General features: G+C 71.6%; 191 protein-coding genes, 2 tRNA genes, 4 pseudogenes and 1 riboswitch (1 of these 198 only partly in view). Of the genes and pseudogenes, 98 read left to right on the top strand and 99 right to left on the bottom strand.

Annotation, left to right across the window (positions count from 1 at the left end; translation table 11 throughout):
• Positions 1-417: 417 nt before the first annotated feature.
• Complete coding sequence (locus ACIBCM_RS12195; RefSeq protein ID WP_399242024.1) at positions 418-3,798, top strand: S8 family serine peptidase; 3,381 nt, start codon at positions 418-420, stop codon at positions 3,796-3,798.
• Positions 3,799-4,563: 765 nt separating this feature from the next.
• Here ACIBCM_RS12195 and ACIBCM_RS12190 read toward each other — a convergent pair.
• Positions 4,564-5,607 (bottom strand): Ku protein, encoded by a 1,044-nt coding sequence (locus ACIBCM_RS12190; protein WP_399242022.1) that lies wholly within the window; start codon positions 5,605-5,607, stop codon positions 4,564-4,566.
• Between the two features lie 68 nt (positions 5,608-5,675).
• On the opposite strand from ACIBCM_RS12190, the gene ligD reads away from it, so the two are divergent.
• Positions 5,676-6,608, top strand: coding sequence for a non-homologous end-joining DNA ligase (ligD, locus tag ACIBCM_RS12185; protein WP_399242020.1), 933 nt, complete (start codon positions 5,676-5,678; stop codon positions 6,606-6,608).
• Between the two features lie 509 nt (positions 6,609-7,117).
• On the opposite strand, the gene ACIBCM_RS12180 is transcribed toward ligD, so the two are convergent.
• The gene (locus ACIBCM_RS12180) at positions 7,118-7,978 is read right to left on the bottom strand and encodes a nuclease-related domain-containing protein (protein ID WP_399242018.1); all 861 of its coding nucleotides are present in this window, start codon (positions 7,976-7,978) and stop codon (positions 7,118-7,120) included.
• 429 nt (positions 7,979-8,407) lie between these two features.
• On the opposite strand from ACIBCM_RS12180, the gene ACIBCM_RS12175 reads away from it, so the two are divergent.
• From ACIBCM_RS12175 to ACIBCM_RS12150, 6 genes are all read left to right on the top strand, one after another.
• Positions 8,408-11,047 (top strand): hypothetical protein, encoded by a 2,640-nt coding sequence (locus tag ACIBCM_RS12175; protein ID WP_399242016.1) that lies wholly within the window; start codon positions 8,408-8,410, stop codon positions 11,045-11,047.
• A complete protein-coding gene (locus ACIBCM_RS12170; protein WP_399242014.1) occupies positions 11,044-11,352 on the top strand; it encodes a zinc-ribbon domain-containing protein in 309 nt (102 codons plus the stop codon). Before ACIBCM_RS12175 ends, ACIBCM_RS12170 begins: the two co-directional genes overlap by 4 nt.
• Before the next feature lie 256 nt (positions 11,353-11,608).
• A complete protein-coding gene (locus tag ACIBCM_RS12165; protein ID WP_399242012.1) occupies positions 11,609-12,349 on the top strand; it encodes a hypothetical protein in 741 nt (246 codons plus the stop codon).
• Positions 12,350-12,543: 194 nt separating this feature from the next.
• Positions 12,544-13,953 carry a histidine kinase dimerization/phospho-acceptor domain-containing protein gene (locus ACIBCM_RS12160; protein ID WP_399242113.1) on the top strand — a complete coding sequence of 470 codons (1,410 nt, stop codon included), beginning with the start codon at positions 12,544-12,546 and terminating at the stop codon, positions 13,951-13,953.
• Positions 13,954-14,027: 74 nt separating this feature from the next.
• Positions 14,028-15,410: an FtsW/RodA/SpoVE family cell cycle protein gene (locus ACIBCM_RS12155; protein ID WP_399242011.1), complete on the top strand. Its 1,383-nt coding sequence runs from the start codon at positions 14,028-14,030 to the stop codon at positions 15,408-15,410.
• The gene (locus ACIBCM_RS12150) at positions 15,407-16,903 is read left to right on the top strand and encodes a penicillin-binding transpeptidase domain-containing protein (protein ID WP_399242009.1); all 1,497 of its coding nucleotides are present in this window, start codon (positions 15,407-15,409) and stop codon (positions 16,901-16,903) included. Before ACIBCM_RS12155 ends, ACIBCM_RS12150 begins: the two co-directional genes overlap by 4 nt.
• A 318-nt stretch (positions 16,904-17,221) precedes the next feature.
• Here ACIBCM_RS12150 and ACIBCM_RS12145 read toward each other — a convergent pair whose 3' ends face one another.
• Positions 17,222-18,124 (bottom strand): ADP-ribosylglycohydrolase family protein, encoded by a 903-nt coding sequence (locus ACIBCM_RS12145; RefSeq protein WP_399242007.1) that lies wholly within the window; start codon positions 18,122-18,124, stop codon positions 17,222-17,224.
• Between the two features lie 271 nt (positions 18,125-18,395).
• On the opposite strand from ACIBCM_RS12145, the gene ACIBCM_RS12140 reads away from it, so the two are divergent.
• On the top strand, positions 18,396-19,331 hold the full coding sequence (locus ACIBCM_RS12140; protein WP_399242005.1) for a diiron oxygenase: 936 nt from the start codon (positions 18,396-18,398) through the stop codon (positions 19,329-19,331).
• Between the two features lie 653 nt (positions 19,332-19,984).
• On the opposite strand, the gene ACIBCM_RS12135 is transcribed toward ACIBCM_RS12140, so the two are convergent.
• From ACIBCM_RS12135 to ACIBCM_RS12125, 3 genes are read right to left on the bottom strand one after another with little or no spacing between them, the layout of a single operon-like run.
• Positions 19,985-20,722 carry an amidohydrolase family protein gene (locus ACIBCM_RS12135; RefSeq protein ID WP_399242003.1) on the bottom strand — a complete coding sequence of 246 codons (738 nt, stop codon included), beginning with the start codon at positions 20,720-20,722 and terminating at the stop codon, positions 19,985-19,987.
• Positions 20,722-21,465 (bottom strand): hypothetical protein, encoded by a 744-nt coding sequence (locus ACIBCM_RS12130; protein WP_399242001.1) that lies wholly within the window; start codon positions 21,463-21,465, stop codon positions 20,722-20,724. Before ACIBCM_RS12130 ends, ACIBCM_RS12135 begins: the two co-directional genes overlap by 1 nt.
• Positions 21,462-22,583, bottom strand: a complete 1,122-nt coding sequence (locus tag ACIBCM_RS12125; protein ID WP_399241999.1) for a DegT/DnrJ/EryC1/StrS family aminotransferase — start codon at positions 22,581-22,583, stop codon at positions 21,462-21,464. The genes ACIBCM_RS12130 and ACIBCM_RS12125 overlap by 4 nt, the downstream gene beginning before the upstream one ends.
• Before the next feature lie 175 nt (positions 22,584-22,758).
• Here ACIBCM_RS12125 and ACIBCM_RS12120 point away from each other — a divergent pair, with 175 nt between their 5' ends.
• The 10 genes from ACIBCM_RS12120 to ACIBCM_RS12075 all read left to right on the top strand — a co-directional run bounded on the left by ACIBCM_RS12120 (position 22,759) and on the right by ACIBCM_RS12075 (position 34,681).
• Complete coding sequence (locus tag ACIBCM_RS12120; RefSeq protein WP_399241996.1) at positions 22,759-24,054, top strand: hypothetical protein; 1,296 nt, start codon at positions 22,759-22,761, stop codon at positions 24,052-24,054.
• Between the two features lie 51 nt (positions 24,055-24,105).
• Positions 24,106-25,182, top strand: coding sequence for a mandelate racemase/muconate lactonizing enzyme family protein (locus tag ACIBCM_RS12115; protein ID WP_399241994.1), 1,077 nt, complete (start codon positions 24,106-24,108; stop codon positions 25,180-25,182).
• A gap of 1,255 nt (positions 25,183-26,437) precedes the next feature.
• Positions 26,438-27,355 (top strand): ribokinase, encoded by a 918-nt coding sequence (locus ACIBCM_RS12110; RefSeq protein ID WP_399241992.1) that lies wholly within the window; start codon positions 26,438-26,440, stop codon positions 27,353-27,355.
• Positions 27,352-28,362, top strand: a complete 1,011-nt coding sequence (locus tag ACIBCM_RS12105) for an ABC transporter permease (RefSeq protein ID WP_399241990.1) — start codon at positions 27,352-27,354, stop codon at positions 28,360-28,362. Before ACIBCM_RS12110 ends, ACIBCM_RS12105 begins: the two co-directional genes overlap by 4 nt.
• A 148-nt stretch (positions 28,363-28,510) precedes the next feature.
• Entirely contained in the window at positions 28,511-29,533 is a 1,023-nt protein-coding gene (locus tag ACIBCM_RS12100; protein WP_399241988.1) for a sugar ABC transporter substrate-binding protein, read from the top strand.
• Complete coding sequence (locus tag ACIBCM_RS12095; RefSeq protein WP_399241986.1) at positions 29,533-31,125, top strand: sugar ABC transporter ATP-binding protein; 1,593 nt, start codon at positions 29,533-29,535, stop codon at positions 31,123-31,125. The genes ACIBCM_RS12100 and ACIBCM_RS12095 overlap by 1 nt, the downstream gene beginning before the upstream one ends.
• 144 nt (positions 31,126-31,269) lie before the next feature.
• The gene (gene rbsD, locus ACIBCM_RS12090; protein ID WP_399241984.1) at positions 31,270-31,725 is read left to right on the top strand and encodes a D-ribose pyranase; all 456 of its coding nucleotides are present in this window, start codon (positions 31,270-31,272) and stop codon (positions 31,723-31,725) included.
• Between the two features lie 98 nt (positions 31,726-31,823).
• A complete protein-coding gene (gene deoC, locus ACIBCM_RS12085) occupies positions 31,824-32,537 on the top strand; it encodes a deoxyribose-phosphate aldolase (RefSeq protein ID WP_399241982.1) in 714 nt (237 codons plus the stop codon).
• A 73-nt stretch (positions 32,538-32,610) separates the two neighbouring features.
• Positions 32,611-33,369, top strand: a complete 759-nt coding sequence (locus ACIBCM_RS12080) for a GntR family transcriptional regulator (protein WP_399241980.1) — start codon at positions 32,611-32,613, stop codon at positions 33,367-33,369.
• A 313-nt stretch (positions 33,370-33,682) separates the two neighbouring features.
• A complete protein-coding gene (locus ACIBCM_RS12075; RefSeq protein WP_399241978.1) occupies positions 33,683-34,681 on the top strand; it encodes an LLM class flavin-dependent oxidoreductase in 999 nt (332 codons plus the stop codon).
• Positions 34,682-34,889: 208 nt separating this feature from the next.
• Here ACIBCM_RS12075 and ACIBCM_RS12070 read toward each other — a convergent pair whose 3' ends face one another.
• Genes ACIBCM_RS12070 through ACIBCM_RS12045 form a run of 6 tightly spaced genes read right to left on the bottom strand, consistent with a single transcriptional unit; the run spans position 34,890 to position 40,756 of the window.
• Positions 34,890-36,041: a DegT/DnrJ/EryC1/StrS family aminotransferase gene (locus ACIBCM_RS12070; protein ID WP_399241976.1), complete on the bottom strand. Its 1,152-nt coding sequence runs from the start codon at positions 36,039-36,041 to the stop codon at positions 34,890-34,892.
• Positions 36,038-36,793, bottom strand: a complete 756-nt coding sequence (locus ACIBCM_RS12065) for an amidohydrolase family protein (RefSeq protein ID WP_399241974.1) — start codon at positions 36,791-36,793, stop codon at positions 36,038-36,040. Before ACIBCM_RS12065 ends, ACIBCM_RS12070 begins: the two co-directional genes overlap by 4 nt.
• Entirely contained in the window at positions 36,790-37,698 is a 909-nt protein-coding gene (locus tag ACIBCM_RS12060; protein WP_399241972.1) for an amidohydrolase family protein, read from the bottom strand. Before ACIBCM_RS12060 ends, ACIBCM_RS12065 begins: the two co-directional genes overlap by 4 nt.
• Positions 37,695-38,498 carry a carbohydrate ABC transporter permease gene (locus ACIBCM_RS12055; RefSeq protein WP_399241970.1) on the bottom strand — a complete coding sequence of 268 codons (804 nt, stop codon included), beginning with the start codon at positions 38,496-38,498 and terminating at the stop codon, positions 37,695-37,697. The genes ACIBCM_RS12060 and ACIBCM_RS12055 overlap by 4 nt, the downstream gene beginning before the upstream one ends.
• Positions 38,499-39,491, bottom strand: a complete 993-nt coding sequence (locus ACIBCM_RS12050) for a carbohydrate ABC transporter permease (RefSeq protein ID WP_399241968.1) — start codon at positions 39,489-39,491, stop codon at positions 38,499-38,501.
• A gap of 2 nt (positions 39,492-39,493) precedes the next feature.
• Positions 39,494-40,756, bottom strand: a complete 1,263-nt coding sequence (locus ACIBCM_RS12045) for an extracellular solute-binding protein (protein ID WP_399241965.1) — start codon at positions 40,754-40,756, stop codon at positions 39,494-39,496.
• 263 nt (positions 40,757-41,019) lie between these two features.
• Here ACIBCM_RS12045 and ACIBCM_RS12040 point away from each other — a divergent pair, with 263 nt between their 5' ends.
• Both ACIBCM_RS12040 and ACIBCM_RS12035 read left to right on the top strand, forming a co-directional pair.
• Complete coding sequence (locus ACIBCM_RS12040; RefSeq protein WP_399241963.1) at positions 41,020-41,304, top strand: hypothetical protein; 285 nt, start codon at positions 41,020-41,022, stop codon at positions 41,302-41,304.
• Between the two features lie 168 nt (positions 41,305-41,472).
• Positions 41,473-42,906 (top strand): C40 family peptidase, encoded by a 1,434-nt coding sequence (locus ACIBCM_RS12035; RefSeq protein ID WP_399241961.1) that lies wholly within the window; start codon positions 41,473-41,475, stop codon positions 42,904-42,906.
• A 41-nt stretch (positions 42,907-42,947) separates the two neighbouring features.
• On the opposite strand, the gene ACIBCM_RS12030 is transcribed toward ACIBCM_RS12035, so the two are convergent.
• From ACIBCM_RS12030 to ACIBCM_RS12010, 5 genes are read right to left on the bottom strand one after another with little or no spacing between them, the layout of a single operon-like run.
• The gene (locus ACIBCM_RS12030) at positions 42,948-44,264 is read right to left on the bottom strand and encodes a styrene monooxygenase/indole monooxygenase family protein (protein ID WP_399241959.1); all 1,317 of its coding nucleotides are present in this window, start codon (positions 44,262-44,264) and stop codon (positions 42,948-42,950) included.
• A gap of 31 nt (positions 44,265-44,295) precedes the next feature.
• A complete protein-coding gene (locus ACIBCM_RS12025) occupies positions 44,296-44,952 on the bottom strand; it encodes a GTP-binding protein (protein WP_399241956.1) in 657 nt (218 codons plus the stop codon).
• Positions 44,933-45,340, bottom strand: coding sequence for a DUF742 domain-containing protein (locus tag ACIBCM_RS12020; protein ID WP_399241954.1), 408 nt, complete (start codon positions 45,338-45,340; stop codon positions 44,933-44,935). Before ACIBCM_RS12020 ends, ACIBCM_RS12025 begins: the two co-directional genes overlap by 20 nt.
• On the bottom strand, positions 45,337-45,822 hold the full coding sequence (locus ACIBCM_RS12015; protein ID WP_399241953.1) for a roadblock/LC7 domain-containing protein: 486 nt from the start codon (positions 45,820-45,822) through the stop codon (positions 45,337-45,339). The genes ACIBCM_RS12020 and ACIBCM_RS12015 overlap by 4 nt, the downstream gene beginning before the upstream one ends.
• Complete coding sequence (locus tag ACIBCM_RS12010) at positions 45,819-49,022, bottom strand: nitrate- and nitrite sensing domain-containing protein (protein ID WP_399241951.1); 3,204 nt, start codon at positions 49,020-49,022, stop codon at positions 45,819-45,821. Before ACIBCM_RS12010 ends, ACIBCM_RS12015 begins: the two co-directional genes overlap by 4 nt.
• A gap of 373 nt (positions 49,023-49,395) precedes the next feature.
• Between ACIBCM_RS12010 and ACIBCM_RS12005 the strand changes: the two genes are divergently transcribed.
• Positions 49,396-50,184 carry a hypothetical protein gene (locus tag ACIBCM_RS12005; protein WP_399241949.1) on the top strand — a complete coding sequence of 263 codons (789 nt, stop codon included), beginning with the start codon at positions 49,396-49,398 and terminating at the stop codon, positions 50,182-50,184.
• A 1,061-nt stretch (positions 50,185-51,245) separates the two neighbouring features.
• On the opposite strand, the gene ACIBCM_RS12000 is transcribed toward ACIBCM_RS12005, so the two are convergent.
• Positions 51,246-51,728, bottom strand: a complete 483-nt coding sequence (locus ACIBCM_RS12000) for a MarR family winged helix-turn-helix transcriptional regulator (RefSeq protein WP_399241947.1) — start codon at positions 51,726-51,728, stop codon at positions 51,246-51,248.
• A gap of 234 nt (positions 51,729-51,962) precedes the next feature.
• Between ACIBCM_RS12000 and ACIBCM_RS11995 the strand changes: the two genes are divergently transcribed.
• Entirely contained in the window at positions 51,963-52,829 is an 867-nt protein-coding gene (locus ACIBCM_RS11995) for a lysozyme (RefSeq protein WP_399241945.1), read from the top strand.
• A gap of 85 nt (positions 52,830-52,914) precedes the next feature.
• On the opposite strand, the gene ACIBCM_RS11990 is transcribed toward ACIBCM_RS11995, so the two are convergent.
• Positions 52,915-53,739: a pentapeptide repeat-containing protein gene (locus ACIBCM_RS11990; protein ID WP_399241943.1), complete on the bottom strand. Its 825-nt coding sequence runs from the start codon at positions 53,737-53,739 to the stop codon at positions 52,915-52,917.
• A gap of 185 nt (positions 53,740-53,924) precedes the next feature.
• Positions 53,925-56,345 carry an endopeptidase La gene (lon, locus tag ACIBCM_RS11985; RefSeq protein ID WP_399241941.1) on the bottom strand — a complete coding sequence of 807 codons (2,421 nt, stop codon included), beginning with the start codon at positions 56,343-56,345 and terminating at the stop codon, positions 53,925-53,927.
• 706 nt (positions 56,346-57,051) lie between these two features.
• Here lon and ACIBCM_RS11980 point away from each other — a divergent pair.
• The 6 genes from ACIBCM_RS11980 (at position 57,052) to ACIBCM_RS11955 (ending at position 62,180) form a co-directional block, all read left to right on the top strand.
• Positions 57,052-57,360 carry a hypothetical protein gene (locus ACIBCM_RS11980; RefSeq protein ID WP_399241938.1) on the top strand — a complete coding sequence of 103 codons (309 nt, stop codon included), beginning with the start codon at positions 57,052-57,054 and terminating at the stop codon, positions 57,358-57,360.
• A gap of 109 nt (positions 57,361-57,469) precedes the next feature.
• Positions 57,470-58,084, top strand: a complete 615-nt coding sequence (locus tag ACIBCM_RS11975; RefSeq protein WP_399241936.1) for an RNA polymerase sigma factor — start codon at positions 57,470-57,472, stop codon at positions 58,082-58,084.
• Positions 58,081-59,085 carry a zf-HC2 domain-containing protein gene (locus ACIBCM_RS11970; protein WP_399241935.1) on the top strand — a complete coding sequence of 335 codons (1,005 nt, stop codon included), beginning with the start codon at positions 58,081-58,083 and terminating at the stop codon, positions 59,083-59,085. Before ACIBCM_RS11975 ends, ACIBCM_RS11970 begins: the two co-directional genes overlap by 4 nt.
• A complete protein-coding gene (locus ACIBCM_RS11965; protein ID WP_399241933.1) occupies positions 59,082-59,924 on the top strand; it encodes an ABC transporter ATP-binding protein in 843 nt (280 codons plus the stop codon). Before ACIBCM_RS11970 ends, ACIBCM_RS11965 begins: the two co-directional genes overlap by 4 nt.
• A gap of 256 nt (positions 59,925-60,180) precedes the next feature.
• Complete coding sequence (locus ACIBCM_RS11960) at positions 60,181-61,515, top strand: hypothetical protein (RefSeq protein WP_399241931.1); 1,335 nt, start codon at positions 60,181-60,183, stop codon at positions 61,513-61,515.
• The gene (locus tag ACIBCM_RS11955; RefSeq protein WP_399241929.1) at positions 61,512-62,180 is read left to right on the top strand and encodes a hypothetical protein; all 669 of its coding nucleotides are present in this window, start codon (positions 61,512-61,514) and stop codon (positions 62,178-62,180) included. The genes ACIBCM_RS11960 and ACIBCM_RS11955 overlap by 4 nt, the downstream gene beginning before the upstream one ends.
• Before the next feature lie 149 nt (positions 62,181-62,329).
• On the opposite strand, the gene ACIBCM_RS11950 is transcribed toward ACIBCM_RS11955, so the two are convergent.
• Positions 62,330-63,418 carry a tetratricopeptide repeat protein gene (locus ACIBCM_RS11950; protein WP_399241927.1) on the bottom strand — a complete coding sequence of 363 codons (1,089 nt, stop codon included), beginning with the start codon at positions 63,416-63,418 and terminating at the stop codon, positions 62,330-62,332.
• A gap of 509 nt (positions 63,419-63,927) precedes the next feature.
• On the opposite strand from ACIBCM_RS11950, the gene ACIBCM_RS11945 reads away from it, so the two are divergent.
• From ACIBCM_RS11945 to ACIBCM_RS11930, 4 genes are all read left to right on the top strand, one after another.
• Positions 63,928-64,719 carry a spermidine synthase gene (locus tag ACIBCM_RS11945; protein ID WP_399241926.1) on the top strand — a complete coding sequence of 264 codons (792 nt, stop codon included), beginning with the start codon at positions 63,928-63,930 and terminating at the stop codon, positions 64,717-64,719.
• A gap of 91 nt (positions 64,720-64,810) precedes the next feature.
• On the top strand, positions 64,811-65,551 hold the full coding sequence (locus tag ACIBCM_RS11940) for a response regulator transcription factor (RefSeq protein WP_399241924.1): 741 nt from the start codon (positions 64,811-64,813) through the stop codon (positions 65,549-65,551).
• Positions 65,548-66,648 (top strand): ATP-binding protein, encoded by a 1,101-nt coding sequence (locus tag ACIBCM_RS11935; protein WP_399241922.1) that lies wholly within the window; start codon positions 65,548-65,550, stop codon positions 66,646-66,648. Before ACIBCM_RS11940 ends, ACIBCM_RS11935 begins: the two co-directional genes overlap by 4 nt.
• A 294-nt stretch (positions 66,649-66,942) precedes the next feature.
• Positions 66,943-70,782 carry a multifunctional oxoglutarate decarboxylase/oxoglutarate dehydrogenase thiamine pyrophosphate-binding subunit/dihydrolipoyllysine-residue succinyltransferase subunit gene (locus ACIBCM_RS11930; protein WP_399241920.1) on the top strand — a complete coding sequence of 1,280 codons (3,840 nt, stop codon included), beginning with the start codon at positions 66,943-66,945 and terminating at the stop codon, positions 70,780-70,782.
• A gap of 744 nt (positions 70,783-71,526) precedes the next feature.
• Here the strand turns inward: ACIBCM_RS11930 and ACIBCM_RS11925 are convergent.
• Positions 71,527-73,482 (bottom strand): CU044_2847 family protein, encoded by a 1,956-nt coding sequence (locus ACIBCM_RS11925; protein WP_399242111.1) that lies wholly within the window; start codon positions 73,480-73,482, stop codon positions 71,527-71,529.
• Between the two features lie 243 nt (positions 73,483-73,725).
• Here ACIBCM_RS11925 and ACIBCM_RS11920 point away from each other — a divergent pair, with 243 nt between their 5' ends.
• On the top strand, positions 73,726-73,908 hold the full coding sequence (locus ACIBCM_RS11920; protein ID WP_030560703.1) for a DUF6104 family protein: 183 nt from the start codon (positions 73,726-73,728) through the stop codon (positions 73,906-73,908).
• 232 nt (positions 73,909-74,140) lie between these two features.
• Here the strand turns inward: ACIBCM_RS11920 and ACIBCM_RS11915 are convergent, their stop codons facing one another.
• Complete coding sequence (locus ACIBCM_RS11915; RefSeq protein WP_399241918.1) at positions 74,141-74,992, bottom strand: hypothetical protein; 852 nt, start codon at positions 74,990-74,992, stop codon at positions 74,141-74,143.
• A gap of 178 nt (positions 74,993-75,170) precedes the next feature.
• Between ACIBCM_RS11915 and ACIBCM_RS11910 the strand changes: the two genes are divergently transcribed.
• The 5 genes from ACIBCM_RS11910 to ACIBCM_RS11890 all read left to right on the top strand — a co-directional run bounded on the left by ACIBCM_RS11910 (position 75,171) and on the right by ACIBCM_RS11890 (position 79,506).
• Positions 75,171-76,049, top strand: a complete 879-nt coding sequence (locus tag ACIBCM_RS11910; protein ID WP_399241916.1) for a DUF4097 family beta strand repeat-containing protein — start codon at positions 75,171-75,173, stop codon at positions 76,047-76,049.
• Between the two features lies 1 nt (position 76,050).
• Positions 76,051-77,103: a helix-turn-helix transcriptional regulator gene (locus ACIBCM_RS11905; RefSeq protein WP_399241914.1), complete on the top strand. Its 1,053-nt coding sequence runs from the start codon at positions 76,051-76,053 to the stop codon at positions 77,101-77,103.
• A gap of 80 nt (positions 77,104-77,183) precedes the next feature.
• Positions 77,184-77,405, top strand: coding sequence for a hypothetical protein (locus tag ACIBCM_RS11900; protein WP_399241912.1), 222 nt, complete (start codon positions 77,184-77,186; stop codon positions 77,403-77,405).
• A 215-nt stretch (positions 77,406-77,620) separates the two neighbouring features.
• Entirely contained in the window at positions 77,621-78,454 is an 834-nt protein-coding gene (locus tag ACIBCM_RS11895) for a TrmH family RNA methyltransferase (RefSeq protein ID WP_399241910.1), read from the top strand.
• Positions 78,455-78,666: 212 nt separating this feature from the next.
• On the top strand, positions 78,667-79,506 hold the full coding sequence (locus tag ACIBCM_RS11890) for a DUF1989 domain-containing protein (RefSeq protein WP_399241908.1): 840 nt from the start codon (positions 78,667-78,669) through the stop codon (positions 79,504-79,506).
• Positions 79,507-79,783: 277 nt separating this feature from the next.
• Here ACIBCM_RS11890 and ACIBCM_RS11885 read toward each other — a convergent pair whose 3' ends face one another.
• Entirely contained in the window at positions 79,784-80,500 is a 717-nt protein-coding gene (locus ACIBCM_RS11885) for a GntR family transcriptional regulator (protein WP_399241906.1), read from the bottom strand.
• 146 nt (positions 80,501-80,646) lie between these two features.
• On the opposite strand from ACIBCM_RS11885, the gene ACIBCM_RS11880 reads away from it, so the two are divergent.
• The 5 genes from ACIBCM_RS11880 (at position 80,647) to ACIBCM_RS11860 (ending at position 87,558) form a co-directional block, all read left to right on the top strand.
• Positions 80,647-82,299: an APC family permease gene (locus ACIBCM_RS11880; protein ID WP_399241904.1), complete on the top strand. Its 1,653-nt coding sequence runs from the start codon at positions 80,647-80,649 to the stop codon at positions 82,297-82,299.
• Positions 82,296-83,348, top strand: coding sequence for a hypothetical protein (locus ACIBCM_RS11875; RefSeq protein WP_399241902.1), 1,053 nt, complete (start codon positions 82,296-82,298; stop codon positions 83,346-83,348). The genes ACIBCM_RS11880 and ACIBCM_RS11875 overlap by 4 nt, the downstream gene beginning before the upstream one ends.
• 133 nt (positions 83,349-83,481) lie before the next feature.
• Entirely contained in the window at positions 83,482-84,084 is a 603-nt protein-coding gene (locus ACIBCM_RS11870) for a DUF1989 domain-containing protein (protein WP_399241900.1), read from the top strand.
• A gap of 89 nt (positions 84,085-84,173) precedes the next feature.
• Positions 84,174-85,766 (top strand): amidohydrolase, encoded by a 1,593-nt coding sequence (locus ACIBCM_RS11865; RefSeq protein WP_399241899.1) that lies wholly within the window; start codon positions 84,174-84,176, stop codon positions 85,764-85,766.
• Between the two features lie 412 nt (positions 85,767-86,178).
• The gene (locus tag ACIBCM_RS11860; protein WP_399241897.1) at positions 86,179-87,558 is read left to right on the top strand and encodes an amidase; all 1,380 of its coding nucleotides are present in this window, start codon (positions 86,179-86,181) and stop codon (positions 87,556-87,558) included.
• Between the two features lie 86 nt (positions 87,559-87,644).
• Here ACIBCM_RS11860 and ACIBCM_RS11855 read toward each other — a convergent pair whose 3' ends face one another.
• Positions 87,645-88,637 (bottom strand): LysR family transcriptional regulator, encoded by a 993-nt coding sequence (locus ACIBCM_RS11855; RefSeq protein WP_399241895.1) that lies wholly within the window; start codon positions 88,635-88,637, stop codon positions 87,645-87,647.
• Positions 88,638-89,005: 368 nt separating this feature from the next.
• Between ACIBCM_RS11855 and ACIBCM_RS11850 the strand changes: the two genes are divergently transcribed.
• On the top strand, positions 89,006-89,410 hold the full coding sequence (locus ACIBCM_RS11850) for a peptidase inhibitor family I36 protein (protein WP_399241894.1): 405 nt from the start codon (positions 89,006-89,008) through the stop codon (positions 89,408-89,410).
• Positions 89,411-89,684: 274 nt separating this feature from the next.
• Complete coding sequence (locus ACIBCM_RS11845) at positions 89,685-89,876, top strand: hypothetical protein (protein WP_399241892.1); 192 nt, start codon at positions 89,685-89,687, stop codon at positions 89,874-89,876.
• A gap of 197 nt (positions 89,877-90,073) precedes the next feature.
• Here ACIBCM_RS11845 and ACIBCM_RS11840 read toward each other — a convergent pair whose 3' ends face one another.
• The 5 genes from ACIBCM_RS11840 to ACIBCM_RS11820 all read right to left on the bottom strand — a co-directional run bounded on the left by ACIBCM_RS11840 (position 90,074) and on the right by ACIBCM_RS11820 (position 94,507).
• Positions 90,074-90,667, bottom strand: coding sequence for a dihydrofolate reductase family protein (locus tag ACIBCM_RS11840; protein ID WP_399241890.1), 594 nt, complete (start codon positions 90,665-90,667; stop codon positions 90,074-90,076).
• Between the two features lie 195 nt (positions 90,668-90,862).
• On the bottom strand, positions 90,863-91,420 hold the full coding sequence (locus tag ACIBCM_RS11835) for a Clp protease N-terminal domain-containing protein (protein ID WP_399241889.1): 558 nt from the start codon (positions 91,418-91,420) through the stop codon (positions 90,863-90,865).
• Positions 91,417-91,626, bottom strand: a complete 210-nt coding sequence (locus ACIBCM_RS11830) for a helix-turn-helix domain-containing protein (RefSeq protein WP_055624179.1) — start codon at positions 91,624-91,626, stop codon at positions 91,417-91,419. The genes ACIBCM_RS11835 and ACIBCM_RS11830 overlap by 4 nt, the downstream gene beginning before the upstream one ends.
• A 109-nt stretch (positions 91,627-91,735) precedes the next feature.
• Positions 91,736-92,704, bottom strand: a complete 969-nt coding sequence (locus tag ACIBCM_RS11825; protein ID WP_399241886.1) for a zinc-binding dehydrogenase — start codon at positions 92,702-92,704, stop codon at positions 91,736-91,738.
• Positions 92,705-93,289: 585 nt separating this feature from the next.
• Entirely contained in the window at positions 93,290-94,507 is a 1,218-nt protein-coding gene (locus tag ACIBCM_RS11820) for an NADP-dependent malic enzyme (protein WP_399241884.1), read from the bottom strand.
• A 531-nt stretch (positions 94,508-95,038) separates the two neighbouring features.
• Between ACIBCM_RS11820 and ACIBCM_RS11815 the strand changes: the two genes are divergently transcribed.
• Genes ACIBCM_RS11815 through ACIBCM_RS11805 form a run of 3 tightly spaced genes read left to right on the top strand, consistent with a single transcriptional unit; the run spans position 95,039 to position 97,785 of the window.
• Complete coding sequence (locus ACIBCM_RS11815) at positions 95,039-96,019, top strand: ABC transporter substrate-binding protein (RefSeq protein WP_399241881.1); 981 nt, start codon at positions 95,039-95,041, stop codon at positions 96,017-96,019.
• Positions 96,020-96,064: 45 nt separating this feature from the next.
• On the top strand, positions 96,065-97,027 hold the full coding sequence (locus tag ACIBCM_RS11810) for an amino acid ABC transporter permease (protein ID WP_399242109.1): 963 nt from the start codon (positions 96,065-96,067) through the stop codon (positions 97,025-97,027).
• A complete protein-coding gene (locus ACIBCM_RS11805; protein WP_399241879.1) occupies positions 97,024-97,785 on the top strand; it encodes an amino acid ABC transporter ATP-binding protein in 762 nt (253 codons plus the stop codon). The genes ACIBCM_RS11810 and ACIBCM_RS11805 overlap by 4 nt, the downstream gene beginning before the upstream one ends.
• A 75-nt stretch (positions 97,786-97,860) precedes the next feature.
• Here ACIBCM_RS11805 and ACIBCM_RS11800 read toward each other — a convergent pair whose 3' ends face one another.
• The 5 genes from ACIBCM_RS11800 to ACIBCM_RS11780 all read right to left on the bottom strand — a co-directional run bounded on the left by ACIBCM_RS11800 (position 97,861) and on the right by ACIBCM_RS11780 (position 101,484).
• Positions 97,861-98,787 carry a hypothetical protein gene (locus tag ACIBCM_RS11800; RefSeq protein WP_399241877.1) on the bottom strand — a complete coding sequence of 309 codons (927 nt, stop codon included), beginning with the start codon at positions 98,785-98,787 and terminating at the stop codon, positions 97,861-97,863.
• A complete protein-coding gene (locus ACIBCM_RS11795; protein ID WP_399241875.1) occupies positions 98,784-99,275 on the bottom strand; it encodes a SigE family RNA polymerase sigma factor in 492 nt (163 codons plus the stop codon). The genes ACIBCM_RS11800 and ACIBCM_RS11795 overlap by 4 nt, the downstream gene beginning before the upstream one ends.
• A 105-nt stretch (positions 99,276-99,380) precedes the next feature.
• A complete protein-coding gene (locus ACIBCM_RS11790) occupies positions 99,381-100,169 on the bottom strand; it encodes a hypothetical protein (RefSeq protein WP_399241873.1) in 789 nt (262 codons plus the stop codon).
• On the bottom strand, positions 100,166-100,660 hold the full coding sequence (locus ACIBCM_RS11785) for a SigE family RNA polymerase sigma factor (protein WP_399241871.1): 495 nt from the start codon (positions 100,658-100,660) through the stop codon (positions 100,166-100,168). Before ACIBCM_RS11785 ends, ACIBCM_RS11790 begins: the two co-directional genes overlap by 4 nt.
• Positions 100,661-100,791: 131 nt before the next feature.
• The gene (locus tag ACIBCM_RS11780) at positions 100,792-101,484 is read right to left on the bottom strand and encodes a class I SAM-dependent methyltransferase (RefSeq protein ID WP_399242107.1); all 693 of its coding nucleotides are present in this window, start codon (positions 101,482-101,484) and stop codon (positions 100,792-100,794) included.
• 276 nt (positions 101,485-101,760) lie between these two features.
• On the opposite strand from ACIBCM_RS11780, the gene ACIBCM_RS11775 reads away from it, so the two are divergent.
• Positions 101,761-102,390 carry a CGNR zinc finger domain-containing protein gene (locus ACIBCM_RS11775; protein ID WP_399241869.1) on the top strand — a complete coding sequence of 210 codons (630 nt, stop codon included), beginning with the start codon at positions 101,761-101,763 and terminating at the stop codon, positions 102,388-102,390.
• Here the strand turns inward: ACIBCM_RS11775 and sodX are convergent.
• The gene (gene sodX, locus ACIBCM_RS11770) at positions 102,294-102,713 is read right to left on the bottom strand and encodes a nickel-type superoxide dismutase maturation protease (RefSeq protein WP_399241867.1); all 420 of its coding nucleotides are present in this window, start codon (positions 102,711-102,713) and stop codon (positions 102,294-102,296) included. The two genes, ACIBCM_RS11775 and sodX, sit on opposite strands and share 97 nt — an antisense overlap.
• A 150-nt stretch (positions 102,714-102,863) precedes the next feature.
• Here sodX and sodN point away from each other — a divergent pair, with 150 nt between their 5' ends.
• From sodN to ACIBCM_RS11755, 3 genes are all read left to right on the top strand, one after another.
• Positions 102,864-103,259 (top strand): superoxide dismutase, Ni, encoded by a 396-nt coding sequence (sodN, locus tag ACIBCM_RS11765; RefSeq protein ID WP_399241865.1) that lies wholly within the window; start codon positions 102,864-102,866, stop codon positions 103,257-103,259.
• Between the two features lie 251 nt (positions 103,260-103,510).
• Entirely contained in the window at positions 103,511-104,080 is a 570-nt protein-coding gene (locus tag ACIBCM_RS11760; RefSeq protein ID WP_399241863.1) for an NUDIX hydrolase, read from the top strand.
• Positions 104,081-104,661: 581 nt separating this feature from the next.
• Complete coding sequence (locus ACIBCM_RS11755) at positions 104,662-106,761, top strand: N-acetylmuramoyl-L-alanine amidase (RefSeq protein ID WP_399242105.1); 2,100 nt, start codon at positions 104,662-104,664, stop codon at positions 106,759-106,761.
• Positions 106,762-106,851: 90 nt separating this feature from the next.
• Here the strand turns inward: ACIBCM_RS11755 and ACIBCM_RS11750 are convergent, their stop codons facing one another.
• A complete protein-coding gene (locus ACIBCM_RS11750; RefSeq protein WP_399241862.1) occupies positions 106,852-107,781 on the bottom strand; it encodes a hypothetical protein in 930 nt (309 codons plus the stop codon).
• Positions 107,782-107,895: 114 nt separating this feature from the next.
• On the opposite strand from ACIBCM_RS11750, the gene ACIBCM_RS11745 reads away from it, so the two are divergent.
• A complete protein-coding gene (locus tag ACIBCM_RS11745) occupies positions 107,896-108,729 on the top strand; it encodes a hypothetical protein (protein WP_399241861.1) in 834 nt (277 codons plus the stop codon).
• A gap of 180 nt (positions 108,730-108,909) precedes the next feature.
• Here the strand turns inward: ACIBCM_RS11745 and ACIBCM_RS11740 are convergent, their stop codons facing one another.
• The 4 genes from ACIBCM_RS11740 to ACIBCM_RS11725 form a co-directional block, all read right to left on the bottom strand.
• Complete coding sequence (locus ACIBCM_RS11740) at positions 108,910-111,207, bottom strand: MMPL family transporter (RefSeq protein ID WP_399241860.1); 2,298 nt, start codon at positions 111,205-111,207, stop codon at positions 108,910-108,912.
• 225 nt (positions 111,208-111,432) lie between these two features.
• Positions 111,433-111,693 (bottom strand): hypothetical protein, encoded by a 261-nt coding sequence (locus ACIBCM_RS11735; protein WP_399241859.1) that lies wholly within the window; start codon positions 111,691-111,693, stop codon positions 111,433-111,435.
• The gene (locus ACIBCM_RS11730) at positions 111,690-112,163 is read right to left on the bottom strand and encodes a helix-turn-helix domain-containing protein (RefSeq protein WP_399241858.1); all 474 of its coding nucleotides are present in this window, start codon (positions 112,161-112,163) and stop codon (positions 111,690-111,692) included. Before ACIBCM_RS11730 ends, ACIBCM_RS11735 begins: the two co-directional genes overlap by 4 nt.
• Before the next feature lie 312 nt (positions 112,164-112,475).
• The gene (locus tag ACIBCM_RS11725) at positions 112,476-113,435 is read right to left on the bottom strand and encodes a LysR family transcriptional regulator (protein ID WP_399241857.1); all 960 of its coding nucleotides are present in this window, start codon (positions 113,433-113,435) and stop codon (positions 112,476-112,478) included.
• A 300-nt stretch (positions 113,436-113,735) separates the two neighbouring features.
• Here ACIBCM_RS11725 and snpA point away from each other — a divergent pair, with 300 nt between their 5' ends.
• Positions 113,736-114,398, top strand: a complete 663-nt coding sequence (gene snpA, locus ACIBCM_RS11720; RefSeq protein WP_399241855.1) for a snapalysin — start codon at positions 113,736-113,738, stop codon at positions 114,396-114,398.
• A gap of 542 nt (positions 114,399-114,940) precedes the next feature.
• On the opposite strand, the gene ACIBCM_RS11715 is transcribed toward snpA, so the two are convergent.
• The 3 genes from ACIBCM_RS11715 to ACIBCM_RS11705 form a co-directional block, all read right to left on the bottom strand.
• Positions 114,941-115,381 carry a DUF6304 family protein gene (locus ACIBCM_RS11715; RefSeq protein WP_399241854.1) on the bottom strand — a complete coding sequence of 147 codons (441 nt, stop codon included), beginning with the start codon at positions 115,379-115,381 and terminating at the stop codon, positions 114,941-114,943.
• A gap of 717 nt (positions 115,382-116,098) precedes the next feature.
• A complete protein-coding gene (locus ACIBCM_RS11710) occupies positions 116,099-117,130 on the bottom strand; it encodes a family 2 encapsulin nanocompartment cargo protein polyprenyl transferase (RefSeq protein ID WP_399242103.1) in 1,032 nt (343 codons plus the stop codon).
• Positions 117,131-117,380: 250 nt separating this feature from the next.
• Entirely contained in the window at positions 117,381-118,805 is a 1,425-nt protein-coding gene (locus ACIBCM_RS11705; protein ID WP_399241852.1) for a family 2B encapsulin nanocompartment shell protein, read from the bottom strand.
• A 291-nt stretch (positions 118,806-119,096) separates the two neighbouring features.
• Between ACIBCM_RS11705 and ACIBCM_RS11700 the strand changes: the two genes are divergently transcribed.
• Both ACIBCM_RS11700 and ACIBCM_RS11695 read left to right on the top strand, forming a co-directional pair.
• A complete protein-coding gene (locus tag ACIBCM_RS11700; RefSeq protein ID WP_399241851.1) occupies positions 119,097-119,687 on the top strand; it encodes an N-acetylmuramoyl-L-alanine amidase in 591 nt (196 codons plus the stop codon).
• An 89-nt stretch (positions 119,688-119,776) separates the two neighbouring features.
• Positions 119,777-120,688 (top strand): annotated as a pseudogene (locus ACIBCM_RS11695) (1-aminocyclopropane-1-carboxylate deaminase/D-cysteine desulfhydrase); the annotation flags it as partial.
• 197 nt (positions 120,689-120,885) lie between these two features.
• Here the strand turns inward: ACIBCM_RS11695 and ACIBCM_RS11690 are convergent.
• On the bottom strand, positions 120,886-122,493 hold the full coding sequence (locus ACIBCM_RS11690) for a Na+/H+ antiporter (protein WP_399241850.1): 1,608 nt from the start codon (positions 122,491-122,493) through the stop codon (positions 120,886-120,888).
• Between the two features lie 226 nt (positions 122,494-122,719).
• On the opposite strand from ACIBCM_RS11690, the gene ACIBCM_RS11685 reads away from it, so the two are divergent.
• The 3 genes from ACIBCM_RS11685 (at position 122,720) to ACIBCM_RS11675 (ending at position 124,661) form a co-directional block, all read left to right on the top strand.
• Complete coding sequence (locus ACIBCM_RS11685; RefSeq protein ID WP_399241849.1) at positions 122,720-122,980, top strand: UBP-type zinc finger domain-containing protein; 261 nt, start codon at positions 122,720-122,722, stop codon at positions 122,978-122,980.
• Positions 122,981-123,243: 263 nt separating this feature from the next.
• Positions 123,244-123,657, top strand: coding sequence for an anti-sigma regulatory factor (locus ACIBCM_RS11680; RefSeq protein WP_361529373.1), 414 nt, complete (start codon positions 123,244-123,246; stop codon positions 123,655-123,657).
• Positions 123,654-124,661, top strand: a complete 1,008-nt coding sequence (locus tag ACIBCM_RS11675; RefSeq protein ID WP_399241847.1) for an RNA polymerase sigma factor SigF — start codon at positions 123,654-123,656, stop codon at positions 124,659-124,661. Before ACIBCM_RS11680 ends, ACIBCM_RS11675 begins: the two co-directional genes overlap by 4 nt.
• A gap of 66 nt (positions 124,662-124,727) precedes the next feature.
• Here the strand turns inward: ACIBCM_RS11675 and ACIBCM_RS11670 are convergent, their stop codons facing one another.
• Complete coding sequence (locus tag ACIBCM_RS11670; protein WP_399241846.1) at positions 124,728-125,144, bottom strand: hypothetical protein; 417 nt, start codon at positions 125,142-125,144, stop codon at positions 124,728-124,730.
• A gap of 540 nt (positions 125,145-125,684) precedes the next feature.
• Here ACIBCM_RS11670 and ACIBCM_RS11665 point away from each other — a divergent pair.
• A complete protein-coding gene (locus ACIBCM_RS11665; protein ID WP_399241845.1) occupies positions 125,685-126,653 on the top strand; it encodes a diacylglycerol/lipid kinase family protein in 969 nt (322 codons plus the stop codon).
• Positions 126,654-126,971: 318 nt separating this feature from the next.
• Positions 126,972-127,229, top strand: a complete 258-nt coding sequence (locus tag ACIBCM_RS11660) for a WhiB family transcriptional regulator (RefSeq protein WP_003953983.1) — start codon at positions 126,972-126,974, stop codon at positions 127,227-127,229.
• Positions 127,230-127,403: 174 nt separating this feature from the next.
• Here ACIBCM_RS11660 and ACIBCM_RS11655 read toward each other — a convergent pair whose 3' ends face one another.
• Both ACIBCM_RS11655 and ACIBCM_RS11650 read right to left on the bottom strand, forming a co-directional pair.
• A complete protein-coding gene (locus ACIBCM_RS11655) occupies positions 127,404-128,876 on the bottom strand; it encodes a sensor histidine kinase (protein ID WP_399242101.1) in 1,473 nt (490 codons plus the stop codon).
• 895 nt (positions 128,877-129,771) lie between these two features.
• Positions 129,772-130,365 carry a TetR/AcrR family transcriptional regulator gene (locus ACIBCM_RS11650; protein ID WP_399241844.1) on the bottom strand — a complete coding sequence of 198 codons (594 nt, stop codon included), beginning with the start codon at positions 130,363-130,365 and terminating at the stop codon, positions 129,772-129,774.
• Between the two features lie 91 nt (positions 130,366-130,456).
• Between ACIBCM_RS11650 and ACIBCM_RS11645 the strand changes: the two genes are divergently transcribed.
• Entirely contained in the window at positions 130,457-131,215 is a 759-nt protein-coding gene (locus ACIBCM_RS11645; protein ID WP_399241843.1) for an SDR family oxidoreductase, read from the top strand.
• Positions 131,216-131,311: 96 nt separating this feature from the next.
• Here ACIBCM_RS11645 and ACIBCM_RS11640 read toward each other — a convergent pair.
• The 6 genes and pseudogenes from ACIBCM_RS11640 to ACIBCM_RS11615 form a co-directional block, all read right to left on the bottom strand.
• Positions 131,312-131,521: pseudogene (locus ACIBCM_RS11640) on the bottom strand (GNAT family N-acetyltransferase); the annotation flags it as partial.
• Between the two features lie 243 nt (positions 131,522-131,764).
• Complete coding sequence (locus tag ACIBCM_RS11635; RefSeq protein WP_399241842.1) at positions 131,765-132,835, bottom strand: SIS domain-containing protein; 1,071 nt, start codon at positions 132,833-132,835, stop codon at positions 131,765-131,767.
• Positions 132,836-132,928: 93 nt separating this feature from the next.
• On the bottom strand, positions 132,929-134,572 hold the full coding sequence (locus ACIBCM_RS11630; RefSeq protein WP_399241841.1) for a glycoside hydrolase family 3 protein: 1,644 nt from the start codon (positions 134,570-134,572) through the stop codon (positions 132,929-132,931).
• A gap of 5 nt (positions 134,573-134,577) precedes the next feature.
• Positions 134,578-135,408 carry a carbohydrate ABC transporter permease gene (locus tag ACIBCM_RS11625; protein ID WP_399241840.1) on the bottom strand — a complete coding sequence of 277 codons (831 nt, stop codon included), beginning with the start codon at positions 135,406-135,408 and terminating at the stop codon, positions 134,578-134,580.
• Positions 135,405-136,385 carry a carbohydrate ABC transporter permease gene (locus ACIBCM_RS11620; protein ID WP_399241839.1) on the bottom strand — a complete coding sequence of 327 codons (981 nt, stop codon included), beginning with the start codon at positions 136,383-136,385 and terminating at the stop codon, positions 135,405-135,407. The genes ACIBCM_RS11625 and ACIBCM_RS11620 overlap by 4 nt, the downstream gene beginning before the upstream one ends.
• A gap of 84 nt (positions 136,386-136,469) precedes the next feature.
• Positions 136,470-137,753, bottom strand: a complete 1,284-nt coding sequence (locus ACIBCM_RS11615) for an extracellular solute-binding protein (RefSeq protein ID WP_399241838.1) — start codon at positions 137,751-137,753, stop codon at positions 136,470-136,472.
• A 433-nt stretch (positions 137,754-138,186) separates the two neighbouring features.
• On the opposite strand from ACIBCM_RS11615, the gene ACIBCM_RS11610 reads away from it, so the two are divergent.
• From ACIBCM_RS11610 to ACIBCM_RS11600, 3 genes are all read left to right on the top strand, one after another.
• Positions 138,187-138,951 (top strand): GntR family transcriptional regulator, encoded by a 765-nt coding sequence (locus ACIBCM_RS11610; protein ID WP_399241837.1) that lies wholly within the window; start codon positions 138,187-138,189, stop codon positions 138,949-138,951.
• 660 nt (positions 138,952-139,611) lie between these two features.
• Positions 139,612-139,681: riboswitch (cobalamin riboswitch) on the top strand.
• A gap of 166 nt (positions 139,682-139,847) precedes the next feature.
• The gene (locus tag ACIBCM_RS11605) at positions 139,848-142,460 is read left to right on the top strand and encodes a ribonucleoside-diphosphate reductase subunit alpha (RefSeq protein ID WP_399241836.1); all 2,613 of its coding nucleotides are present in this window, start codon (positions 139,848-139,850) and stop codon (positions 142,458-142,460) included.
• Between the two features lie 2 nt (positions 142,461-142,462).
• The gene (locus ACIBCM_RS11600) at positions 142,463-143,476 is read left to right on the top strand and encodes a ribonucleotide-diphosphate reductase subunit beta (protein WP_399241835.1); all 1,014 of its coding nucleotides are present in this window, start codon (positions 142,463-142,465) and stop codon (positions 143,474-143,476) included.
• Between the two features lie 175 nt (positions 143,477-143,651).
• On the opposite strand, the gene ACIBCM_RS11595 is transcribed toward ACIBCM_RS11600, so the two are convergent.
• Complete coding sequence (locus ACIBCM_RS11595) at positions 143,652-143,918, bottom strand: hypothetical protein (RefSeq protein WP_399241834.1); 267 nt, start codon at positions 143,916-143,918, stop codon at positions 143,652-143,654.
• A gap of 92 nt (positions 143,919-144,010) precedes the next feature.
• Here ACIBCM_RS11595 and ACIBCM_RS11590 point away from each other — a divergent pair, with 92 nt between their 5' ends.
• The 3 genes from ACIBCM_RS11590 to ACIBCM_RS11580 all read left to right on the top strand — a co-directional run bounded on the left by ACIBCM_RS11590 (position 144,011) and on the right by ACIBCM_RS11580 (position 146,206).
• Positions 144,011-144,979: a GlxA family transcriptional regulator gene (locus ACIBCM_RS11590; RefSeq protein ID WP_399241833.1), complete on the top strand. Its 969-nt coding sequence runs from the start codon at positions 144,011-144,013 to the stop codon at positions 144,977-144,979.
• 167 nt (positions 144,980-145,146) lie between these two features.
• Positions 145,147-146,025, top strand: a complete 879-nt coding sequence (locus ACIBCM_RS11585) for a Scr1 family TA system antitoxin-like transcriptional regulator (RefSeq protein WP_399241831.1) — start codon at positions 145,147-145,149, stop codon at positions 146,023-146,025.
• Positions 146,012-146,206, top strand: coding sequence for a DUF397 domain-containing protein (locus ACIBCM_RS11580; protein ID WP_399241830.1), 195 nt, complete (start codon positions 146,012-146,014; stop codon positions 146,204-146,206). Before ACIBCM_RS11585 ends, ACIBCM_RS11580 begins: the two co-directional genes overlap by 14 nt.
• A 64-nt stretch (positions 146,207-146,270) precedes the next feature.
• Here ACIBCM_RS11580 and ACIBCM_RS11575 read toward each other — a convergent pair whose 3' ends face one another.
• Positions 146,271-146,816 (bottom strand): anthrone oxygenase family protein, encoded by a 546-nt coding sequence (locus tag ACIBCM_RS11575; RefSeq protein WP_399241829.1) that lies wholly within the window; start codon positions 146,814-146,816, stop codon positions 146,271-146,273.
• A gap of 207 nt (positions 146,817-147,023) precedes the next feature.
• On the opposite strand from ACIBCM_RS11575, the gene ACIBCM_RS11570 reads away from it, so the two are divergent.
• Complete coding sequence (locus tag ACIBCM_RS11570) at positions 147,024-147,629, top strand: TetR/AcrR family transcriptional regulator (RefSeq protein WP_399241828.1); 606 nt, start codon at positions 147,024-147,026, stop codon at positions 147,627-147,629.
• Positions 147,630-147,731: 102 nt separating this feature from the next.
• On the opposite strand, the gene ACIBCM_RS11565 is transcribed toward ACIBCM_RS11570, so the two are convergent.
• Entirely contained in the window at positions 147,732-148,724 is a 993-nt protein-coding gene (locus ACIBCM_RS11565) for a GlxA family transcriptional regulator (RefSeq protein ID WP_399241827.1), read from the bottom strand.
• 52 nt (positions 148,725-148,776) lie between these two features.
• On the opposite strand from ACIBCM_RS11565, the gene ACIBCM_RS11560 reads away from it, so the two are divergent.
• Entirely contained in the window at positions 148,777-149,172 is a 396-nt protein-coding gene (locus ACIBCM_RS11560; protein ID WP_399241826.1) for a cupin domain-containing protein, read from the top strand.
• A gap of 92 nt (positions 149,173-149,264) precedes the next feature.
• Here the strand turns inward: ACIBCM_RS11560 and ACIBCM_RS11555 are convergent, their stop codons facing one another.
• On the bottom strand, positions 149,265-149,900 hold the full coding sequence (locus ACIBCM_RS11555) for a TetR/AcrR family transcriptional regulator (RefSeq protein WP_399241825.1): 636 nt from the start codon (positions 149,898-149,900) through the stop codon (positions 149,265-149,267).
• 194 nt (positions 149,901-150,094) lie between these two features.
• Here ACIBCM_RS11555 and ACIBCM_RS11550 point away from each other — a divergent pair, with 194 nt between their 5' ends.
• Positions 150,095-150,562, top strand: a complete 468-nt coding sequence (locus ACIBCM_RS11550) for a hypothetical protein (RefSeq protein ID WP_399241824.1) — start codon at positions 150,095-150,097, stop codon at positions 150,560-150,562.
• Between the two features lie 131 nt (positions 150,563-150,693).
• On the opposite strand, the gene ACIBCM_RS11545 is transcribed toward ACIBCM_RS11550, so the two are convergent.
• From ACIBCM_RS11545 to ACIBCM_RS11535, 3 genes are all read right to left on the bottom strand, one after another.
• Positions 150,694-151,206, bottom strand: a complete 513-nt coding sequence (locus ACIBCM_RS11545; protein ID WP_399241823.1) for a VOC family protein — start codon at positions 151,204-151,206, stop codon at positions 150,694-150,696.
• A 144-nt stretch (positions 151,207-151,350) separates the two neighbouring features.
• Positions 151,351-152,619 (bottom strand): dihydrolipoamide acetyltransferase family protein, encoded by a 1,269-nt coding sequence (locus ACIBCM_RS11540; protein WP_399241822.1) that lies wholly within the window; start codon positions 152,617-152,619, stop codon positions 151,351-151,353.
• A 313-nt stretch (positions 152,620-152,932) separates the two neighbouring features.
• Positions 152,933-153,688, bottom strand: coding sequence for an alpha-ketoacid dehydrogenase subunit beta (locus tag ACIBCM_RS11535; RefSeq protein ID WP_399241821.1), 756 nt, complete (start codon positions 153,686-153,688; stop codon positions 152,933-152,935).
• Between the two features lie 4 nt (positions 153,689-153,692).
• On the opposite strand from ACIBCM_RS11535, the gene ACIBCM_RS11530 reads away from it, so the two are divergent.
• The 9 genes from ACIBCM_RS11530 (at position 153,693) to ACIBCM_RS11490 (ending at position 164,173) form a co-directional block, all read left to right on the top strand.
• Positions 153,693-153,956 carry a hypothetical protein gene (locus ACIBCM_RS11530; RefSeq protein ID WP_399241820.1) on the top strand — a complete coding sequence of 88 codons (264 nt, stop codon included), beginning with the start codon at positions 153,693-153,695 and terminating at the stop codon, positions 153,954-153,956.
• A 98-nt stretch (positions 153,957-154,054) separates the two neighbouring features.
• Positions 154,055-154,348, top strand: coding sequence for an ABC transporter permease subunit (locus tag ACIBCM_RS11525; RefSeq protein ID WP_399241819.1), 294 nt, complete (start codon positions 154,055-154,057; stop codon positions 154,346-154,348).
• Entirely contained in the window at positions 154,345-156,471 is a 2,127-nt protein-coding gene (locus ACIBCM_RS11520; RefSeq protein ID WP_399241817.1) for a dipeptide ABC transporter ATP-binding protein, read from the top strand. Before ACIBCM_RS11525 ends, ACIBCM_RS11520 begins: the two co-directional genes overlap by 4 nt.
• Positions 156,472-156,518: 47 nt before the next feature.
• Positions 156,519-157,895, top strand: a complete 1,377-nt coding sequence (locus ACIBCM_RS11515; protein WP_399241815.1) for an SDR family oxidoreductase — start codon at positions 156,519-156,521, stop codon at positions 157,893-157,895.
• Positions 157,896-157,954: 59 nt separating this feature from the next.
• Entirely contained in the window at positions 157,955-158,803 is an 849-nt protein-coding gene (locus ACIBCM_RS11510) for a sugar phosphate isomerase/epimerase family protein (RefSeq protein ID WP_399241814.1), read from the top strand.
• Between the two features lie 510 nt (positions 158,804-159,313).
• Entirely contained in the window at positions 159,314-159,949 is a 636-nt protein-coding gene (locus ACIBCM_RS11505) for a GntR family transcriptional regulator (RefSeq protein ID WP_399241813.1), read from the top strand.
• Between the two features lie 233 nt (positions 159,950-160,182).
• Positions 160,183-161,154, top strand: coding sequence for a pentapeptide repeat-containing protein (locus ACIBCM_RS11500; RefSeq protein WP_399241812.1), 972 nt, complete (start codon positions 160,183-160,185; stop codon positions 161,152-161,154).
• 220 nt (positions 161,155-161,374) lie between these two features.
• A complete protein-coding gene (locus ACIBCM_RS11495) occupies positions 161,375-162,355 on the top strand; it encodes an alpha/beta fold hydrolase (protein ID WP_399241810.1) in 981 nt (326 codons plus the stop codon).
• Between the two features lie 195 nt (positions 162,356-162,550).
• The gene (locus tag ACIBCM_RS11490) at positions 162,551-164,173 is read left to right on the top strand and encodes an ABC transporter substrate-binding protein (protein ID WP_399241809.1); all 1,623 of its coding nucleotides are present in this window, start codon (positions 162,551-162,553) and stop codon (positions 164,171-164,173) included.
• Between the two features lie 127 nt (positions 164,174-164,300).
• Here the strand turns inward: ACIBCM_RS11490 and ACIBCM_RS11485 are convergent, their stop codons facing one another.
• From ACIBCM_RS11485 to ACIBCM_RS11445, 9 genes are all read right to left on the bottom strand, one after another.
• Entirely contained in the window at positions 164,301-164,873 is a 573-nt protein-coding gene (locus tag ACIBCM_RS11485; protein WP_399241808.1) for a hypothetical protein, read from the bottom strand.
• Positions 164,874-165,159: 286 nt separating this feature from the next.
• Positions 165,160-165,813, bottom strand: coding sequence for a peptide deformylase (gene def, locus ACIBCM_RS11480; RefSeq protein ID WP_399241806.1), 654 nt, complete (start codon positions 165,811-165,813; stop codon positions 165,160-165,162).
• A gap of 57 nt (positions 165,814-165,870) precedes the next feature.
• On the bottom strand, positions 165,871-166,875 hold the full coding sequence (locus ACIBCM_RS11475; RefSeq protein ID WP_399241805.1) for a tetratricopeptide repeat protein: 1,005 nt from the start codon (positions 166,873-166,875) through the stop codon (positions 165,871-165,873).
• Between the two features lie 158 nt (positions 166,876-167,033).
• Positions 167,034-168,320 (bottom strand): HD-GYP domain-containing protein, encoded by a 1,287-nt coding sequence (locus ACIBCM_RS11470; RefSeq protein ID WP_399241804.1) that lies wholly within the window; start codon positions 168,318-168,320, stop codon positions 167,034-167,036.
• Positions 168,317-169,819 (bottom strand): HD-GYP domain-containing protein, encoded by a 1,503-nt coding sequence (locus ACIBCM_RS11465; protein WP_399241803.1) that lies wholly within the window; start codon positions 169,817-169,819, stop codon positions 168,317-168,319. The genes ACIBCM_RS11470 and ACIBCM_RS11465 overlap by 4 nt, the downstream gene beginning before the upstream one ends.
• Positions 169,820-170,167: 348 nt before the next feature.
• Positions 170,168-170,488 (bottom strand): mycothiol system anti-sigma-R factor, encoded by a 321-nt coding sequence (gene rsrA, locus ACIBCM_RS11460; protein ID WP_399241802.1) that lies wholly within the window; start codon positions 170,486-170,488, stop codon positions 170,168-170,170.
• Positions 170,485-171,156: a sigma-70 family RNA polymerase sigma factor gene (locus tag ACIBCM_RS11455; protein ID WP_399241801.1), complete on the bottom strand. Its 672-nt coding sequence runs from the start codon at positions 171,154-171,156 to the stop codon at positions 170,485-170,487. The genes rsrA and ACIBCM_RS11455 overlap by 4 nt, the downstream gene beginning before the upstream one ends.
• A 386-nt stretch (positions 171,157-171,542) precedes the next feature.
• Positions 171,543-172,187, bottom strand: a complete 645-nt coding sequence (locus tag ACIBCM_RS11450; protein WP_399241800.1) for an alpha/beta family hydrolase — start codon at positions 172,185-172,187, stop codon at positions 171,543-171,545.
• Positions 172,188-172,482: 295 nt separating this feature from the next.
• On the bottom strand, positions 172,483-173,298 hold the full coding sequence (locus ACIBCM_RS11445; RefSeq protein ID WP_399241799.1) for an SOS response-associated peptidase: 816 nt from the start codon (positions 173,296-173,298) through the stop codon (positions 172,483-172,485).
• A 49-nt stretch (positions 173,299-173,347) separates the two neighbouring features.
• On the opposite strand from ACIBCM_RS11445, the gene ACIBCM_RS11440 reads away from it, so the two are divergent.
• The 4 genes from ACIBCM_RS11440 (at position 173,348) to ACIBCM_RS11425 (ending at position 177,225) form a co-directional block, all read left to right on the top strand.
• Positions 173,348-174,100, top strand: coding sequence for a M50 family metallopeptidase (locus ACIBCM_RS11440; RefSeq protein WP_399241798.1), 753 nt, complete (start codon positions 173,348-173,350; stop codon positions 174,098-174,100).
• Positions 174,101-174,365: 265 nt separating this feature from the next.
• Entirely contained in the window at positions 174,366-175,706 is a 1,341-nt protein-coding gene (gene aroA, locus ACIBCM_RS11435; RefSeq protein ID WP_399241797.1) for a 3-phosphoshikimate 1-carboxyvinyltransferase, read from the top strand.
• 15 nt (positions 175,707-175,721) lie between these two features.
• Positions 175,722-176,735, top strand: a complete 1,014-nt coding sequence (rsgA, locus tag ACIBCM_RS11430) for a ribosome small subunit-dependent GTPase A (RefSeq protein ID WP_399241796.1) — start codon at positions 175,722-175,724, stop codon at positions 176,733-176,735.
• 166 nt (positions 176,736-176,901) lie between these two features.
• Entirely contained in the window at positions 176,902-177,225 is a 324-nt protein-coding gene (locus ACIBCM_RS11425) for a DMT family transporter (protein ID WP_399241794.1), read from the top strand.
• 1,220 nt (positions 177,226-178,445) lie between these two features.
• Here ACIBCM_RS11425 and ACIBCM_RS11420 read toward each other — a convergent pair.
• Positions 178,446-178,664, bottom strand: a pseudogene (locus ACIBCM_RS11420) (TetR/AcrR family transcriptional regulator); the annotation flags it as partial.
• 163 nt (positions 178,665-178,827) lie between these two features.
• Between ACIBCM_RS11420 and hisN the strand changes: the two are divergent.
• The gene (gene hisN, locus ACIBCM_RS11415; protein ID WP_399241793.1) at positions 178,828-179,628 is read left to right on the top strand and encodes a histidinol-phosphatase; all 801 of its coding nucleotides are present in this window, start codon (positions 178,828-178,830) and stop codon (positions 179,626-179,628) included.
• A gap of 159 nt (positions 179,629-179,787) precedes the next feature.
• Entirely contained in the window at positions 179,788-180,189 is a 402-nt protein-coding gene (locus ACIBCM_RS11410) for a cyclic nucleotide-binding/CBS domain-containing protein (protein WP_399241792.1), read from the top strand.
• Positions 180,190-180,417: 228 nt separating this feature from the next.
• Here ACIBCM_RS11410 and ACIBCM_RS11405 read toward each other — a convergent pair whose 3' ends face one another.
• Positions 180,418-181,887, bottom strand: coding sequence for a catalase (locus tag ACIBCM_RS11405; RefSeq protein ID WP_399241791.1), 1,470 nt, complete (start codon positions 181,885-181,887; stop codon positions 180,418-180,420).
• A 126-nt stretch (positions 181,888-182,013) separates the two neighbouring features.
• Here ACIBCM_RS11405 and ACIBCM_RS11400 point away from each other — a divergent pair, with 126 nt between their 5' ends.
• Complete coding sequence (locus ACIBCM_RS11400; protein ID WP_399241790.1) at positions 182,014-182,424, top strand: Fur family transcriptional regulator; 411 nt, start codon at positions 182,014-182,016, stop codon at positions 182,422-182,424.
• Between the two features lie 109 nt (positions 182,425-182,533).
• Here ACIBCM_RS11400 and ACIBCM_RS11395 read toward each other — a convergent pair.
• Positions 182,534-182,607, bottom strand: a tRNA-Met gene (locus ACIBCM_RS11395).
• A 391-nt stretch (positions 182,608-182,998) separates the two neighbouring features.
• On the opposite strand from ACIBCM_RS11395, the gene ACIBCM_RS11390 reads away from it, so the two are divergent.
• The gene (locus ACIBCM_RS11390; protein WP_399241789.1) at positions 182,999-183,121 is read left to right on the top strand and encodes a hypothetical protein; all 123 of its coding nucleotides are present in this window, start codon (positions 182,999-183,001) and stop codon (positions 183,119-183,121) included.
• Between the two features lie 11 nt (positions 183,122-183,132).
• On the opposite strand, the gene ACIBCM_RS11385 is transcribed toward ACIBCM_RS11390, so the two are convergent.
• The 4 genes from ACIBCM_RS11385 to ACIBCM_RS11370 form a co-directional block, all read right to left on the bottom strand.
• Positions 183,133-183,888 carry a class I SAM-dependent methyltransferase gene (locus tag ACIBCM_RS11385; RefSeq protein WP_399242099.1) on the bottom strand — a complete coding sequence of 252 codons (756 nt, stop codon included), beginning with the start codon at positions 183,886-183,888 and terminating at the stop codon, positions 183,133-183,135.
• Positions 183,889-184,833: 945 nt separating this feature from the next.
• Positions 184,834-186,948: a sel1 repeat family protein gene (locus tag ACIBCM_RS11380; protein WP_399241788.1), complete on the bottom strand. Its 2,115-nt coding sequence runs from the start codon at positions 186,946-186,948 to the stop codon at positions 184,834-184,836.
• A gap of 201 nt (positions 186,949-187,149) precedes the next feature.
• Positions 187,150-187,223: transfer RNA gene (locus tag ACIBCM_RS11375), tRNA-Met, on the bottom strand.
• A 107-nt stretch (positions 187,224-187,330) separates the two neighbouring features.
• Positions 187,331-190,255, bottom strand: a complete 2,925-nt coding sequence (locus tag ACIBCM_RS11370) for a UPF0182 family protein (protein WP_399242097.1) — start codon at positions 190,253-190,255, stop codon at positions 187,331-187,333.
• A gap of 167 nt (positions 190,256-190,422) precedes the next feature.
• Between ACIBCM_RS11370 and ACIBCM_RS11365 the strand changes: the two genes are divergently transcribed.
• Complete coding sequence (locus ACIBCM_RS11365) at positions 190,423-191,007, top strand: PPA1309 family protein (protein WP_399241787.1); 585 nt, start codon at positions 190,423-190,425, stop codon at positions 191,005-191,007.
• A gap of 146 nt (positions 191,008-191,153) precedes the next feature.
• Here the strand turns inward: ACIBCM_RS11365 and ACIBCM_RS11360 are convergent, their stop codons facing one another.
• The 4 genes from ACIBCM_RS11360 to ACIBCM_RS11345 form a co-directional block, all read right to left on the bottom strand.
• On the bottom strand, positions 191,154-192,242 hold the full coding sequence (locus ACIBCM_RS11360) for a PDZ domain-containing protein (RefSeq protein ID WP_399241786.1): 1,089 nt from the start codon (positions 192,240-192,242) through the stop codon (positions 191,154-191,156).
• Positions 192,243-192,358: 116 nt separating this feature from the next.
• Positions 192,359-192,532: a hypothetical protein gene (locus ACIBCM_RS11355; RefSeq protein ID WP_399241785.1), complete on the bottom strand. Its 174-nt coding sequence runs from the start codon at positions 192,530-192,532 to the stop codon at positions 192,359-192,361.
• A 259-nt stretch (positions 192,533-192,791) separates the two neighbouring features.
• Positions 192,792-193,250 carry a molybdenum cofactor biosynthesis protein MoaE gene (locus ACIBCM_RS11350; RefSeq protein ID WP_399241784.1) on the bottom strand — a complete coding sequence of 153 codons (459 nt, stop codon included), beginning with the start codon at positions 193,248-193,250 and terminating at the stop codon, positions 192,792-192,794.
• Positions 193,251-193,341: 91 nt separating this feature from the next.
• Positions 193,342-194,469: an SDR family oxidoreductase gene (locus ACIBCM_RS11345; RefSeq protein WP_399241782.1), complete on the bottom strand. Its 1,128-nt coding sequence runs from the start codon at positions 194,467-194,469 to the stop codon at positions 193,342-193,344.
• 193 nt (positions 194,470-194,662) lie between these two features.
• Here ACIBCM_RS11345 and ACIBCM_RS11340 point away from each other — a divergent pair, with 193 nt between their 5' ends.
• Together ACIBCM_RS11340 and ACIBCM_RS11335 are read left to right on the top strand one after the other, a co-directional pair.
• A complete protein-coding gene (locus tag ACIBCM_RS11340; RefSeq protein WP_399241781.1) occupies positions 194,663-196,114 on the top strand; it encodes a zinc-dependent metalloprotease in 1,452 nt (483 codons plus the stop codon).
• A complete protein-coding gene (locus tag ACIBCM_RS11335) occupies positions 196,111-196,641 on the top strand; it encodes an NUDIX hydrolase (protein ID WP_399241779.1) in 531 nt (176 codons plus the stop codon). Before ACIBCM_RS11340 ends, ACIBCM_RS11335 begins: the two co-directional genes overlap by 4 nt.
• A gap of 86 nt (positions 196,642-196,727) precedes the next feature.
• On the opposite strand, the gene ACIBCM_RS11330 is transcribed toward ACIBCM_RS11335, so the two are convergent.
• From ACIBCM_RS11330 to ACIBCM_RS11315, 4 genes are all read right to left on the bottom strand, one after another.
• Positions 196,728-197,468, bottom strand: coding sequence for an AIM24 family protein (locus tag ACIBCM_RS11330; protein WP_399241777.1), 741 nt, complete (start codon positions 197,466-197,468; stop codon positions 196,728-196,730).
• A 19-nt stretch (positions 197,469-197,487) separates the two neighbouring features.
• A complete protein-coding gene (locus tag ACIBCM_RS11325) occupies positions 197,488-198,168 on the bottom strand; it encodes an AIM24 family protein (RefSeq protein ID WP_399241776.1) in 681 nt (226 codons plus the stop codon).
• A gap of 14 nt (positions 198,169-198,182) precedes the next feature.
• On the bottom strand, positions 198,183-199,811 hold the full coding sequence (locus ACIBCM_RS11320; protein WP_399241775.1) for a TerD family protein: 1,629 nt from the start codon (positions 199,809-199,811) through the stop codon (positions 198,183-198,185).
• Positions 199,812-200,003: 192 nt separating this feature from the next.
• On the bottom strand, positions 200,004-200,627 hold the full coding sequence (locus tag ACIBCM_RS11315; RefSeq protein WP_399241774.1) for a M48 family metallopeptidase: 624 nt from the start codon (positions 200,625-200,627) through the stop codon (positions 200,004-200,006).
• A 304-nt stretch (positions 200,628-200,931) separates the two neighbouring features.
• On the opposite strand from ACIBCM_RS11315, the gene ACIBCM_RS11310 reads away from it, so the two are divergent.
• The gene (locus tag ACIBCM_RS11310; RefSeq protein ID WP_399241773.1) at positions 200,932-202,149 is read left to right on the top strand and encodes a ThiF family adenylyltransferase; all 1,218 of its coding nucleotides are present in this window, start codon (positions 200,932-200,934) and stop codon (positions 202,147-202,149) included.
• A 63-nt stretch (positions 202,150-202,212) separates the two neighbouring features.
• A complete protein-coding gene (locus ACIBCM_RS11305) occupies positions 202,213-203,688 on the top strand; it encodes an ABC1 kinase family protein (RefSeq protein WP_399241772.1) in 1,476 nt (491 codons plus the stop codon).
• 189 nt (positions 203,689-203,877) lie between these two features.
• Here the strand turns inward: ACIBCM_RS11305 and ACIBCM_RS11300 are convergent, their stop codons facing one another.
• The 5 genes from ACIBCM_RS11300 to ACIBCM_RS11280 form a co-directional block, all read right to left on the bottom strand.
• Complete coding sequence (locus tag ACIBCM_RS11300) at positions 203,878-204,078, bottom strand: hypothetical protein (protein WP_399241771.1); 201 nt, start codon at positions 204,076-204,078, stop codon at positions 203,878-203,880.
• A 157-nt stretch (positions 204,079-204,235) separates the two neighbouring features.
• Positions 204,236-204,559: a hypothetical protein gene (locus ACIBCM_RS11295; protein WP_399241769.1), complete on the bottom strand. Its 324-nt coding sequence runs from the start codon at positions 204,557-204,559 to the stop codon at positions 204,236-204,238.
• The gene (locus ACIBCM_RS11290; RefSeq protein WP_399241768.1) at positions 204,556-204,924 is read right to left on the bottom strand and encodes a WhiB family transcriptional regulator; all 369 of its coding nucleotides are present in this window, start codon (positions 204,922-204,924) and stop codon (positions 204,556-204,558) included. Before ACIBCM_RS11290 ends, ACIBCM_RS11295 begins: the two co-directional genes overlap by 4 nt.
• A gap of 188 nt (positions 204,925-205,112) precedes the next feature.
• The gene (locus ACIBCM_RS11285) at positions 205,113-205,451 is read right to left on the bottom strand and encodes a hypothetical protein (RefSeq protein ID WP_399241766.1); all 339 of its coding nucleotides are present in this window, start codon (positions 205,449-205,451) and stop codon (positions 205,113-205,115) included.
• Positions 205,452-205,616: 165 nt separating this feature from the next.
• Positions 205,617-207,788 carry an ATP-dependent DNA helicase UvrD2 gene (locus ACIBCM_RS11280; RefSeq protein WP_399241765.1) on the bottom strand — a complete coding sequence of 724 codons (2,172 nt, stop codon included), beginning with the start codon at positions 207,786-207,788 and terminating at the stop codon, positions 205,617-205,619.
• Between the two features lie 374 nt (positions 207,789-208,162).
• Between ACIBCM_RS11280 and ACIBCM_RS11275 the strand changes: the two genes are divergently transcribed.
• Complete coding sequence (locus ACIBCM_RS11275) at positions 208,163-208,420, top strand: mycoredoxin (protein WP_399241764.1); 258 nt, start codon at positions 208,163-208,165, stop codon at positions 208,418-208,420.
• Positions 208,421-208,707: 287 nt separating this feature from the next.
• On the opposite strand, the gene nudC is transcribed toward ACIBCM_RS11275, so the two are convergent.
• The 5 genes from nudC to ACIBCM_RS11250 all read right to left on the bottom strand — a co-directional run bounded on the left by nudC (position 208,708) and on the right by ACIBCM_RS11250 (position 219,612).
• Positions 208,708-209,640 (bottom strand): NAD(+) diphosphatase, encoded by a 933-nt coding sequence (nudC, locus tag ACIBCM_RS11270; protein ID WP_399242096.1) that lies wholly within the window; start codon positions 209,638-209,640, stop codon positions 208,708-208,710.
• A gap of 152 nt (positions 209,641-209,792) precedes the next feature.
• On the bottom strand, positions 209,793-211,187 hold the full coding sequence (locus ACIBCM_RS11265; RefSeq protein ID WP_399241763.1) for a dipeptidase: 1,395 nt from the start codon (positions 211,185-211,187) through the stop codon (positions 209,793-209,795).
• 10 nt (positions 211,188-211,197) lie between these two features.
• The gene (locus tag ACIBCM_RS11260; protein WP_399241762.1) at positions 211,198-215,163 is read right to left on the bottom strand and encodes a UvrD-helicase domain-containing protein; all 3,966 of its coding nucleotides are present in this window, start codon (positions 215,161-215,163) and stop codon (positions 211,198-211,200) included.
• Between the two features lie 241 nt (positions 215,164-215,404).
• A complete protein-coding gene (locus tag ACIBCM_RS11255) occupies positions 215,405-219,055 on the bottom strand; it encodes an ATP-dependent helicase (protein ID WP_399241761.1) in 3,651 nt (1,216 codons plus the stop codon).
• Between the two features lie 197 nt (positions 219,056-219,252).
• Positions 219,253-219,612, bottom strand: a complete 360-nt coding sequence (locus ACIBCM_RS11250; RefSeq protein ID WP_399241760.1) for an MGMT family protein — start codon at positions 219,610-219,612, stop codon at positions 219,253-219,255.
• Positions 219,613-220,004: 392 nt separating this feature from the next.
• On the opposite strand from ACIBCM_RS11250, the gene ACIBCM_RS11245 reads away from it, so the two are divergent.
• The 3 genes from ACIBCM_RS11245 (at position 220,005) to ACIBCM_RS11235 (ending at position 226,130) form a co-directional block, all read left to right on the top strand.
• Positions 220,005-222,716 (top strand): lysylphosphatidylglycerol synthase domain-containing protein, encoded by a 2,712-nt coding sequence (locus tag ACIBCM_RS11245; protein ID WP_399242094.1) that lies wholly within the window; start codon positions 220,005-220,007, stop codon positions 222,714-222,716.
• A gap of 160 nt (positions 222,717-222,876) precedes the next feature.
• Positions 222,877-224,469 carry an alpha/beta hydrolase gene (locus ACIBCM_RS11240; protein WP_399241759.1) on the top strand — a complete coding sequence of 531 codons (1,593 nt, stop codon included), beginning with the start codon at positions 222,877-222,879 and terminating at the stop codon, positions 224,467-224,469.
• 80 nt (positions 224,470-224,549) lie between these two features.
• Complete coding sequence (locus ACIBCM_RS11235; RefSeq protein WP_399241758.1) at positions 224,550-226,130, top strand: alpha/beta hydrolase; 1,581 nt, start codon at positions 224,550-224,552, stop codon at positions 226,128-226,130.
• Positions 226,131-226,422: 292 nt separating this feature from the next.
• On the opposite strand, the gene moeZ is transcribed toward ACIBCM_RS11235, so the two are convergent.
• From moeZ to ACIBCM_RS11215, 4 genes and pseudogenes are all read right to left on the bottom strand, one after another.
• Positions 226,423-227,601 (bottom strand): adenylyltransferase/sulfurtransferase MoeZ, encoded by a 1,179-nt coding sequence (moeZ, locus tag ACIBCM_RS11230; RefSeq protein WP_399241757.1) that lies wholly within the window; start codon positions 227,599-227,601, stop codon positions 226,423-226,425.
• A 343-nt stretch (positions 227,602-227,944) separates the two neighbouring features.
• Positions 227,945-228,643 (bottom strand): annotated as a pseudogene (locus ACIBCM_RS11225) (spherulation-specific family 4 protein); the annotation flags it as partial.
• Positions 228,631-229,704, bottom strand: coding sequence for an NAD-dependent epimerase/dehydratase family protein (locus tag ACIBCM_RS11220; protein ID WP_399241756.1), 1,074 nt, complete (start codon positions 229,702-229,704; stop codon positions 228,631-228,633). The pseudogene ACIBCM_RS11225 and the gene ACIBCM_RS11220, both read right to left, overlap by 13 nt.
• Before the next feature lie 144 nt (positions 229,705-229,848).
• Positions 229,849-230,686, bottom strand: partial view of a hypothetical protein gene (locus ACIBCM_RS11215; RefSeq protein WP_399241755.1) — the 3' portion only. 503 nt of this gene lie beyond the right edge of the window; only the last 838 of its 1,341 coding nucleotides appear in the window; its start codon lies off the right edge, out of view; its stop codon occupies positions 229,849-229,851.

Genomic DNA, 230,686 nt, shown 5'->3' with positions numbered 1-230,686 from the left:
AGTGTAAGCACGAATGCGCCGGCCACGCACGACAGCGGCAACCAGCTTTCATAATGCATCGATTGACGCCCGTCACAGCTGATCAGAAAGCGACAGAAGACAACAGCCGGGATTCACCGGCGGCTGGAATTCCCCTGGGGCATTGGCCGTTGTTGGTACGGGCACATAACGATCGCCCGAGGCAACGGAATGCGATAGCGTCCCCGTAATTCCTCACAGGGGGCGAAAGCAGCCAAGGATACTCAGCACCTCAGGAGCCGTCGGGCGCCCCAACCGAATACTTCCGCCCCACTGTTGAGCGCCCGCGCGGGCACCGGCATACTGCGAGGCCCCGGGGCGCGCGGCCTTTCACGAGCAGCCCTCCGGGTGCCGGAAGAACCGTCCGTTCTTCCGATTCGCTCATCTCCAGGGGGAGACTTGCGCAGACAAGTGAAAAAGGCGTGCGCCACCTCGATCGCCGCGGCGTGCGCCGTGGCCCTGACGGCGGGTATGACCGGCCCGGCGTCGTCGGCGGCGGACACGGCACAGGGCCGGGCCGGCGCCGGCAAAGCCGCGCCGGGCCTGACGCCCCAGCACCGGATCACCCTGATCACGGGTGACCGGGTCCTCGTGGACGCGAAGGGCCGCCCCACCGGGTTCGAGCGGGCGAAGGGGCGCGAGCACATACCCATGACCACCCGGACCGTGCGCGGGCACACCTATGTGGTGCCGCTGGACGCGCAGCGCCTGATCGCGTCGGGCCGGGTGGACCGGCGGCTGTTCGATGTGACGGCGCTGAGCCGGGCGGAGAGCCGCCGGGCGTACCGGGCCGGACTGAAGGTGATCGTCGGCTACCAGGGTTCGGCGGGGAAGTCGGCGCGGGCCGGAGTGCGTTCCGCCGACGGTACCGAGGTACGGCGGTCGCTGCCGTCGCTGAACGCCGATGCCGTGACCGCCTCGGCCGGCACACCGGGGACGCTGTGGGAGGCGGTCACCCGCTCCGGCAGCGGCGGTTCCCTGACCGCGGAGTCCGGTATCCGCCGGATCTGGCTCGACGGTGTGCGCAAGGCCGGGCTGGACCGCAGTACGGCCCAGATCGGCGCGCCGGCCCTCTGGTCGACCGGGCTGACCGGTGCGGGGGTGAAGATCGCGGTGCTGGACACCGGGATCGACGCCACGCATCCCGATCTGGCCGGCCGGGTGGCCGGAGCACAGAACTTCTCCGCCGCGCCGGACAGCAAGGACCGGGTCGGGCACGGCACCCATGTCGCCTCGATCGCGGCGGGTTCGGGGACGAAGTCGGGCGGGAAGTTCAAGGGCGTCGCGCCCGGGGCCACCCTCCTCAACGGCAAGGTGCTGGACGACGACGGCTACGGGGAGGACTCCGGCATCCTCGCGGGCATCGACTGGGCCGTGGCCCAGGGCGCGCATGTCGTGAATCTGAGCCTCGGCGGTCTCGACACCCCCGAACTCGACCCCCTCGAAGCGCAGATCAACAAGCTCACCGCCGAGAAGGGCGTGCTGTTCGCGGTCGCGGCGGGGAACTCCGGTCCCGCGCCGGGCACGGTGGACTCGCCCGGCAGCGCGGAGGCCGCGCTGACCGTGGGCGCGGTCGACGGGCAGGAGCGGCTCGCGGACTTCTCCAGCCGGGGGCCGAGGACGGGTGACGGCGGGATCAAGCCGGATGTCACCGCGCCGGGTGTGGACATCACCGCGGCCTCCGCGCCGGGCAGCCAGATCGCACGGGAGGTCGGCGAGAGTCCGGCCGGCTACTTGACGATCTCCGGTACGTCGATGGCCACCCCGCACGCCGCGGGCGCGGCGGCGCTCCTCAAGGAGAAGCACCCCACGTGGCGGGCGGCCGAGCTGAAGGGGGTGCTGACCGGCTCCGCGAAGGACGGCGGCCACACCGCCCACCAGCAGGGCTCGGGCCGGATCGCCGCGGACAGGGCCGTGGCCCAGGCCGTGGTGGCCGAGCCCGTCTCCCTCTCCTACGGCACCCAGCGGTGGCCCCACGGCGACGACACCCCGGTGACCAAGACGCTCACCTACCGCAACCTGGGCACGACGGACGTCACCCTCGATCTCTCCGTCACCGGAACCGACCCCGCCGGACGCCCGGCGCCCGCGGGCTTCTTCACCGCGGACGCGCCCCGGATCACCGTTCCGGCCGGCTCCACCGCCTCCGTAGGCGTCACCGCCGACACCCGCCCCGGCGGCACGTCCGACGGCCACTACTCGGGCGTCGTCACGGCGACCGGCACCGGTGCCGCCGCGGGCCAGGCCGTCCGTACCGCCCTCTCGGTCGAACGGGAGGCGGAGTCCTACGATCTGACCCTCGACCACATCGCGCGCGACGGCACACCGGGCAAGACCTTCGAGACCGCGCTGTTCGCCCTGACGGGTGCGGCCGCGGGCGAGTTGATCGTGCCGGACGTCTCCTCGGGCACGGCCACCGTCCGGGTCCCCAAGGGCCGCTACCTCCTCGACACCTACGGTGTCGTCGACCCCGACAACCTCGCCAAGGGCGTCGACGTCCTGGTCCAGCCCCGGCTGGACATCGCCGGGAACACGACGGTCACCCTCGACGCGCGTACCGCACGGCCCGTGGGCATCGGGGTGCCCGACGCCAAGGCCAGGCCGACGGACGCGACGATGTCGTACCTGGTGGGGTCGGAGGAGGACGGGGTCGGCAGCGCGCTCACCCTCGGTTCGTTCGCCCAGTTCCGTACCGCGCACCTCGGTCCGCGGATCACCGACGGCTCGCTCTACCAGGCCTTCGCCGGAAGGTGGGACCGGGGCGCGACCGCCATCGAGTACAACACCGTGCACGGCGGCCGGGTCCAGCAGGTGCCGACCGGCTTCACCAAGAGCTACAGGACCGCCGAACTGGCCGCGGTGAAGGTTGACTTCGGCGCTTCCGTGACGGGCAAGAAGGGCGGCGTACGAGCCGTCGGCTGGGCGCCGGGCGCCGCCCTGCCCGCCTTCCACGACTTCACTCCCCAGGTCGCGCCCGGCAGTCGCTCGGTGTGGGTCTCGGCGGTCGGCGGCTCCCGCTGGGAGCTGGAGTTCTCCCAGCTCTCCGGGGTGGACCCGCACGGCACTCCGATGGCCGAGACGATCCACTACTTCGACAGCCCGAAGGCCTACGTGGCGGGCAAGCGGTACACCGAGGTGTTCAACCGGGGTGTCTTCGGTCCCCGGCTGAGCAGCCGGCTCGGTGTGTACCGGCAGGGCAACCTCCTGTGGGGCGCGATTCCGGTGTTCGCCGACGGCCCGGGGCACGCGGGCTGGTCGGACGCCACGTCCGTACGCACCACGCTCCACCGGGCCGGGAAGAAGATCGGCGAGAACGAGGACCCGCTCTCCGGCTCCCTGCCGTTCACCGTCCCGGCGGGCAACGCCTCGTACGTCCTGGCGACGTCCGCCGTCCGCAGCCCGAAGCTGGCGTCCGTCTCCAGCCGTGTCGACGCGAGCTGGACCTTCACCTCCCGGACGAACGGCGCACTGGTGAAGCTGCCCGTCTCGACGGCGCGCTTCGGGGCGGCCGTCGGCTTCGACGGTACGGTCCCGGCGGGCCGCACCCAGACGTTCCCGCTCCTGATCCAGGGCGCGGCGGCCGGCGGGAACCTCAAGACGCTCGTCGTCTACTCCTCGTACGACCAGGGCAGGACCTGGAAGCAGATCGCCGTGAAGAACAGCACGCTCACGGTGAAGAACCCCGCGAAGGGGCAGGGGATCGCGTTCCGGGCGTACATCACGGACAAGCAGGGCAACAAGGGGGTCGTGTCGATCTACAACGCGTACCGCGGGAAGTAGTCGGCCCCTGAGGCGAGGGCGGCCCGCCGGAACCGGACGGTTCCGGCGGGCCGCCCTTTCGCCTCCGGCGGGGTGGCGCGCGGGGTGCGGGGGCTGTCGGGTGCGGGGCCTGCGGGGTGTGGCGGTTCTGCGGGGTGTGGTGGTTCTGCGGGTGCGGCCGGTGCTTGTTGAGGGTGGCGGGGTGCCTGCGGTGGGGGCGGGGTGCGCTCCGTGTGGGGGGCGCTGCTGTGGTGGCGCTGCGGGTGTGGTGGTTCTGCGGGTGCGGCCGGTGCTTGTTGAGGGTGGCGGGGTGCCTGCGGTGGGGGCGGGGTGCGCTCCGTGTGCGGGGCCTGCGGGGTGTGGCGGTTCTGCGGGGTGTGGTGGTTCTGCGGGTGCGGCCGGTGCTTGTTGAGGGTGGCGGGGGCTGCTGTGGTGGCGCGGGTGCGTCGTGGCACGGGTGCCGTGGTGCGTACGGCGGGCTCGCGCGGGCGCTGCGGGTGCGGCTGGTGCTTGCCGAGTTGGGGCCCACCGTGTGGAACTGCTCGCCGTGTGCACCCGACGCCGGGCGGGTACGCGGGCTGTGCGAGCGCGGTGGTTCTGCGGGTGCGGCCGGTGCTCGCCGTGGTGGCGGCGTGCTCACCGTGGAGGCACGGGTGCCGTGGCGCGTACGCGCGGGCGCGGTGCGTGCGGCCAGTGCCGGGGCGGGTACGCGAGCCGTGCGGGCGCGGTCGGCCCGAAGACGGTTCGGCCCGTTCCGGGCGTGCGGCGAGTGCGGTGCGGTGGACGTTACGCCGACGCGCGCTTCCTCGGCGGTGTCTTCGCCGTCTTGCCCGCCGCCGTCTTCTTGGCGGCCTTCTTCTCCGCGGCGGTGCTCTTCGTCCCCGTCTTCGAGGCGGTCTTCGCGGTGGTCTTCGACGCGGTCTTCTTCGCCGCCCGTGAGGCCGTCCTGCCTTCCGCCGGCTTCTTTCCGCCCGCCCCTTCCGCCGCCGTCTTCCTGGCGGCGGCCCGCTTCCGGGGCTTCATCTCGGTCACCTCGGCCACCTCTTCGCCGCCGCGGGCCTCCTTCGCCGCCCGTACGCTGCTCTCCAGCGCGGCCATCAGATCGATGACCTGCCCGCCGGCCTCCGCGGGCGCCGCCTCGGGAAGGGCTCCGCCGCCCTCGATCTTGGCCGCGATCATCGCCTCGACGGCGGCGCGGTAGTCGTCGTGGAGGGAGTCCATGTCGACCTCGCCCAGAGTGTCCATCAGGGCGTCCGCCAGGTCGAGTTCCGCGTCCCGGACCGTCACCTCGGTGTCCGGGGCGACATCCTGCGGCCGGCGGATCTCGTCCGGCCAGAGCAGCCCGTGCATCGCGATCACATTGTCGACGACGCGCAGCATGCCGAGCCGCTCACGCCCCCGCAGGGCGAACTTGGCCAGCGCGACCTTCTGGCTCCGCTTGAGGGCCTCGCGCAGCAGCGTGTACGGCTTGGCCGCCGGGACGCCGTTGGCCGAGAGATAGTACGCGGCGTCCATCTGCAGCGGGTCGATCGACGAGGCGGGCACGAACGCCACGATCTCGATCGTCTTCGCCGTCGGGAGCGGGAGCGACGCGAGGTCCTCGTCCGTGATCGGGATGATCGATCCGTCCCCGTCCTCGTACCCCTTGCCGATCTCCGCCGCGGGCACCTCCTTCTCCTCCAGCTCGCAGACCTTGCGGTAGCGGATCCGGCCGCCGTCGGCGGTGTGGATCTGGCGGAAGGAGACGGAGTGGTTCTCGGTGGCGTTCACCAGCTTGATCGGGATGCTGACCAGGCCGAAGGAGATCGCGCCGTTCCATATGGATCGCACGTTTGATCCCTTTCATCCGACTGAATCCGATGAGTTCATTTTTATGGCATTCGTGCGATTCTCATCGTATGACGCCGATCACCGAGGTGGCGGGGCGACGGCTCGCGCTCAGCAATCTGGAGAAGGTCATCCACCCGGCCACCGGGACGACCAAGGGCGAGATCCTGCACTACTACGCCGTGACGGCGGAAGCCCTGCTGCCCCATGTCCGCAACCGCCCCGTCTCCTTCCTCCGCTATCCCGACGGGCCCGACGGCCAGCTGTTCTTCACGAAGAATCCGCCACCCGGTACGCCATCGTGGGTACGCACCACTCCCGTGCCGCACTCCGACGACCCGGGGGCCCGTCAGGTCGTCGTCGACGATCTGCCGTCGCTGGTCTGGGCGGCGAACCTGGTCGTGGAGTTCCACACCCCGCAGTGGACCGCGGGTGCGCCCGCCGTGGCCGACCGTCTGGTCTTCGATCTCGACCCCGGGGCCCCGGCGACCATCGCCGAGTGCTGTGCGGTCGCCCTGTGGCTGCGGGACCGGCTGGCGGCCGACGGGCTCGACGCGTACGCCAAGACCTCGGGGGCCAAGGGGCTGCACATCCTCGTACCACTGGAGCCCACCCCCTCCGGCGAGGTGTCCGCGTACGCGAAGGGGCTGGCCGTCGAGGGGGAGGCGGAGCTGCCGAGGCTGGTGCTGCACCGGATGGCCCGCAATCTGCGGCCCGGGAAGGTCTTCGTGGACCACAGCCAGAACGCCGCCGCGAAGACGACGGCCGCGCCGTACACCCTGCGGGCGCGGCCGGAGCCGACCGTGTCCACGCCGGTGACCTGGGACGAGGTCGGCGAGACGGCCCGGGGCGCGCGCGGGGGTGGGAGGCGGGGGCCGGGAGGGACGGCCCGGCGGGAGCTGTCGTTCCGGTTCGAGGAGATCGCGGGGCGGCTGGATCGGTACGGGGATCTGCTGGCGCCGCTGGTCGGGGGTGGGCGGGGGAAGGTGCCGGCGCTCTCGTAGGCCGGGCGTGGGTTTTGTCCTCAAGCGCCGGACGGGCTGGGTTTGGGCGCGGTGCCGCGCCTCTGCGCGGAGGGCCCGGGGCCCCCGGGGCGGGGGTCCGTCCTCAAACGCCGGACCGGCTGGAATCGGCGCCCCCGACAGGCAGGAGCAGGCAACCCGGCCCGCCCCGCGCAGAAGGCCCGGGGCTCCCGGGGCGGGGGTCCGTCCTCAAACGCCGGACGGGCTGGAATGGGCACCCCCGGACAGGCAGGAATGGGCGCACCCCGACAAGCAGAAGCAGGCGACCCGGCCCAACCACGCGCGGAAAGCCCAGGAACCCCAGGCGAAGGTCCGTCCTCAAACGCCGGACGGGCTGAAGTTGGCGCCCCCGACAAGCAGAAGCAGGCGACCCGGCCCAACCACGCGCGGAAAGCCCAGGAACCCCGGGCGGAAGTCCGTCCTCAAGCGTCGGACCGGCTGGAATCGGCGTACCGCCTCGCCCCTGCGCACAGTGCCCGGGGACCCGGGGGTCAAACGGTGGACGGGGTGAGGGGGTGGAGCCAGGTGTGGCGGTTGCGGGCCGTGGTGTAGAGGGATTCGATGTCGGCGGGCTTGTGCACTCCGCCGAGGGACGCCAGCGCCGCCACCTCGTTCTCCCGCAGGATCCGTACGTCCACCGGTGCGGGCCGTACCACCTCCAGCCGGGCCGGTCCGACGACGGCCAGCACCGGTCGTACGGCCGTGGTGAGTGCCAGGGAGGCCCGTTCGGCGCGGCGGCGGGTCAGCCGGAGCAGCGGTACGGGCTCGGCGCGGCCGGCGCGTACTTCCGGGTCGGCGATCCGCAGACGCGTTCCCCGTGCCGTGACCGTGTGCACGGCCAGGACCCCGCCGGGGCCGATGGCGAGATGGTCGATCCGGTCCCCGCCCGGCAGCGGGACCGCGTGCAGGACCCGCCAGCCCGCGTCTTCGAGCCGGTCCAGCGCGCCGCCCAGCAGCTCCTCGGCCGCGAGCTGGGCGAACCGGGCGCGGCGCGGGTCCCGGGAGAGCCGGCCGGGCCTCGGGACCCCGTCCAGTTCGGCGTAGAGGGCCTCGCCCGGGCGGTTGGGGGCCAGATCGTCATCGGGGTGCAGGGAGAGCCGGGCGAGATCACCGGCGGTGGGCACGGGCGGCGGTCCGACCGTGTAGTCGCCGGTCAGATAGGGGGCGAGCACCGCGAGCACCTCCTCCCGCAGCCGCTCGTGGACCAGGCAGATCCGGCCGCCGTCACCGGTGTCGGGGTCCCCCCGGTCGTACCAGGCGACCTGCCGGCCGCCGGGCAGGGTGACATGGATCCGGCCCGACCCGGGGCCGTGCGCCCCGCGTGCCGGTGTGACGCGCAGTAATGCTGTCATTCCCCCACCCCCAGCCGTCTGGCCCCGCCTGGCCCCGGGACCATGGGACCAGTCCCGGGGGCTTCCGGGCAATATCCCCGCGATGTCCCGGCTGTGGTGCAGACTCTCCACGGAGGCGCGGCTCCGGCGAGACGTTCTCGCGGATTTCTGGCGCAAAGTTCTCGCGCACGCTTCTGGCGCGGGGCCCGTGCGCACACGATTCTTTTGCCACGGTTCCCGGGCCCCGGCCCGGGTCACGCTCCCCGGGCGCGGGGCTCCCGTGCGCGCTGCCGGGTACGCGGCAGTGTGCGCGGTCCGCGGACACGGTCCCGTACGCGGTTCGCGCACCCGGGGTCCGGATCACGTTCGCCCGACAGGGTTGTGGGCGCGGGGGTTGTGGGCGTATGCCTGTGAGCCTCGGGAGCCGAGGATCTCTGGGAGGAGGCAGGCGTGTTCGGGGGAATCGACGAGGTCGACTGGGCCGCACTGGAGCATGCCTACGGTCCGGCCGAGGACGTACCGGGCCTGCTGCACGGGCTCGCGTCCGACGACCCGGCCATGCGGGAGCTGGCACTCGACGGGATGTACGCGACGGTTCATCACCAGGGCGATGTCTACGATTCGACGCTCGCCTGCATACCGTTTCTGCTGGAGCTGGTGGCCGACCCCTCGGTTCAGGACCGCGGCGGCATCGTCGAGCTGCTGACCAGCATCGGCGGCATCGATCTCGACGGTGACGACGAACTGGACCTGGACGACGAGGAGTTCGAGTTCGCCGCGAACTACGCCATGGCGGCCTCGGCCATCACGGCGGGCGCGGACGTCTTTCTCGGGCTGGTCGACTGCGACGACCGCGGGGTACGGCTCGCCACACCGCTCGCGCTGGCCACCCTGCACAGCGAACCCGAGCTGGTGCTCGGGCTGTTACGGGAGCGTCTCAAGGTCGAGCAGGACCCCGAGGTGCGGTTCGCCTGTGTGGAGGCCGGGGGTCGGATAGCGCTGCGGCACGACGGGCTGAATCCCGAGGTGGTCAAGTGGCTCATCGCGCTGACCCGGGTACCTCCGGACGCGCAGCCGTCCCTGTACGACCCTGCGGCCTACGCCACCGGGGACGGCGGATCGGGGACCGACTGGGCCGACGGGACCGGGACCGGAAACGCCACGACCGACGGGACCGGCGCCTCCGGGAACGGTGGCCCCGGGAACGGCGGCTTCGGAACCGGCGCCCCCGAAGCTGGCGGATCCGGCCACTCCGGTTCCTCGGGCTCCCCTCCCGGGCACTCCGATCCGTCCGGCTGCGGCTCACACCGCTCCGGTTTCAGCCACTCCGGTCCCGGGCACTCCCACTCGCCCGGCTCCCACCCGTCCGACTCCGTACCGCCGGGCCCGACTCCGGCGGAATCCATTCCGCCGGGCTCGACTCCACCGGGTTCCATTCCGGCAGGCTCGACTCCGGCAGGCTCCGAACCGGCCGCGTCCCGTCCCTCCGGCCGCGGGCCGTCCGAACCCCGCCCCTCGGCCGCCGGGCCGTCCGGCTCCCGTCCCCATGACGCCGGACTGCGGCTGTCCGCGCTGGCGCAGCTCGCGCGCTGCGCGCCGCACACCCTGCCCGCGGACGTCGTACCGGGCGTGACGGGGCTGCTGCGGGAGCTGCGGGCCGGGCCGGTGGCGGTACCGCCCGGCGACCGTACGGCGGGGCCCCAGGCCCCCACCCTGCTGGGGCAGTTGCGCGAGCGCCGTGAGGCGGAGCGGGCGGGCCGCGCGGCGCCCTGGACGGGCGATCTGCTGCGTACGCTGCACTCCGGTCTCGGCGACCGGGTGGACGACCGGATCGCCCTGCTCGCGGACCAGCTGTGCAGCCCCGACCGGGGGCAGCGGATCGACGCCGTGCGGATGAGCAGCGGGCTGCTGCGCACCTGGCGCGGTGAGTACGGCGAACTCGTGGGCCTGATCGGTGAACAGCTCAGCGACGAGGAGCCCCGGCTCGCGGACGCGGCCGCCGCCGCCCTCGGGGAGCTGTTCGGGCTGGCGGAGCCCGCGGCGGACGCGCTGGCGGACTTCGTGGCCGCGGACCCCGGCCGCTGGGTGCAGGAGTGGGCGAACGGCCCGCGCGTGCTCGGCAGCGCGGTGGCGGCCCTGGCCAGGGCGGGCGACCGGCGGGCGGTGCCGGTGCTGCTGGGGATGCTGGAGCTGCCCGAGGCGCCGCGCGACCTCGGCTACGCGCTGGACCACCTCGGTGAGGCGGCGGCCCCGCTCGCCCCCGCTCTGCGCGGGCGGCTGGGGGCGGTCGAGCTGGACGAACGGCTGTACGACGTGGCCGGGCCGCTGCTGTACGGGCTGACCTCGCTGCGGGCGGCGGACGCCCTGCCCGAGGTGCTGCGGGTGCTGCGGGGGGCGCCCGAGTACCGCAGGGAGTGGGTGGTCGAGCTCGTGCTGCGCGCGCTCACCGCGTTCGGGCCCGCCGCGCGGGAGGCGGTGCCGGATCTGCGGCAGCTGCTGGTACGGGCGACTCGCGCGGAAGCGCTGTCCGTCACCCTCCCGGGCGCTGCCGGAACGCTCTCGTACGCGTTCGGGGCGAAGACGGCCGCCGCGCTCTGGGCGATCGAGGGCGACGCCGACTCCGTGCTCCCGGCGCTGCGCAGGGCACTGGCGGCGACGGACTCCGGGGCTCGGCGCTCGGCGGCGGCCGTGGTCGGGACGATGGGACCGGCCGCCGCCGTGGCCGCGCCCGAGCTGGAGAATCTGCTGTGGGCGGCCGACCCCTGGACCCGGGTCGACGCGGCGGCCGCGCTGTGGCGGGTGACGGGCGACCCGGAGCGGGCGTGGCCGGTGCTGCGGGCCGCCTGGGAGTCGCTGCCGCTCACCCGGGTCCCCACGGCGGAGCGGCTCCTGGAGCGCGATGGCGCCGACGGTGTGACCGCTGTGGCGCATGAGGCGGAGGGGGCCGACGTGCTGCTGCGGGCCGAGTTGTCACAGGTACGGCGGCACAATGCGATAGACGGGGGGTACGGCAGTCATGACATCGTGAGGGATGAGAAGCTGCTGGCCCTCTGCCGGCGGGCGCAGACACGGGAGAGGCCGAAAGCGTGATCATTTTTGGGACCAAGGGTTATCTCTACCAGCTGGCGATACTGACCCTCGTGTGCGGGCAGTGCGGCAACCCCGCCGCGCACACGCTCAGGAAGAGGGTCACGAAGTTCACGCTGTTCTTTGTGCCGCTGTTCCCGTTCTCGACGAAGTTCGGGACCCAGTGCACGTTCTGCGGTGCCGAGCACCAGGTGCCCAAGGAGCAGGCCGATCAGCTGCTGGCGCAGGCCGCCGGGGCCGTCCAGAACCCCGCGCAGCAGTACGGCCAGCCGCAGGGGCAGCCGGGCGGAAACCCGTACCAGCGCTGAGTCACTGCCTCCGGGCACGGACGCGGCGGCCGAGGGGTGCGGGTTCTCCACGACCCGGGAGTTCGGGGGTTCGGGGTTTCGGGGCTCGGGGGATCGACGGCCCGGGAGCAGCGGGTGCGCAGAGGCGGGCGGGCCGCCGGGACGGACGGGCAGGCGGGCATAACGGTCTTCTCCTGCCCATAAGGTTGTCGGAAGAACCGACCGCCCGGTGACCGTAGCAACGGCCCCGGGCCCGCCCGCCCCGCCGAGGAGTATCTTGCGCCCCCACCGTCCGCTCCGCGCCGCCCTGCTGACCACGGCCGCCGCCGCGCTGCTGGCGGGCTGCGGAGACGCGGGCGAGCTGCGCAGCGCGGGCCCGACCCCCACGGCCGCCGGACCCGTACGGCTGTGGCCCGATCTGCCGCCCGTCACCGCTCCCCCGTACGACTACGGGGAGACCGACACGGCGCTGATCCCCGGGGTGACGGTCCCCGGCAGCGGCGTGCGCGGCCTCGATCCGGTGGCCGTCGTCCGGGCGGAGGCCGCCGCCTTCCCGACCGCGTACGCCGGACTGGACGGCAGTGTCCGGGAGACCGTGCCGGGGCTGGACGAGTGCGCGCGTACGCCCGGCCGCTGCCCGGTCCTCAAGCCGTACTACCGCGATCTGACCGGTGACGGCCGGGAGGAGCTGATCGTCGGGATCCGGATGCCCCGGCAGCAGACCGAGGTCCGCTGCTATATGCCCGGCGAGGGAAAGAACCGGGGGAAACTGATCCGGATCATGTCCGCCTCCGACCAGTTGGTGCGCGTGGAGGTCGCGGGGCGGGACGTCGTGCTGCGCTCGGTCTCGGCGGCCATTCCCGGATACGAGTACCGGACGGCCTGGTCCTGGGACGCCCGCCATCAGGTGATGCTGCCGGCCCGGGACGAGATCGTCCGCGTCGAGCCGCGGTCCGGCACATCCCGTGACGGCGGCCCGGCGGCCCACCGCACCGGAGCGGTACGGGAAGAACAGTGACGAGACATCCCCGGCCCCCGCGCCTCCGGCCGTCCGCGCGCTGGTGGCGGCGGTCCCCGCGGCGGCCGTTCCCCCGGCCGTTCACACGTCCGTTCACACGGCGGCTCACCCCGTGGTTCCGGCCGCCCGTCCGGCTGCGCAGGCCCCGCTGGACCGCGACCCTCACCTGGAAGGCCGCCGTCTTCATCACCGTGATGTGCTGCACGCTCGCCGCGCTGCTCGGCGTCCTGGTCCATGTCGGTGTGACCCGCCAGACCGTGAACGAGTCCCGGGAGAAGGCCCTCGGCCGGCTCGCGGACGCGTCCGAGGCGTACGAGGCGGGCGAGCCGCTGCCCAGGTTCGCGGACGTCGACCCGGCGGGCCTGCCCGCCTCCCTGCGCGCCCTCGCCCTGAGCGGGGAGCACGGCACGATGGTCAGTACCTTTCGCGACCGCCCCACGATGTGGGCCGCGGGTCCGGCCGACGGCAGTGTGATCGGCGCCCGGGTCGACTACACGCTCAGCGCGAAGACGATCACCGCCCTGGACCGGGCGATCGTCGGCTCGTCGGTGCTGGCGATCGGGGCGACGCTGCTGGTGGGCGCGTTCGCCGTCACCCGGATCACCCGCCGTCTCCATCTGACGGCCCAGGTGGCACGGCGTATCAGCGCGGGCGATCTGGACGCGCGGGTCGGCGACCCCCGTACCGGGGATCCGTCCCGCCCCCTGGACGAGGTGGCCACCGTCTCCGGCGCGCTGGACACCATGGCCTCCTCGCTCCAGGCCAAGCTGCTGAGCGAGCAGCGCTTCACCGCGGATGTGGCGCATGAGCTGCGTACTCCGCTGACCGGGCTGACGGCGGCCGCCGAACTGCTGCCCCCGGGCCGGCCCGCCGAGCTGGTACGGGACCGGGTGCGGGCGATGCGCGCGCTGACCGAGGATCTGCTGGAGATCTCCCGGCTGGACGCGGGCAGTGAGACGGTCGATCTGGATATGCACGAACTGTCGGCCGTCGCCGAGCGGGTGGCACGGGCGGCGGGGTCCGCGGGGCCGCCGGGCGCCCCGGGCGGGGTGAGTGCGGCGGGCAGGGCGAGCGCGGCGGGCACGGCTCGGACGGTGAGCACGGCTGGGGCTGCGGGCGGCCTCGGCGCCGCCGGGGCAGCCGGCAACACCAGGACCACCGGCGGACCCGGCACCTCCGGGAGCCCCGGCACCACCACGAGCCATGGGAGCTTCGGTTACGAGACCGAGGTGCGGATCGTCCGCGACGCGACCGTCGAGACCGACCGGCGCCGACTGGAGCGGGTGCTCGGCAATCTGGTGGCCAACGCGCACCGCCACGGCAGGGCACCGGTCGTGCTCACGGTCGACGGCCCCGTGGTGACGGTCTCCGACCGGGGGCCCGGCTATCCCGCGTATCTGCTGGAGCACGGGCCCGCCCGGTTCCGTACCGAGGGCGGCAGCAAGGGACATGGCCTCGGCCTCACGATCGCCGTCGGGCAGGCGGCCGTGATCGGCGCCGATCTGCGGTTCCTGAACGCGCGGGACGGCGGCGCCGTGGCCCGGGTGACCCTGCGGCCACCGGCCGGGCCCCGGCCCGGCGGGACGGCCACCGACCCGCCGTGAGACGCCCCGGGCTCCCCGCCCCAACAGAGCCGACATAAGGGACATAAGACTTTTCTCTTGCTACGTTGCGGGGCATGACCGCAACGACGGTGGACGACCCCCCTCCCGCCCCGCGACTCCCCCGCCGCCGGGGCGTCGAACTGTCGCTCCTCGTCGGCGCCGTGCTCATCTCCGTCTTCGGGTACGCGTCCGTGGGGCTCGCGCGGACCGGGGCCGTACCGCCTGACGTCCTCGGCTACGGAGCCGGTCTCGGTGTGCTCGCCCTGCTCGCGCATCTCACGGTGCGGTTCCGTGCCCCCTGCGCCGACCCCCTGCTCCTGCCGATCGCGCTGCTCCTCAACGGACTGGGCCTGGTCCTCATCTACCGGCTCGACCTGGAGACCCCGGACAGTGTGGCCGCGCCCACGCAGCTGGTCTGGTCGGCGCTCGGGGTTGGGCTGTGCGTCACGGTCGTCGCCCTCCTGCCCGACCACCGGGTCCTCCAGCGGTACGCCTATGTGTCGGTCGCCGCGGCCCTCGTCCTGATGATCGTGCCGATCTTCTTCCCGGCCGTGAACGGCGCCCGTATCTGGATCCGGTTCGGTCAGCTGTCCTTCCAGCCGGGAGAGTTCGCGAAGATCCTGCTGGCCGTCTTCTTCGCCGCGTATCTCGCAGCCAATCACCACACCCTCGCCCTGACCGGCCGCCGTATCCGCAGGCTCCAGCTCCCCACCGGCCGGGTCCTCGGCCCGGTCGTCGCGGTCTGGCTGATCAGTGTGGTCGTGCTGATCCTGGAACGCGATCTCGGCACCTCGATGCTCTTCTTCGGCCTCTTCGTGATCATGCTGTATGTGGCGACGGGCCGCACCGGCTGGATCGCGGTGTGCCTGCTGCTGGCCGCAGCGGGCGCGTTCGCCGTCGGGGCGCTCGAACCGCATGTGCACGGCCGGGTCGACGACTGGCTCCACCCGTTCGCCTCCATCGAGGCGGGCGAGGGCCCGGACCAGGTCGCCCAGTCCCTGTTCGCCTTCGGCGCTGGCGGCATGCTCGGCTCGGGTCTCGGGCTCGGGCACTCCGGTCTCATCGGGTTCGCCGCCAAGTCGGACTTCATCCTCGCCACGGCGGGCGAGGAGCTGGGACTGGCCGGGCTGACCGCGATCCTGCTGCTCTACGCGCTGCTGGTGGCCCGGGGCCTGCGCGCCGGACTCAGCCTGCGCGACCCCTTCGGGCGGCTCCTCGCCACCGGGCTGGCCTCGGTCGTCGCCCTCCAGGTGTTCGTCATCACCGGCGGGGTGACCGGGCTGATCCCGCTGACCGGTATGGCGATGCCGTTCCTCGCGCAGGGCGGCTCGTCCGTGGTCACCAACTGGATCATCGTGGCACTGCTGATCAAGGTCAGCGACTCCGCGCGCGAGCCCCACCCGGGGACCGCGCCGGATCCCCTGTCCCTGGCACTCGTCCCCGGGGAGGGCCGGTGATCCGCTGCGTCCGGCGCACCTCCGTCTTCTGTCTCTTCCTGCTGGTCGCCCTGCTGGTCAACGCGGCACGGGTACAGCTCGTGGAGTCCTCGTCCCTGGACGCGAACCCGGCCAACCGGCGGGCCGCGATCACCCGTTACGAGGAGCCGCGCGGGAACATCCTCGCCGGCGGGCGGCCCGTCACCGGCTCCAGGGACTCCCGCCAGCAGCTGCGGTACGAACGCACCTACCCCCAGGGCCCGTTGTACGCGCCGGTGACCGGGTACTCCTCCCAGACGTACGGCACCTCGCTGATCGAGAACGCGGAGGACTCCGTCCTCTCCGGCGCCGACCCCTTGCTCACCGCGATCCCGCTCTGGAACGATCTGAGCCGGGCCCGGCAGCCGGGCGGCGACGTGGTCACCACCGTCGTGCCCGCGATGCAGGAGGCGGCGTACGCGGGCCTCGGGGGGAAGCGGGGCGCGGTCGCCGCGGTCGAGCCCTCGACCGGGCGGATCCTCGCGCTGGTCAGCAGCCCGTCGTACGACCCCGGGGCGATCTCCGGTACCGGTCCCGCGGCCCGGAAGGCCTGGAAGGACCTCAACGCGCTGCCGACCCAGCCGATGCTCAACCGGGCCATCCGGCAGACATATCCGCCCGGTTCGGCCTTCAAGATCGTGACGGCGGCGGCGGCGCTGGACGCGGGCCTGGTCAGGGACGTGGACGCGCCGACCGGTACGCCCGACCCGTATGTCCTGCCCGGTACGCGCACCCGGCTCCCCGACGCGGCGTCGGGCTGCGGCAACGCGTCCCTCTCATACGCCATCCAGTGGTCCTGCAACTCGGTGATGGCGGAGCTGGGGGTGAGGATCGGGCTCCCGGGGATGCTGGACGCGGTCACCCGGTTCGGCTTCAACGACCGGGGGCTGCGGATCCCGTCCGGTGTCGCCCCCTCGAACTTCGACACCCGGATGTCCGTGGACCAGCTGGCGCTGTCCTCGATCGGCCAGTTCAACACCACGGCCACCCCGCTCCAGATGGCCATGGTCTCGGCGGCGGTCGCCAACGGCGGTGACCTCAGGCACCCGTATCTGGTGGACCGGGTGACCACCGCTTCGGGCCGTACGCTCTCCCGCACCCATCAGCGCTCCTACCGGCGGGCCATGAACCCCTCCACGGCCCAGCAGCTCCAGCGTCTGATGGTGCGGGTCGTCGAGGACGGCACGGGCTCCAAGGCGGCCATTCCCGGCGCGCGCGTCGGCGGCAAGACGGGCACCGCCCAGCACGGCCTCGGCAACACCGGGACCCCGTACGCCTGGTTCATCTCCTGGGCCCAGGCCGAGGGCGCCGCCCAGCCCGCGGTCGCCGTCGCGGTCGTCGTCGAGGACGCGGAGGCGGAGGCATCGGCGGAGGTGGCGGCGGCGGCGCGCGGCCAGATCAGCGGCGGCGGCACGGCGGCGCCCATCGCCCGCGCGGTGATGACGGCGGGGCTCCGCGCGGCGGGTGGAGGGTGAGGTTTCTCCTCGCCTGTGCTGGAGGCGGGGGCCAGTCTTCAGCTTCGCCCGCTCTGGAGGCGAGGGCGCCAACTTCCAGCCTCGCGCCTGTTTGGAGGCGGGGGTGCCTAGTTTCAGCCTCGCCGGCGTTTGAGGCGCGGGGTCCGGGGCGGAGCCCCGCAAGAGGCCGCACCCCGGTGCAACCGGAACCCGTGGCTGCGGCGCGCCAAGAGCCGCCTCGCCGGTTCCGGGCGCGGTGCACCAGTTCTTCAGCCTCGCCGGCGATTGAGGCGCGGGGCCCGGGGCGGCACCCCGCAAGCGGCCACCGCACCCCGGGGGTCACCCGCCTCCCGCCGGCAGCGGCTCACGCCGGTGGAGCCAGGAGCCCGGCACCCCCTCGACCCCCGTCCCCGCCGCCACGACCCCGCCGGTGATCGCACAGGTCGTGTCGACATCGCCGAACCCCTCCGCCGTCGACCACAGAGCCGCCTCCAGATCGTCCCGGTGACGGGTCGCCGTCCAGAGGGCGAACGGCACCGTGTCGTCGGCCCGGATCCGCTGACCGTTGCCGAGGATGTCCGCCGCCCGCCAGGCCGGTGTGCCGAAGGGGACCCCCTCCGCCCGGCGGAGCCCGTCGTGCACCAGGCCCGGCGGAGTGCGGTCCGCCACGGCGGACAGCGTCAGCTCTCCCCGGACCGACAGCGCCGCCGCGACCGCCACCGCGATCGCCCCGGCGACGCCCTCGGGGTGGTCGTGAGTGACCCGGGCGGACAGTTCGGCCTGGTGGACGACGCGTTCGGGATCGGCGGCGAACCAGGCCCCCAGCGGCGCGACCCGCATCGCCGCGCCGTTGCCGAGGCTGCCGCCCTCGAAGAGCGTGGGCGCCTGGGTGCGCCAGTCCCCCGGGCGTTCCCGGAGCCGGGGCAGCAGCAGATGCATACCGTGGCCGTAGCCGCGCGCCGGATCGGCGTCGTAGGTGCGCGCGAAGCTCAGCGCCAGCCGGTCCTGGTCGATCTCCCCGTACCTCGCCAGAATCTGATGCACCGCCAGCGCCATCGCCGTGTCGTCCGTCCAGTGCCACTCCGGCTCCTCGGGCGCGCGGCGCGCCCGGATGTCCCGGAGCGCCTGCTCACGCTCGCGGAACAGCGGGAACCAGCGCTCCCCGAACGCGTCTCCGAGCGCGAGCCCTTCGAGACTGCGGCGGGCGGCCGCGCGGTCGCCCCGGAAGATTCCAGTAGTCATAGTGACCATTGTCCCCGAGGGGGAAGGCCGCGTACATCGCTTTCCGGGCGGGCTGGGGGGCGCGCGTTGCCGCGTCCGCGTGGGACGGTGCGGTGTAGGGGCGCCCGGCCGACGAGGCGTCAGCACCTTGTACGCGGGGGCTTGACGCGCTTGCTGACACACAGTCTCATAAGGATTGCCCGGCCCGCGGACGCCGGGGCCACCCCGCCTTTCCGGCCACCGCCACCGCCAGCCCTCCGCCACCACCGACGCCCGTGAGGTGCCCTCCTCCATGACGAACGCGACCGAACGGGACCCGCGGCTGCTCCGCGACGCCCTCGGACCCCTCCGTGACCGAGAACAGGTCGCCCAGCGCCTCCTCGAATCCTCCGCCAGGCACTCCTTCGACCCCGACAGGGACCTCGACTGGGACGCCCCCATCGAGGACGGCAAGTGGTTCTGGCCGCCCGAACTCGTCTCCCTCTACGACACCCCCCTGTGGCGGCGGATGTCCGAGGAACAGCGGATGGACCTGGCCAGGCACGAGGCCGCGTCGCTCGCCTCCCTCGGCATCTGGTTCGAGATCATCCTGATCCAGCTGCTGGTACGGCATATCTACGACAAGTCCGTGACCAGCAGTCATGTGCGGTACGCCCTGACCGAGATAGCCGACGAGTGCCGGCACTCCATGATGTTCGCCCGCATGATCGAGAAGGGGGGCGCTCCCCCGTACCCCGTCCCCCGCGTCCATCACAATCTCGCCCGGGTCCTGAAGACCGTCTCCACCACGCCCGGCTCCTTCGCGGCGACCCTCCTCGGTGAGGAGATCCTCGACTGGATGCAGCGGCTCACCTTCCCCGACGAGCGGATCCAGACCCTGGTACGCGGGGTGACCCGTATCCATGTCGTCGAGGAGGCCCGCCATGTCCGGTACGCCCGCGAGGAGCTGCGCCGCCAGATGGTGACCGCGCCGCGCTGGGAGCGGGAGCTCACCCGGATCAGCTGCGGGCAGGCGGCCCAGGTGTTCTCCGCCTGCTTCGTCAATCCGCGGGTGTACACGAACGCGGGGCTGGACCGTCGTGAGGCCGTCGCGCAGGTACGGGCCAGTGGGCACCGGCGCGAGGTCATGCGGGCCGGGGCGAGGCGGCTGACGGATTTCCTGGACGACGTGGGGGTGCTGAGGGGGGTTGGGCGGGGGTTGTGGAGGCGGTCGGGGTTGCTGGGGTGAGGGCGGGGGGGTGGCTTTGCCGGGGCGGTCCCGGGGGCCGGGGCCTCAATCGCCGGCGAGGCGGCTCTTCGCACGGAGGGCTCGGGCTTCCGTCGCACCGGCAGGTGCGGGCCCCTGCGGGGCTCCGCCCCGGACCCCGCGCCTCAAACGCCGGCGAGGCTGAAACTAGGCCCCCCGGCCTCCACCGGCAAAGCAGAAACTAGGCACACCCGCCCTCCACCAGCGAAGCTGAAAGTAGGCACACCCCGCCTCCACCAGCGAAGCTGAAAGTAGGCACACCCCGCCTCCACCGGCAAAGCTGAAAGTAGGCACACCCCGCCTCCACCGGCAAAGCTGAAAGTAGGCACACCCCTCCAACACAGGCGAAGCTGAGACTTGGCACCCTCCCCTCCCAAACAGGCGAAGCTGAAAGTTGGCACCCCTCCTGCAAACAGGCGAGGCGGAAGGTAGGCACCGTCGCCTCCGACACAGGCGGAGCTGAGAAGTACCCCCACCAGCGTCACAAGCAAAGCCGAGAAGTACCCCCACCACCGTCACAGACCAAGCTGAAGATAGGCACCCCACAGCCGACGAGGTTGGAGAAGGCTCTTCGGCGCAGGCGGGGAGGGGAATTGGTGCGCGAGCGGGCGGGGGATCGAGTGGGGCGTCGGGGGTCAAACGGTGGGGAGGGTGAAGAGGTCCGTGGCGTTCTGCCAGAGGACGCGGTCGCGTTCCTCGGGGGTGAGGTCGGCGTCGCGGAGGACGCCGAGGGCGAGGGCGGGGTCGACGAGGGTGGCGTCGGTGCCGAAGAGGAAGCGGGTGATGGGGACTCCGGCCTCGCGGGCGTAGGCGATACGGCCGGCGTCGGTCGAGGTGCGGCAGTGTTCGAGGTAGAGGCGGTCGCAGGCCGCGGCGGCGTGGGCGGCCTCGCGCCAGGCGTCGCCGCCGGCGTGGCCCATGATGACGCGGAGGCCGGGGCGGGCGGAGACCAGGTCGGGGAGGAGTTCGACCTCGGGGCCCCAGGTGTGGAGGAGCAGGGGGACGCCCAGGTCGGCGATGAGGTCGAAGGCCTCGGCCATCTGGGAGGTACCGGGGAGGCGGCCGGGGTAGTGGGTGTGGATCTTCGCGCCCACGAAGCGGCCGGTGTCCAGGCAGCGCCGCAGATCCGCCGCGCTCTCCTCGATGCGGTTCGGGTTGACGACCGCGTAGCCGAGGAGCCGGGGACGGGTGGCGAGGGCCTTGAGCAGGGCGCGGTTGCCGGCGACCGCGTCATGGACGACCGCCTCGGACGCCGACACCAGCTGGAGGTCGATGCCGTAGCGGTCCATCTGGCGCAGATTGTCGTCGGCGTCCCCGCTGGTGAGGTGGAACTGCCAGCGGCCCACATGGGCGTGCACATCGATGATCGGCATCAGGCGAGCAACTCCTCGACGTTCTCGGTGGAGATCGCGGCACGGTCGGCGTCCGAGATGTCCGCGTAGCGCAGCCGCAGTGTCTGCGGGGAGATGTCCATGAACGGGGTACGGGAGCCGAAGACGAGATGGCGCGCGCCGACGGAGCCGACGAGCCGTTCGATGGAGTCGGAGCCGGACAGCATGCGGGTGGTGGTGCGGAAGCCGGGTTCGTCGCGGGCGAGGAGCAGGAAGTCGGCGAGGTGGTAGGCGTGCAGATCGAGGAAGACGACATCCGCGCCCCGGCCGGTGAGACCGGGGCCGAAGCGGCGGGGATCGCCGTCGTGGAGCAGGACGAGCCCGCGTTCGAGGGCGAGGGAGACGACATGGCGGTAGCCGGGGAAGCCGGGCTCGGCGGCCTGTTCGACGGTGAAGAGGCGCAGAAAGCGCACACCGTCGGCGGTCAGTTCGTCGAGCCGGTCCTCCGCGGTCAGAGCGTCCCGTACGTCGATGGTGCCGACGGGCAGCAGTTCCGGGCAGTCGGCGAGATCGCGGACGGTCTCCGCGTTGCCCGCGCGGTCGTCGAAGAGCGGGCCCCGGGTGGACAGGGCCAGCGCGCGGGCGACGGGGGAACGGGCCAGGACGGAGCGGACCTCCGTGAGCCCGATGTCTCGGTGGTGCCGGGGCCAGGGGCCGTACAGCACATCCACGTCCCAGCCGATGTGCTCCTCGGCGGTGGGGGTGAGCCAGTCGTACGCGGTCATCGGGCGGCCACCTCGCGCAGCGCTCGGGCGATGCGGTCCACATCGCTCTGGATGTAACGCTCGTTCCACTGAAGCACCAGCAGGGTACGGGCGATGAGTTCCTCGGCGCGCGGACACAGCCCCGGCGGATATCCGGGCAGCGCGGGGTTGGCGTACAGGGGGCGTTCCAGATAGCCGGGCAGTGCCGGTACGCCGAGTTCGCCGAGGGCCTTGGCCCAGCGGGCGTTGTCGTCGACGAGCAGCGGCATCACCCACCAGGCGTGGCCCCGCCGCTGTCCGGGCATCCGGACGGCCGGGACGTCCCCGAGCGCCCCGGCGAGCTGCGCGGCCCGCTCACGGCGCAGGCGTACGACATCGGTGACCTTGCCGAGCTGGGCGCGGGCGACGGCCGCCGAGAGCTCGGTCATCCGGTAGTTGAGGCCCATCTCCCGGTGAATGCGGCCCTCGCTGCGGTCCCACCCCTTGTCCATGAAGAGCCGCATCCGGCGGGCGAGGGCGGGGTCACGGGTCAGCGCGAGTCCGCCGTCGCCCGCGGTGATGTGCTTGAACTGCTGAAGGCTGAAGCAGGCGATGTCCCCCACCGTGCCGAGCAGCCGGCCCGAGGGGTCCTCGCCGAGCCACGCCTGGGCGCAGTCCTCGATGAGGACCAGTGAGTGACGGTCGCAGATCGCGCGCAGGGCCTCGATATCGGCGGCGGCACCGAAGAGATGGACCGCGATGACCGCCTTGGTGCGGCCGGTGACGGCGGCCTCGACGGCCGCGGGGTCGAGGTTGCCGTCCTCGGGGCGTACGTCGGCGAACACCACGCGCCCGCCCTGCGCCATGACGGGGGCGACGGTGCCGAAGTCGGAGATCGGGGTGGTGACGACCTCGTCACCGGGGCCGATCCCGGCCGCCGCGACCGCGAGATGCAGTGCCGCCGTTCCGGAGCTGCATGCGACCGTCTCGGGGACCGCGTCCCGTGTCGCGTACAGCCGGGACATCTCCGATTCGAGGGAGCGTGCTTCACTTCCGAAGGAACTGCACAGCACCGCCGAGTCGAGGACGCGCAGTACCGCGGCGCGCTCCTCGGCGCCCAGGGTGCGGCCGCGAGGTTCGAGAACTGTGGGCAGTGGCATTTCCCGTTCCGGCATCGTGGCACTATCCTCTCCGCAGATACGCGGTTATGGCCTGGGCCGAAAGTAGGTGCCGTGAAGGGCGGACGTCAAGCCTCGTCCGGTCCGTAACGTCCCCGCACGAGCGTCCCCGCACGGCCGTGCGACCGCGTATCCGAACGAGTTGTCCCCAACAGTCGTGTCCGAGCTGGACCCCGAGCAGAACGGAGACCGGCCGATGGCTCTCACCGTCGGAGTGATCGGCCCCGAGGACCTGGTGCACAAGGTCCTCGCGGTCGGCCGCGCATCGGGCGCGGACCGGCTCGTACCGCTTGCCTACCAGCACGAGGACGAGACCCTCGGCATGGTCGTACGGGCCCAGTCGGAGACCGACGCCCTGCTGTTCACCGGGGTCGTACCGCACTCACTCGCCGCGGCGGAGGGGCTGCTCGACCGGCCCGCCATGTATGTCCCCTACAGCGGGGCGACCCTGCTCAGGGCCCTGGTGGAGCTGCTGAGGCTGGGGCACGACGTCTCCCGGATCTCCATCGACACCCTGCGCCGGGGTGAGGTCATGGAGACGCTGACCGAGGCGAAGCTGCCGACCGAGCATGTACACGTACTGCCCCACCGGCCGGGGCTGACCTCGCGGAATCTCGCGGACTTCCATCTGGACGCGCGGGACAGAAAAGGGACGCGGGTCGCCCTGACCTGTCTCGGTTCGGCGTACCAGCTGCTGGAACACGAGATGCACGCCGTACGGCTCGCCCCCTCCCGTCACTCCATCCGCGCCACGCTCCAGGCACTGGTCCTCGCCACCGCCGGGGCGCACAGCGGTGACGCACAGGTCGCGCTCGGGATCGTCGATCTGCCCGAGCCGGACGCGGAGGACCGTGATCCGGCCGCCGACCGGGAGCTGGCGGCGGATCTGCGCGTTCTCGGGGGCTGCCTCGCCGAGCTGCCCGACGGGCAGCGGCTGGTGGTGACGACGAAGGGGGTGCTGGAGGAGGTGAGCGAGGAGTTCACCCGGCTGCCCTTCCTGGACGACCTCGGCGCCCGGCACGGTTCGGCGCATGTGGGCTTCGGCCTCGGGCGGACGGCCGCCGAAGCGGAATCGCTGGCCAGACGGGCGGTGAACCGCGCGCGTTCGGTGGGCCCGGTCGCCGGGGTCGTCTGTATGACGGACGACGTGGATATCGTCATCGACGCGGAACGCAATCCTCCGCCGGAGGGCTCGGGGCCGGAGACCACGGCCGCGCTCGCCCGCCGCACCGGCCTCAACCCCAGAACGCTGGAGCGCCTGCGCGAGCTGGTGGTCCAGGCCGGGGACGACGGCATCACCGCCCATCTCGTGGCCGAGCGCCTCACCGTCCAGCAGCGCACGGCACGCCGGATCCTCAAGCGCCTCGAACGCTCGGGAGTCGCCGTGCCCACGGGCAGCCGGCAGGAGGGACAGACCGGCCGCCCCCCGATCGTCTACCGCGTACGCCTCTGAGCGCCACTGGACTCTTATTACGGTCCGGGCCGTAACCCTAAGGAGCCGTGATTGAAGATCGCCTCGGTCCATACGCGCGTCGTCAGGGCCCCCTATCGACGCCCCTTCGTCATCAGCAGCGGGACCAGTCCCGAACTGATCAGCCTCGTGGTCGAGATACGCACCGCGGAGGGCGTCACCGGCTTCGGTGAGGCGTCCCCGATGACCGCGTACACCGGTGAGACCCTCGCCGGCCTGGAGACCGCCCTCACCCAGCATGTCGCGCCCGCGCTCATCGGCCGTGATCCACGCGATCTGGCGGGGGCGCACACCGCGATGGACACCGCGATACGCGGCCAGCATCTCGCGAAGGCCGCGCTCGACATCGCCCTGCACGATCTGGTGGCGCGGGCGGCGGGGTGGCCGCTGTATCTGCTGCTCGGCGGCGGTGTCCGCACCAGCGTGCCCACCGCCTGGGTCGTCGGCCTCGGCTCCATGGAGGAGATGGCGGCGGAGGCGGCCGACTACGCCGCCCGCGGCTTCACCCACATCAAGGTCAAGGGCGGGGAGGACCCCGAACTCGACATCCGGCTGGTGCGGCTGGTCCGCGAGACGGTTCCGGCGGCAGTCGAACTCTGCCTCGACGCCAATGAGGGCTATGACCCGGGGACCGCCGGGCGTACGGTCACCCGGCTCGCCGACGCGGGCCTCGACCTCATCGAACAGCCGCTGCCCCGCTGGGACTTGACCGGAATGGCCGCGCTGCGGCGCGTGGGCGCGGTGCGGGTGATGGCCGACGAGAGCATGCAGTCGCTGCACGACGCGATGGAGATCGTGCGCCGGGGGGCGGCGGATGTCCTCAACATCAAGATCCTCAAGGTGGGGGGTCTGCACCGGGCCCGCCAGATCGCGGCGCTGGCGGAGGCCGCGGGGCTGGTGGTGAAGCTCGGCACGATGCCGGAGCTGGGGGTGGCGACGCTGGCGGCGGCGCACCTCACGGCGGCGCTGCCGCATGCGACGGTGCCGGCGGATCTGGTGGGGCCGCTGCTGGTGACGGAGGATCCGCTGGCCTGCGCGGTGTTCGCTCCCGCGGCGCGAACGGGCCATGTGGACCTGCCGTCCACCCCCGGCCTGGGCCACCACCTCTAGGGTGCTTCTGCCGCTCCCTCTCGGCCCGCCCCGGCCGGTGGCCCAACTCCCGCGCCCCCATGCGCGCCCACGTTGCCGCCCCCGGCCGGGCCAACTCCGGTACCCCGGCATGCACATGCTGTCCCCCGGGCCGGGCCCAACTCCCGTACCCGGCGGTACCTCGGCGGGGCATGTTGCCGGATCGCCCCCTGCCAGGCGCCAACTTCCGTACCTCAGCCGCCCGCAGGCCACCGACCTCCGCGCACTGCTCCATCTCCCCGGCCGGACGCCCGGCGCCGGGGCCACCCCGGGACCCAGCCCGCAGAGCACTCACGCCTGCCTGCCCCGGGGAACCCAACTCCCCCGCCCCAGGCGCCCGTACGGCGCGGCCCCCTGAGCCGCCCATTCCCGCGCGGGCCCCTTGCGGGGGCGTCGCCCCCGAACCCCCAGTCCTCAAACGCCGGACGGGCTGATTTCCCTGCCCCACCCACGCCAGGCAACCCCCACTCCCGGCACGGGCTTTGTCCTCGATCGCCGGACGGGCTGCATTTCCCGCGCCACCCACGCCAGGCAACCCCCACCCCGGGTCAAGCTCCATCCTCAGACGCCGGACAGGCTGATTTCCCTGCCCTTGCCCGCAACAGCAGCCCCACCCCGGGCACAGGATCCGTCCTCAAACGCCGGACGGGCTGAATCTCCCGCCCCGCCCACCCCAGGCACGGGGGTCGTCCTCAAACGCCGGACGGGCTGAATCTCCCGCCCCGCCCACCCCGGGCACGGGCTTTGTCCTCAAACGCCGGACAGGCTGACATTCACGCACCCCCGGGCGAAGGACCTCACCATCGCCGGACGGGTTGACATACAAGCCCGTCCGGCGATTGAGGACGAGCCCCGGCCCCGGGCAACCGCACACTCACAGGCACCCGCACCCGGAAAAACCAGCCCGTCCGGCGATTGAGGACGGACCCCGCCCGCGGGCTACCGCACCCCGGGAAGCGCGCCGGCGCCGGACCACCCGAATCCAGCCCGTCCGGCGATTGAGGACAGAACCGTGCCCGCGGGCAACCCGCACCCCGGCCGCCCGGCCCAGGGAAACCGGGAAACGGGGAAACCGGGAAACCCAGCCCGTCCGGCGCCTGAGGACAGACACAGGCCACCACCCCCACCCCCCACAACCCTCGCAGAATTCACTTCGCCGTCACCCATTGACTAGGGACATCCCTGTACCTACGCTCCCCATGTCCACGGTTGTCCCCATACAAAGTGCGGTGCATCGATGAAGATCGCTGTTGTCGGTAGCTACGGCGCCGGTCTCACCATGCGAGTCCCCAGGTCCCCTGCGGCAGGTGAAACCCTCTCCGGCGGCGTGTTCGACTCCGGCCCCGGCGGCAAGGGCAGCAATCAGGCCATCGGTGCCGCCAGGCTCGGCGCGGAGGTCTCGTTGCTGACGGCCGTCGGGGACGACGACTTCGGCCGGGCCGCCCGCGCGCTGTGGCGTACGGAAGGCGTCCGCGCCGAGCATGTGGTGACGGCCACCGCCCCGACGATGGTCGGATTCATCCTGGTCGAGCCCTCGGGGGAGAACAGGATCGCCATCGCCCCGGGCGCGCTGGACGAGCTGGACGCCGCCGCGGTCGAGACCTTCGCCGCTCAGATCGCGGACGCCGACATCCTCGTGGTCTCCATGGAGATCCCCGAGGAGGCCGTGGCCGCCGCCCTGCGCGCGGGCCGCGCCGCCGGCACCCGGACGCTGCTCAATCCCGCGCCCGCCCGGCCGCTCCCGGACGACCTGTGGCCGTTCATCGACGTGATCACACCGAACCAGACCGAGGCACCCGTACTGCTGGGCCTCGGCGCGGGCCACGGACTCGACGACGAGGCCCTCGTACGGGCCCTGCGCGAGCGCACCGGGGGAATCGCCGTCCTCACCCGGGGCGGCGAGGGAGCGCTGATCGCCCAGGCGTCCGGAGTGACGGCGGCCCCGCCGTACCGGGTCGAGAACGTCGTCGACACCACCGGCGCGGGCGACTCGTTCACCGCCGCGCTCGCCGTCACGCTCGCGGAGGGCCGCGGCCCCGAAGAGGCCGTACGGTTCGCCGCCGCCGCGGGCGCCCACACCGTGACCGTCGCCGGGGTCGTCCCCGCCCTGCCCACCCGAGACCAGCTGAACGCCCGGATTGGAAACGCCCCGTGACCTCTACGACCCCGACCACCGCGCCGGCGCGGGAGTTCTCCCTCCCGTTGCGCAGACTGCTGCACGCCCGCGAATCCGGCGTCTTCGCCGCCCTCGTCCTGCTCTTCCTGCTCGGCACCGTCCTCACCCCGGGCTTCGCGCAGTCCGACAACCTGCTGTCGGTCGGCCAGCAGATCGCCCAGATCGGCATCATGGCCGTCGGCGTGACGTTCGTGATCATCAACGGTGAGATCGATCTGTCCGTGGGCTCGACCTACGCGCTGTCGGCGATCTCCACCGGAATGCTGATCTCGGACGGCTGGTCCTGGCCCCTCGCGATGGCGGCCGGGCTCGCCGTCGGGGCCCTGGCGGGTCTGCTCAACGGGCTGGCCGTCGTCGTCCTCGGTGTGCCGTCGTTCATCGTCACCCTCGGCACGCTCAGTGTCTTCCGGGGGATCGCCCTGCTGATCTCCGACGGCGCCCCGATCTCGCTCAGCTCCTCGCAGGAAGGAGTCGCCGAGTTCAACCTCCTCGGCCAGGGGGAACTGTTCGGGGTCATTCCGATGCAGCTCGTGCTCTTCGCGGCCGTCGCCGTCCTCGGTGTGGTGCTCCTGGCCCGTTCGCGCTTCGGCTTCAACTCCTACGCCGTCGGCGGCAACCAGGAGGCCGCCCGGCTGGTCGGCGTCAACGTCAAGCGGGTCAAGCTGACCGCGTTCGTCCTCTCCGGCTTCGCCGCGGGCCTCGCCGGCGTGCTGGGCCTGTCCTTCCTCTCGTACGTCCAGGGCGTCACCGGGCAGGGGCTGGAACTGACCGTGATCTCCGCGGTCATCATCGGCGGGGCGGCCCTCTTCGGCGGCTCCGGCACCATGTGGGGCACCGTCATCGGTGTCGCCTTCATCGGACTGCTCCAGAACATCCTGAACATCAAGGGCATCTCCTCCTTCTGGCAGACCGTCGTCACCGGCCTGGTCATCGTCGCCGCCGTCGCGGCCGACACCTGGCAGCGCAAGCGCAAATCCCGGGCCTGAGGGCCCTCCCGCAGGCCGGAGCCCCCGCCCGGACGGGCCGGCGGCCGGACCACACCCCCGATTGCGCCACACCCCCGACTGCGCCCCACCCCCGCGTGCGCCACACCCCGGGCCACCGCATATGCCGAGAACCTCCAAGGAGTCCCCGATGTCCTCCCGTACCCTGCTCAGAACCCTCGTCGCCGCGACCACCGCCACGGCCGCCCTCACCCTGACCGCCTGCGGAGCCGTCAAGCCCGCGGACGGCGGCGGCTCGAAGGACGGCTCGTTCGAGATGGCGTCCTACATCCAGAAGCGGATCGACGACAAGAAGCCGATGCGCATCAAGCTGAGCTACCACGACCCGTCCCTCGCCTTCGCCACCCCGATCGGCGCGGGCATGAAGAAGGCGGGCAAGGAGTTCGGCGCCGAGACCGCGCTCATCGGCCCCACCGGCGGCGACGCGGCCCAGCAGGTGTCCGAGATCCAGACGCTCATCCAGCAGAAGGCCGTCGACGGTCTCGCCGTCTCCTCCGCGTCGAGCGACGCGCTCAAGCCGGTCATCGCGCAGGCGTACGACGCGGGTATCCCCGTTATCTCCTTCAACACCGACAACCCCGACTCGAAGCAGATGGGCTTCGTCGGCCAGGACCTCAAGGCATCGGGCAAGTCCCAGGCCGAGCGGCTGCTGAAGGACCTGGGCACGGTCAACAAGGGCAAGGTCGTCGTCTTCTCCGTGGACACCGGGGCGGGCTGGTCCCACGACCGGTTCGGCGGCTTCAAGGAGGGCATGGCCAAGAGCGGTCTGGAGATCGTCGGCCCGGTGAACGTGGGCAATGAGCCCAGCGCGGCCTACAACACGGTCGAGTCGACGATGTCCGGGCAGTCCGGTGTGGTCGGCATCGCCGGGCTCGACTGCTGTTCCACGACGGCCGCGGCCAAGTGGGTGTCGGGCTCGCCCGACAAGGACTCCATCGTCATGGGCGGCTTCGACCTGCTCCCGCAGACGGCCGAGTACCTCACCAGCGGTGTCGTCGACTTCACGATCAGCCAGAACCCGACCGAGCAGGGCTACCAGGCCGTCAAGGTGCTCAACGACTTCCTCACCGAGGGAACCGAGATCACCGGCGTGAACACGGGCGCGCAGTTCGTCACCCGCGAGAACCTCGGCGAAGCCACGGTGGAGAAGTAATGGCCGCCGCACCCCGCGGATCCGCGACCCGCGCGACCGCCGGCACCGGCGCCGCGGCCACCGCCGCCGCCCCTGACGTGGGCAACGGCGCCCCGGCGATCAGTGTCCGGGGGCTGTCCCGCAACTTCGGTCCCGTACGCGCCCTGTCCGACGTCTCCTTCGACGTCCCCGCAGGGGAGATCACCGCACTGCTCGGCGAGAACGGCGCGGGCAAGTCCACCCTGCTGAAGATCCTGGCCGGGCTGCAGCCGCCCAGCGACGGCACGGTCACCGTCTTCGGCGAGGAGGTCACCTCCTTCTCCCCCAGCACGATGCTCGACCGCTACGGCGTGGCCATCGTCCCCCAGGAACTCTCCCTGCTGCCCGACCGCAGCGTGGCCGAGAACGTCCTCAGCGGGGTGGAGCCGGGGAACCGCTGGTTCCCCTCCCGCCGGCAGATGGTGGAGCGCACCCGTGAACTCCTCGCCGGGCTGGATCTGGACCTGGACCCGGCCGTCCCCGTACGGTCGCTGGACCTCGCCACCCAGCAGCTCGTCGTGGTCGCCCGCTCCATCGCCCGCGGCTGCCGCGTCCTGATCCTGGACGAGCCGACGGCGATGCTCACCCCCGCCGAGGCCGAGCGGCTGTTCACCCTGATGGACGGCCTCAAGGCGGCCGGTACGACCATGCTGTACGTCTCCCACCGCATGCCGGAGGTCTTCCGGCTGGCGGACCGGATCGAGGTGCTGCGCGACGGTTCGCACGTGGCCTCCTGGCGGGGCGCCGACACCACGCCCGAGGAGGCGGTCGCCGCCATGGTCGGTCGCGAGCTGGGCCAGTTCGCGCGGCGCGACGCCCGGGCGGCCGATCCCGGGATCCCGCCGGCCCTGCGGGTCCGGGAACTGAGCGGCAAGCGGCACTCCGGGGTCTCCTTCGAGGTGCGGCCCGGTGAGATCCTCGGTGTGGCCGGGCTGCCGGACTCGGGCCGGGTGGAGCTGCTGCACAATCTGTTCGGCGGCGACCGGGGCACCGGCGGTACGGTCGAGCTGCTCGGCGAGCCCTACGAACGGCGCAACCCCATCGCGAGCGTCGAGCGGCGCCTCGCGTTCGTCCCCGGCGAGCGCCGGGCCCAGGGCCTGCTGACCACCATGAGCGTCGGCGACAACGTCGGTGTGCTGACGGCGAAGACGTTCAGCCGGCTCGGCCTCGTCCGCCGCGGCGCCTTCGACCGGCAGGCGGCCGAACAGGCCCGGAGGCTGCGGGTCAAGACGGCCACCATGGGCCAGCCGATCACCAGCCTGTCCGGAGGCAACCAGCAGAAGGCGGTCCTCGGCCGCTGGCTGGCGATCGACCCCGGCGTCCTCATCCTCGACGAGCCCACGCGGGGTGTGGACGTCGGCGCGAAGGCGGAGATCTACGAGCAGTTGTTCGCCCTCGCCGGCAAGGGCCTGGCGATCCTGTGCTCCTCCTCCGACCTGCCCGAACTCCTCACGCTGACCGACCGGATCGCGGTGATGAGCGAGGGCCGGCTGGTCGATGTCGTGGATACCGCGGAGGCGACCGAGGAATCCCTGATGACCCTCGCGACCGGGGCGGCCGCTCCGGCCGCCTGACACCCGCGGCCCCGCCGTCCCCAGCGAACCGCGCCCCCGTCCCCAGCGAACCGCGGCCCCGCCGTACGGACCTCCCGGCCCCGCGACCACCGGCCCGCGGCCCCGCCGCCGTCCCGACCTCCCCACCGAAAGGACCACCACCTCATGAAGCGCACCGGCATCCTCAACGCCGAACTGAGCGGAGCGCTGGCCACGCTCGGGCACACCGACCTGCTGCTCGTCGTGGACGCCGGGTTCCCCGTCCCGCGCGACGCGCACCGCATCGACCTGGCGATCGCGGAGAACCTCCCGGATCTGCGTACCGTGCTCGGCCTGATCGCGGACGAGGTCGTCGTCGAGGGCGTGGTACGGGCCGAGAACGTCCCCACCCACAACCCGCTGCTCGACGGCTGGCTGCGCGACCGGTTCGCCGGGGCCGAGTTCAGCACCCGTCCGCACGCCGAGGTGCTGGGCGAACTGGCCCGCGAGGCCAAGGTCGTCGTCCGTACCGGCGCCTTCGAGCCCTGGGGCAACATCGGCCTGTACTGCGATGTCGACGCCCCCCGGTGGTTCGGCGGCGAGGGCGTGGTGGTTCCCGAGGAGTACGCCTCCAGGATCTGACTTCCGGGCCGGCGCCGAGGTCATCCCGCGTCCGCGGGCCACGCGGCGGGCCCCTGCTTCACCCCCTACCGTTTCACCACAACAGGAGAAGACACTCCATGTCCGAAACCATCACCAACCCCGCCGAACTCAACCTCACCCCAGCCGAGTTGGCGCCCTACATCCAGCACACCCGGATCGAGTCGACCGCCACCCGCGACGACATGATCGCCCACGCGAAGGAAGCGGTCACCCACGGCTTCAACGCGGCCATGGTCTCCGCCTCCTGGGTGCCCGTCGTCGCCGCCGAGCTGGCGGGCACCGGCGTCGGCATCGCGACGGCCCTGGACTTCCCCACGGTCGGCGTGATGACCAGCGCGGGCAAGGCGGCCGAGGCGGCCGAGATCGCCCGGCTCGGTGCGACGCAGCTCGACATCGGTGTCCAGATCGGCTGGCTCAAGAGCGGGATGTACAACGAGTTCCGTGAGGACATCGCGGGCGTCGTCCGCGCCTCCGGACTGCCCGTGAAGGTCATGCTGGAGCTGCCGCTGCTCACCGACTCGGAGAAGGAGGCCGCGGTCGAACTGGCCATGGAGGCCGGTGTCTCCTTCCTCAAGAACTCCAGCAGTGGTCAGATCGAAATCGCGAACCCGACGAGTGTTCGCTACCTTGTTGACCGTGCCCGGGACGGCGTCCAGGTGAAGGCGTCCGGAGCCATCAAGCACCACCAGCAGGCCCTGGACCTCCTGCGCGCCGGTGCCGTTCTGCTCGGCACCAGCGCCGGCGTGGAGATCGTCACCGGCACCGCCGACGACTCGACGACCAGCTACTGACCGGCCAATGCCGTGCCCCGGCCGTCCACAGGCCGGGGCACGGCCCTTTCTCCCCGGAAGGAGACGTGTCACCGTGACGGCCGACGGAGGGCAAACCCCCGACATCAGGCGTGACGTCCCCACGGCCATCCACGCCCAGATCTCGGAGCACATCCGGCTGCGCATCGCGGGCGGCGAGTGGCCCGCGCACTACCGGCTCAAGAGCGAGCCGGAGCTGGCCCAGGAGTTCGGGGTCAGCCGGGGTACTGTTCGTCGCGCCCTGATGACCCTCATCGAGGAGGGGCTGCTGCGGCAGGTGCGGGGGCGCGGCACCTTCGTCACGTCCACGGTGATCGAGCCGGCGATCGCGCAGAAGCTCAGCACCCTCTCGGAGGACTTCGCCAGCCAGGGCGTGGTCACCTCCACGGTGGTGCGCGAGTGCTCGCTGATCACTCCGCCGAGGCCCGTCGCGGCGCTGCTGGACGCGTCGCCCACGACACGGGTGCTGCGTCTGGTGCGGGTCCGCAGCACGGACGAGGGGCCGGTGGCCCTTCTGTTCAACTTCGTACGCACCGATCTCGCGCCCGGTATCGAGGGGGCCGACTTCACGGGATCCAGCCTCTTCGGGATCCTTGAGGGCACCTACGGCCTGAAGATCGCGACGGCCCGCCGTACGTTCAGCGCGGAGGCCGCGTCGCCGGAGGTGGCGCAGGCGCTGGAGCTGCGGACGGGGAGTCCGGTGCAGTACCTCCAGCAGGTGACGTATCTGGCGGACGACCGCCCTGTCGAGTACTCGGACGTCTGGATCCACAGCGGCCGCCTCCGCGTCACCTCCCTCCTCCTCCGCCGCTGACCCCTCCGCCCCGGGACAGCGCCCACCACCCCCAGCCCCTCCGCCGCTCAAGGACAAACCCAGCCCAAGGCAACCCCGACTCCCGGGGCCACGGCACCCAAATCCAGCCCGTCCGGCGATTGAGGACGAACCCCCGCCCGGGGCAACGGCACCCAAACTCCGCACACCCGGCCCCCGGGCCAACCGCAACAAACTCAGCCCGTCCGGCGCTTGAGGACAAAACCCCAGCCGGGGCCAGGCGATCCGCTCTGTCGCGACCGCCCCCGACCCGCTAGCCTTTACGGTCCGGACCGTAAAGGAAAGGTCAGTCAGCATGTCCCAGCACCCCATGCGTCTCGGTCTGTACGTCAACCTCTACGCCGACACCGACGACCGGCCCCGGCTCGCCGACGCCGTCGAACAGGTGCGGCTCGCCGAGGAGGCCGGATTCGACTGGGTGGTGCTGGGCGAACGCCATCTGCACCGGCCCGGCTATCACGAGGCCCTGACCTCACTGGCGTTTCTCGCCGCGCACACCGAGCGGATCGGGCTCGCGACGGCCGGGCTGATCGCGCCGGTCTACCAGCCGGTGTGGCTCGCCGAGACGCTCGCGCACATCGATGTGCTCTCCGGCGGCCGGCTCACGGCCGGATTCGTGCTGGGCTACCGGCCCGAGGAGTTCGCGCTGTACGGCACCCGGGCCGCCGAGCGGGTGCCCCGGTTCGAGGAGTGCCTGGAGCTGGTCACCCGGCTGTGGACCGAGGACGAGGTCAGCCACGAGGGCCGCTGGACCTCCCTGGACCGGGCGTTCCTGTCGCCCCGGCCCGTACAGTCGCCGAGGCCCCGGCTGTGGAACGGCGGCCGGGTCCCGGCCGCGCTGGAGCGCACGGCGTGGATGTGCGACGGCTGGACGACGTCGTTCAACGAGCTGGACTCCGAACTCCCCGAGAAGATCGCCTCCTACCTCTCGTACCCCGCCGGCCCCGCCTCCCTGGGCAAGGAGGTCATCGTCTGCCGGGAGGGCTACGCCGCCGCCACCTCCCAGCAGGCGAGGGCCGCCCTCGAAGCCCCGCTGCGGGAGCTGTACGACGCCTACGGCGGCTGGAAGCGCACCTCGGCGGACGCGGCGCGCTACGCCCAGCCGTGGGAGGACATCGAGGCCCGCTCGGTGATCGGTTCGGTGGAGCAGTGCGCCGAACGGCTGGGGACGTACGGCGCGATGGGCGCGGACGGTGTCGTACTGCGCGTCCAGCCGCCTGGTATGCCGCAGAAGGAGGCCCTGAGCGCGATCGAGACCTTCGGTACGGAGGTGCTGCCCCGCCTCGACGGCTGACCGGGACCGACCGGGCGCCCCACCGGGGCGCCCGGGCCCACCGCGCACCGATGTCCGACGCGCCCCGACGCCCACCCACGCCACAACCCGCGCCCCGCCCGGGCTCATCCCACCCGTACGCCCTCAGCACTTACGCCCCACCCGCACCACAACCCGCGCGGGCCCATCCCACCCGTACTCCGCCACGTGCCCGCGCCACCCCCGCCCCTCAGCGCCTGAAGCGTTCCCCCACCACCCGCGCCGCCTCCGCGATCTGGCCCATCGCCCGGTCGTCGGCCATCAGCATCGGCTGCCGTACCCACACCACGCTCTCCTCCGCCGCCTCCGCGACCGGGCACGGACCGGTCCGTACGGCGTACGGCGTGAGTGAGGGCTCCCGGCTCAGCGAGCGGTACCCGGCGTCCAGCGGCACTCCCTCCGCGGCCATCGCCGCCACGAAGTCCGCCTTGGGCCGCCCGCCGAACGCGGCGCCGTCGTACCGCAGCATCATCAGATGCCGGGTGTGCCGGGTGGTCCCGGGCGGATCGGGGACGGGCTCCAGCCCCTCCACGGGCTCCAGCGCCCGCGCGAGGGTGGCCGCCCGTGCCTCCCGATGGTCGATCTGCGCGTCCAGGAGCGGCAGCTGAGGGTGGAGTACGGCCGACTGGAACTCGGTCATCCGCAGATTCCAGCCCAGCTCCGGATGGTCGTACCAGCCACCGCCGAGAGTGCGCCCGACGTTGTGGAGCGACCAGAGCCGCTCGTACACCCGACGCTCCCCGGTGACGACGACACCGCCCTCACCGGCGGTCATCGCCTTGCTGGACTGGAAACTGAAGCAGGCGGCGTCACCGAGGGTCCCGGCGGGGCGGCCGTGGCGGCTGGCGCCGTGCGCCTGGGCGGCGTCCTCCACGACGGCGAGCCCCCGGCGCGCGGCGACCTCCCGCAGCGCCTCCGTGTCGGCGGGCGCGCCCGCGAGATGGACGGGCATCACGGCCCGGGTACGCGGACCGGCCAGCCGGTCGACCTCGGCGGGGTCCAGATGGAGGGTGTCGGTCACATCGGCGACGACGGGCGCGGCCCCGGCGAGGACGACCGCGGTGGCACTGGCCACGAACGTATAGGCGGGGACGACGACTTCGTCCCCCGGCCGTACCCCGAGGGCGCGCAGCGCCAGGAACAGTCCGACGGTCCCGTTCACCGTGCAGACCCCGTGAGCCGCTCCGACGCTGTCGGCGAAGGCCGCCGCGAAGGTCTCGGTCTCGGTGCCCTGGGTGGCCCCCCACTGCCCGCCGTCCAGGACCCTCAGCAGCCGTTCGCGCTGTTCGGCGGTGGGCGGCGGGGGCCAGGCGGGCCAGCCGTCGGTGCGTACGGGAGTCATAGGAGCCCCTTCAGCAGCCGGTCCATGGTGCCCCCGAGGATCAGGGCCCGGTCGGCTTCGTCGATGTCGGCGAGGAGGACGCGCCCGAGCCCGACGCGCAGATCGAGGAAGACGGCATCGGAGCCGAACACGATCCGCTCGGCGCCCACCTCGGCGACCAGCCGCGCGAGATGGCGGGCTGTGGTCCGGGAGCCGCAGGTCTCCAGGACGATGCTGGGGCAGCGGCCGGCCGCCTCGGCCGCCGCCGCGTGGCCGCCCTCGGGCCAGAGCCCGGCGTGCCCCATGAGCAGGGGGGTTTCGGGCCAGCGGGGTGCCACGACCGCGAACCGGGCCGGGTCGGAGTACGCGGAGCCGTACTCGCTGTGCGCGAGGACGATGCGCCCGCGTCCGGCGGCGATCTCGAAGGCGGGCGCGTAGGCGGGGTGGTCGAGCGGCAGCCGGTGCACCTCGGGATGGAGCTTGACGCCGATGATCCCGGGGGTGTCGAGCAGGTCCCTCAGCCGGTCCGGGGACTCGGGGTCGTGCGGATTGTGGACGGCGTAACCGAGGAGCCGTCCGGGGTGGGCGGCCAGATCCTCCAGGAGGAGGGCGTTTCCGGCGCGGGCGTCGGGGCCGACGGCGAGCAGATGCGATACGCAGGAGACCTGGACTCCGCAGCGGTCCATGACCCGGACGAGAGAGCGGGCGGAGCCGTCGGTGACGGCGAAGGCGGACCAGCGCCCGAGGTGTCCATGGGCGTCGACGATTCTCATCGGGCGGCTCCGGGGTCCCCGCCGTGCGCCCGGCCGGGGCTCCGGCCCGGGGGCCGGTCGCCGTCCGGGACCCGCCCGTCACGCTCCCCGCCGCCGTACCCGTACCCGTTGCCGGCGTTCATGCCCTCCGCGCCTTCTGTGCCTCCTGCGCCTTCCATACCTTCTGTGGGTTCTGTAACGTCGGCGCCGTCCGTACGGGACCCGCCCGCGCCGAAGAGCCGGAGCGCGTTGCCGCCCGCGATCAGGGCCCTGTCCTCGTCCGGCAGTTCCAGGGTGTCCAGCTGGTACCGGGGCCCGGCGTCGTCCGTCACGGGGGCGCCCGTGCCGAACAGGACCCGGTGCGCGCCGAACCGTTCGGCGAACCACTCGACCTGGAGATGCCCGCCGAGGGTCGAGGTGTCGAGGTACACCTCGTGCCGGACGTCCATGAGTTCGGCCAGCTCGCGCAGACGGCGGTAGCCGGTGTCGGTCAGCACGATCCGCAACTCCGGTTCGGCGTCGGCGAACCGCCGGATCTCGTCGCCTCCGGCGCTGTCCAGGCCGAGCAGGACGGTGGTCCGGCGCGCGGCGAGCCGGGCGGCGAGGGCGAACGAGTGCGTCCCGGTGAGGGACCAGCGGTGCTCGGCCGGGCACAGCCGTACCGGGCCGCCCGGCGGCACCCCGGCCGGGCCCTCCGTGCCCAGCGGGCCGGGGACGAGGACCGGCACGGGCCGCAGCCGTCCGCCGCCGTCCGGCAGGGCGGCGTTGCCGTCGCGGGGGTCCCCGTACACGGCGTGGGTGTGCGTCACATACGCGCTGTCGATCCGCAGCCGGTCGAGTTCCCGTAGGAGCCCGGCGCAGTCCCGGCTCGGAACCTCGTCGTACGGCAGCGGGCCGAGCATGCGGTTGACGTCGACGACGGTCATGACTTGAGTCCGGTGGTGGCGATGGAGTCGGTGAGATACCGCTGGAGCAGTCCGAAGACCAGCAGACACGGGATCACGGTGATGGTCGCGCCCGCCATGATCTGGTTGATCGGCACATTCTCGCCCTCCAGGGTGGCGAGACCGACGGTGAGCGTGCGCATCTCGCCGGACTGGCCGATGACGAGCGGCCACAGGAAGTCGTTCCAGTGCCAGAGGAAGACGAAGACCCCGAGGGTGGCGAGGACCGGCCGGATCAGCGGCACGACCACGGTGACGTAGATCCGCCACTCCGACGCGCCGTCGATCTTCGCCGCCTCGAACAGCTCGTCCGGGAGTCCGCTGATGAACTGCCGCATCAGAAACACCGCCTGGGAATTCGCGAGCGTGGGCACGATCATGCCCCAGTAGGTGTCCACTCCGCCCATTTCCGACACAAGGATGTAGTACGGAATGAGGGTGGCCTGGAACGGAACCATCAGGGTCGCGAGGAAGGACCAGAACAGAATCTCCCGGCCGGGGAACTTCTTCTTGGCGAAGGCGTATCCGGCCATGGAAGCGAAGAGCAGGATGAGGACGACGGAGACGACCGAGTAGACCAGGGAGTTGAACACCCACCGCATGATGTCCGCGCTGCCGAGCACATCGGAGAAGTTCTCCCAGGTGGCACGGGCGAGATTGAACGCTCCCGGCAGCGTCTTGCCGCCGGGCGGCGCGAAGGCGACCAGGACCATCACCGCGAACGGGGTGATGGTGACCAGAGCCACCAGGATCAGCAGTACGGGCAGCCTCAGCCGCGCCATTCAGTCCGCCTCCCTGCCGATGAGCCGTCGCTGGATGAGCGAGAAGACGAGTACGACGACGAAGAGGACGATGCCGATCGCGCTGGCGTAGCCGAAGTCGAAGAACTTGAATCCCGAGTCGTACAGGAAATACACCAGTGAGTAGCTGGCGCGTACGGGACCGCCCGAGGTCATCACATACATGGCGTCGAAGACCTGGAACGCCTGGATCGCCTCGATGACGAGTACGAAGAAGAGAATGGGCCGCAGCAGCGGAAGCGTCACCCAGCGGAATCGCTGCCAGGCGTTCGCGCCGTCGATGGTCGCGGCTTCCACGACCTGCTGCGGTATGGCCTGGAGCCCGGCGAGCAGAATGAGCATGGAGTAGCCGAAGCCCTTCCACGCCGAGGTGACGGCGATCGCCGGAAGGACGAGGTTCTCGCTGCCGAGGAAGTCCACGGGGCCGATGGACAGGGCGCCCAGTGCCTCGTTGAGCAGTCCGTCCTCCAGGTCGTAGATCCACTTCCAGATGACGGCGGCCAGCACCACGCTGGTCACGTACGGAAGGAAGAAGACGCCCCGGAAGAAGCCCCTGGCCCACACCGTGCGGTGCAGCAGGACGGCCGTGCCGAGCGAGAGGAGGACGGTGAGGGGGACGAAGACGGCGGTGTAGAGGGCGGTGACCCCGAGGCTCTCCCAGAACAGGTCGTCCTGCATCAGCCGGGTGTAGTTCTCCGCCCCGACGAAGCTCCACTCGCCGTTCAGCCGGTAGTCGGTGAGGGAGAGGAAGAACCCGCCGAGCGTGGGTCCGAACCGGAAGACGAGGAACAGGAGCAGCATCGGGGCGACGAACGCGAGCCCCGCACGGGCCTCGCGCCGCCGTGCGATCTGCCGTGCCCTGCCGCCGCCACGGCCGGCGGCAGGGCGTTCGGGCCGGCGGCCGGACGGGCGGTCCGCCGGGGCGGAGGCCGCCCCGGCGTCGCGGCCCGGCGGCTGCGCCGTCTTGTCGGGCATACTCAACGCTGCCGCGCCAGCAGGTCGTCACCCTGCTTGGCCGCCTCGTCGAGGGCCGCCTTGGGTGTCTTCTTCCCGGTGAGCGCGGCCTGGATCTGCGGGCTGATCAGGGCCATCAACTGCCGTGCCGCCGCGTGCGGCTCCCCGGGGACGGTGTGGGTGAGGGATTCCTGGTACTGCTTGGCGTACGGGCTGGAGTTGGGCACGGTCACATCGGTGCGCGGCGAGAAGTAGCCGCCCGCCTGGCCCATGGCCTGGATCTGCTCCGGCGCGGTCATAAAGGCGATGAACTTCTCGGCGCCGGAGATGTTCTTGCTCTTGGCGTTGATCCCGAGGCCGCCCGGCATACCGAAGCTGACCTGCTCGACGCCGGTCAGGGCGTTGCCGACGATGACGTTCTCCTTGCCCCAGGTCTTCTCGGCGAGGGCCGCGTCGGCGGGGGTGTTGGTGTAGCTCATCGCCACCTCCTGCTTACCGAGCGCCTGGTCGGTGAAGAGGTTGGAGTTCGTCAGCGCGGATTTGGGGACGGCGCCGCTCTTGTAGAGGTCGGTGAGGAAGGTGAGGGCCGCGACACCCTCGGGGCCGTTGAAGGCGACCTTCTTCCCGTCCTCGGCGAAAACCTTGCCGCCCGCCTGCCACAGCAGGGGGTAGAAGCTCATGTTCTGGGAGGCCTCGTTGCTCGCGGAGTAGTCGAGCGTGGTGTGGCCGACCGCCTTCAGTTTGGGCGCGGCGGCCTTGATCTCGTCCCAGGTGGCCGGGGGCTTGGTGATCCCCGCCCTGTCCAGCAGCTTCTTGTTGTAGATCGTGCTGGTGACGGTGTGGTAGATCGGCGCCGCGTAGACCTTGCCGTCCTGCGACATCGCCTCCAGCGCCGCGGGCCGGAACTTGTCCTTCGACTCCTTGAGCCCGCCATCCACGGGCGCGAGGGCGCCGTTGGCGTGATACTGCGGGATCTGGTCCGGCCCGAGGAGCACGATGTCCGGGCCCTTGCCGCCCGCGAACGCGGTGGCGAGCTTCTGGTCCCTGTTCTCCCAGGGCAGCTGCTCGATGACGATGTCCGTGTCCTTCTCCGCGGCCTCGAAGTCCGCCTCGATCTTGTCCCAGAACGCGGCGTTGGCCTTCGGTTCCATGATCACCGGATGCATCCACAAGGTGATCTTTCCCGAGCCCGATCCGCTGTCATCGCCGCCGCAGCCGGCGAGCAGCCCCGCGGTGAGCGTGAACAGTGCGAGGGGTGCTGCGGCGCGCGTGAAGCTTGTCTTCATGAAGGGCCTCCGGAAGAACCTGAGAGGGTGCGCAGTACGAGTTTCGGCCTGGGCCGAAAGTAGCGGCCTCCCTTTCGGCATGTCAATGCTTCTGCGCGTGCCTCCGCGACGAAAGGAAACGGGGGCGTCTCACCGGCGGGCCGTGCGTGATCGCGGGCGGGCCCCGGCCTGCCCTTTCCGGCGACGCGGCCTCTCCCCCGCCACCCCGGACCTCCTTCACCGGTGAGACCGAGCGGGCCGCTCACCTGCGTCACACTGGCCCCGTGAGAAGCGAGAACACCCCCTTCATCGGCGGCCCCCTCGACGGACGGGTGCTCCCCGTACTCGTCGGGGCCACCGGACATCCGCCCAAGTGGTACGAGATCCCCGTGCCGAACGACGACGGCACGCCCCCCACCGTCCACGCGTACCGCCGCATCCCGGCGGGCCACACCAAACGCCTCGGGCTCCAGCGCGGCTGGATCTACGAGTACGCGCCTCAGGGCCGGGAGCGGCGCGAACTGAAGTGGCCCTGGTCGAAACCGCCGGGACGAGCCGACACGCCGTAGAAACCGGGCGCTCCGCCGGAACGAGCCGACACGCCGTAATAACCCCCGACTCCCCCGGGACCGGTGACAGCGTTCCGCCGAATCGGCCACTCGGCGCGCGCTCCGGGCCGACCGGCCCCACGATCCGGCTGTGGGGCGGGGGTCGCCCCCGCAGTCGGAGGTGATGGTGTGTCAGTCAGCTTGCTCCGCACGGTCTGTACGACGGCGCTCGCAACACTCACGGCGGTCACGGTGATCACTGCCGTACCGGGGGACGCCGAGGCCGCCCCCGCGCCCCCGGCCGCCGCGCCCGCGCCCCCCGGCCCGGGGGACTCCGTCAACCCCGGCTCCGACCCCGTCACCGCGCCCGCCCGGGTCGCCGATCTGCTCACCCGGCTCCAGACCCTCTACCGCCAGGCCGAGGACGCCGGTGAGACCCACACCGCCGCCGAGTCGCGGCTGAAGGCCCAGCGCGCGAAGACCGCTCGGCTCGGAAGGGAGCTGACGGCGGCGCGCGACGCGCTCGGGGAGGGCCGGCGGGAGGCGGGCCGGCTCGCCCGGGAGCAGTACCAGGGCCACTCGGAACTCAGCGCCCATCTGCGGCTGCTGCTCGCTCCCAACGCGCGCCGGGCGCTGGACGAGCGTCATCTGATGGAGCGGGCGGCGGCCCACCGGATGGCGACGGTCGCCCGGCTGGACTCGGGCGCGCGGACGGCCCGGCGGCTCGCCGCCGCCTCCCGCAAGGCGCTCGACCGGGAGCGGGCCCTCGCCGCGGCCCGGAAGAAGGCGCGGGACACGGCGGACGCCCGGCTCGGGGAGATCGAGAAGATGCTCGCCTCGCTCACCCCCGAGCAGATCGCCGCGCTCACCACCCCGCAGGCCCAGGAGAGCCTGATCGGCTCGGGCGCCCTCGGCGCCCCGGCCGCAAGCGCCTCGACGGGAAGTGCCCCGGCCGGAAGCCCCTCCGCCGGGAACGGGTCCTCGACCGGGAACGGACCCTCGGGAAAGGGATTCACGGGGAAGGGGTCCGCCGGGGCGCGCACCCCGACCCGGCAGGGCGCGGACGCGGTCCGGTACGCCGTCGAGCAGATCGGCAAGCCGTATGTCTGGGGTGCCACGGGCCCGGAGTCGTACGACTGCTCCGGGCTGACCTCGGTGGCCTGGGCGGCGGCGGGGCGGGAGATCCCGCGGACCAGCCAGGAGCAGTGGCGTGAGCTGCCGAGGGTGCCGGTGCGCTCACTGCGCCCCGGGGACCTGGTGGTCTACTTCCCCGAGGCCACCCATGTGGCGATCTATCTGGGCGACGGCATGGTCGTCCAGGCCCCTCGCCCGGGCACGGTGGTCAAGGTCTCCCCGCTCACGGCCAACCCGGTGCTGGGCGCGGTCCGGCCGGACCCGGAGGGCTCACCCCTGACGGCGTACGCCCCGCCGCCGCTCCCCGAGGGAGCCACGGCGGGGTCGGACACCGGTTACGCCGAGACCGCGGCCCCCGACACGGAAACGGAATCGACCGGGGACACCCATATGGACACAGGCGCAGGAGCGGACGCGAGTACGGACATGGACACCGGCACCGATACGGACACGGCCGGGGACGCAGCCGGGGAAACCGGCAGCGGCTGACGGGAGAGCGGTCGACGCGCGGGCGGCCGCCCGGTTCGGGGCTAGGCCGAGACCCCGCCCCCGGAGGCTCCGCCCGCGACTCCCGCCGCTCCCGCGGCGACCTCGCCGAGATAGGACTCGGCGAGCGCGGGGTCGTAGAAGAAGTTCTCGAAGTCCGCCGGGTTGTTGAAGCCGTTGGCGAACCGGTCGGCGACCGGCTGGAGCTGCCCCGCCGCGCCGATCAGATTCAGTACGTGCTCCGGCGGGGGCGCCAGCATCGCGTTGGTCCACTTGGTGACGTGCCGGGCGGTCTCCCAGTAGCGGTCGAACGCGGACCGCATCCACACCTCGTCGAACGGCTTGTCCCCCTGCTCGGTGATCGACGCGAGATAGGAGGCCGCGCACTTGGACGCGGAGTTCGAGCCCTGGCCGGTGATGGGGTCGTTGGCGACGACGACGTCGGCCACCCCGAGCACCAGGCCGCCGCCGGGCAGCCGCCCGACCGGGTTCCGTACGGTGGGCGCGTACCGCCCGGCGAGGGTGCCGCCCGCGTCGGTCAGCTCGACCTTGGTGGCGCGCGCGTACTCCCACGGGGTGAATCGTTCCATCAGCTCCAGCGTGAGCGAGAGGTGCTCGGCCGGGTCCTTGATCCCCTTGAAGACGTCGACCGGACCGCCGGGAACGCCCTCCCAGAAGAGGATGTCCGCGCGGCCGGAGGTGGTGAAGGTCGGCATCACGAAGAGCTCGCCGACACCGGGGACCAGATTGCAGCGGACCGCGTCGAAGTGGGGGTGCTCCGGGCGGGGCCCGAGGCCGTGCACATAGGCGACGGCGAGGGCGCGCTGGGGGGCGTCGTACGGAGAGCGGGAGGCGTCCCGGCCGAACATGGAGACCAGTTCGCCCTTGCCCGCCGAGATGAGCACCAGGTCATAGGTACGGGCGAAGAAGTCCAGGTCGGAGACCGCGGCACCGTGGATGACGAGCTGGCCGCCGCGCTGGGCGAAGGTCTCCATCCAGCCGGCCATCTTCACGCGCTGGTCGACGGACTGGGCATGGCCGTCGAGCCTGCCGACCCAGTCGATCACCCTCCCCCTGCCTTCGCCGGAGGCGCCGGATTCCGGCCCGGCGGACTCCGGCCCGGCGACGGAGACGCCGAGGCCCTCGATCCTCGGGGCCTGGGACTCCCAGAAGTTGATGTCCAGGTCGCGCTCGTGCTGGAGCGCGGTGTGGAACATGCACTGCGTCGACATGACCCGGCCGGAGCGGATCTCATCGGCCGTGCGGTTGGACATCAGGGTGACCTCGTAGCCCTGCGACTGCAGGCCGAGGGCGAGCTGAAGACCGGACTGACCGGCTCCGACTATGAGTATCTTCCGCATCCGGGGTGTCTCTTCTCTCTATGCTCTCTGTTCACTCAGAAGTTTCCTCGAGCGCGTGGGCGACCAGTGACAGCAGTGACTCGATCACCGTGAACCGCTTACGCGCGTCCATGATCACGATCGGCACATGGACGGGGACGGTCAAGGCCTCCCGTACGTCCTCGGTCTCGAACAGCTCCGAGCCGTCGAAGTGGTTGACGGCGACGATGTACGGCAGCCCGCTGGTCTCGAAGTAGTCGAGCGCGGGGAAGCAGTCCGGCAGCCTGCGGGTGTCGGCGAGCACGACCGCGCCGACCGCGCCCCGGGCCAGGTCGTCCCACATGAACCAGAAGCGCTGCTGACCGGGTGTGCCGAAGACGTACAGCACGAGATCGTCGTCGAGCGTGATCCGCCCGAAGTCCATGGCGACCGTGGTGGTCAGCTTCTCCGGCGTCGCGGCGAGATCGTCGGTCTCCTCGCTGGCCTCGGTCATCAGCGCCTCGGTCCGGAGCGGGGTGATCTCCGAGACGGCGCCGACGAAGGTCGTCTTGCCCACGCCGAAGCCGCCCGCGACGACGACCTTGGCGGCCGTGGGGGCACGGGTGTGGTCCAGCTGCCACGCCTGGAGGCCGTCCTCGGCGGCGGTGGGCTGCCGGGGCACCCGGGCGGGGCCCGCGGCGGGCAGCGTGTCAGAGGCGGCGGAGTCCACTCAGCACCCTTTCGAGCAGTGCGCGTTCCGGGCGTTCGGGGCCGTGCCCCGTGCCGTATACACGAATCTTTCCCTGGTCGGCCAGGTCGCTGAGCAGCACCCTGACGACACCCAGCGGCATCTGGAGGATCGCCGAGACCTCGGCCACGGTACGCATCCGCCGGCACAGCTCGACGATGGCCTGGAGCTCGGGCGTGACCCGCGTGGACAGATCGCCCTTGGGCAGCTCGCGCCGGTCGGCGGGCGCTTCCAGGGCGGCCACGAACGTCTCGACCAGCAGCACATGGCCGAAGCGGGTACGGCCGCCGGTGAGCGAGTACGGCCGTACGCGCGCGGAGCGGTTCTCACCGCGCACCGGCAGCCCGGACGGGGTGGTCGCGGCGGTCACCGGGTGGCCTCCCTGGACAGTCGGAGTTCGCTGCGGAGTTCAGGGGTCAGCACATGTCCGGCACGGCCCACGAACAGGCCCATGTGGTACGCGACCACGGCCATGTCGCAGTCGGCGTCGGCGTGGACCCCGAGCAGCGAACCGTCGCTGATCGACATGATGAACACGCAGGCGTCCTCCATCGCGACCATGGTCTGCTTGACCCCGCCGCCGTCCATCAGCCGGGCGGCGCCGATGGTGAGGCTGCCGATGCCGGAGACGATGGTGGCGAGGTCGGCGCTGGAGCCCCTGGGGCCGCCTTCCCGGTGCACCGGGCCGGTGGGGGTGAGGTTCTGCGCGGGGTCGGAGGAGAGCAGGAGCAGTCCGTCCGACGAGACGACGGCGACGGAGCGCAGTCCTGGCACCTCCTCCACCAGATTGCTCAGCAACCAGTGCAGATTGCGGGCCTCAGTGCTCAGGCCGAACGTCCCGGTCGCAGTCAACTGCGTGCCTCCTCGACTGTGTCCCCCGCTTCTTGTGGTCCCGCCGTGCGCGCGATCTCGGCCTCGGCTTCGCGGCGCCCCTCCTCGGCGGCCTGCTGGAAACCGCCCAGCCTGCGGCGCAGCGCCTCGGCGTCCACGCTGCCGGTACGTGCACCGGGCGCGGGGGCGGGCCTGACGACCCTGGGCGTGCGCTTGGGCAGGCCCTTGTCGGTGACCCGGTCCCAGACGGGCGCGTTCACCGGGCCGGTGGTGGGGAGCGGTCCGGCCGGTGCGGGCGCCCCGGCCTGCTCGGCCCCGGCGCCGGGCCGGTACCCCGTCCCCCGATGGGGAGTCGTGTCGTGCGGTGCGGTGGCGCCCGGCGCCCCTTCGTGGTGCCGTGTCGTGTCGTGCGGTGCGGTGTCGTGGTTGCGGGTTGCGTCGTGGTTGCGGGTTGCGTCGTGCGGTGCGGTGCCGTGCGATCCGGTGTCGTGGTGCGCGGACGTGTGGTGCGGGTGGCCGTCGTCGTACGCGGGCGAGGGACCCGGGATCTCCGGGGTCCCGGGATTCTCCTGGGCGGCGGGTGCCGGCGAGGTCTCCAGGTCCGGCAGCCGCATCTCGAAGGTGGCCTCGTCGCCGCCCCCGGCGTACCCCTGGTACTCCCCGTACCCGGCCCCCGCCGTGTCCTCCGGGTAACCGTCCGCCGTCCGCCCGTGCGCCTCCGGCTCGGGCTCCGTCGCCCGTACGGCGGCCTCGGCCGCCTCCACCACCGGGTCGGGGGCGGCGGAGAGCGCCGGTGCCGCGTGCCGCGGACCGCCGGGCAGGGTGTTGGAGTTGGCCTCGGCGGCCGATCCGGGCAGCTGGACCGGGGGCGTGGCGCCCGGCGCCACGGGACGGCTCTCCGCGGGCGGCTCCTTGGGCAGCAGCGCCTCGGGCAGCACGACGACCGAGGCGATCCCGCCCTGCCGCTGGTCGCGCAGTTGCACCCGTACTCCGTGACGGGCGGCGAGCAGCGCGGTGACGCGCAGTCCGAGCCCCTCCTCACGGCCGGACGGGGTCTCGAACGCGGCCGGGTTCTCCAGGCGTTCGTTCAGCTCGGCGATCCGCCCCGCGGGCATCCCTATGCCGTTGTCCTGGACGGAGAGCATCACCTCGCCGCTCTCCAGCAGCCAGCCCGACAGTTCGACACGGGCGTCCGGCGGCGAGAAGGAGGTCGCGTTCTCCAGGAGTTCGGCGACCAGATGGCTGAGGTCGTCGGCGGCGAACCCGGCGACCTGGGCGTGCGGCGGCAGGGACTGGATGACGACCCGCTCGTACCGCTCGATCTCGCTGACGGCCGCGCGCAGCACATCGACGAGCGGGACCGCGCCCGGGTGCCCCTGGGAGTGCTCGACACCGGCGAGCACCAGCAGGTTCTCGCTGTGGCGGCGCATGACGGTGGCCATGTGGTCGAGCTTGAAGAGGGTGGCGAGCCGGTCCGGGTCCTGCTCGCGCTCCTCCAGCTTCTCGATCACGCCGAGCTGGCGCTCGACCAGGCCGAGGGTCCGCAGGGAGAGATTGACGAAGGTGTGGTCGACGGTGTGGCGCAGCCGGTGGATCTCGGCGGTCAGCTCGTCGGTGCGGCGGCGGGTCTCGGCGCGCTCGGCGGCGAGTTCGGCCGTGAGTTCCGCGCGTTCGGCGGCGAATCGGGCGGCGAGGTCCGCGCGCTGGGAGGCGAGTTCGTCGGCGAGGCGCGCGGTGTCGGGGGCCGGTGCCGGGGCGCTTCCCGCCGGGGCGGTTCCGGGATCGGGCCGGGGTACTGGAACCGGACCCGCCGCAACCGGTTCCACCGGGGAGTACGGGGCCTGGTGGCCGGGGTTCGCGTGGTGCGCGGCCGGGGCGGGCTCCGGGCGCACGGCCCGGGCGCCGAGGTCGAGCACCTTGCCGTGCAGGGCGTTCAGGGACCGTACGACCTGGGCGAACTCGTCGTTGCGGCCCGTGAAACCGACGGGCGTCTCGGCCTCGGGCGCGGTGGCGAGACGGGCCGCTCCGATACGCAGGACGGCGAGCGGGCGGGTGATCGTACGGAGCAGGGCGGCCAGCACCGCGACGGCGAGCAGCAGCAGTCCGCCGAGGACCGCGATCCGTACCTCCAGCGCGGTGACGTCGTCGTCGCGGAGCTGTTCGAGGGCGGTGATCCGCTCGGAGGCCAGCGCGGACTCGACTCCCCGCATCTGCTCGATACGGGCGGTGAGCGAGCTCTCCAGCTCGTTCCGGTCGGAGTCGAGATCGCTCTCCGAGAGCACGGGCTGGTCGGTGAGACGGGTGAGATAGGACTCGGCGGACTTGACCTCGGTGCCGGTGACGGTCGCGGCGAGGGAGTCGCGGGCCTCCTTGCCGGCGGCCTGGTCGAAGTCGGAGAGCGCGGCGAGTTCGCGTACGCGGGACTGCTGGGCGAGGGCGCTCAGGGAGTCACGGGTCCGCTCGGCCGCCTTGTCCTGCTCACTCGACTCCTCGCTGACGGGGAGCCCGGTGACGGGGTCGACCGTCTCCTCACGCTCCTTGGGGCGCGGCATGGAGAGCGCGGCGACGAGCAGCCCCCGGGTGGCCGACGCCTGCTCGACGGCGAGTCCGAGGGCGGCGGGCGCGCGGGTGCCGTCGGCGGCGCGCGGCGGGGTCTTCTCGGTCAGTTCGCCGGCGAGCGCGTGGAGATGGGTGATGACCTCGGTGTACTCGCGGTGGGCCTCCAGCGCGGTGCCGTCGCCGGTGAGCGCGGTTCGGCGTACGGAGGGCACGGTCGCCAGTTCACGGCGCAGTCCGGCGCGGTCGTCGGGGATGGAGCCGCGGATCTCGTCGATCCCCCGGTCGACCCGGGCGCTGTGGGTGTCGGTGGTCTTGCGCCGTTCGTCCCTGGGACCCTTCTGGCGGTCCCGTCCGGCGGCGATGTACGCGGTGACCTCGTCGCGCTCGTCGGCGAGCGAGTGGGCGAGGGTCACGGCCTGCCGGTTGAGCTGGGCGAGCGTCACCAGCCGCTGGGACTCGTGCAGTTCCGTGGAGGTGGCGAGGACACCCGGGGTGCCCGCGCCGACGACGATCAGTCCGACGACGGCGACTCCGACGACCAGCCGACTGCGCACCCGCTTGGCACGGCCACGGGCGACGGGAACCGGCGAAGTGCCCCCGGCCGGGGAGGTCGCTGAGGTCAGTGGGGCGGCCTGAGGGGCCTGGGGCCGCTTCTTCTGCACCGGTGCTCGCAATCCTGCTTGACTCGTCCAGTCTGTGAACCTTGAAGCAGAGATGACGACCGGTCACACACGAGATCCCACCCCTGGCACGACTTCAGACGATTCCAGTGCTTTTGGGAGGGAGGCGCACATCGGCCGCTCCGCCACCTGAACGAGTGAACATCACCGAGGAGTTGGCGAACAACTCCTCTCAGTTGCCGGACGGGTGAGGGCGAACACGCTGACTGGATCTTCCGGGCTCCCTTTGGCAGGATGCGCGCCCGCAGCGCGCCCGAGGCAGCCCTCACCCTGTCCGAACACCGCCTGACCTGGCCGTACGGAGGAAACCCTCGGTTGTGCAGGGCTCGTGAACGAGTCATGCAGACTGTGGTTCATGCGCATCGAACTCGCCACTTCGCCCGGTTCCGCCGAACGGCCCAACGAGGACTGGGTATCCGTGGCCCTGCCCGCCTCGGGCCAGGGCGGATCCCTGGTGACGCTGGACGGGGTGACACCTCCGGAGGGTGACTACGGGTGTGTACACACAGTTCCGTGGTTCACCGCGCGGCTGGGGGGTGCGCTGCTCGAACTGTCCGTTTCTCGCCGCGATCTGACGTTGACCGAAATCCTCTCCGCGGCAATTGGGCGCACTGCCGACGCGCATAAGGACACCTGTGACCTTTCTCACGTGAGGACTCCGCAGGCCACGGTGGTCGTCGTTCGCTGGGGCGGGGCGGGGGACGCGGTGGAGTATCTGGTGCTCTCCGACTCGACGCTGCTGCTGGAGTCGCCGGGCGGTGAGGTGCGGGCGGTTCTGGACGACCGCATCGACCGGCTGCCCCGGGAGCGGCTGCGGACGCACGCGTCGGCGGACGCGCTGCGGAACGCGGAGGGCGGGTTCTTCACGGCGGCGGCGGATCCGGGGGTCGCGGGTCGCGCGGTGACCGGCAGCGTGCCCCGGGCCGGGGTCCGCGCGGTCGCCGCGCTCACGGACGGCGCGGCCCGGTGGGTCGACATGTTCGCCGAGGGCACCTGGGCGGAGTGTGTCGCGCTCCTGCGGAAGGAGGGGGCGCAGGGGCTCATCGACCGCGTCCGCGCGGTGGAGGCGGGGGCGGCGGGGTCGGGTGCGCCGGTCCGCTGGAAGCTCCATGACGACGCGGCGGCGGTTTTCGCGGAGCTCTGAGGCGCGGGGGCGCGTGTCCGCGCTTGTCGGGTCGGCCCATGTCCGGCGCGGCCCCTTGCCGGACGGGCCCGTGCCCGGCCGGGGCGCTTGTGGGCGCGGTTACGTGTCCGACGCGGGCCCCTGTCGGGGGCGCTGCCCCCGAACCCCCGCTCCTCAATCGCCGGAGAGGCTGATCTTCGCGCCCCGACCTCGATCGCCGGAGAAACAGGAAGATCACCCCCCAGGCTCTCGTAGGGCAGCCCCATCTCCGACGCGGGTTCATCCCCGGCCCGGGCCCCTGTCGGGGGCGCTGCCCCCGAACCCCCGCTCCTCAATCGCCGGAGAGGCTGATTTTGGCACCCCAGCCTCGATCGCCGGAGGAACGGGGGATCCCCCCGGGCCTCGATCCCGGGGGCGGAGAGTTCACATCCCGGCCTCGGTCACCGGAGGACTTGGCATTCGCGCCCTCACCTCAGTCGCCGAAGGGGCTGGCAGCACAGGGGCCTCCCCTTCCGGACTGCGGAGTGCTGGTACGCGCGTCCAGCACGCGGTCGCCGGAGGAGCGGGAGGTTCATTGCAGCCTCGCCGGCGATTGAGGCACCGGAACCCTGCGGCGCGGAACCCCCGGCAAACACCCCAGAAGGGGGTGACGACACAGGAGCCTCAACCCTCAGCCCCGCCGGCGATCGAGGCGCGGACACCCCCGGGCGCAGCACCCCCGACAAGCCACCCCCACCCCTACACGCGCCGAGGGCACAGGCGTCACCACTCCACCCCACCGAACCACCCCAGTGCACAGGCATCACCCCTCCACCCCACCGGACCACCCCAGTGCACAGGCATCACCCCTCCACCCCACCGGACCACCCGAGGACGCAGGGGCCTCAATTCTCAGCCTCGCCGGCGATTGAGGCGCGGGGGTCTCGGGGGCAGCGCCCCCGACAAGCAACCCGTGCCGCCGACACGTCGGCACCCCGCGCCCCCGACAAGCAACCCGTGCCGCCGACGCGACGGCGCCCCGCGGCTCAGCCCCGCCGGCGATTGAGGCGCAGGGCCCCGGGGACGGCTCCCCCGGAAAAGCGCTAGTCGCTCGCGCGTTCGTTCAGCTGCGACAGCAGTCTCGCCAGTTCCGCGATCTCCCCCCGGTCCCACCCTGCGAGCTTGCGGACATACCGTTCGCGGCGCGCGTCCCTCACCCGGCGGAAACGCTCCAGACCTTCTTCCGTGAGCCGGACGAGTGAGGCCCGGCCGTCCGCCGGATCGGGCTCGCGGACGACGAGACCGACCTCTTCGAGCGCGCGCAGCTGACGGCTCATCGTGGCCTTGCCGACCCCGAAGTAGCCCGCGAGATCCGTGGCTCGCTGCGCCCCCGCGCCTTCGAGGCGGACGAGCAACCCGTAGGCGGCGGACTCCAGTCCGGGATGTACCTCGCGCGCCATCTCGCCGGACGAGGCGCGGGCGCGGCGGAGAAAAACGGCCAACTCCCGTTCCAGGGCGAGGAAAACATGGTCCACGCCACTCGTACCCGTGGGGCGGGCTCCACCCTCCGTACCGCTTCCGTGCACGTCAGCACCCCTCGTACGCTTTCCGATTCGTGAAAGTTACCGCCATCGGCACCCGTCGCCGGGGGCCCGCTCAGTATTTCGCAGGCGGGGACCGGGGGAAGCCCCCGCCGCCGTTCCCGGGCCGTCCTCAGGATGCGGGATGTCAGGGGCCGTGCGCCCGCGCCGCGTTGCTCCATCCCGGGCACGCGGGCGGAACGCCCCGGGCCGCCGCCGGGGCGCGGCGCGGGCACCGTGGTGTCCGTGCATAGATCCGGAACAGCCGTTCCCCACCCCCCGCAGAGGAGGCCCCGCCGCGCGCTCACGACCGCGGCCGCCGCACTCCTCGCTGTCCTGTCCCCTCTCCTCCTCGCCCCCTCCCCCGCCGGCGCGACCGGCAGCGGTGACGGCGACTTCCCGCCCCGCGGATCCGCCCATCTCGGTATGGGTGTGATCGAGCACGACGGCCAGGGAGGTCTCCCACCCCTCACCCGCGCTTCCCAGACGGAAGGCGTCGACGTCTCCAGCCATCAGGGCAACGTCGACTGGCCCGCCCTGTGGGACAGCGGTGTGAAGTGGTCGTACAACAAGGCCACGGAGGGCACCTACTACAAGAACCCGTACTTCACGCAGCAGTACAACGGCGCGTACGACATCGGAATGATCCGGGGCGCCTATCACTTCGCCACCCCCGACACGGCATCGGGCACGGTCCAGGCCGACTACTTCATCGACCACGGCGGCGGCTGGTCGGCCGACGGCCGGACCCTGCCGGGAGCGCTCGACATCGAGTGGAACCCGTACGGGGACACCTGCTACGGCAAGTCACGGTCCGGCATGGTCACCTGGATCGGGGACTTCCTCGCCCGGTACCGGGCCCGCACCGGACGGGACGCGGTGATCTACACCGCGACCAGCTGGTGGACCCAGTGCACCGGCGGCTACAGCGGCTTCGGCGCCAGCAACCCGCTGTGGATCGCCCGTTACAACACCACCCCCGGGCCCCTCCCGGCGGGCTGGGACGCCCACACGATGTGGCAGTACACCTCGTCCGGACCGATCGTCGGCGACCACGACCGGTTCAACGGGACCCTCGACCGGATCACGGACCTCGCCGGCAACTGACCCCCGGGGGCGCGGGCCGGTGAGCGCGCGCCCCCCGACCGGGTCGCCCCCGCTGCCCCTGGCCGTTACCGGTTCAGGGCCGGGTTCACGACCAGTGCGCGGGGCGGTCCAGGGTCGCGGGCAGCCGGGTCGTCGCGTCTCCGCCGGCCGCGTTCAGCTGTGGCTGGGTGAGAAAGAAACTGTCCCGCAGATCCGCGCCGGCCAGTCGCGCGTCCCTCAGATCCGCGCCGATCATGTCCGCGGTCCGCAGATCGGCACCCGTGAGATCGGCCGCGATCAGATACGCGCCCCGCAGGCTCACTCCCCGCAGATCGGCGCCCCTGAGCCGGGCGCCCATCAGATCGGCTCCCCGCCGGTCCTTCCTTCCGCGCCGCACCCCCGTGCGCACCAGCTCACTCGTCCGCAGCAGCAGTTCGTCGACCCGCCGCCGGTGCCCGGCCACATCCAGTTCCACGAGGAGTCCGGGCCCGAGCAGGGTGAGGTCCTCCGTCTCCGCCAGCAGCTTCCGCAGATCCGCGTACAGCGGCCGGGCCGGGCGCAGGGTCAGGGCCTCGGTCAGATACCAGAGCAGTTCATGGAGCTGCCGTACGACGGGGAAGACCGCGAACATCGCGGCGGCCGACTCCGGCGCGGTACGCCAGTCCGTGCCGCCGAAGGTGTGCCGGGAGACCTTCTGCCCGGCGCCGAAGCAGTCGTACACCGTGCAGCCCCGGAATCCGGTCCGCCGCAGTTCGGTGTGGACAGTGCAACGGAATTCCGCGTTCAGATTGGTGCAGGGCGTCCCGGCGTCCTTGTCCACGGCGAAGTCGGCCGACGCGGCGAACGGCAGGGCCACACAGCACAGCCCGAAACAGCTTCCGCAGTCCGCCCGGAGCCCGCTCGTCCCGGTCCCCCGGGCGGTTGATTCCATCCGTCCATTGTGGCGGAAGGGGGAATACCCCCGGGGCACGGGCACCCGGGGGTACTTCCCCATCATCCACAGAAAGGGAGCAGCGGGACAGGTTTCGGACGAAGTGATAAGCCTTCCCGCGCCCGCTCCCCCTCTCCCGGCCCGGAGGCCGGTGGAGAGGGGGAGCGCCGGGGCGGCCGGACGGGTCACGCCGCCGCCGGGACCGCCACCTCCGCAGGGGCGAGCGCGATCTCCAGCACCTGGCGGACGTCCGTCACCGGGTGCACCTCCAGCTTGTCGAGGATCTCGGCCGGGACATCGTCCAGGTCCGCCTCGTTCCGCTTCGGGATCACGACCGTCGTGATGCCCGCCCGGTGCGCGGCCAGCAGCTTCTGCTTCACCCCGCCGATGGGCAGCACCCGCCCGGTCAGCGACACCTCGCCCGTCATCGCCACATCCGTACGGACCAGCCGTCCGGACAGCAGCGACGCCAGCGCCGTGGTCATCGTGATGCCCGCGCTCGGGCCGTCCTTCGGGACCGCTCCGGCCGGGAAGTGGATGTGCACACCCCGGTCCTTGAGGTCGGCGACCGGAAGCTCGGTCTCCGCCCCGCGCGAGCGCAGGAAGCTCAGCGCGATCTGCGCCGACTCCTTCATCACATCGCCCAGCTGGCCCGTGAGGGTCAGACCGGACGCGCCCGTCTCCGGATCGGCGAGCGACGCCTCGACGAAGAGAACGTCACCGCCCGCCCCGGTGACCGCGAGCCCGGTGGCGACACCCGGTACGGCCGTACGGCGCTCGGCCGGGTCCTGCGCGGACTCGGGCACGTGGTGCGGCCGTCCGATCAGGGAGCGCAGCTGCTCCGCCCCGATGGTGAACGGCAGCTCCCGGTCGCCCAGCGCGTGCTGGGCGGCCACCTTGCGCAGCAGCCGGGCGATCGAGCGCTCCAGATTGCGGACGCCCGCCTCGCGTGTGTACTCGCCGGCGATCCTGCGCAGCGCCGAGTCCTCCAGGATCACCTCGCCGGACTCCAGACCCGCCCGCTCCAGCTGGCGCGGCAGCAAGTGGTCCCGGGCGATGACGACCTTCTCGTCCTCGGTGTAACCGTCCAGCCTGACCAGTTCCATCCGGTCGAGCAGGGCCTCCGGGATGGCCTCCAGCACATTCGCGGTGGCCAGGAAGACGACGTCGCTCAGGTCGAGTTCAACCTCCAGGTAGTGGTCGCGGAAGGTGTGGTTCTGCGCGGGGTCCAGCACTTCGAGCAGGGCGGCCGCCGGGTCGCCCCGGAAGTCCGAGCCGACCTTGTCGATCTCGTCGAGCAGGACCACCGGGTTCATGGACCCGGCTTCCTTGATCGCCCGGACGATCCGGCCGGGCAGGGCACCCACGTACGTACGGCGGTGGCCGCGGATCTCGGCCTCGTCCCGGACGCCGCCGAGGGCGACCCGGACGAACTTCCGGCCCATGGCGTGGGCCACGGACTCGCCGAGGCTCGTCTTGCCGACGCCCGGCGGGCCCACGAGCGCGAGAACCGCGCCCCCGCGCCGCCCGCCGACCACACCGAGCCCCCGGTCGGCGCGGCGCTTGCGCACCGCCAGGTATTCGGTGATCCGCTCCTTCACGTCCTGGAGACCCGCGTGCTCGGCGTCCAGGGTGTTCTTCGCGCCCTGGATGTCGTACTCGTCCTCCGTGCGCTCGTTCCACGGCAGTTCCAGGACGGTGTCGAGCCAGGTGCGGATCCAGGAGCCCTCGGGGCTCTGGTCGCTGGACCGCTCCAGCTTCTCGACCTCCTTGAGGGCGGCCTCCCGCACCTTCTCGGGCAGATCGGCGGCCTCGACCCGGGCCCGGTAGTCGTCGGACTCGTCGGCGCCGTCCTTGCTCTCGCCGTTCAGTTCGCGCAGTTCCTTGCGGACCGCGTCGAGCTGGCGGCGGAGCAGGAACTCGCGCTGCTGCTTGTCGACACCCTCCTGGACGTCCTTGGCGATGGACTCGGCGACATCCTGCTCGGCGAGGTGCTCACGGAGCTGCTCGGTCGCGAGCCTGAGCCGGACGACGGGGTCGGCGGTCTCCAGCAGCTCGATCTTCTGAGCGGTGGTCAGGAACGGCGAGTATCCGGAATTGTCGGCGAGCTGGGAAACGTCGTCGATCTGCTGGACACGGTCGACGACCTGCCAGGCACCGCGCTTCTTCAGCCAGTTGGTGGCCAGCGCCTTGTACTCCCTGACCAGCTCGGCGACCTGTCCCGGCAGCGGCTCGGGCACGGCCTCGCCGATCCGGGTGCCCTCGACCCACAGGGCCGCGCCCGGTCCCGAGGTCCCCGCGCCGATCTTCACCCGGCCGCGCCCGCGGATGAGCGCGCCGGGGTCGCCGTCGGAGAGACGTCCGACCTGCTCCACGGTCCCGAGCACACCGGTGCCCGCGTACGTCCCGTCCACGCGGGGAACAAGCAGCACCTGGGGCTTGCTTGCTCCACTGGAGCGCGCGGCGGCCTGCGCGGCCTCCACCGCGGCCCGCACCTCGTTGTCGGTCAGGTCCAGCGGCACCACCATTCCGGGCAGCACGACCTCGTCGTCGAGCGGCAGCACGGGCAGGGTGAACGGTGTGAACGCTTCGGACTCAGCAGCCATGATCTCCCCTTAGGCAGTGAAGTTGAGCTATGTGGACTCAATGCATGGGGGGCTTTGATTGTTCCCGGGCCGCCGTTCGCTCTGAGCGATCCAGGGGAACCCCTGCGACAAAGGGCGCCGATGAGGGCGAAGGGTCCCCCGGGCGGCAGCGTCCGGCGCGGGCCCGCCGGCTCGGCGTGACCGCCCGAACCCGCTCGCCCGGCCGTCCCCGGCCCATCGGAGGGACGACCCGGGCAGCTGTCCGGATCCGCCCGTGCCGGGCCCGGCGATCCCCCATACTGCGGCGATGAGCCCGCCGCCCGCCGCGCCTCACCGCTCTCTCGTCACTCTCCTCTCCCGCCCCTCCCGCCCTTCTCGCCCCTCTCGCCCCTCTCTCCACTCCCGCCTCTCCTTCCCTTCGCCGGCCGCCTCCCCAGGGCCCCGCCCGTCCCGCCCGCGCGCCCGCCGCTCATCCCGATCTCCTCTCCGTACGCCGGTCCCCGCGGCCGTCCTGCTGGCGGCGCTGACCACGGGATGCACGGACTCCGGCGGCGACGGCCCCGGCCCCGGACGTACTACCGCTTCGGCGACCGCCTCCCCGGGGCCCGCCGGATCCGCCACGGCTCCCCGGCCCGGGCCGCCCTCCGGGTCCCCGACGGCCTCCGGGGCCCCCACCGCGCCGGACCCCGCACCGCCCCCGGCGCCCGGGCGGGCCGCCGTCCTGGTGGTGGTGACCGTCACCGGCGGGATCGCCGGGGTGAACGACCGGCTGACCGTCCGTGAGGACGGCACCTACACCACGGCCTCCCCGCCCGGCCCCGGCCGGAGCGGCCGGATGGCACCCGCCGGGCTGAGGGCACTGCGCCGGGCCCTGGAGCGGGCCGGCTTCCCCCGGCTGCCGCCCACGGCCACCGGCGCCCCGGTCCCGGACGGGTTCCTCTACCGGATCACCCACCGCGGACACACGGTCGTCACGGACGACGCCTCACAGCCGCCCGCCCTGCGGGCCGTACTCACGGCGCTCCCCCGCCGCTAGTGCTGTGGCCCCTCCCCGGCCGCCTCGGGTCCGCCTTCCCCGGGGCGGCGGGCGAACCGGAACGAGAGGGCCGAGAACCGGAACCGGCCCGCCGTGCGATAGATAGAGCATGAGCCCGATACGCCGCCGGGGAGCGGACGAGGACGACGACGCGGCTCTGCTGCGGGCCGTCGCCCGTGGCGACGCCGACGCGCTCGCGACGCTCTACGACCGGCACGCGGGGTGGCTGCACACCCGGCTGACCCGCCGCTGCGCGGACGCCGAGACCGTACGGGAAGTGCTCCAGGACACCTTCGTCACCGTCTGGCGCTCCGCGGGATCCCACCGCGGCGGCGAGGCGGGCGGCTGGCTGTGGGTGATCGCGGCCCGGCGGCTGGTGGACGCGAAGCGGGCACGGACGCGGGAGGAACGGGTCCTGCCCGAGGTCGCGTTCGGCGTCCGGGGAGCGGACGGGGCGGCCGAGTCCGCGCCGTCCGCCGAGGACCGGGTGCTGGCCGGGCTGGAGTACGGGGATGTCGGGGCCGCCCTGGACCGTATCTCGCCCGAGCTGCGCGATGTCCTGCGCGCCACAGTCGTCGACGGGCTGACCACCCGGGAGACCGCCCGGCTGCTCGGGATTCCGGAGGGCACGGTCAAGACCCGGGCGGTGCGGGCCCGTCGCGAGCTGCGGGCCGCGCTGGAGCGGATCGCCCCCGGCACACACCCGCTGGGAGGCACGGCATGAGCGACGGACACCCGAACGCCTGGCATGTCGGCGAACGGCTCGCGGCCCGCTACACCGGCGGTTCGGCCACGGAGCCGGAGGCCTGGTCGCTGGAGAAGCACATCGAGTCGTGCGGGCCGTGCGCGGCCCGGGTCTCGGCCGCCGCGGGGCGCGGCCCGGCGGCCCCCGTGCTCGGCCTGGTGCGTACGGCGGTGCTGGCTCAGGCGGCGGCGTCCGCCCAGGACGTCTCCCCCACGCGATCGGCACGGGCGAAACAGGCGGTACGGGCGGTGCGCGCGCTCCCGGCGGTACAGGCGGTGCGCGGGGCGCTCGCAGTACGGCCGAGGCCGTTCCCCGCCCGGACCGCTCCCGTGGGGTGGACCGCCCGCGCGGTCTGGGCGGCCGGTCCGGCGCTGCGGGGACCGTGGTTCGCGGGGGTGCTGCTGGTGGTCGCGGGGGCGCTGTTCCTGGCGTACGGCACCGGCTTCGGTGAGGCCCGCCCGCTGCTGCTGGCGCTGGCCCCCGTGCTGCCGCTCGCGGGGGTCGCCCTGTCGTACGGACCGTACGCGGACCCGATGTACGAGATCACGGCGACGGCCCCCTCCGGCGGGCTGCGGCTGCTGCTGACCCGGACGGCGGCGGTCCTGGCGGTGAGCGTTCCGCTGCTGACGGCGGCGGGAGCCCTGCTGCCTCCGGTGTCACGCGTGACCGGCGGTGGACCGCCGGGGGTGCCGGTGCTGTCGCCGGGCGCGTGGCTGCTGCCGGGGCTGGCCCTGACGGTGGCGGCGCTCGCGCTGGGCTCGTACATCGGCCTCCGGCTCGCCGCGTCGGCGCTGGCCTGCGGCTGGCTCGCGGTGGTGTTCCTGCCGGCGCTCACGTCCCTGCCGGAGGGGCTCGGCGGCCGGATCGAGCCGTTCGTCTCCGGGCCCGCCGTCCAGACCGCCTGGGCCGGGGCCGCCGTGGTGTGCGCGGCCGTGCTCGCCGGGCGCCGTTCGACCTTCGACCGACTGGAGAAACCATGAGCACATCGGCGGGCGCCGGGAGGGACACCCGGCGGGGGAACGCCGTGGAGGTCACCGGGCTGACGGTCCGGCACCGGCGTACGGTCGCGCTGGACGCGGTCGATCTGGACTTCGGCGTCGGGGTGCACGGGCTGCTCGGCCCGAACGGCGCGGGCAAGACCTCCCTGATCCGGGTGCTGGCCACGGTGACCGCGCCCGCGCGAGGACGGGTCGAGCTGCTGGGCCGCGATGTGTCGTCGCACGGGGAGCGGGCCGAGGTGCGGCGGCGGCTGGGGTATCTGCCGCAGGAGTTCGGTTATTACCCGGGGTTCACGGTCCGTGAGTTCGTGGCGTACGTCGCCTGGCTGAAGGAGATGCCGGCGCGGGAGGTTCCGGGCGCGGTGGAACGCGCGGTGGAACGGGTCGGGCTGGCGGGCCGTATCGACGCGAAAGTGAAAACGCTGTCGGGCGGGATGGTACGGCGGGTGGGGATCGCGCAGGCGATCGTGAACGAGCCGGAGCTGCTGCTGCTCGACGAGCCGACCGCCGGTCTCGATCCGGAGCAGCGCGTCGAGTTCAGAGCACTGCTCCGGGAGGTGGGCAGCGCTGCCACGGTGATCGTCTCCACACATCTGGTGGAGGACGTGGCCGCCGCCTGCCGCCGGGTGACCCTGATCGAGGGCGGCCGGGTGGCCTACCGGGGTGCGACGGAGGAGCTGTCGGCGCTGGGCGGGGGCGCGCCCGAGGAAGCGGGCAACCCGATCGAGCGCGGCTATACGGTGGCGCTGCGCGGGCACCGGTCGGCGCTGGGGCGGCTGCCGGGCCCCGGCGCGCCCGGGGATCCGGCGGCCACCCGGTGACCCGCCGTTGCACGGACCGCGTGCCCCGCCCCGCCGGGTACGCGTGCGAGGCCCCGGGGCCCTCGTGGGTCCGCCCCCGTACTCCGCCTCCCTGGAGCGCTGCCGGAGGCGGCCGGGAGCGCGCCCCCGCCCACGGCACCCGCCGGGATCACCAGGTGAGCACCCCCGGAGCCCGCCCTCCGTCCCCGTACCGGAGCCGCCGGGGCGGCCCCTCCCCGACAGCCCCCTCACCCGCCGACCCCACCGGGGGAACCCCATGAAGACCGCCCAGCCCTCCGCCGCCACTCCCGCGCGCGCACCCGCCGTCTCCGCCGCCGTGCGGCGCGGGCACCCGCTGCGCGGTGAGCTGGTGCACGGGATCGGGCCGTGGACCGGGGCGGCCGTCCTGGTGACGGTGCTGGTCGTGATGAGCTCGCACGCGCAGTCGCCGTTCGCCTGGCCGGGCCGCCGCGGGGACCTCACCGAGCTGCTGCGCAGTGCGGGCCTGGTGCTCGGCGGGCCGCTCAGCGCGGCCGCCGGTTGCTGGCACGGAGGCCGGGAGCGCCGGCGCGGAACCCTGGAACTGCGGCGCTCCTTCGCGCGCGGCGGCACGCAGCAGGCCCTGGTCGCCGCCGCGCCCGCCGCGCTGTGGCCCGCGGCGGGCCATCTCCTCGCCGCGGCCGTTCCGCTGCTGGTGACCTGGCCGTACGCCGACGGCGGCCTCTCCTATCTCGCCCTCCCCCTCGCCGACGCCTTCGCGCTGGCCTCGCTGGGTGTCCTCGGCTTCGTCGCCGGACGGCTCGTGCCATGGCGGCTCACCGCTCCCCTGACCGCCGTGGCCGTCTTTCTGCTGCTGGGTTCGGCGCAGAGCGCGTACGGCCGGGATCCCAACCCGCTCAACCCCGCCGATCCGCACGAGTTCGCGTGGGACCGGCCCGTCTGGTGGTTCGCGCCCGCCTCCGCCGGCTGGCTGGGCGGCCTGGCCGCCGCCGCACTGCTCCTGTACGCCGCCCGGCGGCGCGCGACCGCGCTCGTACCGCTCACCGTGGCCGTCTGCTGCGCCGCCGCGCTGGTCTCCACGGGCCCCGGCCTCTGGCGGCCGGACCCCGGGGCGGCGCGCCTCGTCTGCGACGACGGCACCCCGCAGGTCTGTGTCACCGCGGTGGACCGTGAGCTGCTGCCCGCCGTCTCCGCCGCGCTCGCCGGGCTGAACAGCAGGCTGCGCGGCCTGCCCGGCGCCCCCGCCCGCTGGGTGGACGGCCCCGGGCGGCCGGGCGCGGACGAGGCCCCGCTGCCGTCGCCGGGGCCCGAAGCGGTGCGCGGCGGGCTGACGGACCCCGAGGAGTACGGGTACTCGGCGGTTCAGTTCCTGTTCTCCGAGCCCTGTGAGCACGGCGATCTCGGCGGCGCGGCCGGGCGTCGGGCCGTCGACATCAACACGGCCGTGGCCCAGTGGCTGTCGCCGCCCGGAGCCGCCGGGGCGCGGCCGTGGCCGGAGACCAGGGAGTACGTGGACCGGCTGAACGCGAAGCCGCCCGCCGCGCAGCGCGACTATCTGGCCCGCTATCTGGCGGCGGACACCTGCCGGGCCGAGGAGGTGCCCGTACCGTGACCGTGCCCCGCCCGCCGGCCTCCCGGACTCGGGACTTCCGGACGCCGATGATCATGTTCCGCGGGAGCGGGTTCGCGCTGTACGGCCGCTCACGGGCGCTTCCCGCCACCCTCGCGGCGCTCGCCGGCACGGCCCTGGCCGCGGCGGTGGCCGCGTACTGGCTGCGAGGTCTGCCGGACGCCGGCCAGGACGCCCGGGAGCCGGTCGTGCTGCTGGCGCCGCTGCTGGCCGCGGCGGCGCTGGGGACCGGTCTGCACACGCCGAGCGAGGAGCTGGACCGGACGGGGGTACGGCGCTGGTGGCCCCGGCGGCTGCTGCACGTCCTCGCCCTCACGGCTCTGGCCTCGGCGGCGCTGGCGGCGGCGGTGCCCGGCGATCCGGACCAGTACGGCGCACCCGCCATGGTCCGCAATGTCCTCGGCGCGACGGGAGTGACCGCGGCGGCGGCGACGGTGCTGGGGGCGCGGCTCAGCTGGCTGCCGATGACGGTCTGCACGGGCGCGATCCGGTTTCTCGGCGCGACGGGGGCGGACGGGGGTGCGCCGGGGTGGATATGGCCTCTCCACGCGGGCCCGGGGCCCGCCGCGTGGGTCGCGGCGGGGGCGGTCTTCGCGGCGGGGGCGGTGCTGTTCGCTGCCTGTGGCGCCCGCCGGGAGTCTCTCTGACCGGAGCCCGGGGCGCCTCCGCGCCGCACGTGCGCTGCCTTCCGCCGCCCCGGCCCTCCCCTGCCCGACGGGCGTCTCGCGCACGTGTCTGCGGTGGGCTCCCGCCGGATCGGGGCGGTCGCTCACCCGTACCGGAACTCGCGCTGCGACTAGTCGGCCTTCTCCCCGCTGTCCAGCGCCGTGAGGAGGGCGGCGAGGCCGTGCGTGGCATCGGAGTCGCCGCCGTCGACCGCCTTGAGAAGGTCCCCGAGGCTGTGCATGGCGTCGCCGCCGGCCTTCTCCTGCCACTGGTCGGCCTCCTCCTGGCGGCCCTGTGCCGCGAGGAGGAGGGCGAGGCTGCGCATGGCGTCGGTGTCGCCGCTGTCGGCTGCCTCGCGGTAGCAGGCTTCGGCCTCCTCGGTGCGGCCCTGTTCGAAGAGGAGGAAGCCGAGGTTGACCAGACCCTCGACCACCCCGGCGTCGGCCGCCTCGCGGTACCAGGTCTCGGCCTCCTCGCTCCGGCCGCTGTCCTGGAAGAGGACGGCCAAGTTGAACTTGGCGCTGGAGATGCCGTTGGCGGCTGCCTCACGGAGGTGCGCTTCCGCCTCCTGGGCGCGGCCAAGCTGCTTGTAGAGCGTGCCGAGGTAGAACACGGCGTCGGACTCTCCCGCGTCCTTCGCGCGGAGCCACCAGGCCTCCGCCTCTGCCGTGTCCCGGTCGAGGAAATGGGTGCCGAGTTTCAGCATGGCGCCGGAGTGTCCGGCGTCGGCGGCCCTGCGGTACCACTCCACCGACTCATCGGTGTCGCCCCGCCGGGCGGCCATCCCGGCGAGACCGACCATGGCGCCGGTGTGTCCGGCGTCGGCGGCCCTGCGCCACAGGCCGAGGGCTTCCTCGGTGCCGCCCTGCTCACGGAGCAGCAGATCTCCGAGGCTGACCATGGCACCGGGGTGTCCGCCGTCTGCGGCCTTGCGGTACCACTGCGTCGCCTCGGCGGTCTCGTCGCGTGAATACGCGATCACGCCGAGCTCGTGCGTGGCGTCGACGTGGCCCGCTTCGGCCGCTCGACGCCACCAGCTCATGGCCTCACCCAGGTCGCCGTCCTGGTAGATCAGCCCGCCCAGCCAGAACATGGCGTCGGGGTGGCCGCCGTCGGCGGCCTTGCGGTACCAGTGCTTGGCGTCCTCCCGGCGGCCTTCCAGCCGGTGCGCGGTGGCGGTGGTGTGGGCTTCGTCGGCGCCTGGGTGGAGGGTGCTCATGCTGGGTGTCCTTGGCTCGGCGGATGTTCTGCCGCGTTCGGTCTGCCGACCCTGGACGCGGCGTGGCGATTCAACGGCTGGTCCTGGTTGTCGAGCGGTCGGATGACGCCTTCCCCATGACGGCCTGGCCGCGAGTATCGCCATGGCCCCTGAGGGATCCGCAAGTTCGGCCCGCCGCGCTCACTTGCCGCCCCCGCCCGGCCGACACCCCCGGCGATCACGGCGTTCTGGTCCCGGAGCTGGGAGAAGTCCACGTCCGGCCTCCGGTCGTACGCCTCGGGGGTGACGCCGAGTCCACGCCTGGAACAGTCACCGGTCGCGTGTGAATTCGCGGTGATAGAGGCGATCGAGGGGAGTCGCGGCCAGGCCCCGCCGCCCCGGCGGTGCGGCCCCGCGCCGACCGCCCCACCCGCATCCACCGACGCCTCGGCCGAAACTCCGTGCTCTCGGGGGCTTCGTGGCATCAGCATGTCCCCCATCACCCGCAGCGCGCCCCGCCGGAGGTCACCATGACGACGCCCCACACGACAGGTCGGACACCCCCGACACCCCGACCACCCCGAACACCCGAGACGGCCCGGGCATCCCGGACGGTTCGGACACTGGACCGGCGGCACGGCCCGTACGGAGAGGTCGTGTTGCGGCGGCGCGGTGAGGACTACGAGATCATCGCCAACGGGTGCTTCCTGATGGACACCTCCGACGGCCGCTCGGAGCGCCTGCTCGTCGACGCGGCATACGGCGCGCTCACCGCCGGAGCCCCGGTGACGGCCGAGAACCACCGTGCCCAGGTCCCCGGATCCGGGGACCTGGGCCCCTCCCTGCTCATCGGCGGACTCGGCGTCGGATTCTCCCTCGCGCACGCCGCCGCCAACCCCGGCTGGGGGCGGATCGCCGTCGTCGAGCGCGAGGAGGCGATCATCGACTGGCATATGACAGGACCCCTCGCGCCGCTGTCCCGGGACGCCCTCGCCGACCCCCGTAGCGTGATCATTCACAGGGATCTGCTGACGCATCTCCGCGAGAGTCGCGACCGTTATGACGCCATCTGTCTGGATATTGACAATGGCCCGGACTGGACGGTCACCGACGACAACAGAAATCTGTACGCACCCAGCGGACTCGCCCTGTGCCAGGGCCGGTTGGCACCCGGGGGCATCCTCGCGGTGTGGTCGGCACAGCCCTCCCCCGCATTCGAGGAAGCGCTACGGAATGCCGGGTTCAGCGCGGTAAGAACCGAAGAGATCCGGGTTGCCCGGGGCGCACCCGACGTCGTTCACCTCGCGGTTCGGCCTGCGTAGCCTCAAGCCGCGACGTGCCCTTACCCTGCTGAGCTACACACCGGATCTACAACGAGCGTGAATCTCCCGAGAGCGCTTACAGGGGCGGGCGATGGAACAGGCACACACCACCACCCACAACGGCGTCGCGGCCACGCCCGGCGCCCAGCGCCGGGTGCTGGTCGTCGAGGACGACGCCACGATCGTCGACGCCATCGCCGCACGGCTGCGGGCGGAGGGCTTTCTCGTGCAGACGGCCGCCGACGGCCCCGCGGCCGTCGACGCGGCCGAGGCATGGCAGCCCGATCTGATGGTCCTCGATGTGATGCTGCCCGGCTTCGACGGTCTGGAGGTCTGCCGCCGGGTCCAGTCGCAGCGCCCGGTTCCGGTGCTGATGCTGACCGCGCGGGACGACGAGACCGACATGCTGGTCGGTCTCGGCGTCGGCGCCGACGACTACATGACCAAGCCCTTCTCGATGCGTGAGCTGGCGGCGCGGGTGCATGTGCTGCTGCGCCGGGTGGAGCGGGCCGCGCTGGCCGCCGTGACCCCCCGCAGCGGGATCCTGCGCCTGGGCGAGCTGGAGATCGACCATGCCCAGCGGCGGGTCCGGGTCAGGGGCGAGGACGTCCATCTGACGCCGACCGAGTTCGATCTGCTGGTCTGCCTGGCGAACACCCCGCGCGCGGTGCTCTCCCGGGAGCAGTTGCTCGCGGAGGTGTGGGACTGGGCGGACGCGTCCGGCACCCGGACCGTCGACAGCCACATCAAGGCGCTGCGCAGGAAGATCGGGGCCGAGCGCATCCGTACGGTCCACGGGGTCGGCTACGCGCTGGAGACCCCCGCTTCATGAAGCGGTGCTCCCGGGACGCGCGGGCCGAGCGCAGGAGGCGGGGAGTCTCGATCTCGATCAAGACCAAGCTCGGGACCCTCGTCGTCGTCTCCGTGTTCATCACGACGGGCCTGCTGCTGGTGGCGCTGAAGACCTCGACGGAGCTCCGCTTCATCACGGTGTTCTCGGTGATAGCGACCCTGCTGATCACCCAGTTCGTCGCGCACGGTCTGACCGCGCCGCTGGACGAGATGAACACCGTGGCCAAAGGGATATCGCACGGCGATTACACCCGCCGGGTGCGCGGGGCGGACCGCCGTGACGAGCTGGGCGACCTCGCCTCCACGATCAACCGCATGGCGGACGACCTGGAGGCGGTGGACCGGCACCGCAAGGAGCTGGTCGCCAATGTGTCGCACGAGCTGCGCACCCCGATCGCGGCGCTGCGGGCCGTACTGGAGAACGTCGTGGACGGGGTGTCCGCGGCCGATCCGGAGACGATGCGCACGGCGCTGACGCAGACGGAGCGGCTGGGCCGGCTGGTGGAGACGCTGCTGGACCTCTCCCGGCTGGACAACGGGGTCGTACCGCTGCGGGCCCGGCGCTTCGAGGTGTGGCCGTATCTGTCGGGGGTGCTGAAGGAGGCGAATCTGGCGGGGGCGCAGCGGCGGCTGGCCTCCGGTTCGGGGCATCACACCCGTACCGACGTCCATCTGCATCTGGATGTGTCGCCTCCGGAACTGACGGCCTTCGCGGACACCGAGCGGCTGCACCAGGTGGTCGCCAATCTGATCGACAACGCGGTGAAGCACTCGCCTCCGCACGGCCGGGTCACGGTACGGGCCCGCAGGGGCCCGCAGGAGGAGTCGCTGGACCTGGAAGTGGTCGACGAGGGGCCGGGCATCCCGGAGCAGGAGCGCCGCCGGGTCTTCGAGCGGTTCAACCGGGGCGAGGCCCCTTTCCCGGACGGCAAGGGCAGTGACGGCGGTACGGGTCTGGGCCTGGCGATCGCCCGCTGGGCGGTGGATCTGCACGGCGGCCGGATCGGAGTGGCCGAATCCGCTCGGGGCTGCCGGATTCTGGTCACTCTTCCGGGAATCCCCGCGCAGCGAAGTTGACGTATGGTGCGAACCGGCGGCGACCGCTTTGCGTGTACGTAACAAGGGATGGGGCATCTATCTCGCGATCCCCGCCCCTCCGCCACCCGGCGGGGACGAGTTGCCGCAACGGTCGCGGATGCCTGCGGCATGGGCAAACTGTGCTTGTTTCCCGCCATTCCCTGCCATGAAACACGTCTTTCGGTGTGACTTGCGCGACGATGGCTGGCCCGGCCTGCATCTCCCGGCCTCGGAGGCGTAGCCTTTATTTCCGCTGTCCATCACCTTGTGAAGCGGAAGAGGGCGGTTGCCGCCGTGTCGTCTCAGTCCCCCAGTAACGCGAGCTCCTCCGGCCTCCGGCCGGGGGGTGCACCCACGACCGCCGATCAGGGCGCGCAGGGCAAGGACCCTGCCGCCGCGTTCGGCGCAAATGAGTGGCTTGTCGACGAGATCTACCAGCAGTACCTCCAGGACCGGGATTCGGTCGACCGCGCCTGGTGGGACTTCTTCGCCGACTACAAGCCGGGAGGCGGGAGCAGCGCCGAGGCGCCCGCCGGAGCGGTGACCGCCGCTCCCCCGGCGAGTGCGCCGGCGGCCCCCGCGAGCACCCAGGCCGCCCCGCCGGCCCCGCCCGCGGCGCCCCCCGCCCAGGCTCCCGCTCCCCAGCAGGCGGCCCCGGCACCGGCGGCGCCCGCCAGGCCCGCGCCGGCACCCGCAGCACCGGCGGCCCAGCCGGCCGCGCCGAAGCCCGCGGCGGCGAAGGCACCGGCCGCCGGATCCGACGAGGGCGGCCCCGAGCTGGTCCCCCTCCGCGGCCCCTCCGCGGCCGTCGCGAAGAACATGAACGCCTCGCTGGAGATGCCCACGGCCACCTCCGTGCGCGCCGTCCCGGTGAAGCTGCTCTTCGACAACCGGATCGTCATCAACAACCACCTCAAGCGCGCCCGGGGCGGGAAGGTCTCCTTCACCCACCTCATCGGGTACGCGATGGTCCAGGCCCTCAAGGCCATGCCGATGATGAACCACTCCTACGCGGAGAAGGACGGCAAGCCCACCCTCGTCAAGCCGGAGCACGTCAATTTCGGCCTCGCCATCGACCTGGTGAAGCCGAACGGCGACCGCCAGCTCGTCGTCGCCGCCATCAAGAAGGCCGAGACGCTCAACTTCTTCGAGTTCTGGCAGGCGTACGAGGACATCGTCCGCCGCGCCCGGAACAACAAGCTGACGATGGACGACTTCACGGGCGTCACCGTCTCGCTGACCAACCCCGGCGGCCTCGGCACCGTCCACTCCGTACCGCGTCTGATGCCCGGTCAGTCGGTCATCATGGGCGTCGGATCGATGGACTACCCCGCCGAGTTCCAGGGCACCTCCCAGGACACCCTGAACAAGCTGGGCATCGCCAAGGTCATGACGCTGACCTCGACGTACGACCACCGGGTCATCCAGGGCGCCGCGTCCGGCGAGTTCCTGCGGGTCGTGGCCAACTTCCTCCTCGGCGAGGAGGGCTTCTACGACGACATCTTCGAGGCGCTGCGCATCCCCTACGAGCCGGTCCGCTGGCTCAAGGACATCGACGCCTCGCACGACGACGACGTCACCAAGGCGGCGCGCGTCTTCGAGCTGATCCACTCCTACCGGGTCCGCGGCCATGTCATGGCCGACACCGACCCGCTGGAGTACCGCCAGCGCAAGCACCCCGACCTGGACATCACCGAGCACGGGCTCACCCTGTGGGACCTGGAGCGCGAGTTCGCGGTCGGCGGTTTCGCGGGCAAGTCGCTGATGAAGCTCCGCGATGTGCTGGGCGTGCTGCGCGACTCGTACTGCCGCACCACCGGCATCGAGTTCATGCACATCCAGGACCCCAAGCAGCGCAAATGGATCCAGGACCGGGTGGAGCGCCCCCACTCCAAGCCGGAGCGCGAGGAGCAGCTGCGGATCCTGCGGCGGCTGAACGCGGCCGAGGCGTTCGAGACCTTCCTCCAGACCAAGTACGTCGGCCAGAAGCGGTTCTCACTGGAGGGCGGCGAGTCCGTCATCCCGCTGCTCGACGCGGTCATCGACTCGGCCGCCGAGTCCCGGCTCGACGAGGTCGTCATCGGCATGGCCCACCGCGGCCGGCTGAACGTCCTCGCCAACATCGTCGGCAAGTCGTACGCGCAGATCTTCCGCGAGTTCGAGGGCAACCTCGACCCGAAGTCGATGCACGGCTCCGGTGACGTCAAGTACCACCTGGGCGCCGAGGGCACCTTCACCGGGCTCGACGGCGAGCAGATCAAGGTCTCCCTGGTCGCCAACCCCTCCCATCTGGAGGCCGTCGACCCGGTGCTCGAAGGCGTCGCCCGCGCCAAGCAGGACGTCATCAACAAGGGCGGTACGGACTTCACCGTCCTGCCGGTCGCCCTCCACGGTGACGCGGCCTTCGCCGGCCAGGGTGTCGTCGCCGAGACGCTGAACATGTCCCAGCTGCGCGGCTACCGCACCGGCGGCACGGTCCACGTCGTCATCAACAACCAGGTCGGCTTCACCGCCGCCCCGGAGTCCTCGCGTTCGTCCATGTACGCCACCGATGTGGCCCGCATGATCGAGGCGCCGATCTTCCATGTGAACGGCGACGACCCGGAGGCGTGCGTCCGCGTGGCGCGGCTCGCGTTCGAGTTCCGCCAGACGTTCAACAAGGACGTCGTGATCGACCTCATCTGCTACCGCCGCCGCGGTCACAACGAGGGCGACAACCCGCAGTTCACCAACCCGCAGATGGTCGCGCTGATCGACAAGAAGCGCTCGGTGCGCAAGCTGTACACCGAATCCCTGATCGGCCGGGGCGACATCACCCTGGAAGAGGCGGAGCAGGCGCTCCAGGACTTCCAGGGCCAGCTGGAGAAGGTGTTCGCGGAGGTCCGCGAGGCCACCAGCCACCCGGCCCCGACGCAGGTCCCGGACCCGCAGGCCGAGTTCCCGGTCTCCCTCACCACCGCGATCTCCCAGGAGGTCGTCAAGCGGATCGCCGAGTCCCAGGTCAACATCCCCGACCAGATCACCGTCCACCCGCGGCTGATGCCGCAGATGCAGCGCCGCGCGGCGTCGGTGGAGGACGGCACGATCGACTGGGGCATGGGCGAGACGCTCGCCATCGGCTCACTGCTGATGGAGGGCACCCCGGTCCGGCTCTCCGGCCAGGACACCCGGCGAGGCACCTTCGGCCAGCGCCACGCGGTGCTGGTGGACCAGGTGACCAACGAGGACTACACCCCGCTGCTCTATCTGACCGACGACCAGGCCCGTTACAACGTCTACGACTCGCTGCTCAGCGAGTACGCGGCGATGGGCTTCGAGTACGGGTACTCCCTCGCCAGGCCGGACGCGCTGGTCATGTGGGAGGCGCAGTTCGGCGACTTCGTCAACGGCGCGCAGACCGTGGTGGACGAGTTCATCTCCTCCGCCGAGCAGAAGTGGGGCCAGACGTCCGGCGTCACCCTGCTGCTGCCGCACGGTTACGAGGGCCAGGGCCCGGACCACTCGTCCGCCCGCCCGGAGCGGTTCCTCCAGATGTGCGCGCAGAACAATATGACGGTCGCGATGCCCACCCTGCCGTCGAACTACTTCCATCTGCTGCGGTGGCAGGTCCACAACCCGCACCACAAGCCGCTGATCGTCTTCACCCCGAAGTCGATGCTCCGGCTCAAGGCGGCGGCGTCGAAGGTGGAGGAGTTCCTCTCGGGCGGCTTCCGTCCGGTCATCGGCGACGACTCGGTGGACCCGGCGGCCGTGCGCAAGGTCGTCTTCACCTCCGGCAAGGTCTACTACGACCTGGACGCGGAGCGCCGTAAGCGCGGTACGACGGACACGGCGATCATCCGGCTGGAGCGGCTGTACCCGCTGCCGGGCGCGGAACTCCAGGCCGAGATCGCCAAGTTCCCGAACGCGGAGAAGTACCTCTGGGCCCAGGAGGAGCCGGCGAACCAGGGTGCGTGGCCGTTCATCGCGCTCAACCTGATCGACCACCTCGACCTGGCGGTCGGCGCGGACGTCCCCCACGGGGAGCGTCTGCGGCGGATCTCCCGCCCGCACGGCTCGTCGCCCGCGGTGGGCTCGGCGAAGCGGCACCAGGCGGAGCAGCAGCAGCTGGTGAACGAGGTCTTCGACGCGTAACGCTCCGGCGCTGTGCGTTTTCCCGGGGGCCCGGCTCCCCGCGCCTCCCACGCGGGCCCGGGCCCCTGGCGTTTCCCCGGGCGGCCGGGGGTCTCCGGGTTCCCGGGGTAGGGCGCGGGTGCGGATGCGGGTGCGGGTTCCTCCGGGTCCGGCCGGTAAGGGCGCTCCGGGGCCGCCGGGTTCGCGGCTGCGGGTTGCTCCGTGTTCCGGTTGCGGTACTCCGGGCACGGGTCCCGCCCAAGCCCAACCCCGCCTGGAGCGCGGGTCCGTCCTCAAACGCCGGACGGGCTGGAAATGCCACCCCCGGGCACGGGTCCCGCCCAAGCCCAACCCCGCCTGGAGCGCGGGTCCGTCCTCAAACACCGGACAGGCTGGAAACGCCACCCCCGGGCAGGGCCCCACCCAAGCCCAACCCCACCCGGGCCACAGGTCCGTCCTCAAACACCGGACAGGCTGGAAACGCCACCCCCTGTTCAGGATGGGGTGACCGCGACACCACCAACCCCCACCAGCAACCTGAACAGGACCAGGGCGGGCACACCAAGCCTCGCCGGCGATTGAGGCGCGGGGACCGGGGCGGAGCCCCGAGAAACCGGCCGGCACAGGCAACCCGCACCAAGACCGGGCCGAGGACCGACATCACCCGCACCGGGAACGCCGGGGCCCGAAACCACCAGCCCCGCCGGCGATTGAGGCGCGGGGCCCGGGACAGCCCCCGAAAGCCAGCCGACAGGCAACCCGCGGCTACGACGGCGCCGGAGCCGCCGGCACGGCAGGTGCCTGGAACGGCGGCTGAGGAGGCGCCGGCGGATGCGGTGGCCGCGGAGGCGGTTGGAGCACGGGCAGCGGCTGCGGGGCCTGCGACGCCCCCTGCGGCTGCGCGGACCTCGAACTCCCCCGGCCCTGCCGGGCATGCCGGGGCGCCTTGGACCGGCGTGACCGCGGGGGCGTCGGGGCCGCCTGGGCCGCCCGGGGCTGCGGGATCTCCGCGTTCTGCGGCGGCTGGGGCGCCTGCGCGGGCACCGGAGGCAACAGCGCCGTCACGGCCTCGGACGCCGGTGCCGCCGCCGGATCGGGCGCCGGAACAGGAGGAGGCACGGGCACCTGCGCCGCCCAGGGCTGCGCCCCTCCGGGTGCCTGGGGCGCGAGATCGGCGACCGCCGGGGCCGACGGGGCGCGCCTACCCGCATGGGCCGCCGGATGGGGCTGCCCGGGTATCGGAACCGCCCCCGGCATCTGACCCTGCTGAGGCGGCCGCGCCCCCGGAGCCGTACCCGGCATCTGACGCTGCTGAGCCATCGGCGCCCCCGCCGCCCGTGCGGGCGGACCCGTCCGGGGAGGCTGGGCCCCCGTCGGCACCCCGGCCGCCCGGGCCGGTGCGGGCGGCCGGGGTGCCGACGGGGGCCGACCGGGCACGGTCGCCACAGGCCCCTGACCGGCCGGAGGCGTCGTACCGCTACGGACCGCCGCGGGCGCCCCGGCTCCCTGCACCGGCCGGGACTGTCCGCCCCCGTGCACCGCTCCGGGCACACCGGCCCCCGGCCCCGCGCTCTGAACCGCCCCGGGCGCCACCGCCTGCCGAGGCTGGGCCACCCGGGGCGCGCCCGCCCCCGGAGCCGCTCCGGCCGCCCCGGGGGAAGCACCCACCGAAGCCACCGGCCCCCGCCCGGCCACCGGCCCCCCAGGCACACCCGCCGCCTGCATCGGCCCCGGCTGTCCACCTCCCTGCACCGCCCCGGGCGCCACCGCCTGCCGAGGCTGAGCCACCCGGGGCGCACCCGGACCCGCACCCGGAGCCGCCACGGACGAAGCCATGGGTGCGGGCACAGCAGCAGGCGCGGCTCCCCCGGCCGCCACAGCCGCCGCGGGCGAACCGGGCTGCACGGGCCGGGCCGGGCCACCGGGACCGCCCCGGGGTGCTCCGGGACCGCTCTGGACCGGCGCGGACCCTCCGGGACCGCCCTGCGGTACGGCGGCCACCGGGGGCCTCCCACCAGGCGGGGCCTGCCCCACGGGAGCCGCCGCGCCCGCCGGGCGGGCCTGTGCGGGCGGAGCCGAACGGGAGTGTCCGGCCGCCGCGGGCACGTGACGCGCGGGGGGCGGGACAGCCGCTGTCGGCGTCTGACGCGCGGGCGGCGGAACGGCCGCTGCCGGTACCTGCCGAGCCGGTGGCGGGACAGCCGCCGGGAGAGCACCCGGCACCTGGTCCGCAGGGCGGGCCGACGCGGCCACCCGAACCCCCGGCACCTGGTCCGCGGGGCGGGCCGGCGCAGCCGCCCGGGCCCCCGGCGCCGGGGTGGGCAGGGGCGGGGGAAGTGCCGCTCCGGGGCGCTGCGGTCCCGCGGGGGCCCGTACGACCGGAGGCTGTGCGCCCGGCGCCCGTATCGGTGCCTCGGCCCGTATCGGCGCCTCCCGGGGCGGACCGCCCGCCGCGCCCGGCTGGTCCTTGAGCTGCCAGGTGAGAGTGACCTGCACGGACGCCGCCCCGTCCCCCGCTGCGAGGACCGCCAGCGCCGCGCCCGACTCCGCGGTCAGCTCGATCCCGAAGGAGACGCTCGCCTCATCGGGCCGGGCCGCCGCCGCGGCCTCCAGCACGGAGGCGCCGACCTCGGTGATCAACCGCTCCAGCTGGTGGACCTTGGCGGCCGGATTCTCGATGAAACCCCGGCCCTCGTTGCCCGGCTGTGCCCCTTCGGGCACGGACAGCCGGGCGAGCACGATCGCTCCCCCGGGCAGCTCGATCCGCTGGACGCGTCCGCTCACGGTATCCCCCGTTCTCCACGGTCAACCCCACCCCCGGCGCCCACCCACGTGCGTGTGTGCGAGTGGCGACACGTTACTTCCCCATCCGGCCGCAAAGCAGCCGTTTCCGGCCGCCGACAGTCGGTGTACCGTGCCGCCGTAGTCTGATGGGGTAGTCCCCATCCGTCCCTGGAGCATGTCTTGTACTTCACCGATCGCGGCATCGAGGAACTGGAGAAGCGGCGCGGCGAGGAGGAGGTCACCTTCGAGTGGCTCGCCGAGCAGTTGCGTACGTTCGTCGATCTGAACCCCGACTTCGAGGTCCCGGTGGAGCGTCTGGCGACCTGGCTGGCGCGCCTGGACGACGCGGACGAGGACGAGTAGCGGGGCCGTACCCACCGCCCCCGGCCGCACCCACCACCGCGGGTCCAGGCCCTCCGGCCCGGACCCGCCGCCCCGGACCCGCCGCACCACAAGCGCACCCCGCGCGGAAACGTCACCGCGCGAGCGCCCGTGTCCCCGACGGCGGCCCCTCCCGGCGGGCCGCCCACCGGACCTACGACCGCGCCGGGGGTGACGGCGTCAACGGCCGCGCCACCCGCCTCCCGCGCCCGCCTCAGCCCTCCCCCGCCACCTCGGCGAGCCCGGCGCGCCCGCCTCCCGTCCGCCGGAGCCCGTACGCGAGTGTCAGCGCGCCCTGCGCGATCAGCACCGCCCCCGCGACCGTCCAGCCCGCGCCGCCCCGCCGCAGCCCCCAGGCGACCAGCGGGACGCCCGCCGCCAGTTGTACCGCGCCGAGCAGCCTGGGGCCGGTGCGGTCGCCCGGCTCACGCAGCCAGTGGTCCAGGCTCTCCTCCACCGAGTGGAGTTCGGTCCGTACGGCGTCGCGCCAGCCCACCCATTCGACCCGCTCCGCGCCCGCCTCCCGCGCGGCGGCGAGGAGCCGCGCGCCCGGCGCGCCGAGGGTGAGTCCGCGCGGGAGGTCGAGTCCGGCCCGGCTCAGCACCGCGGCCAGGCCGGCCAGCCGGGCCCGGGAGTCCGCGTCCGGATCGGGCAGGGTGAGGGGCTCCAGGTCCTGGACGTCGAGTACGGGATCGAGCCCGAGGCGCTCCGCGAAGGTCAGCATGGCCTCGTCCTCCCCGACGGGTGTCCCGTCCGCGAGCCAGATGTATCCGACGGGTCTGCGGAAGCCGGACGCGAGGGTGAACCCCGCTCCGTCGGCGTCCCACCAGAGCGCGAGCACGGGCCGTCCCGAGCCCACGGCGACGGCGAGGGCCGCCGCCCAGCCGCCCAGGACCCGGTCGACGGGTTCGTCCTCCCGCCAGGGGGCTCCCTCGGGGACCAGAACGCTCCACTCGTCGCCCGCGGGGACGAGGAGCTGCCGCTCGCGCAGCAGCTGAGCGGGGGAACGTACGGCGGAGGGTCCGGCCCGGCAGAGCAGCAGCGCGCCCACGGGTATCGCGTTCATGTGCCCCACGCTAGATCACTTCGCCCCACTATGACCCCTTATGGATATCGCACCCCTCTCACTCCGGGCCGCCGTCAACAGGCTTGACATCCTTCATTCGCGATATATCGTATTGACGAAGAGACGCGATATGTTGCGTCATGGTCCGCCGCACGGGTCCGTCCAGGAGGTCAGCGACATGACAGAGTCGACGTGGGAGGTCTCGGAGCCTCGCAAGCTCACCTTCGACGCCCCGGTGACCGCTCTCAGCGTCCGTATCGTGAACGGAACCGTCAACGTCGTGGGGACGGACGGGGATTCCGCCCGGCTGGAGGTCGCGGGAATCGACGGCCCGCCGCTGATCGTCACCCGGGAAGGCTCCACCCTCACGGTCGCGTACCGGGACCTGCCCTGGACGGGCTGGCTGAAGTGGCTCGACCGCAAGGGCTGGAACCGCAGCGCGGTCGTGTCGCTCGCGGTTCCGGCGGGCGCCCGCGTCGAGGTCGGTGTCGTGGGCGCGGGGGCCGTGGTCTCCGGCATCCAGGGCGCGACGACGGTACGGGGAGTCAGCGGCGACACCACTCTCGTACGGCTCTCCGGCGCGGTCCGCGCCGACACCGTCTCCGGGAGTCTGGAGGCCCAGTCGGTCACCGGCGATCTGCGCTACAACTCCGTGTCCGGTGATCTGACGGTGTTCGAGAGCGCGGGCGCGTCCGTGCACGCGGACTCCGTGAGCGGCGACATGCTCGTGGACCTCACCTCCCCCGACGGGGAGGACGAGGGCGGGCCGGCCGACCTCAGGCTCAACACGGTCTCGGGCGAGGTGGCGATCCGGCTGCCGCATCCCGCGGACGCCCGGGTGCGGGCGGAGACGGCGAGCGGTTCGGTCGCCAACGCCTTCGACGATCTGCGGGTCAGCGGCGAGTGGGGCGCGAAGCAGATCACCGGGACGCTCGGCGCGGGCACGGGCACCCTCAAGGCGACGACCGTCTCCGGCTCCATCGCGCTGCTGCGGAAGCCGCCCCTGGACGCCGACCCGGACCCGGCCGACGCCCCCACCACCGGAAAGGTGCTCTGACATGCCCCCCGTCTTCGCCCACGGCCGTCTGCGCCTGTATCTGCTCAAGCTCCTGGACGAGGCTCCGCGCCACGGGTACGAGGTGATCCGGCTGCTGGAGGAGCGTTTCCACGGTCTGTACGCGCCGTCGGCGGGCACGGTCTACCCGCGGCTGGCCAAGCTGGAGGCCGAGGGTCTGGTCACCCACGCCACCGAGGGCGGCCGCAAGGTCTACTCGATCACCGAGGCCGGGCGTGAGGAACTGGCCGGCCGCAGCGGTGAACTGGCCGACCTGGAGCTGGAGATCCGCGAGTCCGTCTCGGAGCTGGCGGCGGAGATCCATGACGAGGTACGCAGCGCGGCGGGCAAGCTGCGCAGCGAGATGCGGGCCGCCGCCGCGTCGGAGACCCGCAAGTCGTCCGGCAGGAAGTCCTCGGGCAAGGAGAACGACTCCTGGCGCACCGCCAAGGAGGAGTGGCGCAAGGTCACCCATGAGTGGCAGGAGCAGGCGCGCCGCGCCAAGGACGAGTCCCGGCGCGCCCGCGAGGACGCGCAGCAGGCACGCCGCCAGGCCAGGGAGGCGCAGGAGATGGCCCGCGACGAGATGCAGCGGATCGCCAGGCAGGTCCAGGAGCAGGTCCAGGGGCACTTCACGCGCGGCGACTGGCCGACGGGGGTCCGCGAAGGACTCACCGAGCTGTCCACGCAGCTCAGCGGCCTGGCCCGGAACGGCTGGCCTCCGTCCGGCAGGCCGGACCCCGTATCCGATCCCGCCGCGGATTCCCCTGCGGGTTCGGGTACGGGAGCCGATACGGGACCGGCTTCGGGCGCCGGAACGGAGGCGCCACCGCGGTCCGTACCGGACTGGCCCGCCGACACCCCCGCGACCGGCGACCCCAGCCGGGACCTGGACCGTCTGCTGGACCGCTTCCGGGACGACATCCGGGACGCCGCCCGGGACAACGGGGTCACCGAACTCCAGCTCGCCGAGGCACGCCGCCTTCTCTCCACGGCCGCGGCGCACATCACGGCGCTGCTGCACCTGCCGAAGGCCGACCGCCGGGAGTCCGAATAGGCGCTCGCTCACGGACGCGGCCGGATCAGCGTGCGAAAGCCGGTGGCCGTCTGCTCCCGGGCGTCCTTAGGGTTGGTGGAATGACACACGGCACCGTGGATCCGGCGGCGATCACTCCGGAGATGGCCGCCCGGATCCGCAGATGGCGGGTCGACGAGGACTTCTCCTGGCGTGCCGTGGCCCGGGCCGCATCCGACCTGTGGGGCTCCGATTGGGGCGGCAACCAGCTCTACGGTGAGGACCTCTGCGTGGCCGCGGCGAAGGTGCTCGGCGAGGACCCCTGCCGGGAACCGTGGAATTGACGCCCGCCGGGGGTCTCCCCGGATCAGGTGTTCGCGGAGGGCCGGGACGAGCGGGCCCGGTCCGCCGGGACCGCGGGACCACGGAAGAGGGGCGCGCGGCCGGGGCGGGTACGCAGCGGAGAGGCCGAGGGGGCCAGGAAAATCCCCCGGGGGTGCCGACACCGGTTCCGTAAGCTCGCCGTGCGTCGATCGACGGCGGCCTACTTGGAGGACCGGTGCCGGCACACCAGCGGATCACGGTACGCAATGCCCGTTTCCAGCAGTGGGAGGCGTTGCTGAACAACCGGAACAAACGCACACGGGCACGCGAGTTCCTGGTCCAGGGGGTACGCCCGATCTCCTTGGCGGTGCGGTACGGCTGGCCCGTCAACGCGCTGATCTACGACGGACGGCGGGAGTTGTCGCAGTGGGCGCGGGAGTTGCTGCGGGAGGTCGACGCCGAGCCGGTGTCCATGGCCCCCGACCTGCTCGCGGATCTGGCGGAGAAGAACGGGAGCCCGCCGGAGATGGTCGCCGTCGTTCAGATGCCGTCCGACGACCTGGGGCGGCTCCGGGTCGGCAGCGGCTTTCTGGGCGTCCTGTTCGACCGGCCCACGAGCCCCGGGAACGTCGGCAGCATCATCCGGTCCGCGGACGCCTTCGGGGCCGACGGGCTCATCGTGTCGGGGCACTCCGCGGACATCTACGACCCCAAGTCGGTGCGGGCCAGCACGGGTTCCCTCTTCGCGCTGCCTGCGCTGCGTGTGGGCTCACCCGGCACGGTGATGGCCTGGGTCGCCGAGCGCCGGGCCGAGGGACGGCCGATCGTGCTGGTCGGCACCGATGAGAAGGGGGACTGCGAGGTCTTCGACTTCGACTTCACCCAGCCGGTGCTGCTGCTGGTCGGCAATGAGACCTCGGGGCTGAGCAACGCCTGGCGGGACGTGTGCGACCACACGGTCAGCATTCCGATGACCGGATCCGCGAGTTCCCTGAACGCCGCCAACGCCGCGACCGCCGTGCTCTACGAGGCACATCGGCAGCGCCTCCTCGCCGCAAGGCGGTCCTGAGGGGCCCGGCCCGGCCGGCCCTCGTCCGGGAACCGGACGGCATCTCTTCGTAGAACAGTTTTATCCCTCAGGGGCTGACCAACTATGCGCTGATGTGAAGAGTTGCCCCAGGTTGGGCCGGTGCACCCTAGGCATGCACTTGGATTGTCGAACAATCCTGACTAGGGTGACCGGTGGGCCGCACGGCTCATCGAACGTGGGGAGGGAAGACATTGGGTGCAGAGGCCGCATACCGGTCGAGCGACGGCGGTGCACTGGCCGTGGACCGGGAGTTCTACCGGAAGGTGACCGGCGGCGACCGTGAACTGGTGGACTCCTTCGAGATCCCCATCCGCTCGGGCCGCGCCTGGGAGGTGCCCGCCGGGCATCTGTGCCGGCTGGTCACCGTGGACGGGCCGCAGGTCGGCGATCTGAACGTATGGAATGCCAACGACCCCCGGGAACGGCTCTGGGCCGCACGGACCCGGCAACTCCAGCGGGCCCATGTGTCGACTTTTGACCGTCTGTGGTCGAATCTGCCGTTCCTCAGGCCCCTGCTGACCATTACGGACGACACCCTCGCCGACTACGGCCGGGACGGGGACGGCGGCCGGGTGCACGATCTGCTCGGCAGCCGGTGCGATCCCTATGTGAACCGGATGCTCAGCGGCGTGGACTTCGACTTCCACTGCCATTCGAACCTGGTGCGCGCGGTTCTGCCGTACGGACTCACCGAGTTCGATGTCCATGACGTGCTCAATGTGTTCCAGTGCACCGGGCTGAACGACGAGGACCGGTACTTCATGAGCCCGTGCCCGGCCCGGCCCGGGGACCACTTCGAGTTCTTCGCGGAGCTGGATCTGCTGTGCGCGCTGTCCACCTGCCCTGGCGGTGATCTGTCGGTGCCGCTGTGGGGACCGGACGCCCGCGATCCGCTGGACACCTGCCATCCGATCGGGGTGGAGGTGTACCGCCCGGATCCCGGACTGCTCTCCGGCTGGACCCCGCCGTCCCGCGCCGCCTACCGCGGGCTGCACGGGATGGCGCTGCCGAGCTGGACCCGGCAGGAGTAACGCCGGGACGGGGGCAGTCGGGGCCCCGGCGGGACTGGCGGCGGGACCGCGGGCCCTGCCACCGGCAGGCCCCGGACCGGTCCGCGCGGTACCCCGGGCCCCCACCGCCGGAAAGCCCCCGGGTGGGGCGGGGACCCCGACGGACCGGGCCCGCGGACAGCCGGACACACCGTCATGGCATCGGACGATCCACCCCGGCGGTGTGGCGGCGGAGGCAGGCGGGCCCCGTCGGCCCGGTGTCGGCCCGGTGTCGGGGCGGGGTCAGCCCAACGGCCGGTCAGTCCAACGGCCCCCGGGCCGCCCGCAGCGCGGCGAGCACCAGGCGCTCGGAGTCGTCGAGATAGACCGCGAGGACCCCCTGGGCGTGGTCGATCCGGCCGCGCCGGATCAGTTCGTACAGCTCACGGTCCCGCTGCGGCCACGGCCGCTCGAACTCGGCCTCGTCACCGACCGCCCCCCAGGCCAGCCGCAGCATCGCGCCCAGCCTGCGGAAGAAGTCGTCGCACAGCGGGCTGTCCAGCAGGGAGACGAGCGCCTGATGGAAACGCAGGCTCGCGGTGCCCACGTCCCGCCAGCGCTTCTGCGCCGCCGCCAGCTCGACCGCCGAGACGGCGGACTCCAGAGCCTCCAGCCGGGCGTCGTCCCGCAGCGCGCTCGCCGCGAGGGCCTGCGGTTCGATCACCCGGCGGACCCGGTAGATGTCCCGCACCCGCGCGGCGTCGATGGTCGCGACCACGGCCCCGCGATGCAGCTCCTGGTGCACCAGACCCTCGGTGACCAGCAGACGCAGCCCTTCACGCAGCGTATTGCGGGAGATGGTGAACAGCGTCGCGAGCTGCGCCTCGCGCAGCCTGCTCCCCGGCGCCAGCTCCCCCTCCAGGATCAGTTCCCGGATTCTCGCCGCCACCCGGTCGGCGGACGCGATCGCCTCTCCGTCGGATGACGCGCCGGGTCCGCTCGTACCGTCTGCCCTGTCCGCCACATGATTGGTCACCGCGTCATCGTAGGTGGCAGTTGATTCAACAATCAAGGCCGCGTACTCGCATGGATATGCAGGCTTAAGAGGCGATTTGGCTCTCAACCTCGCCAGTTCCCCGATTCCATTGACATGGATCGTTGAGCAATCTAGCGTCTGCGCCCATGACTAGCGAGAGAACCGCCGCAAGGCGCGATCGAGCCTCGTCGGACCGGGCGCCGTCGGATCACGCCTCGTCCCGCTGGGCCACCGCGCCCGGGATCCGAGGCACGCACCAGGGTTTCGTCCGGCGTTCCACGGGGGTGGTACGGCAGATCTCCGGTGCCGACGCCGTCATCGGGAACATCCTGCTCGTCAACTTCGTGGCCGCCGTCGCCACACTCGTCGTGGTGCCGTTCACCTTTCCCGGCGCCAATCTGCCGCTGGCCGTCCTGCTGGCTCTGCTGCCGGCCCTGGCGCTGGCCACGGTCTACGTCCTGTTCGCGCTCGCGCTGCCGCGCTCCGGCGGCGAGTACCTCTATGTCTCCCGGGTCTTCCACCCGTCGGTCGGCTTCGCGGCGAACTTCAGCTTCATCGGCTGGAACATCCTCTTCGGCGGCCTGCTGGTGAATCAGTTCGCGACCGTCTACCTCTCCGGCTTCTTCGCCTCGCTGGGCTGGTCGGCGGGGGTGAGCGCGATGTCGCACAAGGGGGTGGTCCTGCTCGTCGGCGTGGTGCTGATCGCCCTCACCACGATCCCGGTCATCGTCGGCACCCGGTTCGCCATGCGGGTGATGAAGGGTTCGTTCTACGTCGGCTCGGTGCTGCTGCTGATCACCCTGGCGGTCCTGGCGTTCGCCGGTCATGACACCTTCGTGGCCTCCGTCGACCAGCAGGCGTCGTACACCGGCATCATCGAATCCGCCCGGCAGGCCGGCTTCGAGTCCCGCCCCGAGGGGTTCGCGCCGACCGTGCAGGCCGTCGCGCTGATCAGTCTGGCCACGATGTTCGTGATGTGCTCCACGTACACCACAGGCGAGGTCCAGGACGTACGGCGGTCCGTGCCCAAGGCCGTCTACGGATCGGCGCTCATCGGCGTCGCGGTCATCGTCGTCATGGCGCTGATCGCCACCCGGGTCTGGAGCACCGACTTCCTCGCCGCCGCGAACTATCTCTCCTCGGTGGCGCCGGAGCGCTATCCGCTGGAGTCGACCCCCGACTTCTCGTATCTGGCGGTCCTCACCCGCCCCGGATGGCTGTTCTCCACCGTCGTCAATGTGTCGTTCCTCTGTCTGATCACCGGGAATCTGATCTTCGGGACGGCCACCATGAGCCGGTGCTTCTCGGCCTGGTCGTTCGACCGGATCATGCCGCAGGCCCTCGCCTCGGTGAGCACCCGCCGCCGTACGCCGGTCAACGCGCTGCTCGTCTTCGCGATCTGCTCCGTACTCGCGCTGGTGTACTACACGTTCGACGGCGATGTGACCTTCCTGGCGGGGGCCACCCTCGGGTTCATCGCGACCTTCCTGACGGTTTCGGCGGCCGCGATCGCCTTTCCCTATCTGCGGCCGCGGCTGTTCCGGGGCTCCGCGGCCGACATCCGGGTCGTCGGTGTCCCGGTCATCGTGATCGCAGGGGTGGCGTCCTCGCTGATGCTCGGCGCGATGGTGTACGCGTTCCTCACCAATGACGCGTTCGACGCCAACGGCACCACGGGCCTGCTGTTCTTCGCCGGGTTCTGGGTGGTCGGCCTCGTCGTCTTCGGTGTGGCCCGTCGTATCCACCTCAGGCGGGGCCTGCCCTTCGACGCCGCTTTCAAGGAGCTGACCGGAGAATGAACCCGCCCCGGACCCGGACCTCCCCGGCCCGTACGAACGGAACCCGCACCAACGGAACCCGTACACATGGAACACGTACGCACGGAGCACGTACGCACGGAACACGGCTGTACTTCGCCACGGATCTGCGGGCAGCGGACCGCTGCTTCAGCAAGTTCCTGAGCGCGGCCTCGGCCTATGACGCCCAGGTGCTGGTTCTCGGCGGCAACCTCACCGGCACCCGGATGGCGCCCGTCGTACGCCACCGCGCGGGAGTGTGGCGCGCCGTGCTCAACGGATCCCCCGCCGAGCTGCGGACCGACCGGGAGGTCGCCCGGTTCGAGCAGCGGGCGGCGGACGCCGGGGTGTACACCTTCCGCACCGAGCCGGACGAACTGGCCGCGCTGGACGACGATCCGGCCGCCGTCGACGCCGTCTTCCACCGGCTGGCCGCGGACCGGCTGCGCCGCTGGCTGGAACTGGCCGCCGACCGGCTGCCGGAGGACCGGGTACGGCTCCTCGTCTGCTGCGGCAACGACGATCCCACGGATCTGGACGCGCTCATCGACGCCTCCCCGGCGGCCCTGCTCACCGAGGGCAGGGCGGTGGAACTGGACGAGCGCAGGGTGCTGGTCGGGGTCGGCTACTCCAATGAGACCCCGTGGCGGTGCGAACGGGAGCTTCCGGAAGAGGGGCTTGCGGCACGGCTGGCCACCGCCCTGGAGGGAGTGGACCGCTCCGGCGCGCAGCTCGTCCTGCACACGCACTGCCCGCCGTACGACTCCGAACTCGACGCGACGGTGGTCCTGGACGAGGAGCTGCGGCCGAGGACCGAAGCGGGCCAGGAGATCGTCGCACCGTCGGGCAGCACCGCCGTACGGGAGATCGTCGAGCGCTACGAGCCGGTCCTGTCGCTGCACGGCAGGGCACTGGAGAGCCGGGGCTATGTACGGCTGGGCCGCACTCTCGCGGTCAATCCGGGCAGTGAGTTCTCCGACGGCATTCTGCGGGGGGTGCTGGTGGACCTCGACGAGAACGGGGTGGCCCACCATCTGCTGACATCCGGCTGACGGCACGGCCACGGGGCCCACCGGGCCGTTCGGACCGGCCCGTCCTCTTCTCTTTCCAATTCCGTTTCCATGACAACCATCGGCCGAGCGGTTCCACCGGCCGATTCCATCTGACGAGTGACAGGGAGCAGCAATGAACGACACCGGACGATCGGTGACGGTTCCGGCACAGCAGGGGCGCGCGTTCACGGTCGCCGCGGGCGAACTCGTGGAGATCGTCGACGTGGAGGGGCACCAGGTCGGCGATCTGTGGGTGATCGACGCCGAGGACCACGGCCGCTGGCTGTCCACCAGCCACACCAGGGACCGGCGGGAGCGGATGTTCCCCCGGGTCGGGGAGTCGTTCACGGATCAGTTCGGCGAACCGATCATCGAGTTCACCGCCGACGCCTCGCCCGGCCGGCACGACATGCTCTTCCCGCCGTGCAACCGCTGGCTGTACGAGAGCGTCGGGCTGTTCGACCACCCGAACTGCCATGACAACTTCCTCGCGGCGGCGGCCTCGGCCGGAGTCACGCTGCCCGTGGTGCCCGATCCCGTGAACTTCTTCCAGAACTCGGCTCCGGAGCCGGACGGCACCCTGGACGTGCTGACCGCCGCGTCCTCGGCCGGTGACTCGGTCACCCTGCGGATGCTGCGCCCCGCCGTGGTCGTCCTCACCTCCTGCTCCGTGGACAACTGGCCGACGAACAACAAGAACTGCACTCCGCTGCTCGCCCGGATCGGCGCGGCGTGAGCGCGCGGCTCGATCCCGTGGTTCCCGCGGGCCCTCCGGGGCCCGCGGGAGCCGTCGGACCTGGGGGACCTGGGGGACCCGGGGATCCGGTGGAGTCCGTCGGACCCCTACGGATCGTCAGCGCCCGGCGCGTCCACACCATGGCCGGGGCTCCGGGTACGGCCGGCACGGGCCGGGAGGTCACCGCGCTGGCGACCCTCGGAGAGTGGATCGTCGCCACCGGGACGGCTGCCGAGCTGCGGTCGCGCTTCCCCGGGGCCGAACACGTCGACCACGGCCGGGGCGTCGTCGTCCCCGGCTTCAACGACGCCCACCAGCATCTCGGGGATCTGGCCGACGGCCTCGACCACCTCGATCTGGGCGCGCCGCGGTTCCGCGACCGGGCGTCGGCCCTGGCCGCGCTGGCGGCCCGTATCGGGGAGGCCGCCCCCGGGCAGTGGGTCCGCGCCCACCGCTACGACGAGACCCGTACCACGCCCGGCGTGCTCACCCGTGCCGAGCTGGACTCCCTGGGAGGCACCGCCCCCGTCCTGGTCACGCATGTCTCCGACCACAGCGCCGTACTGAACTCCCCCGCCCTGCGGCTGGCCGGGCTCGACCCGGAGCGGGTCCCCGACGGCCGGGTGCACGGGCCGGAGTTGTTCCGGCTGCTGTGGAGCGACGAGGCGATCGTGGACAGACCGTCCGCGGACGGCTGGATCGCGGGTGTCCGGCGACTCACCGGGCGGTACCACGCGGCGGGCATCACCTCCGTCGGCGACGCGCTGGTCTCCCCCGGGCAGCTCCGCCTCTACCAGGAGGCCCGCCGTCGGGGGGAGCTGACGGTCCGGGTGAACGCGCTGATCGACGCCACCCACGCCGACGACTTCCTCACGCTCGGCGTGGGCAGCGGCTTCGGTGACTCCTGGCTGCGTATCGGCGGGTTCAAGGCGTTCGTCGACGGCGCGGTCGCCGGGCACTCCTGTCTGCTGGAGCAGCCCTTCAGCGATTCCGGCCCGGCCGATCACGGCGAGCAGGTCACCCCGACGGAGGAGTTGTACGCGCTCTTCGAGCGGGTCCACCGGGCCGGGAGCGTCATGGCGGTCCACGCCAACGGCGACCGGGCGATCGGGGTGCTCCTCGACATCGTGGAGTCGGTACGGGCGGCCCTGCCGCGCCCCGGGCTCGTCCACCGTATCGAGCACTGCACGGTCCTCGGCCCCGGGCTGGCGGCCCGGATCAAGGCGGCGGAGCTGGCCGCGGTCCCCTTCGGCTCGTACATCACCGCGCATGGCGCCAAGCTGCTCCAGTGGTACGGGTCCGAGCGGCTGCACCGGATGTTCCCGCACCGGACCCTGCTGGACCACGCGATCCCGGTGGCCGGTGCCTCCGATCACAGTGCGGCCCCCTGTGAACCGCTGATCGCGCTGCGGGACATGGTCACCCGTACCTCCCCCGACGGGGTGGTGCTCGGCGGAAGCCAGCGGATCACGGCGGCGGAGGCGCTGTGGATCCAGACGGCCGGCTCGGCGACGGTCGCGGGGGAATCGTCGCTCAAGGGCAGCCTGACACCCGGACGGCTGGCGGACTTCGTGGTGCTGGAGGACGATCCGCTCACGGTGGACCCCGCGGGACTCGCGGAGATCGGGGTACGGGAGACGGTGGTCGGCGGGGTCACCCGCTGGACGAGCGGCGACCGATGAACGATGAGCGATGACTCCGGCGGCCGGGCGGCCGAGGACCGGGCGGCCGCCGGGGACCGGAAGCCGGACCGCCCACCGCCGGGCCGGGGCGGCCGGGCCTACGGACCAGGGGCGGCCGGACCTCCGGACCAGGCACCACCCGACCGGGATCCGACCACCGCTGCCGGGCCTACGGACCACGCACCACCCGACCGGGGGCGGCCGGACCTCCAGACCACGCACCACCAACGCCGGACCGCCCGACCGGGATCCGGACCACCGGACCACCACTGCCGGACCGCCCACCGCCGAACAGGGGCGGCACGACCGGCCCCGCCGCCGGACGGCGAGCGTGCGGTCATCGGCAGTCCCCACCGCCGAACAGGAAGCGAGCGATGATCAGCAGCCCCCACCGCCGGACGAGGTGCTCCCGATGACGGGCCGGCCGCTGCCGCCGGACGAGACGGCCCGTGCCGAACTGGACGCGCTGCGCACGGGCCTGGCGCGGTTGCCCTCCCCCGCGCTCCGCGCCACTCCGGCCCCGGCCGTTCCCCGCCCGGCGCTGCCCGCGCTGCCCGGGATCCCGTCCGCGTCGGCCGGGCCCGCCGTCGACCCCGCCAGGGCCGAACGGCTGGACGCCCGGCTCGGCGCGCTGACCTGGACCGACTGGGACGCGGTTGCCGATCCCAAGGGCCCGCTGGCGGGTCTGGCCGTCGGCGTCAAGGAGAACTTCGACGTCCTCGGACGTCCGACCAGGGCCGGACGTGCCGCCGTGCCCCCGCCCGCCGACCGGGACGCGGTGGCCGTGGCCCGGCTGCGGGCAGCCGGTGCGCGGCTGGTGGCGGGCTGTGCGATGACCGAACTCGCCGTCTGTCTGGACGGCAATCCACACCGTCCCGAGACCCGCAATCCGGTGGACGACACCCGGATCGCGGGGGGATCCTCCTCCGGCTCGGCCGTCGCCGTCGCCGCCGGGTTCGTGGCCGCGGCCCTCGGCAGCGACACCGGCGGTTCCGTGCGGATCCCGGCGGCGCTGTGCGGAGTCGTCGGATTCAAGCCGACGTACGACCTGCTCCCCACCGACGGCTGTGTGCCCCTGTCCCCCTCTCTCGACCACGTCGGTGTGATCACCCCGGACACGGCCACGGCCCTGGCGGCCGTCCTCGCGATGGCCGCCCCGGGCGCCTGCCCCGTCCCCGCGCCGGTACCGAGGAAGGTCCGGGTCGGCTGGCCCGTCGACTGGACCGCCCCGGCCGACCCCGCGGTGAACGCGGCCTGCCGTGCCGCCCTCTCCGCGCTGCCCGACTCCATCGAAGTCGTACCCCTGGAACTGCCACTGACCACCAGCACCTCGGTGATCGCCAATGTCGCCGTACTGGCCGCGGAATCGGCGGCCGCGCTGCGGCCCCCGCTCACGGACCGGTCCACCGATCCGCGCGCGCTCGCGCTCGTCTCGGCCGGCGCGTACCTGACGGACGGCGAGGTTCGGGCCGCCCACCGGCAGCGGCTGCGGATCGCGGCTGAGTTGCACACCGCGCTCCGCTCGGTCGATGTGATCGCCACCCCCACCGTCGCCGTCACCGCGCCGCGGATCGGCACCGCCGCGATTCCGCTGTCCGACGGGCGCACCCTGTACTGGCCCGACATCGGCGATCACTTCACCGCCGCCGCCAACAGCACCGGATTCCCCGCCGTTTCGCTGCCCGCGGGGCAGGTGGACGGCCTGCCCGTCGGCCTCCAGCTGATCGCCGGCCCCTACGAGGACGGCTGGCTGCTACGGCTCGCGGCACTGCTGGAAGGCGCACCGCAGTGAAGTCCGTCGCTCCCGGCGCCGGCCGGAAACCATCCCCTGCTCCGTTGCGCCGCTGACCGGTCGGCCGGCCACGACACCGGCGGAGATCACCCCGCCGACCCGGCGGGCGGGCCGCCGTCCCTCGCCTGCCTCCGGCGCACGACGGTGCGTGCCGCGGTCAGGAGTGCCCTGAGCGCGGGTGGGGTCGGGTGCGAGGGGAGCCACACGAGTGCGGCGGTGGTGGGAGGAAGCCCGGTGACATCGACGTAGGCGACTCCGGGGCGGGGGTAGAGGGAACGGGCGGCGGCCGGAAGGAAGGTGATGCCCGCCCCGCTGGCGACGGCGTGCAGCATTCCCTCAAGGTCGGAGACCTGTGGTCCGTAACGAACGGGGGCCCCGCCGGGGTGGGGGTTTGCCGTCCAGAAGTCCCACCAGGCCCGGGGTGCTTCGGGCAGGACGTCGATCACGGTGCGGTCGGACAGCTGGGCCAGGGTCAGGGGCGCCCGGCCGACCAGGGGGTCGTCCGCGTGCAGGCACACCACGCGCGGTTCGGTCGCGAGCCGGAGGCTGCGGAATCCGGGCGGCAGCGGCGGGCGCAGAAAGGCGGCGTCGATCTCTCCCCGGGTGAGCGCCGAGATCTGTTCGACGAAGTCGACGCTGCGGATCTCGACGGTGATTCCGGGCTGCCGGGCGGAGAGTTCTTCGAGGACGTCGACGGTGTAGGGCATCGCGGCCTCGGCCCCGATGGCGCCCAGCCGCAACCGGCCCTTGATCTGTCTCGTCAGCGTGGCGAGGCACGCCTGGAACCGTTCGACGGCGGCGACGAGTGCCCTGGCTTCGGGCACGATCTCGCGGCCGACGTCGGTGAGTTCGACATGGCGCGTGGTGCGGTGCAGCAGGTCGACACCCAGCCGGTCCTCCAGGGCCTTGATCTGCCGGCTGAGTGCGGGCTGGGTCAGGAAGAGACGCTGAGCGGCGCGGCCGAAGTGGAGCTCGTCGGCCAGGACGAGGAACTGGCGGAGCTGGGTGATGCTCGGTTCGGCTCGTCCCAGGGCCCTCTGCCCAGCCGAACGCGCCCCTGCCGCGTCCCGACCATTCATAACCGGGACGTTATCGATCCGGCTGAAGAAGCAATAGCCGTTTCCAGGACAACCGTTCCCCGCTTGGGGCACTATTCGAGGAGTTCGCATCGAAAGGGGACCGGCCCGTTGGCCGAGCCATGCGGCTTGCGCAGTGGTCACCCACGCAGCACCTGAAACTCGGACAACACTTCCAGCGAAAGATCCGGCGCTCCCGGCCGACACCCGTACGGGTTGTGACGGAGACGGTCCGCTGATTCTCGAACAGTGCATTCCCTCACGACATTCCATCACGCGAAACCCGACGGAGAGATTCCCGTGCCAACGGTTCATCGCGGCCCGGAAGAAGTGTCCCGCGCTCCCGCAACTCTCGTAGGAGGAGAAGAACGATGAGGAAAGCCGTCTTCGCCGCTGCCGCCCTCGCCCTGGTGTTCTCGGGCGGCGCGGCATCACCCGCCGGCGCCGCTCCGGCCACCGGCCCGGCCGTCGGCAAGGCCCCGGCAGCCTGGAACGACTGTCCGCCCGGGCACTTCTGTTTGTTCGAGGACCGGGACGGCGGCCGGCTGATGTACGCGTACGACGAGTGCACCCCGATGGGAGTGGTCAACATCGGCTCGGTGGGCCAGGGCGACAAGGTCACCTCGTTCTGGAACCGCAGCCGCTTCCTCGCCCACATCTACAACTGGAAATTCGACGACTGGAAGCTGATGCGCGCCGTCTCCGCCAACACCCCGCAAACCAACTTCCCTGCCAACCAGAACGACCAGGCCGACGGGTTCAGGGTCTTCTGCTGATTCAGCTCTCGCGCCGGAGGAAAAAGCAATGAGCAATGATGGATCGGACACACCTGTCGTACCCGCACGTACCGGCGGTGCCGTAACGCTCCCCCCGACAACGCTCTCCCCGACAGCACTCTCCCCGACCCGCCGCCGCGTTCTGCGCTGTGCCATGGCGGTCGGCCTGGCGCTCTCCGCGGCATTCACGGCCGCGCCTTCCGCACACGCGGCACCCGCCTCGGCACCGGCTCTCACCGCGGCCTACGCCGAGTTCCGGGTCGATGGTGCTCGCATGCGCACCGGACCCGGCACGGCCTACCCCGTCGCCGGACTCGGCTATCGCAGCCACCGGGTCACGGTGCACTGCGCACGGCCCGTAGCGCCTCAGATGGTCTGGTACCACCTGACCAACGGCACCACCGGCGTACGCGGCTGGTCGGAGCAGTCGGTCGTCTACGTCGAAGGCTCCGTCCCGCCCTGCTAGGGGCTTGCAGGGGAGCAACACCTTGATTCCCTGCAAGCCCTTGAGTGCTTCCGGGCCGGTGGCGGTTGAGATATCCGTGCCGCCGCCGGTGGCGCCGGGCCGTCCGCGCTCGTACGTACGGCGCACCGGCGGGGACGGCCCGCGTACGGCGAGGACGGCCGGCCCGGCGACGGCAGGCGTTCCGGCCGGGGTACGCGCTAGGCGGGCGTTACGCGCCGGTACGTCGTGATCAGGACGCCGCTCGTGGAGGTCTTCGTGTCCACGAGCGACAGCCGGCTCGGCACGGTTCCCCCGTCGAACAGCCGCTTCCCCCTGCCCAGGAGGAGCGGGAAGACGAGCAGCCGGTACTCGTCGACGGCGTCCAGAGCGATCAGGCTCCGGAGCAGTTCCCCGCTGCCGAGCACCACGATGTCTCCCTCGGTTCCGCGCTTGATCCTCGCCACCTCCCCGGGGAGGTCCGGGCCGATCCGCAGGGAGTTCGCCCAGGGGAGATCGTCGCCGAGGGTGCGCGAGACGACGTACTTGGGCATCGCGTTCATCGCCGCGACCGCGGGGTCGGCGGGGTCGGCGGCCGGCCAGGTCGCCGCGAAGATCTCGTACGTCCTGCGCCCCACGAGCATCGCCGAGGCCCCGGCGGTGGCGGAACTCATAAAGGTCTCCACGACCTCGTCGACATACGGCAGGACCCAGCCGCCCTGGTCGAACCCTCCTTCACGGTCCTCGTCCGCCGACAGTACGGACTGCATGACGCCGTCCAGCGTCATGAACTCGACGGCTACCAGATTTCCCATCACAGACTCCTTGCAGCGCCCGGCACACCCGTGGCGGGCGCTCTCCCGTTGACGTACTCCCGGGGTTGACGTTCACCATGCACCGAACTCATCGGTACCGCACAGAATCGACCGTTCGTCGGTGCCGGGGCCGTGGCGCGGGAGACTCCGGCGGCTGCCCGGGCAGCCGGGTGGGCCGGGCCGGTGACGCCGGGCTCAGGCGGGGGCGGCGCCGTAAATCACCCGCTCCACCGACGCGTAGGTCGCCCCGTGGTCGGCGAGGACCTCGGAGACGACGCCCTGCCGGGCCGTGAGAGCGAGAAGGAAGTGCTCGCCGCCGATCCGGCGGTCACCGCGGCCCGTGGCGATACGGAGGGAACGGACCAGGGTGTCCTGGGCAGCGCGGGTGAAGGTCCTGGCCAGGAACCGGCGGCGCCCGGTCCGGGCGCCGGTCCGGAGCACCCCCTGGCCGTGGCTCTCCTCCGCCCGGGCCACGATCTCGTCGACATCGACACCGAGGCCCGCGAGCGCCTCCACCTCGGACCGGGAGATACCCGCGCGCCGGTGGGCTTCGGAGAGGGCGCTCCGGACGGACTCGCGCCGGTCCGTGATCCCGAGCGCGGTGAAGGCGAAGGCCGCCCGGGTGCCCTCCTGCTCCATCAGCGCGAGCAGCAGATGCTCCTCGGTGACCACGTCCGCGCCCGCCCGTTCGGAGACGGCCACGGACTGCTTCACGACATCCCGGGCCTCCGGGGTGAACCGTTCGAACATCATCGCCTCCCGTGCTTCTTGTGTACGGCCTGCCGGCTGACGCCCAGCTCGGCCGCGATCTCCTGCCATGACCAGCCCTGATTGCGCGCGCTGCGGACCTGTACGGCCTCAAGCTGTTCGAGTAGCCGCCGCAGTGCGGCGACCGCCCGGAGCCCGACCCGTGGGTCGCGGTCGCCCGCGCGCTCGGCGAGATCCGTTGCCTCAGTCATGCCTGTCAATTTATATTGACAGTTGTCCACAGTCAACCCCGGTTGACACGCGCGGCCGTACTCTCGAAGTGCCCCGGAGAGACTCCCGAAGCAGCCCGAACCGATCAGCTCAGGAGGAGGGTGTCAGCACGATCTTTCCGAACAGCTCACCGTCGGCCATCCGCTCGAACCCCTCCCGCGCGCGGTCCAGCGGAAGCACCTGGTCGATCACCGGCCGTACCCCCGTCGCCGCACAGAAGGAAAGGAGGTCCTCCAGCTCGTCCTTGGAGCCCATCGTGGAGCCGACGACCTTCAGCTCCAGGAAGAAGATCCGCGTCAGCTCGGCGTGGTCGGGCCGGTCGCCGCTGGTCGCGCCGGAGATCACCAGCGTTCCCCCGGGCCGCAGACTCTTGATCGAGTGCGACCAGGTCGCCGCCCCGACCGTCTCGATCACGGCGTCCACGCGCCCCGGGAGCCGCGCCCCCGGCTCGTACGCCTCCTGAGCGCCCAGCTCCACCGCCCGCTTGCGCTTGGCCTCGTCACGGCTGGTGGCGTACATCCGCAGCCCCGCGGCCCGGCCGAGGACGATCGCGGCGGTCGCGACGCCCCCGCCCGCGCCCTGGACGAGTACGGAGTCACCCGGGCGCACCCCGGCGTTGGTGAAGAGCATGCGGTACGCGGTGAGCCAGGCCGTCGGCAGACAGGCGGCCTGCTCGAAGCTCAGCTCCCTGGGCTTGGGCAGGACGTTCCACGCGGGCACGGTGACCTGCTCGGCGAAGGTGCCCTGGTAGTGCTCGGTGAGCAGGGAGCGGCGCTCATGGAGTCCGACGCCGTGCCCGCTCTGGCCGATGACGGAGTGGATCACCACCTCGTTGCCGTCCGCGTCGATCCCCGCGGCATCGCAGCCGAGGATCATCGGCAGTTTCTCCGCGGGGAGGCCGACGCCCCGCAGGGACCAGAGGTCGTGATGGTTGAGGGAGGCGGCTTTCACGGTGACGGTGGTCCAGCCGGGACGGTCCTCGGGAGCCGGGCGCTCGCCCAGTTCCAGGCCGTTCAGCGGATGGTCACGGTCGATACGGGCTGCGTAGGCGGCGAACATGGCCCGACCCTAGGACGGCCGCCACCTGGGCGGAACGGCTCCCGGGTGTGACACGCACCGCGTCCCCGGCGCGGCGGACGCCGACGGGCACGGGTCGCGCCGACCGCCGCGCGGGGCCCGTTGTGCCTTGTCCCGGGCAGCCCGCACGCGACCGTTCCGTGCGTGTCCCGCGCACCCGGGCGTTCTGCTGCCACCCCGGGCGGCCACACACCCCGCACCCGGGCGCCCACAAGCCACCGCACCCGCCGGGACACGCCGCCGGGCCGGGCCCCGGGCCCCACACCCGCGCGACAGGCGCCCGCCGGAACCCCGGAGCGGCCCAGCCCACGGCACCCACACCCGTCCGTTCTGATGCTGCCCCGGGCGGCGGAACACTCGGCCCCTTGCGCTGCCACCCCGGGCGGCCACACACCCCGCGCCCGGGCCGGGACGCCCGCCCGCCCCCGTACAGCAACGCACGGCGGAACAGACACACGGCGGAACAGCGGAACGGGCCGCGTCGCGCTCCGCGGGGAACCCCTCGAACCCCGGGTCTGCGACACGGCCCGCCCGTTCCGTACGGCAGCGGACTCGGCGCGCGGCGCCTCAGCGCCGGGCGACGCCCTCGGCCCGCGCGGCGGCGGCGACGGCGGCGGTGACCGCCGGGGCCACCCGCTCGTCGAACGGCGAGGGGATGACGTAGTCGGCGGCCAGCTCATCGCCCACGACGTCCGCCAGCGCGTTCGCGGCGGCGATCTTCATGCCCTCGGTGATCCGGGACGCCCGCACCTGGAGCGCGCCCGCGAAGATCCCCGGGAAGGCGAGCACGTTGTTGATCTGGTTGGGGAAGTCGCTGCGGCCGGTCGCCACGACGGCGGCGTACTTGTGCGCGACATCGGGGTGGACCTCGGGGTCCGGGTTGGCCATGGCGAAGACATACGCGCCGGGGGCCATCGACGCGACGGCCGCCTCCGGCACCGTGCCGCCCGAGACGCCGATGAACACATCCGCGCCGGCCAGCGCGGACTCCAGCGAACCGGAGAGCCCGGCCTTGTTGGTGAGGTCCGCCAGCTCGCGCTTCACGTCGTTCAGATCCTCGCGGTCCCGGCTGACGATGCCCTTGCGGTCGGCGACCGCCACATCCCCCAGACCGGCCTCCAGCAGGAACTTCGCGATGGCGACACCGGCCGCGCCCGCGCCCGAGATCACCGCGCGCAGCTCGCCGAGGCCGCGCCCGGTCAGCTTGGCCGCGTTCCTCAGGGCCGCGAGGGTGACGACCGCCGTACCGTGCTGGTCGTCATGGAAGACGGGGATGTCCAGCCGCTCCTGGAGCTTGCGCTCGATCTCGAAGCAGCGCGGCGCGGAGATGTCCTCCAGGTTGACGCCCCCGAAGGACGGCGCGAGACGCACCACCGTCTCGACGATCTCGTCCGTGTCGGTCGTGGCGAGCGCGATCGGCACCGCGTCCACCCCGCCGAACTGCTTGAACAGGATCGCCTTGCCCTCCATCACGGGGAGCGAGGCCTCCGGGCCGATGTCACCGAGTCCGAGCACCGCTGTGCCGTCGGTCACCACGGCGACGACCTGCGATTTCCAGGTGTAGTCGTGGACCAGGTCCGGCTGCTCGGCGATCGCGCTGCAGACCTTGGCGACACCGGGGGTGTACGCGAGGGACAGGTCGTCCTTGTCACGGACCGGCACGGTGGCCTGGACGGCCATCTTGCCGCCGCGGTGCAGTGCGAAGGCGGGATCGAAGGGCTCCTCGGGAGAGCCTTCTGTGCCGTTCTCGGTGTCGCTGGGAGGATTGACGATCTCCGCTGCCATGGGTTGACCCCTTAGGTCTTCATCGGTTGAGGGTTTCCACTCCTGGTGAGGAGGGGTGGGCGGGCACCGCGTACGTGCCCCGCCTCGGCGGTCTGGCCGCCCGGTGGGGGGAGGTACGTACGCGCGGGCGCGCCGCACACGCGCCCTGAGCCCCTGATGAGGGGTGTAAGAGTCCTTCTTACCCGAACGAGGCCGCTGACGACGAGTCCATATCCCATCAGGGGCAGTACTCATCGCCCAATGTCAGGACATAGGCAACTTGTCCTATTGATCCGGCCCGCAGAGGGCCGGGGACCGCAGATCTTCCGGCTGGAAGGAAAGATTCCCGTTGATGGTCCGGTCCTGATGTACCGGCCTGAGAAGGGTCGGGGGTGTCCCGTTACCCGATTTTGACATGCGCGGGGCCCTGAATGAACCAGTCCGAATGGCAAGATGCCGAAAACACACAAGGTCGCGGCACTCGAAGACGGGTACGTATCCGCGATACGAACAGGAAATGGCAGCTCACTGACACGCCGGAGGATCCCGAAGATGACCGCACGCACCACGCGCAGCACCGCCCCCGCGAAGCACCGGAAGTCCGTTGTCTCCCGGTTCACGGCGGTCGGTGCCCTCGCGGTCGCCGGCACCCTGCTGCTGACCGCATGCGGTGACCAGACCGACAGCGGTTCAAAGGAATCGGGCGGCGACAGAACGTCGAACAGCGCTCCGCTCTTCGACAAGCTCCCGGAGAAGTACCAGAAGTCGGGCGTGATCAAGGTCGGCACCAACGCCGAGTACGCCCCCATGGAGTCCGTCGAGAACGGCAAGATCGTCGGTGTGGACCCCGACATCGCGGCCGAGCTGGGCAAGAAGCTGGGTGTGAAGTTCGAGTTCACCTCCGGCTCCTTCGACGGCCTGATCACCGCGCTGAACTCGGGCCGCCACGATGTGGCCATGTCGTCCATCACGGACAACAAGCAGCGCCAGGAGGGCCTGGACGAGAACGGCAAGAAGCTCGGCAAGGGCGTCGACTTCGTCGACTACTTCATCGCCGGCACCGCCGTCTACACCAAGAAGGGCAACCCCCAGGGGATCAAGTCCATCGGGGACCTGTGCGGCAAGACCGCGGCCGTCCAGCGCGGCACCACCTATGAGAAGGCCCTCCAGACCCAGTCCAAGACCTGCAAGGACGGGGGCAAGCCCGCCGTCAAGATCGAGTCCTTCGAGAACGACACCGAGGCGCAGACCCGGGTGAAGTCCGGCGGCGCGGTCGCCGGCGTCAACGACTACCCGGTCGCCCTGGACCTGTCCCGCAAGGCGGACGGCGGCAACGCGTTCGAGGTGGTCGGCGAGCAGATCGACGCCGGACCGTTCGGCATGGCCGTGAACAAGGACAACACCGGCCTCCGTGACGCGCTCAAGGAGGCGGTCGACGCGATCATCGCGGACGGCTCGTACAAGAAGGTCCTGGAGAAGTGGGGCGCCACCAGCGGTGCGATCGACAAGGCCGCGATCAACGGCGGCAAGTGACCGGCGCGTCCCCGAAGGGCAGTCACCGTGACTGACAGTTCCGAGATGTTCGACAAGGTGCCCCCGGTGCGGCTCTCCAAGGAGTCCGGCCTCCCCGGGGGCCCGGGTGGAGGACCCGCACCCGAGACGATCAGGGCCATTCCGGTGCGGCACGTCGGCCGCTGGATCAGCGGTGTCGTCGTCATCGCGCTGCTGGTGGGGCTGATCTACGCGTTCGCAGGGGCCGATGTCCAGTGGAGCGCGGTCGGCGACAAGGTCTTCGACGACACCGTGCTCAAGGGCGCGGGCCGTACCCTGCTGATCAGCGTGCTCGCGATGGTCCTGGGTGTGGCGCTGGGCGTGCTCCTCGCGGTCATGCGCCTCTCGAAGAACCCGGTGACCAGCTGGGTCGCCTGGCTGTACATCTGGTTCTTCCGGGGCACCCCGGTCTATGTCCAGCTGCTGCTCTGGTTCAACCTGGCACTGATCTTCCCCGTGCTGAACATCCCGGGCATCTACAAGGACGAGATGACCGACGTCATGACGCCGTTCATGTGCGCCCTGCTGGGCCTCGGCCTCAATGAGGCCGCGTACATGGCGGAGATCTGCCGCGCGGGCATCCTGTCGGTGGACGAGGGCCAGAGCGAGGCGTCCCACGCGCTCGGTATGACCCAGTCCAAGACGATGCGCCGGGTCGTCCTGCCCCAGGCACTGCGGGTGATCATCCCGCCGACGGGCAATGAGTTCATCAATATGCTCAAGACCTCGTCACTGGTGTACGCGGTCACCTACAACGAGTTGCTCCGCTCCACCTCGCAGATCGGCTCCACGTCGTACGCGGTGATGGAGATGCTGTTCGTCGCGTCCATCTGGTACATCGTGATGACCAGTGTCTTCACGGTCGGGCAGTACTACCTGGAGCGGCGGTACGCCCGGGGGTCGCAGCGCAGTCTGCCGCCCACCCCCTGGCAGCGGGTCAGAGCCAATCTCGCCGGCCTCGGCAGGCGTACCTCCGGAGGTGTCCGATGAGCGCGATGGTGAAGGCGGAGGGCGTCCACAAGTCCTTCGGCCCCGCCCATATCCTCAAGGGCATCGATCTGGAGGTCGCCCCGCGTGAGGTCTTCTGTCTGATCGGCCCGTCCGGTTCCGGCAAGTCGACCTTCCTGCGGTGCATCAACCACCTGGAGAAGATCAACGCGGGCAGGCTGTACGTCGACGGCGAACTGGTCGGCTACCGCCAGCGGGGCGACAGGCTGTACGAGCTCAAGGACAGCGAGGTCGCCCTGAAGCGCCGGGACATCGGCATGGTCTTCCAGCGCTTCAACCTCTTCCCGCATATGACGGCGCTGGAGAACATCGTGGAGGCGCCCGTCCAGGTCAAGGGCGAGGCCAAGGCGGTAGCCCGCGCCCGCGCGGAACGGCTCCTCGACCGGGTCGGCCTCGCCGACAAGGCGGGCAACTACCCCTCCCAGCTCTCCGGCGGCCAGCAGCAGCGGGTCGCGATCGCCCGCGCCCTGGCGATGGAGCCCAAGCTGATGCTCTTCGACGAGCCGACGTCGGCGCTCGACCCGGAGCTGGTGGGCGATGTCCTCGACGTCATGCGCTCTCTCGCCGAGGACGGCATGACGATGATCGTGGTCACCCACGAGATGGGCTTCGCGCGGGAGGTCGGTGACGCGCTGGTGTTCATGGACGACGGCATGGTGGTCGAGTCCGGCCATCCGCGTGATGTCCTGACGGACCCCCAGCACGAGCGGACGAAGTCGTTTCTGTCGAAGGTCCTCTGAGACGAGGCACGGTGAACGCGGGTGTGGGCGGTACGGAGGTCTCCGTACCGCCCACACCCTTGTCCGCCGGGCCCCTCAGCCCGGGGGAAGGAACTCGGGCCGGACGATCAGCTCCCGCACTTCGTCACGGGTGAGCGCCACGAAGTCCTGCTTGTTCGCACGCCTGACGGGGTTCCTGAGACCTTTGTGGGTTCCTTTGAGCTCGCCGTTGCCGGACCGGACGCGGGCGAAGACCTTGTCACTCGCGGCCTGGGCACCGTCCGCGTACAGCAGCACCCCGCCACTGGGGAGGGTGAGCAGCGCATGGTTCTCAACGGTCCAGGGCACGTCGTTGGGCTCGAAGTTCCCTGACCCCGCCCAGGTGGTGAGTACCTGTCCCGAGGGCAGTTCCCGGCGCTGGCAGCCGCGCAGCGTGAGCTCGGAGGTGGGCCTGCAGATATCACCCGGCACGTCGATGGGTGTCTCGGTACTGAGGACGGTCGGCTTGTCCAGCACCGTGAAGCTCATGGCGGAGTACCGCTTCTCGCCCTCCACAACAGTGGTGACCAGGTAGTGCCCGTCGAGCGCACCGGGCTGTGCGCGGGCCGTGGGCTTGGTTTCCCAGGCGACCTGCTGCCCCGGCAGCCACAGAGACCCCGACTGCACCTTCTCGACCTTGGTGATGTTCGGGAACATCCCGTCCAGCACCGTGGCGAGCCGCTTGGCCTGTGCCCTGCCCCTGATGTCCCCGGGGTTGATCCCCTCCGCGGCGAGGGTGCTCTGCCGCACCTTCGGTCCGTCCTCCCCCCGGTCCAGCACCGGTACGGTGACCACGCCCGCGAGGACCACGGCCACGGCGGCCCCGGCCATCGCGGCCCGCCTGCGCCACCGGGCCCTCGCCGCCCCCGCGTACACCGTCTCGGTGGTGACGGCGGACCGACCGCTGCCTTCGGCGTGGCGCTCGGCATCGTCCAGGAGTGCCTTGATGGCGTGGCTTTCATCGATGCCGCTGCCGCTGCTCACGCGAACTCCTTCTGCACTTCGGTACGCAACACCGCGAGCCCCCGGGCCGCGTGGCTCTTGACCGTGTTCTCCCGCATCCCCAGCAGCCTCGCGGTTTCCGCGACGCTCAGGTCCTCCCAGTACCGCAGGACCACCACCGCGCGCTGCTTGGCACTGAGCCGGGCGAGCGCCGCACGGACCACCAGACCGGTGTCCGTGTCATGGTCGGGCTCGGGCACCTCGGGCAGATCCCCGTACGGATGCTCCCGCCGCCAGAACCGGCGGCGGGACGCGATGAAGGTGTTGATCAGCGTCTTGCGCGCGTAGGCCTCGATATTGTCCAGGCGGACATGCCTCCGGCCGCCGAGCACCACCTTCACCAGCGTCGTCTGAACGAGATCGTCGGCCTCGTCCCGGTCCCCGCACAGCAGATAGGCGCTGCGGAGCAGCGCTTTCCGTCGCCCTTCCACGAACTGGCGCAGCGCGGCGTCGGCCTCGGTCCGCGACATCCCCCGCCCCTTCCCGGCCCGCAGATGCGGACCCTCTCGTCCTCACCAGTGCGGTGGGAGGAGGCAGCGGTTGCGCCCGCACCGGGAAATTCCGCGGGCGGGTTCTCAGCCCTTGGGGAGAAGTTCGTGCCGGTTGGCCATCAGACCGGTCAGCTCTTCGCGGTCCAGCGGCGGATAGTCCGGTCGGGAGTCGGCCGACTTCGGACGGAGTGTGCTCTGGGCGTCGACGACGAGTACATCGCCGTTCTTGAGGGTGAGGTATCCGATGATGTGGGAAGTCCCTTCATCGTCGGGAACTCGCCAGGTGACCAGGGTCCGGCCGTCGTAAAGTTCAGTCGTCACGCATTCCCCGATCGATCCCGGCACCTCGGATGTGCAGAACCGTGTGCCGAGCCCCCCGCTGGTCGCCATGTCGACGTAGTTCGCGGACAGGACGGTGATGCTGATACCTCCTTCTTGCCCCGCCCTGACGACGCTGTACTCCCCGTCAAGCGGACCGAGCCCCGGGTCACCGACGTTCTCGCCGAGGCCCCATGTACCAAAATGCTTGACGGGAAACCGCCCCTCATGGACCAGAGCCTGTTTGATGGAACCGACCCTCTCGATCAGCTCGAAGCCCTCGGGCAGCAGTTGTGCGAGCCGGCGGCTCTGGGCGTCCTTGGTCTTCGGCTTCCCCTTCGCCGCGGCATTCGTCCGGTCGGCCCCGTCGCGGAACTGGTCCAGCACCGGCACGGCCACCACCCCCGCCAGGACGACCGCGGCCAGCGCCCCGGAGATCAGCGCCCGGCGCTTGCGGCGCAGCTTCCGGGCACCCGCGTGCACCGCCTCCGAGGTGACCGTGGTCCGCCCCCCCTCCTCGGCGACACGCTCCAGCATCAGCCTGATGTCGCTCATGCGAACTCCTCCTGCACCTCGGCGCGCAGTGCGGCGAGCCCCCGGGCCGCGTGGCTCTTGACCGTGTTCTCCCGCATTCCCAGCAGCCTCGCGGTCTCGGCGATGCTCAGGTCCTCCCAGTAGCGCAGCACCACCACGGCTCTCTGCTTGTCGCTGAGCCGGCCGAGGGCGGCACGGACCATCAGTCCCGTTTCCGTGTCGGTGGCGGCCCGCTCGACGTGGTCGGGCAGTTCTCCGTAGGAGTGCTCGCGCCGCCAGAACCTCCGGCGGGAGGCGATGAAGGTGTTGATCAGCGTTTTACGGGTGTACGCCTCGATGTTGTCCAGGCGCACCTGCCGCCGCCCGGAGGCCACCACCTTCACCAGCGTCGTCTGAACGAGATCGTCCGCTTCGTCCCGGTCCCCGCACAGCAGATAGGCACTGCGGAACAGCGCCGTACGCCTTGCCTCCACGAAGGCGTGCAGCGCAGCGTCGGCCTCGATCCGCGACATCCCCCGCCCCTTCCCGGCCCGCAGACGCGAAGCCTCCACCTCTCCTGTGCGGTGGGAGCGGTGAAAAGTTGCACCCGGACCCGCCCTTTTTTCCCGGCCCCGAATCTCCTGCTCCCCTGCTCCCCCGAAACCTACTTCAAGGCCAGAAGGAGGCTGTCGCACGGCGAGGACCAGACCGGGCGCGCCTCGGCGAATCCGGCGGAGAGCAGGGTCTCGGCATGCCACCGGACGGAGGGGGTCTCGCCGTCGGCGTGCTCACCGAAGATCTCGAAACGCCGGGCGGTGGGCCCGGCGAGTACGGGATCCCCGGCGGCGAGTTCCCACCACCGCGCCCAGTCGACGGCTCCGTCCTTCTCCTTGGCGCGCTCCATCCGGGCGTGGCGGTGGGCGCGCTCGGCGGCGTTGATACGGGGGGTGGTGCGGTCGATCATATGGTCGGCGTTCAGGAAGACACCGCCGTCGCGGACGAGTCCGGCGAGCTGTCCGTAGAGCGTCGCGAGGGGACCGCCCCGGAGCCAGTGGAGCGCGGTCGCGGTGAGTACGGCGTCATAGGTGCCGTACGGCAGCTTCGACGTCCAGCCGGGATCGGTGAGATCGGCGGTGACGAAGGTGACCCGTTCGTCGGCACAGAAGTAGCCCCGGGCGATGGTCAACAGGGCGGGGTCCAGGTCGACCCCCGTACTGACGGCGTTCGGGAACCGTTGGAGGAGCCTGTCCGTAATACTTCCCGTACCGCACGCGAGGTCCAGGACCCGTGGTCCGGGACCGACCGTGGCCTCGACCATGTCCAGCATGACCCGGAACCGCTCCTCGCGATCGGGCATGTACCACTCCTGCTGGCGGTCCCAGCTCCGCTGCCAGGCCCGCCAGTCGGCTCCCGTGTCCGCCGCCGTCTCCGCCCCAGCCCCGGCCCCCGTACCCGTCGCCTCCTCCTGCTCCTTTTTCGCACCCTTCCCTCGCGCCGCCGTCCCGGCCTGTTCCCGGGCCGCCGCACCACTCCCCGACTCCGACATGGAACCTCCCCTCCGTAATACCCTGTAACGATAAACGTCCATTACTTCCAGCATTCCGACCCTAGACCGCCCCGGTAAGGACTACAAGTGGAACTGGCCTATTACTCGGACTATGCCGTGCGCCTGGTCAACACCGAGGAGCCGGCCCGTAACAAGGACTCCCTCACCTCGGTGGACTCCATCCGTGAGCTGTTCGGCCCGTCCGCCCAGGCGGCGCGCCGGGCCACCGACGCGGATGTGACCCGGTTCCGTTCGGTACGGGGAAGGCTGCGGGCCGTCTTCACCGCGGCCGACGCGGGCGACGAGACCGGGGCCGTCGACCTTCTGAACTCACTGCTGCTGGAGTTCCCCGTCAGCCCCCAGATCTCGGGCCACGACTTCCGGGACGACGACGGCCGCCCCAAGTGGCACATGCATCTGGCGGACCACCCGTCGAACGCGACGGCGGGGTACGCGGCGATCGCCGCGATGGGGCTGGCGTTCCATCTGACGGAGTACGGGGTCGACCGGCTCGGGCTGTGCCAGGCGCCGCCCTGCCGCAACGCCTACCTCGACACCTCGACCAACCGCTCCCGCCGCTACTGCTCGGACCGCTGCGCGACCCGCGCCAATGTGGCCGCCTACCGCGCCCGCAAGCGCCTGGAGACGGAGCGGTCGCAGAGTACGGGCCGCAGCGCGCCGAACATCCAGGAGGCGAGCGCCCGCGGCGACCGCTGACCCGGCTCCAGCGGCCGGTACCTGCCCCGCACCCGCGCGAGGAGCAGTTCATCCGGCACGGTGCCGAACAGCCGGCTGTCGCCCTCGGCCCCCGGGTTGTCCCCGAGCACCCACCAGCCGCCGTCACGTCGCTCGATCAGCCGTTTGACGATGAGCAGATCCTGCTGGAGGGGATGGCGCAGTACGGCGATGTCACCCGGCCTGACCTCCGCGCCGTAGTGCACCAGCAGCCGGTCCCCGTGCCTGAGGGTCGGATACATCGACGGTCCGGTCACCTCCGCCACCCCGAACGGCGCTTTCGGCTCCCGCCCCTGTGCAGTCATCCGCCACCTCCGAGTCCCACGGTACGTTCCGCCGCCAGTCCCATAGTGACCCCGGACTTTTGTCCTAAGCCCTAGGGGGCACTCGCGAAAACGGGTCTCTCACGGAGTAATGTCCCACCTGAGAAGACGATCACGAGGAAGGACAGCTCCATGCTCTCCCGCCTGTTTGCCCCCAAGGTGAAGGTCAGCGCCCACTGCGACCTCCCTTGCGGCGTTTACGACCCGGCCCAGGCCCGTATCGAGGCAGAGTCGGTCAAGGCCGTCCAGGAGAAGTACCAGGCCAACGAGGACCCGCACTTCCGGGCCCGCGCCACCGTCATCAAGGAGCAGCGCGCGGAGCTCGCCAAACACCATGTCTCGGTGCTGTGGAGCGACTACTTCAAGCCCCCGCACTTCGAGAAGTACCCGGAACTGCACCAGCTCGTCAACGACGCGCTGAAGGCACTCTCGGCGGCCAAGGGCTCGACGGACCCGGCGACGGGCCAGAAGGCGCTGGACTACATCGCTCAGCTCGACAAGATCTTCTGGGAGACCAAGAAGGCTTGAGCCGCCCGCTCTCCGCACCACCCCACACCCATCGGGTTCCTGGCGGCCGAGGGCACAACAGCGGGTCCGGCGGGGTTCGATACCGCCGGGCCCGTTCGGCGTTTGCCGGGTTTGCGGACCTCCCGCCCCACGTGGGCGCGGGGGCGCCGAGACGGGCGGGTGCCACCGGTGGGTGAAGCGGGGCGGAAGCGGGGATGGGGGCCCGGGTGAGGTGGGAGGGTGGAGCCCCTTCGACCTGAGGAGCTGGGCTCATGCGGTGGACCGTCCACGGGGAACGGCGGATCTACGCGAATCCCTGGGTCGATCTGTGGCTGGTGGATGTCCAGCAGCCCGACGGTCACCGCTTCGAGCACCATGTCGTCCGGCTGCGGCATCTCGCGGTGGCCGTGGTCGTCGACGCACGGAAGCGGGTGCTGATGATGTGGCGGCACCGCTTTGTGACGGACACCTGGGGCTGGGAACTGCCCATGGGACTGATCGAGCCCGGCGAGACGCCCGGGGAGGCCGCCGCCCGGGAGGTCGAGGAGGAGACCGGCTGGCGGGTGGGGGCGATAAAGCCCCTGGTGTACTCCCAGCCCGCGAACGGCATCACCGACTCCGAGCACCATGTCTTCCGTGCCGATGCGGCCATCTACACGGGACCGCCCGTCGAGATGAACGAGGCCGACCGGATCGAGTGGATTCCGATGGCGGACATCCGGGGGATGATCGACCGGCGGGAGATCGTCAGCGGGGGCAGCCTCACGGGCCTGCTGTATCTGCTGCTGGACGAGGCCACCAGGACCGCAGGAACCACCGGGGTTGCCGGGGCCGCCGGGTAGCGTACGGCTCCCGGCCCCGTCCGCGGCAGCACGGTCCGAAACGGCACGGCCCACAGCGCCCCCGTCCGAAACGGCGCCGCCTGGACAAAACACAGGACAAGCCCGAGGACAAGGCACCCGGACGAATCACCCAGCGCACCGGCGCCCGCACAAAGCCGCCCACGCGATGGCAACCCGGACCACAGCACCCGGCCGAGCCCGCGACCCCCGCCCCCGCGGCCCACACCCGGTCAGCACCCCGCCGTACGAACGGCGTTCGGTGGCCGTGGCCGATTCCTCCCGTCGTACGCCATCTGCCCGGATGCCGGACACGGCGTAACAGCCTGCCCCGACACGGGGACGCCAAACAACTCGGGTAAGTTACGCACCAGTGATTTCATTGAGCATCGAACTTTCTCATTCCATGGGGGGATGTAGTGCCGTCCGGTAGAAGAACGCGTCGATGGTGGGGTACGGGTGCCGCGGTGGCAGCCGGAGTCGCCGGCGTCCTGGTGATCCAGAGCACGGCCGGCGCGCCCGGCGGCAACGCCGGCGAGGACGGAAAGTCCCGGCCCGCCAAGAGCCAGGTCCGGGCCGCGGGCATGGAGGTCGCCCGGGACGGCGCCTCGGCGAAGCTCGGCAAGCGCGACACCGAACCGTTCAGCATGCTGGGTGTCACCTGGACCGACCCCTCGGCGCGGGTCACCGGAACCGTGGAAGTACGGACGAAGGACGCCTCGTCCGGGAAGTGGTCCGACTGGCAGAGCCTGGACGGTGACGCGGGCGAGCGCGAAGAGGGAGCCACCCGTGGCGGCACCGACCCGCTCTGGGTCGGCCCCTCGAAGGGTGTCGAGGTACGGGCCACGGCGGGCGGCGAGGTCACCAAGCTGCCCAAGGGCCTGCGGCTGGACATGATCGACCCGGGCACCGGCAGGGTCTCGGGCATGGAGCCCGCGGCCTACGCGCTGCCGGCGGAGCCCGTCGACCCCGCCGACGAGACATCGCCGTCCCCCGACGAGACGCCCGCCACCGAGGACCCGTCCACGACGCCGTCGGCGGACCCGAGCACCCCGGTGCCCGCCCCGTCCACGTCCTCGAAGGCGCCCGCGCCGGACAGCCCGCCCGCCCCGGACGCCCCCCGGTCCGCGCCGCGGTCGACGACGCCCGCCGGTCCGCCGTCCACCGCCCCGCGGCCGGTGATCACTCCGCGCTCCGGCTGGGGCGCGGACGAGAGCCTGAGCCCCGAGGCGCCCACGTACCTCCCCGGCGGGAAGATCAAGGCCGTGACGGTGCATCACACCGCCGGCTCCAACAACTACACCTGCGCCCAGGCGCCCGAGGTGATCCGGGGCGTGTACGCGTACCACCTCGGCAAGACCTGGAAGGACATCGGCTACAACTTCCTGGTCGACAAGTGCGGCACCATCTACGAGGGCCGCAAGGGAGGCGTGGACCAGCCGGTGGTGGGCGCGCACGCCTACGGCTTCAACAACGAGACCACCGGCATCTCCATCCTCGGCGACTACACCAAGACCGCGCCCTCGGCGGCCGCGCTCCAGTCGGTCGCCCGGATCGCCGCGTGGAAGCTCGGCCAGTACGGGGTCTCCCCGACCGGTACCACCGTCCTGACGGCGGGCGCGGCGGGCTCCTCCGCCTCCAAGGGCTCCTGGCAGTCGGGCGCCAGGCTGACCTTCAACACCGTCCACGGCCACCGCGACGGCTATGCCACCGCGTGCCCGGGTGACCTGGTCTACAACCAGCTGGCGACCGTCCGCGACCTGGCCGGCGGTTCCGTCACGGGACTCGCCGTCACCTCCCTCACCGGGGTGGGCGTCTCCGGCTCCACGTACTACACCAAGGCCGCCGTCACGGTGAACTGGAAGGCCACCACACCGCCCGCGTTCATCTCGAAGTACGAGCTGCTCGTCGACGGCCAGCCCGTCGCCACCACCTCGGGCACGGTCACCACGGCCGGGACGAAGCTCTCCCCGGGGACCCACCGGCTCCAGGTACGGGCCACGCATGTGTCCGGCAGGACGACGCTGTCCACGGCGGCGACGGTCGTCGGTGACATCACCGCGCCCACCTTCACCTCCGGTCCCACGCTCGGGCTGCGCTCGGGTTCGGTGAGCGCCTCCGCCGTCCCCATGACCCTGTCGTGGAAGGCCTCGGACAACGCCGCGCTGAAGGAGGTCAGGCTCACCGCCCCGGTGGCCAAGACCTACGGCCCGGCGATCACGAGCGCTCCCCACACCGCCAGGCTGAGCGTGCCCACCACCTGGTCGATGACCGCGCTCGACCGGGCGAACAACCGGGGGAACATCTCGGTCGGCACCACCCCGGTGATCCTCCAGGAGTCCAGCGCGACCAAGAGCGGCAGCTGGACGACGAAGTCCTCCAGCAGCTACTTCGGCGGGAAGTCGTACTCCAGCAGCGCCAAGAACGCCTCGCTCTCGTGGACCTTCACCAGCCGCTCGGCCACGGTGGTGGTCTCCCGCGCGGCGACCTCCGGTCAGATGTACGTGTACGTGGACGGGGTGAAGACCCACACGGTCGATCTGAAGTCCGCCACCACGAAGTACCGTGAGGCGATCTGGACCAAGAACTGGGCCACCAGCGGCAAGCACACGATCAAGATCGTGGTCGTCGGCACCACCGGCCGGCCCGCCGTGACCGTGGACGGGCTGATCCACCTCAAGTAGGCCACCCGCCCACGTGACAACCGCCGCGCCCGGCTCCCCCGTACCGGAGGGCCGGGCGCGGTGGTGTGCGCGGCGGAAGGCCGGGGACCCTCATCCGGCCGACGCCCGCCCGACGTTGGCCCGCAGCACGTCCAGGTCCCTGCGCACCTCCTCGTACCGTGTCCTGTTCCGGGCTATGTCGGCCCGCTCCAGCTCCTTCTGGACCCCGCTCCACACCTCGACCGTGCGGTGCTGCCGTTTGCACTCCACATCGGCCTTCGCCGTGGCCATCTCCCTCGGCGTACGGGAGGTGTCACCGTTCTGGCCGCGCCCCCACGCCTGGTCCGTATAGGCGTCGACCGGGTTCCCGTAGCGCCCGAGGCCCCGGTCGGCGAGGCACCGGGACCAGACGCCCCAGGCGTGCCGGACCCGGGGGTCCTCGGCGCTCTTCTTCTCCAGCGCCGTCCTCCGGCCGGAAACGTACCCCCACATCCGTGTGGCGTCGGCGATCCCCCGGCCGAGTCGCCGGCTCGCCTCGCCGGCGCAGCCGCCCTCGGGGACGCGGCGCCCGCCGACCGCCTCCCGCTCCTCCTCGAACCCCCCGTACATCACCTCGGACTCCCGGGCGGTCATCATCCGGTCCCGCGGCATCCAGTCCGCGATCGCCTTCGTGTCGACGCCGTAGCCGAGCCGGCGCGCCTGGCCGGGATCGAGCAGCCCATAGGGGCCGGTGTCGACGAGCGTCGCGGTGAGGGTGCGGCCCATGCCGCTCCACATCTTCGGGTCCCGAGGGAAGCCGGTGAAGCCGAGGGACACCATGCAGCGCTGGGCGAGCAGTTTCTGTGCTCTCTGGTACGCGCTCATCTCATCGGCACTCAGCTCGTAGCGCTCCAGGGGCAGTACGGGCACCTCGGTCCGTGTCACGGAGGGTGCCGGGCCGTCGCCGGAGGCGAGTCCACCGGCCGTCACGATCAGTGCCACCGCTAAAGCGAACGCCCCGCGACGGGCCCTGGGCCCCCGTGCCTTCTCCTGTCCGGTCATGGGGCCATCATGCAGGCCGCCTCCGGCATCCCCCGGCCGGGGTCCGGAGCTCCCGGGGCGGGCCACTCGCCGCCGTCGTGCCCCGGCGGCGGATACGCGTGATGCAATGCCCGCATGACGAGCACCGGTGCCCCGATACGCGTGTACGACGCCCGGCTCCGGCAGCCGGTGTCATTGCCGCGGCCGGGCGGACAGCCGCTCCTCATCACCGACCACCCCGTGGAGAACCCGGAGATCGGTGCGGTACGGGCCGCGAGCGCCGTGGCCGCCTGGTGCCGTCTGCTGGCGTGGAAGGGGTACCGGCCCCGGGTGGAACCGAGGGACCCGGCGGCCTGGCCCGGTACAGACGGCTGCCCGCAGGGGGCGGTCGCGGGCTACTGCGTCCATCTGCGCGCCCCGGTGGACGGGGGCGGTCTCCGGGACTCCCTCCATCTGCTCATCGGCCCGGTTCAGCTCATCCGCGGATGCCGGTTCGCCGACTGGCACCGGGAAGGGAGGCGGGTGCCGACCCTGCGCGACCTGACGGAGCGCGGTACCCCGGCGCCCGACCTCCGCTTCGCCATGATGATGGCCGGGCACTACCGGCACCCGCGCAGGTTCCGGTGCTCACGGCTGCACGGCGACGGGGATCACTTCGCGGACGCCCGTGTCACCCGCCGCCGGCTTGAGCGCCTCGTCCGGGAGCTGGAGCCGCTTCCGGCGATCGGCTCGCATACCGAGGCCGGGCGGCACCTCACCGCCGAGGGCCTGCGCGAACTGGGCCGTATCGACGGCGCCATCAGCGACGACCTCCATGTGCCCCGCGCACTCCAGGCGCTGTACCGGGCCCTGCGCCGCGGGCGACTGCCGCACAGTGATCGGGCGGTGCTCTCCGCCATGGCCCGGAGGCTGTTCACACCGGCCGCAGGCGCCCGGTCGGCGTCCGGCCACCACCCCGGGACCGGCTGAGTCGGCCCGGGAGCGGGGGGCTCCCCGGGGCGCCGCCGGAACCAGCCCGGCTCTGGAGGGTCCTGGCCCGGCCCCGGGGAAGGCCCGGCCCGGTTCGGCCCGCACCGGACAGCGAGGCCGCCCCGGACCGAGGCGACCCGGACGGCCAGGCCGACCCGGGACGGCCCAACCCGCGTACGGTCACCCCCGCCCCGCCACATCCGGCTCACGCGTATACGGCTCACCCGCACCGCCCGGATCCGGCTCACCCGCACCGCCCGCGTCCGGATCGCCCGCGTCGGCCCCATGCGAAGCCGCCCCCGGCGCCGTTCCGAACGCCCGCCTCCCCAGCAACACCATCGCCGCGGGCAGCAGCACCCCCCGGACCACGGTCGCGTCGATGAGGATCGCCACCGCCATGCCCACGCCGAGCATCTTGTACTCGATCGCCGAGAGGGTCACGAAGACCGAGAACACCCCCGTCATGATGACCGCCGCACTGGTGACCACCCCGGCACTTCCCCCGATGCCGCCCACGACCGCCGCCTTCACCGGGCCGGCGGACCAGCGCTCGCGGATCCTGCTGAGGATGAAGATGTGGTAGTCCATGCTCAGCCCGAACAGGATGATGAACATGAAGAGCGGAATCCAGCTCACCACTCCCCCGTAGGACTCGAAGCCCAGCACCGACTCCAGCCGCCCGCCCTGGAAGACCCACACCAGCACCCCGTAGGCCGCCCCGATCGACAGCAGGTTCAGCGCGATCGACATCAGCGCGGTGGCGAACGAGCGGAACGCGGCCAGCAGCAGGACGAACGCCAGGGCGAGGACGAAGGCGAAGACGGCCGGCGTCCGCTCCCCGACCTGGCGGGCGAAGTCGTACGGCATGGCGGTCCGGCCGCCGACCGCGTACGAAACACCGGCGACCTTCCCCACGGTCGCGGGCAGCGCCCGGTCCCGGAGCAGTTCCAGTGCCCGTACGGAGACGGGGTCGGTGCCCTTTCCGGCCAGCGGCACCCGTACGACCAGCGCGTCCCCGACCGGGGAGAGGGTGATCGGCTCCCGCAGCGCCCCACCGCTGTCCGCGGCCTCGGCGCGCAGCCGTTCCACGGCCTCCCGTACCGCGGGCCCGTCCTCGGAGATCACCACCCGGGCGGGCGCGGGCGCGCCGGGGAACGCCTGCTGCATCCGCAGACCCGCGTCGACGGCCGGGGACACCCCGGGCCGCAGGCTCTGCGTCTGCGCCGCGTCCTGGAGGTGGATGCCGAAGGCGGGCAGCGTGAGCACGATCAGCGCGAGCACCCCCGCGCACCCCGCGACCAGCGGCCGTTCCACGACCGCCGAGGCCACCGAGGTCCAGATCCTGGACTCGCCCGCGGCCGTCCGCCGCCGCCCGAGCCAGGGGACCCTGGCCCTGTCGACCCGGTCGCCGAGGGCGGTCAGCAGTGCGGGCAGCACGGTCAGGGATCCGAGCACGGCGAGACCGACGACCAGGAGCGTGCCGAGGGTGAGCCCCTTGAACACATCGATGCCCGTGAGCAGCAGACCGGTCATACACACCATGACGGTGAGACCGGCGACGGCGACGGCGTGCCCGGAGGTACGGGAGGCGATGGCGACGGCCTCCGTCACGGAGCGCCCCGCCGCGCGCTCCTCCCGCACCCGGCGCAGGGTGAAGAGGGAGTAGTCGATGCCGACCGCCATGCCGACGAGCAGCACGATCGCGGAGGCGGCGCTGTTGAACGGCACCCATCGAGAGGCCAGTTCCAGCAGGCCGAAGGCGGCGATGACCGCCGTCGCGGACAGCAGCAGCGGAATCCCCGCGGCGATCAGTGAGCCGAAGACGCAGACCAGGATCAGCAGGGTGAGCGGGAGCGAGGTGGTCTCGGCGCGGTCCATGTCGCCCTGGATGCCCTCGTTCACCGCCTGGGAGAGGCTGCGGTCGCCGGCCTGGACGACCGTGGTGTCCGGGTGCCGGTCGCGTACGCGGTCGACGGCGGCCACGACGGTGTCGTAGTGGGCGTCCAACGACTCGTCCGGGCCCCGGACGTCCAGGGTGACCAGGTGGGAGCGGTCGTTCTCGGAGACCCAGCGGCTTCCGTCGGGGCCGAGCGGGGAGCCGATGGACGCCGCCGCCTCGGGGGTCCGGCGCAGGGTCTCGACGAGATCGGCGGTCGCGGCCCCGCGCTGTTCCTCGGTGGCGGCCTGGATCAGGATGTTCTCGCGGACCGAGGCGCCCGCCCGCTGGGCGTCGGCCATCAGCTGGGCACGGCCCGCCTCACCGGGGTCGCTGTGCCGGGCCGGTGTGCCGCCGAGCAGGGCGCTCGACAGAACGGCGGCCAGCACGAGGACCAGCCAGCAGATGATCGCCCGGTAGGGACGGCGGGCCGACCAGATGGACAGGGTCTCGACCGCCCGGGCCGGCCCCTTGATCGCGCGGGTCGACGTCCTGATCGTACGGGCCGGCCGGGAGCGGCCGGATTTGATTCTGGGCAGCATGAGCTGCTCTCCTTCATTCGGAGGGTCGTTCCCGTGGAGTTCGCCGAGAGGCGATGTGGTACGGCTTTTCCGTTCCTGGGCCGTGGAGTTGCCGCTCCGCGGCCCAGGTCTTTCCCCGGCCGGATCGAACGGGACCGGACGAGGACGGGGATGGAATGGGGATGAGGTCAGGGGGGGCAGGGGTGGGGGTGGGAAGAGGAGAAGGACGACGGGGGCCGGTGGGGGCTACTCGACGTCCTTGAGGATCTTCTCCAGCGCGCCGGTACGGCCCTGGAGTTCGGTGACCCGCCCGGTCAGCTCGCTGAGCTGCCGCTCGGTGCGCTGCTGGCCCGCCGACATCTGCTCGGCGAGCTGCTTCAGCGTCTCCTCGCGGGCGCGTGAGCGGCGGCCCCCGGTGAAGTGCCAGACGGTCAGGGTGACGACGATGATGACCAGGCAGAACAGCCCGATCGTCCCGATGATCTCCTGCCATTCGTGCTCGTTCATGACAAAACCCCCTGCCCCTCGGTGTCCTGGCGGTCCGTGCCGTCCCCGGCGTTCCGGTCCCCGTGCGTGCGGCTGTCTTCACTTCCGCCCCGGTCCGCTCCGGGCGGAACACTGTCCGCCCCGGCTGGTTCATCGCCCTCCGGGGGCGGGTCGCCGTCCCGGCCGAGCGTGTCGACCGCGATGGCGACGTTCCGCGGTGTCAGCTCGACCGCGAACGGTCTGACCTCGTAGTACTTCATGGCTTTTCCGTCCTCCGACAGTTCGAGGCGGGACGACACCAGGCCGGCCGCTTCGAGCTTCTTGAGATGGACCTGGAGCAGGGCCCTGCTGATGCCCAGTTCCCTGGCCAGCCGGCTGACGTAGTTGCGCCCGCCGCGCGTCAGCGCGGCAACCACCCGCAGCCGGTGGGGATTGGAGAGCGTGGCCAGTACACGCACCAGCTCGTCGCCCTTGGGTACGGGCGCGCTCATGGCGGCTTCCTCATGCAAAGAAAAATTAGCAGATGCCTATAACGTCAGGCAGGTTCGAGGGCGGGAACCGGGGACATCTCCGGGCTGTCTCGGGGTCGGCTCCGGGACGCGGGGCCCGCGCCGGGGTCGCCGGCACGGGTCCGGCGCCGGGCCACCGACGCACAAGGACCCGGGCCCCGGTCGCCCGCGTACCTCCGTACCGGCGCGCGGCCGTCCCGGGGTCTCCCCGGCGCCAACACCCGTGGCCAGAGGCCCGTATCGCCTCCCGTACCAGCGCGAGGGGACGGCCCGGAACGCCCGGTTCGGCGCTTCTCAGGCCGCCGGCGCGGAGAGCAGCGGGCTCTTGTTCCGTACCAGCCACTGGCGGTACGCCGCCGCGCCCGACGCCACATCGCGGTACGCCGCCTCCAGGTCGGCGTACGCCGTCTCGTACGACTTCCCCGAACCGGGCGGTGAGAACAGCAGCAGCCGTACGGCGAGAGGGTCGCCGCGCAGGGGGCGGATCACCATGTCGTCACGCGGTCCCGAGGTGGGCTGGCAGGGTGCCACCGCCTCACCGACGGCGATCAGGGCCGCCGCCGTGTGGTAATCCCCGTGCAGTACGGGCGGATCGAGCCCCGCCGCGGCCAGAACGCGGCGCAGCCCGTCCCATTCGCCGTCCACCGTGGGGTCCACGATCCAGCGGTCCCCCGCCAGATCGGACAGTTCCACGACGGGCTCGGCGGCGGCCGGGTGATCGCGTGCCATGGAGACGAACTGGGGCTCGCGCTCCACCAGCACACGCACCGACAGCCCTTCGGGTACCAACAGCGGGCAGCCCTCCACCTCGTGCACGAAGGCGACGTCGAGCTGGCCCGCCGCGACCATTCTGAGCAGCGCGTTCGCCGAGACGTCCATATGGAGGGAGATATCGGTGCCGGGCAGCCGGCGGCGCAGCCGGCCGAGCCAGCCGGGGAGCGCGCGGCTGGCGGTGGAGCCGATACGCAGCCGGGGCCCGCCCGACCCCGATGCGAACGCCTTGGCCTCGGCGACAAGGGCGTTCATCTCGGTCACGAGGGGCCGGGCGCGGCTGAGGACGGCACGGCCCACCGGGGTCGGCCGGCAGCCGGTGCGCTCCCGGATGAAGAGTTCCGCGCCGAGCGAGTGCTCGATACGGCGCAACTGCGTGGTCAGGGACGGCTGGCTGACGCCCAGCCGGCGGGCGGCCTTGTGCAGGCTGCCCGTGTCCGCGATGGCGCACAGGGCGCGGAGGTGCCTCACCTCGAGCTCCATGTCCGAAGAGTAGGGCCGCACCAACAGCCACACCAGACACACAGATTCGGGCACAGGGGACGGACGCGGACAGGCTCCGGCGACGGATCCGCGAACGGTCGCGGTGTCGGCCGGAGACGGACGCGGCGTCGCATGAGGAAACGGACGCGGGGCGGCTGAAGGGCGGAAACGGGGGCAACCGGCGGTGCGGAAGGGGGTGATGAGCCGGTGCTATCGGCGGTTGGCATCATCCGCGAGCGGGGTCTGCACCCCGAAAATCGGCCGTACCGAACCGTTCACCGGACGAGTAAGGAGCCCCCCATGCGCAACCCCACGACCCTGCTCTCCGCGGCACTGGGACTCGGCCTCGCGGCCGCTCTCGGCGCCGTGCCCGCGACCGCGTCGGCCGCCGAATCCCCCGCGGCGGCCGCCCGGCCCGCGCCCTCCGCCCACGCGGCCTACGAAGGGTCCGCCGAGGACGCCAGGGCGACCAGGGCCTTCTTCGAGGCCGTTCTGGACTCGGTCGCCGCCAAGCGCGCCGCCGCCCCGGGCGCCCGGATGGTCACCGTCACCTACAACGCCTCGCGCGCCCCCAGTTTCCGCAGCCAGATAGCCCGCAGCACCCAGGTCTGGAACAGCTCGGTCGCCAATGTCCGGCTCCAGGAGGGCAGCGGGGCCGACTTCACCTACCGCGAGGGCAACGACCCGCGTGGCTCGTACGCCAGCACCGACGGCCGCGGACGCGGCTACATCTTCCTCGACTACCGGCAGAACCAGCAGTACGACTCGAACCGTGTCACCTCCCACGAGACCGGTCATGTGCTGGGTCTGCCGGACAACTACCGGGGCCCGTGCAGCGAGTTGATGTCGGGCGGCGGGCCCGGGCCGTCCTGCCGCAACGACACTCCGAACGCGCGGGAGCGCGCCAGGGTCGACGCCCAGTGGGCAGGCGCGCTCGCCGCCGCGGTCGCCCGCGCCTCCTGAGCCCGGCAGTGCCACTGAGGGCCGCTGTTCCGGGTCCCGGTGCCACCGGCCTTGGGAGGGGCCGCACCGGACAGCCCTGACGGCCCGCCCACGGGCCCGCGCTCCGGCGATCCCGGCGACCCCGGGTGAGGGACGGAAGCGGCGCCCGTGACACGAGGGGCGCCCCGCCACGACCGGCGGGGCGCCCTTCGCCGTATGCCGGTCCCTTACTCCGGCCGGCCACTGCGGGAGCCGCCCGCCGCGGACGGCGGGCGCCCGGGAAGCGCGGGCCCGAGGGGAGGCGCGTACCCGGGAAGCGCGCGGCCCGGACAGGGCGGGCCGGGAGGTGGCCCCGGAGGCCGTACGCCCCGGACGCCGCGCGGATGAGCCGTCCTACGGACGGGGCCGTGGTGCGGATGAGCCGTCGTACGAATGGCCCGTGGTACGGATCCGGCCGCGCGACCCGGTGGCGTACGGACCAGGGGCGTACGGACCTGCGGGCCTACGGTCGGGGCGGCGGACGCACCGACCGGCTCATGGGCAGCGCGGGCTCAGGACTCGGCTCAGGCGTCGACCGGGGCCCGGACGCCCAGTTCGGCGCCGGACGGCAGCTGTTTCTGGAGCCGGTCGAGCGCGTCGTCGAAGTCTCCCCCGGCGACTCCGGACTCATACGCGGCCCCGCGGTAGTGCAGGGTCAGATTGAGGTCCGCCCGATCGAGCGATCCGTCGGGCAGCGGTTCGCCGAGGGTCAGCAGACAGCTCAGCGTCGCCCGGTGGACCGAGCCGTCGGCATGAACGGGAAGCGGCATGTCCCATTCCAGTACGCAGGACGAGAGCACTCCCTCGACCCCGATGCCCTCCAGGGCGGCGAAGGTCGCCCCTTCGTACCCAACACCCCTGATGCGCGTGCACAGTTGACGTCCGCGCGCCGCGATCGTGACCGCTTCCGCGCCACGCCGATCGCGGTACCAGCCCGCCCAGACTTCAGTCGACTCCGATGACATGGCGCGGACTGTAGCGCTACGGCGGCCTCCGTCGGACATCCGGGATACCTCAACGGGGCAAACCGACCCGATGGACCCCCCTGCGGAGCTTCCGGACCCCGGGCCGACGACCGCGCGCACGACCCGAACCAGGCCATCGAAACCCCGGATCCACGCAGGTACGAAGCGGACCCGCACACGGACCACGGAGGCTCCGGAGCCGGACGGTTCCAACGCGCGCCGACCCCCTCGGCGCCCCACCGGGCCCGCCCGCTCACGGCGACGACCCGGCGACCGGACCATCCGGCCCGGGATCTCAGCCCGCGGCGGAACCCGGCCCCGGAGCCGCACCGGAATCCGTACCGGGCCCGGTACCGGCGCCTGTTTCCGGACTCGTGGAAACCGCCGCGCCGGGCACTTCCACCGGATGGCGGTCCTCTGCCGCGGAGTACTCGGCGCACTCCTCGTTACGGCAGGGGCCGGGCTCCCAGAGGGGGACGAACGCCCCGAGGGTCTTGTGTCGCTTGATGACGGTACCGACAGGCTGTCCGCACGCCGGGCATCTGTACTCGACCTGCGGGCGGCGGACGGTCCGACGTCCTTCGCTGCCCATGGCCCCAGGATATGGCGGTACGACCGGACCGGACAGTCCGGTGACGGCCCGGCCGCGCCGGAGCGGTGGTCCCGGACCGCCCTCCGGTGCCCGGCCTGGTCCCCGTGGCATCCGGTACGGCGGGGTCATCTGCTGCGGCGGGTGACGAACTCCGCCAGAGCCAGCAGATCGCCCGCCGCTCCCGGGTCCGGCACCGCCCGGGACAGTTCCTGGACGGCCCGTGCCATCCGGTCCGCCGCCTGGAGCTGGGCCCAGTCACGGCCGCCGGCCCTCTCCACCGCCTCGGCCGCCCGCCGTACCGCCGACCCCGTCATGGGGCCTCGGTACAGCTCGGCCAGTTCGGCGCCCGCCCGGGTGCCGGAGGTGAGGGCCGCGACCACGGGCAGCGACTTCTTGTGCGCGGCGAGATCCGCTCCGGCGGGCTTGCCGGTACGGCCCGGATCACCCCAGATGCCGATGAGATCGTCGATCAGCTGGAACGCCAGCCCCGCCTCCCGGCCGAACGCGTCCATGGCGGCCGTCTCCTCCTGCCCCGCGCCCGCGTAGAGCGCCCCGAGGGCACAGGCACAGCCCAGCAGCGCCCCGGTCTTGGCGGTCGCCATGGTCAGGCACTCGTCGAGGGAGACCTCGTCCGGGGCACGCTCCTCGAACGCGCAGTCCGCCTGCTGGCCCGCGCACAGCTCGATCACACAGGCCGTGAGCCGCTCGGACCCCGCCGCTGCCGCCGGGTGCCGGTCCTCCGCGAGGAGTCTCAGCGCGAGGGCCTGGAGCGCGTCGCCCACGATGACGGCGTCGGGGGTGCCGAAGACCGTCCACGCGGTGGGGCGGTGTCTGCGGGTGGGGTCCTCGTCGATGACGTCGTCGTGCAGCAGGGTGAAGTTGTGGACCAGCTCCACCGCCGCTGCCGCTCGGACGGCCCGCTGCGGATCACCGCCGAGCGCACCGGCCGAGGCCAGCACCAGCGCGGGCCTGATGGCCTTGCCCGCGGAGCCGGCGGACGGGGTGCCGTCGGCGTGCTCCCAGCCGAAGTGGTACTTCGCGACACGGCCCAGGGAGCCGGGCAGGGAGTCGACGGCGGCCCGGAGCCGGGGATCGACGACTTCACGGGTGCGTTCGAGAAGGGCGAGGGCCTCACGGCCCTCGACGGCCTCCGACATGGTCAACAGGGCGGTCCTTTCCGGATGCTGTGACGACGGTGGGGACGGGTCCGGGCGGACACGGGAATACGGGACCCCGCCTCACCGCACACCAGCGCCGGGCACAGCGCGCCGGAGCCCCGGCCGGAGCGGGACGGTACGGGAGTAGGCGGGTACGGGGTAGGCGGGTACTGGGTACGGCTTCGCCCGGCCGGGGGCGGGTGACGGCGGTACGGCCCCCGGCCGAGCGTCCCCGGCGCTCGGTGCCCGGTCAGCTCCAGCGGCTCACCTCCACGTTCTCCAGGACGCCGAGGGCGTCGGGGACCAGGACGGCGGCCGAGTAGTACGCCGTGACCAGGTAGGAGATGATCGCCTGCTCGTCGATGCCCATGAAGCGCACGGACAGGCTGGGCTCGATCTCGTCCGGGATACCGGCCTGCTGGAGCCCGATGACGCCCTGCTCGGCCTCGCCCGTACGCATACAGATGATGGAGGTGGTCCTGGCCGCGGTGACCGGGATCTTGTTGCACGGGAAGATCGGCACCCCGCGCCAGGCCGGTACATGGGTGCCCGCGACCTCCACGCTCTGAGGCACGAGCCCGCGGCGGTTGCACTCGCGGCCGAACGCGGCGATGGCCTTGGGATGGGCCAGGAACAGCTTCGATCCGCGCCGCCGTGACAGCAGTTCGTCCATGTCGTCGGGGCCGGGCACACCGTCGTGCGGCTGGAGGCGCTGCCCGTAGTCGCAGTTGGCGAGAAGGCCGAACTCGCGGTTGTTGACCAGCTCGTCCTCCTGGCGCTCACGCAGCGCCTCGACGGTCAGCCGCAACTGCTGCTCGGTCTGGTTCATGGGCTGGCTGTAGAGGTCGGCGACCCGGCTGTGGACCTTGAGCACGGTCTGGGCGACGCTCAGTTCGTACTCGCGCGGCGCGGCCTCGTAGTCCACGAAGGTGTGGGGCACCACGGCCTCGCCGACATGGCCGGCGGACAGATCGATCGCCGCTTCGCCGTACTTGTTCGTCCGCTGGTGGGGAACGGCGGCCAGCCCGGCGAGATGTTCCCGCAGCGAGTCGGCGCGCCCCGCGAGGTTCAGTACGTCGTACCTGCTGAGCACCAGGACCGTGCACGCGGTCGCGGCACGGGCGGTGTAGTCCCAGGTGGCGTCGTCGTCGACGAGGGACGCCTCGCCGAAGTAGGAACCGTCGGCGAGGACGCCGAGGACGGCCTCGTCCCCGTACGGCCCGGTGCCGATCTTTTCCACCCGGCCGTGGGCGAGCAGGAAGACACGGTCCGCGGCCGTGCCGGCGTCGGCCAGTACCTGGCCTGCGGCGAACTCCCGCTGCTCGCAGCGGTTCGCCAGTTCGGCGAGCGCGTTCTCGTCGCCGTACCCCCGCAGGGCCGGCAGCTCGCCCAGCTCCGCGGGGATGACCGCGACCCGGTCGCCGGTCTGGACGAAGGTGACGCGCCCGTCGCCCACGGAGTAGGTCAGACGGCGGTTCACCCGGTAGGTGCCGCCCTGCACCTGGACCCACGGCAGCATGCGCAGCAGCCACCGTGAGGTGATCTCCTGCATCTGCGGGACGGACTTGGTGGTGGTCGCGAGGTTCCGCGCGGCAGCGGTGCCGAGGCTCTGCTGCTCCGGCGTCTGCTGCTCGCGGACTTCGTCGCCGACAGAGCCGACCGAACCAACCGACATATGACTCCCTCTCGATCATGGTCTGATCGCAGGCCGACCACCGGTCTGACCTGCGGGAGAAAAGCCTTCCAGCACGCAGAGTCCCCCCGCCATTACACAAATGGATGGGACTAGTTCACCGCCGCCGGGGCACGACCCGCGGAATCGGGCGATCCGCCAGGAGGCCCGACCGGAGCTGACCGGATCGGATCGCACACATTCCGAACACGCCTCTCCAGTACGGCAGTTGGGGTAAAAGCGCTGCTACGGAATATTCCGTAACCAATCTCCTCGCACCACAGGGAGCCGGTCATGTCCTCACCCATGTCCGCGAGCAGGTTTCTCGACGCGCTGCGCGCCGAGGGGCTGAAGGTCGTCCAGGTCGGCGACTGGCGCACGCACAACCGCAACCACAAGGGCCCCTGGGGCCCCGTCCACGGCGTCATGATCCACCACACCGTCACCCAGGGCACGGCCCGCACCGTCGCGCTCTGCCGCGACGGCCGCGCCGACCTCCCCGGACCGCTCTGCCACGGTGTCGTCGCGAAGGACGGCGCCGTACATCTCGTAGGCTACGGCCGCGCCAACCACGCGGGAGCGGGCGACGACGACGTCCTGCGCGCCGTCATCGCCGAGAAGGCGCTCCCCCCGGACAACGAGCGCACCGCCGACGGCAACCGCCACTTCTACGGCTTCGAGTGCGAGAACCTCGGCGACGGCCGGGATCCCTGGCCGGCCGTCCAGCTCGAAGCCATCGCGAAGGCCGCCGCCGCGGTGTGCCGGGTCCACGGCTGGAACTCGCGCTCGGTCATCGGCCACCTCGAATGGCAGCCCGGAAAGATCGACCCCAGGGGTTTCACCATGGCCTCGATGCGGGAGCGCGTACAGAACCGTCTGAAGTAGCCGCCCACACTCCTGGCGCGCCCACCGGCCACGCACCCTCCGACGTCTCGCCGGAGGTCCCCGCACGGCCGCGGAGTCACAATGGCGGCATGCCCCCGGAAGCGCTCGACCTCACCACCGCCCTGCGGCCCCGGCTGCCGTCGCCGCTCCAGCCGGTCGAGGACGAGCGCTTCTCCCGCCACGGCGTACGTCTCCTGCTCAAGCGCGACGATCTGATCCACGCCGAGCTACCGGGCAACAAGTGGCGCAAACTCGCGCCCGGCCTGCGCGCCGCCGCCGGCCGCCCGGTGCTGACCTTCGGCGGCGCGTACTCCAACCATCTGCGGGCGACGGCCGCCGCGGGACGGCTGCTGGGCCTGGCGACGACCGGTGTCGTGCGCGGCGACGAGCTGGCCTCCCGCCCGCTGAACCCCTCCCTCGCCCGGTGCGCGGCCGACGGTATGCGCCTGGTCTTCGTGGACCGCGCGACCTACCGCCGCAAGGACGACCCGGACGTGCTCGCGCGGATCCTGGCGACGGCCGGGCGGGACCCCGGGGACACCTTCGTCGTCCCCGAGGGCGGCAGCAGCGCCCTCGCCGTCCGCGGCTGCGCGGCCCTCGGGCGGGAGCTGCGCGGGCACGCCGACGCCGTCGCGGTCGCCTGCGGAACGGGAGGGACCCTCGCGGGGCTGGCCGCCGGTCTCGCCCCCGGCACGCGCGCGATCGGCTTCCCGGTACTGCGGGGCGGCTTCCTGGCCGCCGGTACGGCACGCCTCCAGCGCGAGGCGTTCGGCCGCCGGACCGGCGACTGGACGCTCGACGAGCGCTTCCATTTCGGCGGATACGCCCGTACACCGCCCGAACTGCACCTGTTCGCAGATGAGTTCGAAACGCGCCACAACCTGCCTGTGGAACGACTGTATGTGGCCAAAATGCTGTACGGACTGACCGTCCTCGCCGCCGAGGGGGCGTTCGCGCCCGGCACCACCCTCGCCGCGGTGGTCACGGGCCGGCCCGAGCCGTCCGGGCAGGCACCGGAGGGCGCGCCGCCCACGGCCGGGCACACCCTCCCGCCGGACCCGAACCCGGACTCCGACCCGGATTCCCGTACAGCACCACCGGCCCCGGGAGCAGAACCGGGGGCCGGCCCGGAATCGGAACCGGCAGGACCGCTTCCCCGCGTGCCCCGCCATCCCTGTCAGCTGCCCCGCCATCCCCGTCAGGACGAGTCCTCGTCCTCCTCGCGATAGGCCGCCGCCTCCTCCAGATCCAGCCGCCGCAGCAGCGTACGCATCATCTCGTCGTCGATCCGGCGTTCGTCGCGCAGCCGGACGAAGACCTCCCGCTCGACTCCGATGACCTCCCGCGCCAGCCGCCGATAGGTGTCGTCCGCCGACTCCCCGGTCCGCTCGTTCACCGTCCCGAGCCGCTCCCACACGGAGTTCCGCCGCCGTTCCATGACCGTCCTCAGCCGCTCCTCCAGCGGCGGCGGCAGGCTGTTGCGCTCGTCCGCGAGAAGTTCGTCCAGCCGTCGCTCGGCCGCCTGGGACGCATCGCTCTGGGCCTGCGCCTCGGCCAGGGTCTCGGTGTAGGTGTCGCGCTGCGGCAGTCTCAGCGCGCGGATCAGCGCCGGCAGGGTGAGCCCCTGGACGACCAGGGTGCCGATGACGGTGGTGAAGGTCAGGAACAGCACCAGATTCCGCGCGGGGAACGGATCCCCGGCGGAGGTCACCGCGGGGATGGAGAACGCGATCGCCAGGGACACCACCCCGCGCATCCCCGCCCAGCCGACGATCACCGGGGCCCGCCAGTCGACGCCCGGCTCCCGCTCCCGGATCCGCCGTGACAGCCGTCGCGGCAGAAAGGTGGCCGGAAAGACCCAGACGAACCGCGCCACCACCACGAAGACGAAGATCCCGACCGCGTAACCGAGGGACGAGCCGACCCCGTAGTCGCCGAGCCCGTCCAGGACGTACGGCAGCTGGAGCCCGATCAGCGCGAAGACCGAGGACTCCAGGACGAACGCGACCATCTTCCACACCGCGGCCTCCTGGAGCCGGGTCGCGAAGTCGACCTGCCAGGAGCGGTGGCCCAGATAGAGCCCCACGACGACCACGGCGAGCACTCCGGACGCGTGCACCTGCTCGGCCGCCGCGTAGGCGACGAAGGGGATGAGGAGCGAGAGCGTGTTCTGGAGGAGGGGCTCCCGCAGATGGGTGCGGAGCCAGTGGATGGGGACCATCAGCAGCAGACCGACGGCCACTCCCCCGAGGGCCGCGACGGCGAACTCCCCGATGCCGTCGGCCCAGCTCGCGCCCACACCGACGGCCGCGGCGACGGCGACCTTGTAGGCGGTGATCGCGGTGGCGTCGTTCACCAGGGACTCGCCCTGGAGGATCGTGGTGATCCGGTGCGGGAGACCGAGCTTCCGGGCGATGGCGGTCGCGGCGACGGCGTCGGGCGGCGCGATCACGGCGCCGAGGACCAGCGCGGCCGTCAGCGGCAGCCCGGGGACGAAGAGGTAGGCGAGATATCCGACCGTGAGCGTGGCGAAGAGCACATAGCCGACGGAGAGCAGCGCCACGGGCCTGATGTTGGCCCGCAGATCGAGATACGAGCTGTCCAGCGCGGCCAGATGCAGCAGGGGCGGCAGCACCAGCGGAAGCACGATGTGCGGATCGAGTGTGTAGTCCGGCACCCCGGGGAGATATCCGGCGACCAGCCCCGCGGTGACCAGGAGCAGCGGTGCCGCAACGGGGGTCCTGCGGGCGGCTCCGGCGATCGCGGTGCTGACCGCGACCAGCGCCACCAGTGACAATGCCTCCATACGCGTCCCTCATGTCGCCGTGTCGGTACGTCGTGCCGGTGCATTGTGCCGGTGCGTTGTACCGGCAGGTCGAGTCAGCACTTCGTTCGGTGTGCCACATCAGCAGGTCGTGCCGGTACGCCGGATCGGTGCGGCCACCGGTCCGTACACCCGGCCCGGCTCCGGCGTCGCGCCCGCCGCCGGGACCGCCGTGAACGCGCTCCACCGGCGCCGTAACCTGGCCATCATGAGTGAGTGTGCGCACGCGACGGCGCTGCCCCGCCCGGAGCCCGCGGCTGTGTCGGCGACCTGTCCGAAGTGTCTGGCCACGGGCACGGACCCCGTCCATCTGCGGCTCTGCCTCGTCTGCGGCCATGTGGGCTGCTGCGACTCCTCGCCGCTCAGGCACGCCAGTGCGCACTTCGCCGAAACGGGACATCCGGTGATGCGCAGTTTTGAGCCGGGAGAGAACTGGCGGTGGTGTTTCGTGGACGGTTCGCTCGTCTGAAACACGGGGATTGATCGTCGTAGGCGTGGGTACGTCAACCCTCCATCGCTTCCCCTCAATTGGGACCGGCAGACCTCTAGCCACTGTGTGTACTCATATGCCTACCATGAGTGACAGTGACCATCGGGGTCCCTGCGACAGGGCACCATGGATCGCGATAGCGTCGCCGGGCAAGTACCGGCTACGTAAAGACTGCGTACCGACGGCCCCGGGGACCTTTCCCCCGTGGCCCCGAAAGAGCTTGTGTCACCTTGGAGGTGAGGGTGTCCCAGATCGCTGGCGAGCCCGGGACCCAGGACTTCGTGGAAGTCCGGCTGCCCGCTGCGGGTGCCTATCTGTCCGTGCTGCGTACGGCCACGGCCGGTCTCGCAGCGCGCCTGGACTTCACCCTCGACGAAATCGAGGACCTTCGCATCGCCGTGGACGAGGCGTGCGCGATCCTGCTTCAGCAGGCGGTCCCCGGTTCCGTCCTCAGCTGTGTTTTCCGGCTCATCGACGACTCGCTGGAGGTCACGGTCTCCGCCCCGACGACCGACGGCCGGGCGCCCGAGCGCGACACCTTCGCCTGGACGGTGCTCTCCGCGCTGGCCGGCAAGGTGAACTCGTCGGTCGCCGACGACCGTACGGTCTCGATCAGCCTGTACAAGCAGCGCGGCGCGGGACCCGGGCCGGCGTGAGGGACGGGGACGGTCCGGTGTGGAACGAGGACGGTCCGGTGCGGAACGAGCCGCCCGCGGTGCATGACATCCCGGAGCAGCACGCCCGGCCGCACCCGGTGGACGGACTCGACGGCCGGACGGCGGCGGAGCAGGCGCAGGCTGGGGGTACGCCCCCCGGCGCTGCCGGTGGTACCCCCGCCCAGGCGAAGCCCTGGGGGAAGGCGGCCCACATGAGCGAGCACGTGCAGGAACAGAAGCAGCACGACCCACACGACCGCAGCGGGGCGCGCGCGATGTTCATCGAGCTGCGCACGCTGCCGGACGGGTCGGCGGAGAAGGCGGAGCTGCGCAATCAGCTGGTACGCATGCATCTGCCGCTGGTCGAGCATCTGGCGAGACGGTTCCGCAACCGGGGCGAGCCGCTCGACGATCTGACCCAGGTCGCGACGATCGGCCTGATCAAGTCGGTGGACCGGTTCGATCCGGACCGCGGGGTCGAGTTCTCGACGTATGCGACGCCGACGGTGGTGGGCGAGATCAAGCGCCACTTCCGTGACAAGGGCTGGGCGGTACGGGTGCCGCGCCGGCTCCAGGAGCTGCGGCTCGCGCTGACGACGGCGACGGCGGAGCTGTCCCAGCAGCACGGGCGCTCCCCCACGGTCCACGAGTTGGCGGAGCGGCTCGGCATCTCGGAGGAGGAGGTCCTGGAGGGCCTCGAGTCCGCGAACGCGTACTCCACCCTCTCCCTGGACGTCCCCGACACGGACGACGAGTCCCCCGCGGTCGCGGACACCCTGGGCGCGGAGGACGAGGCGCTGGAGGGGGTCGAGTACCGCGAGTCCCTCAAGCCGCTGCTGGAGGACCTGCCGCCCCGCGAGAAGCGCATCCTCCTGCTGAGGTTCTTCGGCAATATGACCCAGTCGCAGATCGCGCAGGAGGTCGGCATCTCGCAGATGCACGTCTCCCGGCTGCTGGCGCGGACGCTCGCCCAGCTGCGCGAGAAGCTGCTGGTCGAGGAGTAGGAACGGACCGGTCCGCGTAGGCCCTCCGGGGCCTACGCGTCACGGAGGGCCGAGCGCCGCCGGGGGTTACGCGTCGCGGGGGCCGGCGCCGCGGATGCCGAGGGCCTCGGTGGTCGTCGGGTTGACCAGGAGCACCAGGCCCGTCACGGCGACCACCGCCACGACGATCCCGAGCGGAATCAGCGCGCCGGACGAACGCAGCAGCGTCCAGGCCGGGATCAGGGCGATCAGATGGGTGATGAGGGCGGGGCCCCGGCTCCAGCTGCGACGGCGGAGCAGACCGCGCGCGGCGGCCAGCGGGAGTGCGCCGAGGGCGATGAGGGTCACTCCGCCCATCTCCGCCTGCGACGGGCTGTCCGGGCTGCCCAGCAGGCCCATCATCAGCATCCAGACGCCGTAGGCGACCAGTGCCAGGCCCTCCAGGCCGGACACCGCCGCCGCGGCGGCCAGGCGGGCAGGGCGGGGGGTCTGGTCAGTACTCACCCCAGCAGGGTAGCCGCCGGGCCGCCTGGGCCGGCGGTCCCGGTCCCGCGGTCCGGCATCCGGGGCACAGCTCCCGGTGGCACCCGAGTCCGCGCGTGGACAGGCGGAACCGGCGACCGTATCCGGACAGGCAGCGCCGTCGGCCCGGATACGGCAACGGGTGCCCGGACCGGAACCCGGGACCGGTCACGGAGGCGTACCGGAACACCGTCCGGGCGCGGAGGCGGACCCCGCCCCGGGATGTGGGCGCGCAGGCCGGACCGGCACGGGAAGCCGGACCGCGCCCCCGGTTGGGCAGAAGGGCCGGAACCGGAACGCGGGACGGGCGAGGTGCCCGCACAGAAGGTGCCGCAGGGGCTGCCGGGGCCGTATCAGGGCTTGTTGGGCATGGGGCGTACGACGGCTCCCCAACCGGCGGAGAGGGCCCGGACACCGGCCCCCGAGGCCCCGGGGACGCACGGCCGACGGCCCCCGGCGAACGGACCGGGGCCGTACACCCTGAGGGTGGGGCGGGTGCCGGAACTGGGTACGCTGCACCTCATGCGCGCACTCCTCGTGGTCAACCCGGCAGCAACCACCACCAGTGCTCGCACCCGCGACGTACTCATCCACGCGCTCGCCAGTGAGATGAAGCTGGAGGCCGTGACCACGGAGTACCGGGGCCATGGCCGCGATCTCGCGCGGCGGGCCGCCGAGAGCGAGAACATAGACCTGGTCGTCGCCCTCGGAGGCGACGGAACCGTCAACGAGGTCGTCAACGGACTGCTCCACAACGGTCCCGACCCCGCCCGTCTGCCCCGTCTCGCCGTCGTTCCCGGCGGCTCGACCAATGTCTTCGCCCGTGCGCTCGGACTGCCGAATGACGCCGTGGAGGCGACCGGCGCGATTCTGGACGCGCTGAGTCAGCGCAGCGAACGGACGGTGGGACTGGGATTCGCCTCCGGCACCGGAGGAACGGCGGACGAGGGAGTTCCGGGGCGCTGGTTCACTTTCTGCGCGGGATACGGCTTCGACGCGAGTGTGATCGGCCGGGTCGAACAGCAGCGGGAACTCGGAAAGCGTTCGACGCATCCTCTTTATGTACGCCAGGTGGTCCGCCAGTTCCTGGACTATCCCCACCGTCGGCGCGGCACGATCACCCTGGAGCGCCCGGGCGCGGACCCGGTCGCCGATCTCGTGGTGTCGATAGTGGCGAACACCTCACCCTGGACCTACCTGGGCAATCGCCCGATCTACGTCTCACCGAAGGCGTCCTTCGACACCGGTCTCGATGTGCTCGGACTCTCCCGGCTGTCGACGGCCGCGGTGACCCGCTATGCCACCCAGCTGCTCCGGTCGAGCCCGGAACGCGGCCCTCACGGCAAGCACGCGGTCACGCTCCATGACATGACGGACTTCACCTTGAATTCAAAGGTCCCACTCCCCTTTCAGATGGATGGTGACCACCTCGGACTGCGCACGAGCGTGACGTTCACAGGCGTACACCGTGCACTGCGTGTGATTGTGTGAGTAGAAGGGTCGAAAGACCTTTATCTCGAACGTACGGACTGCCATCCACCCCATGGAAGTACGGCTGTGACCTAGTCGACACCGAGGAATCAAAAAAAAGTTTCCAGAAGGGGTTGTATCCGTCGCCGAGGTTTGCGAGTCTCTTCATGGCGATCGGGACGGCCCGCAGAACACGGCCTCCACAGACCGCCGGAACCCCTCCTCGAACCCAGGACCACGCCAGCATGCTTGGCTGTCGGCCCTTCCCTTGTGGGGGGATTCGTGAAAGCGTTCACATTCACAAGCAACCGCACGTAATATCAAGGAGAGGTAGCAGCCATGGACTGGCGTCACAACGCCGTTTGCCGCGAGGAAGACCCCGAGCTCTTCTTCCCCATCGGCAACACCGGTCCTGCGCTGCTGCAGATCGAGGAAGCCAAGGCCGTCTGCCGTCGCTGCCCCGTCATGGAGCAGTGCCTGCAGTGGGCGCTCGAGTCCGGCCAGGACTCCGGCGTCTGGGGTGGCCTCAGCGAGGACGAGCGCCGCGCGATGAAGCGCCGCGCCGCTCGCAACCGGGCGCGTAACGCCAGCGCCTGATCGCCACCGCGACGAGCCCGAGGCATCCGGCGGCGCGTACAGCGAGTACGCACTCACCGCCACGAGCCGCAGCGCGCAGCAGAAAACCCACAGCATTCGAGCCCCGGAACGTAGCTCATACGTCCCGGGGCTCGCTGCTGTGCGCGGCCCACTCAGCGGCCGGCCGGGGCCGGGCTATTTCTGGGCGCGTACCGGGATGTCGAGTACGACACGGGTGCCACGGCCCGGCGCCGGAACCGGGACCATGTCGAAGGTCCCGCCCAACTCCCCCTCCACCAGCGTCCGTACGATCTGGAGGCCCAGATTGCCCGTGCGTTTGGCGTCGAAGCCCTCGGGCAGTCCCCTGCCGTCGTCCTGGACGGTGATCAGCAGCCGGCTCTGCTCGCGCTGGTCCCCACGGACGGCCGAGACCTCCACCGAGCCGCGCTCACCGGGCGGGAAGGCGTGTTCCAGGGCGTTCTGGAGCACCTCGGTCAGCACCATCGCGAGGGGGGTGGCGACCTCGGCGTCGAGGATGCCGAAGCGGCCGGTGCGACGGCATTCGACCTTGCCGGGTGAGATCTCCGCCACCATCGCGATGACCCGGTCGGCGATCTCGTCGAACTCCACCCGCTCGTCGAGGTTCTGTGAGAGCGTCTCGTGCACGATCGCAATGGAACCCACCCGCCGTACGGCCTCGTTGAGCGCCTCCCGGCCGCGTACGGAGTCCATCCGGCGTGCCTGGAGCCGCAGCAGCGCGGCGACCGTCTGGAGGTTGTTCTTCACCCGGTGGTGGATCTCCCGGATGGTGGCGTCCTTGGTGATCAGTTCGCGCTCGCGGCGGCGGAGTTCGGTCACGTCCCGCAGGAGTACGAGGGAGCCGATCCGGGTGCCCTTGGGTTTGAGCGGGATGGCGCGCAGCTGGATGACCCCGCCGTTGCCCTCGACCTCGGTCTCCCGGGGCGCGTAGCCGCTGGCCAGCTTGACCATGGCCTCGTCCACGGGGCCGCGGGAGGGGGCGAGTTCGGCGGTGACCTGGCCGAGGTGGTGCCCGACGAGATCGGACGCGAGACCGAGCCGGTGGTACGCGGAGAGGGCGTTGGGGCTCGCGTACTGCACGCTCCCCTCCGCGTCGAGCCGGATCAGTCCGTCGCCCACGCGCGGGGAGGCGTCCATGTCGACCTGCTGCCCCGGGAAGGGGAAGGCGCCGGCGGCGATCATCTGCGCGAGGTCGGACGCGGACTGGAGATAGGTCAGCTCAAGCCGGGAAGGGGTACGCACGGTCAGCAGATTGGTGTTGCGGGCGATGACCCCGAGAACCCGGCCCTCACGGCGCACCGGGATGGATTCGACGCGTACGGGCACCTCCTCGCGCCACTCCGGGTCGCCCTCGCGTACGATCCGCCCCTCGTCGAGCGCGGCGTCGAGCAGGGGGCGCCGGCCCCGGGGCACCAGATGACCGACCATGTCGTCCTGGTAGGACGTCGGGCCCGTGTTGGGCCGCATCTGGGCGACGGAGACATAGCGGGTGCCGTCGCGGGTGGGGACCCACAGGACCAGATCGGCGAAGGAGAGATCGGAGAGCAGCTGCCACTCCGACACCAGCAGATGGAGCCACTCCAGATCGGAGTCGCTGAGGGCGGTGTGCTGGTGGACGAGGTCGTTCATGGAGGGCACATCTGCGAGCGTACCCGTGGTTCTGGTGGTGAAGTCTGGTGCGGATGAGGCTCGTGGTGAAAAATGAGAGTTCAAACTGGGGTCCGCAGATGCATGGACATCGGTGAATGGTCTAGTCCACAATAAAGGAGTCAAGAGCTTCCACCCTCCCCGCACAGGTGGGTGGAACGAGGAACCGGCGCTCTCTGCCCTGACTGCGTCGCGACCTCCCCCACGGCCGCGCGGGCCCGCACACCTGCCGGCCGGAGCACTCCGGGCTGCGGTGCCGGACGGGTTGAGGGTCCCGTCAGGCGCCGCGGCCCGCGGGTATTTTCTGGGGGGGGTGGGGCGGGGGCGGTTGTTCTGTGGCCCGGTCACCACCGTGACGGCTGTCGGCGGGCGGGCTGGGGGTACCCCTTCCTGCCCCGCGGACGGTCACCACCGGGGCCGGTGTCCTCAAACGCCGGGCGGGCTGAAATGACGCCCACCTGTCCCGCGAGCAGCAGGCGAACCGGGCATACCCCTCCTGCCCCCGCGAAGGGCCTCCACCGCGATGGCTGTCCTCAAACGCCGGACGGGCTGGAGATACGCCGCCTGTCCTGTGAACGGCGGGCGGGCTGGGCATCCCTTCTCCTGTCCCGTGAACGGTCACCACTGGGGCCGGTGTCCTCAAACGTCGGACGGGCTGGAATTGCGTACCCTTGCCCCGCGAGCAGCGGACGAACTGGGCATACCCTTTCCTGTCCCGCGAACGATCACCACCGCGACCACCGTCCTCAAACGCCGGACGGGCTGAAATGACGCCCACCTGTCCTGCGAAGGGAGGACGAGCCGGGGTTGCACCCAACTGTCCCGTGAACGGCGGACGGGCTGGGGATACGCCCCGTGAAGGGCGGACCGGCCGGGGTTACCCGCTCTTCGGGGTGGGCCAGGCGGTCATGGCGGTTTGGGCGACGGCCTCCAGTTCCTCGCGGGTGGCGCCGTCGCGAGCCTGGAGCGACATGCCCTGGACAACGGCGCCCACGAATCGCGCCAGGGCGCCCGCGTCGGTGTCCGGCGGCAGCAGTCCGGCGGCGATGTCCGCCCGTACACGGCTCTCGAACGCCGCGATGTTCGCGTTGCGGCGGTCCCGCAACGCGGCCTCAACCGCCGGATCGGCGCAGTTGAGCGCCGCGCTGATCACCAGACAGCCCGGCGGATGTCCGGGGTCGGTGTAGTCCGCGGCCAGCTCGCGCAGCAGACGCGCGAGGGCCTCGCGTGCGGTCGGGGCATCGTCCAGCCGTGTCGAGCGCCCGGCCGCGTACACCTCGACGACCTCGGCGAAGAGCGCTCTCTTGTCGCCGAAGGCGGCGTACAGACTGGGCGGCCCGATGCCCATCGCCTTCGTCAGGTCGGCGATGGACGTCGCCTCGTAACCGCGTTCCCAGAACGCCGTCGTCGCCTTCGCGAGAGCGGCGTCCCGGTCGAAGGACCGGGGGCGGCCGCGTGGTTTCGTTGCCATCGAGACATTCTATAGCGCCCACTAGAGAATCTGCTAAGGTCCCCCCCATCCGTAAATCTGTATCGATCGCTGAAGAAAGGCTGGGCGCGGGATGCGCAAGCTTGAGGGGAAGACGGCCCTGGTCACCGGGGGCGGCCGTGGCATCGGCCGAGGCATCGCGGAACGGCTGGGCCGGGACGGAGCCCGCGTCGCCGTCCACTACGGCACGAACGAGACCGCCGCGAAGGAGACGGTCACCACGATCGCGGCGGCGGGCGGCAGCGCGTTCGCGATCGGCCAGGAGCTCGGCGTCCCGGGGGACGCGAACGCTCTCTGGGACCAGTATGACCGGCTCACCGGGGGCGCGGGCGTCGACATACTCGTCAACAACGCCGGCATCGGTACGGCCCAGCCCTTCACGAGCGTTTCCGAGGTGGAGTACGACCAGCTCTTCGCCGTCAATGTGAAAGCGCCGTTCTTCCTGGTACGGGAGGGTCTCGGGCGCGTCCGCGACGGCGGCCGGATCATCAACATCTCGTCCGGGCTCGCACGGGCCGCCGTCATGCCCGAGCTGATCGCCTACGCCATGACCAAGGGCGCGCTCGATGTGTTCACCCGCGACCTCGCCAAGCTCCTGGGTCCGAGGGGCATCACCGTCAACGTCGTCGCCCCCGGCATCGTCGACACCGATATGAACGCGACCTGGCTGAGGGCGAGTGACGAGGCATGGCGGCAGGCCGCGTCGCACGCCGCCCTGGGCCGGGTCGGACGCCCCGACGACATCGCGGACGTCGTCTCCTTCCTGGCATCGGAGGACGGCCGCTGGGTCACGGGAGCGTGGCTGGACGCGACGGGCGGGTCTCTTCCCTAGGGCCGTGCCCGCCACCCTGCCGGGCCGACCTGAACAGGGCACCGGGCCGCTCCGGCCGACCGTGTGGGCGCGGGGCGCCACCTCGGGTCCGGATCGCTACGCCCGCGTGGTGTGGCTGAAGCCGAGGAAGGTGAGCCCTTCGGCTTGACAGAGCCGATCGGAGGGGCCGCCGACCTCGGTCTGGAGGAGTTGGTAGGCGGCACCGTGGGACTGGCCCCAGTGCATGGCCGCCCGCCACAGAACGCGCCCCAGGTCCTGACCTCGGGCCTCGGGCAGGACAGCCAAGTACTGGGGCATGAGCTGGGGGCAACGGGCGCACGCAATACCAGCCTCGCCGGCGATTGAGGCGCGGGGGCACGGGGGCAGCGCCCCCGCAAGCACCCGCACACCCGGGGGAACGATCACACCAAGGGGCCCGGCCCGCCGGAGACGTCGCCCCCGGTGACCGGCACCCGCACCCCGCGGCCGGGGCACCCCAGGAGCCCGCGCCCCGTGGTGGAGGGCACGCCACACGCCACAAGCCCCCGCGGCCAAGGGCCCCGTACCCCCCTATCGTGTCTCCGTGATCTTCGCCAGGGCGCGGGGCGCGTCCGGGTCCTGGCCGCGGGCGATGGTGACCTCGTAGGCGAGCAGTTGCAGCGGCAGGATCTCCAGGATCGGCTGGAGTTCCTCGGGCACGCCCTCCGTGGGGAGGACGAAGCCCGCCGACGCCCCCGCCACCTGCGCCGCGGGGCCGATGACGACCAGGTCGGCGCCGCGCCCCCGCAGCCGGTCCAGGACGGGCCGCAGCGCCTCGCCGCCCTTGCCGTCGGTGACGACCGCGATGACGGGCGAGATGTTGTCGACCATGGCCAGCGGCCCGTGCAGCAGATCCGCCCCGGAGTACGACAGCGCGGGGATGTAGCTCGTCTCCATGAGCTTGAGCGCCGCCTCCTTCGCCGTGGGATACCCGTATCCCCGGGAGGTGATCACCATGCGCTCGGCGAACCGGTAGCGCGACGCCAGCTGCCGTACCTCGTCCCTGCGGCCGAGGATCCGCGCCGCCAGATCGGGCAGGACCTGTGCCGGTGAGCCGTCCCCGCCCCCCAGCCCCTCGACGAGAAGGTAGAGGGCCAGCAGCGACGCGGTGTACGTCTTGGTCGCGGGCAGCGCCTTCTCCGGCCCGGCGAGGACGTCGATATGGAACTCGGAGACGGCCGCCAGCGGCGAGTCGGGGTTGTTGGTCACCGCGAGGGTGACCGCCCCGGCCTCCCGCGCCGCCCGGGTGGACGCCACCAGGTCGGGCGAGCCGCCCGACTGGCTGACCGTCACCACGAGGACGTCCCGCAGATCGGGCGTCGCCCCGTACGCCGTGGTCGTGGACATGGAGGTGAGCCCGCACGGCAGCCCCAGCCGGATCTCCAGCAGATACTTCGCGTACAGCGCGGCGTTGTCGGAGGTGCCCCGCGCGGTCAGCAGGACGAAGCGCGGACCGCGGGCCGCGATCGCCTCCGCCACGGAACGGATACGCGGCGCACCCTGGTCCAGGATGCGCCGCAGTACCTCGGGCTGCTCTGCCATTTCGCCGGACATGATCCGGCCCGGGCGCTCGCTCTGTTCGGCCGAATGCGTGGCGGACATGCCGGCTGCCTCCAATGGCATTCCATGTGCCGGGGCGGCGCGCGGCCCTGGGGACCACGGGGACGCGCCCCGGCACAGCACTGTCCGCGTCGGTCAGGCCCCGGCGTCCTTTCCGGTGATGACCTCCGCGGCGGCCCGTCCGCACACGCGGGCGGCGCCATGGGTCGCGATGTGCAGCGCGCCCCTCGGCTCGGCCCGGTTGACACCCATCTCGACGACGACCGTGTCCGGCCGGGCCGCGATCAGCGCGTCCAGGGCGGCCGCCATCCAGGGGTGGCGGTGGACATCGCGTACTACTGCGACGATCCTACGGTCCCCCGCCTTGCCCAGCACGTTCCCCACCAGCGCCTCGTTCTCCCCCGGTTCGCCGGAGCCGGAGTCGGTGTAGGTGCCGGTGGTGGTGCCGGGCAGCATCTCGGCGAGGGCGGGCGCGACACCCCAGGGCGTCTCGTCGCCGACGGCGATATTGGCCTCGGGCGCGAACGCGGCGACGTACGGAGCGCTGGTGACGGGCTCGAAGGGCCCCTCGCCCCGGGTCACCCGGATCGCGCGCCGCGCCGCCACCAGCCCGATGTCGGCGAGGTCGGCCCGGTCGAGGTCGACCCGCAGCCCGTCACGGCCCGCCCCGGAGACGTGTCCGGTGCCGGCGGTGTGTCCGGTGCCGTGCGCGGTCCCCTCCTGCGACTGAGCACCCGGCTCCGCGAGAGCCCCCCGGGCGGTCCGGGTCCAGTCGGCGAGGTCCCGTACCCGCGCCGCCGCGTCCGCGAGCCGCTCCTCGGGCAGATCGCCGTCGCGTACCGCCTGGACCAGCGCGTCACGCAGCCGCAGCACGGTGTCCTCGTCGCACAGCCCGCCGCCGACACAGATCGCGTCGGCGCCCGCGGCGATCGCGAGGACGGAGCCGCGCTCGATGCCGTACACGGAGGAGATGGCCTGCATCTCCATGCCGTCGGTGACGATGAGGCCCCCGAAGCCGAGTTCCTCGCGGAGCAGTCCGGTGAGGATCTGCGGGCTCAGGGTCGCGGGGCGCTCGGAGTCGAGCGCGGGAAGCAGGATGTGCGCGCTCATCACGGCCTTGCTGCCGGCCGCGATGGCCTCGCGGAACGGCGGCAGCTCACGGGCGTGCAGGGTGTCGAGGTCCGCGTCGATACGGGGCATCGCGTGGTGGGAGTCGACATTGGTGTCCCCGTGGCCGGGGAAGTGCTTGACGCAGGCGGCGACGCCGGAGGACTGGAGCCCCTCGACGTACGCGACCGTGTGCCGGGCGGCGAGGGCGGAGTCGGCGCCGAAGGACCGTACGCCGATCACCGGGTTGTCCGGGTTGGAGTTGACGTCCGCGGACGGCGCCCAGTTGAAGTCGACTCCGCAGGCGGCGAGCCTGCGGCCGAGTTCACGGGCGACCTCGCGGGTGAGGTCGGTGTCGTCGACGACCCCGAGCGCGTAGTTGCCGGGGAACGAGGATCCGTCGCGGACTTCGAGCCGGGTGACGTCCCCGCTCTCCTCGTCGATGGCGACGAGGATGTCGTCGCGCTCGGCCCTCAGCTGCGCGGTGAGCGCGGTCAGCTGTCCGGGCGTGGCGATGTTGCGGCCGAAGAGTCCGACGCCGGACAGGCCCTCGCCGATGAGCCGGAGCAGCCACTCCGGCGCCGTGGTGCCCGGGAAACCCGGCTGGAGGACGGTGAGCGCGTCCCGGCCCAGCTGGTCGGTGGCGCGGAGGCCACTGGTCAGAGAAGTCACTGCGATTACCCCTTCACCGCGCCGTCCGTGAGACCACTGACCGCCTTGCGCTGCAGGAACACGAAGAGGATCAGGATCGGGATGGCGAAGAGAGTGGACGCGGCCATCGTGGCGCCCCAGTCGTTGCCGAACGTGGTCTGGAAGCCGGAGAGCCAGAGCGGAAGAGTCTGGTACTCCACCTCCTTGTTCAGCACCAGCACCATCGGAAGCTCGTTCCAGGCGGTGATGAAGCCGAACATCGAGGTGGCCATGAGTCCCGGCGCGAGGAGCGGCAGGATCACCTTGACGAACGCCTGCCGACGGGTGCAGCCGTCGACCATGGCCGACTCCTCCAGTTCCTTCGGCACCGCGGCGACGAAGCCGCGCAGCGTCAGCAGGGTGAACGGGAGGATCATGACCATGTAGAAGAGGGTCAGCGGCACCAGGCTGTTGAGCATGTCGGCGTCACGCACGATGAAGTAGATCGCGATGACCATGACTTCCCAGGGCGCCATCTGGGCCATCATGAAGCCGATGATGAAGCCGCGCCGTCCCTTGAACCGCATACGGGCGAGGGCGAAGGACGCCGCCAGCGCGATGATCAGTGAGAAGACCACCGCGAGGATGGTGACGGTGAAGGAGTTGCGGACGAAGGTCCAGAAGTTGTCCGCGTCGACCGCCGTCTTGAAGTGCTGCATCGTCGGGTTCGTGGGGAACCAGACCGGGGTCTCCGCGACGATGTCCGTGGTCTTCTTGAAGGCCGTGGCGAACATCCAGTACACGGGGAACACAAAGGCGATGGAGAGCAGGATGCCCATCGCGTTGGGCCAGATGCGGCCGAGCAGGGAACGCTTCATCGCTCGTCCTCCTCTTGCTTGAGAACGATCCTGAGGTAGTACGCGGTCAGGAGGAGCATGACCAGGATGGTCAGCATGGCGATGGCGGAGCCCATGCCGTAGTGCTGGTTGCCGATGCCCTCGATGTAGGCGTACACCGGCAGGATCTCCGTGAGGCGGTCGGGACCGCCCCCGTTGATGGTGAAGACCTGGACAAACGCCTTGAAGACCCAGATGATCTCCAGGAACGTCGTCGCGAAGAGGAACGGCCGCAGGAAGGGCATGGTGACCGAGGTGAAGCTGCGCCATGCTCCGGCGCCGTCGAGCGCGGCGGCCTCGTACAGCTCCTTGGGGATCGTCGTGGTCGCCGCGTACAGGTTCAGCGCGACGAAGGGGATCGACCCCCAGACGATCAGGACCCAGACCACGAAGAACGTGGAGAACTGGGTGCCCATCCAGTTGTAGTCGGCCATCGACTCGAAGCCGATCTGGGCGAGGACCCAGTTCACGACGCCGAACCGCTGGGCGAACAGCCACTGGTAGACCGTGGTGGCGGCGACGACCGGCATGGCCCAGGCGAGGACGAGCGCGATCAGCAGGGTGACGCGCATCTTCTTGCCGAGCCGGGCGAGAAGCAGCCCTATCAGGGTGCCGAAGACCATGATCGCCACGACATTGGCCGCGGTGAACAGGATGGAGCGGCCGGTGACCCGCCAGAACTCGGAACCGCCGAGGACATCCTTGTAGTTGTCGATTCCGTTCCACTCGGTGAGATGCTGGATCAGCTGTCTCATATTGAGGTTCTGGAACGACAAGATCCCGTTGTTGACCAGTGGCCAGCCCAGGAAGATCAGGGTGGCGGCAACAGCGGGAAGCAACAGCAGATAGGGCGCGAGGGCGCCCGCTTTACGGGACGCTGAATGCCGGCCCTTGCCCTTCGTGGGGGGGAGGTGTACCTCCGTCGGGCCGGAAGGCGGCCGTTCGGTCTGCACGGTCATGCTCGCCATCTCTTCCTAGGCGCTGGGGAAACGCAGTCGGCGGCCGGGGCGGGACCTCTCGGCCCGCCCCGGCCGCACACCCGATTACTGCTTCTGGGCCAGGCGCTTGTTGAACTCGCCCTCGACCTGCTTGGCGGCGTCGGCCGGCGTCTTGCCGTTCATGACCGCGGTGAGGTACGTCTTGATCGGGTTCGGTGCGTTCTCGACAGCTGCCCACTCGGCGATGAGCGGGGTGGTGCCACCGACCTTCGAGGCCGGCATGGCGGCTTCGGAGAAGGGGTTCCCGGCCAGGTTGGTGTTCAGCGACTCCTTGTTCGGGATGACGCCGCTGAGCTTGGAGAGCTGGCCCTCGTACTTGTCGGAGAGGGCGAGCTTCAGGAACTCCTTGGCGAGGTCCTTGTTCTTGCTCCCCTCCGCGACGGCGAGGTTGGAGCCGCCGAGGAAGACGCCCTCCGGCTTGTCGGCCGTCTCACCCGGGAAGGTGAAGTAGCCGATCTCCTTCTCGATGGCGGGGTTGGCCTTGATCGCCGTCGCCGGCTCCCAGCCCACACCGACGAAGGCTCCGGTCTTGCCCTGGGCGAAGATGTCGGCCTGCTGCGGGGTGGCCTCGTCCTTGTCCTTGGGGGCCTTGGAGTAGGACTGGAACTTCTTGTACACCTCGGCGGCGGCCTGGACCTTGGGGTCGGCGAGGTTGGAGACCCACTTGTCCCCGTCCTTCTTCACCAGCTCGCCGCCCTGGCCGATGACCAGGCCCACGAAGTGGTACCAGTTCTGGCCGGGCATGTAGATCGGTTCCTTGCCCTTGGCCTTGATCTTGTCGAGGGCGGCGAAGAACTCGTCCCGGGTCTTCGGCGGGGCGGTGATGCCCGCCTCCTTGAAGATCGACTTGTTGTAGACGACCACACGGTTGGTGAAGTACCACGGCACGGCGTACTGCTTGCCGTCGAAGACCGAGGCCTCGCTCAGGTTCGCGGCCCAGTCGGCGCCGATGTCCTTCTTCACGTCGGCCAGCTCCGCGAGACCACCGGTCTTGGCGTACGCGGGGGTCTGGGTGTTGCCGATCTCGAAGACGTCCGGCGGGTTCGCCTCGGAGAGGGCGGTCGTCAGCTTCTGCTGGATGCCGTTCCACGCCTGCTTCTCGTACTTCAGCTTGGCGCCGGTCTGCTTCTCGAATTCGGCCGTCAGCTCCGCCAGCCAGGCGTCCGGCGTGGAGCCGTCCATCGCCCAGAACGTCAGGGTCTGACCTTTGTAGCTGCCGGGCCCCTTGGACTCGCCCCCCGTGTCCTTGTCCTTGTCGTCCGAGCCACACGCCGCAATGCTGACCAGCATGCCCGCGACACCGATCGCCGCGATGAGCTTGCGCTTCACGCCACCCTCCTAAGGGATGCCTGCCACCCCCGCCCACCACGAAGCCATACGTGAAGTACTGCCTGGGGCTGGGACCTGGCCTTTAATGGTTTAGACCAGTACCGGGAGCTTGGCCTAGACCTTTAGGACTGTCAAGGCTCGATAAACCCGGCTGTCCAGTCCGTTATCGGACCGACATCTGGGCAGGATCCGGACGAGCCGAATCCACTCCCGCCGAAGGACCACTTGACGTGCAACAAGGCGCCGCCAGGAGGAATGCCGACTCCTGGACTAGACCAACCCTAGTACCAACGGTGTATAAGAAGCAGTGGCGTCCGACTGGAAGAACCCCGTGGGGAGCGCTCGCACTCCCCCGGACCGGCCCGTGCCACGATATGAGCCGCTAGCAACGGAGGAGCCGGTGACGGCAGCAGGACAGCCTGGGAGGCGGGCCATGGCCACCGACGGGGGAAGCACGGAAACCGAGGGCGGTACGGGTGTCCGGGCCGCACGCGTACCCAAGTACTACCGGCTCAAACGGCATCTCCTGGATATGACGGAGACCATGCCACCGGGCACACCCGTACCGCCGGAGCGCACGCTCGCGGCGGAGTTCGACACCTCGCGCACCACGGTCCGCCAGGCACTCCAGGAGCTGGTCGTCGAGGGCCGGCTGGAGCGGATCCAGGGCAAGGGCACCTTCGTCGCCAAGCCCAAGGTGTCCCAGGCCCTTCAGCTCACCTCGTACACCGAGGACATGAAGGCCCAGGGCCTGGAGCCGACCTCGCAGCTCCTCGACATCGGTTACGTCACGGCCGACGACACCCTCGCGGGGCTGCTGGACATCTCGACCGGCGGCCGGGTGCTGCGGATCGAGCGGCTCCGGCTGGCGAGCGGTGAGCCGATGGCGATCGAGACGACCCATCTGTCGGCCAAGCGCTTCCCGGCGCTCCGCCGCAGCCTGGTGAAGTACACCTCGCTCTACACGGCGCTGGCGGAGGTGTACGACGTCCATCTCGCCGAGGCCGAGGAGACGATCGAGACCTCACTGGCGACTCCGCGCGAGGCGGGTCTGCTGGGGACGGACGTGGGGCTGCCGATGCTGATGCTCTCGCGTCACTCGCTGGACAAGCAGGGCGAACCGGTGGAGTGGGTACGGTCGGTGTACCGGGGCGACCGGTACAAGTTCGTGGCGCGGCTCCAGAGGCCGGCGACCTGACCTGTCCGACCAGGTCCGACCTGCGGCCCGGGCCATGCCTGGTCCGACCGGCGGCCGGTTCGTGCAGCCGGAGCCGGCCAACCGGCGTGCTACCGCGAGGTGATGGGCCGGACCACCCGGGCCCCGCGCGCGTCAGGGCCGCCGGGACCGGTCCAGCTCGTACGGGGACGGGCCGTCCCACGACAGCCGTACGCCTCCGCCCCCCGGCGCCTGTCCGGCCGCGGGCGCGGGCGTCACGCGCTCCGGCGAGGGCCGCCGCACCACCTCTCGGGTTCCAGGAGTCGGTGCGGCGGCCCTTTCCGTACCTTGTGCGCGGCCCGCCCGCTCCGTACGGCGACCCTCTCCGTACGCCCGCGCCCGCCCATCGCACATCCGGGTACGTCCATGTGTGCCCCGCAGCGCCCGTACGGTGCCGTGTGTCCCTCGGCGTCCCCTGCGCACCCATGTGTCATCGAGCCCGTTGTGAGGGTTCTCATACGGCCCGTCCGGGCGTCGCGGCGGACTCCGGACGCGGCCGATCCCCGTGTCCGCCAAGGGCCAGGTGCGGACTGGACCCTTCACTCCCCCGGCCGCTCATTCGGCGTCACGACACAACATCTGGTGGGTCCTTCCGGCGAGCGCCCCCACATGTATGCTCATCTCGCTGTCGCCGCAGAGGAATCCGGTGTGAATCCGGAACTGTCCCGCAACGGTGTGCTTCGGTGTGCTTTGTCGCACCCGGCAAGTCCGGCCGTCTGCCGACAGCGCACCCGGCTCGTCCGACCCGGGTGCCGATACGTCCGGGCCTCGCGGTTGGGCCGGTGGACGCCGTGAGCGCTGCCCTGATCCGGGGCGGGCGCCCCCGGTCGTGCCCGATTCCCCCGCCGGCCCGCGAGCCGAGCGAGGGAGAGCACTACGTGACCATCGCGCCAGCCGATCCGGCTTCAGGCACCACGGGGGAGAAGGCACCCAGAGAGGTCCGGGAGGCCCGGGAGGTCTCCGAGCGGATCTCCACGGAGGTCCCCGGGAAGGTCTCCGAGCGGACCACCGGTGAGACCTCGGGCGGGATCCCGGGCGGGGTCCCGGATGAGACCTCCGGCCGGAACTCCGGACGGGCCTCGGACCAGGCCGCCGTGCCGGGCGAGGACGGCCCCGGAACCGCGCTGCTGCGGACCCTGACCGAACTCACCGCCGACCTCCCGGACACCGACCCCGGCCGGGTCGCCGCCGCCGCCCTGCGCGGCCGGCACGCGGGATCGGACGCCGCCGAACTCCACGGGCTCGCCACCGACGCCGCCGCCGGACTGATCTCCGAGGACCCCGCCTACTCGCGGCTGGCCGCCCGGCTGCTGACCCGCACCATCGCCGAGGAGGCCGCCGGCCAGGGCTCGGTGTCCTTCTCCTCCTCGGTCGCGGTGGGCCACACCGAGGGCCTGATCGCGGACCGCACGGCCGCGTTCGTGACGCTGCACGCCGACCGCCTCGACGCGACGATCGACCCGGCGGGCGACGACCGCTTCGGCTACTTCGGCCTGCGGACCCTCTACAGCCGCTATCTGCTGCGCCACCCCATCACCCGTCAGGTGATCGAGACCCCCCAGCACTTCATGCTCCGGGTCGCCTGCGGACTCGCCGAGGACGACGGCACCCGGGCGCTGGACGAGGTCACGGCGCTGTACGGGCTGATGAGCCGGCTCGACTATCTGCCCTCCTCGCCCACGCTCTTCAACTCCGGCACCCGGCACCCGCAGATGTCCTCCTGCTATCTGCTGGACTCGCCGCTGGACGAACTGGACTCGATCTACGACCGCTACCACCAGGTCGCGCGGCTGTCGAAGCACGCGGGCGGCATCGGGCTCTCGTACTCCCGTATCCGTGCCCGCGGTTCACTGATCCGGGGCACCAACGGCCACTCCAACGGCATCGTGCCGTTCCTGAAGACCCTGGACGCCTCGGTCGCCGCGGTGAACCAGGGCGGCCGGCGCAAGGGTGCCGCGGCTGTCTATCTGGAGACCTGGCACGCGGACATCGAGGAGTTCCTGGAGCTTCGCGACAACACGGGCGAGGACGCCCGGCGCACGCACAATCTCAATCTGGCGCACTGGATCCCCGACGAGTTCATGCGCCGGGTCGAGGCCGACACCGAGTGGTCGCTGTTCTCCCCGGCGGACACCCCGGAGCTGGTGGATCTGTGGGGCGAGGAGTTCGACACCGCCTATCGCGCGGCGGAGGCGAAGGGGCTGGCCCGCAAGACCATGCCCGCGCGGGAGCTGTACGGCCGGATGATGCGTACCCTCGCGCAGACCGGAAACGGCTGGATGACGTTCAAGGATGCCGCGAACCGTACGGCCAACCAGACCGCGGAGCCCGGTCACACGGTCCACTCCTCGAATCTGTGCACCGAGATCCTTGAGGTCACCGACGACGGCGAGACCGCCGTCTGCAACCTCGGCTCGGTGAATCTGGGCGCGTTCGTCAGCGGCGCGGCCGAAGGCGGGGAACTGGACTGGGAACGGCTCGACCGGACCGTCCGCACGGCCGTCACCTTCCTGGACCGCGTCGTCGACATCAACTTCTACCCGACCGAGCAGGCGGGCCGCTCGAACACCCGCTGGCGTCCGGTGGGCCTGGGGGCGATGGGCCTCCAGGACGTGTTCTTCCAGCTGAAGCTGCCGTTCGACTCGCCGGAGGCACGGGAGCTGTCCACCCGGATCGCCGAGCGGATCATGCTCGCCGCGTACGAGGCGTCCGCCGAGCTGGCGGAGCGCAACGGTCCGCTCCCCGCCTGGGAGCAGACCCGGGCCGCTCGCGGTGTGCTGCACCCCGACCACTACGGCGTCGAGCCGCACTGGCCCGAGCGCTGGGCCGCGCTGCGCGAGCGGATCGCCCGGACGGGAATGCGGAACTCCCTCCTCCTGGCCATCGCGCCGACCGCGACCATCGCCTCCATCGCGGGGGTGTACGAGTGCATCGAGCCGCAGGTCTCCAACCTCTTCAAGCGCGAGACGCTGTCCGGTGAGTTCCTCCAGGTCAACTCCTATCTGGTGGAGGAGCTGAAGCGGCTCGGCGTCTGGGACGCCGAGACCCGTGAGGCGCTGCGCGACTCGAACGGCTCGGTGCAGGGCTTCACCTGGGTCCCGGCCCAGGTGCGCGAGCTGTACCGGACCGCGTGGGAGATCCCGCAGCGCGGGCTGATCGACATGGCCGCCGCCCGGACGCCGTATCTGGACCAGTCGCAGTCGCTGAACCTCTTCCTGGAGACGCCGACGATCGGCAAGCTCAGCTCGATGTACGCGTACGCCTGGAAGCAGGGGCTGAAGACGACGTACTACCTGCGCTCGCGCCCGGCGACGAGGATCGCCCGCGCGGCCTCCAACGCGTCCAGCGCGTCCAGCGCGGGCGGCGCCGGGGCCGCGAGCACGGGCGGGGCAGCGAACAGCGCCCCCGCCCCCATCCCCGTACAGGCGACGCCCGAGGAGGCCGTCGCCTGCTCCCTCGAAAACCCCGAGTCCTGCGAGGCGTGCCAGTAACGATGTCCGACACCACCAAGAACCTCCTCGACCCGGGTTTCGAACTCACCCTGCGCCCGATGCGCTATCCGGACTTCTACGAGCGCTACCGGGACGCGATCAAGAACACCTGGACGGTGGAGGAGGTCGATCTCCACTCCGATGTGGCCGATCTCGCCAAGCTGTCGCCGGGTGAGCAGCATCTGATCGGCCGGCTGGTCGCGTTCTTCGCGACGGGCGACTCGATCGTCGCCAACAATCTCGTACTGACGCTGTACAAGCACATCAACTCCCCCGAGGCGCGGCTGTATCTGAGCCGGCAGCTCTTCGAGGAGGCCGTGCACGTCCAGTTCTATCTGACGCTGCTGGACACCTATCTTCCCGACCCGGAGGACCGGACGGCGGCCTTCGCGGCCGTCGAGAACATCCCGTCGATCCGCGAGAAGGCGCAGTTCTGCTTCCGCTGGATGGACTCGGTGGAGAGCATCGACCGGCTGGAGACGCAGGCCGACCGCCGCCGCTTCCTGCTGAATCTGATCTGTTTCGCGGCCTGTATCGAGGGACTGTTCTTCTACGGCGCGTTCGCGTACGTGTACTGGTTCCGCTCCCGGGGGCTGCTGCACGGTCTGGCCACCGGCACCAACTGGGTGTTCCGGGACGAGACCATGCATATGAACTTCGCCTTCGAGGTCGTGGACACGGTCCGCAAGGAGGAGCCGGAGCTGTTCGACGACGCTCTGCGGCAGGAGGTCACGGACATGCTGAAGGAGGCGGTGGAGGCGGAGCTCCAGTTCGGCCGCGATCTGTGCGGTGACGGTCTGCCGGGGATGAACACCGAGTCCATGCGCCAGTACCTCCAGTGCGTCGCCGACCAGCGGCTGACCCGGCTGGGGTTCGCGCCGGTGTACGGCTCGGAGAACCCGTTCTCCTTCATGGAGCTCCAGGGCGTCCAGGAGCTGACCAACTTCTTCGAGCGCCGCCCGTCGGCCTACCAGGTGGCGGTGGAGGGGTCCGTCGGCTTCGACGACGACTTCTGATCCGTCCGCCGTCGCGGGCCGCCGTTACGGGGCCGCCATGTCGGGGCCCGGCTCCGCGACGGCGGGGGACCTCAAGCGATCAGCCCGTCGTCCGGGTGAGCGACGACGGGCTGATGGGGTGGCCGGGGCGGTACGGCGGTGTCGTGGTGACGGTTTACGGCAACACGGTGAGGGGCTACACCCCGACACTGTCGAGCCTCCGGTCGGCGACCGTGGCCGACCGGGTGTAGTCGGCGGGGGCGGAGTCGGCAGGAGTGGCGTCGGCGATACGGCGAGGGGTGGCCGGCCGGGGGGCCGAGGGGACCCAGGACTCCGACTCCAGGCGGGCCGCCTCGCGCAACTGGCGGTCGATGGCCCGGTCCCTGGCGTGGCCGAGCAGAGACGGAAGGGTGATCAGCCCCGCGATGGCGAGGACGGCGATGAGGGCGATGGCTGTGTTCATGTGTCCACTGTCGTCCGATCCGGCCCCGTCCGGCAGTGGCAGGACTGCCATGGACCATCGAATTACTGCCATGGCCGTGCGACACTCGGTTCATGCTGAAAAACGTTGCCGTGGCCCTGCTCGACGGAGTGCATCCCTTTGAACTCGGCGTGCTCTGCGAGGTCTTCGGCCTCGACCGCAGAGCGGACGGCATGCCCTACTACGACTTCGCCGTCGTCTCGGCCGAGGGGCCGACACTGAGCACCCACGCGGGCTTCTCCATCAATCCCCTCGTCGGTCTTGAGCGACTGGAGGAGGCCGACCTCATCGCCGTCCCCACGGGCGACGCCTTCGTCGCCCGCGACTATCCCCCGGAGCTGCTGGCCGCGCTCCAGCGGGCCGTCGAGCGGGGCGCCCGTGTGCTGAGCGTCTGCTCCGGGGCCTTCGTCCTGGGCGCGGCGGGCCTCCTCGACGGCCGCCGCTGCACCACCCACTGGCGGCACTCCGACATGCTGATGGAGCGCTTCCCGCTCGCGATCGTCGACCCCGATGTGCTGTACGTCGACACCGGCCCCGTCATCACCTCGGCCGGCACCGCCGCCGCGATCGACGCCTGCCTCCACATCATCCGCGAGGAGCACGGCCCCAAGGTCGCCAACTACATCGCCCGCCGGATGGTCGTCCCGCCGCACCGCGACGGCGGCCAGGCCCAGTACATCGAACGCCCCCTCCCGCGCACCGGGTGCGACACCGTCGGCGACGTCATGAGCTGGATGGAACGCCACCTGGACCGCGAGATGACCGTCGAACAACTGGCCGCCCGCGCCCATATGTCGCCCCGCACCTTCGCCCGCCGCTTCCAGCAGGAGACGGGGACGACCCCGTACCGCTGGCTGCTCCGGCAGCGGCTGCTGCTCGCGCAGGAGCTGCTGGAACAGACGGAGGAGACGGTCGACACGATCGCGGGCCGCAGCGGCTTCGGCAACGCGGCGACCCTGCGCCACCACTTTCTGCGCACCCTCGGCACGACACCGAACACATACCGGCGCACGTTCCGGGGGCCGGTACGGGATACCGTCTGAACGGTCTTGAGCCCGGCCCGGGAATCAGACCGTCGAACATATGTCTGGAGTCTCACCTTCCGGTGAATATCCGTTCCCAACGCGCACTCCCCCGGGCCGCCTTGCGTACTCTCTGCCACAACGAGGACTCACCGTAATCGTCCCTGTGCACAAGGGAGTTGGCGATCATGGCATCCGAGGACGCCGAGAACACGGGAAACGCCGAAGGCACGGAACGCCCCGAGAGCACCGAGAGCACCGACAAGCCGAGAACCCCCTACGGCGCCGAACTCCGCCGGCGCCGTATCGAGGCCGGACTCACCCAGGCGACGCTGAGCGAGCGGGCCTTCATGACCCGCACCCACATCGCCCATATCGAGGCGGGCAGACGGACGCCGTCCCTGGAGGACGCGCGCCGGCTGGACCAGGTACTGGAGACGGGCGGGGTTTTCGTTGCCTTCTGGCCGACACTCAACCAGCGCCCGGTTGCGGTGCACTTCGAGGCGGCCCGGCAGTTCGAACAGCAGGCGAGCGCAATCAGGGAGTACGGGGGGCTGCTGATTCCGGGGCTGTTGCAGACGGAGGGGTACATGCGGGCGCTGTTCCGGTCCCATTTCCCGCCGAAGACTGCGGACAGGTGTGACACGGCGGCAGCCACACGACTGGATCGGGCGCAGATCTTCAATGACCCGATCTCACCCACCTTCATGGCACTGCTGGATGAAGCCGCACTTCGCCGGTCGGTGGGCGGGCCATCGACAATGGCCGAACAGTTGCGTCACATCGTCTCGCTGGGTGAGCGGGACCGTATCCGCGTCCACGTAATCCCGTTCGGAATCGGCAGCCACGCAGTGCTGTCGAGCAATCTGACCCTGACGTGGTTCGACGACATGCCGCCCGTCGCCTACTCGGAGGCTGTGTATACAGGCACTGTCATGGATGAATCGGCGATGGTGTACCAGTGCCAGACCGCCTACGATCTGGCACTGGGTGACGCGCTGTCGCACGACCAATCCCTAGCCCTGATCAAGGCGATCGCAGAGGAATACGAGAATGCCCACCAGTGAAGCACCGGCCTGGCGCAAATCCAGCTACAGCAGTGGAGGCGAGGACAACTGCCTGGAGTTCGCCGACAACGTGCCCGGCACCGTACCCGTCCGCGACACCAAGAACCCCGGCGGACCGGCACTCACCTTCTCCGCCCGCGCATGGAGCACCTTCATCGCAACCGTCAGGCACACGAGCTGATCACAGCGCAGACCAGCGCTCGGCCGGAGTTCCGGCCGAGCGTTTTTACGTCTCCGGACCCGAGTCAGCGCGCGGCGGCGGTGACCGGCTCCTCCGCACGGGACTTCGTCGGGGCCTGGCGTACGGAGCCCGGCCGCAGGGCGAGGAAGATCAGCAGGGCGAAGGCGACGGTCGCGGTGGACGTACGCAGGATGTTGAACATCTCCCAGCGCGCGAGGATGTCCGCGTAGTCGGGCGGGGGCGAGCCGACGGCCCACTTCTTGATCCGGCCGTTGATCGGCACATTGCCGAACCGGGTGATCAGGAAGGACGCGACGGCCAGCAGGCCCGCCGTACCGGCGAGCACCCGTTCGCGGCCTCGTGTCAGGACGGCGAGCGTCCCCGAGGTGAGGATCGAAGCGCCCATCGCCCCCTGCACGGTGATGCCGTTCACCTTCATCAGCTCGGAGTGGAAGGACAGCCGCATATCGAGGGGTACGGCGTCGAAGGTGGGAACGAGGTTGGCCGCGCCGTAACCGAACGCACCGGCGAGCAGGCCGGTGGACAGCAGGGCGAGTCCGTGGACGATTCGGATGCGCACGCGCCTTGTCTCCATTGCTTCGATGCTCATGGGTGGGGGGTGTGACGTCGTAGCGGCTTCCTCACACGGCATCGCCCGCGTCGGCGCGCGGGCGGGGCCGCGATCGCAGGTCACGTGCCACGGGTCACGGGTCGCCGTCGTGGCCGTGTGCTCGCGGGTGGTCTCCGCGAGCCAGCTACGATCTCTTACACACTCGTAAGATATGCAAGCGAGCTAATTTTGACAAGGGTGTAAGAATTGTCTTCGTCACCGTCTCCCCGGCGCCGCCGCGCCGACGCCGAGCGCAGTCGGGCGGCGATCCTCGACGCGGCGATGCGGCTGCTCGTGGAGAACCCGGACGCCGGGATGGGGGCGATCGCCGCGGAGGCGGGGGTGACCCGTCAGACCGTCTACGCCCACTTCTCCACGCGGGACGATCTGCTCACGGCGGTGGTCGACCGCGTCACGGAGGAGACCATGGCGGCGATGGACGCCGCCGCACTCGACGAGGGCCCGGCCTCGGCCGCGCTGGTGAGACTGCTCGATGTCAGCTGGCGGACGTTCGAACGCCATCCCGTCCTGCTGCGGACCGGTTCGGCCTCGATGGACCAGGAGGACCAGCGGGCCCGTCACACCTCGGTCGCCGACCGGCTGACACGGTTGATCGAGCGCGGCCAGGAGGCCGGGGAGTTCGACGCGGAACAGTCCCCGGCCTGGCTGGTGTCGGCGACGATCGCCCTCGGGCACGCCGCCGGTGACGAGGTCAGGGCGGGCCGGATGTCCGTCGCGGAAGCGGCCGAGGCGGCCCGTACGGCCGTACTCCGCGTCGTGGGATCCGGGGGCGCCCACACCGCATGGGACTGACCCCGGGGCTCCAGGGCTCCGGGACTCCGAGGCTCCGGGCCCGCCGGCCGAAAGGTGGCGATCGGAACGGCCAGTGCCTCGCTTGGAGGCCGTACCCAGCCGTCACTTCGCCTCCGGCCCGAACCGGCGCCTGTACGCCGACGGGGTGATACCGGTCTCGCGGCGCATCAGCGTACGCAGATGGGCGGCGGTGCCGAGCCCGCTGCGTCGCGCGACCACCTCGAACCGGGACTCGCCCCGCTCGATCAGCCGGCATGCCAGGGTCAGCCGTTCCCCCGTGAGCCAGTTCATCGGCGTTGTCCCCAGTTGCGCCCGGAATCGGCGATGCAGCGTCGCCGGACTGACCGCCGCGCGCGCCGCGAGGTCGGACACACCGAGCGGTGAGTCCAGCCGTTCCTGGGCCCAGGCCAGGACAGGTGCCAGGGACTCGTCACGCAGGTCGGGTACGGGGCGCTCCACGAACTGCCGCTGGCCTCCGTCCCGGTGCGCGGCGAAGACCAGTCGCCGGCTCACGGAGTTGGCGACCTCCGCTCCGTAGTCGCGGCGGACCATGTGCAGCCCGAGATCGAGGGCAGCCGCACTCCCCGCAGCGGTGAGGATGTCGCCGTCGTCCACGAAGAGCACGTCTGATTCGAGCCGGACGGAGGGGAAGCGGGCCCGGAAGGAATCCGCCCACTGCCAGTGCGCGGTGGCCCGGCGCCCGTCGAGGACTCCGGCCTCGGCCAGTGTGAAGGCGCCGCTGCAGAAGCCGGCCAGACGCGCGCCACGGGAGTGCGCCCGTCGGACGGCATCGAGTACGGCGGGACGGCGGGGGACTTCGATGTCCGGGCGGTTGGGGACGATCAGGGTGTCCGCCGTATCGGCCGCTTCCAGGCCGGCGACTCCCGTGAGCGTGAAGAACCCGTCCCGCATCAGGGTGCGGGGCTCGGGGGAACAGAGCCTGAAGTCGTAGAGATCACGGCCGATCTCCGGTCGGCGCAGACCGAAGAGCTCGGTCGCGCAGCCGAGCTCGAAGGGGTTCGAGTTCTCGTCCACGATCACGACGACCCGGTGCACGCCCGCCGTGTGAGCCGCTTGCGAGGATTCTTTCGCCATATGCGATTCCTAGCACTCACGGCGGCCGTGCGAAACGGCTCAGGATGAGCCCATGAGCAGCGAACCCATCCACCTGAGCAAGGCTCTGGCCTCCTTCGACGCCCTGTGGAGCCCTCGTATCGTCACGCGCGTCAACGACTACGACGTCCGCATCGCCAAGGTCGGGGGCGAGCACATCTGGCACGTCCACGACGACACCGACGAGTTCTTCCTGGTACTCGACGGCGAACTGCGCATCTCCCTGCGCGAGCCCGACGGGGAGCGCACGGTCCTGCTCCCCCAGGGGTCGGTCTTCACCGTCCCCCGAGGTACGGAGCACAAGCCGTACGCTCCGTCCGGCGCCGCGATCCTGATGTTCGAGCCGACCGGGACACCGACCGTGGGCGATCGCCACGATGAGATCCCGGACCATGTGGACGCGACGACCGGGCACGCACTCGACGGCTGAGCCGGCGCCCGCCCCTCTCCGACGCGGGGTCCGGGACGGGCGCCCGGCCGGTGCGGGAGCCGATCACGGCCGGGCCTGCCGGTGCCCCGCGACTAACTCGCACGGGCCCCCGGATCGGTCGGGGCGGGTGGCAGGCCGAGCAGGCCCCGGACGGCCCTGTCGGTGAGTTCGACGTCCCAGGGGGCTCGTCCGGCGAGCTGGATCCCGATCGCCTCGACGGTGCCGAGATAGGCCGCCGCCGTCTCGGCGGGCGGCGGCCCGGGCGGGATCGCCCCGGCCGCGCGTCCGGCGGCGATCCGATCCGCGCAGTCGGCTTCGAGCCGGTCGACGATGTCCGTGATCGCCCGGCCGACCGGATGGTCCTGTCCGGCGAACTCCACCCTCAGCGTCATCATGACGCCCGCCACGTCACGGCGGCAGTAGGCGGCGTGGCCCCGCGCCAACGCCATCAGCCCGTCGACGGGGTCGGCAGCCTCGGCGGCGAGCCGGCCCACCTCGGCGTTCCAGGTCTCCTCGACCCACCGCACCACCGCCAGCGCCAGTTCCTCCTTGTTGGCGAACAGGTGGTACAGGGCGCCACGGGTGTAGCCCGCCTCGCCCGCCACACGGTCCAGGACCAGATTGGCGTACCCGTACGTGGACAGTCCCCGTGCCGCGGCCTCCAGCAGAGCGCTCCTGGTCCGGGCCCGACGGTCCGCCTGGGCCCGGCGGACACCCTTCGCCGTCATCGCCACCCCTTACATACATACGTGAATGTATGTATGTTAGCAGGCGCAGTGCCGCCGGGCGTAAGGAACCGCGGGAAGGAACCGCAGAGGGAGGACGTTTGAACGCCGAACCAGGAGCAGGAACAGGACCAGGGCCAGGGCCAGATCGTGGCGTACACCCGCGTGACGCTGACGCGAAGAAGGGCGCGGCCTCCGTGCCGGCCGTCCACCGGCAGGAGCCGGTGCCCGAGCGGATCCTCGCCCTCAGCACCCTGACCGACCCCGGCTACGCCGACCTCTTCACCATGACCGCCGGGGTACCGGGCAGCTCACCGGAACAGTGGGCGAGGGCTCTGTTCGAAGATGTGGCGGGCCGCGGAGGGCAGTTCGTCTGGCGGGTACTTCTCGGCCTGCGGCTCCGGGCGTCACCGGAGCGGGTGGCCGGATGGCCGATCGCCGGCCGGGGCGAGGACTGGATCAGGCTTGAGGCGCGTTCCTGGTTCCTGACCTGCCATCTCGTCGTCCAGGCCGACGACGAGCACGTCTCGCTCGCCACGTTGATGCGTTACGACCGCCCGGTGGCATCCCGCGTCTGGCCACCGGTGGCCAGGAAGCACCGCCGGTTGGCGCCCGGCCTGTTGCGCGACGCGCACAGCGCCCGGCAGCCGGGCCCGGGCCGATAGGTCCGACGGACACCGGACACGGACACGGCCCCGGCTCGCTGCGGGTCATTACGTCCGTGATGGGCGCGGAAGCGGCCCGTGCCCCGCTTCGGGCGAAGAGGTGATGGCTGCCGGGCCGCCGTCCGGTCCGATCACGGGTTGCCGTCGGCCAGTTCGTCCGCGAGGGACTTCTGCACATAGGCCATGCCTTCCTGGTAGGAAGGGTCGGCGAAGCGCTTGCCCATCTCCTCGGGCGAGACCTCTTCGAGGCGCTGGAAGATCCACCACAGATGGCCCTGGGGGTCGCGGACCCGTGCGGCCAGGTCCCCGAAAGCCAGCTCGGTCGGCTGCGTCACCACCCGGGCGCCGCACGCGACGGCCTTCTCGACCGTCTCCCGGGCGTCCTCGACGTAGACCCTCAGATGCGACGGCAGGCTCGGCCAGTCGGGCCCGCTGTCGAACAGCATCAGAACCGAGCCCGCCACCTCCACCTCCGAGTGACCGACGGTCCCGTCCTCGTTGAGGACACGGGAGCCTCGTTCCTCGGCCCCGAACACCCGGCGCAGGAAGTCGATCTCCGCGTCGGTGTCCTGCGAGATCACCCAGGGATCGATCCGTGAGTAGCCGTCGCCGGGCATGGTCTCCAGCTCATCGTTGGTCGTCATGGGGGGAGCCTAAGCTCATCACCTCGCGTGGGAAACCTATCCCCGGGACCGCCCGGCGCGAGGAGGGACCGACCGCCCGGCGCACGTCCGGGCCCGGCGTCCGGGGCCGAACGCGCCGGTGAGGGGCTCATCCGTGCGCCGGTCTCAGGTCACCAGACGCAGGGGTTCCTCCAGCGCCCGGACCAGCGCGGTCATCCAGCGTGCCGCCAGGGCCCCGTCGATCGCGCGGTGGTCCGCGGCGAGGACGAGCGTGAGACGGGTCGCCACCTCCACGGTGCCGTCGGTGACGACGGGCTCCTGCCGTCCGGCGCCGACCGCGAGGACGGCCGAGTGCGGGGGGTTGATGATGGCCGAGAACTCCTCGACCCCGTACATCCCCAGATTGGTGACGGTGATCGAGCCGCCCTCCAGGTCGCGCTGCTGGAGCCGCCCCTCGTCCGCCTGCTCGGCGTATGCCCTGATCTCCCGGGCGACGGCACTCGGCGACGACCGCTCGACGGAGCGCAGTACGGGGGTGACCAGCCCGCGCCCCGACGCGATGGCGACGGCGATGTCGACGGACGCGTACCGCCGCATTCCCGTCTCGGTCCAGATGACGTTGGCCTCGGGTACGCCGGTGTGTGCGGCGGCCACGGCCAGGACGACGAGGTCGTTCACGGAGATCTTCTGCGGGGAGACCTCGTTGAGCCGCCGCCGCAGGGCCAGGAGTTCGTCGATGCGGGCCGTCCTCTTCAGATAGAAGTGGGGGACGGTCTGCTTGCTCGCCGTGAGCCGGGTGGCGATGGCCCGCCTCAGCCTGCTGTGGGGGACTTCCTCGTACGGGGCGCCGTCCGCGTCCGTCCGCACGGGCGGGCCGGACACCGGGACGGGAACGGCGGGCGCGGGCGGAGCGGGGGTGCCCGCGGGGATCGTCGCCGGGGAGGGGCCGGGAGCACGGCCCCGTACCGCCTCGATGGCCCGTTCCGCGTCACGGCGGACGATACGGCCGTGCGGGCCGGTGCCCGTCACATCGCCGGTGCTGACACCTGCCTCCCTCAGAAGCCTCCGGGCGAGCGGACTGCTGAAGACCCGTTCGGCGGGGGGCGGCTCGGGGGACGCGTGGACGGGTGCCGTGGCGGTGACGGTTCCCGGGGCACTCGCGGTCCCGGCGGGTGTGCTCGCGGTCCCGCCGGGGACACTCGCGGTCCCGGTCCCGGCGGAGACGGGTCCGCCGAGCAGTGCGTCCACCTCGGCTCCCGTCTCCCCCGCCACCCCGACGACCGCCATCGGAGCGCCGATCTCGACCTCCGTACCCCCCGCGACCAGGGCGCGGAGGATGACACCGTCCGTCTCGGCCTCCACCTCGACCACGGCCTTGTCGGTCTCGATGACGACGATGGGGTCGCCCGCCTTGAACGGCACGTTCTCCGCCACCAGCCAGTCGGAAAGAGTCGCCTCACTCGCGCCTGCGGCGACTTCGGGCCACTCGCAACAGCCTTGCCATGTCCTGCTCCATGTCCTCGGATGATCAGCGGGGCGGGGTCAGCCCGCGGCGATGGTGCGCAGCGCGGTGACGACTTCTTCGGTACGGGCGACAGCCGCCCGTTCGAGGACCTGGCTGATGGGGGCGACGCCTCGCCGCCGGTGACGCGCTCGACCGGGGCGTCGAGCCAGTCGAAGAGGCGGCGCTGGATCTCGTCGGCGAGCCGACCGCCGTAGGAGGTGCCGATCGCACCCTGTTCGACGATCACACCCGGTTGGTCTTGCGGACGCTGGCCTCGATGGTCTCCCAGTCGAGGGAGGCCCGGTCCAGCCAGCGCAGATCGATGAGGTCGGCCGGGATCTCCGGCACCTGGTCGAGGGCTTCCAGGCAGTGGCCGACCATCGACAGATAGGAGATGACCGTGAGGTCGCCGCCCTCCCGGCGCAGGGCGGCCCTGCCGACGGGGATCCGGTAGTCGAGGTCGTCCACGGGTGCGATGCCGGTGGAGGCGTAGAGGTCGACGTGCTCGAGGACGACGACCGGGTCGTCGCAGGCGAGCGCGGTGTTCATCAGCCCCACGTAGTCGAAGGGGTCCGAGGGCGCGACCACCCACAGACCGGGCGCGGTGGTCAGCACCCCGGCCGGGTCCATCGAGTGCTGGGAGCCGTATCCCGTACCGGCGGCGAGTTTGCTCCGCAGGACGAAGGGGACGGCGCCGTCACCGCCGAACATGTGCCGTGCCTTGGCTATCTGGTTGAACAGCTGGTCGGCGGCGACCCACATGAAGTCGGCGTACATGAACTCCACGACCGGGCGGAACCGGCCGTCCAGCGCCATGCCGCCGCCGAGTCCGGCGAAGGCGTTCTCGCTGATGGGGGTGCCGAGGACCCGTTCCGGGAAGAGTTCGAGGGCCCGTTTCGTCGCACCGTTCGTGCCGCCCTTGAGGCGGTCGACGTCCTCGCCCAGGACGACGATCCGCTCGTCGGTCTCCATCCGGCGGCCCATCACCTCGCTGACCACGTCGATGAACCGGCGCTCCGTCAGTTCTCCGGAGAAGGTGCCGGGCTCCTCGTACCGGCTGCCGTCCAGCTCGGCGAGGGAGCCGCGTACCCCGACGTCGGCGAAGGACGGGTCGGGCCGGACGGCGTCCCGGATGCGCCGCTCCCCCGGTCTCCCGTCCGGGACCGGCTCCAGGATCGAGTCGCCGATCTCGCGCAGTACGGAGACCGCCTCCTCCCGGGCCGCCGTGATCTCCTTCGCGGTGGTGAGCCGCCGGCGGGTGACCTGACGGCGCAGCAGCTCCAGCGGGTCACGCGCCCGCCACTCCTTTCCGCGGTCCTGTCGGTACAGCAGCGGGACTTCGTCTTCGCCGCCCGCGCCTGCGGTGTGCGCCCGTCACGGATCATGATCCGGCATGTGCTGGCGAACAGCGTGAACGTCGTCCTGGTCATGGTCGCGGTGAGCGTCAGCTACACCCTCCTCGCCGTCGCCGGGCTCGGCTTCCTGGGACTCGGCGTCCAGCCGCCGGACGCGGAGTGGGGCGCCATGCTCACCGACGCCCGCGCCTACCTGGTCAGCCGCCCCCTGGTGGTCCTGGTGCCGGGCATCGCCATCTTCCTCACCGCGCTCGCCGCCAATGTGGTCGGCGACGCCCTCCGTGACGCATGGGATCCCCGATGACCGGACCAGATGAACCGCTGCTGCGCGTACGCGACCTGTCCATCACCTTCGACACCGGCCGGGAGAAGTCCCAGGCCGTCCGGGGTGTCTCCTTCGACGTGGCCCCGGGCGAGTTCGTCGGCATGGTCGGCGAGTCCGGCTGCGGGAAGTCGGTGACCTCCCGGGCGCTCATCGGACTCGTCGACAAGCCGGGCCGCACCACGGGCGGAAGCGTCGTGTTCGAGGGCCGGGACATCCTCGCCATGGACCCCGCCGCCCTCCGTTCCGTACGCGGCCGGCGGATCTGCACGGTCTTCCAGGACCCCGTGGCCTCGCTCAACCCCGTCTTCACGGTGGGGCAGCAACTGGCGCTCGTGATGCTTACCCACAGCACGCCCGGCGGCACGGCCCGCGCCGAACAGCTCCTGCGCGATGTGGAGATCCCCGCGGCGGCGAAACGGCTGCGCCAGTACCCGCACGAGCTGTCGGGAGGCATGCGGCAGCGGGTGATGATCGCGATGGCGCTGGCCAACGACCCGGTTCTCCTGATCGCGGACGAGCCGACGACCGCGCTCGACGTCACCGTCCAGGCACAGATCCTCGAACTCCTGCAACGCATCAACCAGGACAGGGACATGGCCGTCCTGTTCATCTCCCACAGCCTCGACGTCATCGCGGATGTCGCCGACCGCGTACTCGTCCTCTACGCGGGCAGGCTCGTCGAGCAGGGTCCGACGGCCGAGGTGTTCGCCGCGCCCGCGCACCCCTACACCCGGGCGCTCCTCGCGTCCGTGCCCCGCGCCGACGGCACCCCGCTCACCGCCCTCCCTGGCCCCGCCGCCGCCCGGCTGCGCCTTCACGGACCGCTGCTCGGAGCGTTCCGGAGTCTGCGACACCGACCCGGCCCTCACCTCCCATACCGACGGCCGCACCGTGGCCTGCTGGACCCCGCACGGCGAGCCCCGACGCCCTTCCGCCGCACCAGGAGTTCCCCATGCCGGCTGACACACCCTCCCCCCGAGACCAGCACCGAGAACAGCACGGCGGACAGCGCCGGGACCGGCGGGGACCTGCTGAAACCCGGCGGGAACGACAGTCGTGAGCTGCTGAAACCCGGCGGGAACAGCAGCGGAGAGCTGCTGAAACCCGGCGGGAACGACAGCGGAGAGCTGCTGGGACTCGACGGGGTCGAGCGCCACTTCCGTACCGGTTACGGCGATGTCCGGGCCGTCGACGGCGTCTCCCTCACCGTGGGCCGCCGGGAAGCCGTGGGACTCGTCGGGGAATCCGGCAGCGGGAAGTCCACCCTGGGCCGGATCGCGCTGCGGCTGGAGGATGTGAGCGCCGGGAGCATCCGGTTCGACGGAGACGACATCACGCGACTGCGCGGTGAACGGCTGCGCCTGCTGCGCTCCCGCTTCCAGATGGTGTTCCAGGCCCCCGTGGCCACACTCGATCCGCGGATGCGCGTCGGGGACCTGATCGCCGAACCCCTGCGGGAGCTGCTGGGGCTCGGCGCGGCCGAACGCCGGGCCCGCGCGGCGGAACTCCTCGACCTCGTCAGGCTCCCCCCGCACCTCGCGGACCGCTATCCACGGCAGTTGTCGGGCGGCCAGGCCCAGCGGGTGGGCATCACCCGCGCGCTGGGCCCCGGACCGGACCTGCTGGTCGCCGACGAACCCGTGGCATCCCTCGACGCCTCGGCTGGCGCCCAGATCATCAGCCTCCTCGCCGAACTCCGGGCCGAGCGGGGTGTCTCGTTCCTCTTCATCTCCCACGACCTCGGGGTCGTACGGCATCTGTGCGACCGCGTGGCCGTCATGTACCTCGGGCGCATCGTCGAGACGGCGCCGACGGAGACGCTCTACCGCCGGCCGCGCCACCCGTACACCAAGGCGCTGCTGTCGGCGACCCCCGGCGCGGGCGGGCTGCGCGAGCGGATCGTCCTGCGCGGCGAGGTCCCCGACCCCACCGACATCCCCACCGGGTGCCGCTTCCGTACCCGGTGTCCCGTCGGCCCCCTCACCCACCCGGAACGCACGCTGTGCGAGGAGGCCGAGCCGCCGCTGACAGCCGGCCCGGACGGCGGATCGGTGGCCTGCCACTTCCCCCACGACGACCACCACACCGCTCCGGTGCGGTGACGGGAAACACTCACCGCACCGACAGACGCGCAAGGAGACGACGTTCGATGGAGACGACCAGGACACCGCGGCCGACGCCCGGGGACTCGGCGTGGTTCACCCGGGCCAGGTTCGGCATGTTCATCCACTGGGGCCTGTACGCGATGGCCGCCCGTGACTTCTCGGCCCAGCGGGCCGACGGGCTGACCGCCGCCGAGTACGAGGCCCGCTACTTCACCCGCTTCGACCCCGATCTGTACGACCCGGGGGCCTGGGCCGATGCCGCCGCGGGCGCGGGCATGAAGTACATGGTCGCCGTGGCCAAACACCACGAGGGCTTCTGCCTGTGGGACTCCGCCCTGACCGACTACACGGCCGTGAAGTCCCCGGCGGGCCGGGATCTGCTCGCGCCCCTGCTCGGCGCCTTCCGCGACCGGGGCCTGCGGACCGGGCTCTACTACTCCCTCATCGACTGGCGCCACCCCGACTTCACGGTCGACTGGGTCCATCCGCAGTCCGCGGGTGACCGCGCCGCCCTCAACGCGGGCCGTGACATGGCCCGCTACCGGGAGTACGCGAGGGGCCAGATCCGTGAGCTGCTCACCCGTTACGGCCCGCTCGACATCATGTGGCCCGACTACAGCTACGACGCCGCCGCCTGGCACAGGATGGCCTCCCGGCCCGAGAACGTCGAGGCGGCGCAGATCGCGGCCCGCGCGGCGGGCCGGGACTTCGATCTCGCCAAGGACCCCGGGAAGGGAGCGGCCGACTGGGACGCCGCCGGGCTGCTCGCGATGATCCGCGAACTCGCGCCCGGCATCCTGGTCAACGACCGGCTCGGCCTCGCGGACGGATACGACATCACCACCCCCGAGCAGACGGTGCCCGCCTCCTGGCCCCTGGTGGACGGCGAGCCCGCGCTCTGGGAGACCTGTCAGACCTTCGCGGGCAGTTGGGGGTACCACCGCGACACCTCCGCCAGGAAGAGCGTCGAGCAGCTCGTCGTCATGCTCGTGGACACGGTGAGCAAGGGCGGCAATCTGCTGCACCTCTGTGCCCGGGCGGCCGTGGCGGCGATGAAGCCGCACGGCTTCGGACGCGTCGTCCTGATCGGCTCGGTCGCCGCGCAGACCGGCGGCAGCGTCGCCGCCGGGCCCGCCTATGTGTCGGCCAAGGCCGGCGTCATGGGCCTGACCCGCGCCCTCGCCCGGATGGCCGGACCCAGCGGGGTCACCGTGAACTGCGTCTGCCCGGGCGTCATCGACACACCGATGACCGCGGACGTCGACCCCGAGGTCAAGAGGGCCTTCGCCGAGCAGACGCCCCTGCGCCGCAACGGCACTCCCGAGGACGTGGCATCGGTCATCGTGATGCTGGCCTCTCAGGGGGCCGGGTTCGTCACCGGCGCGCACATCGACGTCAACGGCGGCCTGGTGATGACATAGGTGTCCAGCGCCCGTCCCGGGACCCCGCCCGACCTCTCCACCGGGAGCCGAAGACCGATATGACCACGCCACCGGAACTCTCCTGCTGCGACACCACGTTCCCCCTCCTCGGTCACCGGCAGACGTGCGAGCTGGTCCGTCTGCTCGGATTCGACGCCGTCGACATCGCCCTGTGGGGGTCCCGCTCCCACATCAACGCCCAGGAGGCGGCGAGCGACCCGGCGGGCTGGTCCCGCCGTATCGAGGAGCACACCGCCTCCCAGGGTCTGACCGTCGCGGACCTGTTCGCCATCCCGCACGCCGACTACGCCGTCATGGCGGTCAACAACCCGTCCGCCGACGAGCGCGCCCGGGGCCGGGCCTGGTTCCGGCGCATCGTCGAACTGGCGGCCCTGCTCGGCGTGGACGGGATCACCCTCGTCCCCGGGCTGGACTTCCCCGGCGAGCCGCACGCCGGCTCCCTTCGGCGCGCGGCCGTCGAACTGGCCGTCCGGGCCGATATCGCGGGCGCCGCGGGGGTGCGCCTGTCGGTGGAGCCGCACATCGGCTCGGTCATCTCCTCCCCGGACGACACCCGGGAACTGCTGGACCTCGCGCCCGGACTCGAAGTGACCCTGGACTACTCGCACTTCGTCATGCAGGGGTACGCCCCCGGGGATCTCGACCCCCTGCTCGGCCGGGTCCGGCACGTCCAGGCACGCGGGGCCCGCCCCGATCGTCTCCAGGTCGGGATGAAGGAGAACACCATCGACTTCTCCCGCATGCTCGACGCCCTGGAGACGGCCGGCTACCGGGGGCGGATCGCGACCGAGTACCTCTGGATCGACGAAGGGCGGTGCGACGAGTGCGACACCCTCTCCGAGACGATCCTCCTGAGGGACCTCCTGCTGGGCCGAACCCCGGCCTGAGCGGGGCGCCGCCGGGCCCGTACCCGGACCTGTGCGGGGCGCTCCGGAGGCCGTACCCGATGCCGGGACCGTACCCGGATGGGGGCAAGGCGCTCCGGAGGCCGTACCCGCCCGGGCGGGGCGCCGCCCGGCCCGGGCGCCGCCGAGGCGGCCACCCCGCCCGGCGGCGGGGCCCCGCCCGGCCACGGCCCCGCTGCCGTGCGCAGGACCGCGCCGGGGACGAGGTCCCGGTGCCGGGGTGCCCGCCGCCCAGCCGGTACCGTTTCCTTCAAGGAAGACCCGATAGGATCCCGTCCACCGTTCCATTCCAGCCAAGGCCGGAACAGGCGACCCCCTACCCATGAAATAGGATCCCACTTCCGGTTTGGTCACCCCCCGGCGCCGTCGTGATGACCGGATCGTGGCATCCCGGCCGCGCCGGGACGAGGGAACGTCGAGCGAGGGGAAGCAACGAGGGGAAATGAGGTGCCCGTGAACGAGGCCAGGATTCCGGCGGACAACGCTCCACCGATGACACAGGTGATCGCCAACTGGCTCCGGGAGGCCGTCTACACCGGCGAGCTCAAACCCGGGGACCGGGTCGGGCAGCAGGCCGTGGGCGAGCGGTTCGGGGTGAGCCGGATCCCCGTACGGGAGGCGCTGCGGCTGCTGGAGAGCGAGGGCCTGGTCGACATCCGGCCGAACAGCGGGGCGCGGGTGGCGGCGCTGAACTTCGCCGAGTACACCGAGATCTATATGATCCGCGAACGGCTGGAGCCCCTCGCCCTGTCCCAGAGCATCGCCCATCTCACCCCCGGTCAGCTGGAGCGGATCGCGCCGCTGCGGGACGAGGTGGAGGCTTCCGTAGGAGATCCCGGCGCCTGGCTGGAAGCGGACCGGAGATTCCATCTCGCCTGCTACGCCGGTGTGCCGACGGAACGGCTGCTCCGTCTGATCCAGGACTTCTGGAACACCACCCAGAGATACCGCCGGGTCCTGCTGAGCACGTTCACCGAGGGCGAGTACGCCATCGCCCACCACGAGCACCGGCTGATCGCCGACGCCGTCCTCACCGGCAACGCGCGCGCGGGCGAGGAACTGATCCGGACCCATATCGAACGGAGCCGTCTGCGGCTGTCGGACCACCGGGAGCTGTTCGACGACTGAGGCCCCTCTTCCGGCCGGGCACGTACGCTCCCCGGCGCCGCGCCTCTCCACCGCGCCCCTCCACCGCGTCCCCGGCCGGGCTCCCCCACCGGGCCGGCGGCCGGGCCCCATGGGCCCATGGGCTGTTCTTCCGAGGGCCGGTGATCGGCGTGATTCCCGAGAAGGCCGGGTCATGGACCCCGCCGTCCCCCATGCTGTCGCCGGAGAACGGTCGGCGGAGAGGGAGCGGCACGATGGACGGGGAGACATGGCGGGAGACCTGGCGGCCCGCCGAGGGTGGCCGGCTGGCTCGTGAGGTGTTCGCCCGGCTGCTCTCCGGGCGCCCGTTGACCGGACTCGCTCTTGACGAGCACCGGGGGCGGCTCGACCTGCGGGGCTTCCCCGCGCCCGGGCAGACCGTACGCGCCGAGATGGCCGACGCCGGGGAGATCCCCGCCGCCTTCGTCGATCTGCCGGAGATCGCGGGTCGCACCCTGGAGGGCCTGGACTTCACCGGTGCCGATCTCGCCGATGCCGTCTTCTTCGATTCCGTGCTGGCCGACTGCGTCTTCGACCGGGCGCGGTTCAGCGATCCCCGGGTGTGGAGCACGGAGATACGGGACTGTTCCTTCCGCGACGCCCCTCTCGCCGACCTCGTCCTCGCCGCCGACCACGGCGTGCCCACCGTCTGTACGCGGGTCGATTTCTCCGGCGCCGACCTGCGTCGCATGGTCAGCCGGGAGACCACCTTCACCGATGTCGACTTCTCCGGCGCCAGGATGTCCGACATCGACTTCCACGCCTCGGCGTTCATCCGCTGCACCTTCGCCGGGCCGCTCCGCCGAATCATCTTCTGGGACCGGCCGCCCGGTGCCCCCGGGGACTCGGTCAACCCGATGGAGGACATCGACTTCACCGGAGCGGAACTGCGATGGGTGGAGTTCCGCGGACTGCGGCTGGACCGGGTGGCGCTGCCCCCGGACGGCGCGCATGTGGTCGTCGGCGACTACCGCCGCGTCCTGGAGCGTGCCATCGAACGGCTGTCCGTAGTCAGTCCGCACGCGGCGGCTTTCGGCCATCAGTTGCACTGGGCCCATCCGCAGCGCACCACCGGCATCTGGTTCCGGGAGGATCTCGGCGACACGGAGGAGGAGCGCGAGGCGATCGTCACGGTGCTGCGCGAGGCCGAGAAGGAGTGCGGGGGTGAACAGGAACCCTCCGTGTGACGGCGGTTGTCCGGCTCCCCGCTCCCGAGCCCGGAGGCACCCCCACGGCGACCGCGGGGCGGCCCACAGGCGCCGGGGAGTCCCCGTCCGGCGGCGTTTGCCGAAACGGCAAGAAGGGTCGTTGCCTCAGTGGAGTCCGCAGCATGATCGGCACTGAGCCGCGAGCACGGCCGAACGACGGCCGCCGTGGTCCCCACTGGCCGATGGAATCGGAGGACTCATGTCACCGCACCTCACGGACGTCACCCACCGCCTGGTCCCCTCGCCGGCGGGCCGGATCCATGTGGTGGAGCAGGGAACCGGGCCGCTGGTGCTGCTCGTCCACGGTTTCCCCGAGTCCTGGTACTCCTGGCGCCACCAGTTGCCGGCACTCGCCGCGGCCGGATATCGCGCGGTCGCCATGGATGTCCGCGGCTACGGCCGCTCCTCCAGGCCCGCCGAGACATCGGCGTACCGGATGCTCGAACTGGTGGAGGACAACGCCGAGGTGGTGCGCGCCCTCGACGAGGAGTCGGCGGTGATCGTCGGCCACGACTGGGGCGCGACGATCGCCACCGGCTCCGCCCTGCTCAAACCGGAGGTCTTCCGCGCGGTGGGGCTGCTCAGCGTGCCCTACGCGCCCCGTGGCGGGCCACGGCCCAGCGAGATCTTCGCGGGGATGGGCGGGGACGAGGAGTTCTACGTCTCCTACTTCCAGCAGCCGGGCCGCGCCGAGGCCGAGATCGAGCCCGATGTACGCGGCTGGCTCGCGGGCTTCTACGCGGCCTTTTCCGGTGACACCATGCCGGCGCCGCAGACTCCGGACCCGCACTTCGTCAGCCCGGGCGGCACGCTGCGTGACCGTTTTCCCACCGACCGGACTCCCGCCTGGCTCGGTGACGGCGACCTCGACCGCTACGCAGAGGAGTTCGAACGGACCGGTCTGACGGGCGCGCTGAACCGGTACCGGAACATGGACCGCGACTGGCAGGACCTCGCCGACTTCGACGGAGCGCCCATCGCCCAGCCGTCGGTGTTCATCGGCGGCCGGCTGGACGCCTCGACCATGTGGCTGGCCGACGCGATCGAGGCGTACCCCACCACGCTGCCCGGGCTGATCTCCTCCCACCTCCTCGACGACTGCGGCCACTGGATCCAGCAGGAACGTCCCGCCGAGGTCAATCGGATCCTCACCGACTGGCTGGCCGCCCTGCCCGCCTGACGTACACGCGCGGGGCCTTCCGGCCCAGGGCCCTCCGGCGGCTCCCCTGCCCCCGGGGCCGCCGACCCCCTCCCTTCAATTTGGATCCTATTCTCAGTTCAACGTGTGACATCTCTTGACGCATCCCACCACATTGCTTCGATCGGATCCAATGTGGCCGATCGTGGTCACACGGAGATCTGACAGGAGACGTCTGTGCGGAACATCGAGGGCACACAGGGATTGGGACGCCGACGCTTCCTCGGCCAGAGCCTGGGCGCCGCCGGCCTGGTGGGGCTCGGCGGCCTGGCAACCGCCTGCGCGGGCGATCCGAGCCCCCGGGCGACGTCGAGATCACTGAGAATCGTGACGCCCGACGGGGTGGGCCAGGACTACTACCTCGGCAACTCCTATCCATGGAATCTGCTGACCATGGTCCATCTGGCCTGGCCGCTCTTCCTCGGCTCCCGGACGGACTTCGGCATGGACAACGCTCTCGCCGAGTCCTATGAGGCCTCGCCCGACGGGCTGACCCACACCGTCACCATCCGGCCGGCGCTGACCTTCCACGACGGCTCCCCGCTCGACGCCCGGGCCGTGGCGGAGGTGCTCGGCTCCTACTTCTTCGCCGGACACCGGCTGAGGGACAAGGGCACGTACGGGATGGTGGCCGCCGCGTTCGGGACCCCCGCCACGGTCGCGAAGGTCGAGGCCACCGGCGACCGTACGGTGAGGATCCGCCTCACCAAGCCCAAGTCGGACATCCGGGATCCGCTGAACGCCATGCGGATCATGAACCCGAAGATCCTCGCGCGCAGCGGCTACGGCACCGACGAGAAGGCGCTGCGGGACATCGGCTCAGGCCCGTTCCGCCTCACCCGGTTCGCCCCGGGGTCCTTCGTGGAGTTCGAGCGTTTCACGGACTTCTTCGAGAAGGGGAACATCGACCGTCTGCGCTATGAGCTGGTGGCCGACCCGGCGGCACGCGCGCTCGCCCTCCGCAGCGGAGAGGCCGATCTCTCCTTCGAGCTGACCAGGGACGACCACGAGAAGCTGGCCGCCGACCCGGGTTTCTCCGGGCATGTGTCCGCCCCCGCGAACAATGTCTTCTTCCGGTTCACCACACCCAAGAAGCCACAGCTGGAGGACCGCCGGGTCCGTGAGGCGATCTGGCTGGCGACCGACCGCGCCGCGTACCGCAAGGCATTCTTCAACAGCTCGACGGTCGCCCCGAGCACTCAGGCGGTGGTCGTCCCCGGCATCCGCGGCCACGCCCCCGGACTCCAGGACCGGCCCCACGATCTGACCAGGGCACGCAAGCTCCTGGACCAGGCCGGAGTGCGCAACCTCAAACTGAGCACGATGACGGTGGAGACCTCGGGGCCAATCATGGCCCTGCGCAGTCTGCACGAAGCCGTGGCCGCCGATCTGAAGAAGGTCGGCATCGACGTCGACATCAAAGTGGCCGACCAGGCGACCTACTTCGCCGAGCGGTTCAACCACGACTACGAAATCCTCTTCTACGGCAACACCTTCGACCCCGGCCTGCTCTTCCGCCTCTTCTACATCGGAACCCCGAAACCGTGGGAGCGGCCGTCCCCGCTGGCCGACCCCGCGGTGAGAAAGCTGGTGGACACCGCCGCGTCGTCCGTCGACCCGAAGGAGCAGGAACGGCTGTGGCAGCAGCTCCAGCGTCTCAACCACGAAGAGCTGCTGATGGGCTTCCCCATCGCCAACGTCGGAACGTCCGTCATCGCGGCCAAGCACGTCCGCGATCTGCGTCTGACCTGGCTCAACCGCACCTCGCTCTGTCCTGGGCCCACCGGGAAGTGCGGCTGACGGCCTCCTGAGCCCGCCGGTTACGGCGGCGCGGCGGCGGTCAGGGCCCCCGCACCGCTGGAGCATCAGCACGACGGCGACCGCGCGGGGGCCCGCGCTCCGAGGCCCCGGGGCGCGGCGGGGAAGCTCAATCGAGCAGGTGGCCCGTGAAGGCCGACTGGAAGTACGCGCCCTCCGCCAGGTGATCCAGGTAGCGGGGGTCCCTCACCTCGATGGCGACATCGGCCCGCTGCCCCTCCCCCTGGATCCGCTCATCGAGGTCGGGCGTGACCCGGAAGGAGGTGACGATCCTCGCGGTACGGCGGACGAACTCGGTGGACTCCGGCAGCAGCTCGATGTACCGGACACCGTTCTGGGACCCGCTCCCGGCCCCGATCCTCCCCCGGTGGACGTCTTCCGCCCTGACCCTGGGCCGACGGACCTCGGTGGAGCCGTCCGCCAGCAGATAGCCGTCCTCGTCGACGCGCACCTTCCGCCCGAAGTACAGCTCCCACAGCTCCTTGAACTCGGCCTCGGTCTCCGGGGTCAGCGGGGCGATCGCGAAGAATCCCCCCTGCTGCTGCCACACGTCCATGATGAGCTGAAGCCCGAAAAGGGGATCCCGCGAGAATCCGTAGGTGTCGGAATCACGCCACTGCACGGTGCCGGTGACGGTGGTCCCCTCGCGCCGGTCGAAGTGGACTTCCAGGAGATAGGTCATACGCCTGGAGTCTATTGATCGCGTTCGGTCAATCTCGTGTCGCACGGGTATCACGCGGGATTCCGTTATCCGGCCGCCCGGCCGATACAGCGCGCCGAAGCCTCGTCCCCGGCCGGGAACGAGGCTTCGCTACGGCGTACGGGGCCGGGGGCTCGGCGCGCGGCCCCGGGTTCGGCACGCCCCAGGTGCTCGGCCCAGCCACTCGGCACGGGTCCGGGTGCCCGGCGCAGGGCTCATGGGCCCGGGCGTTCGCCGCCGGGACGCGTTGGGCGCGCGGCGACGACGGCTACGCGTTCGGTACGACCTCGTACCGGGGCGTCCCCTCCGCCATCTGCCTCAGCGCGTCCTTGCGGTCGCGCTTGGAGAGCCGGTCGATGTAGAGGTAGCCGTACAGATGGTCCGTCTCGTGCTGGAGGCAGCGGGCGAAGTAGCCGGTGCCCCGGACCTTGACCGGGTTGCCCTTGAGGTCCTGGCCCCGGACGACCGCGTAGTCGGGGCGGGCCAGCGGAGCGTACGCGGTGGGGACGGAGAGACATCCCTCGTTCGAGTCGTCGAGGACGCGCTCGTCCGGCGCCAGCTCCTCCAGCACCGGGTTGCAGACGACACCCACATGACGTACGCCGTCGTCGTCGGGGCAGTCGTAGACGAAGACCTTGCGGCCCACCCCGATCTGGTTGGCGGCGAGGCCGACGCCCTCCGCCGCCCGCTGGCTGGCGAACATGTCGTCGACCAGCCGCGCCAGCTCGTCGTCGAACTCGGTGATGTCCGCGCACTCCGTGTGGAGCACCGGGTTGCCGACGACCGTGATCGGGCGGGCGGTGCCACGCTCGCGGTGGGCGAGTTCACGCGCCTCGCAGTCCTCCGTGTCGACGACGAAACCCTCGTCGTCGAGGACGACCGCGCCGCCCACCTGCTGGTCCGTCTCCTGTTGCGCCGCCATGTCAGCCGTACGCCTTCCTCAGTACCGTTTGCTGTCGGTACAGCCTACGGCCCGGGTTCAGCAGACTTCCTCAAGATCTCGCCACTCCCGGCTGTCGGGACTGTCCGCGACCCAGCCGTCCAGCAGCCCGCGCACCAGCCCGGCGGGGGCGGCGATACCGCACTCGCGCTCCGGGGACCAGAGGTCGCCGGCCGTGCGGTGGCCCAGCGGCCCCGGGTGCCCCGGCTCGCTGTGGTCATGGGGGTCGAGGTGCTCGCCCTCGCCCTCCGCGCTGGGCATACGGCTCTCGGAGCAGGCGCGGCACAACAGGCGTACGGACGAGGACCAGTCCTCGGCGGCGAAGCCCGCGTCGGACGCGAGCTGCTCCAGCGCGTCCCGGTCGGCCTCGGTGGCGGCCTCCAGGAGGACGACCCAGGTGGGGACCGGTGAGGGCGCCCACAGCTCGATCTCGTCGAAGACGGGGTAGGAGGGGCCCGCGGAGGTGGTGCGCTCGCCGTTCGGAACGCCGTCGTGGAGGACGACCTCGCCCCAGCGTCGGCCGGAGGACGGCAGGGGGATCGACAGGACCTCTATCCGGGCCGGGTCGAGCCTGCGGCCCCACACGACCTCGGCCTCGCCCTCGGGCGACAGCCGGACGGCGGCGCTGCCGAGGTCCATCCCGACGGCCTCCCCGGCCGGGCCCGCGCCGATGCCGCCGCCGCGGGTGGGGACGCCCGGCACCTTCAGCCCGTACGCCTGCCAGGCGCGGCGGGCCAGCGGCCAGTCCTGGAGCGCGGTGGCGGCGATGCCCACGTTCCACCAGTCGGGGGCGCCGGTCTCCTTGTCGAGCAGGGCCACCGCGCGCAGTCCCGCGGCCCGGGCCTGCTCCCAGTCGTGCCGGAACTTGTGCAGCAGCGCCAGATTGAACCAGGACTCGGAGAGCCAGGGCTCCAGATCGGCGGCACGTGTCAGCAGCGCGCCCGCGTCCTCGTACCGTCCGTCGCCGATCAGCGTGAACGCGCGGTCGGTGGCCTGCCGCCACGAGGCGGAGGGTCGATGCCGTACCTTCCCGAAGATCCTCACGATTCCCGCCTGCCGGTCGCTCGGGTCACTTCTCCCGGACGCTGTCCCTGTGTCTGGTGTATCCGCTCGGTGGTGCCGGCACATCTGCTCGGCGCTGATTCTCTGTCCTCTTTCGCATCCAACCATGCCGCGCGGGAGGCTGACTCATTACCCATGGGTTACCCATGGGGAACGGGGGTCAGACCCGTATGCTCACCCCTCGCCAGCACCCGTGCGAGGGACTCCACGACCTCCGGCTGATGGTCCCGTCCGGTGGCCAGCCGAAGGCGCTCCAGGGCTTCGAGCGCGTTCGCCCCGTGGGTTCCGGTTCCCCGGGTCAGATCGTCGTATGCGTTGACGGTGCGGACAATCCGGGCCGCGAGCGGTTGGTCGCGGTACGGGTCGGCCTGCCGCTCGACGACGACGGCGACCGCGGCGGGGACACCGGTCCGGCGGACGACGGCACCGCCGAGGAGGGCGATACGGCGCTGCTGGGCGTCCGGGAGCAGGGCGGTGGACCCCTCGGGCACCGGGTCGACCAGGGAGAGCTGGCCGATGTCGTGCATCAGGGCCGCGTACTCCAGGACGGTCAGATCGGGCCCGGTCATGCCCAGCTCCCGCCCCACGGCCCGGCTCAGCCCGGCGACCCTGCGGGCATGGCCCGGCCGGGTGTATCCGGCGATCTCGGTCGAACGCGCGAGCGAGGCGATGGTCTGCCGGTAGGTCGCCCGGACGGCCGCGTACCGCCGGAAGGACAGCTGTGTGAGCAGCAGCGGGGCGCAGAAGACGGGCAGGGCCCACAGTCCGGCGACGGTGACGGCGAGGGCGATCACGGCCCCGGTGGCGCAGACCGCGGAGCCGATGCCGATCAGTGAGCGCAGCCGGTCGCGCAGCAGCGGCCCGTACGGATGTCCGGTACGCGCCCGCCGGAGCGCCGCGCCCAGGACGGCGTCGCACAGGGCGGTGAGCACGAGGAGAACAAGGAGGAAAAGGGCGTACGCGGAGCCGTGGGCCCAGTGGTCCAGCTCGCCCGAGTTGTACAGGGGCTGGAAGCAGGCGGCGGCGAATCCGGCGGTCAGCACCCGGCGTACCAGGTGGTCGGGCACGGGCCCGTGACCGCGTGCCGCGTGGGGTACGGCCCCGGCGAGCGTCGCCGCGACGACGACGGCGACGACCTGGAGGACGCCGTGGGTGGTGGCCCGGCCGCCGCACTCGCCGAGCAGGGCGTACGCGAGGGCTCCGGCCGCTCCGAGGGGCGCGGGTTCCCGTTCGCCGGGGGCGGCGCCCCGGCGGGCCGTCTCGCCGACGGCTATGAGGGCGCCGAAGGCGAGGGCGTTGCCGGGTTCGTCCAGGCCCGTCCAGAGGGTCGCGCCGAGGGCGGCGCAGACGAGGACTGCCGCCGCGCCGTGGATGAGGAGCAGGAGCGGGGCACCGGGTGTCCGGAGGCCGCCGTCCCGGCCCGTCATCCGCTGCCGCCGGGTGTCCGCCCGCGCGGTGTCCCAGGGCCCGGAGCCGGGCCCTCCGGTGCCCGCCGGCCGGGGTTGCGGCCGCCCGGCCGGGCCGTCGCGCGGAGCTGGGCGGGCTGCGACGGGATGCCACGGCCCGGGGGCAGGGGCGCGGACGACGTCAGGGACGACCGTGGAGGCGACGGCTGGGCCGCGGGCGGGGACGGGGGCGGGTGGGGCTCGGTGGCGTCGTCGGAGGTGACGACGGTGGGCCGGCCGTACTGCTCCAGCGCCCGCACGAGCGCCGTCACCATCCGGGGGTCGAACTGGGTGCCCGCGCACCGCTCCAGCTCCCTGAGCGCCGCCTCCACGGGCCGCGCCCGGCGGTAGGAGCGGGTCGAGGTCATCGCGTCGAAGGCGTCGGCGACCGCGACCACCCGTGCGAACTCGGGGATCTGCTCCCCCGCGAGCCCGTGCGGGTAACCGGTTCCGTCGAGGCGTTCGTGGTGGTGCAGGATGGCCGCCCGTGCCTCGCCGAGGAAGCCGATGCCGCGCACGATCTCATGGCCGTACTCGGGATGCAGTTCGATCACCCGCCGCTCCTCCGGCGTCAGCGGCCCCTCCTTGCGCAGCACCCGTGTCGGCACGCCGAGCTTGCCCACGTCGTGGAGGATCCCGGCGAACCGGATCCGCTCGATCCGTTCCGGGTCCATCCGCAGCTCGCGCGCGATCAGGACGGACGCCCGTCCGACGCGCTCACTGTGGCCGCGCGTGTATCTGTCCTTGAGGTCCACGGCCTGGACCAGCGCGCGCAGGGTGGCCTGGTGGGCGGTGCTCTCGCGGTGGTACTGGGCGAAGAGCCAGCAGGAGATGTACATCGGCAGCAGCACGAACAGCGCCGAGACCGGCCCGTAGGGGCTGCGCCACAGCACGGCCATCATCAGCCCGGCGAGCCCGTGCACCAGATGCGGGACCACCGAACCGGGGAGCAGCCCGCGCCAGGCGGTCCGCGGCGGCAGCCCCTCGGCGGTGGCGAGGATTCCGGCTTCCAGGGCGGTCAGCACCAGACAGAAGGCGAGCGCCCCGGCGGCCGCGGACAGCATGGCGTACGGAAAGTCCGGCGGCCCGGGGGTGTGTCCCACGCCGAACAGCAGATACGTCCGGGCCGCGGCCCAGGTGGCGAGCGCGAGCCGGGCCGCGCGCCAGAGGCGCCGTACGGTGGCCGGCCGCTCGTCGACCCGGCCGAGCAGCGCCCCGGGCACGGCGACGAGGACGGCGGCGGCGGGCGGCAGCAGAAAGGCTGCGGCGAGGAGGACCGGGAAGAAGGAGCCGGGGCTGACGGGGGTGGAGTCGGGACCCGCGGCGCGGTGGGCGGGCAGCTCGCACAGCGCGTAGAGCGCGACGAGCAGTCCCACGGTGCCCCAGCCGGGGTCGCGGTCGAGAACCGGCAGGGCGCAGACGGCGGTACAGAGCAGAACGCAGAGAAGGTACGCACGTGCTGCCACCGGTATGGACGTCACTGCCCCGCCCCCTCGATCTCCTACCGGGCGTCACGCTAACGAGTGGAGAGCGCAGGAGTGACGGGTCACGCCATAGTTCGCACAAATGGGTGAATCTGGACAGGGGAATCGGGCAGGGGACGCGGCAGCGGAAAGGCGCGTCGCCGGACAGACGACGCGCCTTGCGCGCAGAGGTATTCCCCCGGCATTCCACCGAAGATCCGGAGGGCCGACCGGTCGAGTGCCGCCCCACTGACACCGGCCGCCGACCGGTGGCGGCCGGGTGGCATACGGGCCCGGTGGGTGCCGTTCGGCCGGACCAGCCGGTCACCACGGGTTACGGCCATCGAGGGCCGCGATTACCGCGGGTTACTCCTTGATGAGCCCCTGGGCCTCGGCCGGGGACACGCTGACGTCCTGCTCGGGTACGGGCTCCCCGGAGCGGATCAGATCGATCCGGCCCATGACCTTCGACCGCAGGTCGGCCGGCACGTCGTCCGATCCGCAGCAGCGCTTGACCAGCTTCTTCACGGCCTGCTCAAGGCCGTACTTCTCCAGACACGGAGAGCACTCCTCGAAATGCACCTCGAACTTGGTGCAGTCGGCGTCCGGCATCTCACGGTCGAGAAACTCATAGAGGTGGTCCAGCACCTCGGAGCAGTCCGTCTCGTGCGGCTCCCCGCAGCTCATGAGCCCGAGCCTTTCGCTTCGTTCGACTCCCCCGCACCCGCCGGGACGAGCCCGCGCTCACGGGCGTAGTCCTCCAGCATGCCGCGCAGTTGACGCCGGCCCCGGTGCAGTCGGGACATCACCGTCCCGATGGGTGTTCCCATGATGTCCGCGATCTCCTTGTACGCAAAGCCCTCTACGTCGGCGAGATAGACCGCGATACGGAACTCCTCGGGGATGGCCTGGAGCGCCGCCTTCACATCCGAGTCCGGCAGATGGTCGAGGGCCTGGGACTCGGCGGAGCGCAGCCCGGTCGACATATGCGACTCGGCGCGCGCCAGCTGCCAGTCCTCGATCTCCTCGGCGGCACTGCGCTGGGGCTCGCGCTGCTTCTTGCGGTACGAGTTGATGAAGGTGTTCGTCAGGATCCGGTACAGCCACGCCTTGAGGTTGGTGCCCTCGCGGAACTGGTGGAAGGATCCGTACGCCTTGGCGTACGTCTCCTGCACAAGATCCTCCGCGTCGGCCGGATTGCGCGTCATGCGCAGTGCCGCGGAGTACATCTGGTCGAGGAACTCCAGCGCGTCCCGCTCAAAACGGGCATTGCGCTCGGCCGCGGTCTCCGCGGCCCGCGCCTCGGCCGCCTGGCCGTCGTCGGTCCCTGCGTCGGTCCCAGTGACCGGACCCACCTCCTCCAACGCTGTGGCGAGCCCGAATGCGGACCCACTCGAATCGGAGAATAGTCGACCTTCGGCGGACGGCTCTCGTCGACCGGCTCCGCCCTTCACCCGCTCAGGAGCGGTTTTGGCCGCCGTGAGCACGGACCACTCCAGGTCAGCGGCGTGCGGACGGCGGGGGCTGATGGTCGGGCCCATGCGACGGACTCCCTACTCCAAGCACTACTTGCTGATGTCCTGACGCTTGCCACAACAACAAACGGGCGGCCCGCCATTCCCGGCGGCGCACCGCCGCCGTCCCCCGCCGGGGGAACGTCTCGTTCCGGGCAGACGGCCTCCACGTCCCGGCGCGGAACCCACCGCCGCGCTCCCCTCGGTGGACCGCCGTTCGGCCGCCCTCACCTCCGCCCCGCGTCAAGGGTCCGCACCCAGACCCGTACGGCGTCCGTGATCACCGCCACTGTGCCGGCCTCGGTGCGGCCCGAGCGCTTGGGGACGGCGAAGCCGTGGTTGGCGTCGGGGACTTCCACGATCCCGTACGTCCCCTTAGGGAACTCCCCGGGCTTCCCGAAGGGATCGCTGCCGCCCTGGACGACCAGGGTGGGGACCCCGCTGCCGAGCAGCTCAGCGGCGCGTGATCTCTCCGGCTTCCCCGGTGGATGCAGGGGGAAGCTCAGCGCGAGCACTCCGGCCGCGCCCAGCTCCAGCGCCGTCCGGCAGGCGACCCGCGCCCCGGCGCTGCGCCCGCCCGCGACGACGGGCAGCCCGTGCCCGGCGACGACGGGCCAGATCCCGCGCCACCCGGTGTCCAGCGCCTTCGGCGCGGGCGCGATCTTCTTTCCGGCGACGCGCCACGGCTGCTCCACCAGCGCCACGGTGACGCCCTCGCCGGGCAGCACCTCCGCGATGCCCTTCAGGTCCCGCGCCCCGATCCCGCCGCCCGCGCCATGGCTCAGGGCGAGGACGAGCCACGCGTCATCGGCCTCGTACCAGGTGACGCGCGCGTCCCCGGCCTCCGTCTCGACGTCTTCACTGTTGCCCACCCCTTCATCCTGCCGCCCGCCCGGCAGAAAGCAGGCAACCCCGGCCCGGCCGAGCAATTGAGCAACCCGAGCCCCGCCGGCGATTGAGGCGCGGGGATCGGGGCAGAGCCCCGACAGGCAACCCGACGCCAGGCACCCGTACCCCTGAAAGGCCCAGTACGGAGCCGGAGCGGAGGTCCGGGCACCGTACCCGGGAAGGCCCGAAGAGAGCAGGGCAGCACCGTACCGGGCACCGAAAGGAGCAGGAGAAGGGCGCCACCCAGCGGCCGGGCGCACCGTCCCGGACCGGCCCGCCTCAGAACAGCGTGCCCTCCTCCGGGCCCTCCAGCTCCTTCAGCAGCTCCGGACCGTTGTTGCGGACGTTGCTGACCGCCGTCGTCACCGGATAGGCCCGCATCAGCCCCTCCGGCGGAGGCGCGAGCAGGGACATGAGGTCGCCGCCGTCCGTACGGGCCGGGTCGAGCCAAGCGTCCCAGCGGTCCGGCGTCAGCATCAGCGGCATCCGGGGATGGATGTCCGACAGGGAGCGGGGGCCGTCCGCGGGGGCCACCCCCAGCGGGCCCTTCTCCGCCTCCGTCGTGATGATCGTGCAGGTCGCCCACCAGGCCAGCGGATGATCGTCCGCCAGGGTCCGGTCGCGCCAGAACTCGTACAGCCCGGCCATCGCGAACACCGACCCGTCCGCCGGGGTGACGAAGTACGGCTGCTTACGGGGGCGCTTCTTACGGCCCTGCTCCTCCAGCTGCCGCTCGTCGGTGCCGGTCACCCACTCGAAATAGCCGTCCGCCGGAAGAATGCAGCGCCGGGCGGCGAAGGGGCGCCGGAAGGACGGCTTCTCGTGGACCGTCTCGGCGCGCGCGTTGATCATCCGCGCCGCGCCCTCGGGCGACTTCGCCCAGGACGGGACAAGCCCCCACTTCAGCACGCGCAGCTGGCGAACCGGGCGCGGGTCGTCGGCGTCTTTCAGAGGGCGTTCGAGGATCGCGTAGACCTGCTTGGTCGGGGCCACGTTGAAGTCCGGGGCCAGAGTCTCCTCCGGCTCCCACGTCTCCACCTGAAAGAGCCCGGTGAGGTCCTCGGGGTTTCTACTCGCCGCATACCGTCCGCACATAAGTGCCACACTGCCACTCCCATCCGCCGCCCAAGGAGTCGCCCCACAAATGGATAGGAACCATTCCGCTTCTATCTCCGCCTCCCTGCCCGGCGGCGCCTCCTTCAGCGACCTCTGGGACCGTGTCTTCGGCACCCAGCCGCCCCCCGATCAGTGGCTGGTGATCGCCACCGCCGCACTCGCCCTCGCCGTCGTCGTCCCCGGACCCATATGGCGGCTCTCCCGCAACGCCGTGACCATCGCACACGAGGGCGGCCACGGCCTTGTCGCCCTGCTGACCGGCCGCAGCCTGGAGGGCATACGGCTGCACTCCGACACCAGCGGCCTGACCGTCAGCCGCGGCAAGCCGACCGGCATCGGCATGATCCTCACCGCCGCCGCGGGCTACACCGCGCCGCCGCTGCTCGGCCTGGGCGGTGCCTGGCTGCTCGCCTCCGACCACATCACCCTGCTGCTCTGGCTGGCCACGGCCCTGCTGCTGGCGATGCTGGTCATGATCCGCAACGCGTACGGCGCGCTCACGGTCGTCCTGACCGGCGCGGCCTTCCTCCTCGTCTCCTGGCTCGCCCCGGCCGAGGTCCAGGCGGGCTTCGCGTACGCGGCGGTCTGGTTCCTGCTGCTCGGCGGGGTACGGCCCGCCTTCGAGCTCCAGGCCAAGCGGCGCCACGGCGGAGCCCCCGACTCGGACGCCGACCAGCTCTCCCGGCTGACGAACGTACCGCCCCTGATGTGGCTGCTCCTCTTCCACGCGGTGTCGCTCTGCTCACTGACCGGCGGCGGGCGCTGGCTGCTCGGCCTGTGAACCGGGCCCCGCGCATCACGTCACAGGGGTCCTGGTCATCCGGACCACGTCACGGCGGTCCCGGCCACGGCGGTCCCGGCCACGGCGGTCCTGGACAGAGGCGTCCCGGTCGCAGGGATCACGTTTCATATGACCGGCGGCTCGCGTCGGAGGGCCATCCGGTGGTGCTGCGACCGGCAAGCCCTCTACCGCTGATCGGTTACGTCCCGGTTTCAGCGTATTTGATCAAGATCGGGGCCTCCGTGGAGCCACTAAAGTATTGGCCATGACCGAAGCATCCGTGCACCCCGTCCTCTGGCCCGCCCCTTTCGCGACCGGAGCCGTCGAAGCGACGGTGACCGTGCCCGGTTCGAAGTCGGTCACCAACCGCGCCCTGGTGCTCGCCTCCCTCGCCGCCGAGCCCGGCTGGCTGCGCCGCCCCCTGCGCTCCCGTGACAGCCTGCTGATGGCGGAGGCGCTGCGCGCCCTCGGCGTCGGCATCGAGGAGGGTGTGGGCCCCGACGGCGAGGGCGAGACCTGGCGGGTCATCCCCGCCGGACTCCACGGCCCCGCCACGGTCGACGTCGGCAACGCCGGTACGGTGATGCGCTTCCTCCCGCCGGTCGCCGCGCTCACCGACGGTCCCGTCCGCTTCGACGGCGACCCCCGATCGTATGAACGGCCGCTGAACGGCGTGATCGACGCCCTGCGCGTGCTCGGCGCCCGTATCGACGACGACGGACGCGGCTCGCTCCCCATGACCGTGCACGGCGGCGGCGCGCTCGACGGCGGCCCCGTCGAGGTCGACGCCTCCTCGTCCTCCCAGTTCGTCTCCGCGCTGCTGCTCTCCGCGCCCCGCTTCAACCAGGGCGTCGAGGTACGGCATGTGGGCGCCCGGCTGCCCTCCCTGCCCCATATCCGGATGACGGTGGACATGCTGCGCGCGGTCGGCGCACAGGTCGACGAGCCCGAGACCGGCGGCGAGCCCAATGTCTGGCGGGTCTCCCCGTCCGCCGTACTCGGCCGCGATCTCACCATCGAGCCCGATCTGTCGAACGCGCAGCCGTTCCTCGCCGCCGCCCTGATCACCGGCGGCCGGGTCACCGTCCCCGACTGGCCCGAGCGCACCACCCAGCCCGGCGACGCACTGCGCCGGATCTTCACCGAGATGGGCGGATCCTGCGAGATCACGGACCTCGGGCTGACCTTCACCGGCACCGGCCGTATCCAGGGCATCGACGTGGACCTGAGCGAGGTCGGCGAGCTGACACCCGGCATCGCGGCGGTCGCGGCCCTCGCCGACTCCCCCTCCACGCTGCGCGGTGTGGCCCATCTGCGCCTCCACGAGACGGACCGGCTGGCCGCGCTCACCAAGGAGATCAACGAACTGGGCGGCGATGTGACCGAGACCGAGGACGGTCTCCACATCCGCCCGCGCCCCCTGCACGGCGGTGTCTTCCATACGTACGACGACCACCGGATGGCGACGGCGGGCTCCGTCATCGGCCTCGCCGTCGAAGGGGTCGAGATCGAGAACGTCGCGACGACCGCGAAGACCCTGCCCGAGTTTCCCCGGATGTGGGCGGCCATGCTCGGAGTTCCCGAAGTGCCGCGAGCGGGAAGCTGAACGGGGTCCCCGGTCATGCGGCGCTACGGCAAGAACCCCGACGAGGACGACATCCGCGTACGCCCCAACCGCAAGGGCAACCGGCCGAGGACCAATATCCGCCCCAAGCACGAGGACGCCTCGGAGGGCATGGTTCTCACCGTCGACCGCGGACGCCTCACCTGCCTCGTCGAGGACCGCGTCGTCGTGGCGATGAAGGCGCGCGAACTGGGCCGCAAGGCCGCCGTCGTCGGTGACCGGGTCTCCATCGTCGGCGATCTCTCCGGGGCCAAGGACACCCTGGCCCGGATCGTACGGATCGAGCAGCGGTCCTCGGTGCTGCGCCGCACGGCGGACGACGACGACCCGTACGAGCGGGTGGTCGTCGCCAACGCCGACCAGCTCGCCATCGTCACCGCCCTCGCCGATCCGGAACCGCGCCCGCGCCTGATCGACCGCTGTCTGGTCGCCGCGTACGACGGCGGGCTCGAACCGCTGCTCGTCCTCACCAAGTCGGACCTCGCGCCCGCCGACGAACTGCTGGAGATGTACGGGGCGCTCGGCGTCCCCCATGTCGTCACCACCCGCGAGGAGTTCGTGGACGGTGTCGCGGCCGACCGGGTGCACGAGCATCTGTCGGGCCGGACCACGGCGTTCGTCGGTCACTCCGGGGTCGGCAAGACGACTCTGGTCAACGCGCTGGTGCCCGAGGACCGCCGGCGGTCGACGGGCGTCGTCAACGCCGTGACCGGCCGCGGCCGGCACACCACCACCTCGGCGCTCGCCCTGCCGCTCGCGGACAAGCGGGGCGGCTGGGTGATCGACACGCCCGGCGTGCGGTCCTTCGGGCTCAACCACGTCGATCCGTCACGGGTGATCCTCGCCTTCCCCGATCTCGTACCGGGCACGGAGAACTGCCCGCGTGCGTGCAGCCACGACGAGCCGGACTGCGCGCTGGACGACTGGGTCGCCGAGGGACACGCCGATCCCGCCCGGCTGTACTCGCTGCGGCGGCTGCTCTCCACCCGGGAGCGGCGCGAAGGCGACTGACCAGGTGTCAGACGGATTTCCGGCGTCCGGGGAGCCCGTCGGCTCCGGCGCGCGGCGACGCGCAGTCGAGTGATTCGCGCACGTTTGCGGCGCACGGAAGCTGGTAAGTGCATAATCGCATCAAGTCCGACGAAAGCAGTCACCGACTGATGGGGAGGCCTTGACCATGGCGTGGCTGCTGGTGGTGGTCGCCGGAATTCTTGAGACGGGTTTCGCCGTCTGCCTCAAACTCTCGCACGGTTTCACCCGGCTCTGGCCGACGATCGCCTTCGCCGCCTTCGCCCTCGGCAGCTTCGGGCTGCTGACGCTGGCGCTGAAGAAACTCGACGTCGGACCCGCGTACGCGGTGTGGACCGGCATCGGCGCGGCGGGCACCGCGATCTACGGGATGATCTTCCTCGGAGACCTGGTCTCCACGCTCAAGATCGTCTCGATCACCCTGGTCATCGTCGGCGTCATCGGCCTCCAGCTCTCGGGCTCGGCCCACTGACCGGTCGGGCGCGGCGGGGCCGCTGGAGCCGCCGGAGCCGCTGAGCGGTCGGGCGCGGTGGGCTTGCCGGGCCACTGAGCCGCGGGGAACGGTTTGGCTCGCGGGGCTGCGGGGGCTCTTGGGGCCACTGAGGGTGCCGGGACTGCCCGGGGCCGGGAGGGCTGAAGGGACTGTGCGGGCAGCCGGGACCGCCGGAGGCCAGGAGGCCACGGGGCTCTTGGGGCCACGGGGACTGCCGGGGCTGCCGGAGCCTTGGGGCAGCCAGGGTGGCCGGGACCGGCGAGGTCGCCGAGGCCACACCGACTGCTGTGGGCCACCGAGGCTGACGGCAGCGGTCCGGGACCCCCGAGGTCGGCGGATCACCGAGGCCACGGGGCCATCAGGACCGCCGCAACCACCGGGCGTGCAGGGGTGGACCACCAAGGCTTGGAGGCTCAGGTGTCCGTCGACTCGCTGTCGGCCGGGACACGGGTGACGCCCGGCGCCGACGATTCTGTGCGAGCCGTCACTTCCGACCGGACGGACCCGCCGCCCGGGTCGGACGTGCCGGTCGAGCCGGACGGGCCCCCGGGGTCGGGCGGGCTCCCGGGGTCGGACGGGTCTGTTCGGCCGGCCCGGTCCCCCGGGGTGCCGATGGCCGTACGGACGAGGGGGCCGATCCCCTCGGCTCCCGCCCCCGTGGCACCGGATCTCTGCTCCCCCGACCCATAGCCGGCCCTGAGCCGCCCGGCCATATCCCCGCCGGGCGCGACGACATAGGACAGGGCCAGCCGCACCGCCAGTTCGCAGCGGTGTGCGAGATCCGCCGCCTCCTCCTTCGTACGGCTGCCCGGCCCGCCCCTCCCCAGGGCAGCCAGTGCACGGTCCCGGACCGCCGCGACCACATCGGAGGGTGCCGGAGGGCCCGCGTCCGCACGGCGCTGGGCGGGCGCGCCCGCCGCCGACCCGGCCAGTCCGGCGAACCCGGCCGGTGGTGGAGCGGGCAGACGATCGCCCCAGCACCCGGTCAGCAGCGCCCGCAGCAACGGTCTCGCCCGCGCCTCCCCCACCGTCCACTCCGCCACGGCGACCAGCCGCTCGACCGGTTCGCCCCCGCGCGAGGGGTGCCCGGGCCGCATCGGAGCACCCGGCCGGATCCCCGGTCGCGGCGGCGGCTCGGGCACTCGTTTCCGCCCGGGTGGCCAGTGCGCGGGCGCCCGGTCGGCGGGCCCGGGGCCGGGCCGGTCCGAGAGCAGCCGCTCCACGCCCTGGAGATACGCGTCCGCCTCCCGCCGTATCAGCGCCCGGGCAAGCCCGTCCTTGCTGCCGAACTCGTTGTAGAGGGTCTGGCGCGAGACACCCGCGGCGGAGGCGATGTCCACCATCCGCACCCCGGACCAGGGCAGCTCGTCGAGCGCCACCAGAGCGGCGTTCAACAGGGACTCTCGCGCTGTAGGCATGCTCGCCTCCCAGGCCGCCGGGGCACTTCGCACAGAGTTGACGTGTGACCTTGAGGTGTCAAGAGCCCCGGCGCCCCGGCCGCCCAGAAAGGCGGACGGCGGGCCTCCGGATGGGGCGGACGGCCCCTGATCCACTTCGGGCAGCCCCGATAGAGTGGTGGTCATGCCCGACTACCACGACGATCTCCGTCTCGCCCATGTCCTCGCGGACGCGGCCGACGCCGCCACGACGGACCGGTTCAAGGCGCTGGACCTCAAGGTCGAGACCAAGCCGGACATGACCCCGGTGAGCGAGGCCGACAAGGCGGCGGAGGAGCTGATCCGCGGACAGCTCCAGCGGGCTCGCCCGCGTGACGCGATCCTCGGCGAGGAGTACGGCATCGAGGGCACGGGCCCCCGCCGCTGGGTGGTGGACCCCATCGACGGCACCAAGAACTACGTACGCGGAGTGCCGGTCTGGGCGACGCTGATCTCGCTCATGGTGCAGGGCGAGGGCGGCTATCAGCCCGTCGTCGGTGTGGTCTCCGCCCCGGCGCTGGGACGGCGCTGGTGGGCGGCACAGGGCGGTGGAGCGTACACCGGACGATCGCTCAGCTCGGCGACCAGGCTTCAGGTGTCCCGGGTGGGCAGCATCCAGGACGCTTCTTTCGCTTACTCATCGTTGACCGGGTGGGAGGAGCAGGGGCGGCTCGACGGTCTCCTCGATCTTACCCGCGCCTGCTGGCGCACTCGCGGGTATGGCGACTTCTGGCCATACATGATGGTCGCCGAGGGTGCGGTGGACATCTGCGCCGAACCCGAGCTTTCCCTGTGGGACATGGCGGCTCCCGCGATCGTCGTCCAGGAGGCCGGCGGCTCGTTCACCGGCCTCGATGGCCGTCCCGGCCCGCACAGCGGGAACGCCGCCGCGTCCAACGGGCTGCTCCACGACGAGTTGCTCGGCTATCTCAATCAGCGCTACTGACGCCACTCACGGCCCACTGGCCACACAACGTCACCGAAACGACCGAGTTACCCCCCTTGCTGGGTTCCAGCGGGACTGCGACTCTGTGAGCTCCCCCACTTGTGAACTTGTGAATCGGTTCCCAAAAGGGCCGATCCCCCCAAGGAGGTGGCTCCATCCATGCTCGTCCGTGACGCCATGAGCACGGTCGTCCTCACCATTGGACCCACGCACACACTCCGCCAGGCCGCCGGGCTGATGGCGGCCCGCCGGGTCGGGGCGGCCGTCGTCCTCGACTCCGCCGCCGAAAGCATGGGCATTCTGACCGAGCGCGACATCCTGACGTCGGTGGGTACGGGAGAAGACCCCGACCTGGAGACCGCCGGCGCCCACACCACCGGCGACGTCGTGTTCGCCGCGCCCTCCTGGACCCTGGAGGAGGCCGCGGAGACCATGTCCCGGGGCGGCTTCCGGCATCTGATCGTGCTGGACGGCGAAGGGCCCGTCGGCATCGTCTCCGTACGTGACATCATCCGCTGCTGGGCCCCGGCCCGGCGCCACCGGACGACACTGGTCGGCTGACCCCCGCCCGTCGCCCGCGCCCCCTCATCCGCAGCCCCCCACCCCATAGTCCGTCACCCCCCGTGCCGTGCCCCGTGATCCGTCACGGCTCGTCGAGCCGCCCTGCGACCGGCCCCCGGCCGGTCACCGGGCGGTACGCGACCGGAGGGAGACCCGCGCACACAACGGAGGGCCGGAGTTCAGCCGTCGGCCGACGGCTGAACTCCGGCCCTCCCGCGACAGCGGCTCTCAGGCGCGCAGTGCCTGGACCGCGGCCTCCAGCCGCTTGCCGAAGTCACCGTCCGCCTGACGGAAGTTGTTGATCGCGCGCTCGGCGATGTCGTCGCGCGAAACCCCCGCGATGTTCGCCGAGAGGTTCTCGATCAGCCGGGTCTTCTCGTCCTCCGACATCAGCCGGTAGAGGTTGCCCGCCTGCACGAAGTCGTTGTCCTCGGCATGGCCCGGCGCCTCGTGGTTGCCGGTCGCACCGCTGACGGACGTCGACACCCACAGCGGCCGGTCCGTCTGGAACGGGCCGCCGAAGCTGTTCGGCTCGTAGTTCTTCGCGCCCTTGTGGCGGCCGTCGTACAGATAGCCGTCCCTGCTGTTCGTACGCGCCTCGGTGGCGTGCGGACGGTTCACCGGCAGATGGTCGGCGTTGATGCCGACGCGGTAGCGGTGGGCGTCGCCGTACGCGAACAGCCGGCCCTGGAGCATCTTGTCCGGGGAGGGCCCGATGCCCGGCACGAAGTGGGCAGGGCTGAAGATGGACTGCTCGACCTCGGCGAAGATGTTCTCCGGGTTGCGGTTCAGCTCCAGCTTGCCGATCTCGATCGGCGGGTAGTCCTCGTGCGGCCACACCTTGGTGAGGTCGAACGGGTTGAAGCGGTAGGTCGCCGCCTCCGCCGCGGGCATGATCTGCACCTGCACGGTCCAGGACGGGAAGTCACCGCGCTCGATGGCCTCGCGCAGATCGCGCTGGTGGCTGTCGGGGTCCTCACCGGCGAGCTTGTCGGCCTCGGCCTTGGTGAGGTTCTTGATGCCCTGGTCGGTCTTGAAGTGGTACTTGACCCAGAAGACCTCGCCGGCCTCGTTGTTCCACTGGTAGGTGTGCGAGCCGTAGCCGTTCATGTGGCGGAGCGTGGCGGGGATGCCGCGGTCGCCGAAGAGCCAGGTCACCTGGTGGGTCGACTCGGGGGACAGCCCCCAGAAGTCCCATACGTTGTCGGCCTCCTGGGAGCCCGTGTACGGGTCGCGCTTCTGGGTGTGGATGAAGTCCGGGAACTTGATGGCGTCCTTGATGAAGAACACCGGGGTGTTGTTGCCGACGAGGTCGTAGTTGCCCTCCTCGGTGTAGAACTTCAGCGCGAAGCCACGCGGGTCGCGCACCGCGTCGGCCGATCCGAGGCTGCCCGCGACGGTGGAGAAGCGGAGAAACGTCTCGGTCTGCTTGCCGACCTCGGAGAGGAACGCGGCACGAGTCCACTGGGACACATCGCGCGTCAGCGTAAAGTTGCCGTACGCCCCGGCGCCCCGCGCGTGGACGATGCGCTCCGGAATGCGCTCACGGTTGAAGTGCGCGAGCTTCTCCAGCAGCGCCTGGTCCTGGACGAGAACAGGTCCGCCGACGCCCGCGGTCTCACTGTTCTGGTTGTCGGCGACCGGGGCTCCGGCCTCCGTGGTGAGCGGTCCCTGCGTCACGTGCGCCTCCTGCGTCATCCTCGCGTGCCCTGTCCCTTGGCGTTTGCCGATCACGATCCTACGATGGACTTTGTCTAAGTCAAGCGACCATCCAAAGTCACACCCGTTCGGGATCTGATTCCCTCCACTGTTAGGCTGGTCCCCATGAGTGACCTGTTGGAACGACTCCGCGGACGCGGCTGGCGCATGACCGCGCAGCGGCGTGTCGTGGCAGAGGTCCTCGACGGCGATCACGTCCATCTGACGGCCGACGAGGTGCACGCGCGTGCGGTGAAGCGGCTGCCCGAGATCTCCCGGGCGACGGTCTACAACACCCTCGGAGAGCTGGTCACGCTCGGTGAGGTGCTGGAGGTGGCCACCGACCGCCGCGCCAAGCGGTACGACCCGAACGCGCACCGTCCCCACCACCACCTGGTCTGCGCCAAGTGCGGCGCGATCCGTGACGTCCACCCCTCGGGCAACCCGCTGGCGGATCTCCCCGACTCCGAGCGCTTCGGTTTCACCGTCTCGAACGTCGAAGTGACCTACCGGGGCATCTGCCCCTCCTGCGCCTAGAAGATCCACATCCACAGAAGCACCCGTTCCACGGATCCCGTCCCGCAAAACGACGCCGTAAACGATGTCAGGCCCGGATCCAGAAGGATCCGGGCCTGACATCCATGAGTAGCGGGGACAGGATTTGAACCTGCGACCTCTGGGTTATGAGCCCAGCGAGCTACCGAGCTGCTCCACCCCGCGTCGGTGAGCCCAACAGTACGGGACCCGACCGACCAGTGCAAATCACCGGGGCGGTGGCCGTGTAGGTTCCGGGTCCGCGTTAGCAGTGTCGGTCGATCTCTGGCAGTCGGCCGGCAATCGTCCGGGTCGCGTTGGCAGCACCTGTGGTCCGTGGCGGTCAGTCCCGGGAACTTCTCGGTCATCCGGCCTCTGTGTCCCGGGCGGCTTCCTACGGTCAGCTCATGGTCACCAAGCGTAAGGGCCGGCAGTCAGGAGTCTGTGACGGCTTCGATCCGGTACGAGGACGACTCGGTACGCAGCGTGGAGTTCAGCCAGCTGCGCCGGGGCAGTTTCGAAGGGTCCGTGCCGCTCCGGTCTCAAGCTGGATGTGCTCAGTAAAGGAGCACCCCCGATGCTGCCAGGCCAGTCGAAGGTCGAGTTGTACGCCGCGCTGCGGCGCGACTCCCGCGATGGCATGTCGAACCGGGCGTTGCAGTGCAAGTACGGCGTCACCTGGAGCACGGCCAGGGACTGAGAGTCCGGTGTTCATACCTTGCTCGCGACCACCATGTAGTTCTCGGCCTCAAGATCGAACGTGCTCAGTTCCGTCCGGAGTCCGACCCGGTGCAGCTCGACTTCGAGTTCCTCGTACCGGTAGGGCCAGCAGGACAGAAGTTCCGAGCGGACAAGAACCGAACCGGTCGCATCGACTTGCGCGATCGCGATCTCGATGTGGTGCTCCTCCTCCCAATGCGGCGCAATCTCCCAGCGGTAGACCACGACGGCATCGCGACCGTTCCGCCGGACGAGTCGGTCACCGATCTCCAGCCGGGAACCTCTGGCCCTCACGAGTTCCCAAGTGCGGGATGTGAGTACCAAGCGCCCGCCGGGGCGCAGAAGCCGTGACATCGACTCCAGAGCAGCACCCCTGCCTGTCGCGCCCGTGGCATGGTGAAGCGAGTTGCCGACGCAGAACACCATGTCGAACGTGTTGTCCTGGAAATGGTCGGGCAACTCTTCCCAGTTCGCGCGTACGGCCCGGACGGATGCCCCGAACTCCTCAGACAACTTCGCAGTCCGACGAACCATCACCTCGCTGGCGTCAGTTGCGACAACCTGCATGCCACGACCGGCGAGGCCAACCGCCAACTGTCCGGTTCCGCAGGAATAGTCGAGGACGTGAGCGTTCGGCGGCAGGAGATGGAGGACGTCGTCGAACGACGCAGCGAACTCGGCTGGAGGCAACTTTGCATCCGAGATGAGCCATTCGTACACCTCGGCAAGCACGTCATAACCTGTCACAACCACTATCTCCGTCACGCGGCAGACTGACGGTGGGACGTCAGTCCATCAGCGGAGCAAGCCGGGCACCAATGGTTTTCGCAAGGATGGCTCTGACGGTGTTTGTGGGTTGTCAGTCGTCCGTCTGAGAAGCCATCCGCTTACCGATCAACGGGCTTGTCCGGTCGAACGAGGGTCTTGATCGGGTGATCGTGGTGGGGTCGGCGCATAAAGGCAGGGCCTCGCGGTAGCTCGGGGGTTGTCGAAGCCAACGAGCTGTACCGGCAAGCCCTGTTGCCGCAGTCTTTCGCGCTCGCGTGTGTGGAGTCCAACTCGTCGTCTCCTGCGTCTGACTGCCTCGCGCACAGGTTCGGCAATGCGGCGGAAGCTCGTCCTGGGCATCGCCCGGGAGCGGATCGAGACTGCCGGCCGAACAGCCCAGCCGGACCGGTCTCCAGTCCGACGAGGCTTCCCGCCGGGCCACGCGATTGCTGAAGATCAGCCGATCGGCGCATTGCTGACGCGACGCGGAATCCGCAGTCTCAGCAGGACCTCCTGCCAACGGAGCGGCCGAACCTACAGCGGTGGCCGGAGGGTGTGCCGTTGAGCCCCGCGGTGCCCCGTGCGGTGCGGTGGGTAAGCCGGCGGAGGCCAGATGTCCCCAGCTCGTACGCACCGTACTCCGCACCCCGACAACGCGGCTCCGGGGCACCTCCCGGGCCGCCGGGGCCAGTGGTCGGGGCACCTCCCGGGCGTCCAGGCCCAGGCTGGCACCTCCCGGGCCGCCAGGCCCAGGGGGAGAAAGCGTCGCGTCCCGCTGACGGCCTCCGGTCACCACCCGGGGGCCGGGAAAGCGCCGGTGCCGCGGGCTGCCGTACACCCAGGCGGCCATGGGGCCCCAGCCCCGCGAGGCACCCCGCCCGGGGCCAGGGCCCCCGGCTCCAGGCCCTCGCCCCGGTCCGCGCGTTACGCCGTCAGCTCCTGGTGCAGTGCCTCCCGCAGGCGCGCGGCGCGCTCCGCGACCTCCGCGGGTCCCAGTTCGACCGCCCGTGCGCACCACCGCTTGCCCTCGGCGAGCTCGCCCCGGCGCGCGGCGAGCAGCGCCAGGCGCAGAGCGGCCCTCCCGTGACCGGCCCGGGCGGCACGGGTCCACCACAGCGCGGCCTCGCGCTCGTTTCCCTCACGGGCGAGCAGCAGCCCGAGGTTGAACGCCCCGTTCCGGCTCCCCGCCTCCGCCGCCTCGCGGTACCAGCGGGCCGCGTCGGCCAGGTCCCCCCGGGCGGCGGCGAGCATTCCGACCCGTACCTGCGCACGGCGGTGCCCCTGCTCGGCGGCGCGCTCGTACCACTCCTCGCACTCGGTCTTCTCGGCCATCGGCTCCCCCAGCGCGGGCGGCCCCGGCGGCGGCTGGCGCGCGTCCAGCAGCGTGGCGAGCCGGAACGCGGCCTCGGAGCTGCCGCCGCCCGCCGCACAGCGCAGATGGCGCTCGGCGGTCCGCTCGTCGCCGTCCCTGAGCAGGGCGATGCCGACCTGGAGCGCGGCCTCCGTATGCCCGGCCGCCGCGGCACGCTCGTACCAGCTCAGAGCCGTACGGTCGTCGTCGCGGCCGACGTAAAGGATGCCCAGGTTGAACGCCGCGTCGACGCTTCCGGCCTCGGCGGCCTTGGAGAACCAGGGCTCGGCGCCGGTCGCGTCACCGGCCTGCAGCAGCAGCACGGCGAGCGCGTTGGCGGCCTCCCGGTGCCCGGCGTAGGCCGCGCGCCGGTACCACTGCTCGGCCTGTGCCGTACGGTCCTGGGCGGCGCAGAGCAGCCCGAGGTTGTAGGCGCCGTTCACATCGCCCGCGTCCATGGCCGCCCGGTACCAGCGCTCGGCGGTCTGCTGCTCACCGCGTGCGGCGTGCAGCGCTCCCAGCGCGTTGGCGGCGTTGCCGTCGCCCTCCTGGGCGGCGCGCAGCCACCACACCGCCGCGCTCTCCTCGTCGCCCGCGTCACGCAGCAGAAAGCCGAGCGCGCAGGCGGCACGGGCCTCGCCGTCCTTGGCGGAGGTGAGATACCAGCGTCCCGCCTCCTTCAGCTCGCCGCGCTTCTCCAGGATCGCGCCGAGGTGCAGCGCGGCACGGCGGTGTCCGCGGGCCGCGGCCTGCTGGTACCACTGGGCCGCCTCGTCCAGGGCGGAGAGCCGGAGACCGGTCTGGCTGTCGACCGCCCTGTCCGGGCCGTGGCCCTCGCCGCGGGCTCCGTCAGCCGGGTCGTCCGGCCGGTCGCCGGCGCTTCGACCGGCACCGTCGACTGCGAGCGCTCCGGGCCGTCCGGCCGGTCCGACGGGCCCGAAGCCCCCGGTGGGACCGCGCACGGCCACCCCGCCCGGACGGTTCTCCTCCACCGCGCGGGTCTCCAGGATCCGGGCGAGCCGGTACGCCGCCTCGCGGTGCCCCTGCTCGGCCGCGGCGCGCAGCCAGCGCTCGGCACCCACATCGCTGCGGTGCTCCAGCAGATCGGCCAGGGCGTACGCGCCCAGGGCGTGGCCCTGCTCGGCGGACTGGCGCAGCCAGTACTCGGCGGCGGGCTCGTCGCCGCGCTCGCGGAAGTGGCGCCCGAGCGCGTGTGCGGCGGCGGCGGACCCGGCGACGGCGGCGATACGCCACCATCCGGCCGCCTCCTCCGCGTAACCGCGCTGATGGAGCAGGACACCCAGGTTGTTGGCGGCGGCCCGGTCGCCGTCGGCGGTCGCGGCACGCAGATACGGCTCGGCGCCATCCAGGTCGCCACGGCGCAGCAGCAGTGCGCCCAGCACACTCATGGACGCGGTGTCGCCGCCGTCGGCCGCGCGACGGTGCCGCGCCTCAACCCCAGCGGTCTCCACAGCATCAACATTCGCACCGGCACCACCAGCAGCACCAGAGTCCGTACGCGAGCCAGTACCGGTGTTAGTACCAGTGGCCATGCCCGCGATCGCTCCGGCGGTGACGCCGGCCGTACCGGTGACGGCAGCATTCATCGCATCCGCTGCGTTACCGGCATGTCGCTGCGCAAACCGCCCTGTCTCCAACAGAGTTGTCCTGTCCCCCATAAAGTCCATCGTCGCACCACCTGTAACCCGCTCACATCTGGTATACCGCAGCCAGTGAGGTCACTTCAGCGTTTTGTCGACATGCCCACAGAGAGATAAGTCAAACACTCACTTGCTCAACTCGCCCCGCGCCGCGCACAGTTCCCGCCGCCGTACATACGCACGAAGAGGGCCCGGATCCTCAAAGGATCCGGGCCCTCTTCGATTCAGTAGCGGGGACAGGATTTGAACCTGCGACCTCTGGGTTATGAGCCCAGCGAGCTACCGAGCTGCTCCACCCCGCGTCGTTGTGTTCAAACACTATCACGACGCGGGATGTTGCCTGCTCAACGCCACTGCGGCGGGGGTCCGCCGCCACGGCCCCCATGGGGCCGGGCAGCGGGTGCGCCGACTAGGGCGAGGCCGGCGGCGACGATCTCGGCCTGCCCTGGACCGCCGCGAGCCGGTCAAGGGCCGCGTCCAGCTTGTCCTGCGCCCTTCCGTACGCCTCGCGGTCCGTCGGGTCCTTCTTCAGCACCTCGTTGGACTCCTCGTACGCCTTCAGCACATCCTCGACGGCCGCCTTCACCGCCGCGTCCCCCGTCGCCGGCGGATTCGACGGCGGTGGGCTGGTGCCGTCACGCGGTGGTGGCGTGGTGTCCGGTGGTCGCTGTCCGGTCTGAGCGAAGGCCGCGTCGAGGGCGTCCGTCAGACTGTCCTTGAAGACCGGTTTGCCTCCGCCGTAGGCGACGGCGACCTTCTTCAGCAGCGGATAGTTGGCGCTGCCACCCCGCGCGTACACCGGCTCGACGTACAGGAACCCGCCGTCCAGGGGGATCGTCAGCAGGTTGCCGTACTCGATGTCCGAGTCGGTGCCTCTGAGGTCCCGTACGAAGGTGGCGACTTCCGGCACACCGTTCAGCTCACTCTGGACCTGCGAGGGACCCTGAACGGTCTCGGTGACTCTCAGGAGTCTGATCGAGCCGTAGTCCTTGCTGTTGGCGTCGGCGTCCACCGCCATGAACGCGCCCAGGTTGGGGCGCCCGGCCGGGGTGAAGGTCGTCGTCAGCGAGAACTTCTGCTCCTTCTCGCCCGGCATCTTCAGGCTCAGGTAATACGGCGGGACGACGCTGGTGCCCTTGTTCGTCGGGTCGTCCGGCACCTGCCAGGCGTCACTGCCGCTGTAGAACTGCTCGGGCTCCGTGACGTGGTACCGGGTCAGCAGTTCGCGCTGGACCTTGAACATGTCCTGCGGATAGCGCAGATGGGACTTCAGCTCGGGGCTGATGTCACTCTTGGACTTCACCGTGCCGGGGAACGCCTTCATCCAGGTCTTCAGGACCGGATCCTTGGTGTCCCACTGGTAGAGCTTGACCGAACCGTCGTACGCGTCGACGGTGGCCTTCACCGAGTTGCGGATGTAGTTGACCTGATTCTGCTGGGCGACGACCGCGCGCTGATTGGTGGTCAGCGAGTCGGTGGTGGTGTCCCCCAGTGTCGTACGGGACGCGTACGGATAGCCGTTCGTCGTGGTGTACGCGTCCACGATCCACTGGATACGGCCCTCGACCACCGCCGGATAGGCGTCGCCGTCGATCGTCAGCCACGGGGCCACGGCCTCGACGCGCTCCTTGGGCGTGCGGTTGTAGAGGATCTTCGAACCCTCGCCGACCGCTCCCGAGTACAGGATCTGCGGCTCACCGAACGCGACCGCGTACGCGGCCCGGTTCAGTGCGCTGGAGAGGCTGACCCCGCTCTTGCCCTGGTAGCTCGTGTACTTCGTGGGCCCGGTGGATGCCTCGTAGTCCAGCTCCTTCTGCGGGCCGCCCACGATCGAGTACTGCTGGGTCTTCTCGCCGTAGTAGATCCGCTGCTCGTAATTCTTGAGCTGGCCGGAGGTCGGCATTCCGGACTCGGTGAAGTCGGGCGATCCGACCGTCCCCTTGTTGGCATCGGTGATCACACTGGTGCCCTTGGCCGCGATCGCGCCGTAACCGTGGGTGTAGGTGAAGTGATCGTTGATCCAGTTCCGCTTGGGGATGCCCTCGATGTCCAGCTCGCGCAGACCGATCACCGTGTCCTGGGGCTTGCCGTCGGGACCGGGGTAGCGGTCGACGTCCAGGGTCGCGGGGAACTGGTAGTACTTGCGCTCCTGCTGGAGCTGCTGGAAGGCCGGCGAGACGACATTGGAGTCGACCACGCGGTAGCTCGCCGCGGTCGTGGCCTCCTCGCGCTGCTGTGCCTTGCGGTTCGGGTCACCCCTGCCCGCGTAGTCCTCGGGCGCGGCCTTGTCGATGCCGTACGCCTTGCGGGTGGCGTCGATGTTCTTCTGGATGTACGGGCTTTCCTTGGCCTGCTCGTTGGGCTGGACCTGGAACTTCTGCACGATGGCCGGATACAGGCCGCCGATGAGGATCGCCGACAGGACCATCAGGCCGAAGCCGATCACCGGCAGCTGCCAGGTGCGTCGCCAGAGCGTCGCGAAGAAGAGCAGGGCGCAGATGACCGCGATACAGAAGAGGATCGTCTTCGCCGGCAGATACGCGTTCGCGTCGACGTACCGCAGACCCGTCCAGTTCCCGGTCGCCTTGAAGTCGCTGGACTTCACCGCGAGGCCGTACCGGTCGAGCCAGTACGCCACGGCCTTCAGCGAGACGAAGAGCCCGAGCAGCACCGACAGATGCCCGGTGGCGGCGGCGGTCGCCCGGGCACCGGGGCTGGTGATGCGCAGCCCGCCGTACAGATAGTGGGTCAGCGCGGCGGCGATCAGCGAGAGCACGGCGGCGGCGAAACCGAAGCCGAGCAGGAACCGGTACCAGGGCAGATCGAACGCGTAGAACGACACGTCCATCTGGAACTGGGGGTCCTTCTGCCCGAAGGACACCCCGTTGACCCACTGCAGCCAAGTCTTCCACTGCCCCGTCGCGGAGGCACCGGCGATCAGCCCGACCAGCGCGGTGATCGCGAGGAGCACCCACTTCTTGTACGGGGCGATACCCATCCGGTAACGATCCAGGCTCTGCTGCTCCACCGACATGGCGCTGAGCGGCGGGCGCAGCCGGTGCGCGAGCCAGATGTTCACGCCGACGGCCGTGGCCATCAGCAGACCGAAGACGGCGAACAGCCCGATCTTGGTCCACAGGGTGGTGGTGAACACCGACGAGTACTCGACGGAGCGGTACCAGAGCCAGTCGGTCCAGAACCCGGCGAACATCACGAACGCCATGGCCAGCACCGCCAGCACGCCCAGTGTCATGAGCAGTGTGCGGACACGCCGGGACGGCCGACCCACTCTGATCCGTGGCCCGGTCGGGGGGCCTCCGCCGCGGTCCGGCATCTGGAAAGCCAACGTGCGCACCTCGAAGTTCGCGATCGTGTGACCGGTCACACTCGTGTGGAACGGTCGTGTCAGGCGGGCCCCGCGATCGTAGAGCCCACTAGTGCAACTTACTGAGGCTTTACCTAGTTCCCGTCCCGGGCCCGGAAGGAGGCAGGATATTGCCCATGTCCAACGATTCCCCTTCCACCCCCTCCGATCCGACCGCTCCGGGGGCGGGCCCGATCGCCGCGACCCCGCTGACCCGGGCCGTTCTGGAGATCGACGAGTACGCCGCGAAGCTGGGCTGGGACCAGCCCGCCAGGCTCTTCGCGCTCGTCGACACGGCTCAACTGCGCGCCCAGGAACCCGCTCTCGCCGCCCAGCTCGGCCTTGAAGGAGACAGCGCGGCCTCGCCGCTCACCCCGATCGAGCAGGACGAGATCCCGGCGGGCACCGCGCTCGACGAGTTCCTCGGCACCATCGCCTGGCCGGACGCGGTGACCGGCTGCGCCCTGACCGTGGAGCGCCAGATGCTCCCCTCCTCGGCGGAGGCTGCGGTTCCCGAGGACCTCGACGACGCGGCCCTCACCGAGTGGGTGAACTCACACCCGGATCGCCAGGAGGTGCGGATGACGGTGGCCGTCCTGCGTGACGGGACCCGGGAGTCCGCGCTCCGGCTGCGTGAGAAGGACTCCCCGAGGGAGGTCCTGACGGGCTCGGGCCTGGTCCCGGGTCTCGCGGAGGCGCTCTCGGCGACCTTCGAGGCGTAACGGCCCGGGGCGGGTCACGGGGGCCTGCACCGGGGGCCCGCACCGGTTCCGGGTGGGGGTGCGGGATCGGGTTCCGGCGGGTGCGGGGGCCGCGCGGTCGCCGGAACTGCGCGGTCGCCCGGACTGCGCGGTCGCGGGCCCCGGGCTCAGTTCTTCGAGCAGCTCGGGAGATCCGCGGTGTCGCCCGACGTGATCTTCTCCAGCGCCTTCGTCGCGTCGGCGATGGTCTTCACCTTCACCAGGGTCAGCCCGCTCGGGGTGTCCGACGCGGCCGCGGCGCAGTTGTCGCTCGGTGTCAGGAAGTACTCCGCCCCCGCCTTCCGCGCGCCCACCAGCTTCATCGCGATTCCGCCGATCGGGCCGACCTCGCCGTCGTCGTTGATCGTCCCCGTGCCCGCGACGAACTTGCCGCCCGTCAGATTGCCGGGGGTCAGCTTGTCCACGATGCCCAGCGCGAACATCAGCCCCGCGCTGGGGCCACCCACATCCGCGAGATTGATGTCGATGGTGAACGGGAAGGTGTGATCGGTCCCCGCGCGGATCCCGATCAGCGCCTTGTCCCCGGAGGGCGACTTTCCGGCGGTGATCGTGACCTGCTCGGTGGTCGTCGGCTCCTTGCCCGCCTTCTCCGCCGCCGCCGCGTCCTTCGCCGGGACGACCGTGAAGACGACCTGCTCGCCCGGCTTGTTCTTGGTCACCAGCTCGGGCACATCCTCCGGCGTCCGGACCGGCGTACCGTCCACGGCCTTGATGACATCGCCCGCGTGCAGCTTGTTCTGAGCCGGAGCGTTCTTGGAGACGGCGGCCACGACGACCCGCGACTGCACGGGGATCTTCAGTTCTTTCAGCGCGGCGACCTTCGCGCTCTCCTGCGACTGGCTGAACTCCTCCGCGTTCTCCTGCGTCGACTGCTCCTCCGTCTGCCCGTCCGGATAGAGCGTGTCGTGCGGAACGACCACATTGTCATGAGCAAGCCAGCCATAGACCGCTTCGATGATACTCATCCGGTAGTCGGCCCCGGTGACCCTGACCGTCGTCATATTGAGATGGCCGGTCGTCGGATAGGTCTTGCGGCCGGAGATACGCAGAACAGGTTCGCCGCCGGCATCACCGAGGGTGTTGACCGTGGGGCCGGGCGACATCTCCGAATAGTTCGTCGGGATGAGCAACCCGGCACAGAGCAGCACGACAAGAATCAGAGTCGATGCGAGCATCGTGACGGTGCGGCGTGGCATGGAACGACAGTACGGGAAACAGCTGTCGGAGGACCGCCCGGGCCGGGCCGTACGTGGCTGCCCGGCGACCGGGCCCGGGGCCGGCGGGCGCAGCACGACCAGCGGTTCCCCTCTACCTAGGGAGCGGCGTTGTTTCCGGAACCGGCCTTCTCCATCGCATCGCGGAACCGCGCATAACCGGCCAGCTCGGCCAAATCCCCGGTCGCCCGGTTCCGTGAGGCCCAGCCTCCCCATATCGCAGCACCGACGGCAGCGAAAAGCGGAATCAGCAACCAGGCGAGTGCTGCCATCGCGACCTCCCTACCCCATGAGCCAGCCCAGCTGGGTTATCAACAGATTAATCATCTGCCGGTTTCAACGCTCATGGCAGGTGCACGGTTACGCAAATCGGGGCGCTTGGGTTGTTCATTGGTTTCAGCCCCCGGCCCTCACCCTGAGGAGGGGCTCACCATCCCCAAGGGGGTCGTCACCCGACCACCACCCCACAACGAAGTCGCTACGCTCCCACCCGCCCACCCGTCACCCGACCACCACCCCACAACGAAGTCGCTACGCTCCCACCCACTCTTCTGTTCCGTCCGAGAACTTCTGGTGCTTCCAGATGGGGACCTCCCGTTTGAGGTCGTCGATCAGCTTGCGGCACGCGTCGAACGCCTCACCCCGATGGGCGCAGGACACCGCCACGACCACCGCAAGATCGCCCACGGCCAGTTCACCCACCCGGTGTACAGCCGCCAGCGCCCGTACCGGGAACTGTGCGACGACCTTCTCCGCGACCCGGCGCAGCTCGGCCTCGGCACTCGGATGGCACGAATACCCGAGGGAGTCCACATCCGCGCCGCCGTCGTGGTTGCGCACGGTGCCCACGAAGAGCGCCGTGCCCCCCGCGGCGTCCTCGCCGACCGCCGCGAAGACCTCGTCGACGGAGAGCGGGGCGTCACGGATCGCGAGCAGCCGGACGGGGTCGTCCGTCGCCGATTCACCGGGATGATCGAGCCAGCTGGTCATGACCCTCATCGTGCCGTACGCCACTGACAACCGGAAACGGCCCGATCCCCCGCCTCGATCCCCGGTCCGGCAGGCTCCGGCCCGGGGACGCCTACAGCCTGCGGCGCGCCTTGCGGGCCCGGCGTACCAGCGCCGCCGTACCGAGCAGGGCGACCGTCGCGCCCGCGGCACCCGCGGCGGTGGCGTCCTTGCGCCCCAGACGGCGGCCCACGACCGTATGGCGGCCCTCCACCTCTTCGAGCAGCGCGGCCAGGACCTCCTCATTGGTCCACTGCGGACGCCAGCCCGCGTCGTGGAGACGGCTCACGCTCACCACCCAGGGATGCATCGTGTACGCGAGGTCCCCCGCCGGGGAGGGGGTGAGCCCGATCCGGTGGAGCCGGGCGGCGGCGCCGAGGGCGACCGCCGAGGGCAGCTCCATCCTCCGGATGCCGCTCAGCTCCTCGATCTCCTCCTGCTCCAGCCAGCCGTCACAGCCGACGGCCAGCTCGCCCTCGACCTTCTCCAGCGCCGCGTACTCCAGCGCGCTCACCAGGTCGTCGACATGGCAGAACTGCCAGGTGGGACGCGATCCGGCGACCACCAGCAGCCGCGGCGACTCGAAGTAGCGGGTGAGGGCGGTGTCAGTACCGCCCACCAGGACGGCGGGCCTTACCACCGTCACGTTGAGCCCCGGGTGCGCCCGGGGGGCGCGGCGGCCGAGACGCTCGATCTCCAGGAGGTCGCCGACACCGGTCGCCTCGGCGGTGGCCCTCAGCTCCGCGTCCTCGGAGAGCGGGATGTCGTTGTCGGGCAGTGCCCCGTAGACCATGGCCGAGGTGCACAGGACGACCCGGGGCACCTGGGCCGCCGCGGCGGCCGTCAGCACGGTCTGGGTACCGCGTACGTTGTACGCGGTACGGGCGGCCGCATCCGTTTCCAGATCGAGATCAAGCGCCAGGTGCACGACGACGTCCGCCCCGCGGAGCTTCTCGGCGATGGCCGGATCCCGTACATCGAGAATGTGCCACTGCGCGTCGGCGATCTCGCCACGGCGCTCGTCGATCGCGACGACCTGCCTGACCTCCTCCGACGCGGCCAGCCGCCGGGTCAGCAGTTCGCCGACGCCCGTGGCGGCACCGGTGACCGCGACGACGGGCCCGCGTGGTGCGGGACCTTCGCCGGGGGTCGGGGTTGAGCGGTTTCGCGCTCCGCGAACCTGCGGATCTGGGGAACTCACCGGGCGTCTCCAGCGGTTGTCTTCAGTACGTAAGCGAATGACGCGTACGGACCAGGTGGCGTCCATCCTGCCGCAGGCCACGAGCCGACGGAGCACCGAACCCATATGCGGGCCGGGATGTCTACGCTGGGTGGTGTTGTCAGGGCATTCGCCGTCGGCCAGGAGTCGGCGGCCCTACGAGCCGAGGAACCCCGTGAGTGACACCCCATTCGGATTCGGCCTTCCGCCGGAGGAGCCGGAGCGCGGCGACGAGGGCAAGAAGAAGGATCCCGCCGGCGGTGGCCACGGCGCCGGCGGCTCCTCCCCCCAGAACCCCTTCGGCTTCGGCCCGGGGGACGGCGGCGGGGACAATCCCTTCGCCGCCATGTTCGGTTCTCTCAACCCCAATGACCTGGGTGCCGCCTTCCAGCAGCTCGGCCAGATGCTGAGCTACGAGGGCGGCCCGGTGAACTGGGACATGGCCAAGCAGATCGCCCGCCAGACGGTCTCCCAGGGCACCGCGGACGGCACCAAGGACGAGAGCGTGAGCCCCACCGACCGTACCGCGGTCGAGGAGGCCGTGCGGCTCGCCGACCTGTGGCTGGACGGGGTGACCTCACTGCCGTCCGGCGCCGGCACAGCGGTGGCGTGGAGCCGCGCCGAGTGGGTCGAAGGGACGCTTCCCGCGTGGAAGCAGCTGGTCGACCCGGTCGCCGAGCGGGTCGGTCAGGCCATGGGCGGTGTGCTGCCCGAGGAGATGCAGGCCATGGCGGGCCCGCTGATCGGCATGATGCGCTCCATGGGCGGCGCGATGTTCGGCCAGCAGATCGGGCAGGCCATGGGAGTGCTGGCGGGCGAGGTGGTCGGTTCGACCGACATCGGCCTGCCGCTCGGCCCGGCCGGCAAGGCGGCGCTCCTCCCGCTGAACATCGCGGCGCTCGGCAAGGACCTCGGTGTCCCCCGGGAGGAGGTGCGGCTGTATCTGGCGCTGCGCGAGGCGGCCCATCAGCGTCTCTTCGCCCATGTGCCGTGGCTGCGGTCGCATCTGTTCGGCGCGGTCGAGGGATACGCGCGGGGCATCAAGGTCGATACGAGCAAGCTGGAGGACGTGGTCGGCCAGTTCGACCCGACCCACCCCGAGCAGCTCCAGGAAGCGCTCCAGCAGGGCATGTTCCAGCCGGAGGACACCCCGCAGCAGAAGGCCGCTCTCGCCCGGCTGGAGACGGCGCTCGCCCTGGTCGAGGGCTGGGTGGACGCGGTGGTGCACGAGGCCGCTTCCACCCGTCTGACCTCGGCCGGAGCGCTGCGCGAGACGCTGCGCAGGCGGCGTGCCTCCGGCGGGCCCGCCGAGCAGACCTTCGCCACCCTGATCGGTCTCCAGCTGCGTCCGCGCAGGCTGCGGGACGCGTCCCGGCTGTGGGCCTCGCTCACCGACGCACGCGGTATGGACGGACGGGACGCCCTGTGGGAGCACCCGGACATGCTGCCGACGGCCACCGATCTCGACGATCCGGACGGCTTCGTCCACCGCGAGCAGCTCGACTTCTCGGAGCTGGACAGAATGCTCGGCGAGGCGGCCTCCGGTGAGCCCGGCGCGGCGCCCGGGGACAGCGGTGCCAAGGGCGACGACCAGGAGGACGGCGGCAAGGACGGCTCCGGCCGGTGAGCCTCCACGACGACGCCGTTCTCGTACTGAAGGACTACGGGGACCAGGAAGAGCTGCGGCAGCGGTATCTGGAGCATCTGGAGGCGCACTCCGACGGCATGTGGAAGTCGTGCGGGGCCGGGCACATCACGGCGAGCGCCCTGGTGGTCGCCCCGGAGCGCGGCCGGGTGCTGCTGACGCTGCACAGGAAGCTCGGCATATGGCTCCAAATGGGTGGTCACTGCGAGCCGGGCGACCCGACGCTCGCGGCGGCCGCGCTCCGCGAGGCCACGGAGGAGTCGGGCATCGAGGGCCTGACGCTGTTGTCGTCGGGAGCCCCCGCGCCGGTGCGCCTGGACCGGCACGCGATCCCGGCACCGTGCCACTGGCATCTCGATGTGCAGTACGCGGCGCTCGCCCCGGCCGGTGCCATGGAGCGGATCAGCGCCGAGTCCCTGGAGCTGCGCTGGTTCGCCTACGACGAGGTGCCGGAGGTGGCCGACGAGTCGGTCGTACGGCTGCTGGAACGCACGCGCGCGGCGCTGTAGTGGCGCCATCCTCAGGGAAGCGGTGACAAGTAAGGGGCGCCCGCCTAGCGGACGCCCCTTACCTGTTGACCCGTACTCCGTGAGCGTCAGCTCCAGGCGTTGTTCCGGTTCTGGCCGTCCGCGCCGAACTGACCGCGCAGACCGCCGCCGATCTGGGCATTCTGCGGCGGCATGACCTCGCTGGGCTGTACCAGAGCGAAACCCTGGCCGAGGAAGCTCAGCTCCCAGCCCTCGCCGGTGCTGCCGCGCCGCCTTGTGATGCTCGTCGACTGGGTCTGGGCCTGCATCTGCACCCGCAGCTGGGTCGACCAGGCCACCACGGCGTCGGCGTCGACATTGACGTACTTCTCCGGGGTGACCGAGAGCATCAGCGGCTGGCCCGAGGTCATCAGCGCGACCTTGCCCTGACCGGTGATGTTGAGCTGGTACTTCCCGGATCCGGAAATGCCGTACTCGCTGTCGACGGCGAGGATCTCGGTGTGCAGCCCCGAGTCGAGCGCCAGGACGAAGGAGCTGTCGACGGTCATACCGTCCCTGTCGACATCCACGATGTGGATGTACTGCGCGAGGTTGGCGAGATAGACGGTGCCCTGGCCGGAACAGCGCATCAGTTCCAGGCTCTCACCGGTGACCTGACCTCGCCGTCTCTGGTTCGGCGACTGGTACTCGCCGTCGAAGTCGACCAGCCCCTGGAAGGCGACCATCGCGCCCTTGCGGGCCAGGATGTCGTCACTGCCGTTGAGCGCGACCCGCAGGAGCTGCGGGTTCTGGATGGCGTAGCGCTCCTGGGACTGCTGCTCCCCGTAGTTGAAAAGTGGGCTCTGCATGGTGTGTTCTCGCTCCCCCTCAGCCCCGGATCCGCAGACGGTCGGTGCTGTCCTCACTCGGCTGTACGACGACGATGCCCTGGCCCGAGAAGGCCATCTGGTACGCCTCGCCGCTGCCGCGGCCGATCAGTGCGCCCGCCTTGAAGCTGCGCTTGCCCTTCACCTTCAGATGCGGCGACCAGGCGACCAGGGCGTCCGGGTCGACGAAGGTCTCGTCCTGGCCCCGGCCGCAGTCGACGACGATCGGCGTGCCGCGGGAGGTCAGGGCGATCCAGCCGGTGCCCGCGATCTCCACGTTCCACAGACCCTGCCCGGCGAGCTTGGCGAGGCCCTTGACCTTCTCGACGCTCCACTGGAGGTGGGCGTCGAAGGCGAGCACATTGGTGCCGTTGACGGAGATCGAGTCGTTGTTGAGATGGATGACCACGACATCGGCGCCGTAGTCGGCGAGATAGAGCAGTCCGTCGCCGGAGCACTTCATGACCGGGCTGCCCTCACCGGTCACCCACTGGGCGGCGGCCTGGCGCGCGGCCGGCGGATCGGCCTCGTACTGGATGAAGCCCTCGTAGGCGACCATCGAGCCGCTGCGTGCGTAGAGGTCCTGGCCGGAGGCCATGGCGACCTTGAGCATGGTGCGGCCGTGGTTCTCCATCCGGGCCGCCATGGGGGTCGGGGCGTAGCCCGCGAGTTGCTGGTTCATGTGTCCGGGCTCCCTCAGACCTCGTAGGGCTGAACGACGACGAAGTTGCCGGGGGCTCCCCGGAACTGGAGATTCACGGTCTCCCCGCTGTGTCCGGGATACGCGTTGCGGCGCAGCCGGACCTGGGTGGCGAGGACGACCTGGGCGGCGGACGACCAGGCGACGACGGCGTTGCAGTCGGCGAAGGTCGTCGGTGTGACCGGCAGGACGACCGGGGTGCCGTGCGTCTTCACGACGACGGTGCCGGTGCCCGAGAACTGCATGGTGAACAGCGCGCCGCCGGGAATGCCGTGCCCCTCGATACGGCGGACCTCGTACTGAAGGGTCTCGTCGAACGCCAGGACGTTCTCCGCGGAGACGCAGATGCCGTCGCCCTGGAGCTCGACGGGATGCAGATGGGCGGCGTCCTCGGCGAGGAAGATCTGGCCCCGGCCCGTACAGCGCATCAGCTGCATCTCCTGGCCGGTGGCGTTGCCGATCTTGCGGCCGATGAAACCGGCGCCCTTGTGACTGAAGTCGACCTTGCCCTGGTACATCACCATGCTGCCCTGGCGGGCGAGCACGGCGGTGCCGCCCATCGCGACGTCGACCCGCATGAGCTGCTGGTTCTGCAGGGTCCAGCGCTGGCCCGTGGGTGTCTCGCCGAACGGCTGGAGGGCTGCCTGGAGTCCGGCTCCGGCGGCCGGGACGCCCTGCGGAACTCCCTGGGGCTGCCCGTACGGCGCCGGGGCCGGCTGCCCGAACGGCGCGGGCGCACCGGGCGGCGGCGCCATGCCCGGCGTCTGTCCCGGCACCTGGCCGAACTGCGGCTGCTGGGGCTGGGGCGGCTGTCCGTACGGGGCGGGAGCGGGCGGCGGCACGGTGCCCTGCGGGGGCATCGGGGCCGGGGGTGCCGTTGTCCCGTGCATCTGCGGATTCGGCTGCGGCGGCGCGGGGGCCGGAGGCGCCGGGGCGTGGGCCGCGGGCGCCATGGGCTGTGCGGGCGCCCCGAACGACGGCGCGGGCTGCGGTGCCTGCGGAGCGGACGGTGCTCCGAACGCGGGAGGAGCGGCGGCCTGGGCGGGCGGCGCGAATCCCGGTGCGGCGCCCCCCGGCTGCTGGGCGCCGGGCTGCTCCTCTGCGACTTCACCGCCGAAGTTCTTCAGCAGCGCATCGAGGCCGCCGTCGAATCCCTGGCCGATGGCGGCGAACCGCCATACGTCCTTCAGATAGAAGTCGCCCAGCATGACCGCGCGCTCGGTGGTGAACTCCGAGCCCGTGAACGCGTACCGCACGACCTCCTCGCCGCCCGCGACGATACGGATGTACCCGGGGCCGACCTGGGACATCTGTCCGGCGCCGTCGATGGTGGCGGTGAAGGACAGCTTGTGGATGTTCGCCGGAATGCGGTCGAGGGTGACGCGGAAGGACTCGGTGTCGCCGGACTGCGCGCCGAGCAGCTGGATGGACTCCTCAGGCGACTTCGGCTGGTTGAAGAAGATGAAGTACCGGTCGTCCGATAGCTGCTCGTTGGCGTCGAGGCCGAAGCAGCTGATGTCGAAGGTCAGCCCGGGGGCCGCGATCTGGACACCTACGTACAGATCCGTTCCCGGAGTGAGATCACTGATCTTGGCCTTGTGGCCGCGTTGGAATTCCCTGGCCATGCGTAACGACCGTCCCCCATCCCGAATGATGATTGCGTCGCGTCAGGCTAACGGCTGAGCCCTACATTGAGCCAAGGTCGGACAGTGGCCGGGACAGACTCGGTACGTGGCGACCGGCCGCGCATACGGCACGAAGGCCCCGGTCGGGGACTGTTCGGAGCCGTCGTCTGCCTCCCCTTGGACGCCCGGCCGCTACTCCCCGCCGGCCGTGGGCAGATGCGGCAGCCGTTCGGCCGCGACGACGCCCTCCAGATAGCCACGGGCCCGCTCTGTACGGGGATACGCCTCCAGCAGCCGCCAGAAACGCGGGCCGTGTCCGGGCACCAGGAGGTGGGCCAGTTCATGGACGAGGACGTAGTCGACGACGTACTCGGGCATGCCCTGGAGGCGGTGGGACAGACGGATGCTGCCCTCGGCCGGGGTGCACGAGCCCCATCGGGTGTTCTGATTTGTCACCCATCTCACAGAGGTGGGCCGCGCACGTCCGTCGAAATACTGTTCGGACAAGCGCTCCGCGCGCTGGGTCAGTTCGCTGTCACCGAGGACGCGCCTGCTCTCCTGGGCCGCGAGCTTGTCGAGCATCACGGTCACCCAGCGCCGCTCCTCCGCCTCGGACATCCGGGCGGGGATCAGAACGATGGTGCGGTCGCCCTCGCGATAGGCGGACACCGTCCTGCTGCGGCGCGCGCTCCTGCGGACCTCGACCGCGCTCGTCCCCGATCCGCGGGGCGGGCGGCCTGCCGGAGCGCGCTGCTGGCTCCCCCCACCGCGCGGCGGGGTATCCCCGGCAACGCGAGGGGAAGGATCGACGGACACGCCCTGACGTTACCCGCTGAAAGCGGGGGAAGCACCGCCTCCGGGGCGGATCTCGTCCGATCCGCTCCTTGGCTGCACCATTTGAACGACTAATACCCCAAGCCTGTGGATAACTTTTCACATCCTTCGACGGCCGCGGGCATTCTGACAACGGGTCGAAGCGGCGGACCAGCGGAGACAGGGGCGGACAGCCGACTCGATCCGGCTTTACAGCAGCGCATTTCTGTACATCATCAAGCGCGATGTTCGGACCACGGATGTTCGAGCGGCGCGTATTCCAGCGAGAAGAACGGGGGAACGGAGAATGCACCCGACGGTGAAACCCGCGCTGCGGCGGGCATGGCGTGAGCGGCAGACGGTCCAGTTCGGGGTGACGCCCGCCCACGCGGTGTCGGTCGGCCCGGTGGACACGGCGACCGGTGCCCTGCTGGACATGCTCGACGGGACCCGGGGACTGCCGCTGCTGCGCGAGGAGGCCCGGGCGCTGGGCCTGCCGGACGGCCACGCGGACGCCCTGGTCCGGCGCTTGGCGGCAGCGGGCCTGATCGACGACCCGAAAGCCGGCGGCCCGGCCGCCGACGCGTTACGGACGAAGACGGGCGCTCTCGACCGGCTGCGCCCCGATCTGGCATCCCTGTCCGTGGTCCATCCCGAACCGGGCGGAGGGATACGGCGGCTGGCGGCCAGGAGGACCGCACGCGTCCGGGTCATGGGCGCGGGGCGGGTCGGGGCTACGGTGGCGGCGCTGCTCTCCTCGTCCGGCGTGGGAGAGGTCGAGGTACTGGACGGCGGGTGCGCCGAGCCATGGGATGTGGCACCCGGCGGGCTGCCGGCCGAAGCGGTCGGTGAGCGGCGGGACTCGGCGGCCCGCCGACTGGTCCGCCGGTCGGCCCCCTTGCGGCCACCGCGGTCCGGCGGCCCCGGTGGCACGGGCGGAACGGGTAGCGCGGGCATCACGGGTGGCACCGGGGCGCGGGTCAGCGACACCGGTGGCGCGGCCTCCGGCGGCGGGACACCGGGGCTGTCACTGGTGGTGGTCTGCCCCCGGGACGGACTCGCGGCCTATGCGCCCGACCCGGCGGGTGCCGTGGACTGGATCGCCACCGGCACCCCTCATCTCTACGCGGGGGTCGTGGAAGCGACGGGAGTCGTGGGGCCGCTGGTCCTGCCGGGTGGCACGGCCTGCGCCGACTGCCTGGACCGGGGCCGGGCCGAGCGCGATCCGGGATGGCACCGGCTGCTGGCCCAGTGGCGTTCGGGAGGCCGCCGCGTGGCCGTACCCGCCTGCGACATCGCGCTCGCCACCGCCGTCGCGGGCACGGCCGCGGCTCACGCGCTGTCGTTCCTCGACGGAGAACTGCCGATGAGCACGGGCAAGCGCTGGGAGACTTCACTGCCCCTGCTCGACTGGAGATCGGAGAGGATCGCGCCGCATGCCGACTGCTCATGCGGCGCCTCGGGGAAAAGTGAGGGGCAGGACACCTCGGGCTTCGGGTCCGCACACGAGACAATGGCGGGGTAACCGCGTCACCGAGCATCGCCGACCGGCATACGCGGCACGGCTGACTGGGAATTGGAGGGGCGCATGTCTGATCTTCCCCGGAAGGCGGTCACCCGGACCGCCAAGTTGGCCGCGCTGCCACTGGGATTCGCCGGCCGTGCCACCTTGGGGCTGGGCAGACGGATCGGCGGGAAATCCGCCGAAATCGTCACCCGTGAGCTGCAACAGCGCACCGCGGAGCAGCTTTTCAAGGTTCTCGGTGAACTGAAGGGCGGTGCGATGAAGTTCGGGCAGGCCATGTCCGTCTTCGAGTCCGCGCTGCCCGAGGATGTCGCCGGCCCCTACCGCGCCGCCCTCACCAAACTCCAGGACGCCGCTCCCCCGATGCCGACGCGTACGGTTCACGGGGTACTGGCGGAACGGCTGGGCGAGGAGTGGCGGGAGCTGTTCCTGGAGTTCGAGGACAAGCCGTCGGCGGCGGCGTCCATCGGCCAGGTGCACCGGGCGGTGTGGCACGACGGCCGTGAGGTCGCGGTGAAGGTGCAGTATCCGGGGGCAGGGGAAGCACTGCTGTCCGATCTGACCCAGCTCAGCCGGTTCGCCCGGCTCCTGGGGCCGCTGATTCCGGGTATGGACATCAAGCCCCTGATCGCCGAACTCCGCGACCGGGTCTCCGAGGAGCTGGACTACGAGCTGGAGGCGGCGGCCCAGCGGGAGCACGCGGCGGAGTTCGCCGACGACCCGGATGTGCTGGTCCCCGATGTGGTGCACCAGTCCGATCAGGTGCTGGTGACCGAGTGGATCGACGGGATCCCGCTGGCGGAGGTGATCTCCGGCGGCACCCGGGAGCAGCGCGACCGGGCGGGTCAGCTGCTGGCCCGTTTCCTCTTCTCCGGCCCGGCCCGTACGGGACTGCTCCACGCGGACCCCCACCCGGGGAACTTCCGGCTGCTGCACGAGGAGGACGGCCGGGGCTGGCGGCTCGGTGTGCTCGACTTCGGCACGGTGGACCGGCTGCCCGGCGGACTGCCCGAGCCGATCGGCGAGTGTCTGCGGATGACCTTGGAGGGCGACGCCGAGGCGGTGTACGAGATGCTGCGCGAGGAGGGCTTCGTCAAGGAGGAGATAGAGCTCGACCCGGACGCGGTGCTGGAGTATCTGCTGCCCATCATCGAACCCGCCGAGGTGGACGAGTTCACCTTCACCAGAAGCTGGATGCGCACCCAGGCGGCCCGGATCGCCGATATCCGCTCCCCCGCGCACCAACTGGGCAAGCAGCTCAATCTGCCGCCCTCATATCTGCTGATCCACCGGGTGACCCTGAGCACCATCGGCGTGCTCTGCCAGCTCAACGCCACGGTGCGGCTGCGGGACGAGCTGGAGGCCTGGCTCCCCGGCTTTCTGCCGGAGTACGAGGAGGAGGCCGTCGGCGCCGCCGTTCCTCTGCCCGCCGATGCCCCTGATGACTCCCCGGACTCTGCTCACTCCGATGCCCCGGACACCAAGGACGCCGCTGAGACGGCGTCCGTCGACTGCGCGGCCGTCGAGGCGCAGGCGTAAGGCACGGGACCCCGGGAGGGGCGGGACACTGGTCGGCGTGGAGAACACCGGGCCCGAGGGCTCTGGCGGATGGACCTTGCCCGAGAGCCTTGGTCGAGGGCCCTTGGTCGAGTGTCCTGGTCCGATGGCCTTTGCCCAAGGCGCGGGGCAGGGGACCGGATATGAGTGCCCGAGCCGGCCGGGAGGCGTTCACCACCAGGACGAGTCGAGCCGGCTCTCGATCGCTCTGATGTTGGCGCGTGCGCAGTCGTCGCAGAGGTAGCGGCGGGAGCCGTTCTCCATGGAGCAGGTCCAGGTGGGCGGTGGTCCCTCGGCGACCTTCTGGCACAGGGAACACACGATGCGCTCGTCGCCCGGGCGGCCCGGGCGGGGAGTCTGCTGCTGGTCCACGTCGTGACGATAACCCGCGGGAGACCCGCCCCGGGGACAACGCACCGCGGGGGCCGGTCCGTTCGGACCGGCCCCCGGTGAGAGGGTGACGCTCTTCGCCGGTGCCGGCGGTTGAGGGCGTCGGTGTCGGTTCACGGCGCGGGCCGCGAGACCGCCGTCAGTTCATGACAGCCATGGCGAGCGCGCGGCGGGCGCGCATCGAGACGCGCTCGGCGCGGCGCTGCATCCGCCGGGCGGTGACCAGGCGTACGGCCCGGCGTTCCGCCTCGGCTTCTCGAAGGCGCTCGTGCATATGCGCACGGGCCAGGGCTTCTGGGATGAGTTGCATTTCACGGGTCCTGTTCTGACGCGAGGCGTTCGCGCCGGTGATGGTCACATCTGGGGTGGCGGAGCCGGAGGGCTCGCTCGTGTTGGTCGGCATGGGGTCCTGCTTCTGGGGATCGTGCGTGTGGGGGCGGTCGATGGTCCCGATGGCGTTCATGCCGAGACCGGGTTCTTGCGCGGGCGGCCACGCGGCCGCTTGCGGGCGACGACCACACCCTGGACGAAGAGCTCTCCGCCCCAGACGCCCCACGGCTCGCGCCGCTCCTTGGCGCCCGCGAGGCAGGCAGCCACCAGCGGGCAGGTGCGGCAGAGGGATTTGGCGTACTCGACGTCGGCCGGCGACTCGGCGAAGAAGACCTCCGGGTCGTAGGAACGGCAGGGGACGGGTACGCCGAGGTTCTCGATGGCGTCGTCGAGCGCGGTGAGCGCGGTGAGCGGGGTCAAGGTGGAGTCCTCCGTGAGGGCGGGCGGGGAGATGGCCTCGGAAGGCGGTACGGACGGGGCGTGCGCTTCGAGTTGCACGGTGGTGTCTTCCTCGTCTGGTCGGTCCGGCTGGTGGCCGGTTGGCGGTCCCCCGGCGGGCCGGGGGGCTGGTACCGAGTGCTGCTGTCCCGATGCCCCTTCGCTCTGGCTTCCCGGTTCGGGGAAAACAGAAAGGCCGCGGATCCCGAGTGGGGTTCCGCGGCCCTGAAGGCGCCGGCCTGATCTCATCAGGCTGGATCACTCCAGGGTTCGAGCCCACGGAAGGCCCACTTGGCGTGGTACTGCGTCTGCTGCTGGGTGCCGGCACTGGCTGCCGCAAAGGCATAGGCCTTGGCCCCTGCCGCTGCTACTCCTGCTTCCAGTGCCTTGCTCGGTCGCTCGTCGCGCCGCTCCATCACCGTCAGAACAGGGAGTCCTGCCAGAGCGATCGCGGGGGCGCCGGGCACACGGGTGGCTTCGAAGCCACCGGTGAGCGACGCGGAGAGGCCGAGCGAGCATGCGGAGACGACGACCGGGCGATCGGTCATTTTCTCGTTGCTGATGAAGCTGGTGTTGTTGCTGATCACTGGACTCGCCTCCTCTCGGCGTCTCAAGGACCGGCCGGGGCCGATCGCACGTATTCGGATAAGTACAACACGAAGACCGGGCTTCGGAGAAGCGCCGGTTCTCGTGGTTAAGAACCTAGGGGGATTGTCGGGGCGTACGCAAACTATTTTTCCGACGAGTTTGCCTCAGTCCTCCTCTTCGGCCTCCGAAGGCTCCTGGCCTGCACAGATGGCAAGGACATCGGCTCCGAACCGTTCAAGCTTGCGACCTCCCACCCCCGAGATCATGGCAAGCTCGCCCTCGTCACCGGGTACCGCTTCCGCGATCGCCATCAGGGTCTTGTCGGTGAAGACGCAGTAGGCCGGCTGGCCGAGCTGCTTCGCCTGGCCGGAACGCCATTCGCGAAGCCGTTCGTACAGCCCCTCGTCCATGTCGGAGGGGCAGCCCTCGCAGCGCATCAGTTTCATCTCGCCCGCCTCGGTGAGCGTCTGACCGCACACCCGGCACAGCACGGGCCCGCGCCGCTTGCGCCGTCCTCCGCCGCGCTCGGCCGTGGCGGCCCCGGCGGCGGCGCGGGCCCCCGGGGCGACGGATCCGGGGCGCAGCCCGTTCAGAAAGCGGGTGGGGCGGCGGGAGGCACGGCCGCCCGGTGAGCGGGACAGCGCCCAGGACAGGGAGAGATGGAGCCGGGCGCGGGTGACGCCGACATAGAGCAGCCGGCGCTCCTCCTCGACCTGCTCATCGGTCTTGGCATAGGTGATCGGCATCATGCCCTCGGTGAGGCCGACCAGGAAGACCGCGTCCCACTCCAGGCCCTTCGCCGCGTGCAGGGAGGCGAGGGTGACGCCCTGGACGGTCGGGGCATGCTGGGCGGCGGCCCGCTCGTCCAGCTCCGCCACCAGATCCGCGAGGGTCGCCTCGGGCCTGACCCGGACGAAGTCCTCCGCGAGGCGAACCAGCGCGGCGAGCGACTCCCAGCGGTCGCGCACGGCACCGGATCCGGCGGGCGGCTCATTGGTCCAACCTTTGGTGGAGAGCACCGCGCGCACCTGCGAGGGCAGATCCCCGGCGCCGTCGAGGAGGGAGTCATTGGCACCCGCCCGGGCGGCCCCGCGCAGGGCGACGCCCGCCTCACGCACCTCCTGGCGCTCGAAGAACCGCTCGGCGCCACGGAGCTGGTAGGGCACCCCGGCGTCGGCGAGGGCCTGCTCATAGACCTCGGACTGGGCGTTGATGCGGTAGAGCACGGCGATCTCGCCGGCCGGGACGCCCGCGGCGATCAGATCGCGGATCCGGCCCGCGGTGCCCTCGGCCTCGGCCGGCTCGTCCGCGTACTCCACAAAGGCGGGATCGGGGCCGGGGTCGCGCTGGGAGATCAGTTCGAGACGGTGCTCGGCGGCACGGCCGCGGGCCTGGTTGAGCAGTCCGTTGGCCAGATGGACGACCTGGGGTGTCGAGCGGTAGTCGCGAACCAGTTTGACCACGGTGGCCGTGGGGTGGCGGGTGCGGAAGTTCAGCAGGTGGTCGGGGGTGGCCCCGGTGAAGGAGTAGATCGTCTGGCTGGCGTCGCCGACGACACAGAGGCTCTCCCGGTCACCGAGCCACAGATCGAGCAGGCGCTGCTGGAGCGGGCTGACGTCCTGGTACTCGTCGACCACGAAGTGCTGGTACTGGCGGCGGATCTGGTCGGCGATGTCCTGGCGGTCCTGGAGGATACCCACCGTCAGCAGCAGGACATCCTCGAAATCAATCACCGCGCGATCACGCTTGAGCTGCTCGTACATCGCATAGATTTGGCTGATTTCCGATGTATCGCGCGGGGCTTCGCGGAGGGACTTGGCGACGGCGGCGGGATAGTCCGCGGGCACGGTCTGGGTGACCTTCGCCCATTCGATCTCGCTGGTCACATCGCGGAGCTCATTGCGGTCGAGCCGGACACGGCAGCGCGCGGCCGACTCGGCGACCAGCTGGATCTTGCGCTCCAGCAGCCGGGGCACATCACCACCGACTACTTTCGGCCAAAAATACTGAAGCTGCCGCAGGGCGGCGGAGTGGAACGTCCGCGCCTGGACCCCGCCCGCGCCGAGCTGCCGCAGGCGCCCGCGCATCTCGCCGGCGGCACGGTTGGTGAAGGTGACGGCGAGCACGCCGGCGGGCGGGAGTATGCCCGCGCGGACGCCATAGGCGATCCGGTGGGTGATCGCCCGTGTCTTGCCCGTGCCGGCACCCGCCAGCACGCACACCGGACCGTGCAGGGCGGTCGCCACTTCGCGCTGCTCGGGGTCGAGCCCGTCGAGCACCGCGTCCGCCGACTCGGGAACCTGCGGGAAGAGAGAGGAGTGCGTTGCTGCTGTCACACCGCCATGCTGCCAGGTCCCCGGAGGCGGGTGCGGCGGTTGTCCACAGCCGGGCCGCAGCAGTCGTACTAATACAGGGAGCCGCCCCGTCCCGCCCGCGTACGGCCCCACCCGCCCCGGCGCGGGACCGGGCGGGACCGGGCGGGACCGGGCGGGACCGGGCGGGACCGGGTGATGCAGGGTGGCGCCGGGCGGAACCGGGCGGGACCGGGTGATGCGTCCGGGACGGGTCCGGGCCCATAGGGGGCGGGACCCGGAAACGGGAATGGTGACCGCTCCACATACGTTCCACCTGGTAGGCGCACCCGTCCGACGGGTGCGGCGGCACGTCCCGAGCGGGACGCGCGAGACGCGGGCGAAGGAGCCGAGAGACGATGTCGGGCACTGTGACGATGTACAGCACGACCTGGTGCGGTTACTGCCGTCGGCTGAAGAGCCAGATGGACCGTGAGGGCATCGCGTACACCGAGATCAACATCGAGCAGGACCCGCAGTCGGCGGCCTTCGTCGAGAAGGCGAACGGGGGCAATCAGACCGTGCCGACCGTACAGATCGTGCCCTTCGGCGGCGGCACGGAGGTCGTGATGACCAACCCGAGCCTCGCCCAGGTCAAGCAGGCCCTCAGCGCCTGATCCTCCGCTGTCGCAGGCAGACGACACGGCCCGCTCCGCGAGGGGGCGGGCCGCCGCACATTGTGGACGCCGGGCCGGACCCGGCGGAAGAGGCGGTCAGCTGGGTCCGGCCGACCGGTCCGTCCGGCACGTTTACGATCCGCCGGTCGGACGCGGGTCGTCGATCCCCCACGGACCGCCGGCAGAACGGCTCCGGCCCGCGAAAGCGCCGTCACTCCGGGAGCGCCGTCGCTTCGGAGCGCCGTCAGTTCGGAAACGTCAGATACGGCGTCAGTCCAGGTACGGCGTCAGTTGCGGCCGGCGGGTCTCGGGAGCGGCTTGCCGTACCACAGCTCGATCAGGCGGGCCGCGATCGAGATCCCGTACGGCGGCAGCACCTCCCCCGACTCGAACGCCGTGCGCAGCTCCTCGCGGGAGAACCAGCGGGCCTCGTGCAGTTCCTCGCCGTCGACGGTGATCTCGGACGAGACGGCCCGTGCCATGAAGCCGAGCATCAGACTGGACGGGAAGGGCCAGGGCTGGCTGGCGATGTACTCGACGTCGCCGACCGTGACACCCGCCTCCTCCCGGACCTCGCGTCGCACCGACTGCTCGACCGACTCCCCAGGCTCGACGAAGCCCGCGAGCGTCGAGAAGCGGCCTTCGGGCCAGTGCAGCTGGCGGCCGAGCAGTGCCCGGTCGTCCTCGTCCGTGATGAGCATGATCACGGCCGGATCGGTACGCGGATAGTGCTCGGCCCCGCACGCCTGGCAGCGGCGGACATGCCCCGCCGCCGCGATCACCGTGCGCTCCCCGCAGCGCGAGCAGAAGCGGTGCGCCCGCTGCCAGTTCTCCAGTGCGACGGCGTGCACCAGCAGACCGGCGTCGCGCGGCGAGAGCAGCAGCCCGGCCTCGCGCAGTCCCGCCGGGCGGGCGGACTGGTCCATCCGTCCGGGCAGCGTGTCCTTCTGGAGCGCGAAATAGCGCACGCCGTCCTCGTCGGTGCCCAGGAAGTAGCGGTGGGTCTCGGTGAGGGGGGCTTCAAACGCCGGGGTCATCACCAGTTCGGTACGGCCGTCGGGCGTGTCGTCGATCAGCGCCTGCCCGCCGGACACCACGAAGACCCTGGTCGTGGGATGGCTCCACGCGGCGGCGAGCCATGCCTCGTCGAGGCGGTGGTGCGCCTCGCGGTCGATGCCGCTGGGGGAGGTCAGACTGATGGGCGGCACGGTGAGGCCGATGGGCCGGCCTGCGCCGTCATGGCGTTGGGTGCTCACGTACTTGCAACTCCCCCGGATGGATCGGGTCGGCGTACAGCGGATCGGAGTGTGGGCGGGGCCTGTCGTGCGCGGGGCCGGGCGGGCGGCCCGGGCGCTTCGCCGACCTGCCGTGTTCAGCGCGGGGCGGCGAGGTCCCCCCACAGATACGCGGCCGTCTCCACACCCTTGAGCAGCAGGTCCACATCGACCTTCTCGTCGGGAGCGTGCCAGCCGTCGGACGGTACGGAGATGCCCAGGAAGAGTACGGGCGCGGCCAGCACATCCTGGAGGTCGGCCGCGGGCCCCGAGCCGCCCTCGCGGGTGAAGCGGATCTTCCGCCCGTCGAACGCCCGGCTCATCGCCCGTACGACGGACCCCAGCGCGGGGTGGTCGAGCGGGGTGAGACAGGGGCGGGTCGAGGGGCCGAACGTGACGCTGTAGCGGATGCCGTCCGGCACCCGCCGGGCGACCCAGCGGCTCACGGCGACCTCGATCGCGTCCGGGTCCTGGCCCGCGACCAGCCGGAAGGTGAGCTTCAGCAGGGCCGAGGCGGGGATGATCGTCTTGCCGCCGGTGCCCTGATAGCCGCCGCCGATGCCGTTCAGCTCGGCGGTCGGGCGGGCCCAGATCCGCTCCAGGGTGGAGTATCCGGCCTCGCCGAGCGTGGCGTGGGACGCGGCGGTCTTGAGCCAGGCGGCCTCGTCGAAGGGCAGCTCGGCGAAGAGCTCCCGTTCGGCCTCGGTGAGCGGGGTGATCCCGTCGTAGAAGCCGGGGATCGTGACGCGTTCGTCCTCGTCGTGGAGCGCGGCCACCAGACGGGCGGCGACGGTCGCGGGGTTGGGCACGGCGCCGCCGAAGGAGCCGGAGTGAATGTCCTGGTCGGGGCCGTACAGCTCGATCTCGCACTCCGCGAGGCCCCGCATCCCGGTGCATACGGTGGGGGTGGTCTCGGACCACATACCGGTGTCCGAGACGATCACGGCGTCGGCGGCGAGGCGGTCGGCGCCGGCCTCGACGAGGGCCCGGAAGTGCGGGGAGCCGGACTCCTCCTCGCCCTCGATCAGCAGCTTGAGGTGTACGGCGGGGGTGGTGCGGCCGGTGGCGGCGAGATGGGCCCGGACGCCCAGGGTGTGGAAGAAGACCTGGCCCTTGTCGTCCGCCGCTCCCCGGGCGTGGAGCCTGCCGTCCACGAGAACCGGGTCGAACGGGTCGGTGTGCCAGCCGTCCCCCGGGTCGGCGGGCTGGACGTCGTGATGGCCGTAGACCAGGACGGTCGGCGCGTCCGGGTCACCGGAGGGCCACTCGGCGAACACGGCGGGCGCGCCGTCCGTCGGCCAGACCTCGGCGACGGGAAAGCCGGTCTCCCTCAGCTTGGCCGCGAGCCAGTCGGCGCTGCGCCGGACATCCGCGGCGTGTTCGGGCCGGGCGGACACGGAGGGGATGCGCAGCCACTCCATGAGGTCACGGAGAAAGGCGTCGCGGTGCCGTCCGATATACGTACGGACGGCGCTGTCCGGGGTGTCGCTCATGCATACGAGCCTAACGGGCCCGGGTGGCGCCCTCCGCTGCCGTATCGGTCCCGTCCGCCGCCGTATCCGTGCCCTCCGGTATCGGCTCGCCCAGCAGGATCCGCTCCAGTGCCGGGCGGTCCGGGAGGAACGAGGGGCGGACGACCTCTCCGGTGCGTACGAAGACGAACGCCGCGTCCACCGACTCCGGCGGCACTCCCTGCTGCTCGGCCCAGGCGAGACGGTAGACGGCGAGCTGGAGGGGGTCGGCGGTGACGGCTCGGCCGGTCTTCCAGTCGACGATCTCGTAGGTGGTGCGGGGAGCGCCGCTGCCGGATCCGCCGGTCGTTCGGCCGGTGGAATCAGTGGCCGTTCCGCCGGTGGATCCGCCGGATGTTCCACCGGAGGCCCCTTCGGGCACGGGAAGGTGTCCCCCGCCACCGGAGGTGGCCCTTTCGGTCACGGTGGCGCCGGGGGCGGCTTCCCCGGACGCGGCTTCGCCGGGTGGCACGGCGGTGCGGTAGACCGCGTCGATACGGCCCCGGATCGTCCGGCCCGCGAGGGTGATCTGGAACGGAGTCTCCACCCGGTACGGCACCCGGCGGGCGTACGGGGTGCGCTCGAACGCGTCCTTGAGCGCGGCGAGATCCCTCTCGTCCTCGATCTCCACCGCTCCGGTCCCGCTCTCGCTCCCGGGGAGTTCGTCGGGGCCGAGCATGGGCAGCGGCAGCTCCTCGAACCGTGACTCCACCCAGGCGTGGAACCGGGTGCCCCGCCGGGCCGCCGGCTGCGGGGGGCGGGGCATGGGCCGGGCCAGCTCCTTGGCGTACCCGTCGGGGTCGGCGGCGAGGCGCATCAGCTCGGAGGCGGTGAGGGAGGCCGGGAGGACGACCTCGCGGACGGTGGCCCGGCTGCGGCGCAGCTCCCCGGCGAGGGCGTCGAGATCGCGGTCCCAGGACGCGATGGCCCGCCGCTCCTCGGGGGTGAGTTCACCGTCGTACGCGTCCTCGGCCCGCGCCTCGGCGGCCGGTGGACCCGCCTGGTGCGGCAGCGAGGCCGGTACGCGCGGCCCGGCGGGGCGGCCGGGAACCGCGGAGTGGCCGGACACGGCGGGGGCGCCGGGGCCGATGGGGGCGTCAGGGCCAGTGGGGGCGCCGGGGCCGGCCGGCGCGTCGGCCGGGCTCCGGGCGGGCCCGGGTCCGCCGCCCTCGTACGGCGTCCCGAGCTCGCCTCGGCCGCCGAGGCCGCCCCGACCGCCCCGGTCGTCGGGCTCCTCCGGAAACGGGTCCCCTCCCGGATCGCCGGGGAGGGACCCGACATCCGGAAAGTCCGGTTCATCTGGTTCATCTGGTTCATCTGGTTCATCTGCGCCATCGGGCTCGTCCGGAGGTGGCCCCGTGGAGTCCCAGCCCTCCGGGAACAGACCGGAGTCACCGTCCCGCCCCCCGCCGACCGCGCCCTCGTCCTCACCCTCGCCCGCGCCCTCGCCCGCGCCCTCGAACGGATCCGGTGCCGTCCTCAGATACGCCAGTACGGTGTCCGCCGCGGCCCGGCGGCGGGACAGGGAGACCGGATCCAGCGGCAGCGGCCAGGCGCGGTCGGGGGCGGCCGTCGCCAGAAACGGATTCTCTGCCTCCGTGTCCGGTTCGTCCGCCCAGACCTCGATCTCGCCGAATCCCGTGGCGCAGTGGTCGTACAGGGCCTTCAGAAACGCCGACGGCCCCCGGCGGCGCTTCTGCGTCGGCCCCCACCAGTGGGCCGAGCCCAGCAACAGGGAGCGCGGCCGGGTGAAGGTGACGTATCCGAGGCGCAGTTCCTCGGTGTGCTGATGGTCCCTCAAGGCGTCCTTGAATGCCTTGAACCCCTTGGCGTCGAAGGACGTGAGGTCGGGGAGCGTGGCCGCGTCACCGCGCAGGGCGTGCGGAAGGACCTGGGGATGGGAGGTCCATGCCTCGCGGGCCCGGTCGCTCGGAAAGTGCGTGGCCGTCAGGCCGGGGACGGCGACGACGTCCCACTCCAGGCCCTTGGACTTGTGGGCGGTGAGGACCTTGACCGTGTTCTCACCGCCGGGCAGGGCGTTGTCCAGGCCCTTCTCGTACTGCGCGGCCGTCCGCAGAAAGGCCAGGAACGCCAGCAGACTCGCCTCTCCGTCGAGCGCGGCGAAACCGGCCGCCGTGTCCAGGAAATTGGCGAGGGTCTCCCGGCGGCGGGCGGCCAGCGCGTGCGGAGACGCGGACAGCTCGACCTCCAGCCCGGTGGTGGCGAGCACCCGGTGCAGTACGTCCATCAGCGGATCGGCCAGCGAACGGCGCAGGTCGCGCAGTTCGGCGGCGAGACGGGCGAAGCGGACCCGGGCCTCGGCCGAGAAGGGCAGCCCGTCGTCGGGGCCGGACTGTTCGAGGAAGGTGTCCAGTGCGTCGGCGAGGGAGACGACCTCGAACGGGTCGGTGCCCTCGACCGCGGCGGCCAGCCGCTCGTCCGGATCGTCGGACGCCGGGGTTCCGCGGTCGACCAGGAGCCGGGCGCGGCGCCCGAGCAGGGCGAGGTCCCGGGGGCCGATACGCCAGCGCGGACCGGTGAGCAGGCGTACGAGCGAGGCATTGGCCCCCGGGTCCTGGAGGACCTCGCAGACCGCGACCAGGTCGGCGACCTCGGGCAGATGGAGCAGCCCGGAGAGCCCGACGACCTCCACCGGGACGTCCCGGGCGACCAGGGCGCCCTGGATCTCTGGGAAGTCACCCGCCGTACGGCACAGGACGGCGATCTCGCCGGGCTCCTTACCCGTCCGGACCAGATGCGCGATCGAGTCGGCCAGCCAGGCGATCTCCTCGGTGTGGGACGGCAGCAGGGCGATCCGTACCGAGCCGTCGCGCTCGGCCCCGGGCGCGGGCCGCAGCGCCTCGACGCCTTCGTGCAGGGCCCGCAGCGGGGCGGCGAGCCCATTGGCGAGGTGGAGCAGCCGGCCGCCGCTGCGCCGGTTCTCGCTGAGGGAGAACCGGGTTGCGGGGCTCCCGTCGGCGCCCGGGAAGTGCTCCGGGAAGTCGTCGAGATTGGCGACGGACGCCCCGCGCCAGCCGTAGATGGCCTGGCAGGGGTCGCCCACGGCGGTCACCGCATGGCCGGTGCCCCGGCCGAACAGCCCGGACAGCAGCTGCCGCTGGGCGACCGAGGTGTCCTGGTACTCGTCGAGGAGCACGACCCGGAACTCGTCCCTCAGGATGGTCCCGACCTCGGGCCGGGTGAGCGCCAGCTCGGCGGAGAGGGCGATCTGGTCGCCGAAGTCCAGCAGCTCGCGGGCGCGCTTGGCCTCCCGGTAGCGCACGGTCAGATCGAGCAGCTCCCGGCGGGCCGCGGCGGCCCCGGGGATCCTGCGGAGCTGTTCGTTGGAGAGCTTGACGCCTTCCAGGGCGCGCAGCAGCCCGGAGTCGTACGCACCGAGCCGCTCGGGCGGTACGAGATGTTCGGACAGCTCGGAGTCGAGCGCCAGCAGATCGCCGACGAGGGAGGGGAAGGAGCGGGTCAGGGAGGGGTACGGCCCCGGCGCCTCGCGCAGTACACGGGCGGCGAGCTGATAGCGGGTGGCGTCGGCGAGGAGTCGCGCGGTCGGTTCGAGTCCTATGCGCAGTCCGTGGTCGGCGAGCAGCTGTCCGGCGAACGCGTGGTACGTGGAGATGCGCGGCTCGCCCGGCGGGTTGTCGGGGTCGATGACGTCGGGGTCGGTCACCCCCGCCCGTACGAGCGCCGTACGGACGCGCTCGGCCAGCTCACCGGCCGCCTTGTTGGTGAAGGTGAGGCCGAGGACCTGCTCCGGCGCGACCTGACCGGTCCCGACCAGCCACACCACCCGGGCGGCCATCACCGTCGTCTTGCCGGACCCGGCTCCGGCCACGACGACCTGCGGGGCGGGCGGCGCGGTGATGCAGGCCGTCTGCTCCGGGGTGAAGGGGATCCCGAGAAGCTCCTTGAGCTGCTCGGGATCGGTGATGCGAGCGGTCACAACACAGAGGCTAAGGGGCGCCACTGACAGTGCCGGACCCACGCGGGCGCTCCCGGGCCCACAGGCACCCCTGGTCCACGCGGGGCGCTCCCGGCCCACGGCCACCCCTGCTCCACGCCGGGCGGTCCCGGACCCGCGCGGGCGCCCCTGACCCACGCCGGGCACTCCCCGGCCCGTGCCGGTCGCCCCCGGCCCCGGTCGGCCCCGGCCCGGGAGCGCCCGGAGGCGGTCACCCCGCCGTTCACTCCACGATGTGGCGGCCTTCCGGCCGGGCACTGCACGAGGCGCGGAACGCGCAGTGGTCGCACTGCTTCCCCGTGGACGGGGTGAAGCGCTCGTCGAGGACGCGGCCCGCCGCGGTGGCGAGGAGTTCGCCGGCCCACTCCCCCGCCAGCGGCTCCTGTGCCTGGATCTTCGGCAGGTCCTCGCCGCCGTCCCGCCTGGCGGCGGCCTGCCGGAGCTGGACGAGTTCGGCGCCCCCCGGCTCCGGGCGTCGCCCCTCGAACGCCTCGTCGAGCGCGCCCTCGCGCACGGCGAGCTGATAGACGGCGAGCTGGGGATGGCGGGCGACCTCGTCACCGGTGGGGGACTGCCTGCCGGTCTTGAAGTCGACGACGTACGCGCGCCCTTCGGTGTCCCGCTCCACCCGGTCCATGGAACCCCGGATGCGTACCTCGTACTCCCCCGCCTCCAGGACGACGTCGAACTCCTGCTCGGTGGCGGCGGGGGCGCGGCCCCCGCGGTCCATGACGTGCCAGCGCAGGAAGCGTTCGAGCGCCACGCGCGCGTGGCGCTTCTCCTGCTCCGATTTCCAGGGGGCGTCGAAGACGAGCGCGTTCCACACCGAGTCCAGGCGCTCCATGAGGACGGCCAGGTCGGCGGGGGTCCGCCCGGAGGCGACCTCGTCGGCGAGCACATGGATGACGTTGCCGAAGCCCTGGGAGGCGGTGGCCGGAGCTTCGGCCTTCACCTCGCGGCCCAGGAACCACTGGAGCGCGCAGGTGTTGGCGAGCTGGTCCAGGGCGCTGCCGGAGAGCGCGACGGGCTGGTCCCGGTCGCGCAGCGGGACCCGGCTGTGGGTGGGCTCGTACAGCCCCCACCATCGGTGGGGGTGCGCGGCCGGGACGAGCGGCAGTCCCTCGTCGTCGCTGAGGGAGGCGAGCCGGGCGAGCCGCCGGGCCGCCGCGTCGCGCAGTGCCGGGGAGGCCGCCGGGTCGACCGTGGTGGCGCGCAGTTCGGCGACGAGCGCTGGTACGGCGAGGGGACGGCGGGGGCGGCCGGTGATGTCCTTCGGCTCGACGCCGAGTTCGGTGAGGAATCGGGAGGGCTGGTCACCGTCGTCGGCGGGGGCCTTGACGGCGGTGACGACCAGGCGGTCGCGGGCACGGGTCGCCGCCACATAGAAGAGGCGGCGCTCCTCGGCGAGCAGCGCGCCGGGTGTCAGCGGCTCGGCGAGGCCGTCGCGGCCGATGCGGTCGGCCTCCAGGAGGGAGCCCCGGCGGCGGAGATCGGGCCACAGGCCCTCCTGCACCCCGGCGACGACGACGAGGCCCCATTCGAGGCCCTTGGAGCGGTGCGCGGTCATCAGCCGTACGGCGTCGGGCCGGGCCTCCCTGCCGGAGAGGGTGTCGGCGGCGATGTCCTGGGCCTCGATCTCCTCGATGAAGTTGAGGGCGCCCCGGCCCCCGGTACGTTCCTCGGCGCGGGCGGCGGTGTCGAAGAGCGCGCAGACGGCGTCGAGGTCCCGGTCCGCGTTCCGCCCGGCCGCGCCGCCGCGCAGGGCGGCGCTCTCCAGACGCTGAGGCCAGTACGTGCCGTCCCACAGCTCCCACAGGGCCTGCTCGGCCGTGCCGCCGCCCTCCAGCAGTTCACGCGCCGTGCGCAGCAGCCCGCCGAGCCGCTGCGCGCCGCGCGCGTACGAGGGGTCGTGGGCGACGAGCCGCTCGGGTTCCGCCACGGCGCGGGCGAGCAGCAGATCGGACGGTGGCGGTACGCGGTTGCCCGCGGCCCGCTCCTCGTCCCGCAGGGCCCGCCCGAGGCGGCGGAGATCGGCGGCGTCCATGCCTCCGAGGGGGGAGGCGAGGAGGGCGAGGGCGGTCTCGGTGCCGAGCCACGAGCCGCCGGCGCCGTCGCCGTCCGCCACGGAGTCCCGGGACCCGTCCGGGGGCCCGTCATCGTCCGCGCCCTCGCCGGACTCCCCCGTCGTAACCCCGCCGGAAGCACCCCGGCCGGCCGCACGCTCCCCGGGCGCGCCGCCGTCCGCCGCCATCTCCTCGGACGCGCCCCCGCCGGCCGCGCCCCCGCCGGAGGCTCCCTCGCCGGAGGCTCCCTCGCCAGAAGCACCGCCCCCGGAAGCACCGCCGCCGCTCCCGCCCCTCCCGGACACCGCCGCCGTCGCCACCGCGCGCAGGGCGGTCAGCAGGGGCGCCACCGCCGGTTCATGGCGCAGCGGCACATCCGCGCCGTCCACCTCCAGGGGCACACCCGCCGTGGTCAGAGCACGTCGGATCGTCGGTATCGTGCGGGTTCCCGCGCGGACGAGGACGGCCATGTCGCCCCACGGAACGCCGTCTTCCAGATGCGCGCGCCGGAGGATGTCGGCGATGTTGTCGACCTCGGTGGAGGCGGTGGGGAAGGTGTACGTCTCGACCGTGCCGCCCTCGCGGACCGCCTTCAGCTCACGGTGGGCGCGGACCTTGTCGGCGGGCAGCCGGGTCAGCGGCATACGGCGGGTCAGCAGCCGGGTCGCCTCCAGGAGGTCCGCCCCGCTGCGGCGCGACCTCGTGAGGACGGCCACCTCCGCCGGGCCCCCGTCCTCCCGCGGAAAGGCCGAGGGGAAGTCGAGGATCCCGTTCACGTCCGCGCCCCGGAAGGCGTAGATCGACTGGTCGGGGTCGCCGAACGCGACCAGCGTCCGGCCGCCGCCCGCGAGCGCCCGCAGCAGCCGTACCTGTGCGGGGTCGGTGTCCTGGTACTCGTCCACGAAGACGGTGTCGTACGGGAAGGCCCCGGGCGCGAGCCCCCGCGCCCCGCCGTGCGCCGATCCGCCGTACACCGGCCCGTCCGCTCCCGGTCCTCCGTACACCGCCCCGCCGGGGCCCGCCGTCCGCTCCGCCAGCAGCACCGCGCGGTGGACCAGTTCGGCGTAGTCGAGGACTCCCTGCATGTCCAGGACGTCCAGATACTCCGCGAGGAAGGTCGCCGCCGCCCGCCAGTCCCGCCGCCCGGTGCGGGCCGCGAACCGGTCCAGGGCGGCGGGGTCGAGCCCCAGCTCACGGCTGCGGGCGAGCACCGCCCGTACCTCGTCGGCGAAGCCGCGGGTGGTCAGACAGGCCCGCAGCTCGTCGGGCCAGTGGCCCCGCGCGAGTCCCTCCGCCTCCAGGTCGAGCTGACCGGTGAGCAGCTCGCGTACGGCGACGTCCTGCTCGGGGCCCGAGAGCAGCCGCAGCGGTTCGGAGAAGAGATCTGCGTCCTGGTGGGCGCGGACCAGGGCGTAGCAGAAGGAGTGGAAGGTGGTCGCCTGCGGGCCCTTCGCGCCCCCGAGCCGCAGCGCCATCCGGTCCCGCAGCTCCACGGCCGCCTTGCGGCTGAAGGTGAGCACCAGGATCCGTTCCGGATCGGCTCCCCGGGCGACCCGGGACGCCACCGCCTCCACCAGGGTCGTGGTCTTTCCGGTGCCCGGACCTGCGAGAACGAGCAGGGGGCCGTGGTCGTGGTCAACCACCGCGCGCTGCGCTGCGTCCAGGTGAGGGGGATCCACGGCGGCCGGCGGAGTGCGTACCAGCCGGTACGCGCCCGGGGTCCGCCCCCTGAGCCCCTGTGGGCGCGGGGGGACCCCCCGCCGTACCTGTCCCGGGTACGGGGTACGCCCGGTGGTGGAGGAGGAACTCACGTGGATCGCCGGTCCTGGTGGGTGTGCTGGTGCTGATGGAGCGGTCGGTGCCGCGTGCCGACGCTACGCCGTCGCCCGGCGGGCGGTCGGCGGACCGGTCGCGTCCCGACCCGGCCGTGGTACCGGGTGCGCGCCCCCGGTCCCGTACCGCGCAGGGTCCCCGGGGCCGCCGCCCCGCCGCCCCCTGCCGGAAGCTTTCATGTGTGAGCGCCGCCGACCGCACCACCGCCCCCGTCCCAGCGCGCCCGCCGCATGTCGAGCCGCGGGACATGGCCTTCGGCGCCGCGCGGGGCCTCCCGCAGCGGGGTGCCCTCCGTCCGGTAGCGCGCCAGGGCGCTCAGCTCGTGACCGGGCAGCAGGGTGCCGTCCGCGCGCACCACCCGCCACCAGGGCACGGCCCCGCCGTACAGCGCGAGCACCCGGCCGACCTGGCGCGGGCCGCCCTCGCCCAGCCACTCGGCGATGTCGCCGTACGTCATCACCCGGCCGGGCGGGATCAGCTCGGCGACCTCAAGCACCCGCTCGGCGTAATCCGGCAGCTCTTCCATCCGGACCATCCTGCCGCACACCACCGACAACGCCCGCGGTTCCCTGGCCGGACCGGCCCTCGCCCCGGCCCGCGGGCCGGGGGCAGAATGGTCACCGGGGCGCGGCCCACGCCCCCGCGATACACCCTGATGCCCCCCTCTGTCGTCCGGTCGTGCCACCATCGTGCGGGCGGTGACTGGTGATACGAGATCAAAAAGAGACCGAGACGGCGAAGGAGCAGGGTGTGCGGCCTGGCACGACGGCTGACGCCGCCGACTCCGGGCCGGACCCGGCCGGACCCGCCGGAGCAGACCGAGGAGCAGGCGACGGAGCCGCCGGAACAACGACGCCCACCAGTGAGGGCAGGAAACCGATCGAGCACAGGAACGCAGGCGACAGGGACGGCGCGGAGAAGCCGGACCTGAGGAAGCCGCAGCACGGAGAGACGTCCGGGGAATCCGGACCGCGGCCGGACGGGACGTCCGGGGGCGAGGACCACCACGGGCCCGATGTCGGCGGTGTCGACCGGGTCTCGGGGGACGAGCCGCTGCTCGCCGCCCGGGTGCACCGCCCCTCCGATCTGATGCGCTTCCTCAGCGGCATCCTCGCGATCGCCGTCGTGCTCGCCGTCGCCTCCTTCGCCGTGGGCACGACCACCGGCCTCGAACACGACATCAGCAAGGGCACGGGCCAGGCACCGGATCTGCTGGTGAAGCTGGCCGGGCTGGTCTCCTCCATCGCCGTTCTGCTGGTCCCGGTCGCCTTCGCGATCGAACGGCTGATCAAGCGGGACGGGCTGCGCATCGCCGACGGTGTCCTCGCCGCCGTACTCGCCCACGGCGTGACCCTCGCCACCGACCTCTGGGTCGCCAGGGCCGCGCCCGGCACCCTCCAGGAGGCGCTGACCCGGGCGCAGTCCGGCGGCGGGCTGACCGACCCCGTCCACGGCTATCTGGCGCCCGTCATCGCCTATATGACCGCCGTCGGGATGGCCCGCAGACCGAGATGGCGGGTGGTCCTGTGGGTGGTGCTGCTGCTCGACGCCTTCGCGATGCTGGTCGCCGGATACACCACCCCCTTCTCCATCATCCTGACCGTGCTGCTCGGCTGGACGGTGGCGTACGGCACGCTGTACGCAGTCGGCTCGCCCAATGTGCGCCCCACCGGACAGACGCTGCTGGCGGGTCTGCGCCATGTCGGTTTCCGCCCGGTGACCGCGATGCGCGCCGAGGACCTGCCCGAGAACTCGCCCCTGCGCCCGGACGGCGGCGGCCCGCCCGAGCAGGGCGACCGGGGCCGCCGCTATCTGGTCACCCTGGAGAAGGGGCCGCCGCTCGATGTCACCGTCGTCGACCGTGAGCAGCAGGCCCATGGCTTCTTCTACCGGGCCTGGCGCCGGCTGACGCTGCGCTCCATCACCACCCGCCGCTCCCTCCAGTCGCTGCGCCAGGCACTGGAGCAGGAGGCGCTGCTGGCGTACGCGGCGATCGCCGCCGGGGCCAACGCCCCCAAGCTGATTGCCACCTCCGAGCTGGGGCCCGACGCCGTGATGCTGGTGTACGAGCACCTGGGCGGGCGCTCCCTGGACGCCATGGCGGACGAGGAGATCACCGACGAGGTGGCGCGCGGGGCCTGGCGGCAGGTCGAGGCGCTCCAGTCCCGCCGTATCGCGCACCGCAGGCTGACGGGCGACGCAATTCTGGTGGATCGTTCCGGCAAGGTGATCCTCACCGATCTGCGGGGTGGTGAGATCGCGGCAGGCGATGTGGTGCTGCGGATGGACATCGCCCAGCTGCTGACCACCTTCGGTCTGCGGATGGGGGCCGAGCGGGCGGTCGCCGCGGCTCTGGAGGTCCTCGGGCCGGACGCGGTCGCGGACTGTCTGCCGCTGCTCCAGCCGATCGCGCTGAGCCGCTCCACCCGGGCGACGCTGCGCAGGCTCGCCCGCGAGCGCGCGCAGCGGGAACGGGAGGCGGTGCTGGAGGCGTCGGCCGCCGCCCGGCGGGCCCGTACCGGCGAGGCCGAGCCCGCCGGGGAGGGCCGCAAGGCCGTACGCAAGACCGAGCGGGCGGAGAAACAGGCCGACAAGCGGGCCGTGGACGAGGCCCTCGACGAGGCGCGCGAGGAGGATCTGCTGACCCAGATCCGCCATCAGGTGCTGCGGATCAGACCGCAGGCGCCGGTGGAACCGGTCCGCCTCGAACGGATCCGGCCGCGGACGCTCGTCAGTCTGATCGCGGGCGCGGTCGCCGCGTACCTCCTGCTCTCGCAGATCGCGGGCACCAACCTCGGCGCGGACTTCGGCAGCGCGCACTGGGGCTGGGTGGCGGCGGCGGTCGCGTTCTCCGCGGTCACCTATGTGGCCGCGGCGATGAGCCTGCTGGGCTTCGTCCCCGAGCGGGTGCCCTTCCCGAGGACCGTCCTGGCCCAGGTCGCCGGATCCTTCGTCAAGATCGTCGCTCCGGCGGCGGTCGGCGGTGTGGCGCTGAACACCCGGTTCCTCCAGCGCTCGGGCGTACGCCCGGGGCTCGCGGTGGCGAGTGTGGGCGCGGCGCAGCTCTTCGGGCTCGGGGCGCACATCCTGCTGCTGCTCACCTTCGGCTATCTCACCGGTACGGAGAAGACGCCGTCGCTGAGCCCGTCCAGGACGGTGATCGCGGGTCTGCTGACGGTCGCGGTGCTGGTGCTGGTGGTGACGGCGATCCCGTTCCTGCGGAAGTTCGTCTCCACGCGGCTGCGGTCGCTGTTCGCCGGTGTGGTGCCGCGCATGCTGGATGTGCTCCAGCGGCCGGTGAAGCTGCTGACCGGTATCGGCGGTCAGCTGCTGCTGACCTTCGCCTTCGTGATGTGTCTGGACGCCTCGATCCGGGCGTTCAACGACGGCCATCAGCCGCTCAGTTACGCGAGCCTCGCGGTGGTCTTCCTCGCGGGCAACGCGCTGGGGTCGGCCGCGCCGACGCCCGGTGGTGTGGGCGCCGTGGAGGGCGCTCTGATCCTGGGGCTCTTCGCGGCCGGGGTGCCGAAGGACGTGGCGACGGCGGCGGTGCTGCTGTACCGGATGCTGACCCTGTGGCTGCCGGTGCTGCCGGGGTGGATCGCCTTCAACCAGCTGACGCGGAAGGGGGCCTTGTAAGGGGCCCGCCGCCTCCCCGGGGGAGGGGCGGGGCTACCCGCCGTACCGGCGTCTCACACGCCCGGCCCCTCCAGTCGGCGGACACACGCCATCCGCCCCGGAACCACCCGCATGGACCGCCGCGGGGGCGGGGCGCGCGCCCCCGGCGCACGATGGCGGCATGCCGACCTCTTCCACCGCCGCCCGCGCCGCCGCACTCGTCGTCTCCCTCTCCGTTCTCCTGGCCGCGGGCTGCTCCGACAGCGGTGACAAGGGCAAGGGGAAGGACCCGGCCAGCGGCACCACGAGCACGGCGTCCCCGGGCAAGGGGCTCACCTCACAGAAGCTGCGGTGGCAGGAGTGCCCCCCGCCGTCCGAGGCGGAGGGCGGCGGACCGGCCCCGTCGCCGCTTCCGGGCGGCACGTCCTGGGAGTGCTCTTTCATGGACGCACCCCTCGACTGGTCCGATCCCGGCGGTGACACCATCGAACTCGCCCTGATCCGCGCCAGGGCCGCCGACCAGGCGAACCGTATCGGCTCCCTGATCTTCAACTTCGGCGGGCCCGGCGGCTCCGGCGTCGCCACCCTCCCTGCCGCGGCCCAGGACTACACGGCCCTGCGCGCCCGCTACGACCTGGTGAGCTTCGACCCCCGGGGAGTCGGCCGCAGTGTGGCGGTGGAGTGCGAGGACAACGCACAGCTCGACGAGTTCTACGCACAGGACGCGACCCCGGACGACGCCGCGGAGGAGAAGGCGTTCACCCGGAACCTCAAGGACTACGCCTCGGCGTGCGAGAAGAACTCCGGCAGCGAACTCCCGCATGTCGGCACCGTCAACGCCGCCCGCGACATGGATCTGATGCGCCAGGTCCTCGGCGACGGCAAGCTGTACTACTTCGGCATCTCGTACGGCACGGAACTGGGCGGGGTGTACGCGCACCTGTACCCGAAGAACGTCGGCCGCGCAGTCTTCGACGCCGTCGTCGACCCGACGCAGAACTCCGAGCAGTCCTCCCTGGGCCAGGCCAGGGGCTTCCAGCTGGCCCTCGACAACTTCGCCCGCGACTGTGTGGCGCGGGGCGGCGAATGCCTGCTCCCCGGCACCTCCGTCCAGGAGGTCGAGGCCGGGATCCAGGACCTGCTCCAAAGGCTCGACGCGAAGCCGCTCCCCACCGGCACCGACCGGCCGCTCACCCAGACCCAGGCACTCAACGGCATCGCGCAGGCGCTGTACTCCAAGGAGTTCTGGGAGCTGCTGGAGCAGGGGCTCGACGAGGCCGACGGCGGTGACGGCGCGCTGCTGCTCGCGCTGTCCGACGCCATGAACGGCCGCAGCGAGAACGGCCACTACAGCAATATGGGCGCGGCGTTCTCCGCGATCAGCTGCGTCGACACCAAGGACCGCTACTCGCTGGAGCAGACGAGGGCGAAGCTGCCCGAGTTCCGCAAGGCGTCGCCCGTCTTCGGCGACTACCTGGGCTGGGGCCTGATGGGCTGCACCGAGTGGCCGGTGCCAGGCACCTGGAACACCCCTGACGTCTCGGCGCCGGGCGCGCCGCCCGTCCTCGTCATCGGCAACACCGGCGACCCGGCGACTCCCTACGCGGGCGCCCGGGCGATGGCGAAGGAGCTGGGAGAGGGCGTCGGCGTCGAGCTGACGTACCGCGGCCAGGGCCATGGGGCGTACAACGGCGGCAGTGTCTGTGTGCAGCGGGCCGTCGACTCCTATCTGCTGAACGGCAAGGTCCCCGCTCCGGGAACGGTCTGCGAGTAGGTCCCGGGGCCACTGCCTGCGGCGTTGTCGGTGGGGCCGCCTAGGATGTGGGGAGATCTCTGAGCCATGGGGGGCACGCGATGAGCATGAGGGTACGGGCGGGGGCCCTGGCGACGGCGGCGTTGCTGCTCGCCGGGACGGCCGCGGGCTGCACCACCGACCCTGACGAGGGGGAGGGCAAGGGCGGTGCGGCGAGCTCCTCGCCGTCCGCCCCCGCGAAGGAGACGCCCGGGGCCTCGGCGCTCCCGGCCGCGCTCACCGGGCAGAAGCTCGACTGGAAGAGCTGCCGCCCGCCCGTCAAGGCCGACGGGATCTACGCGGAGAAGCCCGGGCGGCAGTGGCAGTGCGCCACGATGAAGGCACCGCTCGACTACGGCAAGCCCTCCGGCGAGACGATGGGCATCGCCCTGATCCGCGCCAAGGCGAAGGACGACGGCAGCCGTATCGGCTCCCTGCTGTTCAACTTCGGCGGACCCGGCGGTTCCGGCGTGGCCACCCTCCCCCGCGCCGCCGAGGACTACCAGAAGCTGAACCGCCGCTACGACCTGGTGGGTTTCGACCCGCGCGGGGTCGCGGACAGCTCCGCCGTCGTCTGCCGGGACAGCGAGCAGACCGAGGCCAGCCACCAGCTGGACCACAGCCCGGACACCGCCGCCGAGGAGAAGATCTTCCTCGACAACGCCGCCGCCTTCGGCGCGGGCTGCGCCAAGAGGTCGGGCAAGCTGCTTCCGCACGTCGGAACCGAGAACGCGGCACGGGACATGGATCTGATGCGCCAGGTCCTCGGCGACGACAAGCTGCACTACCTGGGCTTCTCGTACGGTACGGAACTGGGCGCCGTGTACGCCCACTTGTTCCCCTCCGAGGTCGGGCGGCTCGTCCTGGACGCGGTGGTCGACCCCACCACCGACTTCGCCGGGGGCTCGCGCAATCAGGCCGTCGGCTTCCAGCGGGCCCTGGAGAACTACTTCAAGGACCGCGGCATCGGTGCCGAGGAGGGCACGGCGAGGGTGGTGAAGCTGCTGGAGCGCCTGGACCGCGAGCCGCTGCCCGCCGGAGAGGGCCGCAAGCTCACCGAGAACCTCGCGCTCACCGGCATCGTCCTGCCGCTGTACTCGCAGGAGAGCTGGTCGACGCTCACCGAAGCGCTCGACGCGGCGGAGAGCGGTGACGGCGCGCCCCTGATCCAGCTCGCGGACATGTACAACAGCCGTGACGAGAACGGCGACTTCACCACCCAGGACCACTCGCAGCGGGCGATCTCCTGCACCGACGCCGGAGGTGCCACGGCGACGCCGGCCGAGGTCACATCGCGCCATCTGCCCGAGTTCACCAAGATATCGCCGGTCTTCGGCCCGATGCTGGCCTGGGATCTGGCCGGCTGGTGCGCCGGCTGGCCGGTGACCGGTGACAGCGGCCCGACGGATGTCTCCGCGAAGGGCGCGGCCCCGATCCTGGTCATCGGCACCACCGGCGACCCGGCGACTCCTTACGAGGGCGCGAAGAAGATGGCGGACGGGCTGGGCGCGGGTGTCGGTGTGCTGATCACCAACAAGGGCGAGGGCCATGGCGCGTACGGGACGGCGGACTGTGTGACGAAGACGGTCGACGCATATCTGCTGGACGGCACGGTCCCGCCGAACGGCAAGACCTGCTCGTAGCGGCGGGACCGAGGCTCCCGGGCGCCCCGCCCACGCCCGGGACTCTCACACCCCTACGCCGGGGTCGGCCCCGGTCGTAGATCAGCCTCCGCCGGACCGGCCCCGGGTTCCGATCAGCCTTTGAGCCCGGTCACGCCCTCGGCCCGGACCCGGGGTATCGGGTCCGGGCCGAGGGGGAAGCGTTGGCTCCGGCGGAACACGGCGTCCCGTGCCGGTGGAACACCGGCACGGGGACGAACGGCGGACGGCGGCCCGGGAGGACCGGTGGGTGACGGCCCGGGACGCGGTCGACTCAGTAGATCGGCTTGCTCGGCTCGATCTGGTTGACCCAGCCGATGACACCGCCGCCGACGTGCACCGCGTCCGCGAAGCCCGCCGACTTCAGAACCGCGAGGACTTCCGCACTGCGGACACCCGTCTTACAGTGCAAGACGATCTTCTTGTCCTGGGGCAGGCTCTCCAGCGCGGCGCCCATCAGGAACTCGTTCTTGGGGATCAGCTTCGCACCGGGGATCGAGACGATCTCGTACTCGTTGATCTCACGGACGTCGATGATCTCGATGTTCTCGCCCTCGTCGATCCACTCCTTGAGCTGCTTGGGAGTGATCGTCGAACCGGCGGCCGCCTCCTGGGCCTCCTCGGACACGACACCGCAGAAGGCCTCGTAGTCGATGAGTTCGGTGACGGTGGGGTTCTCGCCGCAGACGGCGCAGTCGGGGTCCTTGCGGACCTTGACCTGGCGGTACTGCATCTCCAGGGCGTCGTAGATCATCAGCCGGCCGACGAGCGGCTCGCCGACACCGGCCAGGAGCTTGATCGCCTCGGTGACCTGGATCGAGCCGACGGAGGCGCAGAGGACTCCGAGCACACCGCCCTCGGCGCAGCTCGGGACCATGCCCGGCGGCGGGGGCTCGGGGTAGAGGCAGCGGTAGCAGGGTCCGTGCTCGGACCAGAAGACCGAGGCCTGGCCGTCGAAGCGGTAGATGGAGCCCCAGACATAGGGCTTGCCGAGCAGGACGCAGGCGTCGTTGACCAGATAGCGGGTCGCGAAGTTGTCCGTGCCGTCGACGATCAGGTCGTACTGGCTGAAGATGTCCATCACGTTGTCGGCTTCGAGCCGTTCCTGGTGAAGGACCACGTTCACATACGGGTTGATTCCGAGGACCGAGTCCTTGGCGGACTCGGCCTTGGAGCGGCCGATGTCCGCCTGGCTGTGGATGATCTGGCGCTGGAGGTTCGACTCGTCGACCTCGTCGAACTCGACGATGCCGAGCGTCCCCACACCGGCCGCGGCCAGGTACATCAGCGCGGGAGACCCCAGGCCGCCCGCGCCCACACACAGCACCTTGGCGTTCTTCAGCCGCTTCTGCCCGTCCATCCCGACATCGGGGATGATCAGGTGGCGGGAGTACCGGCGGACCTCGTCGACGGTGAGCTCAGCAGCTGGCTCGACCAGGGGTGGCAGCGACACGGGGACTCCGTTGCGTCGATAAGTCAGTACGGTTGTTCTCCCCGTAACACTGCCACGCGCCTTCTCATTCCGAGACACCCGGTCCGATCTGCGAGACGATTTCGTTCCAGTAGCCGGGCAGTGTCTCGAATGCCCCGATCCGCCCCTTGTCGATGTCCTCGGTACAGGGACCGGAGACGGCGCCGAGGGCCTGGCTCCCGAGGCCCTGGCCGCCGGACTCCGGGGCGCCGAAGCCGTCCCCGCCGAACCCTTCCCCGCCGAAGCCGTCCCCGCCGAACCCTTCCTCGCCGAACCCTTCCCCGCTGAGCCCGGCGTCACCGAACCACTCGTCGCCGCAGCCGTACGATCTGCCGAGGCGGTCGCTGCGATCGGTGAAGAAGATCGTTCCGGCACCCTGCCAGCGGGCGATCCGGGTGGCCTCCTCCAGATGGGTCCGCGGCACCCCGTGGACGAAGTGGGCGAACCGCTCGGGCGGATAATCGGCCGTCCACTGGGCGACCTGGGACCAGCGGTACTCGGTCCAGGGCCCGGTGAAGGTGACCAGCTGATCCGCCGCCTCCGCGTAACCGGGGTGCGGGTGCGAGCCGTGTCCCAGCACCAGATGCCCGCCGCCCCCTCCCCCGGCGCCGTCGAACACCGTCTCCAGCGTCCCCGTCACCCGCCGGACGGCCGCCAGATCGGCACGGTCCACCGGGCAGCGGTCCAGCATGAATCCGCCCACCCGGTACCACTCCAGATAGCGGTGGGCGTCGGAGATCAGATCACCGAAGGCGCGCGAGCCGTGCGCCATGTCGAGATGGCCGAGGACGCGCACACCCGCGTTGCCGAGCCGGCCCGCGGCCGCCAGGCAGTGCGGGTCGGGGCGTTCACCGGGCCCGTTCGCCACATTGAGCACGACCCAGTGCAAGGGGGTGCCCGGCCGGGTCAGTTCGGCCCACTCCCCGGGCGCCAGCAGCGGGTGCGCGTAGCCGGGGACACCGATACCGAGCCGCTCGCTGCCCGTCGCGGAGAGCTGGGCGCCCGTGGTGGTCAGATGCGGCATGCGGCCTCCATCCAGATGTCCGCGAGTGACTCCTCCAGATTGATCCGGGGGCGCCAGCCGAGCCGGTCGCGCGCGGTGCGGATGTCCGCCTGCTGCCAGTTGCCGCAGCCGTCCGGGTAGGGCAGGGGGGCCGTGGACAGCTGCTCCAGTACGGATTCGGAGCGCGGCGCCCCGATCCCGGGGGTGGTGTGACCGCCCAGCGGGCCGGGACCTCCGTGGGGGAGCGGCCCGGCATGGGCACCCGCATGGCTCACGGGACCGCCGTGGCCGCCGAGGGGCCCGCCGAGACCGCCCGCCCGGCCGGCCGGAACGTCCAGTTCATGGAGGGCGCCCGGATATCCGGCGACCCTGGCCAGGACCGCCGCAGCGTCCCGCAGCCGCACGGCCCGGCCCGTACCGATGTTGACGACGCCCTGGGCGGCGGAGAGCGAGGCCGCGTGGACCGCCCGCGCCACGTCCCGTACGTCCACGAAGTCACGCTGGACCCCGAGGCCGCTGAGCTTCAGCTCGCTGTCGCCGGACTGCATCGCCCGGCGCATCGCCTCGGCGAGCCGCCCGAGGGGCGACCCGGCCGGAGTACCGGGCCCCACGGGCGAGAAGACCCGCAGCACCACCGCGTCCAGCCCGGAGCCGAGCACCAGCTCGGTGGCGGCGAGCTTGCTCACCCCGTACGGGCCGCCGGGCCTCGGAATCGCGTCCTCCGCGGTGGACGCGCCCTGCTGGGAGGGCCCGTACTCGGAGGCGCAGCCCAGCTGGACGAGCCGGGCCCCGCAGCCGCTGCGGCGCAGGGCCTCACAGACGGTGGCGACGGCGACGGTGTTGTGCCGGACCAGATCGCGGGCGCCGCCCCGGGTGGCGCCCGCGCAGTTGACGACCACACCGGGGTGGACCGCGCTGAGAAAGCGGGTGAGAGCGCCGGGGCTGCCCCCGGCGAGGTCGAAGCGCACATCGGCGTCGTCGCCGCGCCCGAGCGCGGTGAGATGGACGGCGGGGTCGGCGAGCAGCCGGTCGGCCACGAAGCGGCCGAGGAATCCATTGGCGCCGAGCAGCAGAACCCTCATCGCGCGCCCCCTGGGTGCCGACGGGTCGGGGCTGGGGCTTGGGGGGTCATCTTCGGGTCTCTCCTAGGGTGTCGCTGTCGCCGCGGCGGCTGGTGCGGCCGGGGTGAGTACGCCCGCGGTGTCGGCTCCGCGGGAGGCGCTGGATCAGTCGGTGTGGGCGGAGGCGCGGGACAGAGCTGCCGTGGCACGCACCAGCAGCGCGGCTCCGGCGAGCGCGCAGGCGAGTGCGGGTACGGCTCCGGCCCCCCAGGCGCCCATGGCCGTCTCCACGGGCCGTGCGAGGAACGAGCAGCCGGGCAGCCGCCCGGCCAGCAGCAGCAGGGGTGCCAGCGCCTCGGCGGCGCAGGCGGCGGCGAGCCCGGTGGCGGCGGCCCGCGCGAAGCCGTACACCGCCAGCAGCCGGGCCAGGAAGAGCAGCAGCCCGAGCGCGACGGCCGGTGCGAGGGCGCCGCCGGCCGGGCCCTGGGGAAGGAGCGCCCCGGCGAGCACGAGCAGGATGGTCAGGGCTCCCGCGTACAGCGCGACCGTCCCGAGCAGCAGCGGGCGGGCGCCGGAGGCGAATTCGGCGAGCCCCCGGCTGCCGTCCCGTCTGCGCCGGGCCCGTACCGCGAACAGACGCGCGCACCAGGCGGCGGGCGCGACGGCGAGGGCGAGCCCGGCGAGCGGCGCCGTGGCCGGGTGGAGCGGCCCCTCGGGTCCGCCGCCGCTGATCTGGCCGAGGAGGTCCTCGCCCCAGACGGCGAAGCCGATGAGCCAGGACGTCCACAGACAGCCCGCGCGGACGGTACGGCCCCGGGCGCGCAGGGGCCCCCGGCCGAGAACGGCGATCACCGCGGCGGCGACGGCGAGCGCACCGGCCGCCGTGAGTGCCGCCCGGGCCGCTCCGTCGAACGCCTCGCGCCCGGTGACGGTGAGGACCGCCAGGACGCCCGGGACCAGGGAGAGCAGCAGCGGACCCGTGGACAGCCCGCGCGCCGGAGTG

This window comes from Streptomyces sp. NPDC051018, from assembly GCF_044456085.1.
Lineage (GTDB): Bacteria > Actinomycetota > Actinomycetes > Streptomycetales > Streptomycetaceae > Streptomyces.
Note: the sequence above shows the minus strand (reverse complement) of the source record. Positions and strands in the feature narration are given on the sequence as shown.

Excerpts from the sequence above, each read along its gene's own strand:
- ligD (WP_399242020.1), top strand. The coding sequence starts at position 5,676 with ATGACGCCGATCACCGAGGTGGCGGGGCGACGGCTCGCGCTCAGCAAT.
- ACIBCM_RS12180 (WP_399242018.1), bottom strand. The coding sequence starts at position 7,978 with ATGACAGCATTACTGCGCGTCACACCGGCACGCGGGGCGCACGGCCCC.
- ACIBCM_RS12160 (WP_399242113.1), top strand. The coding sequence starts at position 12,544 with ATGTGCTGCACGCTCGCCGCGCTGCTCGGCGTCCTGGTCCATGTCGGT.
- ACIBCM_RS12155 (WP_399242011.1), top strand. The coding sequence starts at position 14,028 with ATGACCGCAACGACGGTGGACGACCCCCCTCCCGCCCCGCGACTCCCC.
- ACIBCM_RS12145 (WP_399242007.1), bottom strand. The coding sequence starts at position 18,124 with ATGACTACTGGAATCTTCCGGGGCGACCGCGCGGCCGCCCGCCGCAGT.
- ACIBCM_RS12140 (WP_399242005.1), top strand. The coding sequence starts at position 18,396 with ATGACGAACGCGACCGAACGGGACCCGCGGCTGCTCCGCGACGCCCTC.
- ACIBCM_RS12135 (WP_399242003.1), bottom strand. The coding sequence starts at position 20,722 with ATGCCGATCATCGATGTGCACGCCCATGTGGGCCGCTGGCAGTTCCAC.
- ACIBCM_RS12130 (WP_399242001.1), bottom strand. The coding sequence starts at position 21,465 with ATGACCGCGTACGACTGGCTCACCCCCACCGCCGAGGAGCACATCGGC.
- ACIBCM_RS12125 (WP_399241999.1), bottom strand. The coding sequence starts at position 22,583 with ATGCCACTGCCCACAGTTCTCGAACCTCGCGGCCGCACCCTGGGCGCC.
- ACIBCM_RS12110 (WP_399241992.1), top strand. The coding sequence starts at position 26,438 with ATGAAGATCGCTGTTGTCGGTAGCTACGGCGCCGGTCTCACCATGCGA.
- ACIBCM_RS12100 (WP_399241988.1), top strand. The coding sequence starts at position 28,511 with ATGTCCTCCCGTACCCTGCTCAGAACCCTCGTCGCCGCGACCACCGCC.
- ACIBCM_RS12095 (WP_399241986.1), top strand. The coding sequence starts at position 29,533 with ATGGCCGCCGCACCCCGCGGATCCGCGACCCGCGCGACCGCCGGCACC.
- rbsD (WP_399241984.1), top strand. The coding sequence starts at position 31,270 with ATGAAGCGCACCGGCATCCTCAACGCCGAACTGAGCGGAGCGCTGGCC.
- deoC (WP_399241982.1), top strand. The coding sequence starts at position 31,824 with ATGTCCGAAACCATCACCAACCCCGCCGAACTCAACCTCACCCCAGCC.
- ACIBCM_RS12075 (WP_399241978.1), top strand. The coding sequence starts at position 33,683 with ATGTCCCAGCACCCCATGCGTCTCGGTCTGTACGTCAACCTCTACGCC.
- ACIBCM_RS12070 (WP_399241976.1), bottom strand. The coding sequence starts at position 36,041 with ATGACTCCCGTACGCACCGACGGCTGGCCCGCCTGGCCCCCGCCGCCC.
- ACIBCM_RS12065 (WP_399241974.1), bottom strand. The coding sequence starts at position 36,793 with ATGAGAATCGTCGACGCCCATGGACACCTCGGGCGCTGGTCCGCCTTC.
- ACIBCM_RS12060 (WP_399241972.1), bottom strand. The coding sequence starts at position 37,698 with ATGACCGTCGTCGACGTCAACCGCATGCTCGGCCCGCTGCCGTACGAC.
- ACIBCM_RS12055 (WP_399241970.1), bottom strand. The coding sequence starts at position 38,498 with ATGGCGCGGCTGAGGCTGCCCGTACTGCTGATCCTGGTGGCTCTGGTC.
- ACIBCM_RS12050 (WP_399241968.1), bottom strand. The coding sequence starts at position 39,491 with ATGCCCGACAAGACGGCGCAGCCGCCGGGCCGCGACGCCGGGGCGGCC.
- ACIBCM_RS12045 (WP_399241965.1), bottom strand. The coding sequence starts at position 40,756 with ATGAAGACAAGCTTCACGCGCGCCGCAGCACCCCTCGCACTGTTCACG.
- ACIBCM_RS12030 (WP_399241959.1), bottom strand. The coding sequence starts at position 44,264 with ATGCGGAAGATACTCATAGTCGGAGCCGGTCAGTCCGGTCTTCAGCTC.
- ACIBCM_RS12005 (WP_399241949.1), top strand. The coding sequence starts at position 49,396 with ATGCGCATCGAACTCGCCACTTCGCCCGGTTCCGCCGAACGGCCCAAC.
- ACIBCM_RS11990 (WP_399241943.1), bottom strand. The coding sequence starts at position 53,739 with ATGGAATCAACCGCCCGGGGGACCGGGACGAGCGGGCTCCGGGCGGAC.
- lon (WP_399241941.1), bottom strand. The coding sequence starts at position 56,345 with ATGGCTGCTGAGTCCGAAGCGTTCACACCGTTCACCCTGCCCGTGCTG.
- ACIBCM_RS11975 (WP_399241936.1), top strand. The coding sequence starts at position 57,470 with ATGAGCCCGATACGCCGCCGGGGAGCGGACGAGGACGACGACGCGGCT.
- ACIBCM_RS11970 (WP_399241935.1), top strand. The coding sequence starts at position 58,081 with ATGAGCGACGGACACCCGAACGCCTGGCATGTCGGCGAACGGCTCGCG.
- ACIBCM_RS11965 (WP_399241933.1), top strand. The coding sequence starts at position 59,082 with ATGAGCACATCGGCGGGCGCCGGGAGGGACACCCGGCGGGGGAACGCC.
- ACIBCM_RS11960 (WP_399241931.1), top strand. The coding sequence starts at position 60,181 with ATGAAGACCGCCCAGCCCTCCGCCGCCACTCCCGCGCGCGCACCCGCC.
- ACIBCM_RS11950 (WP_399241927.1), bottom strand. The coding sequence starts at position 63,418 with ATGAGCACCCTCCACCCAGGCGCCGACGAAGCCCACACCACCGCCACC.
- ACIBCM_RS11945 (WP_399241926.1), top strand. The coding sequence starts at position 63,928 with ATGACGACGCCCCACACGACAGGTCGGACACCCCCGACACCCCGACCA.
- ACIBCM_RS11940 (WP_399241924.1), top strand. The coding sequence starts at position 64,811 with ATGGAACAGGCACACACCACCACCCACAACGGCGTCGCGGCCACGCCC.
- ACIBCM_RS11935 (WP_399241922.1), top strand. The coding sequence starts at position 65,548 with ATGAAGCGGTGCTCCCGGGACGCGCGGGCCGAGCGCAGGAGGCGGGGA.
- ACIBCM_RS11915 (WP_399241918.1), bottom strand. The coding sequence starts at position 74,992 with ATGAACGCGATACCCGTGGGCGCGCTGCTGCTCTGCCGGGCCGGACCC.
- ACIBCM_RS11910 (WP_399241916.1), top strand. The coding sequence starts at position 75,171 with ATGACAGAGTCGACGTGGGAGGTCTCGGAGCCTCGCAAGCTCACCTTC.
- ACIBCM_RS11905 (WP_399241914.1), top strand. The coding sequence starts at position 76,051 with ATGCCCCCCGTCTTCGCCCACGGCCGTCTGCGCCTGTATCTGCTCAAG.
- ACIBCM_RS11900 (WP_399241912.1), top strand. The coding sequence starts at position 77,184 with ATGACACACGGCACCGTGGATCCGGCGGCGATCACTCCGGAGATGGCC.
- ACIBCM_RS11880 (WP_399241904.1), top strand. The coding sequence starts at position 80,647 with ATGACTAGCGAGAGAACCGCCGCAAGGCGCGATCGAGCCTCGTCGGAC.
- ACIBCM_RS11875 (WP_399241902.1), top strand. The coding sequence starts at position 82,296 with ATGAACCCGCCCCGGACCCGGACCTCCCCGGCCCGTACGAACGGAACC.
- ACIBCM_RS11870 (WP_399241900.1), top strand. The coding sequence starts at position 83,482 with ATGAACGACACCGGACGATCGGTGACGGTTCCGGCACAGCAGGGGCGC.
- ACIBCM_RS11860 (WP_399241897.1), top strand. The coding sequence starts at position 86,179 with ATGACGGGCCGGCCGCTGCCGCCGGACGAGACGGCCCGTGCCGAACTG.
- ACIBCM_RS11855 (WP_399241895.1), bottom strand. The coding sequence starts at position 88,637 with ATGAATGGTCGGGACGCGGCAGGGGCGCGTTCGGCTGGGCAGAGGGCC.
- ACIBCM_RS11850 (WP_399241894.1), top strand. The coding sequence starts at position 89,006 with ATGAGGAAAGCCGTCTTCGCCGCTGCCGCCCTCGCCCTGGTGTTCTCG.
- ACIBCM_RS11845 (WP_399241892.1), top strand. The coding sequence starts at position 89,685 with ATGCGCACCGGACCCGGCACGGCCTACCCCGTCGCCGGACTCGGCTAT.
- ACIBCM_RS11840 (WP_399241890.1), bottom strand. The coding sequence starts at position 90,667 with ATGGGAAATCTGGTAGCCGTCGAGTTCATGACGCTGGACGGCGTCATG.
- ACIBCM_RS11835 (WP_399241889.1), bottom strand. The coding sequence starts at position 91,420 with ATGATGTTCGAACGGTTCACCCCGGAGGCCCGGGATGTCGTGAAGCAG.
- ACIBCM_RS11830 (WP_055624179.1), bottom strand. The coding sequence starts at position 91,626 with ATGACTGAGGCAACGGATCTCGCCGAGCGCGCGGGCGACCGCGACCCA.
- ACIBCM_RS11825 (WP_399241886.1), bottom strand. The coding sequence starts at position 92,704 with ATGTTCGCCGCCTACGCAGCCCGTATCGACCGTGACCATCCGCTGAAC.
- ACIBCM_RS11820 (WP_399241884.1), bottom strand. The coding sequence starts at position 94,507 with ATGGCAGCGGAGATCGTCAATCCTCCCAGCGACACCGAGAACGGCACA.
- ACIBCM_RS11815 (WP_399241881.1), top strand. The coding sequence starts at position 95,039 with ATGACCGCACGCACCACGCGCAGCACCGCCCCCGCGAAGCACCGGAAG.
- ACIBCM_RS11810 (WP_399242109.1), top strand. The coding sequence starts at position 96,065 with ATGTTCGACAAGGTGCCCCCGGTGCGGCTCTCCAAGGAGTCCGGCCTC.
- ACIBCM_RS11805 (WP_399241879.1), top strand. The coding sequence starts at position 97,024 with ATGAGCGCGATGGTGAAGGCGGAGGGCGTCCACAAGTCCTTCGGCCCC.
- ACIBCM_RS11795 (WP_399241875.1), bottom strand. The coding sequence starts at position 99,275 with ATGTCGCGGACCGAGGCCGACGCCGCGCTGCGCCAGTTCGTGGAAGGG.
- ACIBCM_RS11790 (WP_399241873.1), bottom strand. The coding sequence starts at position 100,169 with ATGAGCGACATCAGGCTGATGCTGGAGCGTGTCGCCGAGGAGGGGGGG.
- ACIBCM_RS11785 (WP_399241871.1), bottom strand. The coding sequence starts at position 100,660 with ATGTCGCGGATCGAGGCCGACGCTGCGCTGCACGCCTTCGTGGAGGCA.
- ACIBCM_RS11780 (WP_399242107.1), bottom strand. The coding sequence starts at position 101,484 with ATGCCCGATCGCGAGGAGCGGTTCCGGGTCATGCTGGACATGGTCGAG.
- sodX (WP_399241867.1), bottom strand. The coding sequence starts at position 102,713 with ATGACTGCACAGGGGCGGGAGCCGAAAGCGCCGTTCGGGGTGGCGGAG.
- sodN (WP_399241865.1), top strand. The coding sequence starts at position 102,864 with ATGCTCTCCCGCCTGTTTGCCCCCAAGGTGAAGGTCAGCGCCCACTGC.
- ACIBCM_RS11760 (WP_399241863.1), top strand. The coding sequence starts at position 103,511 with ATGCGGTGGACCGTCCACGGGGAACGGCGGATCTACGCGAATCCCTGG.
- ACIBCM_RS11755 (WP_399242105.1), top strand. The coding sequence starts at position 104,662 with ATGGAGGTCGCCCGGGACGGCGCCTCGGCGAAGCTCGGCAAGCGCGAC.
- ACIBCM_RS11750 (WP_399241862.1), bottom strand. The coding sequence starts at position 107,781 with ATGACCGGACAGGAGAAGGCACGGGGGCCCAGGGCCCGTCGCGGGGCG.
- ACIBCM_RS11745 (WP_399241861.1), top strand. The coding sequence starts at position 107,896 with ATGACGAGCACCGGTGCCCCGATACGCGTGTACGACGCCCGGCTCCGG.
- ACIBCM_RS11740 (WP_399241860.1), bottom strand. The coding sequence starts at position 111,207 with ATGCTGCCCAGAATCAAATCCGGCCGCTCCCGGCCGGCCCGTACGATC.
- ACIBCM_RS11735 (WP_399241859.1), bottom strand. The coding sequence starts at position 111,693 with ATGAACGAGCACGAATGGCAGGAGATCATCGGGACGATCGGGCTGTTC.
- ACIBCM_RS11730 (WP_399241858.1), bottom strand. The coding sequence starts at position 112,163 with ATGAGCGCGCCCGTACCCAAGGGCGACGAGCTGGTGCGTGTACTGGCC.
- ACIBCM_RS11725 (WP_399241857.1), bottom strand. The coding sequence starts at position 113,435 with ATGGAGCTCGAGGTGAGGCACCTCCGCGCCCTGTGCGCCATCGCGGAC.
- snpA (WP_399241855.1), top strand. The coding sequence starts at position 113,736 with ATGCGCAACCCCACGACCCTGCTCTCCGCGGCACTGGGACTCGGCCTC.
- ACIBCM_RS11715 (WP_399241854.1), bottom strand. The coding sequence starts at position 115,381 with ATGTCATCGGAGTCGACTGAAGTCTGGGCGGGCTGGTACCGCGATCGG.
- ACIBCM_RS11710 (WP_399242103.1), bottom strand. The coding sequence starts at position 117,130 with ATGTCGGAGGCCGTCGAGGGCCGTGAGGCCCTCGCCCTTCTCGAACGC.
- ACIBCM_RS11705 (WP_399241852.1), bottom strand. The coding sequence starts at position 118,805 with ATGTCGGTTGGTTCGGTCGGCTCTGTCGGCGACGAAGTCCGCGAGCAG.
- ACIBCM_RS11700 (WP_399241851.1), top strand. The coding sequence starts at position 119,097 with ATGTCCTCACCCATGTCCGCGAGCAGGTTTCTCGACGCGCTGCGCGCC.
- ACIBCM_RS11690 (WP_399241850.1), bottom strand. The coding sequence starts at position 122,493 with ATGGAGGCATTGTCACTGGTGGCGCTGGTCGCGGTCAGCACCGCGATC.
- ACIBCM_RS11685 (WP_399241849.1), top strand. The coding sequence starts at position 122,720 with ATGAGTGAGTGTGCGCACGCGACGGCGCTGCCCCGCCCGGAGCCCGCG.
- ACIBCM_RS11665 (WP_399241845.1), top strand. The coding sequence starts at position 125,685 with ATGCGCGCACTCCTCGTGGTCAACCCGGCAGCAACCACCACCAGTGCT.
- ACIBCM_RS11660 (WP_003953983.1), top strand. The coding sequence starts at position 126,972 with ATGGACTGGCGTCACAACGCCGTTTGCCGCGAGGAAGACCCCGAGCTC.
- ACIBCM_RS11655 (WP_399242101.1), bottom strand. The coding sequence starts at position 128,876 with ATGAACGACCTCGTCCACCAGCACACCGCCCTCAGCGACTCCGATCTG.
- ACIBCM_RS11650 (WP_399241844.1), bottom strand. The coding sequence starts at position 130,365 with ATGGCAACGAAACCACGCGGCCGCCCCCGGTCCTTCGACCGGGACGCC.
- ACIBCM_RS11645 (WP_399241843.1), top strand. The coding sequence starts at position 130,457 with ATGCGCAAGCTTGAGGGGAAGACGGCCCTGGTCACCGGGGGCGGCCGT.
- ACIBCM_RS11635 (WP_399241842.1), bottom strand. The coding sequence starts at position 132,835 with ATGTCCGCCACGCATTCGGCCGAACAGAGCGAGCGCCCGGGCCGGATC.
- ACIBCM_RS11625 (WP_399241840.1), bottom strand. The coding sequence starts at position 135,408 with ATGAAGCGTTCCCTGCTCGGCCGCATCTGGCCCAACGCGATGGGCATC.
- ACIBCM_RS11620 (WP_399241839.1), bottom strand. The coding sequence starts at position 136,385 with ATGACCGTGCAGACCGAACGGCCGCCTTCCGGCCCGACGGAGGTACAC.
- ACIBCM_RS11610 (WP_399241837.1), top strand. The coding sequence starts at position 138,187 with ATGGCCACCGACGGGGGAAGCACGGAAACCGAGGGCGGTACGGGTGTC.
- ACIBCM_RS11600 (WP_399241835.1), top strand. The coding sequence starts at position 142,463 with ATGTCCGACACCACCAAGAACCTCCTCGACCCGGGTTTCGAACTCACC.
- ACIBCM_RS11595 (WP_399241834.1), bottom strand. The coding sequence starts at position 143,918 with ATGAACACAGCCATCGCCCTCATCGCCGTCCTCGCCATCGCGGGGCTG.
- ACIBCM_RS11590 (WP_399241833.1), top strand. The coding sequence starts at position 144,011 with ATGCTGAAAAACGTTGCCGTGGCCCTGCTCGACGGAGTGCATCCCTTT.
- ACIBCM_RS11585 (WP_399241831.1), top strand. The coding sequence starts at position 145,147 with ATGGCATCCGAGGACGCCGAGAACACGGGAAACGCCGAAGGCACGGAA.
- ACIBCM_RS11580 (WP_399241830.1), top strand. The coding sequence starts at position 146,012 with ATGCCCACCAGTGAAGCACCGGCCTGGCGCAAATCCAGCTACAGCAGT.
- ACIBCM_RS11575 (WP_399241829.1), bottom strand. The coding sequence starts at position 146,816 with ATGAGCATCGAAGCAATGGAGACAAGGCGCGTGCGCATCCGAATCGTC.
- ACIBCM_RS11565 (WP_399241827.1), bottom strand. The coding sequence starts at position 148,724 with ATGGCGAAAGAATCCTCGCAAGCGGCTCACACGGCGGGCGTGCACCGG.
- ACIBCM_RS11560 (WP_399241826.1), top strand. The coding sequence starts at position 148,777 with ATGAGCAGCGAACCCATCCACCTGAGCAAGGCTCTGGCCTCCTTCGAC.
- ACIBCM_RS11555 (WP_399241825.1), bottom strand. The coding sequence starts at position 149,900 with ATGACGGCGAAGGGTGTCCGCCGGGCCCAGGCGGACCGTCGGGCCCGG.
- ACIBCM_RS11545 (WP_399241823.1), bottom strand. The coding sequence starts at position 151,206 with ATGACGACCAACGATGAGCTGGAGACCATGCCCGGCGACGGCTACTCA.
- ACIBCM_RS11530 (WP_399241820.1), top strand. The coding sequence starts at position 153,693 with ATGAACCGGCGCTCCGTCAGTTCTCCGGAGAAGGTGCCGGGCTCCTCG.
- ACIBCM_RS11520 (WP_399241817.1), top strand. The coding sequence starts at position 154,345 with ATGACCGGACCAGATGAACCGCTGCTGCGCGTACGCGACCTGTCCATC.
- ACIBCM_RS11515 (WP_399241815.1), top strand. The coding sequence starts at position 156,519 with ATGGAGACGACCAGGACACCGCGGCCGACGCCCGGGGACTCGGCGTGG.
- ACIBCM_RS11510 (WP_399241814.1), top strand. The coding sequence starts at position 157,955 with ATGACCACGCCACCGGAACTCTCCTGCTGCGACACCACGTTCCCCCTC.
- ACIBCM_RS11505 (WP_399241813.1), top strand. The coding sequence starts at position 159,314 with ATGACACAGGTGATCGCCAACTGGCTCCGGGAGGCCGTCTACACCGGC.
- ACIBCM_RS11500 (WP_399241812.1), top strand. The coding sequence starts at position 160,183 with ATGGACGGGGAGACATGGCGGGAGACCTGGCGGCCCGCCGAGGGTGGC.
- ACIBCM_RS11495 (WP_399241810.1), top strand. The coding sequence starts at position 161,375 with ATGTCACCGCACCTCACGGACGTCACCCACCGCCTGGTCCCCTCGCCG.
- ACIBCM_RS11485 (WP_399241808.1), bottom strand. The coding sequence starts at position 164,873 with ATGACCTATCTCCTGGAAGTCCACTTCGACCGGCGCGAGGGGACCACC.
- def (WP_399241806.1), bottom strand. The coding sequence starts at position 165,813 with ATGGCGGCGCAACAGGAGACGGACCAGCAGGTGGGCGGCGCGGTCGTC.
- ACIBCM_RS11470 (WP_399241804.1), bottom strand. The coding sequence starts at position 168,320 with ATGACGGGCCGGGACGGCGGCCTCCGGACACCCGGTGCCCCGCTCCTG.
- rsrA (WP_399241802.1), bottom strand. The coding sequence starts at position 170,488 with ATGAGCTGCGGGGAGCCGCACGAGACGGACTGCTCCGAGGTGCTGGAC.
- ACIBCM_RS11445 (WP_399241799.1), bottom strand. The coding sequence starts at position 173,298 with ATGTGCGGACGGTATGCGGCGAGTAGAAACCCCGAGGACCTCACCGGG.
- ACIBCM_RS11440 (WP_399241798.1), top strand. The coding sequence starts at position 173,348 with ATGGATAGGAACCATTCCGCTTCTATCTCCGCCTCCCTGCCCGGCGGC.
- aroA (WP_399241797.1), top strand. The coding sequence starts at position 174,366 with ATGACCGAAGCATCCGTGCACCCCGTCCTCTGGCCCGCCCCTTTCGCG.
- rsgA (WP_399241796.1), top strand. The coding sequence starts at position 175,722 with ATGCGGCGCTACGGCAAGAACCCCGACGAGGACGACATCCGCGTACGC.
- ACIBCM_RS11425 (WP_399241794.1), top strand. The coding sequence starts at position 176,902 with ATGGCGTGGCTGCTGGTGGTGGTCGCCGGAATTCTTGAGACGGGTTTC.
- hisN (WP_399241793.1), top strand. The coding sequence starts at position 178,828 with ATGCCCGACTACCACGACGATCTCCGTCTCGCCCATGTCCTCGCGGAC.
- ACIBCM_RS11410 (WP_399241792.1), top strand. The coding sequence starts at position 179,788 with ATGCTCGTCCGTGACGCCATGAGCACGGTCGTCCTCACCATTGGACCC.
- ACIBCM_RS11405 (WP_399241791.1), bottom strand. The coding sequence starts at position 181,887 with ATGACGCAGGAGGCGCACGTGACGCAGGGACCGCTCACCACGGAGGCC.
- ACIBCM_RS11400 (WP_399241790.1), top strand. The coding sequence starts at position 182,014 with ATGAGTGACCTGTTGGAACGACTCCGCGGACGCGGCTGGCGCATGACC.
- ACIBCM_RS11390 (WP_399241789.1), top strand. The coding sequence starts at position 182,999 with ATGCTGCCAGGCCAGTCGAAGGTCGAGTTGTACGCCGCGCTGCGGCGC.
- ACIBCM_RS11380 (WP_399241788.1), bottom strand. The coding sequence starts at position 186,948 with ATGGACTTTATGGGGGACAGGACAACTCTGTTGGAGACAGGGCGGTTT.
- ACIBCM_RS11370 (WP_399242097.1), bottom strand. The coding sequence starts at position 190,255 with ATGCCGGACCGCGGCGGAGGCCCCCCGACCGGGCCACGGATCAGAGTG.
- ACIBCM_RS11365 (WP_399241787.1), top strand. The coding sequence starts at position 190,423 with ATGTCCAACGATTCCCCTTCCACCCCCTCCGATCCGACCGCTCCGGGG.
- ACIBCM_RS11360 (WP_399241786.1), bottom strand. The coding sequence starts at position 192,242 with ATGCCACGCCGCACCGTCACGATGCTCGCATCGACTCTGATTCTTGTC.
- ACIBCM_RS11355 (WP_399241785.1), bottom strand. The coding sequence starts at position 192,532 with ATGGCAGCACTCGCCTGGTTGCTGATTCCGCTTTTCGCTGCCGTCGGT.
- ACIBCM_RS11350 (WP_399241784.1), bottom strand. The coding sequence starts at position 193,250 with ATGACCAGCTGGCTCGATCATCCCGGTGAATCGGCGACGGACGACCCC.
- ACIBCM_RS11330 (WP_399241777.1), bottom strand. The coding sequence starts at position 197,468 with ATGCAGAGCCCACTTTTCAACTACGGGGAGCAGCAGTCCCAGGAGCGC.
- ACIBCM_RS11325 (WP_399241776.1), bottom strand. The coding sequence starts at position 198,168 with ATGAACCAGCAACTCGCGGGCTACGCCCCGACCCCCATGGCGGCCCGG.
- ACIBCM_RS11320 (WP_399241775.1), bottom strand. The coding sequence starts at position 199,811 with ATGGCCAGGGAATTCCAACGCGGCCACAAGGCCAAGATCAGTGATCTC.
- ACIBCM_RS11310 (WP_399241773.1), top strand. The coding sequence starts at position 200,932 with ATGCACCCGACGGTGAAACCCGCGCTGCGGCGGGCATGGCGTGAGCGG.
- ACIBCM_RS11305 (WP_399241772.1), top strand. The coding sequence starts at position 202,213 with ATGTCTGATCTTCCCCGGAAGGCGGTCACCCGGACCGCCAAGTTGGCC.
- ACIBCM_RS11295 (WP_399241769.1), bottom strand. The coding sequence starts at position 204,559 with ATGAACGCCATCGGGACCATCGACCGCCCCCACACGCACGATCCCCAG.
- ACIBCM_RS11275 (WP_399241764.1), top strand. The coding sequence starts at position 208,163 with ATGTCGGGCACTGTGACGATGTACAGCACGACCTGGTGCGGTTACTGC.
- ACIBCM_RS11265 (WP_399241763.1), bottom strand. The coding sequence starts at position 211,187 with ATGAGCGACACCCCGGACAGCGCCGTCCGTACGTATATCGGACGGCAC.
- ACIBCM_RS11250 (WP_399241760.1), bottom strand. The coding sequence starts at position 219,612 with ATGGTCCGGATGGAAGAGCTGCCGGATTACGCCGAGCGGGTGCTTGAG.
- ACIBCM_RS11240 (WP_399241759.1), top strand. The coding sequence starts at position 222,877 with ATGCCGACCTCTTCCACCGCCGCCCGCGCCGCCGCACTCGTCGTCTCC.
- ACIBCM_RS11235 (WP_399241758.1), top strand. The coding sequence starts at position 224,550 with ATGAGCATGAGGGTACGGGCGGGGGCCCTGGCGACGGCGGCGTTGCTG.
- ACIBCM_RS11220 (WP_399241756.1), bottom strand. The coding sequence starts at position 229,704 with ATGAGGGTTCTGCTGCTCGGCGCCAATGGATTCCTCGGCCGCTTCGTG.